The organism is Mucilaginibacter angelicae (assembly GCF_042434235.1).
GTDB lineage: Bacteria > Bacteroidota > Bacteroidia > Sphingobacteriales > Sphingobacteriaceae > Mucilaginibacter > Mucilaginibacter angelicae.
In genome coordinates, this window is the sequence record NZ_JBHLTS010000023.1 from 1 (window position 1) to 202127 (window position 202127).

A 202127-nucleotide genomic window follows, 5' to 3' on the forward strand; every position below is an offset into this window, starting at 1 on the left:
TATCTAACGCTCAACATGCTCAAGGCTGTTTGGGATTGCTGTGCTCTCACTCTTTTCACTCATAAAATCATTACAATAATATTAAATGTAAACATAGGAGGGATTGCAGTGAAAAGCCCACAGCGCGGGTTGGGGTTGCGGGTAGGAAAGGCGAGGACTTGTAACGGAAAGCCCGGGCCGCAGGCAACGCCCACATTTATAAAATTGATAAAAAAATATATTTAATAATCAACAATTTACAGTTACGTCATTATAAGGTACGAAGAAAACCGACCCAAGGGAACTCATTAATGCCTATAAAATCAAATTATAATTATTAATAATCCCCGACTTGCAGAGCCGCCTGATATAGTTCGCGATTGCTTCGTACCTCGCAATGACGGGTGAAGTAAGAGGTTCTATCTATAAGTACACAAATATGAACTCTGCACTTCTGTTTTTACCTTAAACGATGTATTGGCTTCAACCTCAAATGTTTGACCGCCTGTGAAAGTTTGCCATTTGTCCTGGCCGGGCAGCAGAGCTTCCAAACTGCCTTCAATTACGGTCATGGTTTCGTGACTTGATGTGCCAAATTCGTATTCGCCGGGTTCAATAACACCAATGGTTGAGCGCCCCTGCGGGGTCGTATATGCCAGTGATTTAACGGCACCTTCAAAATATTCGTTTACGTTGATCATGTTTAAAAATTTCGGTCTAATATGGTTAAATAAAATGATTTGTGTTATAATTGGGGCTTAACTATTAAAAGGCGCCGCACCGGCGAATGTTAAAATATGTGAAAAAAGTAATTTCGGTTGTGATTATTACTTCTTAAACATCGTTATTTGCATAAAATTTATATATGAGGAAAATCCAACTATTAATGCTGTTCGTTTTATCAGCTATAATATTCCAGGGCTGTAAAAAGGACGTTGTTACTTCTGCTTCCACTACTTCCGACCAAATACTTGCTGCTACTATAAATGGTACATCATGGATCCCAGATGATGTTACTGCTTCGATAACTTATGATGCTACCGCTAAAACAAAATCATTTGACGTAGTAGGTACGGCAGATCAGAAACGTGTACGGTGGTCAATAACATTGAGTGATGCTACAACAACTACTACTAATACATTTCCATTATCTACTTATAGGGTTGATGCAACAGACAGGGTGAAAATGACATATTATACATCGGCAGATGGTACAAACTACAACCAGGTAGGTGTTGTTGAACCGGGATCGGGTTCAATTATCGTAACATCTATTGATCCAACTAAAAACTTAATAACCGGCACGTATTCAATGACCGCTAAAAAAGTTAATTATAATCCTGATGGCAGTATTGCATCAATAGAAACCTCGCAAATTTTAAGCGGAACGTTTACTAATTTGCCATACACATTTGGTGCTTCAACAAAATAAATAACAGCTCAAATCATAAAAAGAAATCCCCGTGGTGCATTGTACCACGGGGATTTCTTTTTATGTAAACTTATTAGTGGGTAGGCGCAGGGTTTGTTGGTGTTGTCGGGCTCGACGGATTAGGTGTCGGGCTTGGTGTTGGTGCCGGCGCAGGCATATTAGGTGTGCTTGGCTGCGGTACCGGGTTAGGGGTATTAGGTGTTGGTGAAGGGTTTGGCGTTGGCGCCGGTGTAGGCGCAGGTGTTGGCGTTGGTACAGGCATCGGCACACGGTTCGGTTCTGTAGGGGTTGGCGCAGGTGCCGGATTTGGCGCCGGATCTGTTGGTTTTGGCGTAGGTGCCGGTGTTTTTGGTTTCTTTTTATTTTTACCCGGCACGGTATCTGTAGCCATGGTATACTTTGTTACTGAGGTGCCGGTATTTTGAGGCCCGTGGCCGTTGGCTAATGCAAATGAGCCGGCTAATGACAGGGCAATAGCTGCAGCTGCAATTCTTAAATTTTTCATAGTTTTTCCTTTTATTTATTAAAAGTTAACTAATAGTATAACTCTATAAAAAGGTAATGGTTTTAAAAATTTGAAATGAACCATAATGCAGAGCGGTATTTTATTCAGTTGTGTTCATTTTAGGATGTGACCGTTGAACTGCAGTTTGTATCGTATTTAAAGTAGTAATTTAGTCCTGCTAACCATTGTTAACACAGCAATAAAAGTAATGACCAGCTTTTGTTCGGCAGCCTGAATGAGATTAATTACCTTTAAATACAGTAAATCCCTGTGGGTTTTTGGCATTATTACGCCTTCATTTTTGACGGTTATCTGCGTAGTCAGGGTTAATAAAAACAATTGGCCCGAACTGCTGCCTGTTATCACCGCGCTCCTTTTTGTAATTGTTAGTTTCTGTAAGCGATGCTTTACGTATGACCTGCGTGATAAAATAGCGCTGCAGCTTGATGATGAAAAGTTAGTTTCCTATATTGACAATAAAGTAATATACTGGTCGGAGGTGAGATCTGTCGGATATAAAAAAGTACGGGGCGGGATCCGCATTATGATCAGGGTTAACCGGCATAATATATTTGAGGAAACTGTAATTATATCAACTGCACATATTGAAGGTGATGACCAGGTAATATACAATGCCATAGCCGGGTTTGTAAATAGCTGATGCCTTGCCGGGTTACCTGTTAAGCAGCTATATTTGTAACCGCACCTGCTAATATTACCTATGACCGAACTTGAAAAAATGATATCCGGCGAGCTTTATAATGCCGGGGATGCCGAACTTGTTGCTGCCCGTTCAAAAGCCCGGCAATTGTTTACACAATACAATGCTGCCGGTTACGATGACAAGGAAACCAAAACCGCCCTGTTAAAACAGCTGCTCAGAAACTTTAAAGGCAATATTGACATTCAATCGCCTTTTTACTGTGATTATGGCTTTAATATAACAGCCGGCGATAACCTGTTTCTGAATTTTAACTGTATTATATTGGATTGCGCCCGCGTTACCTTCGGCGATAATGTTTTCCTGGCGCCCAACGTACAACTGTATACTGCCTATCACCCGGTAATAGCTGCCGAACGGATTAAAGGCCCCGAATATGCGGCGCCTATTACCATTGGCAATAACGTATGGCTGGGTGGCGGTGTAATTGTTTGCCCGGGAGTTACCATTGGCGACAATACCACAATAGGAGCAGGAAGTGTGGTAACCAAAGATATCCCTGCCAATGTAGTGGCCGCTGGAAACCCCTGCCGGGTGATCAGAGAATTATGATTTTTATTCAATTTCGGATTTCGGAATTTCGATTTCGGATTTGGAGTATTCATATGTAACCCAGGCTTTAGAGATGCACGCGAAAGGCGCTAAGAAAACAAACTTCTTTGAGGCTTAGCATATTAACGTGAAATTTTTATCATTGATCAGTTTAAAGCATATGCCTGGTCCATGCCCTGGATCTGTACTTTGTATTGCGCGGGCAGGAGGGCATCCCTTAAAAACTTACCTGGCTTAAGGTTTTTTATGGCCTTGTACACCTTTAATACAGGCCAAAGCCATGCTGTTTTACCCAGCGGCAGTTGTTGGCTAATTTGTGCAGGTACGGTTAATAACTGCGCCTGTTTCAGGATTTGGTAACGGGCAAAACCGAGGTGTTTTTTGTACTGCTGATATAAATCGATAGTAAAAGCACTGTTTACCAGGTTCGTTTCGAGATGTTCTTTGCGCATTTTCAGGTAGTGGGGATAGTCTGCCGGTAAGTCTGTTAGCCGCATCCTGATACCAACCCGGTTAAATACATTAAACACTTCGGCTTTTTCGGCAACGCTAAGGGGCTTTTCCAGTAACTCGTATGAGCGGATGGACAGATCGATAAGCAGGAACAGCACATCACGATAAGCCCAGTCTGGTATTTGGGAACCGCGTGAGGTTTCAACGCCTTTATGGATAGCATTTATTTTATCAATAGCCTTTAAAGCTGCATCATGCTCCGAAAAGATGATCTGCCGGGAGTAAGCCACGGTGCTGAACAGGCGGGCTAATGGATCTGCCGGGAGTTTACCTGTAAAATAAAGCCAGTCGACAGCCTTATTTAAAGCAAACTCAGCTGCAGCCCCGGCAAATATGAACAGGATGGTATCAGCCTTGCCCCAAATCCTGCGCACTATCGAATGTTCATCTACAAAAAAGTCCATATTATATAATTTTAGTTTTTGGTAAGTTGTTATTTGGCTGCCTGTGAAATAGCTCTAAAATCCCTACTATAGCTATGCCTATGGTGTAACAAAGCATATCGCCCCATGAAAATGAATGGCCAAGCAGTATGGCTGCAGCTTTAGAGCTTTGTAAGCCGAGGTGCTTGAGTAAATTAAAGTATTGAGATACTTCAACTATGTATGAAAAGATCAGCGTACAGATGGCTGTTTTAAGCCAGGGGGTATCAAAGAAGCTTTTTACAAAGCAGTAAATAAGGATAACCACTAAAAGATCGCCACCGAAAGGGCGGATAAGCCGGTCGTGCAGGGATACGCCAATGAATACTTCGGTTGCGAATAGGATTAGCGTTAAAGTAAGGTAAGTTTTATTTAATTTCATTTTTTATTAAAAGTACTTTGCAATTCAAAGTTAATAGAATATTTTAAGACTTACAATAGGGGCAGGGGTTTTATTGGGAGGAATTATATTCTATGTTAAACAGGTTATAATTAATTACTAATTTTTATGGCTTTTTAAATTGTTTAAAACTTTATTGCTAATTTTTATGGTTTTAAAATGGCTGTTACTATACTTGCATGTTAATTAAAATACACATTTTAGGGCAGACGTATGGTAAATGCAGTTTTTGAGTTTGAGTTTAATAATCAGGTTGTTGAGTTTGATATAAGTGATAAAGATTTAATGATAAATGCCACAGAGATGGGGAAGATCTTTGGGAAAAATCCGGTCGAGTTTTTAAAGCTGAAACAAACCAAAGATTTTATTGAAGAGCTTAAAAGTTTGCCCTTGCCTTTTAATGAATCGAATTTTGAAGGTAATACAGATGGCCTGAACGATTTAGAGTCGATGATTTTTGTAAATAAAACCGACGGCCTTTGGATGTGCGAAATTCTGGCGCTAAAATTTGCAGGCTGGCTTAACCCTAAATTTGAAGTTTGGGTTTATAGCACCATACGGGAGTTTTTACCCAATTTAAGGGACAACAATGAAGCTTACAAGCAGATTGTTAAGTTTGAAGATCAACTGGATAAGTTGGTGAAAAAATTGCAGGGCAATGCCGATTTTCAGTCTTATATGTTACTACAGGAAAAATTGAAAAAACTCCCTTACCGGATAAAAAGAAACAACCAGGCTACGTTAAGGCAATACAGGCAGCTTAAAGCAATATAATTTCCCCCATAGAGAGGGCGGTTTTAATTGTCTCTGCTTTGAGGGATATCGCTTTTAAAACACGAGGCACCTAACGGAGCCAGTATATTGGGACTAAAATATCTATAAACACGATACTCCTACGGAGTTAAAAAAAATTGACAATACACTCCGTAGGAGTATGGTGTTTATAGGAAACAAAGTGGAAATTTTAAGGCTCCGTTAGGTGCCCCGTGTTTGCTATTGATTTTAAAAGCGATTTCCCCGCCTCAGGTTTTTCTCCCTATTCAATATTTGATATTCGGTTTGCCAACTCAATGTCATTAAATCGCTGTTGATTTAGTATTAAATAATTGTTATTCTATTTTTTTTACTTTCGTTTTTTATTAGTTCCCGGTGCAAACCAGGTTTGATCTTTTCCTGCTGATCCGACCCTGGGGGAAACTAAAAGCAACGTGTTTTTCATGGAAAGTAAATTAAGGTTGGCCGAGTATAAAGTGCTTTTATACAGGCTGTTTTTGGGGTATCTGTTTTATTTTATTGCAAGGGTATTATTCTTTGCATTTAACACACACCTATTTGCGGTTGATAGCTTTTGGGCCCTGCTTAAATTATGCTATTTCGGTATGGCCTTTGATACTACTGCCCTGCTTTATATCAATAGCCTGTTTATTTTGCTCAGTGTTTTACCGCTGACTATAAATACCCATCCTAAGTTTCAAAAAGGGATGGCCATCCTGTACTTCATTACCAATATACTCGCCTACGCCACCAACTTTGTTGATATTATTTACTACCGCTTTAGCCAGGTGCGTTCAACCAAGGCAACCCTTGATGTATTGGCCGATGAGAACAACAAAAAACTGTTGTTTACCCATTTTTCTGAAGCTTATTGGTATGTGATCATCATATTTATACTATGCTCTATTTGCTGGATCTGGCTGTATAAACGGGTAAAGTTGAAGCCTGCCGGGGTAACAGATAAGAAAGTATATTTTCTGTCATCTATAGTATCATTCCTGCTGATCCTTACACTGGTTATCGGCGGCATCCGTGGAGATTTTGCGCACAGCACCCGGCCAATCAATATGGTTGATGCCTATAAACACATCACCGTTCCTAACCAGGGCGATATTGTGCTGAATACGCCCTTCGCTATTTTCCGGACACTGGGCACCAATAATTACAAGCTTCAGCACTGGGTTGATGAAGCTTACATCAATTCCAATATCAAACCCATAAAACAATATAATACCAAACCGGCGGTGAAGCCCAATGTGGTGATCATTATACTGGAGAGTATGGCCCGCGAATATTGGGGCAGCATGAACCGCGATGTTAGTATCCCGGGATTTAAATCATACACGCCGTTTTTGGATTCATTATCTAACAGCAGCCTGATTTTTACCAACGCTTATGCAACGGGCCGGCAATCCATTCACGCGGTATCATCGGTAATAGCGGGGATCCCTTCGTTTCAGAATGCTTTTACTTCATCCCCTTATGCCAAGCAGAAAATCCAGTCGGTAGTATCCATTTGTGATAGTATGGGGTACCAAACCTCCTTCTTTCACGGTGCAGCCAACGGTTCCATGGGTTTCCAGGGTTTTGGTAGTATTTTGGGATATCAGCACTATTACGGCCGTACAGAATATAATGATGATAAAGATTTTGACGGCATCTGGGGCATTTGGGACGAGCATTTTTTTCCGTTCATGGGGCGCACACTGAGCTCACAGAAACAACCTTTTATGGCTACGCTGTTTACGCTCTCATCACATGATCCTTATCAATTGCCCGGAAAATATAAAACAAGGTTTAAAGGTGGTCCGCTGGCTATTGATAAATGTGTTCAGTATACTGATAATTCCCTGCGGATCTTTTTCAATTATGCCAAAACTCAGGCATGGTTCAGCAATACCATTTTTGTGATCACAGCCGATCATACCAGTCAAACCTATTATCCCGAATACAGCAAACAGGTTAACCGTTTTGCCGTGCCTATCCTGTTTTATAGTGCCAACAGTGCTTATAATTTAAAAGGCGTTCGTACCGATCTGGCATCGCAAATGGATATTTACCCAACAGTGGTCGATCTGATAGGTTATAACAAACCCTTCAGGTCATGGGGCCGAAGTTTGGTAAGCAACCTGCCCGATGAGCAGCCCAAAGTGATCAACTCAACCGGGAATATTTACCAGTTTATGCAGGGAAATTATACTTACCTGTTTGATGGGAAAAACTTCACCGGAATTTTTGCTGTCACCGATAAAGGGTTAGAGAAAAACCTGATGACCGCACAACTCAACTCCGAAATGCAAAAAGGCATGCAGGATTGCAAGGCGCAGATCCAGGATTATACGGATAGGATTGTGAACGGGAAGCTGGTGGCGAAGTAAAGGGTAGTCATTTCCTCCTTTAACGCTGACTTGCCGGTTCTATTCTAAAAGAGCGACTTTTTAAAAGAGGTTGACCGTAAGTAAAAAGTGCGAATGCCGTTTATGGAACCCTCACATCTACAATTTCAGAATGCTCACTTTCATTTTTCAGGCGATCAATGCTTGTGATGACATAGCGGTAGGTGTTACCTTTTATTGCGGTTTTATCTTCATAAGTGCATTGCTGGCTATACTGTATGTGTATGATGTATTTAGGATTATCGGTATTTATAAATGCGTTTTCATCAAACCGGTATATCACGTATCCGTAAACAGGCTCATTGTCTTTAGCAATTATAGGCTCTTGCCAGGTTAAAAGTATTTTGCCGCTATCAACTTTTGCTATAGGTTGCCTGGGGGCGTTAGGCGCAATAGAGTCGCGCCATAGCATAACTGGCGGTAGAGCGGGATAGTGGTAAAAGTTGTTCTTTAACGAGTCTGTAAAGCCGAGTGGGTTACTGATAAGGGAGTTTGAACTAAAATAAACACTGCCTTGCACGCGGGCATTTTTGCGGAGATAACTGATTTGTTGAGGTAATTGCGAGGGGATCTTAAATCCTGGCAGTTTATTTTCAATGATGCGATAGGGGGCCTGACCGATATATAAATGCCTGCCGTAAGTGTGTTCGCTCCACCAGTTAACCATAACATTAAAAGGCACCAGGCGGTCATTTAAAGGACGGTAAAGCTGCGGATTAATATAGTCTACCCAGCCTTCTTTAACCCAGTTTTTTGAATCGGCATAAAGCTCATAATATGAATCACCTCCATGTGTATCTGAACCTTCAGGGTTCTGGTACTTATTGGCCCATACCCCTGACGGGCTCATCCCGAATTTGATACGCGGATTGTGCTGGTGAATGCTATCAGCAAGCATTTTTACAAGCAGGTTTACGTTGTTGCGCCGCCAGTCATTAATATCGGTAAAGCCTGCTCCGTATTTTGCAAAGGTTTGCTGATCATGGATTTGCTGACCTGCTATATGGTAAGGATAAAAATAGTCGTCTAAATGAATACCGTCTACATCGTAATTGTCAACTACATCCAAAATTACTTTCACAATATATTCCCTTACTTCTGGAATGCCCGGATCAAATAATTTCTGTCCTCCGTAAATAAAAAACCATTCGGGACGAATATTGGTGATATGGTGGGGGCTTAAACTTGAAAAGTTACTGTCTTTGGTAGCGCGGTATGGGTTAAACCAGGCGTGTAGTTCCATGCCTCTTTCGTGCGCTGCATTTATAGCAAAACTTAAGGGATCATACAGTGGAGCTGGTGCTTGTCCTTGTTTGCCGGTAAGATATTTTGACCAGGGTTCGCGGCTTTTAGCGTAAAATGCATCGGCAGTTGGCCTTACCTGTAATATAATTGCGTTGATACCTGTAGCCTGGTGTGCGTTGAGTATGGCCAACAGTTCTGCTTGTTGCTGTTCAGTAGTTTCGGCCGGTTTATGCGGCCAGTCTATATTCTCAACTGTAGCAATCCACACGCCGCGAAACTCTCTCTTAGGCGCCACCGTTTGAGCCTTAACTGAGCCGGTCACCAACAAATAAATTAATATAAAATACCTGTAATTCATTTTGTTTTTAGTTTGCGCCGGCTCTGCCTGCTTCTGTCTGGATGCTGTTATGATGTTGCCTGCTTAATGTCGATTTGCCCAGTTTATAGGTGAATGTTATGCCTATCAGTTGGTTATCACTATGGTTTACCGACGTAAGATAAGCGTTTGGATATTCAATTTGCCGCCTTAATTTACGGGTGTCAAATATGTCGCGCGCGGTTAATGTAATTGTCGCTTTATTTTTAAAAAATGCTTTTTGAACCGAACTATTCAAGTACCACATAGGCAGGTATATACCCTGGCCGTAAGTAAGGTTATTGCGGTATGAACCATTTATCTCCAGGCTCCAGCCTTTTTTTAATTTAAGCTGGTTGTTACCGCTAATGGTTACCGTCGTAACCGAATTGTTTAAATAGGATACATCTAAAATTTCGCCGGTATAGTGATTGCGGTTTACATCGCTGTATAAATTGACATTCCACCATGGAGTAACCGGCAATGACAGGTTTAGATATAATCCGTACGATAGAGCTTTATTAATATTTACAGGAATAAAGGCCAGCGCATAACCTGTAAGCTGGTAGTATTGGGCAATAGTATTATGTGTTTGGCTATAAGCAAACCCAACGGTTATTTTATCACCATGGTTAAGGGAAATATCAAGGTTGTTGGAATAAGCCGGCGCAAGTTTTGGGTTACCTTTATTGGATGAATATTTATCGAACGTAAATACAAAAGAGTTCAATTCGCTATAACCAGGCCTTGATATGCGCCTGCCAAGTGATAATACCAGGGTATTTGCTGCAACTGTATCCAGCTTGTAGCTTAGGTAAGCTGTAGGGAATAAATTGTTGTAGCTGTACACAGCATCAGCATTAGTTGGTAAAGCAGCGCCCTGGTGGTTTGTTCGGGCGTAGGTGTTTTCATATCGCAGCCCAATTTGCAGCTCAAACAAGGTTTTAGTTTGTTGAAAGTTGATATAAGCAGCGTTTATATTTTCACTGTAACCGAAACGGCCATTGAGAGAATCGTTTGGAAATGTTTTACCGGCTGTGGTATACTGATAATTACCGGTGCTGTTCCTGGCAGAGTAAGTGGCTTGCAACCCTGCCGATATTTTTATATGGGTAGATAATTGACCATCAAAATCGGCCTTTGCACCAAAAACTTTTGTATCAAACGGATTAAAGGTATTGAGGATGTAGCTGCCGGTTAAGGTTTGATCGGGCAACCGGGTACTGCTGTTAATAACTTGTAATGGGTTGGTTGAATAGTGTAAGTAATCGGTATTGATGTTAAGTTCCTGCGTTGTGCCCGGAAACCGGTGGCGGAAATTTAAATTGAATGTATTATTCCTGGTAGTATAATGAAGCCGGCTCGTAGTGCTGATGGTAGAATCGGCCAGGTTAGTACTTTTAAATGCTGTTGAATAAAGACCGTTTTCAATATAAGGGCTTATCATTCCCTGGGCTATAGCACCAATACTATTATACGGATCAATGTCATAATCAAAGCCTAACTGGTAGTTATAGCTTTTGGTATTGCTTGTTTCTGTATTAAATTGTTCAAGTACCAATCCGCTTGAATCCTGTTGATAGTGAAATTGCCTGTTGCGCTTTACATCATAAAAATTGTTAATGGATGAGTAAGCCATGTTCCCGAAAACGTTGATCTTATCTGCCTTGTAATTGAAATTAATGCCCGAGTTATTTCTTGAATAAACACCCTGCAGGTAGCTCGTATTCAGGTTAATGTTAAATCCTTTGGTTTTGCCTTTTTTTGTTTTAATGTTGATAATGCCTGCCGTGCCTTCCGCGTTATACTTGGCAGGAGGGTTGGTCATGATCTCTATTTTATCAAGCGTGCCCGATGGCAGGTTTTTTAAATAATTTAAAAGGTCTTTCCCCGTCAGATAGCTTGGTTTATCGTCAATATAAATAACTACACTTTCTTTGCCACGCAGGCTGATACCATCATCTGTTACAAGTACCGCGGGGGCATTGTTTAATACATCAATAGCATTTGTCCCGCTGTTACCTATAAGTGCCCCTACATTTACTATCAGCCTGTCGGCCTTATGCTCGATATAGCTCTTCTGTGCGGATATGATATGCACTTCCTTTAGCTGTCCTGCAAAGGGCTTTAAGTTAATGTCGGGTAGTTTGAAATTTTTTATGGCCGGGTCAATATCCAGTTGCTGCAGGATATAAGGGGCATAGCCCAAATGGGTTACGGTGAGTACATAGACTGCTTTGGTAACTACAACCAATTCAAAATTTCCTAAGCTATCACTAATAGCACTGCGGCATATTTTGCCCTGACCTTGCTGTTGCAGGTTAATTGTTGCCCGCTCAACAGGGGTATTTTGATCATCATGAACTATGCCCTTAACCACAATGTTTTGGGCACTAACGCTTTTAATGAGGCAAAGGCATAGCCACAAAGCCAGTAAAAACTGCTTCATAATGGTAATTTAAAATTTGGATTAGTGGGGCTGCTTACCTGTAATTATGTTTCGCTGCATTGTAGGCGACTATAGCATCTACAAATTTTTCTGCCAGTTCATAACGGTGTTGTTCATTAAGTATATACTCCAGGTCATGCGGGTTGGTAGCGTAGCCAAATTCAATTAAAACGGCGGGTACTGTATTTTCGCGTAAAACGTAAATCCCGGGTTTGGCAAAAGTGCTGTCATTGGTATTGATGCCGTTAAGCTGTCTGAAACTGTTTTTAAGCTGATCTGCAACCCTGGCCGATAAGCCCGGGTTATGGCCCTGTGGATTATCTTTTACTTCAATGCCGTTTGCATTTTGCTGTGTTGGCCCTACAGGCGCGGCATTAATATGAAGGGAGGCAAAAACATCACCTTTGTATGATATCCTGTCCTTAAATTCCACAGGCCGGTCGTTATTGCGGGTGAGCAGCGTGCGTATGCCGCGTTGTTCGGCAAGTAATTTGATTTGCTGGGCAAGGGCGAGCGTAATATCCTTTTCATAAACCTTACCGCAAATAACCCCTTTATGTGAGGCATCATGACCTGCATCAAGCACCAGTGTAAACTGACCATCTATCCTGGTAGTGGCATATGATTTTTCGAGGCTGAACTGGTAAATCATGAGAGAGATAACAGGAATTGCCCATAAGTACCTGAGTTTAAACTTTGCCGATGAATGAGCTTGAAATAGCATCCTGATCCGGCTTTTTACCCTGTAAGCGCTAAACTGATTGCTTATTGCTGATGCTGGTGTACTGTAAAGTTTGAGTATGAGCTGTGCATATTCATCAGCGTGGTAAGTAGAGGTCAGGTTCCTGTCTACCTCAAACTCATGCACCTGCTGCAATTCTTTAGCTATGAGGTATATAAATGGGTTGAACCAGAAAAACGCTTTTAACAGTTCGGTAAATAATTGATCGGCCGAATGTACAAGACGTGCGTGTTGCAGTTCATGGGCCAAAACCTGTTCTTTTTCACTGATCGTTATCTGTTCATCTTTTAAAAAGACAAAATTAAAGAACGAGGAATTACTTTTAGAAGCGTTGGCGATAAGGTAATAACCGTTGGTTTTTCTTCCGCGACGAGCGGCTTTATAAATAATGACAGCTATGCCAGTTAATATTTTAATGAGCAGAACCACACAAACAATAAAATAGGTATATAGTATTAACTGCTCTATATTAACGTGCGCCGTAGCCGCATGCATGTTTGTATTGTCAAACTCGTTATAGTTCACCACGGCAGGGAGCTTTGCCGCAGCCGGTAACGATGTATGAAAGGGGAGCGGCCGGAGTACTTCAAAGTGTATTGCGGGAATAACAACGCTCATCAAAAGTGATGATAGCAAATACCACCTGTTTAATGTAAAAAAAGTTAACCGCCTGAAAAGTGTGTAATAGAGGCAATAGAAAATCCCCATGCAGGCTGTTGCCTTACTTAAAAAGAAGAATAGTGCCATATTACTTTTGTTTATTGATAAATTCCCTGATGCTTTCTATGTCATCTTCTTTAAGCTTTTCCTCTTTTACCATAAAGGATAATAATGATTCGGCCGAACCATCGAAATAATTGGTGAAAAGCTTGGTGAACGAATGTTTACGATAAGCAGCTTTAGTAATAAGCGGGAAATATTCATGGGTTTTGCCATAAGCCTTATGCCCGATATAGTTTTTGGTTTCCAGCAATCTTACTACCGATGATATAGTGTTGTACGGAGGCTTGGGTTCATCGGGCAGGTTTTCAATGATATCTTTAACAAATGCCGATTTCAGGTCCCACAAAATCTGCATGATACGCTCCTCGGTTTTGGTCAATTCTTCCATAATCAAATATGTAACTTATTTTTCAGTTATACAACTGGTTTTTCAGTTTTAATGAAAAAGGGTTTGCCATTCATTAAAACGAAGGAATATATTTCAATCACATATCCACATCACCCCGAATTTTCAACAATGCCATAAAACACCTGTCAATGCATTAACTTTACCCGATTAACAGAAGGAGTAACCGCTTGGCTAAAGATACTACCAAAGAAACCCCCTTAATGCAGCAATATAATGCTATCAAAGTAAAGTACCCCGGTGCTTTGCTGCTGTTTAGGGTGGGCGATTTTTATGAAACATTTGGCGAAGACGCCGTTAAGGCTGCCGGTATTTTAGGCATCGTACTTACCCGCCGGGCAAACGGCGCCGCTACACACATTGAGCTTGCCGGTTTTCCACACCATTCACTGGATACTTACCTGCCTAAACTGGTACGTGCAGGTCAGCGCGTGGCCATATGCGATCAGCTGGAAGATCCTAAAACTACCAAAACCATCGTTAAGCGCGGCGTAACTGAGCTGGTTACCCCCGGTGTGGCCACCAATGATAACATCCTGCATCAGAAGAGTAATAACTACCTTGCATCGCTGCATTTTGAAAAAAACAGCATCGGGATAGCGCTCATTGATATTTCAACCGGCGAGTTCATGACTGCCCAGGGCAACAGCGATTATATTGATAAGCTGCTGCAAACTTTTTCGCCAAGCGAGGTCATCTACCCCAAAAGCCGCACACGGGATTTTAAGGATACTTATGGCGACCGCTTTTACACCTATGCCCTTGATGAATGGCCTTACAGTGGTGATTACGCTACCGAAACACTGCTCAAGCACTTCGGTGTTAAATCGCTTAAAGGTTTTGGTATCGATAAACTGAATTTAGGTATCATTGCTGCAGGTGTCGCCATTCATTATCTCAATGAAACGGAACACCGTAACCTGGGGCATATCTCGGCCATTAGCCGGATTGAGGAAGACAGGTACCTGTGGCTCGACAGGTTCAGCATCCGCAATCTTGAGCTGGTAGGTTCGGCTAATGAAAACGCCCTTACCTTGGTTGATGTGCTTGACCATACCTGTTCGCCCATGGGCGCGCGTTTGCTGCGCCGCTGGATTGTGATGCCGCTAAAGCAGATCAAGGCTATTAACGACCGTCTTGGTGTGGTTGAATACCTGATAGGGAATGAAGAACTGCGGGAAGAACTGCTGCAATATCTCCGCCAGATAGGTGACTTGGAGAGGCTGATCTCAAAGATCGGTTTACAAAAAGCCAACCCGCGCGAGGTGTGCCAGCTGAAAAAAGCGCTGACTGCTATCGCTCAAATTAAACGTATAACTGAATCATCACAAAGTGCCCCGCTGCGGGCCATCGGTGAACAATTAAACCCTTGCGTGCTTATTTGCGAAAAGATAGAGCGCGAACTGAATCCCGAGCCACCGGTAATGCTGGTAAAAGGCTCGGTGATGAATGAGGGGATTAATGATGAGCTTGATCGTTTACGTAAGATCGCTTTCGGCGGTAAAGGTTATCTGCTGGAGATTCAGAAACGCGAAGCGGAGTTAACAGGGATCCCATCGCTTAAAGTATCGTTTAATAACGTGTTCGGTTATTACCTGGAGGTTACGCATAGTCACCGGGATAAGGTACCAACCGAATGGATCCGCAAGCAAACCCTGGTTAATGCCGAGCGTTATATTACCCCCGAGCTTAAAGAATATGAAGAGCAGATTTTAGGCGCCGAAGAAAAGATCCTGGCGCTTGAAACACAATTATATAACGACCTGCTGTATTCGCTTGCCGAGTACATCAAGCCTATCCAGCTTAATGCCCAGCTCATAGCCCGTTTGGATGTGCTGCTCAACTTTGCAACCATCTCCATTAAAAACTACTATGTTAAGCCGGAGATGAACGAAGGCAAAGCGCTTGACATTAAAGGAGGGCGCCACCCGGTTATTGAAAAGAACCTACCGATAGGCGAGGAGTATATTACCAATAGTGTATACCTTGATTCTGAAACCCAGCAGATCATCATCATTACCGGCCCCAACATGGCGGGTAAATCGGCCCTGTTAAGGCAAACCGGTTTAATAGTGCTGATGGCCCAGATGGGGTGTTTTGTGCCGGCTAAAGCGGCTACTATAGGTGTGGTTGATAAGATCTTTACCCGGGTTGGTGCTTCGGATAACCTCTCCTCCGGCGAATCGACCTTTATGGTGGAGATGAACGAAACGGCCAGCATCCTCAATAACTTGTCAGACAGGAGCCTGATCCTGCTTGATGAGATCGGCCGCGGTACCTCAACTTATGATGGTATTTCCATTGCCTGGTCAATTGCCGAGTACCTGCATAACCATCCGGCTGCAAGGGCCAAAACACTGTTTGCTACGCATTATCATGAGCTTAATGAGCTCAGTAACTCGTTTAGCCGCATCAAAAATTTTAATGTATCGGTTAAGGAAGTTGGCCAGCAGATCATCTTTTTACGTAAACTGGTACCGGGTGGCAGCGAGCACAGTTTCGGGATCCATGTGGCTAAGCTGGCAGGTATGCCTTCAAAGGTGCTTAGCCGGGCCAACGAGATACTAAAGAAACTGGAAAACGAACGCACCGGCGGCGAACACATCAAAGAGAGTATCCGCAAGGTGCAGAAACAAGCTGTACAAATGCAGATGTTTTCGATAGATGATCCCGTGCTTGTAAAGATCCGCGATACACTGAATAACCTTGATGTAAACACGCTTACCCCGGTTGAGGCGCTGATGAAACTGGATGAAATTCAACGGGTGGTGAAGAGTTGATTGTTAGATGTGCAGATTTCAGATGTGCAAATTGTTTGAACTCTGATCTCCCGCTTTGAAACTTACGAAGTTTTTAAAACTTCGTAAGTTTGGCTTTTTCAACATCTGCACATCTGAAATTTGCACATCTGCACATCCACCCCATGTTGATATGTTAAAAACATCTGTATCATCACAATAAACTTTAAAGCTAATTTTACTCTATGAGCATATACCTGCGTCGTAGTTTTTATTTGTTTATATTTTTCCTTTCCCCTTTTATATTAAGTTCATGTCATTCGCGCAAGGCCGCTATGCGCGGCCAGCCGGGTGAAGTGGTTAACCCTACGCCTGATATTGCTTCAAAATACTCCGAAATTATGGGTGTAGGCAGGGGGGATATTCAAAACGGACGCCTTTATGCCTTTATTGATCAATGGATGGGAACGCCCTATAAATTCGGCGGCTTAGATAAAGATGGTGTTGATTGCTCTGGCCTTGCCTTTCTGCTTGAACAGCAGGTTTACGGGATCACCATTCCACGGATGACCAGTAAGCAGATCACCGTAATTAAACGCAAATACGAGGAAGACCTGAAAGAAGGAGACTTGGTGTTTTTTGACTTCGACGGAAAGCAGTTCAGTCATGTGGGTGTTTACCTGCAAAATGGCTATGTAGTACACGCCAGCTCACGCCGGGGTGTCATCATCGTAAAGCTGCGTGACCCCTCACTGTACAAATACTTTTCAAGGGCGGGCTCCATTGAAAATGTTACGAGCATGAATTAAATAACACCAATCACCCGGATTTTTAAAAATCCAGGCTAATTAGCGCATAATTAATATTTTTGCGCTATCATGGCCGAAAAAAAACAAGATTACTCATTCTGGACTAAATACAAGCGTTTTGCAGGCACCGAAATTATGCTTTACGTGATCATGGTACTTGGCATTATCCTGGGCATAGTGATATTTAGTTACCTTTAATCAGGGTAACATTATCATTATCAGCATCGGCTATTGATTGGTAAAAATCAACAAGGTCCTGGTAGGTATCCTTACTGTAAGTGCCATCAATTATCTGCAATTTGCGGCTATAGATGAGTTTATCGCCGTTTACCGTAACGCCCGATTCGAATTTTCCGAAAGGTTTATCAATATTTACTTTTCTGGGGCGGATATCAACCTTATATCCTGCAGGTAAGTCATAAGTAATTTCATCATCATCAGTATAACCCCGGTTAATGTAAACATCATTGCGGCGGTTGCGTACCTCGCGCAGTACAGTGCTTATCCTGTTAACGGGGTTGGCCAGAAACACAATTTTTCCGTCAGCTACTGATCCATAATCACGTGCCGAAATCTTCAGTTTTTCGGTTGTATAGGGTTGGGCAGTTTTAAACTGTTTCAGATCGGCGCTTTCAATTTCAAGGTTATTGATCGGGTATATTTTTTTCAGGTCTTTTACCTGCTCTTTTGCCGATTCATAAATTACATGATCACGATCTTCATAATCCGCTCCTTTAAAATCAGTGGTAATTGAACCCTTAAGGGCACCATCATCGGCAATTGTAAAGGTAGCTTTGCGTTGCTTCAGGTTAGCCTGTGCTGTGTATTTGGGAGTATGCATCAATTTGCCACCCTCCGGGGTACAGGCTAATACGGTGCGATCGTCCGTAAAGTCGCCTAAAAAGCCGAAAGGTATGTTTTGACTGGTACACTCTAAAAAAGTAGTATCATTTTTAAAGGGTAGGCATAAAATAATATGGTTCCCCTGATCCATGCTTGCAAAATCGGCCATGAAGCTTACTTTGGGGCTACCGGCCTCCACCATACAGTAATATGAATCAATATTTACAGCTTTAAACAGTGCCTGCGTGTAATTAACCAGGGCCTTGCAATCGCCATAGTTTTGCTGGTCCACATCCGATGCCGGAAATGGTTGCAACCCGCCAATACCTACTGAAATATTGATGTAATGCGTTTTGCTTTGCATGTATTCATAAATTTTCCTGGCTTTTTGCTTGGGGTCGGAAACATCGCCGGTGAGTTCCTTGATCCGGGCAATAGTTGGTGGTGATAGCTGCTGTCTGCCTGTATTAAGTTTTTCGTATTGCCACTGGCCAAGTTCCTTCCAATTGGTAAAGGAACCGTTTACTCCCCGATAAATAAATTTTTCGGGGGCTATTTTAACGTAACTTATATTTGCACTGCGGATAGGGCTATAGGGTTCATATTTGGCAGCCTTTAAATTAATTGCCTGCCAGGTATAAGTTTTAAGGCCTTGCTTATTAGTGCCGATAACCACTTTAGTTGGAATATTGGCTTCTTTATACCTGATCTTAAAATCTGGCTTACATATAAACGTGTATGAACTTTTTTCAACGGCAACACCGGTTGATGAATTGGGCTCCCAATCTTTAAAATCAAGTGTTTGTTTTGACTTTACATCGTATTCGTAGCTTACAGTATACGGATAGTCGGTTACCATTGGGCGGTAATGTTTGATCTTGAGATCGGTAAAGAGCGAAAAGCCGTCATGATTGCTGTCATCATCAAAATCGCTTTCGCTAAACTTACTAACAGGTTTCCCGAACTGGTTGTAAATAATCCCTTTAACATCTTTTATAACACGGCTTTTGTCATGCCATATGCTGATTTCAACATCATCATCGCCATTTTTATTTAATACAGTAATGGTTCTTTTTACATTGAGCCAGGTATTGTCAAAGTCTTTTACTTCGGTGGTTATCTCTTCATTTCGTACCACGGCGCTGGCATATGGCAAAAGATCTTTTGAAATGAGCGATACATCATAGTTTTCCTGGGCTTGTACACAGGCGGCGGCTGAAAGTATAAAAAAGAAGGTTAAAAATGTTTTCATTATTTTTTCTTGAAAATCATATCAGCTTTTTCGGTAAGAATGATCTTGTTATAAAGTTCTTTCAGATAGGGGTATTCGGCTGAATCATAAGTTGATTTATTGAACTGTGTAATATTTGAAAAAGTGAAGGTGTTATTATCCTGCGTTTCAAATGTAGTGGCAAACATACCGCCTTTATTGGGTAGCGCGAAGGCGACAGCCGCCGGCGGTGTTTCAATCGTATATTGTGATGGCAGGTGCATTACCAGCACCAACCGGTCGTCCGATGCATAGCCCCAGTCAACCGGGTAATCGCGTTCGGCCAGTTTAAACGGATTGGTTGTGCGTTTTTGCCATATGAACGGGTTAAATGACAGCCTGTCGCGGTTGGCATTGTTGAATGCATCTATTTCAACATCAAAACTTTCTTTTAACGGATTATCAAGACTATCCAGGTTCACGATCTCTGATTTAAGTACTTTTAGCTTGGGCTGCTTTTCATCAAAATCTTCTACATATTCATCAACAGAATTGAATTTTTTGATCGCCTTGCGTTTTTCAAAGGCATCGTAGCCTTTATAGTAATTAGTAATGGTGCCCTTTAGTTTGCCGTTATCAAGCAATGTTAGTTCGATAGCACGGGTGGTGGCGGCTTTTGGCTGGGTGCCCAAATCAATCCAGTAGGATGGTTTGTTAAGGCTGATTACCCTGCCTTTGTCATTAACACATTTAAGCGGTAATAACCCAAATGAAAGCAGCGGATCGGTAGCATCCAGCAGGTAGGTTTTGTCGCCGATGGTTACCCTTGCAATTACATAATTAAAATCGGTTAATACAGGATACAGCATATTCACCATGCCGTGTTCGCGGGTTGATAGTAAAACCGGCTCGGCATTAAGGCCAGCTGCGCTTAACGCAGTAACAAGGGTTAAATTGATATCGGCAATGCTGCCGGTATGTGCGTCAAGTGCCTTCTTGATACCTTCATTACTTTCAATACCAATATAATCATTCCATTTTAACTGTTTTTGTACCCAGGTATAAATGGTTTTGGCTTTATCCAGCTCATCAGTTTTACCTGCAATAACAGGTGCTATGCGTTCCTTCAGCAAACTGGTACGTTTTATCTGGGAGCCAAACCCCTCTGATATTTTTAGCTGGCGGTCAACATCGCTCCATTCCTTGCTCACAACGCTTTTAACACTGGTATAGGGATTGGTCCACTCAACCAGTTCAAAAAATATAGCCGACAAAAAGTTTTTGCGGGCCGTCATATAATCTTCCTCAACAAATGCCGGGATATCTTTCATGGCATATGTAATATGCGAGCAATCGGCTTTTGAGCCGCCCGACGAAAAACATTCGCGTTCAACCTCCGAAGTGCTTTTGGTTAGTTTCAACGAGCCGCGTATAGATGCATTGAATGTCCAGAAGCCAGGTATATGCACCTCATATTGTGAGTATATTTTGGGGATGTCATCCTGGAAATTCCAACCATGAAATAAATCCCAATACGGAGAAACAACCTCGTATTTATATTCAATAATGCAACCGGGACGTAAAGCTGGCAATGCAAACTTTACAGTACTGCCATATTTATAATCTTTTACGGTATAAACTTTTTTGGTATCCAGTTCGGCTTGTTGAACTGTGCCGTTATCATCCTTATAATAGGTTGTACCGCTGATGTTTTGAACATCTTCGCCGCTGTTTTCTCCGTTATGGATAGGAATTGCTATGGTACCTTTGCTGAGGCCTTCTTTACTTAAGATTTTTATTTTGGCATGATAGGTAAATATCATTCTGATATGGTCGCTGACTTCATCGATCCTGGTTTTGCCAAATTCGTTTAAGAAAACAGCGTTAGCCTGTGGATCTTTATCGTATTTAACCATATCCATTTCTGATCCTTCAAAACCCGGTTCAAAATCCTGGGCCGACGCAAAGTGTGATAAGCCAATAGAAATCAAAAGAATAAGAAAAAATCTGCTCATATAAATTGTGATAATTAGGGATAATCAAATTAAATAATAAATTGGTATATTAAATAAATTAAAAAATTTATTCTGCTGATTAATTTTAGGACATTTGCGACCTTTGTATCTCTGAACACTGACAAATGAAATTAAATTTAAAACGCCCTCTCGCTTTCTTTGATCTTGAAACAACCGGTACCAATATCGGCGCCGACCGTATAGTTGAAATATCTGTTATCAAGCTTAACCCTGATGGCAGCGAGGAGGTAAAAACGTGGCGTGTTCACCCGGGCATTCCTATCCCGCTCGAGTCATCACTGGTGCATGGCATCTATGATGAGCACATACAAAACGAAAAGCAATTTAAAGAGCTTGGCCAGGAAATAGCCGATTTTATTGGCGACAGCGATCTGGCAGGATATAACTCAAATAAGTTTGATATCCCCATGATTATGGAGGAGTTTTTGCGTGCCGGTGTGTCGTTTAGCTTAGATGCGCGCCATTTTGTTGATGTGCAAAACATATTTCATCAAATGGAACAGCGTACCTTAAAAGCCGCTTACCAGTTTTATTGTAATAAAGTAATTGAAAATGCCCACTCGGCCGAGGCGGATACCCGTGCTACCATGGAAGTTTTACTTGCGCAGATTGAGCGTTACGAAAACGTGGAGTGGGAGGATAAAAAAGGCAACAAAACAATCCCTGTTGTTGGCGATGTTGAAGCTTTACACGCGTTTACCAATCTGAGCAAACCGGTTGATTTTGCCGGTCGTATGGTTTACAATGAACAAGGCGAAGAATTAATAAACTTCGGCAAGCATAAAGGCAAACGTGTAGAAGATGTGCTGAACGCAGAGCCAAGCTATTACTCATGGATGATGCAGGGCGATTTTCCGCTGTATACCAAACGCAAGCTTGAAGAGATCTATACCCGCTGGAACGCCAAAAAAACAGCCGAGCGCCAGGCTAACAAAGCCGCTCAGCCAAAGCCGGCAGACCAACAACCAGCTGCTCCTAAACCTGAATATCAAAAAAAGGAATATACCAAGCCCGATCATACCAAAAATCAACAGCCTCAAAACAAACCTTTTAAAAAGAAGGATGAGCCTGCACAGCCCGTTAACGATGATATGCTGGCCCAGTTGGCTTTGAAGTTTAAAAAGGGGTAATTTATAAGTAAAACGTCATTGCGAGGTACGAAGCAATCCCCGATTAGCAGAGCCACTCTGTATAGTTTGGGATTGCTTCGTACCTCGCAATGACGTTTTTGGTTATTATGCTATTTTGCTGAACTACAATAGCATTACATCACTTAATTCAAAGGCCCGGTTCAGACCTCTTTCAAAAAATCGATATTTCGTTTCAGCCCGCTGAATTTCGTACGCTTAACGGCTGAATTTTTAAATACTTTTTGAAAAATATCTTGTGTGATATCCTGCCAGTCGGCGGTTTTCAGGTGTAGCAGATCGGGGTGAGGGTTGAAGGCTGCTTCGGTATTAAGTACCGAGAACCGGTTCCAGGGGCAAACATCCTGGCAAACATCACAGCCAAACATCCAGTTATCCATTTTGCCTTTAAACTCCTGCGGAATTTCGTTTTTAAGCTCGATGGTTAAATAGGAGATACAGCGGCTGCCATCAACCACATAAGGGCCAACAATGGCATCGGTAGGGCAGGCATCTATACAATTGGTGCAGGTGCCGCAATGATCGGCTGTGGGGGCTATATCATATTCCAGCTCCAGGTCGATGATCAGTTCGGCCAGGAAAAAGAATGAACCGGCCTTTTTGTTAAGCAGGTTACTGTTTTTACCAATCCAGCCCATGCCCGCTTTACGTGCCCAGGCTTTGTCGAGCACGGGGGCCGAATCAACAAACGCACGGCCACCTACTTCGCCTATTTTTTCATTAATGATTTGCAGTAATTGCCTGAGCTTATCTTTTATTATTGTATGATAATCAATACCATAGGCATATTTGGAGATTTTTGGCGCGAACGGATCGTCCTGGAGCTGATCGGTATAATAATTAATACCTAAAGATATCACTGATTTTGCCCCGTCGACCAGTAAACGCGGGTCAAGGCGTTTATCGAAATGGTTTTCCATGTATGCCATTTCGCCGTGCATGTTTTTATTAAGCCAGGCTTCAAGGCGGGGGGCTTCAGTTTCCAAAAACTCCGCTTTGGCAATGCCGCAAAACAAAAAACCAAGCTTTTGAGCCTCGTTTTTAATGAGTTGACTGTATGTGGCTTTGTTTTGCTGCATTTATGCAAAGATAGTATAAATTGAAATTGGTGGACATACCGTAATGTTTCCTGCCTGTTTTAATAATGCTGATATACTGTACATGGGGATTATCCGTTATTATAGTTTACTCCCTTTTGCTATAAGGTAACTATTGGTGCAGTTTTTGTATCTGATTAACAAATAGGGATTTATAGCATGCTTGAGCATATAAAATACTTGCCCGCGCATGTGTTAGGGATACATGCAGTTGGCCACGTTACCATTAGCGATTATGAAAAGGCCTTGCAGCCATTGCTTGAGCTGCAGGTGAAGCAAACCGGACGGATAAACTTTTTATTGGTGTTGGAAACCAATATTAAAAATTTTACGGCAGGCGCCTGGTGCGGTAATATCAGGCTTGGCCTCAAGTATTTTACCCGGTGGAATAAAGTTGCCGTTGTAACCGATGAGGATGGGGTACGTGAGTTTAGTCACTTGTTTAAATATATTTTACCGGGCAAGTTTGCAGGTTACAAGCTGGAAGATTTGGATGAGGCCGTAAAATGGGTAACTGGAATTAAATAAATATCATTATGGAAACAATAGATAAAACAGCAGTAATGAATAACGATGATTCGGACCTGCACAATGATGAGATTGGTGAAAACACCGGCGACGATACTATAATAGCCGAAATAGTTCATTTAAAGCCCGGTGAAAAGGATATCAGTAACATGCCATCATCAAATAAAGGCCAGGGGCCAGCTGGGGAGAACTTATAGTTGCGCCCCCCGGCCCCCTAAAGGGGGAGTTTAGGAAATACTTAAACAAGAAATGCCCGACTTTGCCGGGCATTTCTTGTTTATCGCCAAATCGTGATACAACATATTGATTAAAAGCTCCCCCTTTAGGGGGCTGGGGGGCGAGGGCTAAAAGCTACTCCTGATACTGTTGCTTAAAGTCTTGGTGCTCCAGTAACCGCTGTCCAAAATACGGCGCACGGTCATCAGCGGATCAGACTGGTCGCGTTTATCTGCTAACTGGAAAGCCATTTTAAAGCCGCGTTTCCTGAGTTCAGGTAAGGCTGCTTTGTTCCAGATGCCAAATGGGTAAGCAAAATAATCCATTTTTTTGCCGGTGATTTCTTCCAGTGTTTTGGTTGGTTTTTCAATCTGGGTAACCCAGTCGTCAACCGGGCGGTTGGTTATTTTACCATTTTTACCGATGATCTTAAGGGTAGAGGTATGTGAGTAACGGTCAACCCTGTGGTGGTCCCAGGTGTGGCTGGCAACAACATTACCTTCGTCAGATAGTTGTTTTACCTGCTCTTTGGTCATATAATGCGGGCGACCTAATGATACGGTCATCACAAAATAGACCGCTTTAAAACCATACTTTTTAAGGGTAGGGTTGGCTATAGTGAACTGATCAAGATCTGTATCATCAAACGTAAGCATGATAGGCTTTTTAGGCAGTGGTGCACCTTTGGTAAGGTATGCATAAAGCTGATCGGGCAGTATGGTGTGATAACCGCTGTCGGCCAGCATTTTGATGTGTTCTTTAAAAGCGGCAATCTGTACTATATAATCTTTCGCATTTTTTGAATCTGTAGGTTTCCAATCGCGGATCTGGTGATAGCAAAGTATAGGTACCTGTTTGCGGGCCAAAATAGCGGCGGCATCGCCCTGAGGGGCAGCAGCATTGTCAGCAACCGGAGTCGCGGCCGATGGAGCGGCAATTGATTTATCTGATGGCTTCGACTGGCATGAAACAGCGCCGAAAGCACAAAGGGCCAGCATGGCTAACGTTTGTTTTATCATATTATAGGTTGGTTTTATTCCTTAATTAACGGCGGCTAAATTAATAATTATATAACACGCAACTCCTGCCATGTAAATAAAATTAATTAAGACTTTAAGTGCGATATGGGAATAATTACTGATTTTTACTGATGATCTGTTTCAGGCCCGGCTCGCAGGTAAGCAGGTGCCATCCGCCGAAAACCACAAATACTTTATTGTTGGTTTTAAGTAAGCTGTCAATGGTACGGAGCAGGTTTTGATCCCTGATCTCTTTGGAGGCCCGGCCAATTTGCTGAAATTTCCCCTTCGGGTCAAATGGATTGGTAGGCTCCAGTTCTTCCAGTTTAAAAGGGCGGTTTAGTAGTTTTTGATAGTTGGCTTTATAAAATTCAAGGGTTTGTTCGACGGGTGAAAGTTTAACAGCCCCGGTTTTCATAATATAACCGTTTATAAATTTGGCGTAGTTTGCTTTAAAGGCTGCACTGTCGGTAACAGGCGGCCGTTGGCCCCACATAAAACGTTCTGTAACAATATAAGCTAAGAACTCGCCGGTGGTGTATTTTTTCAGCAGTTCTTTAAACTCCAGACTATCAGTCATATCACCATTAACGGTTTTTATTTTAAGACTGTCGGCAAGTATTTTGGTAAGCCCTATTTCTCCGTCCTTTTGTATTGCTTCTTTTTTTGAAGGGAAAACTTTTTTAGATACATCACCCCCTTCATTAACGCATACATCGGGCTTAAATTCAAAAAACGTTTCCTCTATCTTCTTAAACATCGGGTTTTCGGTGTCGTTGTTATCAGGCAGGTGATTAACTCCGCAAAAAACGATCTCCTTTTTGGCGTTTTTAAATCTTAAGATATAGGGGTTAGCAGGCAGGTGACCAGCCTCATCCAGCTTGATCTTTAAGTAGCTAACTGTGGGGTAAACTTCAACAGGTGTTTTATCTTTTTTACTCCCGCAACCCAGCAGGGCCGAGGATAATAACAGCAGTAGTGTTGTATGTTTCATCGGCCCGGTTGTATTAATTTATAACACTATGCGTTTACCTTCTTTTATGGAGCGTTTAGCCGCATCGAGGATCTGCATCACTATCATATTATATTTTAATGATGAGCGGTCGTCCGGGTTTCTGAGCGGATTTTGCAGGGCAGCTGTAAAATAGGCTACAGGCGCGTCGGCAGGTGAAACAAGCGGAGTTGCTTTATACCCCCTTACGTGATTGTTAACTTTCACTTCAACGCTATCCTTATCAAAGGCATGTATATAACCCTTAGCGCCAAAAATCTCCAGATCCTTAATACCGAATGGCCAATTCCAGGAAGCTTCTATTTGCCCGGTGGCATTGGCATATTCAACCAGTACGGTGGCATCGTCTTCAACTTTTGGATATACGTTTGGTTTATAGTGCCTTGCAATGGCGGTTACTGCAATCGGGCGCTGGCCTTTCATCAGCCAGGTCATTAAATCGGCGCCGTAGCAGCCAAAATCATTAAGTGCTCCCGCGCCGTTCAGTACAGGGTCGGTAAGCCAGCTCAGGAAATCCTCGCTGCAGCCAATTTCACGAGGGCCCTGATGCCCGTCATGCACCACCATTTTTCGGATCATGCCTACGCTATCCAGCTTAACTGTATTGTATGCATCCTGGTATGATGGGTACCAGGTAGTTTCATAGTTGGTTAATACTTTAACGTAATACTTAAGCGCCAGGAACTCCATGCGCTTTGCCTGCTCAAGAGTAGCCGCTAAAGGTTTTTCAACCATAACAGAGATGCCCAGCGGCGCGCAGGTTTCTACAATATCCACATGTTTGCCAACCGCGTTATAGCCTAATACAATAGCAGGCTTGCGAACGGTGCACATTTTTTTCAGGTCGTCAAAAAACAACGAATCGGGAAGGTTATACAGCTTGCCAAATTTTTCCCAAAGCTTTTTATCAGGTTCGGCAATGCCTACAATGTTTACGTTGCCCTTACGGTACTCATTTAATATCAGGTGGATATGGTCATGGTTTAAACCCATAATGCCCACTTTTAGTGTAGGTACGGGCTTATGTACTGTAGGGATAGTATCTTTTTTTAGTTTGTTAACTGAATCGGCAGGCAGCGTAACCGCATTAGCCGGAGCAGGTGCAGTAACCGGTGGCGGAGGCGTTGTTTGTGCCAATGTAATGGTTATGCCGCTTAAAATAAATGCAGCTGTGGTGAACAGTAGTTTTAATTTGGTTTTCATGATTGGTGGCAATGTATACGTATATAGGTTTATATCAAAATAACGATGGATTTCCCCCCAGCTTTATCTTTCCCAAATGTTTATAGGCGGCTTCTGTAGCTTCACGCCCGCGGGCGGTGCGCATCAAAAACCCTTCCTGTATTAAAAACGGCTCGTAAACTTCTTCAATAGTGCCCTCATCTTCACCAACCGCTGTTGCAACGGTTTTTAAACCGACCGGCCCGCCTTTAAACTTGTCAATAATGGTAGTCAGGATCTTGTTGTCCATTTCATCAAGGCCGTGGCTGTCTACATTCAAAGCGTTTAGCGCATACTGGGCAATCTCCGTATCAATTTGGCCATTGCCTTTGATCTGGGCAAAATCACGTGTACGGCGAAGCAGTGCATTGGCAATACGCGGGGTACCGCGACTGCGGCGTGCAATTTCAAAAGCGCCCTCGTCAGTAATAGGAGTTTTTAATATCGATGCCGAACGTAATACAATGGTGGTAAGCAGTTTGGCATCGTAATATTCCAACCGCGAGTTAATGCCAAACCTGGCCCTTAAAGGCGCGGTAAGCAAGCCCGAACGGGTAGTAGCACCAACCAGGGTGAAGGGATTTAGCGAGATCTGTACCGAGCGGGCATTGGGGCCGCTTTCCAGCATGATATCTATCTTAAAATCCTCCATAGCCGAGTACAGGTACTCCTCAACCAGCGGACTTAAACGGTGGATCTCATCAATAAAAAGGATATCACCCGTTTCAAGGTTGGTAAGTAAACCGGCCAAATCGCCGGGCTTATCTAAAACAGGGCCGGAGGTGATCTTGATACCTACGCCCATTTCATTGGCTATGATGTGCGATAGGGTGGTTTTGCCCAAACCAGGAGGGCCGTGCAGCAGCACATGGTCAAGCGCTTCGCCGCGCTGGCGGGCGGCCTGTACAAAGATCCTTAAATTGGCTAATATTTTATGCTGACCGGTAAAGTCCTCGAACTGCTGCGGGCGCAATACTTTTTCAATATCACGTTCGGCAGGACTGAGGCGTTCGCGTTCAGGGTCAAGGTGCTCATTCATTGCCAACGAAATTAGTAATTTTTGGGGATATGAGATGTTAGATTTGAGATGTGAGACAAACTTTTTACCTGATATAAAACCTCACGTCTCAAATCTCATATCTCAAATCTAACCCTCCGGGTATTTCCTGAAGATGCTGTTGATCTTCATCTGGATCACTCCTAAAAATGCTTCGCGGAAAATGCGGGTCGACATTTTAGAGGTACCGGCCGTGCGGTCGGTAAATATAATGGGTACTTCCACCAGCTTAAAGCCATGTTTAAGTGTGGTGTATTTCATTTCGATCTGGAAGGCATAGCCAACAAACTTGATCTTATCCAGCCTCACGGTTTCAAGCACTCTGCGTTTGTAGCACATAAAGCCGGCAGTGGCATCCTGTACCCTCATGCCTGTAATAAAACGCACATAAACCGAAGCAAAATAACTCATCAGCACACGGCTCATAGGCCAGTTCACAACGTTTACCCCCGTTACATAACGTGAGCCTATGGCTGCGTCGGCACCATCAATGCAGGCTTGCCTTAGTTTCAACAGATCTTCCGGATTATGCGAAAAATCGGCATCCATCTCAAAAATATAGTCATAATGGCGGGCAATGGCCCATTTGAAGCCATGTATGTAGGCTGTACCAAGGCCTTGTTTACCGGCACGCTCTTCAATAAAAAGCCTGCCGTCAAATTCGGGTTGGAGGTCTTTAACGATAACTTGCGTACCATCAGGCGAACCATCGTCGATGACAAGTACGTGAAAATCATGAGGTAATGAGAATACCTTACGGATCATCCGTTCGATATTTTCTTTCTCATTATAGGTGGGTATGATTACGACGCTATCGGGCACTGAACAGTATTTTGAAAATGAGATGAATATTTAAGGTGCGAAAATAATCAATTTACAGAGCATCAAAACAAAAAAACAGGAAAGCTTGCGCAATCCTGTTTTTCGGAGTAGTATTTTACAAATTATGTGTATCGGCAATGACCTGATTTTCCACGTAAGGGTCGGTAATGTAGTTTCTTTCTTTTAGGCGTGGCGAAACAAACATGAATACGATGATGAAAACAGCAATAAAAGCTACAAAAAACCATTCGTAATTGGCACCTTTAAGGTTTTTAGCCCACCAGCCGCCATCTTCAATAAACCCATTAACAAGAGCTGTAATCAGGTTACCAAACGAAACAACCAGGAACCAGATTCCTGACATGGTACTTTTCATTGATTTTGGAGAATGGGTATAAGCATATTCTAAACCAGTAATTGATACCAATACTTCAGCAGCCGACAATATTAAAAAGGCTAATACCTGCCACCACATTGACGGCGAGCCACCATGATCAATACTTACATGTGTAAAACCGATAACTACGAATGATAATGCTGTTAAGACCAAACCGGCACCAAGCCTGCGTAATGGTGTTGTTTTTAATCCGATCTTATCTAAACCCGGATAAATCACATAGTTAAAAAGTGGTATGAATAACAGAAGGAAAACAGTGTTAAATGTAGACATTGAACCAGGTTCTATCTTGAACGATGTAAAACCGAGGTTGATGTTTCGATCCATTTTTTCAGCATAAAGCGTCCATTCTGAAAGGCACTGGTCCCAAACAGCCCAAAATGCCAGTGCAAAAAAGAATACGGAAATTACACGGTATACCGCTTTAACTCCTTCAACGCGTTCGGGATCATATTTTTCTTTAGCAATATCAAGTAATGATTGGCCGGGCTTCTTTTTACTTAAATTGGTAAGCGCATACCATGTAATAAACACCAGGTTATTTCGGTTTACGCCTTGCGGAGGTACTTTTACGTACTTTTTGCGACCCATAAAAAATATCACAGTTGCCAAAGCCATTAATATACCGGGAATACCAAAAGCCCATTTAGGGCCGTAATATTTATAAACAGTAGGTATAGCCACCGTTGATAGCATAGAGCCGGCATTGATACTAAAGTAAAACCAGCCGTAAACCTTTGAGAGCAAATCCTGATTGCTGGCATCAAACTGGTCGCCTACGTTGGCCGAAACACACGATTTGATACCACCCGCACCGATAGCTACAACAAGCATACCTATCTCAAAACCATCGAGGCTTGTATCAAACATCGCCAGCAACAAGTGTCCAAGGCAATATACCACGGAAATATAAAGGATGAGTTTATATTTGCCGGTAAACCAGTCGGCCACCATTCCGCCTACAAATGGCAAAGCGTAAGCCACCATAACAAATAAATGATTCAGTTTATTGGCATGGGCATCAGCCTGTTGCGCCAACGCGGCACTACCTGTAGGGTTAAAGAACTGTTTTACCAAAAATAGTGTAAGTATTGAACGCATACCATAAAAGCTAAAACGTTCAGCTGCTTCATTCCCGATAATATAAGGGACACTTCTGGGGAATCGTGATTTTTTTGGGGTGGTTGCAGAGATTTCTTGCATTATCATCAATAGTTTTTGCTAAAGTACTATATTTCTATTAATTCGAAATTTAATACCGAAAGTGTTACAAGTTATATATTAAATGTTTGGGTTTTTTACGTAGTGCTTTAGTTTAATTCTTAATGTTTAACCGGTAACAGTGCCCGGTCCTTAGCGGCCTGTTTTTTAGGGTCAACATATTCAGTATCAGTGCCGGTACTGCCGCCATCAGCAATGTTGCGCATGTCAAGGTCTTCTACATAAGTCCAGCGGCCGTCTTTTAATTTATAACCGTCGTAACTCAGGTCGGGGCCAAAAGTTTCGGGCTTGTCTTTGCTCCGGCCATCGGGTGCCGAGAGGTGGTCAAACACAATGAGGTTTTGCTCCGGTATATACCTCAACAGCATGGATACCTGGCGGGAATATTCAAATATCACCCTGTCGCGGGTTTTGCCGTTGCCGTTAAATATGGGCATGCCGAATTGTGGCACGCCATTGTTGAAGGAAATTACATCGATCACCTTTTTTGTCGATTTTACCGTATTGCCTTTCCAGCCTACTAATACATAGTAAGGCCTTGGGCCATACACCGGCACTATTTTATAATATTGTGCTCCGTACCATTTATGGCTATCAGTTACCGAATCTTCGGGGTTTTGCAATAAGGGCGAGTAATCCTCAAGCGGGTACATTTTGAGCGGACCGCCGGTATTGATTTGCACCGTTCCGTAAAAACGATAGCTGCCATCAAGGTTGATCACATGCCAGCTCAGGATGCGGAAGCGGTTATCGGGCGAGTTGATAATGCTGATGCTCTTAACCGAATCAAAGGGGAACAGGAAGGAGTTATTGATCTTTAATGCCTGTACCAGTGTTTTAATAAACTGGTAATTGGCGTTTTTACGCTCCATATCGTTTTCATCGTTCACAATCTTTTTGCCGAGCCTGGCAAGGCTGTCCTGGTATTCGCCAAGTTTTTTGAGGCGTGTACCCTCATCATAGTATTGGGCAAAGGTTTGCAGGCAAAGCAGGATGGAAAGGAGGGTTAGGGCAGCTTTTTTTGTCACGATTTTTAATTAATTAGTTGAGCTTGTTGTTTACGTTATTTTTTCACGCCTGTCATGACAAGTTTAAAAAACTTTTGTCATGCTGAGGAACGAAGTATCTTCTTCACTCTGTATGGCGGCTTTACCTATCGAAGAAGATCCTTTGCTATCGCTCAGGATGACAAATAATTATCGGATCGTTGTCATCTCTCCTTCATAACCCGCCTGATTTTCAAACTCGCAGTAACGTTGTTTTTAAAGTATTAACGTAAATTTTCAATAACCATTGCACTGGCACCGCCGCCACCATTACAGATACCGGCCGCGCCGTACTTGCCGTTATTTTGCTTTAATACGTGCAAAAGGGTAACAATGATTCGTGCACCTGAAGCGCCAAGAGGATGGCCCAATGAAACAGCGCCGCCGTTAACATTCACTTTTTCAGGGTCGAGGTTCAAAAGCTGGTTGTTAGCTATTGATACTACAGAGAAAGCTTCATTGATCTCAAAGAAATCAATTTCGGAACTTTGGAGACCAGCCCTGTGCAGCGCAAGCGGGATCGCTTTTGATGGGGCAGTGGTAAACCATTCGGGAGCCTGCTGAGCATCAGCATAGGATACTATTTTGGCCAGCGGCTTTATGCCCAGCTCATCTGCCTTTTCACGGCTCATCAGCACTACAGCTGCAGCGCCATCATTAAGGGTTGATGCGTTTGCGGCTGTAACAGTGCCGTCCTTTTTAAATACGGGTTTTAACGATGGGATCTTTTCAAACTTTACTGTTTGAGGCTCCTCATCTTCGGTAAACATGGTGATATCTCCTTTTTTGTCCTTAAGGCCAACGGGGGTTATCTCATCTTTAAATTTGCCGTCTTCCTGTGCTTTTTGGGCACGTTGGTATGATAATATGGCGTAGGCATCCTGTTCTTCACGGCTGATGTTGCAGTCGGTAGCACAAAGCTCGGCTGCCGAGCCCATGTGGTAATCATTATAAACATCCCAAAGACCGTCTTTTACCAGACCGTCGATGATTTGCCCGTTGCCTAAACGATAGCCGTTGCGTGCTTTATCCAAATAGTAAGGTACATTGCTCATGCTTTCCATGCCGCCGGCAACCACAATATCATTTTGGCCTATGGCAATACTTTGGGCGGCCAGCATGATGGCTTTCATACCCGATGCACAAACTTTATTAACGGTTGTAGCAGGCAGATAGGGAAGCCCTGCAAATATTGCTGCCTGGGTAGCCGGTGCCTGCCCAATGTTGGCCGACATTACATTACCCATATAAACTTCCTGCACCTGGTTGGGCTGTAAGCCTGCTTTTTCCACTGCCGATTTGATGACTGCCGCGCCCAGTTGTGTGGCGCTTATGGCTGCCAAACTACCGCCAAAACTACCTATAGGTGTACGTGTGGCCGCTACTATTACTACTTCTTTCATGTGTCCCTCATTAAAATTGGTGGGCAAATTTAATTATTTGGACGAAAGAAAATGCTATGCATGCATAATATTTAGTTGCGGGAGATTAGAGGTTGGAGATTAGTTAGATTAAGGTTTTAAATAAGGAATACATTATATTGCTGTTTGTAGAAGGAAGACAGAAAAAAGAGATTCGTTATTTCATTTGTGGACGACAGGGCTAAACCAAGCCTTCGCTAAATAAAGCCTCATTACTTCCTTCGTTATGAAGGCTCATAAAACCTGCGAGGATCAATACGTTTAAATTAGGAGTTTCATTCGCCAGTTTAAGGAAGGTAAATTCTATTACGGCACCATAGGTGATTTTTATAAGCTGAATCCCGAACTCGTCTGTCCAAAAATAATCAGAGCTGAAAAAGCGGCTGTCAAGCAGTGCTTTAAAGGAATTGTTGAGTTTTAGGCTCACTTTGGTGCTGAAGAGTTTTTTTTCGCCATAACCAATCACTTTTTTTTCGGGCGTTTGGATGGCAAAATCGCCGGAGGTTGAACCTAAAGCTACTATAATATTATTATTGGTTTCCAAAATGGTTTTGAGTGCTTTATCAAAAGCAAAGTAAATGCGGCCATAGGTGTGGATATTATCAGTTACAATATAATATTTGTGCCTTAAGCTATAGCTACCTCCACTCTTTAACCAAAGTTTATTCCCCGGTAATTGGTCAAAGTCGTTGTATGGAATTGATTTGATTTCTTCTGTATTCATTTCTCAACTTAACTAAGTTGTTCAAATTAATAAATGATGATTTTAATTGGGGTAGTAGCGTGATACCGGCCTTATGGCTAAGACCACGTGCTTAATTCGTTTAATTAGTGAAAGGCTCAAACTAATCTCTAACCTCCAATCACTGATCACTATCTTCCTTTTTCTTCTTCGCGCCTTTTTTGCGCACAAGCAAGGCCTGTTGCATGAGGTATTCGATCTGGCCGTTGGTGCTCCTGAATTCTTCGGCGGCCCAGTTCTCTATCTCCTTCAGCATGTCGGGATTAATACGTAATACAAATGCTTTTTTTTCGGCCATATCAACTTACGGCCGCTGCTTCGGCCTGCTTTAACAAAACTAAATTTATGCCCAGTAACGCCAGTAAAGGCAGTTCTGGTATTTTTTTTACCATATCCAGGTCTGTTTTTACAATAAAAGGTTTTTTCCAGCTCCAGAATTTGGTTTGCACCTTCAGGATATCGCCCAGTTGTTCGCTTACCCAGGTATAATTGTGCGACAGGATCTTTTTATTATAAAAAGTAGCTGTAAGGCCATTATTCATGCTCATGTTTACTTTACGGCACCAAACCTGCGGCGTTATCAGCCCTATCTCCATGCCATCGGGCTGCTCAATTATAAATTTGCGGCCTAACCAGCTTTTACGTTTTACAATCCAGTTGCCGCCGGCTGTTTCAAGTGTACAGGTGCGTTTTAAAGCGCCAATATAAGTAAGCTTGCCGTAGCTAAACTGTCCGTCGGTAAGCTCGTACCACGGCCGCAAAAAGCCGTGCCTCAGCACTATTAATTCCGGTACGCGGAGCTGGTCGAAATTTCTGAATTGATCCATGATATTAATGGTATAAAGTACCGGTATTAACAACAGGGTTAACTGCTTTATCGCCGCAAAGTACAACCAGCAGGTTGCTCACCATGGCTGCCTTGCGTTCTTCATCAAGTTCAACTATGTTTTTTTCTGATAGTTTGTTCAGTGCCATTTCAACCATGCCAACCGCGCCTTCAACAATAAGCCTGCGGGCAGCAATAATAGCCGATGCCTGCTGTACCTGCAGCATGGAATGTGCAATTTCGGGCGCATAGGCCAAATGCGAAATGCGGGCTTCCAAAACCTCAATGCCGGCACGGTCAAGCCTTTCGTTCAGCTCTTTCTCCAGCAACATGCTTACCTGCTCAGCGCCGCCGCGCAGGGTGATGGTGGCAGTTTCATCTTCCAGGTTATCATATGGGAATGAGTTTGCCAAATGCCTTACTGCGGCCTCGCTTTGAATGTTTACATACTGGATATAATTTTCAACCGCAAACACGGCCGCGGCGGTATCCTTGATCTGCCATACAATAACAGCAGCAATTTCAATAGGGTTACCAATGCTGTCGTTCACTTTCAGTTGCTGGCCGTTAAGGTTAAAAGCCCTTAACGATATTTTCCTTTTTACGGTGAAAGGGTTCACCCAGTAAAAGCCGTCCTTTTTTACGGTACCCAGGTACTTGCCGAAAAGGGTAAGCACTTTTGATTCGTTAGGGTTAACGACAACAAGTCCCGGGAGCAGAAAAACAAAGCCAAGGATAGCTAATATAGCGCCGATAGGTTCTTCGCCGGCCCAAAAGCAAAGGGCAGCTACTACCAATAATGCCAGGAATACAATAAACACGGCAAAGCCGGATGGCGGGTTGATGGTTTTTTCAGGATTCATGATTTAGATTGATTTTAAAATGATATCACAAAGATATCAAATTTGTTTTTACAAAAACAAGAAAAACTGCATATAACAGAAACTTATATTATTTTTGGCGGGTTAATCATTTAAATGGCAAAACTATCCACTTCGCGCCAAAAGGCTTTACTGCGCAAATACGCCCGTAATGTTAAGTTTTTGATGATGCTGATAAGTATCGTGCTCATTGTTTACTTTTTACCAAAGCAGGCAAAATTTAGCTACGAACACGAAAAGGGCAGGATCTGGAACCAGAAGGACCTGGTATCCCCCTATAATTTCGCCATATTAAAAACACCTCAGGAAATCGTAGCCGACCAGAAATCGGCACTGGAAAGCATTACGCCAATTTACCAGCTGGATGCTGCCATGCAAAACCAACAGATTGAAGGTTTTAAAGCTGATTTGGAAATTAAATGGCACAATGCGGGTATTAATGATAAATTAAAACCGAAGTATATAGCCGCTGGTACTGATTTACTTACGGAAATTTACCAAACGGGTGTTTTTAAGCCCAATGCCAAGTACCAGCAAAGCTCAGAGAACTATCCCGTAAGGATCCTGGATAAAAATGTTGCCACTGATAAAAACACCAATGAGCTGTTTACCAAAGAAAAAGCACAGGCTTATTGTGATAAGGTACTGAGCAAGCATTCCGATCTGGATAAAGCTTTCCTGCTCGATTTGATCAGTAACCGCCTCCAAAACAACCTCTCTTATGATAATAACCTTACCTCCCGGCTGGAGAAGGAAGTTATTGACGGCCTTTCGGTAACACGTGGTATGGTACAAAAAGGGGAGGTGATAGTTTACAAAGGCTCGGTAGTTAATGATGATGTTTATCAAAAGCTGGAATCATTTAAAAAGGCTTTTGAGGATAATGCCCGTGTTAATGGTAACCGCAACCTGGTATTGCTGGGGCAGTTTTTCCTGGTGGCTATAGCCATATCGCTGCTCATGATTTTCCTTTACCTTTTCCGTAAAGATATTTATGCCGATAACAGGCTGGTGAGTTTGATATTGCTGGTAATTACCACCATGCTGGCTACCTTATCGCTGGCTATAAAATTGCAGTTTCCTACCAATTTGTATTATATTCCTTATTGTATAGTACCTATCATTATCCGCATATTGTTTGATACCCGTTTGGCGCTTAATATCCACTTGCTGGTAGTGCTGATAGCCGGCTTTTTTGTGCCTAACAGCTTCGAGTTTGCTTATTATGAGATCACGGCAGGCATGGTATCCATCTACAGTATTAAAAACCTGGTACGCCGCGAGCAGTTCCTGATCTCGGCGGTGATCATCATCTTTACTTACTTCGTAGCATTTTTAGGCATCACCTTTATCCGCGAGGGTGATTTCCTGAATATCGACTGGATGGACTTTTTGCCTTTTGTAGTTAGCGTTCTGCTTACCCTGCTGGCTTACCCACTCATTTACCTGTTTGAAAAGATATTTGCCATCACATCCGAAATTACGCTTATTGAGCTTACCAATACCAACGCACCTTTGCTGCGTGAACTGGCTTTTAACGCTCCGGGTACTTTTCAGCATTCGCTGCAGGTAGCTAACCTTGCCGAAAATGCTATTTATGCCGTTGGCGGCAATGCACTGCTGGTTAGGGCAGGGGCACTATATCATGATATCGGTAAAATGGAGAACCCGCTGTTCTTTATCGAAAATCAAAGCTCGGGCTTTAACCCGCATGATAAGCTACCTTATGAAGAAAGCGCCCAGATCATTATCCGCCACGTGAGCAAGGGTATTGAAATGGCGCGCAAGGCCAACCTGCCCGAAGTGGTGATCGATTTTATCCGTACACATCATGGTAACACCCGGGTAGATTATTTTTACCAGTCGTCATTGAAAAATTTTCCTGAAAAATTCATCAACGAGAACATTTTTCGCTATCCCGGGCCTATTCCTTTTACCAAAGAAGGCGCCGTTTTGATGCTTGCTGACTCGGTTGAGGCTGCTTCACGCTCTTTAAAAGAACCTGATGAAGAATCGATCAGTGTACTGGTTGATCGTATTGTGAAATATAAACTTGATCAAAATCAGCTGAAAGACAGTAATATAACATTGAAAGATATTGAAACTATTAAAGCTATTTTTAAGCGGATGCTGATGAGCATTTACCACGTTAGGATAGATTATTAGAAAATCATTTTTTTTTTTGAGGGGATGCTTGAATTACTATATTTGCAGTCCCTGAAAAAGGGACAATAAATTAAAAGTAAAACGGAGAGGTGCCTGAGAGGCCGAAAGGATCAGTTTGCTAAACTGACGTACTGGAAACGGTACCGAGGGTTCGAATCCCTCCCTCTCCGCAAAAGCCCAAACTAAGGGCTTTTTTTATTTTTGGATAACGGTTTTTATGAGGTTCTGATTTTTAGGATAGTAATAAAAACAAAAATGGAGAGGTGCCTGAGAGGCCGAAAGGATCAGTTTGCTAAACTGACGTACTGGAAACGGTACCGAGGGTTCGAATCCCTCCTTCTCCGCAAAAAAGCACAGTAGTATTCAATATTACTGTGCTTTTTTATTAGTCTTTTTAAACCCATGATCAAAATCTTAATGATCATCAACAAAAAGGGGGTTAAACAATAAAGAAAATATAGTATTGTCTGTGATTTTTTCTATGCAGCTTCGACGTTTCATACTGCTAAAGGCAACTCATAATAAGTTGAAATCATATTAAATTCTTATTTATCGATTTTAAATACCGTAAAAATACGGTATTTATTTTTCAGATTAGTTATTATCTTAGATGCTAATAACTAAGCACTTGTCACATGAAAAAAAACTTCTTGCTATCAATCCTGTTGCTGTTGCTCACCGAACTTACTTTGGCCCAGTCGACCGGTAATACCATCATTGATATTGGCAACCAGCAATCGGTAGTGCAAACAGCAATTAAGGACAGCAAGATAACGTTCCCCAAATTGCCGGTCACGCTAACGCTCCAGTTTTCTCCGGACGATTTCAACAACTATACCCTTACTTTTGTCGATAAAGCGCCTAAACCGGGGTTGGTACTGTCCATGAATGTGGTCAAGGAAGACGACCAGCATATTAAATTACACTACAGCGACCTGGATGGTGGTAAGCTGACCTTATTATTTGCTGATGGCAAACTGGTTGGCATTGGTTCAAGGATACTCAAAACAAGCGTTTCGGTACCTTTGGTCGATGGCAAAGTGACAATGAGCTATGCTAAGGCTGTAACAGCACCGGCTACGACAGACAAAACATTATGCGATGAACTCACGGCCGACGATAAGGCTACGCAAACAGTTTTACAAACAAACTATCAAACGGGCCCACCTTATACTTATTTGAAAACAGTTCCGACGGCGCCCTCTAACGACATCCCGTATCCTTTTCCGCAGCATTGGCAGACCAATCATGGTGCGACTGCATCTACTGATAAAAAAGGAAGAGCACTTACAGAGAAATACGTATTGTTTTATGACACCCGCACGTCAAAAGAACCGTTATACCTGCTTAAACTCAAACTGACCCAAGGTGGCAACTATGAATATTTCAACACTAAGAAGAGGATTGCACCAATTGCAGATCGCGGTCTTCTTGTCCAGGTTATCGGCAGCGCGGACAGTACTTATGTAGTTTCAACCGATTCTACACAGTATTTTTTGGATGCGGAAAAAACGTTTGCAGGATTATTCACACCGGCGGCAAAATCAACTGCAACTACCGGTGCAGCACCTGGCGGAGACTCGGGAAAAGATCTATTAGGAGGTAATCCACCGATGACCGATATCCAGTTAAAAGAGAAACTGGAAAAGCTGAACAACGAATTGACCATATTCAACCAGGAATTTGCGGATATCAGCTTGAAAGAAGGTCAATATCATCAGGAGCTGCAATGGCTTCAATCCAAGATATGGGAAAATTTGCATGTCACTGCCAATGATTCCAAGGTATTTGCAACTGATGTGACCATCCTCAGCCGGTCGATCATTGACAAAAAATACTTCCAGGATTTTTGCGACCTAATAGAAAGTATCCGGCAGCAGCTTGATGTTGCGATAAATAAAAAACCAACCGTAACGATACACAACACTTATATCCCTATTCCGAATGTTGATGCCTTTACCTTACATTTAAAAACGAAAAATGTTAAAAAAGACATTTTCTCGCATCCTTTTAACGTTAGCCGGGGATTTAAGATAGATTTTAGCACCGGCTTAATGGTCAGTGGCCTGCACAACTCAGATTTTGTTACCGGAACCGAGTCTTTCCGGTACAAGACAGGAACTGATTCGGTCAGTATCAATGGACAGATTAAACATACTTTTGGTGGGACGCTGCGGGATACCTCGCTTACCGTTTTGCACGAAAATAAAAAATTGACCTATGGAGCGGGAGTGATGGCCCATTTTTACACCCGCTCGGGCACCTATGTTAATGGCGGGGGCGCCGTGGGTGTCTTAGTCAATGGCAGTGATATGCAATGGCTGGTGGGTGGTTCATTGATGTTCAGCATCGGCAAATCCAGGATAGCGTTCAGCAGCGGTTTGGCTATGGGACAACACAAAGTCCTTTCCGGCGAAAATAATCAATACCTGTGGGATGGTAAAACCCGCACATTTGATTCCAGATATGATCTGCCTGCCGGTTATACCGGCAACAGCAGTCCGTCAACTACAGATGTATGGGGTAAAAGCTGGTTTGCTGCGATCACCGTTAATTTTGCTTCATTAACCGTTTCAAAATAAATCCCTCGTCATGGCCAACAGACAATTAACTTTTAGGATACAATGCCAGGAACAGGACCAGTGGTGCTGGGCTGCTGTAGCGAATAGTGTCTCGCACTTTTATACTGTGCCCTCCGCCTGGACCCAATGTACGGTAGCCAGCACTTGTCTTAACCGGCAAGACTGCTGTAATGATCCTGCTGGCTGTAACCAGCCCTGGTATCTCGACCGTGCACTTCAGACAACGCAAAACTTCAGAGCACCCGTACAGGCTGGTACACTAACGCCGCAAGCCATCCAAACCGAAATAGATGCCGGGAGGGTGATCGGGGTTAGAATAGGGTGGAACCCCAGTGGCGGCCATTTTGTGACCATCTATGGCTATAACGATACACCGGGCACATTTTATGTTTATGTAGGCGACCCCTGGTATCCCAATTCTATGATAAATCTTGCTAACTTTAATACAGCATATCAGGGAAATGGAAGGTGCACTAACACCTACCTTACTGATCCCCCTGCTGGCGGCGGCATGATACAATTTTCATCTATACAACAACAGCTTGCGGAAAAAGCAGTGGACTTTAAAAAATCACTGGCACCGGAAACGAAAACCAATCGGCTGGCGTTGGCGCGCCCGCATGATGTTTATATTATTGACTTGATTTCACTGGAAGAAAGAAGAATCAGATTGAAAAAAGGCGGGCATCGCCTTATCGATACCACCGATGGAGACAGTCAGATGATTTACGATTTTAGTGACGAAGGTACTTCAGCTGTTTTGCAGCAGGTTATTCATAGTCAAAGCTATACCAAACATTATAATAAACAGATCGACAGGCTGGAGGAACAATTTGAAAAAAGTTCTGTGCCTTTTGAATTAAGGATTGTCAGACAGCCGCAACTCAAGGTAGAGGCCTTATGGCTTCACCGGAATGGAAAAACCTACCTGGATCGTTTTATACCGATCACAGACAGTAGGGATCTTAAGGAGGGAGTACTATACAGCAGATTCCGTTTTTTTCGTGTGCTATTTGCCCGTGCAGCTGAGTATCAGAAATATGATGACGAACTGTTAGGTGGTTGATCTGTATTACCATGAAATTCTATTCGGTGTTCTGCCATAAGTATATAATTCGCCCAATACTACACTAAATGAATTCTGGATAATGAAAAATTAGAAAGAATGAGGAGATTCTTTATTGTAGCGTTACTGTTTTTGCTTGGCCAAACTTAATCAGAAGAGTTACTTATACTGTTCTCTGAAATTTCTCTGGTCACCACCAGTATTCCTTCTAAGTATTCTAATAGATTCCCATTCACCCCGCGAAAACAACAAAACCCTAAGATAATAGGGTTTGTTGTTTAAAATAAGTACAGTTGATCATTTAGTGTTCTAAATTCCATAATGCTCACTGAAAGCTATAAGAAAGTAAGGCTTTCTGAATTTTAGTACCCCCTAATCGGCGACCACAAATGCCTGACAAACCTCTTTCCGATTTAAAATTGGAGGAGCGAAATCATGTCTCATTCTTTTTTCGGGGGCTTTGCAAAAGCGATGGCATTATGTATTTATTTCAACCCCATCGGTAATATAATTTCAACGAATAGTATCTTAGGGATATGAATATTAGCCTTCATGACCAATACAAAGACTATTCTACAGTCGACCTGCTGAAAATAACGATGCATCCCGGATCATATGAGCACGCTGTCATCATTGAAGCTACAGAAATACTAAAAACCAGGGTAATAACACAGGCAGATATAGAAAAGGCAGAAGACGGTTTTAGGGAAGACGCCTCTCCGGCCCCCAAAAAAGGGCTATTAGCAAATATCTTTAAGATTAGTAGCTATAACCATGAAAAATGGTTGAATGTAATACTTGCTATAGCTGTATTTGAGTATTTACATTTGTTATACACCGACATTATAGTGTTTGATCATCTTCTTTATGGTTACGATTATCCGTATAGAATGGTAAACGCGCTGTCGTATATAGATTTATTGTACCTGCCCTTTGTGTATTATATGTTTTATAAACGTATGCGCTGGGGGTGGATAGCATTATTTGGAGTAAAGCTTTTCACAATTGAACCTTCGCTGTTATTTTATTTTAACGAATATTGGCCAGTAGAGCATGGAATTGGACTCTTACCCTATTCGCTGTTAACTATTCTCTTAGATATCCCCATCCTCATTTTCCTTTGGAAGCAGGAAATCAGCAATATCTTCAATGTTAATAGCAGAACAAAGAGGTTAACTGTTTTATCGATTGGGTTTATGCTTGCGTTATTAACCTGTATTGGTCGATATAATCGTACAAATTACGCGCAGCTAAAATCAAATACTGAAAATCAAATTAAAACAGCTGGCGAACCATCAGACACTACCACTACACCTCCGTCAAAATTACTTGCATTAATTAAAGCCAGGAACGAAAAACCGGTAGATACAACATACATGCCAACCGGCTTTTATTTTCTTGCAGAAAAAGGTAATGGAATCAGCATGCGCGAAGAGAAATCGGATGAGATTTATACCATTTCCCCATTACCATTTGCTTCTGTCAAAAATATAAGCAAAGTAAAATTTGAGAAAGTCCAGCTTCAGGAAGGAGGGTATACAAACCTGTGTATGACATTTGACGATACAGGAACTAAAGATCTCGCAAAAGGTACCGGAAATCCGCTATATCCAAAAATTGCGGTAATTATTGCAAACAAACTGTTATATGTTGTTGAAAATCGAACATCAATTAAAACCGGAATAATGTGTGTAGCACTCCTCGGCTATTCTGAAAAAGAGATGGATGAAATGCGTAATTCCATAGATATAAAAAGGTAATTAACATCTAACATTCTTATGGCAGAAATAGACGGAAGATGATTTACAATTTCTTATCATTGAAAAATATCTCTTTAATTATTGCCAAAATCTCAAAAAGATGTTCTAACCGGTTCCCTGGTCTCCGCAAAAGCCCAAACATATCAGGGGCAGAATTCTCGACTCGGCTTGTCATTTGAAAGTAAATTGCAATTTTAATATTCCATACAAATATACCGATTGGTATATTTGTATGATGAATTTAGGAGAAACCAAGGCAGATCGAACCCGGGCTTTCATTATAGAGAGGGCATCGGAGTTATTTAATAAGAAGGGTTATGCGGGGACTTCGCTGTCTGATGTGATGTCGGTTACAGGCTTGAGCAAGGGCGGTATTTACGGAAATTTTGAAAATAAGGAAGAAGTTGCGCTGGCAGTTTTTGAATATAACTGCCTGCAAGTAAAAAAGATTTTCGATAAAGAAGTTAACAATGCTTTAACATATCACGAACGCCTGATGGCCTATGCAAAAATGTATGGGATCTCTAAAGGTGTTTTAGATAAAGGTGGTTGTCCTATCCTGAATACGGCAGTTGAGGCCGATGATACCAATCCATTGCTGAAAAAGAAAGCGGCTGTTGCCATTCAACAATGGCGGGAGAGACTTGAATTGCTGATTCAGAAAGGTATTTTGGCCGGGGAGTTTAAGAAAGATGCTGCGATAAAGAAAACTGCATTATCTATCATGTCTATTGTGGAAGGAGGACTTATGATCCGTAGAGCAACAGACGATCCTTTTTCGGTAGAGTTCATATTAGACACGGTTGAAAAAATTATCAATCAAATAGAAGTATAAAAAATTTATCTAAAAATATACCGATCGGTCTTTTTTTGTGGGTGTCTACCCGCTTTAAATAGATCATAAGAAACACAATCGAATGAATTACACAATCAAACCTGATTACGAAAAATGTATTAAAAAATATACCGATCGGTCTTTTTTGAATAGTACCCACATACTTTACATGGATCATATTAAATCACAATACAGTATAAAAACAGTAATTAGTTAAAAATCATGAACAACAAAGTTTTAGTAACCGGTGGCACCGGTAATACCGGCGGCCATGCAATCAAAAGGCTTCTTGAATTAAACATTCCTGTAAGGGCACTTGTTCGTAAAATTGATGAGCGTTCAGATGCCCTGAAGGCCATGGGGGTGGAGATTGCAGAGGGCGATCTTTTAGACCTGGATGCTGTAAGCGCGGCGATGAAGGACATCAAAAGTGCATATTTTGTTTATACCATCCGTGAACCGGGGATTATTGATGCTTCTGCATATTTTGCCCAGGCAGCTCTCGAAAATGGGGTGGAAGCAATCGTGAACCTCTCTCAATTCGGTGCACACCGGAATGTAAGAAGTCACGGTGCGCAGAATCATTGGGTAGCAGAGCGTTTATTCGATTATGCACCGGTGCCTGTAACACATCTCCGTCCGACACTTTTTGCCGAGTGGTTCATGTACCAGGCCAGGGCGATTAAATCCGACAGCAAGTTTTATCTTCCATTCGGTGATGCCAAATTTGCACCTATAACAACAGAAGACGTCGGCCTTGCGGTAGCTGCTATTCTTGCTGATCCGGAACCGCATGCGGGAAAAAGCTATGATCTATTCGGCTCTGAAATTTTGAATATGACCGAAATAGCCGAAGTTTTTACAAAAGTTTTGGATAGGAAAGTGACCTACGTTCCCATTGATACAGAAACCTTTATTGGCATTCTTAAAAAATTTACACCCGGACACCCTTATTTCATTCAACATGTTACTGCTCTCGGGCAGGATTTGAAGGACGGACGTGCAGCAGGCATGAACAGCCTTGTAGAAGAGCTTATCGGTCAAAAACCGCTGGCCATGGCAGATTATATCATTAAAAACAAGGCTGCATTTATATAAGCCGGCCAGCAAACTGATCTTTATTCAAAAACCGCATGTGGCCATATTCGTGTAGAGATCAAGCTGGTGTAAATGGAATAATTTAAAGAATTGCCTGCCTGATAAATATGGGCAGGCAATTTTATAACATGGATAAAATTACTTCTGTAAGTAAATAAAAGCATGAAGAATAGAACAATAGTCCGGCTAATGATTTCAGCTTGCTTTTCTATCTAAAAAAACTGAGTCATGTTTTAACTCAGATAACTCAGCCACCGGATGTTGATTCTTCGATTTGTTGTAATGCATGTTGAATACCTTCAGTATGGAGGATGAAAGGGCGAGCAGTAAACTCATCCCAACCAGCACTGTAAATATTTCTGTAGTTGCTAAAATTATACTTTCCTGGTGCGCCTTGCTTTGCAGGATATGGATAGCATAGGCACTGGTATTATCCGGATTGATGCCACGCCTGGATAACACTGTTCGCAGTTTTCCATAGGTCTCCGTAAATGACCATGGCGATGTGGCGATCCTGCTATTGATGCTCTCGTAATATTTAGTTTGGCAAACGAGCAGCCATCTTCTGAAAAAGGCCGCGGTTGTGAAGGAGGCCAAAAAGTACCTTGTGTATACGCTGTAGAATAATCTCGATGGACTATCTTTCGGAGCAATATTCATAGAGGTAAAGTAGGATAGGCTGGTGATTGAGATACCGTATGAAAGGCCACGCAGTAATTGGGCAATAATAAGCTGCTGCTGATCGACATTAGGAGCAGAGATCCTGGAAAGAAACCATGTATAAAAAACATAGAGGAAAAAACCGATGGCCAGCGTCTCCCTCGCCCGTTGGTTTTTATGAAGCCAGTATCCTGTTAAGGGTATGGCAATCAGAAATGAAGGTAATTGCCACAGACCAGAGGCTGCAACTTGTAATGCATCGTTATGAAAATTTTGCATAAGAAAAATGGAAAATACCGCAGCGGAATTATAAACTGTATAAAGCAAAAACATAAAAGAGATGCCCCATCGGATTTGCTTGTATTGCCACAAAACGTTCAGGTTAACGTATGGCTTCGGATGATCCCACCTTCTCCAGATGAACAGGATAGTACTGAGCAGAAAAAGGAAAAAAGACCAGGAAATGCTGCTGTCTGAGAACCAGTCGAGCCGCTCGCCCATTATGCAAAAATAAGCCAGGGTAGAACCTGAGATTACGGCAAAGGCGTAGCCAAGCCAGTCAATCTCCTTCAGCGAAATGGCACTGCCGTCTTTCTCCCTGTGCATCATGAAACCAACAATCATTACACTCAGGAAAAGACCGGGATACCAGCAATAATAAATTTCATACCATTCATGCTGATCGAGCAGTAAGGCTGACATGTAGGTGGATAACTGCGAGAAAACATATGAAATGGGATAATAAATGGCGTAAAGCACTCCCCGGCTTCCCGAAGGGTTAACCCTGCTCATCAATAAGCTAACCGCATCAAGCAGGCAAATCGCCTTCAGTGAGCCGCTTAGAAAACTAAGTGCGGCAACTACAGCAAACGGAGCAGGATGCACAATGACCAGGGCAATAATGGATTGTACAGTGAGGCAAAAAAGCCAGATCCTGCTTCTCTGAAAGTAGCGCTGAAAAAGCCCGACAATCGGGATACAGGTTACCAGCCCTACAGTATTTAGTCCTGCGGCCAATTGAATCAGGTCACGTTCGTCGCCAATCCTTGAGGCAACCGATGTGAGATCCGTTTGTTGCAGCGGGTTGATAACAATTTGCGAAAGTAATAGAATAATGACGCCCGGTGTGCGAACCCATTCCGGTACCGAGGCGTGAAAGGGAGAGTTTAGCATAATTTAATGATAATAGTACCACAACATGATCTGATTTAAACTGATGTCGCTGGTGAAATGAATAATTAGAGGCATCGACCATTCTTTACGGTGGTTTTCTCCCCAAAAAGAGCGGTGAACGCCGTCGCCGTTGTTATAAGACGGATGAACAGAAACAGTTAAGCAATCTTTGAAAGTATATTTTGAATAATTATTAGCAGTATGTTGCTGTTGTGCGCTGATTGTACAGGCATTCCCGGCTATTAGGGGACCTGTTAACAGATATTTAGTCATCTCGTTTATGTCAAGGATTGTAAAACGTTAAGTCCATCGGATTTTGCGAATCCAATCTAAATGCCATTGATTTAAGATGCTTTATATCAGTTATTTGTGTTTTTTGTTTCAAAAAACGGAAGACGATATTTCGATCATCGATCACAGAATTTGCGACTTATCGGGAGTTTGGGGCGTACTTATGGAGTTCGTTTTGAATAAAAGTGATGGGTAATTCGATGAGTTACAGCGTTGAAAACTTTCATCAATCGTTACAAAGGTTCAGGTTCTTTAAAATCAAAATTATTGCCCCTTAGGGAAAACATTAGTACCACCCACTAAAGGAAAGCCTGTTAATAATGAGCAGCTTTTTAACGCCATAATGGAAACTGTAAATGATTGGGGCGAATACCGCATGGTGGTATTGAAGGGGTACCTGCTGTAAAAGCGATGTTTGATGGTTTGGTAAAGCCTTGCTTATGATGCTTTAAACAGCACGAGGTCGGCCAGATTTGCTTCTTCTATAGAGGAGCTTGCTTAATCCTTCCGACCCCTTTGTTGTAAGAATAACGCCTTGATTGCATCCTTATTGCGCGTAAAAAAATATAGTTAGGAAACGGCATTTTGATACATCATACCTTATATTTTTGGCTTGCATACCACTAAAAAGCCAATAATATGACACCGGAAAGCAAACTCAGGCCAATAAAAAAAGCACTCAGATATGTACTTGGTTTTCAGGAAACCGACAGGTCAAAGTTTACTACTGCGGGAGGCAAGGGCGCTAATCTGGGTGAACTATCCGGAATTGAGGGGATACAAGTGCCCGACGGTTTTTGCGTTATAACTGAAGCCTATAAAAAGATAACCGAAAATAACCGGGAGTTTAACAGCTTGCTGGAAGAGTTAAAGCGTTTTACAGCCGACGACAGGGGGGCTATCACCGGGATCAGTACAAAAATTCGGATGGTTATCGAAGGGATAGTTATTCCTGAGGATCTAATAGAAGAGATTGCCGGCTATCTCACAAAATTTCATGAAAAAGATGCTTTTGCAGTGCGCTCAAGTGCTACGGCGGAAGACCTGCCTACTGCATCTTTTGCAGGCCAGCAGGACACATATTTGAATATTATCGGAACAGACTCCATCTTAAAGCATATCAGCCACTGCTGGGCATCGTTGTTTACTGACAGGGCGGTAATTTATAGGATTCAAAACGGCTTCGATCATCGTAAAGTTCAGCTGGCTGTGGTGATTCAGCAAATGGTATTTCCGCAGGCGGCAGGGGTTTTATTTACTGCCGATCCCATTACAGGTAACAGAAAAACGTTATCTATTGATGCCGGTTTCGGGCTTGGTGAGGCTATGGTATCCGGCCTGGTGAATGCTGATAATTACAAAGTATGTGAGGGCAGGATCATAGATAAAAAGATCTCTACCAAGAAACTGGCTGTTTATGCTTTAAAAGATGGGGGTACTAAGGAACAGGAGATTGAAGCTGAACTTCAGGATAAGCAGGCGCTTACCGATGAGCAGATTTTACGGCTTGAGCATATCGGAAGAAAGATCGAAGAACATTTCGGCAGTCCGCAGGATATTGAATGGTGTTTGGCTGATGGTACGTTTTATATTGTACAAAGCAGGCCGGTCACTACCCTATACCCGGTTCCTGAAACTAATATTGAGGGAAACCGCGTGTATTTATCCGTTGGTCATCAACAAATGATGACCGATGCCATGAAGCCATTGGGATTATCCTTATGGCAGTTAACGGCTGCCCGCCCCATGTATAAAGCCGGCGGAAGGCTGTTTGTTGATGTTACTGATAATCTTGCTTCTCCCGCAGGCAAGATAGCCTTGTTAAATGCCATGGGAGAACATGATCTGCTCATAAAAGATGCACTTACCACCCTCATAGAGCGGGGAGATTTCATAAAATCGTTATCAGGTGATGAGCAGGGAACTGGTAAAGGCGCTCAGGTTTTGCCATCTTCGGCTCCCCCTGCGCAAATCGGGGCCGACCCGGCAATCGTTACTGATTTGATTGAGCTGAATCAAACATCGATTGAAACGTTAAAACAAAATATCCAGAATAAATCAGGAGCCGATCTGTTTGATTTTATCCTGGAAAATCTGCAGGAATTAAGAAAGACCTTATTTACTCCGCAAAACATGGCCGCAATTATGGCCGTCGTAAATGCTTCATCATGGATCAATGAAAAAATGAAGGAGTGGTTAGTCGAAAAAAACGCGGCAGATGCACTTTCTCAATCGGTACCAAACAATTTTACTTCGGAGATGGGGCTTGAGTTATTGGACGTTGCCGATGTGTTCCGTCCCTACCCGGCATTAATTGATTATTTGCAGCATACAAAGGATGATAACTTTTTGGATGGACTGCTTAAGTTTGACGGCGGACAGGAAGCCCGGGAGGCTATCTGTATTTATTTAAATAAGTACGGCATGCGGTGTGCAGGTGAGATAGATATTACCAAAGCCCGCTGGAGTGAAAAATCAGGTACGCTTATCCCCATGATCCTCAATAATATAAAAAACTTTGAGCCCGGTGCAGGTACCCGGAAATTTGAGCAGGGGCTGCAGGAAGCCATGAAAAAAGAACAGGAATTATTGGACAGATTAAAGCAATTACCGGATGGGGAACAAAAAGCTGAAGAAACAAAACGAATGATCGGCCAACTCCGGAATTTCGCAGGTTATCGGGAATATCCAAAATACAGTATAGTTAGCCGCCTTTGGGTTTATAAGCAGGCCTTACTGAAAGAAGCAGAGAAGCTTGTACAGGCCGGCCTTATCCATGAAAAGGAAGAGATCTATTATTTGAATTTTGAAGAACTCCGGGAAGCGGTCCGCACCGGTAAATTGGATGACCGGCTCATCGGTAAACGAAAAGAAGAACACAGGCTCCATGAAAAACTAAACCCGCCGCGGGTTATCACCTCCGACGGTGAAATTATTGCAGGTAAATACAAACGTGAAAATCTCCCGGCCGGTGCTATTATAGGTCTGCCTGTCTCGGCCGGGGTTATAGAAGGAAGGGCACGGGTGATCCTGGATATGGAAGATGCTGACCTGGAAGAAGGAGATATATTGGTCACCGTATTTACCGACCCAAGCTGGACACCCTTATTTGTATCCATAAAAGGCCTGGTTACCGAGGTTGGCGGGCTCATGACCCATGGTGCAGTTATAGCGCGTGAATATGGTTTGCCTGCAGTTGTAGGAGTGGAGCATGCTACCCGGCTGATTAAAGACGGGCAGCGGATCCGGGTAAATGGGACGGATGGATATGTAGAAATACTATAAACTGAGTAATTCTTCAAAACCTTTGGGTGCTAAAAGGTGTTAACAACCAGACTGTTCTACCTGGAATGTCTCAAAATACACTATGAAATTATTCAAATGCACCTGCTGCGGTCAACTGCTATATTTTGAAAACAATATCTGCGAAAATTGTAAGCACCCATTGGGTTTTATTCCTGAAAATCTAAGTTTAGTTACCCTGAACCAGGGCGAAAATTTTACTTACACTTTGTACGGCAATGAAAAGCGCCCGCTGTTAGGCAAGCTGTTTAATAAGGGCGTTAATCCATCGTTTAAATATTGCAAAAACTATGAGTTTGGCGTTTGCAACTGGCTGCTCCCGGCCGATAGCTCTAAAATTTATTGCCGTGCCTGCGAGCATAACCACATGGTTCCGGATTTAACAGATCCTGAGCATGTAAGGCAATGGGGGCTCATTGAGGGCGCAAAACACCGGTTGCTTTACAGCCTGATGCAAATGAAATTACCCTTGTTAAGCAAATTGGATGATTTGGAGAAAGGCTTAAGCTTTGATTTTTTAACAGATGTAAACGTAGCTCAAAAGGTTTTAACCGGGCACGAAAACGGCCTCATCACCCTGAATATTAATGAGGCCGATGATGACAAGCGCGAGTTATTACGTAAAGAAATGAACGAACCTTACCGTACCCTGCTGGGCCATTTCAGGCATGAGGTTGGTCATTATTATTGGGACAGGCTGATTGACAACAGCGCTTTTATTGACGAATATCGGCAAATATTTGGCGATGAACGTGAGGATTACGGACAGGCCCTGCAGCGCCATTATAATGAGGGTGCCCCGGGCGACTGGAATTTGAATTTTATTAGCGAATACGCAACTTCGCACTCATGGGAAGATTGGGCCGAAACCTGGGCACATTACCTGCATATTATGGATACGCTTGAAACAGCTGATGATTTTGGGATAAGCGTGGCGCCCCGTATTGCTACTAAAAGTGATCATGCAAACGCTGTGATAAAAACCAATCCTTATGAGCAGCAAAATTTTCAGCAACTGCTTAATATGTGGCTGCCTTTAACCTTTGCTATGAATAGCATGAACCGGAGCATGGGTAATCATGATCTGTACCCATTTGTAATTCCGCCTAAAGTGATTGAGAAATTAAGCTTTATACATAAGGTTTGCTATCAGTCAAAAGTGAATTGATTAGCATTTGGCTTTATCCGGGAGTTGGAAGCATTTCTTCTTCCGGATAAGGCTGTATGCTGTGCTATTGCTGTTCTACCCGGCTTACGTCAACGTTTACGTACATCCGCTGCCCGGCACCGCTGTAAACAATTCCTTTAAGCGGTACAACATCGGCAAAATCACGACCAATGGCCGTGCGGATATGCCTGTCGTTAACCAGCAGGTTATTGGTAGCATCAAACTCTGTCCAGCCAATATCGGGAATGTACAGCGCTATCCAGGCATGTGAAGCATCCGAGCCAAATAGCTTGGGTTTACCCGGCGGCGGCAGTGTTTCAATATAGCCGCTTACATACCGGGCTGCTAAACCTATCGAACGCAAACAAGCCAGCGAAAAATGTGCGAAATCCTGGCAAACGCCTTTTTTGTGCAAAAACACTTCTTCAAGCCTGGTGCTGATATCTGTAAAGCCGGGCGTAAAGTCAAAATCATTAAATATGCGTTGGTTTAAATCAAGCATGGCTTCCATTATCGGCCTGCCGGGTGTAAATGATTTTAATGCATATTCCTGAACGCCTGGAATAAATATCACATGGTTTGATTCAAGGTAAAACTGCCTGATGTTATTATCGGTGCCGGTGCTTTGCAGCCAGCTTACCACGTTTTCCCAGGGCATGGTGTTTTTGGGGACGGCGTTTATCCATACCGGCTCGGTAATTTCAACTTCGCTCTTTATTTCAACACTCAGTTTTTTATGAAATTCTTCTATCGAAAAATAGATAAACTTGTTGTTAAAAAAATCCTCGCGCGTTACCAAAAAACGGGGCTCCGGATGAATTTGGTAGTCGATTTTTTCAACCTGCTGAAAATTATGGTTAACAGGCACCTGGTAAACCAGGTTATGGCACAATGAGGCCGGCAACTGGTACTCATACCGTGTAATGTGGGTTACCTGGAATTTCATTGGCCTTGGTGTTTTTTTAATTGCCTGTTAAAAACAAACATCGTTATATCTGTAGTTTTCATAACTCGGGCAGGTTATTGGTAGTTTTTATAAAACTGTACTGGCTTTGGGTTGGGCTAAAAAAGCTTTCAAATATCAGGGTTGATGCCTGGCTTAATATGCTTACCAAATGATGTAAAAAGTTGCTGAGCTCTTTTTTGTGAAAATCATTAGCCCTGCCGGGTGCTACCATTTTATTTACATCACAAAGCCTGATCATGGTTAAGGCCTCCAATAGCTTTTTTTGCGCCGGGCTCAGGCTGCCATCCTTATGGCTATCGGGCAAATGCGCCAGGTGTTCATCAATTTTGGCAACTAAAAAAGCAACCGATTTTGGGTTATCCTCATTAACCAGCAGCAAATTAAGTACGCCGGGCAATTGCAGCGTTGAACGATACAGGTAACGATAGGTTACCAAACTTTCGTTGCACATTAATACCAGTTCGAGCAATTGTTTTTCAACATCGGGTGGTACATTGCTGGCTAAGGCTGCCTGTAAAATGGTGCAGGTATTAAGCGACGACTCTAAAAACCGACCTATGTTAAGTAACCGCCAGCTGGATGCCCTGGTCATGTTATCATTATTGAGACCGATAAAAGCCATCAATTTGATAATGAACTGATCAAGGTTATGATAGATCTTGCGCAGATCGTCGGCATTTTCCTTCATGAGTTCAAACTCTTCAGAAATGCTGTCGAGGATCCGCCAAGTGTCGAGGCTCAAACGGTCGCGAACGGCATAGCCATTGGTTAAAAACGATTGCAGGGATTGTGCCAGCGTGCCGGGCCTGCCGGTTTCAACAGCCAGGGAAAGCAGCTCTTTTTCGGGCTGCCTTAATTTGTTTTGATCCAGCGCGGCAAAACCGGGCAGGGTACCTGTTAATGCACTTAAGCTTTTGAGCAGTATTACCAGTGTTTGGTCAGTCTCGGGATGAACTTCATCATCACGCTCATTGTAAATTTTAAGTACAATACGCATCATACGTACATTGCTCACAGCCCTGTCAAGGTAGCGCCCTAACCAAAACAGGCTTTCGCCGGTACGGCTTGGCAAAATGTTTTTAACCTGCCTTAATATGGGCTGGTTTACCGCGGGTTTGGCTGCACTTTGAGGCGATGGGCCAAGCACCCAGGTATCTTTACTAATACCGCCCGATTGGTTTGAGATAATAAACTCGCCCTTGGTTGGGAAACTGCGGGATAAGCCGCCGGGCATAACATGATAAACCTGCTTTTCCATGTCAGCCACAATGTAGCTCCTGAAAATAGCGTTGCAGGCCTCCAGGCTATTGTCAATTAATGATGGGGTAGTACTAAAACTCACCACCTCCTGGGCCACATATAAATGCGGCCTGGTGTTTATTTCTTTTCTGAGGTCGTTAATCTGTTTGCTGCTTAATTCACTGCCTATATAAGGCGGGTTTTCATTGCTTCGGTAAATGGAGCGGATGATGAGGAAGGGCAGGTTATCAAGCACGTATTTTTTTTCCTTTTCGTGCCCGCACCACCAGGTGGCTACCGATGGTAAAATTAACTCTTCATTTAGCAAATGCTTGCTAAGGCGGGGCAAAAAGGCCATCAGGCCGGGGTTTTCCAGTATGCGGCAGCCTAAGGGGTTAATAATGGTTACTTTCTTTTGCCTTACAGCTTCCATCAGCCCCACAACTCCTAAATGCGAATCGCCCAGAAATTCAAGCGGGTCGCAAAAGATATCATCAACACGGCGTACAATAACATCTACCTTTTCCAGCCCCCGCAGGGTTTTTAACCATACGTAGCCATCACTCACGGTTAAATCCTGTCCAAATACAAGCGTAAAACCTAATGAGGATGCGAGGTAAGCGTGCTCAAAATAAGTTTCGTTTGCTGTACCTGGTGATAAAAGTACCACACGCGGGTTTTCTTTATTTTGTAACGAGAGCTTTGTAAGTGTGTTTTTTAGCGTTTGATAATAGGAAGATATTTTACGCACCTGGTTATCACGGATAAGATCAGGAAATACCCTTGTCATGGCAGCCCGGTTTTCCAGTGTATAACCTGCCCCCGAAGGTGCATCGGTACGGTCATGCAATACCCATATTTTGCCAAGGGGGCTTCGCACCAGGTCGGCAGAATATTGGAGCAGTTGAAATTTACCAGGGATTTTTACTTTATCGGCCTGCCTCAAAAAACCTTTATGCGAATACACCAGTTCAAAAGGGATAAATCCCTCCTTAATAAGTTTGCGTTCGCCATAAATGTCTGATAAAATAAGGTTTAGCAGTTCGGCGCGTTGCACCAGCCCCCGTTCAATGCTTTCCCATTCCTGCTGGTTAAAAACCATGGGTACAGGGTCAAGTTTCCAGGGGCGGTTTATACCGTCCGGATCGCTGTAAACGTTATAGGTAACCCCATTATCGCGTAGCTCCTGGCTAATTTCCCTGCTCCGCTGCTCCATTTTTTCAATACCCAACTCATCATAAGCATGGGCAAGCTTTTTCCAATGTTCACGCACTGCACCATCGGGTGCGGCAAGCTCATCAAAAAAAGGTTTGGCAGTGTTACGCCCCTGTTCCAGGTAAGTCTCAATCATTTTCCAAATCTCTTATTTTTCCGTTATAAATTTTTGGCATTTTTATATCGCCTCAAATCCATGGTGTACGGATACTCAGGACTAACCACCTCATTAGTGATGGTGTACTGCGGCAGTATGTTCATTTTGGTAACAAACCTGCCGCCTGTTGTTTGCCCGCTAACGGCCGGTTCAACCAGGTTAACCGAGTGCCCAAAATCAAAAAAGCGGGAAATAATACGCGATTCGGCCTCATAACTGTTTACCGGGAAGGTATCATAACTGCGCCCGCCCGGGTGCGAAACATGGTACTGACAGGCAGCTATTGATTTTTGGGTCCAGGTATCAAAAAGGTCAAACACTAATGGCGTATCAGTACCGATGGTTGGATGCAGTGCTGATGGTGGCTGCCAGGCCCTGTAACGCACACCGGCAATATATTCGCCCTGTACACCGGTGCTTTTTAATGGGATTTTTAACCCGTTGCACAAAAAGCTATAGCGCGAATCTGTAAGCCCTGTTATTTTAACCTGGATCCGCTCAAGCGATGAATCAACAAAGCGGGCAGTGCCGGTGCTTGACATTTCCTCGCCAAGTACGTGCCATGGCTCAATAGCCATTTTTATTTCGATATTGATATCATCAACCTGCAGCTCACCCAAAAATGGGAAACGGAAGCTGAAGAAGGGCTCAAACCATGAAATATCAAAACCATAGCCGGCATCGCGCAGGCTGTTTACAACCTCGGTCATATCCTTAAAGCAGTAATGGGGCAGTAAAAAACGGTCATGCAATTCGGTACCCCAGCGTACCAGTTTGTGGTTATACGGTGTTTTCCAAAACCAGGCCAGCAGGGTACGGATAAGCAGGAACTGTACCATACTCATGCGGTAATGCGGCGGCATATCAAAGCCCCTGAATTCCAGGATGCCCAAACGGCCGCTTGATGAATCGGGCGAATAAAGTTTATCGATACAAAACTCGCTGCGGTGTGTGTTACCTGTTATATCTGTTAAAAAATGACGGAAAACACGATCCACCAGCCAAAAAGGCATTTCGTTTTCGTTAAGATCGGGGATCTGTTGAAAAGCTATTTCCAGCTCATAAAGCGTTTCTACCCTGCCTTCGTCAACACGGGGCGCCTGGCTGGTAGGGCCGATGAATTGTGTAGAGAACAGGTACGATAAACAGGGGTGATGCTGCCAGAAGGTAATGAAACTGCGCAAAATATCGGGGCGACGCAATAGCGGGCTATCGGCCGGAATTTGGCCACCCAGTGTTACGTGGTTTCCACCGCCTGTACCGGTATGCCTTCCATCAATGTTGAATTTTTCGGTAGCAAGGCGGGATTCGGCCGCTTTTTTATAAAGGATATCGTAATTTGTTGCCAGTTCGCGCCAGCTTGATGCCGGGTGAATGTTAACCTCAATAACCCCCGGATCGGGCGTGATCATCATTTTGGTAATGCGGTTATCGGCAGGCGGATCATAGCCCTCAATCAGTACCGGCATTTTTAGTTTTTCGGCAGTACGTTCAACGGCATTAACCAGGTATAAATAATGTTCAAAATAGCTTGTAGGCGGGAAAAAGATAAACAGCTTGCCCTGCCTTACCTCAACCACCAGTGCTGTTTTAAAAATGGTGTTGCTGTTATTAAACTTAACGCCGGTTCCGGGAATCAGGTCTGCTCCTTCGGGCAGCGCGTCTACATCAGCAAACAAACTTCTTTCGGGTAATATTTCCTGTTCTTCCGGGTCAAAATATTGTACCGAATCTAAAGGTAAACGTAAGCCTACCGGTGAGTTACCCGGAACAAGGAATAAGTTTTGCCTGCGGAACGACCATTTACAGCTTTGCCAGTTGTTTTGATCCAGATCCCACTTAATAGGTACCACGTAGCCCACAGGTTCGTTAAGACCGGTGTTTAATAGCTCCGCTAATTTTTGCCTTTCCAAAGGAGATTTCAGATCCACTTTAAGCGGATCGACATTGATGGGGGTTTTACTTTCTTCCCATAAAAAATAAAATGGGTCTTCATAAGTAGCAGTAATGTTTTTAGTGTCGATATGGAGTTCGGCGGTAAGCTTTTGCATAAAGCTTTTGGCATCCTTTGCGGTAAGGCCGTAATCTTTTGACAGATCGGCCATCAGTGTATCATTATTCCATAAAGGCACATGATCTTTACGCCAGTAGCAGGCCAGTTTCCAGCGGGGCAGGGGCTCGCCGGGGTACCATTTACCCTGGCCGTATTGCATCAAAGCCCCCTCGCCATATTCATTTTTAAGTTTGTGGAACAGGATGTTTGACAGGCGGCGTTTATGTTCGCCATCGGCGGCCGAGTTCCATTCAGGAGCTTCATTATTATCAACCGATACAAACGTAGGCTCGCCGCCCATGGTAAGGCGCACATTGTTGGCAGCAAATTCTTCGTCAACCTTATCGCCAAGGGCCATAATATCATCCCATTGCTCATCTGAAAATGGTTTTGTTACCCGTGGTTTTTCCTCAATACGGGTAATGGTATTTTCAAAATGAAATTCAGTTTCGCAAGGCTCAGCCATGCCGCTGATAGGGGCAGCGCTCTGCGGGTCGGGTGTACAAGCCAGCGGGATATGCCCTTCCCCCGCAAATAAGCCCGAAGTAGGGTCAAGGCCAATCCATCCGGCGCCGGGCAGGTATACCTCGGTCCAGGCATGCAGGTCGGTAAAATCCTGTTCGGGGCCTGATGGGCCATCTATTGATTTTATATCAGGCTTTAATTGTACAAGGTAGCCGGAGGCAAAGCGTGCTGCCAGGCCAAAATGCCTCAGCAACTGTACAAACAACCAGGCGGTATCCCGGCACGAGCCTGATTTTAGCTCCAGCGTTTCTTCGCATGATTGAATGCCTGGTTCCATCCTGATATTATAAGAAATCTCCAGGTAAAGCATCCGGTTAAGGGTTACTAAAAAGTCTTGCGTAACTGTGTTTTTTTTGAGTAGTTCGGCGGCTTTTTCCGTAAGCTCCATTAACAGCGGCCCTTTTTCTGTAATTTCAAGATAGGGTATAAGGTTCTTTTTTAACGACTCTTCATATTCAAAAGGGTAATGATTTGCGTATTCCTCCACAAAAAAATCGAAGGGGTTGATCACAACCATGTCGGCAATCACTTCAACATCAATCACAAACTCATTCACTTTTTCCGGGAAAACGATACGGGCCAGGTAATTGCCAAAGGGGTCCTGCTGCCAGTTTATAAAGTGCTTTTCGGGAAGGATTTTAAGCGAGTAGCCCTTTATCATAGTGCGCGAATGTGCTGCGGGCCTTAAACGGATAACTTGCGGCGAAAGCGTAATGTGCCGGTCGTATTTATAGCTTGTAAAATGGCGAATTGCTACTTTTATTGACATAAATAGTGGTTTGTGTTATAAACATACCCTATTTGTGGTAAAAAGCGCAATGAAACAAGTTGTTTTTTGTGGATTTTTTAAACAAATGATAAAAAATGCCAAAATTGCATTTATGATTTTCTTTTTTGCAGGAAAAATATGAAATTCTTAATGGTAAAACTTCGGAAGGATGGGGGGATTGGTTGAAATAGTTTGATTGTGTTAAGGAAATATATTCTTTTTGTAAAATAAAGTGCTTAAAACTCCATTGTATTACAGTGTCGGCCATAATTAAAATCGCCTGGTTTCCGTATTTCCGATCCTAAATATCGGTTCATTTCACACTTTCTGTACAAAATTGATTTTAAGCCGCATACTCTATTTGGGAATAATTATCTTTAATATTCCAAAACCTATGATCATGTTCAATGTTAAAGCTGCCGTTGGTAAATTCGAGTCTGTATTTGAAACTGCTTTGCTGGCCGAACTGGAAGCAAATTCCATGCTGATGACTGTAAAAAGCGGCGACACCATGCTTAACCCCGGGCAAACTATCCGTGCTGTGCCGTTGTTACTGAGCGGCACTTTTAAAGTAAGCCGTGTGAATGATGAAGGCCAGGAAATACTGCTATACTATGTAAAGGAAGGCGAAAGCTGCGCCATGACGTTTACCTGCTGTATGATGTCGCATTTCAGCGTGATCAGGGGTACTGCAGAAGAAGACAGCGAACTGCTTTGTGTGCCGATGGATGTGATGGACGGATGGATGACAAAATACCCCACCTGGAAGCGTTTTGTAATGCAAACCATACTGAACCGCTTTACTGAAATCCTCAAAAGTATTGATGATATAGCCTTTAAAAAGCTGGATGATCGCCTGGTTAATTACCTTAAAGAAAAGGCAAAAGCCACCGGTTCATCGCTCATCAATCTAACCCATCAGCAAATCGGTGATGATTTNTCGGTGATGATTTGGGCACAAGCCGGGTTGTTGTATCGCGCTTGCTGAAAAAACTGGAAATTGATAATAAATTATTACTGTACTATAACCAGATTAAATTGCTGAGCGAATTGTAACTTTTGTTACAGAGCTTTGTATCTTTTGTTACAAAATATGCCCTGTTGTGTGTTGCATCTTTGTTGTATCAAAAGCAACAGATCATGAAAACTCAAGCACTTCAAACACCTGTAAGTTTTAATGTAAAATCATTAACCGGAAATAAGATTTGTAATAGCGCTTGCATGCGCATGCTGATAAAACTCTTCCGTTTTATTGATTCTGTGAACCTTGCTACCTGTAAAGCTGATCAATTTATTTTTTAACCATTCAAACCATAAACATCATGAGTATCAGATTAAACGACACCGCTCCCGATTTTCAGGCAGAAACAACTGAAGGCACCATCAATTTTCACAATTGGATAGGCGATGGTTGGGCAATCCTTTTTTCGCACCCTAAAGATTTTACGCCTGTTTGCACTACCGAGCTGGGCTACATGGCTAAACTTGCCCCCGAATTTCAACAGCGTAATTGTAAAGTAATTGGTTTAAGCGTTGACCCGGTGGCCCGTCATGCCGAATGGGCAAAAGACATCCAGGAAACACAAGGGTACGCGGTAAACTATCCGATGATAGGCGACCCTGACCTGGCTATTGCAAAGTTATATGATATGCTGCCGGCTGATGAGCCGGGAACTTCTGAAGGCCGTACCGCTGCTACCAACCAAACCGTGCGCTCGGTATTTATTGTTGGCCCCGACAAAAAAATTAAATTAATGCTGACTTATCCAATGGCCACCGGCCGCAATTTTGACGAGATACTGCGTGTGCTGGATTCATTGCAGTTAACTGCCGGCTACAAAGTGGCTACGCCGGTAAACTGGAAAAACGGAGAAGATGTGATCATCGTTCCGGCAGTATCTGACGAGGAAGCAAAAGAAAAATTCCCCAACGGCTGGAAAACCGTTAAGCCTTACCTGCGCATAGTGGCACAGCCGGGCGAAACCATTATGAATTGATTTTGCTGGTATAATAATACATTTCTTAATTAGGCGCACATTCTAACAGAATATGCGCCTAATTTTATATCGTTGTACAGTGCAGCAGCCTAATTTAACGACCTATATTCAATAGGTGAATAACCAACGCGCTGTTTAAATAAGCGGGTAAAATGCTGTGGATATTTAAAGCCCAATCCATAAGCAATTTCACTCAATGACTTACTGGTATCAAATATTTTTTCCTTGGCAACATCTATTACTTTCGATTGGATATACTCCTGGGCAGATTTACCGGTTTCTTTTTTGATCAGATCGCCAAAGTAATTGGCCGACAGGTTTAACTGATCGGCACAATAGCCAACCGAAGGTAAGCCTATGGTAAGCGGTTTATCTGAATTCCAATAACCATCAAGCAAATTTTCAAATCGCTCCAAAACACCCTTGTGCACAAGGTCGCGGGTAATGAATTGGCGGTCGTAAAACCGTACGCAATAGTTCAGGAACAACTCAATATTGCTTACAATTAGGGTTTTGCTGTGCTTGTCGATAGCATGTTCAAGTTCGTACCTGATCTTTTCAAAGCAATCGATAATGATCTTTCGTTCACTTTCGGATAAGTGCAGCGCTTCATGTACATCGTACGAAAAAAATGTATAATCCTGGATATGACGACCCATTGAGGTACCTCTGATCAGGTCGGGATGAAAAACCAGTGCAATGCCTTTGGGCTGATAATATTCACCATTGTTTTCTTCGCCGACCACTTGTCCCGGACCAATAAAAACCAATGTGCCTTCTTCGTAATCATAATAATTGCAGCCATACTTCAGATCGCCGCATTTAATCTCCTTTAAAAATACCGTATAAAAACCGTAATTGACCCGTCGGTTCAACCGTTTGTCGGCTTTTGACATATCAACAATGTTCACCAGCGGATGCCGCGTTTCATTATTATTGAGCGAATTGAACTGACCTATGGTGTCTACCCGGATGATACTTCCCATTGCTGTTTCCTTTAACTATATCAAAGTTAATTGTTCTGCTAAGGTTTACCTTATGTTATTACCTCAATCAGTGATATTGGTAAGTAATACAGTAATAGGTATAACAGTTGCTTAAAAAATACGCCTCACCTTTGTGCTGTTAAATCAATAAGGATCTGTTTAAACCATTAAATATATGAAAACAAGAAAATTAGGGAACAGCGGCCCCGAAGTATCTGAACTGGGCTTAGGCTGCATGGGTTTAAGTTTTGGCTATGGCCCTGCAACCGATTTAAAAGATGCTACCAAACTGCTTCATGCCGCAGTTGAAAAGGGTGTTACTTTTTTTGACACTGCCGAAGCTTATGGCCCTTTTACAAATGAAGAGCTTTTAGGTGATGCGCTTGCGCCTTACCGCGGTAAACTTGTTATTGCTACTAAATTTGGATTTAAAGAAGGCAAACCTGGCGATGGAATGGACAGCCGTCCGGAACGGATCCGGGAGGTTGCAGAAGCATCCCTGAAAAGATTAAAAACCGACCATATCGACCTATTTTACCAACACCGGGTTGATCCTAATGTACCGATAGAAGATGTAGCCGGAACCGTTAAAGATTTGATACAGGAGGGTAAAGTAAAGCACTTCGGTATGTCGGAAGCAGGAGTGCAGTCTATCCGTAAGGCGCATGCCGTTCAGCCTGTGGCTGCTTTGCAAAGCGAGTATTCCTTATGGTGGCGCGAACCTGAGCTGGAGATCATACCAACGCTTGAGGAACTGGGTATCGGCTTTGTACCTTTTAGTCCGCTGGGAAAAGGATTCCTTACCGGTGCCATCAATGAGAGCACTTCGTTTGATAAAACAGATTTCCGCAATATAGTGCCGCGTTTTGCCCCCGATGCAAGGGCCGCTAACCAGGCAATGGTTAACCTGCTTACAAGGATAGCCAATGACAAACAAGCTACCCCGGCACAAATAGCACTGGCCTGGCTACTGGCACAGAAGCCATGGATAGTGCCTATCCCCGGAACCACCAAATTACATCGTTTGGAAGAGAACCTTGGTGCTGTAGCTATAGCATTAACTGCTGATGATTTGAGCCAGATCGAAGAAGCAGCTTCTCAAATTAAGATAGAAGGTGCACGTTACCCGGAACATTTGCAAAAAAGGGTAGGGAAATAATTAATAAATATGAATTGAATAACCGGTATACAAATATTGTAAAGCCCGCACGCTGTGATATACAATTTAATACCATTGTTTTATATTCCTTGTTTGTTTAAAAGCATACCTATAAATTGGATTCATAATCTAAATATCAGTCACTTTTACATTGCTACTATTTGATTTTGTGCCGATTTAATATTGCCCCGGGTTATATTAATGTGTCTGTATTATTTTGCCGCTTTCCTGAACTGATATAACGGATTTAAATGATTTTGATTAAAAACTAAAAAATTTAACCGATTATGATCGAAGAAAGTTCTTACATGAAATCGAAAATTTATGATTTAATGAACCTGATGATTAACGATGAAAGCGGATTGTTTGAAGTGGGGAATTTGGACGGTTACATTGACAAGCTTATTGAAAAAGCATGTATCATAACTATTATGGCACAGGAAGCCTTACATGGTTTTTTGGCCTATTACGCCAATGATTATGAAAATAAAGTTGGGTTTATTTCAATGTTGATAATTGATCCATCGACAAAACGGATGGGGTACGGCCGAAGGCTTGTTGAATTTGCTTTGAAAGATTTAACGATGAAAGGGTTTAAAAAATGCCGCACTGAAGTAAATGCCGACAATACCAAAGCTGTAAACATTTGTAAAAGGTTAGGCTTTACCTATATGGGTAAAAACGATATATATATGGTATTTGAAAAGCAACTGTAAGTGTCTGTATTCGGCCTTTTAATTTTTATGAAAATTGGTGGTCATGAAGTACCTTAGTACCTAATTGGTTCGTAATTGGCCACAAGCCAATATATGATATTGACCGACATTAAAATCGCGAATATGCAACATAAAGCTGTCTCTATCAGGCCGTTCATCGGTGCTAAGGATTTTGAAATATCACGAAGTTTTTATCGTGACCTTGGTTTTGAAGAAGTTGTATTGAATGCTGATATGTCGGTGTTTAAAACGGGACAGCTTGCGTTTTACCTGCAAAACGGTTACGTTAAAGATTGGGTAGATAATACCATGATTTTTTTAGAAGTTGACGACGTTGCCCGTTACTGGAATGAGTTGCTGGCTTTAGACTTGCCTTCAAAATATAAAGGCGTTAAATTAACCCCTATCCGGGTAGAACATTGGGGGAGGGAGTGCTTTTTGCATGACCCCTCCGGCATCCTGTGGCATTTTGGTGAGTTTTTTGATAAACCTTAATTCTTTTTAATTGCCGACAGATCAAGAACGATAGCATTTTCCTGTGGTTTTAGCCTGAACACTGTTCCGTTTCCGGGTTCAGTGAAAGTACCTTTGGTGGCTTTGAAAACGTAAGATGTTCCCTCAAACCGGCAATTGATCTGCTTGTCCCGGATAGCTTCAAAAGGCAGTTTTACTCCTGCTGCTGTGGTCATGTCAAAATACCAGTTATCAACCTGTGTGCCCATTAACTTCATTGATAATTGTTTTTCGTTCAGGTCAATTTCAAAAGTGCCCTTTATTGATGTTAGCGGCCAGGAAATGTGCAGGCTGCCCGGTGTGGGATGGGTATAAACCGGATCTTTTCCGGCCAGTAAAACTTCATTGCCATTAATCACAGCTTTAAGCCTTAGCCCGGCAATCTGATCGGGTTTGCTCCAGATATAGCCATCTATTACCGGTAAAGTAAAAAAGGTACATTCGTTTGATGTAGCAACCTGTTTGGTATAAACCGATGGGAAGCTTTCATCAAAAAGGTGAAGATCACGAATGCGGAGATTACCGTTCTCCCATAACAGGTTAATGCGATAAAAGCGGCTGTTAAACCATACTGTTTTCAAATTACTTTCGCCAAGGTCGTGACTTACGGTAAAGGATGTGGCAGGGGTTACTTTATATTGTTTTTTGAACCAGCGGCCCGAAGTTTCCATGGTTTCCACCCTGATCTTGTGCTCATCTCTTAAACGGGCTATCAGCGGCATCTGGATCTCAAAACCTTTAGCCATGGCATCCCAGGTAAATGAATTTTCCTGGCCGGCTTGTGTGTAATTAAAGCCAAGTGCCTTATCATCAGTAAATGACTTGAAAAACCAATTAACCCAATCGGCATCGCCGCCGCCAAATTTGTAAACGGGCTCCAATGTTACAACGCCCTGGCGTGTTGTGCCAAGTCCGTTATCGTACTGGCGTATCGGGTCGCTGCCCAGCATCCGGAAAATAGGTACAGGGATCTGGTTGGCTGCGTTTTGAGCAGGCATATACGAGTTGATTTTGCTGGGATAGTAAGCCTGGTTCCAGTATCCGCCCCATAAAGTATAGCCGTCTGTTCCGTACTGATCTTTGCAATTGGCCGATGCCACGATATGGTATTTTTGATACATATACTCCAAACTGTAGCTATCAATAAACCAGGATGCAACCGATTTTGGATAGTAACCAAAAATCCTTTTAAAATCGGCCATGTAAACATCTATCAGCTTTTCGCGCTCTTTAGGCGTGTAACCGGTAGAGAAGCCAATGTTTGCACGCCAGTCCCAGGGGTAACGGCCGCGCCATTTAAGGCCTGCTTTTTCAACCTGTGGCTGGGGGATTTCCCACCAGGCCCCAATCTCAAATGAATCGTGCGGTAAAGCTTTTAATAATTTCTGATACCGTGGATCGATCAGCGCATCGTACTGGAGCAGGAAAGTGCCGCCGAGCTTGTATTTTTTCATGATCTCTACCTGCTTTACTACGGTTTGGTACAATACATCCTCCGTAATGGCCGGGTCGCGCGGTTCAAGCAGTCGGATGAAATTAACGATATTAACTATCCTCGGCGTTGAAGGCTCTTTAACAGGGATGGTTTGGCTGTAGGAAAGAAGGGAAAATGAACTTAATATATAGATGCTAAGAACAGCGATGTTGGTGAACCTTGAAGGACTGCTTGTGTTTTTCATGGAAACAGGTGATGTAAATTAAAGAGGAGCTATAAAATGATCCTGCTTTGATCTTAATTAAAGCTTACAACGGTAAGCTAAACTATTTATAACAAAAAACTCAACTGTCCTTATCTGTCTTACCTGCCCGGTTTTTCAAAATGGTTGCCATATGGGTAAATGCCCATTGGGATAAGCCCCTGATGTGGGGCAATAAAGTTTCACCCAGTTCAGTTAACTGATATTCTACACGTGGCGGAACTTCTGCGTATACACTGCGGCTAACAATACCGTCGGCTTCTAATGACCGAAGTGTAGCTGTGAGCATTTTTTGTGAGATATCCGGTATTGACTTTTGCAATTCATTAAAGCGCATTATTCCGTTATTACCCAGGTTAATCATCACCAAAACAGACCATTTATCACCAAAGCGATCAAGCACATTGCGCACCGGGCAGTTTGCAATATCAAGGTCATCTCTTATAATTATTTTTTCGTTATCCATCTCATTATCAGCGTTAGTTTCATTGGGGTTAGTTAGCAACTCCGGCGTACCGTTATTGTTATAGCGTCATGATCAGGTTACATTAGTACCCTTTAGTAAGTAACAATACTAAAGTTACTAATGTATTATTATCAAACAATTAAACAGTAAAAAGAAATGAAAATTTTGTTGATCGGTGCCAGTGGTAATATTGGCCAAAGAATTTTAAAGGAAGCGTTAGGTAAGGGATATGATGTAACCGCTGCGCAGCGTACCCCAAACGCCATTACCTTACAACATCCTAACCTTTCAGTTATTAAGGCCGACTTATTAGATTCAGCAGGATTACCTGCTTTATTAAAAGGATTTGATGTGGTTATTTCGTCGATTTCGCCGGTAACTCCGGAGCAATTTAAGAAAGCAAATGAGAACCTGATTACAGCGTTAGAGCAGCAAGCCGGAACAAGGGTGATTATTGTAGGAGGTGCAGGCAGTACAGAGATTTCGCCCGGGTTAAGATTGATGGATAGCCCGGTTATGGATCAGTTACCGAAAGAATGGGCGCCTGTAATTTTTATCCATGCAGAAGTGCTTGATCTGTATAAGAACTCCAGCCTTGACTGGAGTTATTTTAGCCCTCCCAAATTCATAGAACCCGGCGAACGCACTGGTAAATACAGGCTGGGAAGCACAAACATGATCTTTGATGCCAATGGTGAAAGCAAAATCTCAAATGAAGATTATGCCCTTGCACTGATTGATGAGCTTGAAAAAAAGCAGCAAATCCGTAAGCAATTCAGCATAGGCTACTAATTTAACCGGGAAAGGAATAGCTTTAACCGGCTATTTCCTTTTCTCTATTCCCGCTATTAGCCGCCAATAATCCACGTGTGTGCTAACACAATCTGTGTTAGTGGTCTTCTTACCCGTTTCAATCTCAAATTTATCCTGTCACCTCATCGTAATAATTTATACAATAATTTCAAACAAATGTTTTAATCAAACGATTGATTAATTTTGTGCCATTATTTAAGACACAAAAATTTATCAAATGGCCGAGTCAGGATTTAAAAAGTGGATAATTACCATTACGGTAGTTATAGCTTCACTGTTAGAATTAATAGATACCACCATAGTTAACGTTTCCATCCCCCAGATACAAGGCAACCTGGGGGCCACCATAACCGATGCCGCCTGGGTAGTAACGGGTTATAGTGTAGCAAACGTGATCATTTTGCCCATGTCGGGCTGGCTGAGTAGTTTTTTCGGGCGTAAAAATTACTTTTTAACCTCCATCATTATATTTACCATCGCGTCTTTTTTATGTGGAAACGCTCATAGCCTTGGCGAACTGGTTAGTTTCAGGATATTGCAAGGTTTAGCAGGCGGTGGTTTACTGTCAACAGCGCAGGCTATTTTGATTGAAACATGGCCTGCCGAACAATTAGGTACGGCTACAGCCTTGTTTGGATTAGGTGCAGTTGTTGGCCCAACCATAGGGCCAACTATTGGCGGTTATATAACAGATCATGCTGCCTGGCGCTGGATCTTTTACGTAAACATACCGGTAGGAATTTTGGCGGCAGTATGTACTGTGATATATGTGAGGGTAACAGCCGCTGATGGCAGGGATAAACCCATTGATTGGTGGGGAATTGTCCTGCTGGCCATTACCGTTGGCAGCTTACAAACCATATTGGAAAAAGGGGAGGACGAAGACTGGTTTGCCACCACTTATATCATCGTACTTACAGTAAGCGCAGTTATTGGATTGTTGCTTTTCCTATGGCGGGAATTAAGTACCGATCACCCCATTATTAATTTCAAGATCATGCGGCACCGGAGTTTCTCGGCAGGGATGGTTACCTCGTTTATGCTGGGTGTGGGCTTGTACGGGTCGCAGTTTGTTTTTCCGGTATTTTGTCAAAACCTGCTGGGCTTTTCGGCACAGCAAACCGGCGAAATCCTGTTGCCGGGCGGTATGTTTACCATTATGATGATGCCTTTTGTGGGGATCATGCTTAATAAAGGTTTGCCGGCCCAAATTATGGCCGTAATTGGTATGATATTGTTCTTTGTGTTTTCATGGTTCCTGAGCGGCTCAACGCTGGTATCGGGTACCGGCGATTTCTTTTGGCCTTTAGCCATAAGAGGGGTGGGCTTAGCACTTCTTTTTGTACCGCTTACAACAATTGCTATCGGTGGTTTAAAGGGGAAGGAGATAGGGCAGGGCACAGGTCTCAACAATATGATGCGCCAGCTGGGAGGCTCGTTTGGTATAGCGGGTTTAAATACGCTGATCCATATCCGTGTGGCAACGCACCGCAATAACCTGCTAAGCAATATTAATCCGTATAATACCTATTTCACCGAAAGATATAATGCCTTGTTACATGGGTTTATGACCAAGGGGAAATCATTTTTTGATGCTTCAAAAATGGCTTATGCCGCTATTGATGGTACGGTTAATAAGCAAAGTACACTGCTAAGCTATAATGACGCATACATTGTGGTTGGCTGGGTGATGCTGGCCGCTATCCCGCTGATATTTTTAGCGCCGATTGTAAAAGGACAAAAGGCCGTAGCCGATACGCATTAAGCCATTTGGATGATATATGTTTTTGAATGACTAAATTTGAAAACATATATCATCCATGACTATAACCGCCGAAACAACTACCGAGGAGAAAATACTGAATGCAGCAAGGAGCATCTTCACTAAAAAAGGTTTTCTTGCTACTACGGTAAGGGATATAGCTACCGAAGCCAACACCAATGTAGCATCGGTTAATTATTATTTTCGTAGTAAGGAAAACCTTTTTGCTTCTATCATGGATGAAACCATTAAAAAGCTTTTTGATAAAATTGAACCGGTTTTAAATGACGAGACTACCTCGGCCATTGAAAAGATAGAGATCTGTGTTGGATATTATATTGACCAGCTTTTGGAAAACCCGGATTTCCCTTTTTTTATGGTGAACGAGGTGCTTGCAGGGCAAACCACTTTGCCTATGGTTGAAAAGGTGAAAACATTAACCGGTTCGTATTTTGCCAAACAACTTTACGCCATGCAGGCCGATGGTGTTATCAAATTTCACCCCATTAACCTGATGTGGAATATTGCCGGCATGATCGTTTTCCCGTTTCTTTTACGCCCAAGGCAACTCGAAGCCGGCTATTTTGACGCTACAGAATTTGTGGCGATGATGAAGGATAGGAAAAAGCTGATCCCGGTTTGGATAGGGCAGGTGTTGAAGGGTAAATAGGAGACCTTAATCAGACATGGATACAGCCTTTCTATTAATCAGCCAACATCCCATTATAAAAACCAAAGCTGAAAGCGCACAGATCAAAATGTAAAAAGGTTCTCCCAACAAGGTTGAAAAAGATTGTTGACGTTGATAGGGTAAAAACAAAAATAATACTGATGTGCCGTTAATTGTTGCATGTATGATCATGCCTGGAATTACCGATTGCGTTTTGTAATAAGCCCACCCCAGAAATAAACCACCAAAAAAAGCGGGTAATGCCTGCCATGGATTTAAATGTATCAATCCAAAAAATAAGGCTGAGATCAGGATGGCTTTATTGGGAGCGTAGTTTTTCAACAATCCTTTTAAAACTATTCCACGGCATAGTATTTCTTCGAGTATAGGAGCTGCAATAACAAGCGTGATAATAGAAAAGAAATTCTTTGTAGAAACTTTTTCAAAAAAATTACGCACAGAGTCTGGCATAGGTATCAGATTGGAGACCCATTCCAGGCCTACAACCAAAGCTATTGTTGTTAAAATGAGTACTGGTATCAGCCAAAAAGGTATCTTATTAAAGCGGATGTTAAAAGGAGTTGGCTGATTTTTTTTAGCTTTTTTAATCCCATACCTGATCGTAAGTAGCATAAAACCAATATATAGTATCAAATTTATCAATGGCTTGATTGCTTCTGAACCAAGATGTTTACTGTCAAGAAACAGAAAGCCTCCAATTATTCCGCCAATGAGCATGAAGAAAATTAATACAAAAAACAATCGTGTGAGCGATTTTAAATTGGGATAAGCAGAGGTTAGGATCAACGCATCATTTGAGCTATTGACGATGAATGCATCGTTATCGGGTTGGATATTGTCCATTGTTTATTATGGCGATAAGGTAAAATAAGGTCTTGAAAATTCAGCGATCCATCATTCGCCAACCGCTTTCATGGTGAACATTCCGCTGTAATATTTGCGGTAGGCATAGCCCAGCAGCAGGTTGGGTACTACCAATGTAACGCCCATAAGCCATCCCGACGGCACTAAAAAAGTATGGAATAGTAATACATTTAAACTGATCGGGAACAATACCACAGCCGAAAATGGTGCATAGCGGTTAAACATCAACGACAGCCCACCCACAATTTGTATCACCTTTTGCATAGGATAAAAATATCCGGTACCCTTTAAACCTGCTATAAATGCACCAGCCTTGCCGGTATGCAGCGGCTGATAGGGTATAAAATGTAAAAAGTAATCAAGCCCGAATATCAAATATAACGAACCGAGCAGCACCCGGCATATCAGCGTAGTGGTTTTCATGATTGTTTATAAGCGGGCTGAATTTATTGAAAATTAATGATCAATTTCATGAAAATATAGGAATGATCAAAACGGGAGGAAAATAGAATCAGGCAGGCTGTAGGAAGCCAGGAAACTATTTAACGTGCAATAATATGCATGTGCTCTTCTCTTAAAAAGTCCAACAGGTCAACTTCCAGCACTTTTGCTATTTCAATAAGCCTGGCAAGGGTTAACTTAACATTGCCCAGCTCAATTTTACTGAATGTATTTTGTGATACCTTGAGTTTGTAGGCGACGTAAAACTGAGTGTAATTTTTTTCTTCCCTGACCGCACGGATCCTGTTGGCTATAAGTTTTTCGGTAAGCATTTCTTGTTTTGTGAGTTGGTAGTCTAAATAATTAACGTAATTACGAATGCTTCGGATTTGAAACAGGGATAATAAACAATTAAGTTGTGGGTATTTACTTTACTCTAAAACAGGGTATGGTTAATATATTGATATTCAGTTATTTGAATTGATTTTTCAGTGGACCTAAATCTGCTTGTAAAGTCAGCGCGTAGTTTCTTCCAAATTAATTAAAACAAGAAATTATGAAAAAAATGATCATCGCGGCCTTTGCAATAGTAGCTTTTGCAGTAGCGCCTAAAGCTAACGCTCAAACCAAAATGGTAGGCGGCGCAGCTATGTACCCAACTAAAGACATTATTGATAACGCGGTAAATTCAAAAGATCACACTACGCTTGTTGCCGCTGTTAAAGCCGCCGGTTTGGTTGAAACCCTGAAAGGCGCTGGCCCCTTCACCGTTTTTGCGCCAACCAACGAGGCATTTGATAAACTGCCGAAAGAGACTGTTCCAACTTTGTTGAAACCGGAGAATAAGGCAATGCTGACCAAAATCCTTACTTATCACGTAGTAGCAGGCCGTTTAAGCTCGGCTGATTTGTGGGCTAAAGTTAAGACAGGTATGGGTAAAGCGGAGTTAAAAACAGTAGCAGGAGGTACGCTTACCGTTATGGCACAAGGCAAAAAACTATACCTTGTTGATGAAAAAGGCGGTAAATCATGGATCACCATTGCCGATGTGTTTCAGAAAAATGGCGTTATCCATGTGGTTAACACCGTGTTGATGCCTAACTAATTATAATTTCAGGGCTTATAAATAATGCAGGCCCGGTTGCTTAAAGCACCGGGCCTTTTTCATTCAGGTTGATAATAAATAAAAATGTATTTGATTGATATTGTATGAATTATGCCTGATTAACTTTAAATTAGGTTAAAAAGTACGCGCATGGAAAGCTTCTGGAAGGAAAAAAAAGATTGGCTGAACAAATTAACCCTGGAAGATGCAAAATTCATATTTGACCAGGCCGAAAAATCATATAACCATACCATGGAAACGGCAAAGGGAATTTACGAGCGATCGAACGGGTTGCTGACGTTGGTTTCAGGTGTTTTGATTGGCCTTGTGGCTTATGCTATCGGAAGGTGGAAAGATAACCCGCATTTAGATACTTTGTTGTTCACTGCAATAGTAGGGATCTTTTACTTTTTGATACTGGGCTTGATATTTATTTTGGAAAGTGTAACACCAAGTGAATACCTTTTGCCCGGTACAAAACCTGAAGCATACTTTATTACCGGGTTTTTCAATGACAAACTTGAAGATGATGACCGGATATTAGCTTTCTATAAGGTTGAGATTATCAATTTTAAGGAACGGATTGAAGAAAACACTAAGAAAAATGATACCAGGTGGAAGATGTATATTCTTTGCTTAAGGGCAATATTTTTTTCGCCCATAGTTATGGGGATCGCTTTTGCTGTTGCAACTATAGCTTCCTGACTATTCCGACTCAACATAATCAGCCTCATCGGATGATGAAAGATCGTTACCTTCCCATAAATCGGGCGTACCGAAATCTCCTTCCAAATAGGGTTCGCTCTCGTCGGCACAAGGTGCGCTTTCAGATACATCAGTATCTAACCTGCCCACACGGCCCTTCCCCGATGTTTTAATATCCCAGATATCAGGAATGTTTTCACCCTCTTCGTCAGGAGTAGGGGTTTCGTCTGGGTCTGGAAATTGGCTCATAATCAAATAATTATTGCTGAATAAAGTTAAATTATTGATGGGATAAAAGCAAATTATAAATAAGCACGATGATCTTGGTTCAATGTAAGTCAATGTGCTTGTTTTCAAGGGATTTTTGTTTTCTTTGATTAAATCAATAGCTGATAATAAATGAACCTTGACAACATATTCCCATTAATTGTACCACGCAGTTATTACACTGAGGGAGCCTGGGAATTGCCGCACCAACAATTTAATAATAAAGAATTTTTGCTTACGTGGGTGTTTTTTAATAGCCCGGGTGCGATGACTTATATCAACAAAAATGAGTTTTCGGAATTGAATGAAAACAATAACGGTTGGCAGCAAAAAGCATTTGAAAATTTAAGGCATTCAATTACAAATAAAGAAAATTTCTTTACACATGAGGGTACAATGAGAGATGGTAAAGGGAAGAAGTTTTTAGTATTTATGCATAGCGATGGGATAGGCTCGAGCCGAATTCTTCTTTCACATGAATTATCCAAAGCTTTTCCTGAAGGATATTATGTGGCTTTTCCAGATAGAAGCTGCGGGTTGGTAATGTCATCTGCAGTAAGCGGAGATGAGTTGAAAGAAATAAAACAACTAATTAACAACATGTATAAAAATGCGACTACCGCTATGTCTGGTCAGTTATATACTTCTGGAAATTTTTTATTGCCAGCAGAGTGGTTATTACCTATGGACGAAGATTTCTCAAATACATTAATTGATAAAGCCCGTAAAGCAATAGGCGTTTGATGTAAACCTTCGCGCTATCCTACCTCACGCATTCTTTAACGCCGACAGGTCACATTGCAGATCTTTATCCCAATTCCCGGTTTTGGCCGCCGCATCATAAGTAGATTGCAAAAACTGAAGTAAAGTCCGTTCAGGATCGGCAGATCCCGAAACAACTTCATAGGTCAGTAAAAATTCACCCATTTCTGCGCTATAAAATGCTTCAGGAGGTGATACCAGCTGTTCACCAAAATCTGGGGCTGCAGGGTAACAGTAAGCATAGAAAACCGGATGCGGGAAAGCATCAGAGCCCGGCCAAAAACCACATGAGCTCACTTCCTGCGAATAGGCTTCCTGCATTACTTTTGCCGGCATATTGGGAACACTGCCCTGGTGTTTGGGAGCTGGTCTGCCCGAAAAGCGGGTGACAGCGAGGTCAAACCCTCCCCAAAAGAAATGAACCGGACTGTTTTTACCCTGGAAACCTGCCCTGAATTCAGTAAAAACGTTGTGGATCCTGACCAGGGCCTGCCAGTAATCGTGCATCATGGATGCGTTATAATTACAGGGTGTATGATTTTCGGCAAAAGGAATGGCCGGTTCAACTTCGTTAGGTACTGCATATATTTCTACATCGGCATTAACAGCGCTGATATTATCCATCAGTAATTTGTAAAACCCGGCTACACTTTCTGCACCAAGTCTAAAAGATCGGTTTTCTCCCGTGCTGGTGGATATATGCAGGTTATGACTAATAAAATCAAGGTCGATCTGGAACACTCCTCCTTTAAAGGGCATGCTGCCGGTGGTCAAACCGGTAGCGCTTATATACAAGGTAACCTGCCACGAATGATTAATCCATGGCATTTGCTTTAACCTCACTTTACCAATAATCTGGGTCCACATATGAACACTTGCAAGGGTATCCTTAAGGTCATGATACTCGAGCCTTGGCCAGCTTGTTGTTATCGGGTTGCTCATAGGTATATTGGGTTGAATCATTTAACTCTAAATTACTAATGTTTTGCGGATGTTATCTTGTCAAAAATCGATCAAAAGGAAATTAAAGCGGGCTTTCCAGAAGCATTTTTAATTTGCGAAACGAATTATAAGGCCCAACGGGTAAAGTGCTGTTTACCAGCCAAACAGGGATGCTTCCTCCTGGGTCCACGCTAAATGTATAATCGATTTTTAACATACTTTCGTTTTTTACGGTTACATTCCATAATGCAAGTGAGTAGGGTATCCTTATATACTTTTTATCCCTGGGTAAATAATCCGGAAGGCTCTTAACCTGGATCTGAAACTGTTCATGCTTTTCGGCGGGCATTACACTCAATTCAACTATCAGGTCACGGTCCTTTAATGGCCAGGGTAAATTGGATATAGAATGATAAATAAACTGGTCCGGGTTTACAACTTTCAGCATGCTGTTTTCCTTAGTACTATAAACCCAGGCATTATAATGGTCAATATCTTTTAATGCCGCAATTAGTTTTGTTTTGGTGGTATTAAATTCACAAAGTACACGGATCTCTTTCAGATTGCCCGTTAAGGGAGTTCTGGAATAAACCTCAATGCCATTTTCATTGCGTTTTAACTCCCATTTGCCCTGGGCATAAAGCCATGCAGGCGAAAAAAATAAGAAGCAACTAAAGAGCCATAACCCATTCATACTGTTTTTTTTACGCCTGCTCTTCATTTGCTTTTTTATGTTTTTAGGTCAAAGTACATACCGATGCTGATTGTTGCCTGTGCCGTAAACCTCATCGTCCTTATCAACTACAATTGGTATGGCAAATCGTTTCGTTTAAATATAAAAGAAGGGGGCTTGAAAATAAGAATCTCTGTTTGCGGGCCGCCAAATTGTATCGACCTATGAATATAACCCTTTCGCGCTGCACTGTCACATTTTTATATCATTTGTACCTGTTAACGGTCAGCTAACATGAGTGGGCTAAGTTGGCTGCCAAATTAATACACAATAAAAAAAGATCTACAAAAGCTACTTATGGTACTAAAAACTAACAGGAAAATTGGGCTGTTAATTAAAACCGGTTTAATGATTATGGTGGCAGGCTGCATCAGCGGTTCGGTATTGGGGCAAGCGGCCCACGTAAACCCCTGGGCTCCTAAACCTTTGGGCACGTTGCCGCCACCGGCCAGCCTCAGTAATGGTGTTTGGCTTAAAGGCGAGCTGCACATGCACTCCAGGCATAGTAAGGAATCGTCAAATAATTCAATCAGCAAGATCATCGCTTTTTGTAAATTGGTAGGGATCGATTTTTTGGCGATTACCGATCATGATAATCATGTGGAAGGCGACATAGCCCACAACACCTGGACCGACCCTGAGTTTAAGTCAGACTCGGTATTGTTGCTGTACGCTGCCGAATGGACAACCACCCGTGGCCATGGCAACGCGTTTTCGGCCAAACCTTATGATCATCAAAAGTTATATGATGTACGCGATCAGCGCGATACCGTAGTAGGGCGTATAAAAAATAGCCTGGGCATTCACCTGTCGGCTAATCACCCCAGCGGTAAAGATCATTTCGGGTATTCGTACGATATGGTTAATTCTATCGAGGTATGGAATTCGGCCATCTGGTCAAAAAATGCCAATGCTATCATGATCTGGGACGATATGCTGTCATCGGGCCGTAAACTAACAGGCAGGGGAGGGAGCGATGCCCATCACGGTGTTCCAGTTGGAGATGAAAAACCTGGCCCTAACACCTACCAGGCCAAGGCTAACTATGCCGGAACGCCTACTACATGGGTATTTGCAACTGCACGTACTAAGCAGGCTGTTATTGATGCACTAACCAATGGGCGTGTATCAATAAGTTCAAACCCTTATGCCCCCCGCGTAGAGTTTTATGCCGATTTAAATGGCGATGATAAAATGGATATGATGATGGGTGATAATGTGAAAGCAACAGGTAAGCCGGTTAAATTCAAAGTTCAGTTAACCGGAAACAGCATCAGGGATACTACCTACACTATTAATATAGTAAAAAACGGTAATCCGTTTAGTACTTTAAAAATGGATGGCAAAACGCATGTAGTTGAATTTACCGATACACCGGCAATAGCCGGCCGTACTTATTACCGGGTTACTGTTGAAGGGCCATCTACACCTTACCCGCAGGTGCCGCAATCGGCAGCACTGAGCGGGAATATGGTAGGGTTATCAAATCCGATCTGCTTTAATTTTGATCCGAATTTCTGATAACTTTATATAATAGAGAAAACCGTACACGAGCTTACGGTGTACGGTTTTTTATTGTAACTATTAACTAAAAGAACGAAGCTGCAAACTAAATTCTCTGGCCTCATAATTTTTATTGTTTCCTGATCACCTTCACAAATCCTTTTCAGGCACAATACATTATTCTATAAATCCCTGTTAAAAAGCTAAACCCGAATTTGAAAGAATAAAATTAATTGGCTTGACAGCAGATAAAGGAGGGCAAAAAAGAGCCCTCCTTTAATTATTGCCTTATTTTATTTGTGTTTAATTGTTTCTTCAACAACACGGTAACCACCGCCACCTAAATACCGGTAGTTAAGTATAAAACTTTTGGTGGCCGGATCATAAGTATTAGTCAATCCCGGTACAGGAAGTAACGGTTGAGTTGCACTAACATTACCAGAAACAGTTACCTCGTTTGTAGCTTCATTTACGGTCAGTGTCATTGATCCGCCGATATCGCCAATCTCAGTACTAACCGCAGTCGCGCCGGCCGTAGTAAGGGTTTTATCCCTGTCAATAGCACGATCGCCCGCTGTAGGGTGGTGGAAAGTACCTGTTGAGTGGTATTCACCATCATACTTATTTTTGATAGCAAAGAAGGTATACAGCGTATCCTTGCTTGCAGCATGTATGCTTAGGCCGGCAGCATCGCTAATTATGTATGCAAGTGCATATTTCTTTGTAAGGTCAAACTTACTTCCGTCCAATTTAATGGTAAAGTAGTTTTGAAAGTCGCCTGGCGCAAATTTAGCATTAAGGTTACCCGAGGTAGTGGCAGTAACTTTGGTACTGCTTATTGTATAAAGACTTGTTGGAAGTAATTCATACTCGGTGCCATTATCGTCATTATATTTAGTGATTGCGTCGGGAATTGCTTTTAAAACCACAGTTTGGTCTTTTTGCAGATCAGCCGCGCTTTTTGCATCGCGTTTGATTGAAAAAACGTCTACAGTTTTAATGTTTGTGAACGGGTCGAAGAAATGTGACTGTTCAAGGCCGTCAGGAAATCCTACAAATGATATTCCGTTATCAGCCGCTTGTCCGCCAACTTTATCGGCAGCAGTCTCTTTCCGGCAGCCTGAAAAAATGGCAACAGATGCGATACCGGCAACAAGCAAATATTTAATAAATATATTCTTTTTCATGTTGTGTCAATGTTTTAATTGTTGTCCTTGTCTTTCCTTGTATCCCACCATACGCGCGAATCCTGGCTGTCGCCGCCTGTTAACCGGGCAACTGCTGCATTCACGTTTGCACCATTAGTATTGTACTCGCTGGTAGCATAAACAAACCTGCGTACAATTTTCTTTGATGAGTTTGTAGCATCGGGGGCCGGGGTAAGCGATGGCCAGCCTGTTTTTCTCCATATATCCCAGGCCATATGTCCGTCAGGATAGCTTGAGATCCATCTTTGGGTAGATATGTTCTTTACCTGGGTATGAGTAATATCCGCATCTTTTGTATCGGTAACCGGGAACTGGTTTAAATAAGCAGTTGAAGGTGTGCCGGCGCCCCATTGAGCAAATGAAGCAGTTACACCTGATTTGTAAGCTGCAGAAGTAGATTCTGTAGTCCATCCCAGGTTGGCAGCTTCTGCACGGGCCAGCCATGTTTCGGCAGCACTGATCAGCATTACATAGCCATTTTCCAGTCTGTAGTCGCCACGCAGTACACGGGCCCATTTAGGGTTAGCATCAGTAAAGGCGGTTACAGTTAAACGGGCTAAACCATAAGGAACGCCAATGCTTGAAGTGTTGACATTTCCTGCGGCTTCGCTTTCACCGCCGAAAGCAGCCTGACGCGGGTCGCTGGTAGAAGCGGTGATATCAGTAAGGGTTTTTGCCTCGGCAAAGTCCTTACGGCCATTATAAAGGTTCCACCATGCGCTTTTGTAGTTACCACCAGGATATTGAAGCAGGAAGTTTTGCGAGTTATCGGTTATTACACCCGAAGCAACTGCTTCTTTAGCAGCAGTAGATGCTATAGTTGAAGCAGATGATACATTTGACATTTGCACTGCGATAAGCAGTTTAAGCGAGTTTGCCATTCTTTTCCATGATGCAACATCGCCTCCGTAAATGATATCACCGCTTATGGCAGATGAATCAAATGAGTTTATTGCATCTGTTAAAGTGGTGATCATACCCTTGTAAATAGTTTCCTGGGTATCATATTTAGGCAATATGTTGGCCGATCCCTTCAAGGCTTCGCTGTAAGGAACATCACCCCATGAATCGGTCACAATCCAGAAAATATATTGCTGCAATATTTTGGCAACATTAACCATGTTCTTGTTAGGGTTTTGGTTAATAACCAACTGCAGGTTATTTAAGTTGCCTGCATAGTTACCTGTGAACGAGTTTTGAGGCAGGTTATACAATGAAGTACCTGAGTACTGTGTTTCGGTAAAATATTGAGCGTACTGACCGCCGCTTATCGCTTCGGTACCTGTTGAACCATAGCCGCCTAAGCTGGCCTCAACATTTGATAACAAAGCCGAAGGGATCGGTGTTACGGTTGCCGCAGGATTGTTGTTCACATCGCCAAAATCCTTTAGCTTATTGCAACCCGCGCCTAAAAAGGTAAACGCGCCTGCTAATGTATATAGATATATCTTTTTCATTTTTTCTTGGTCTAATAATCCTTATTCGCTTAGAATGTTACTTTTAGGTTGAAACCGATACCTCTTGTGCCTGGATATTGGGCAGTTTCACCTTCTGTCGCGCTGATCTCTGATGGATCAAAATCTTTCGATTTAGCGTATATTAACAATAAGTTACGGCCGGTTAAATCAATCCTTGCAGACTGGAAAACATTTCCTAAACCCCATTTTTTGATCGGCAGGTTGTAACCTACAGCAACTTCACGAAGTTTGATGAAAGTCAGATCGTAGATATATGGGTCGTAAGTTTTATTGTTTGTTAAACCCTGGTAGTATGATTTTGCGTCAACATAATAAGTAACAGGGTTGTTGTTAGCATCAACACCGGTAACTTTAACACCGCCGCCATCAGCAACAGGATCACGTACCGACAATCCTTTATCGTTAAGTGCAGCAGTATTAGCAGTTAAGCCGCTATACTGGCCCCAACGGTTTGATAATGACACGAATTTACCGCCAAACTGATAATCGATATTTGCGCTCAGCACAAAGTCTTTAAAGATGGTAAATGAGTTTTGTAAACCGCCTGTGTATTTAGGCAAGGCGCTTCCGAAATATACGTTAGGGTCGTTGATATAGGCGCCCGATGAAGTAAGGATTGGAATACCAGCCGAGTTACGTTTGATACCGTTACCGTAGATCTGACCCCACCATTTGCCTTTTTGATTGATGAGGTAAGGCATATCTGTACCCCATACACCGGCAACCTGCACACGGTCAACTCCGTATTTGTTGCTGATCTCAACAACTGTATTGTCAAGTAACTGGGCAAAGTTTGTACTAACAGTCCAGCTAAAGTTTGGCAACTTAACAGGAGTACCGCTTGCAGTAATCTCCAAACCTCTTCTTTTGATCAAACCTACGTTGGTAAGGATAGATGAAACACCACTGGCAGCATTAACCGCTAAGCCCAGTGGAATGTCTTTATCATCTGCAGCCCAGTAAGTAGCACCAATAGTTAACCTGTCGTTAAAGAAACCCAGGTCTAAACCAACCTCTTTTGAAGTAGTTGTGGTTCCGTGCAGTGCAGGGTCAACAAACTGGGTTGGACCGCCTTGTAGTAAAGCGCCATTCCATTTGTTTGCAGCAATGCCGTAAAGTGTATTGTTCCTGTACGCACCAAATGTTTCGGTTGATGTACCTAAAGCCAATGGTACCTGGCCCCATGATCCCCTTACTTTACCGTAGCTCAACCAGTCTTTAAATTCAGGCAATAGCTCGCTGAACACAACTGAACCACCGAATGATTTTGACAATACTGAGTTGGCATCGTTTACTGTAGAAATGGTTGAGAACCAGTCGTTACGCAATGTTGCATCAACATAGTAAATCCTTTTGTAGTTGACAGAGGCTTTTCCGAATATTGCGCGGTATTGCTCCTGGGTCCTGGTGTTGTTAGCGCTGATAGGGTCAACAGAGTTTGCCAGAGTGTACAGATCAGGAACACTTAAACCGTTATTAGTGGTTGCTGAGTTGTCTTTGTAGCTCCAGTTATAAAAATCGCTACCTGCGTTAACATTTACGTGAAAATCTTTGATTTGCTTATCATAGTTAAGCAAGGTTTCATAGTTCTCACGGTTAGAGTAAGAAGTTGAAGTACCGTAACCAGCTTTCTGACCTGTTTGGGTACCACTTGCCTGTATTTCAGACGAAATCTTGCCTTCGTTCCAGGTGTTGGTTTGGTTGCGGCGGTAAGTAACCTTAAAGCTCAGATCGTTATTGATCTTGTACTGTAAGTAAATATTTCCGTACAAACGATCGCGGGTGTTAAGGCTTTGCCATTGTTTTTGCCATAAATATGGGTTATACCAGTAGTTACCTGCATAAAATGCGCCCGGGTTAGAGGCATCGTATGAATTTGGGTTCTGGTGGTTCCAGCTTACATAAGTACCATCAGGTGATTTAAGGTCCTGTAACTCTTTCATGATGCCCATGTCAAGGTCACGGTGGAACCATGAGTTGAATGAACCGCTTGATGCACTTGCGTAAGCATCGCTGATCTGACCGTGAAGCTGTGTGCCTGAAAAGTTAATACTTGCACCTGCAGTCAGGTGTTTGTTAAGATCGTAGTTAGCGTTCAGGGTGAAGTTGTTTTTGTTTAACCAGGTTTCGGGCACTATACCTGTAGTGTGCTGGTTATTGTACGACATCCTGATGTTGTAGTCGTCGGCAGCTTTGGTGAAGGAAACACTGTTGTTTAAAGCTACACCAGTGCGGAAAAAGTCCTTAGCGTTATCCGGCTGAGGGGTCCATTTTGCTGTTTTGAACGAGTATTTAGTACCGGCAGCCCATGCATACCATGGAATATACTCCTGGCCAACCATTTTAGGTCCCCAGCTGCTATCATCGGTATAATCCGGATAATATTTGCCGTCTAAAGCTTTCCATCCTTCAGGATCGCCATCTTTCCAATGATACTGAATGAAATCGGCAGAGGCGCCGCCACCGTAGGTGTTTTGGTAGTTAGGTAAAATGTAAGCCTTGTCGAAATTGGCTCCAAGGTTTAACTCAACACCAACACCTTTTGTTTTTTTACCTTTTTTAGTTGTGATAACGATAGCACCATAAGCACCCTGTGACCCGAACTGCGCAGATGCCGCAGGACCATTCAGGATACTGATGTTGTCGATATCGTCATTGCTCAAATCGTCGGCGTTTGGCATTATCGTACCGTCAACTACATACAAAGGGTTGTTGCCGCTGCCAAAGCCGGTAGCGCCACGCAGCCTGATGTTGGTGTTACGGCCCAGTGCTGCTGCCGATTGGCTGCGTACCTGAACACCTGCAACTTTACCTGCCAGCGCGTTGTTAACGTTAGGCTGGCGGATAGTGTTAAGCTGATCTGACTTTACAACCTGCGCAGCGTACGAAGCCGAACGTGATGATTGTTTGGTACCGTAAGCACCGGTGATTACCACTTCTGATAATTTGCTGGCACTGCTTGTTAATTTAACATCCAACGGGGCCGAAGTAATTTCAACTGTTGAAGGAGTAAACCCAATAAAGGTAAAGCTTAGTGATTTTGCAGATGCGGGAACGGATAAAGAGAATTTGCCGTCTGCATTTGTTTGTGTACCAACCGTGGTACCTACAACTCTTACGGACACGCCTGGTAGCGGTAGTCCATCGTCTTTTGAAGTTACCCGGCCGGTAACTGTTTTGTTTTGTGCTTGTACCACACTAATAAATAGCATGATAAAACACCAGCTTGCGAGTAGGAGTTTTTTCATTGTTAAAAAATCAGTTTTAGTTAATACCCAAAACTACAATTTTTGTAATAAAATGAAAAAAAAGTTGAAAAAAGTTTAATATTCCTTTCGTATATTAAAATATTTATAAAAATGTTGATAAAACGTTGTTTCAAAATGAATAAAAATGGCTCTTTTTTAAATTCTTCATATAAAATTCATATAAATTTTGTGTGAATTTTAATTTTTTAAGCAATTGTGCTAAGATGTACATAAAAAAGACAGGGGATATTACTTATAAATGCCGTATTATGAAAAATATTGGGTAATAAATTCAAGAAAGTGTGTTTTTTTAATAATTTAAAGTAAAATAATTGTTTTGTAAAAGCCTGAGAATTTTAATTTTTAAAAATAATAATATTTTTTTGTAAAAGAAATGTGACAATGGCGCCGATATAACAAATCTATTGGTAAAAGCTTTTACCAGATAATATTTGAAATGATGTTATTTTGTTTTAAATACTTGATTGATAGCTATTTGTGATTGTTTTATTCTTATAGGGAATTATTATTGTTGTTGAGATTTTGTTTTTTAACAAGATGTTTTAATGAAAAATTAATAGTTAAGTCATAGTTGATAGTATTTAAGTGACTTAAAATTAATTAGTTTTCATTGTTTTAATTAAAAAAAAGTTCAGATAATTTTAAAAAAAATGTATTCAACGCTCCGATGCACCTCAAATATCACCATTATGGTACCCTCGCAGAATGATAATTACTGCTCCAGGTTGCCGTTTACTGATCTTGAAGTTCCTTAAAAGATTGTTTGAAATAGCTGCCTGCAGGAGCAAAGGAGTTTAACTTGCACCGAAAACAGAAGATATTTCCCTGGCCGCCCCCTTTTTTAGTATTTAAATGAACAGGAGGGCTGGTTTTAGCATGCACAGTTGTTGTTTTATTTAAGATTGAAGGATTGGCAAGTTTTTCTGTTAATAATGCCGCAAACACTTCTGTTTGCGATTCCTGGGGCGATACCTTTAAAACAGTATGTGAAACATTATTACATTTGGTTAACTGGTTTCTCTTTTGGTTGGGAAACCTGTTCTGGGCCCTTGGTAAAATTACATCGTTGCCATAAGACCTATCCTGTAGTAATGCGATTATACAAATCAGCATTATTATAAATGTGCTAATAAAAAATTGCATTACTTTTTGGGTTAATAGGTTCGGATAAATATTGTGAATATAAGTACTGTGTTATTGAGCTTATATAAATATGAAGAGCCATAGTTTCTCATCTTATTTCTGCTTATTTTCAGTAAACAATTTTATGAAGCGGTACCAGGGCATACAATACAAAGCAGTTGGTATTTTTTGTGATTAGGATAAAATATAGATTTACACTGAATTTATAAGATGGAAAGCACCTTGGAAAAATTATCAGTAATTATTGCGGATGATCATACTTTATTTATAAACGGCCTATGTATGTTATTGCAGGGCGAGCCGGGTATTGAGGTTATAAGTGTTGCAGCCAGCGGTAAGGAAATGCTGCACTTATTGCATACCCATACACCCAACCTGGTATTGCTTGATATTAATATGCCTGGTATTAACGGGTTTGAAGTGCTTAAGCGAATAAAGGATTACTACCCTAAAATTAAAGTAATCATGCTTTCTACCTATAATGAAGAGCATTTGATTGAAAAAGCAAAAGCTGAAGGCGCTAATGGATACTTGTTCAAAAATGTTGAAAAAGCCGAGTTATTACAGGTAATGCGTTCTGTAGCGCAGGGACAGCTGTGTTTTCCGTATAAACAACCGGTTGTTAACTCCCCGCTTAATGAATCAGATCCTTTTTTAAAGCAATTTCAGCTTACCAAAAGGGAAACTGAACTTTTGCAGTTTATAAAGCAGAATTTTACCAATCAGCAAATGGCCGATCATCTTCATCTAAGTATTTATACTGTTGAAACACATCGTAAAAATATTATGCAAAAACTCAACCTGAAAAACCCGGTTGAGCTTACCCGGTTTATAATGCAGTATAACTTATAAGGGCTTATTGGTAAGCGGAATATAAACAGATACAAGTGTACCCCTGTTAACCTGCGAATCAAATTCAACCTTGCCTTTTAAAAAATTTATCCGCGACCGCAGATTGTTTAACCCCATTCCCTTAAAAATATCCGGATTGGTGGTATCAAACCCTTTGCCATTATCTTCGATGGTAAGACTGATGCTATCTTCGTTCCTGATAAGTGAAATGTCAAGCCTGTCGGCCTGCGCATGCTTCATTACATTGTTTACACTTTCCTGCAGTACCCGGTACAGGATGATTTCAATAGTATTATCAAACGGCGAATCAAAGCCACTGCTAAAAAAGTTTATGGCAGTGCTGTCGTTCCTGATATTCTCAATAAATTGTTTAATTACCTGCGCCAGCCCTGTTTTATGAAGCGCCCAGGGCATCATATTATGTGATATCGTCCGTACTTCTTTAAACCCATAATCAACAAGGTTAATTACTTTTTCAAAACGGGCCTTTTGCTCTTCATCCACAAAAGGTAATTCGCTGCCAATAACTGATAGATTGATTTTGGCGGCCGACATTGTTTGGCTTACGCTATCATGTAAATCCTGGGCAATTCTCCTTCTTTCGCTTTCTTCGGCAGCAATAATGGCCTGCATGGCAATGTTGCGCTGTTTTAACTGGTTTTGTTTGTAGTAGAAAAAACCTGCAAATAACATCAACAGTATAAAAATGACGATCCCCGCCATCCAGTAATTGCGTTTGGTTATTTCAAACTGCTGCTGCAGTACCTGGTCTTCGCGCTGCTTTATTTCATATTTTGCCTGTAGTTCATCAATTGTATTGTTACCTGATGATTTAATGGCAGCGTGCTTTTTTAAATAAACCAGCGATTGCTCATAATTGCCCGTCTGTTCATACAAATCGGCTAATTCATTGGTAGCGCTTCTTTGCATATCCGTGTAATTTATTTGGATGGCAAACTGGAGGCAGTTTTTTAAAGCATCAAGCGATTGCAGGTATTGCTGTTTGTTTTTATAAAGGACACCGAGATTAAAGTAATTAATTGAAAGTGCCAGGGTATCATTTAATGATTTTTTGACATCAATGGTTTTTAAAATTTCCTGTGCCGATTGGCTTTGCTTTATACTTCCCATAACATCGCCCATAAATTGATGGCTATATGCTTCAGAAGTGTTTTGATTTGTTTGCCTCACAAGGTTCAGGGAGTCTTTTATATCAAAAGCCTGTCTGAAATAATTTAAAGCTTCCCGGTAATTGTTTTTAGCTTCATATAAGGCGCCGGCCTGGTTTAGAGTTCCCATCAATGCTACACGCTCGCCGGTTTTGGGTGCATATGAAATTGCCAGCATGCAAAATTCAAGAGCCTTATCATAGTTTTTTAATCTAACATAGGCTTTTGCTAACCTGCTGTAATCATCTGTTAAAAGATACTGCTGATTTGTTTTGCTCAAAATAGTGGCGGCAATATTATAATAATATGCTGCAGAATCATACAGGTTAGTTTGGTAATAGGCCTTCCCCAAAGTTTGAGACAGTAAGGTAACAGCTTTTTTATTATTTAGCTGCCTGGCAAGGTTTAAACCTTGTTTTGCAATTGCAATAATTTTATCCGGATTTTGTTCAACCGGGCTGGTGGTTATCCGGGTAGCGGCTGTTAAACGTTTTTGCGGTGATGCTTTACCGAAAACAATTTTCTTTAAACTATCAATATTTTGACCGGAACACGGAATTACAGTTAAAATAAAAAGAAGAAACAAAAGGTATTTCATATCCGGTTTCTGGTCCCGGTTAAAGATAGTAATTTGATATTTGTCGGCAAAAGCTGTTGGTTTTGGAAGTAGTTAACCTGGTTAGCTGGTTTTAATAATCAGGATTATCAGGGCAGACATTATCGCCAATACAAAAAAAATAATTTGCCGTTGCCTGGCACTGATAATGCTTGGTATGCGGCCGGTTCCCTGCAGTTTGTTGAGTTTTAGTTTGTACATGGCCGATAATCCCATAAAAGTTAGAGAAATAAAGCCTACGAGGTAATTTAAATTGCTCTCCATAATCTTTTAATTTAGGTGCAACCCGATGAATTAATGTGTTTTAAAACAATGCTTAAGCAGTGTTTTCATTTATTTCGCTGTTGCTTTTGATAATACAATTTTATGGAGCTGCCGAAAAGTACACAATACAAAGCAGTTGGTATTTTGGAGAGCCATGATAAAGCTTAGTTTTACAAATGATATTACAATAGGTACGCCCTGCGGATGCGCTATTTATATAATGTTATACAGGTTAGCAATATTGGAAAGCCTTATAGCGCAAATTGATAAAAAGGATTAACTTTATTAGCGGTTTTACCCGTATAAGTTGCCGGTATACCTGATGTGATTTTTGCTTACCTGATATCAATAAAGGCTTTATTAATTAACAATAATATTATTCATCAAATAAAACTGACTGTTTGTTTTAAAAACAATCGCTTTCTGCAGAAAGATAATTAAATGGGAATGTTATACATCGTCCAAAAAAAGAAAAAAAACCGGCGGCGCAATAGATTGATACCATACTTTGTTTGGTTAGTTATTGTTTTGGGCTGCCTGGATCATGCAATTGCACAAAACCGGAATAACCAGTCGGATTGGAATGTACCGCCGCCGTTAACACCGGGTACGATAACCAAAGGGAATACACCGGGCAATGGTTCGGCTGGTAAACCTATTGTGCTTTCGCTTACCGATATTCCGGTGCTTCCACAACCGCTTGTTTCGTCAACTCAAATGCCTGTACTGGCAGCAATTGGCTCAACGCCGCCAGTGGTTGATGCCCCCGTTCAACCTAATATTAATACTGCAGCAGCCGGATTGCCCGAAATTCCATCGCCTGAAGCACCTGAAGCCCCTCATTTGCCAAAGCAAACCATGCAGGACCTCCAGCTTTCATCTGTCATGGAACTTCCCTTACCCGAATCTCCGGAACTGCCGCCATTTCCTGTTGAACCAACTGTTTCGGGGAAAATAAATATGATAAAAGGCCCGGTTCCGGTAATGCCCGATATAACAGGGACGATACCGGTTTTACAGCCCCCGGGCGATCTTATACCGTGGTCTATCCCACAAATTCCTGATAATACCGGTTTTAAATTGGCTATACCAACCGGGGCAAAGGAAGATAAGGCGAAAGGTAAACCCCAATCAAACAGGAAAAAATAATAGTAGCTGTGACATAATGCCTGATTATTTACATGCATTATAACAAAACACTAAAATGAAAAGTACCCCAATTGAGTTAAAATATATATTAGTTGTTATACTGGCCTTTATTAGCGGTGTTACCTGTGCGCAAGTGAGATTTAAACAGGGTGATGAGTTTCAAAGGCAGGTAATTACAAAATCAAATTGCGTTTTACAGCGTGGCAGCCAAACCTTGCATGTTGGTTCGGTTTCAATAGTTGTGAAAAACTATAAGGTAACTGAGGCTTCTGAAAAGGGGGCTTCTTTTACCGTTACTACTGATAAGCTGATTGATACCATAAACGCAATGAACCAAAACCTGGTATATCATTCAGGTAAACCTGCCGATCCAAATTCTATTATCCAGGTTGGCTTGCAAAAGATGTTAAATAATCCATCAATAGTTTCGGTAAATAACAAAGGCGAGATCCTGAATTTAAAAAGGCCTGTTGTTGCTAATGATACCCTTTTATCTTTTGCAGGGATACAGCCCGAACACTTACTGCCGGGTAGCACGCTGCAATTAATGGTTGATTTTCCGGTTAGCCTGACACTTAAAAAAGGCTATTCATGGAAAGCTGCCACCTCATCGGCCGAAACCAGCTACACTGTTTATGCTATTAATGGCCAAACCACTGTTATTACATATAAAACATCTGTTTTAGGCGGGAGTTTAAATAGCAGGATAAACGGATCGATACTCATTGATAACAATACCGGTGTTATTTTAAAACGCTACGCTCAAAGTGTTTCAACCGGGTATGAAATGGTAAATGGAATAGTTTATACCGCCACCCGCCGTACTGCTGTTACCGAGGTCTGTAATAAGAAATAGCGTTGCAATACTATCTTCTAAAGTATAATCTGACTGTCGTTATCCTTTTCGCTGGTTCAGGGTTTTTAACTGTTGCTGTCTTTTTACCTTACTAATCCCGCCCGTTCGCAATAGTTTATAGATTACCTATTATAAAATTGAAGCCAATCTATTAGCTTTTAGCTTTGTGCTTTTAGCTTTTCCTCTCATTACCGGGTATTTATACGCATAATATCAATAAGGTATTTATACTCTTGAACCGCCTGTTCGCCGCTGCTAATTTTACAGTGAAAATGATACCCGGGAATTTCATTTTTTGGCAGCTAAACCTCATGTAGTATTTAAGTTCATCAACGAAAAACAATGGACTGATCAATGCAAACTCTTGCAGCAGGCAAAATCTGCATGCATGGGCACGGGGATTTAATAGCTAAAAAAGGTGGAATTCAGCTACCACTTAAAAAAACGGGTCTACCTGTAAAGGCAATATTGCAGGGGCGAAACCGAAAAGCCAAATGAGTAGGAAAAAACATACATCTAAAAATGGCAACAATTAATGTTTTAATCGCAGTAGACGGAGCAAAATTAGCTTCTCAGGTAGCAGATGGCAGCCTTTCAGGAGGTTCACAAAGTAATCCAACAAATTTAGGATCTTATGGTTCATCAAATGTTTACGTAGCAATGATTGCTCCTAACAGCTACGTTAGTAACAGTACCCAGGGACAATCAGAACTACAGATCAGCGCCAACAGCGGTGATACTGTTGAGTGGGCTATTACCACATTTGATAATAATTTTGATCAAACACCATATTTATATGGCGGATCATTTAATCCCTCAACAGCTATTAACCTGCCGCTGTCTTACGCCTGTGGCCAGGCTTACTCTTACCTTGCTTTGGGTAACCCGCCGGCAAACACGCCAACACAATTTATTAACCAGGTTAGTACTGTTTCAGGAACAATTATACAGCTTAAGGTTACAATTCAATATTCATTATCGTTTACGCTGGTTAACAACTCAACCGGACAGATTATTGGGTATTTTAGCTGGGATCCGTTTATTAATGTTAACTAATTTATAGTTATCGTAATATATCCAATCAGCTATAAACCTTTAGCAAAGTAATAAAAAGGCCGCTGCAAATCTTGCAGCGGCCTTTTGAATTACTAAACCAATGTTTTAATCGATGCTTTGCTTTATATTAACTTTATCAAAGTTGATCATGTCCCTGGTGTTTTTCTGTACTGCAATTGATGCAAACAGGGTAAGTAAAAATGACATGGCATAAAAGCCCTTTTCGCTTAATGTTAATGTGGCGTTCCACAAGCCAATGGTAAGCAGGCAAACAGAAATTAAGGTGCATGCCCAGCTTAATCCATAATAAATATTTGTAACCGGGATGCCTTCCAATCGGTCACGTACGCTCTTTTGTACTGATATGGCCGCAAATAAACCAAACAGTAGTACGGTAAAGTAGTATCCTTTTTCGTTAAGGGCCATTTGAGCGTTCCATAAACCAATATTATAGCCTACAAAGCCTATGATTAAAGCTGCCCATGATGCACCAATAAATGCGTTAGATGGTTTCTGATCCATATTAATTGTGATAATTTATGCTAAAGATAGGAGAAGGCAGCGAAAAAACAAGTCCATAGTAAAGGGAGGCCTTCAATTTATTGCCCGAAAATAGTGTTCATCAAGTATTTATAGAGGTTCATGTAAAATAGTATAGTATAGGGCGTTGTTTGTGTTTTTTAGTGCTGTAATTCATTAAAACACAAAAGATAACGTTATGAAGAATCACTTTCATGCTGATGAAAACTCCAGTCGCGATACCGGTAACGATGGGATTGACCGCCGCGGCTTTCTTGAATGTATGGCCTGGGCAGGTACCGGCGTATTATGGATGATGACTGGCGGCGTGCTTAAATCATATGGTATGAGCCAAATGATTGACAGGGCAACAGGCAGCCTTAAAAAAGGACTGATAGTGCCCAAATCTGATTTTAGTTTTGTACAGATCAGTGATAGCCATATCGGGTTTAATAAAGCCGCCAATCCCGATGTTGTGGGTACGCTGAATGCTGCTATAGCTAAAATTAACAGTATGCCCAACGCGCCGTCGTTTGTATTGCATACAGGCGACTTATCGCACCTGGCACAGGCCGATGAGTTTGATACACTTGAACAATCGTTAAAAAGTGTAAAAACCGAAAAAATATTTTATGTGCCCGGCGAGCACGATGTAACCGATAATGGCAAACTATACCTTGAACGCTACGGTAAAGGTACTTTGGGCGATGGCTGGTACAGTTTCGACTCGCATGGCGTGCATTTTATAGGCCTGGTGAACGTAACTAACCATGTTGATGGTGGCTTGGGCTACATTGGCCCGGCCCAGTTAAAGTGGCTGGAGAATGATCTTAGACCTTTATCAAACAGTACCCCTATCGTAGTGTTCGCTCACATCCCGCTTTGGGCTATTTACCCGCAATGGGGCTGGGGCACCGATGATAGCGCACAGGCTTTAGCCTTACTTAAGCGTTTTGGATCGGTATCGGTATTAAACGGGCATATCCATCAAACCATTCAAAAAGTTGAGGGGAATATCACTTTTCATACAGCCAATTCAACGGCATTTCCTCAGCCCGCTCCGGGCAGTGCACCATCACCTGGACCGATGAAAGTGCCGGCTGAAAAGCTTCATGGTTTTTTAGGTTTAACCAGTGTAAATTATGTGGAGCATGATCATTCGCTTGCTATTACTGATACACCTTTAATAGAAGCCGAAAATTAACTGAACAAAAATAATGAGGAGAGATCGTGATATGAAAAAGATGTTGCTATTGCTGCTGATGGTTTGCTTAGCTGCAATAAGCAAAGCTCAGTATAAACCTGTTGAACAAAGTTCAAACTTGAAATTTACAGTCAAAAACCTGGGCTTTGGAGTCGACGGAACATTTAGCGGTTTTGAGGGGGATATCATTTTTGATCCCCAAAATGTAGCGGGCAGCAGTTTTGATGTAACTATAAATGCATCAACAGTAAACACTGATAACAGCCTGCGCGATGAGCATTTACGGGGTGAAAGTTATTTTGATATAAAGGATTATCCTAAAATCAGGCTGGTTTCGGGAAAGGTGGCCGTATTAAATAAAAGTGGAATGTACCAGCTAACGGGAGAGTTGACAATGAAAGGTAAGGCAAAGCCGGTATCATTCCCTTTTTCGGCCACGCCAACTGCCGATGGCTATGTTTTTAAAGGATCATTTAAAATAAACCGGAAAGATTTTGGGATAGGTGGCACGAGCACCATTGCCGATGAACTGGAGGTGAATATCAGCGTAATGGCAAGGAAAAGCTAAGCCCAATAAATTAAATTTATGAGGATAAAAATAAACAGAAAGCTTGCAGTTGTTATTGTATTAGTTGCTTCTGTAACAGGTACTGCTGCTATGGCCATTAATAAACCCGAACCTGTACGTTATCAAAACCTGAAGGTATTGCCTAAGGATATCAGCCCGCACGATTTGCAAAGTATTATGGCCGATGATTTTGAAGATGGCCTTGGTGTTACCTGCGGCTTTTGCCACGCAAATGCAAAGGACGGTCATGGGCTTGATTTTGTAAGTGATGCAAAACCCGAAAAGGAAATAACCCGGCAAATGATGCGCATGACCATTGGCATCAATAAAAAGTATTTTAAGCTTAAGCACCCAAAGATAGGCAACTCTGCACTGGTGGTTTCCTGTACTACCTGTCATAAGGGGCAGGCATTTCCTGATGGCACTGCGGGCAATAATTAATTGTAAATTGCTTTTATAAATCAATGTATAATAACCCGTTTAAATAATCCTGAAAAATTGAAATTCAACAAAGTAGTATATCACATAGCATTTTGGCTGCTGGCGTACCTTTTCTGGATCTTTATTTTCAGGAACGGTACGCTGGTGTTAACCCATGCCATAACCATCCAATTTTGTTACCTGGTTTTTATTTCGGTAAATTATTACCTCAATACGGTATATGCAATTCCGCATCTGCTTAATAAAAAGCAGTATATAAAATTTGGCCTCGTTTTTTTAACCGGAATATTTATAACGGCGCTTTTGAGGGTACCTGTATCGGCATGGGTTGTAGTTCACATTTTTAAAATGAATCCCCGGTTCAATGCAATTTCTATTTTTATTGATTCATTTGTTAATATCTTTTTTTGGGTGGTTTGCATCCTGGCAGCTCAAATGGTAATCGAAAAAATGCGGTCGCAGGTTTACATTGAACAGATTGAGAAGGAGCGGGCCACCAATGAGCTTAATTTTTTAAGGGCGCAGTTTAATCCGCATTTTTTGTTTAACTCTATCAATTCCATATACGGGCATATCGATAAATCAAATAAAGACGCACGGGATATGCTATTAGTATTTTCGGAAATGCTGCGTTATCAGTTATACGAATGTAATGTGGAACAAATAGATCTGAACCGGGAGATCAATTACATCCGTAATTATATAGCCATTCAAAAGGGGAGGATAGATGAAAGGGTGATGGTGAATTTGTGTGCAGATGATATTAAGGGACAGATTTATGTGGCGCCCCTACTATTTATAAGTTTTGTAGAGAATGCCTTTAAATATGTAGGATTTAATGAGGGGAGATTAAATAAGGTAGATATTAGCCTGAAGCAGGAGGGGGGTAACCTGCATTTCAGGGTTTATAATACTAAGGATAATTTCGTTGGCCGGGATGAACGTTCATCGGGCCTTGGGATAGCCAATACCAAACGACGGCTTGAGATCCTTTTCCCTAAAAAACACAGGCTTGAGATAACCGATAGTGGAGATAGTTTTGAAATAAATTTAGTGTTACTGAGTATATGATACTTAAATGCCTTATTATAGATGATGAGCCTATAGCCCGGAAACTGCTGCAGGAGTATATTGAAGAGACCGACTTTTTGGTGTTATCAGGCACAGCCGAAAATCCGCTGAAAGCTATCAGCATGATCAATAACCTCAATATCGATCTCATATTCCTTGATGTGAACATGCCTAAAATGAATGGCTTCCAGTTTCTTCGGTCGGCAGTGAAATTGCCTATGGTGATCATGACAACGGCTTATGGCGAATATGCGCTTGAAGGGTTTGAAATGGCTGTGGTTGACTACCTGGTAAAACCATTTTCGCTCGAACGTTTTTTGAAGGCATCGCAAAAGGCGCTGGAGTTAAAAGTATTGAGGGGAAATGCATCGCCCGGGAAAAATGAAGCCGATCATTTTTATGTTAAATGCGATGGCAAAATTGAGCGGGTGCTATATGATGAACTGGTTTACATTGAGGCTATGGCCAATTACGTAACACTTTACACCACTCATAAAAAACTGATTGTATATCTCACTATTAAAGGGCTGCAGGAAAAGCTACCTGCCGATAAATTTATCCAGGTGCATAAAAGCTATGTTGTTAATACAGGTATGATCAATAGCATTGAAGGCAATATGCTTAACCTTAACGGCACTAAGATTAGTATAGGGTTGAGCTTTTATGATGAAATAATGGATAAGGTTTTAAAGGGCAGGCTTTTTAAAAGATAAATATTACCTGCCCTTATAGCATTAATGCCTAATTGTTTTTTAACCCTATTTGGTGATTGCCATAATCGGTTAAGTATTCGTTGCTGATGAAAAAATCGAGACTGAAAATGGTACGGTAATCGCCTGTGTTATTAGGGTTTTGTACTTCTGTAAGGTTCCCCGTACTTGATGTAGTATAGGTATACACAAAACCCTTATTGGTAGTTATAGTTACTGTTGAATTTGCCGGAAGGTTGCCTACTGCATTGGTTGCCAGCCTATCCTCAATAACAGTTGTTGATGGCGTGCCTGTATCAAAAAGGATTTGCCCTGAAATAGTTTTGCCGCTATATGCAATAGTTGCGGGGATATTAGGTGAATATCCGCCGCTGCTTGAATAAGCAAGGGGGTGCATAATAAATCCTGCCGATGAAAGATCGCTGTTATTTAGCCCGATAGTTAACAGGTTGGTTACATAAGTTCCGCTGGTAGAAAACAAGCTTTTGTTTAGTGTGGCCAGCTTAAATCCGCTTGTAAGGCTGGTACCGGTATTGAAATTTCTTAATGGACTTTGGATTAAACTGGTTACATAGCTTGTGCCGGGACCAACGCCAAAAACATCGCTGGCATGGGCTTGTAATTGTGCGCCGGTTTCGTCAATTATTTTATAATATAAAAAGAATGGCACCCTTTTTAACGTAAGGTTACCCTGTGCATCGCCTATGGTAATATTGGCGTAGGCCAAATTGCCATACTCTTTGGTTGAGCTTAACTGATCGCCAAAGCTTATTGTGCCCTTTGTGCTGGTTACCGTAATACCGTTTACCACTACCGAATCGCCGGTAAACTGGATGCCTGCCGATGTGATCATTGATGCAGGCAGGATATCGGTAGCATCAAGCGTCATGCCCGATGAGCCGGTATCAAATACTGTGTAATAAGTAACTGCCTTTGTGCCAACCTGCGTAACGGGTAAAAAGATCCGTTTGTTAACCCCACTGGCATATTCGTATAAGCCAAGTGTAACCGGAGTGATGGTGGGCGTTTGAGGAGTTGTTTTGTCTTTTTTACAGGAGAAAAAAGCAACAGTTATTAATAAACAACCAATAAGTTTGGATGTAAAGCGTAAATGTTTTGTAGTCATATATATCCGTTATAAACCCGGTTGATAATAAATACGATAAAAGATCTGTTTTAGTTGGCTCTAAAAATAAGATAACGATTTGATATGGCGGTTAATGAATCGATAAAGCAGGGTGTTGAACCGATTAATTACCCGGACATATTAACGGATTGGAAACGCCGCTATTGTACGCAGCTAAAGCAAATGATTGGTTTCTTTAATAATATCCATTACAAAAGTACTTTTTGAATGCCCAATGCCTTTTACTTCGCTTAGTTTATTTACAAAAAAGGAGTGGTAACTATCCATGCTTTCGGATACGATCTTGAGCATAAAATCAAAATCGCCCGATATATTATAGCATTCTATTACTTCATCAAATTCAAGTACTGCATTAATAAAATCTGCCCCGGCTTTGCGGCTATGCTCGCGCAGGGTAACCATGCAAATAACCATAATGCGCTTGTTCAGCATCCGCTTATCTAAAATGGCGGTATAGCTTTTAATAACCCCGGTTTTTTCGAGGCGTTTAATGCGCTCATGTGTTGGGGTAGGGCTCAGGTTAATCTTAACTGCTATTTCCCGTACAGTAAGTTTGGCGTTCCGTTCAACCAGTCGTAATATTTCGTAGTCCTTTTCATCAAGTTGGATACCTGCTTTTTCTTGTTCTGTTTGAGGTGCCATAACGGGGCGCTGATTGAATGTTTGTTCTTTTAAAGTTATTGAATTTTAAATTATGTTCCAAAATGACAATAAATAATGTTATTAATTTCTATTGATATAGTTTTGAAAGGACAAAATTCATAATTATGTCACTAAAAAAGAACAAGATCCTCATTATAGCCTCCATGGCCATATTTGTTGAAGCGCTTGATATTGCTATTATCAACCTCACCATTCCGGCAATACAAAAGCAGTTTTTGGTAACTAACGATCAGGCTCAATGGTTGCAAACGCTTTATGTATTGCTATACGGTGGTTTCCTGATCATAGGTGGTAAGCTATCAGATGTTGTTGGGCCAAAGAAGATCTTTATAACCGGTGCTGTATTGTTTCTGTTAACTTCATTAGGTGCAGGTTTGTCGGATACTTTTGTGTTTCTTAGTTTATAAAGGGCTATCCAGGGTTTGGCGGCAGCGCTGATCATGCCCTCAGCGCTTTCTATAGTAACACATACTTTTACCGAAGAGCGGGAGCGGAGCAAGGCCATCGGGATCTTTAGTTCGTTTGCTGCGGTTGGTTCAGGAAGCGGCCTTTCCATTGGCGGGATCATCAGCACTTATATGGGCTGGCACTGGGTGTTTTTGATCAATGTGCCTATACTGGCTTTAATTATTATTGTGGGCTGGCTTTACCTAACTAATGATACCCCCGAACAAAAGCAGCCATCGCCCGATCTGTTTTCGGGTATTTTATTGGTGATGGGCCTGCTGATGCTTAGCTATGGCGTTCACCAATTGGGCGATATCAAACAGCAATACACTGTTATTATACTTTGTGCTGCCGGTGTAACAATTTGTATGAGGTTATTATACATTCGTTTAACCCGCCGTGCAAATCCGCTGATCGACCTTGCTGTTTTTAAAGCACCATCAGTTATTACAGCAAATGGCGTATTTATTTTGCTGGGTGCTTTTTTTACCGGGTACCTGTTCATTATATCCCAGTTGTTGCAAAAGGATATGCATTATAGTGCTGCAAAATCAGGTCTGCTGCTGGTACCTTTTAGCCTGTTATCGGCCGTGGTAGCTAAGTTTATGCTGCCGGGCATCATGAAGCGCCTAACAACGGAGCAGACAGGCTTACTGGGTATGAGCTGCATGTTAACCGGTGGACTGGTTTTAATCTGCGCGGTGTTCACAGGATATTCATTGCCCTTGCTGCTGTTATCAGCTGCATTTATATCCGGGTTAGGCATGACCATCTGCTTTACAAGCTTATCGGTACTTGCTGTAAAAAACATCCCCAAACAACACTACGGTTTGGCCTCAAGCCTGGGTACCACCACTTACTTTTTAGGTGCCGGTGTGGGCTTATCTATACTGACCCTGTTTATGCAAAAAGGTACCGAAGGTGCTTCTGTAAGTGGGTTGTCGCTTGTTATCCTTAGTATATACGCATTGATCGGTTTATTATGGATCATTATTTACATTTTAAATCCGGTAGCCAAAAACACGCCGGTATCATTAAGCGAATCACAAAGACTGCCCGATGTTTTTTAACTGATGAATATGTTTTTGTGTGTGATAGCAAATAAGATATAGCCATTCCAACCGGGTAAGTTCACCAAAAAAAGGAACTACAAGGTCGGTGCAAATAACATAAAGGTCCCTGGAGTTAATGACTTCCCTAACCTGGGAGATAGCAGTTTGTAACGATGCGATAGCTTCAGATTTATTATGCGGCGGATTTGATGGTAATATGTTTGGAGCAGATTTGAATTTTGCCTCAAAATCAAGAAACAGATCTTTTATCATTTTTACCTTTTCGGCCGGATCTCGTTCGGCAGGTTTTCCGGCCCCGTTTAGCACCGGGATAAGTTGTGATGCCGATTTAAAAACATGCTCAGCTATCTGCCCGGCTGTCCAGCTATCGTCAGATAGGGTAATATTGATTTGCTGCTCATTAAATAAGGCAATAGTTGATAATAATTTACTGGCAGTATCATCAAATACTGCCAGTAAATTAATGCGTGAATCGGTTTGTGGAATGGTGTTTATTTGATTTTTCATAACATTTTGAAGATTGATTAATACAAATCTCCATGCAAAATCAAAATTTGAACCTTGTCGTTTGTGCCATAATCAGGGTGGTTTTGTGCCATTGTGGATATAAGTATTTTAGCTTTTCTTTTCGCCCAATGAAAACCAATTGCCCGAGTCGTCTTTAAACAGGGCTTCGAAGCCATAAAACTCTTTGGTAGGGGCTTTTGTAAACTCAACGCCTTTTGCTTTTAACTCCTCGTAAGTGGCTATAAGATCATTACATTCAAAAACACCAAACCCAAAGGTGCCGCGTTGCACTAAGTTACGCATTTGCTGTGCCGATTGCGCGTCGAACATCATGCCTTCGCTTATGGCCATGAGTGATATTTCCAGTTCGGGCTGTTCGGGAGGGCAAACGGTAAGCCAGCGCATTCCCGGCCCCATGGCGGCATCTGTATTCACTGTAAAGCCCAGTTTGTTTACATAAAAATCATAAGCGCTGTCCTGGTTAAGTACAAATACGCTTACATGGTTCAATTTGGTTATCATTTGTGGTTTGTTTTGATGAACCAAATGTCGGTATCAAAACAGAATGGGGCTTATTGAAAATTGCGGTTTTGCAGCCATTCCTTTTCGCGGGCAAAGCAACCGGGGATAAATTTAAGGGGTGATTGCAGCATCTCAGCTTGTTTTTTAAGCTCGGCCTGCTGATAGTTTGCAGGAGAACAGGAGGTGACCTTTTTAAATAAAGCCGAAAATGAGGTAACGCTGTCAAAACCTACCGCATAACAAACATCAGCTACAGGGATATTTTTCTTTAGTAGTAACCGGGCATTTTCAATCCGCACTTTAATGAGGTACTGGTGCGGCGTTTTACCATAGATGTTTTTAAACTGCCTGATGAAATGATATTTGGAAAAGTAAGCTTCATCGGCAATGTCGTTCAGGTCGATGGTTTCGTGGAAATTTTTATCGATAAATAGCTTAGCCTGTACAAGCCTTCGATAAAGGTATATTTTGGGTAATTGATCGTCCATCTGAAATATAAATATCGGCTTTTATTTATCGAATTTATATGCTAACTGTTGAAATTGAATGATTGAGTATGGTCATTCTTTTTTTTCTATGCTAAGGCCAGGGTAATTTGTGGATTTGTATGAGGTGTGATTGAATAGCATAAAACCCGGTTTAAAAGTTTTTGATCAAAAATCAGGTTTAATAATAAGCTTGTTCAGGCTGCTGAAAAATCATGAAGAATTTATTTTAAGGCAATATTTTGTTAATGAGTAGATTATATAGGTGCTTAAAAAATCTTTCAAAAAAAATTTTGCAACTTGATTTAAAATCCTACTTTTGCACACCCAATCAGGGAGACGGGATGTAGCGTAGCCCGGTATCGCGCCACATTTGGGATGTGGAGGCCGCAGGTTCGAATCCTGCCATCCCGACAAAAGCGATACCAAGAGTGTCAAAACCCTCTAAACCGAAAGTTTAGAGGGTTTTATTTTCTGATTGGAACAATGATAATACCCGGCGAAAGCCAAACGGGATGTAGCGTAGCCCGGTATCGCGCCACATTTGGGATGTGGAGGCCGCAGGTTCGAATCCTGCCATCCCGACGATACCATCAGAACCGCCTTTAAAGAAATTCAAAGGCGGTTTTTTGTTTGAAATCATTTTGTCAGAAAATGTAAGTTGCTGAAAAGCATAGTTACTCCGACCGAAGGCTCTTTACAGGGTTGGCAAGAGCCGCTTTTATCGACTGGAAGCTTATTGTAATTAAAGTAATTACAATAGCTATTAAAGCCGATAAAATAAATACCCAGGGGCCGATGCTAATCCGGTAATCATATTGCTGGAGCCAGTTGTTCATAAAATAGAACGCTAAAGGTGAAGCAACGACACAGCCGATTATTACCAGCACCATAAAGTCCCTGGACAATAATAACCAGATACTGCCAAGCGAAGCTCCCAAAACTTTGCGAACGCCGATTTCCCTGGTACGTTGTTCGGCCATGTATGCCGCCAGGCCGAACAGTCCCAGGCAGGAGATCAGTATCGTTAAGCCCGCGAAAACAGCGGATAGCTTACCAACCAGTTGTGCCTGTTTGAATTTACTGTCATAAGTTGCATCTGCAAATTGATAATCGTAAGGATAAGCAGGATTATATTTATTAAAGATGCGCGCGAGTTTGCTTATCGCATCCTGCACATTCACAACAGGCTTAAGGCGATAGATCACTGTACCTGAAAGATCCGGGTTATAAACAAACAGGGCTGGTTGTATCGCCGAAAATGGCGAGCCAATGACCGCGTTCCTGACTACACCGATGATCCGTACAGGCGCTTTCGTTAACTCAGTGGTCAGCATTTGGCCCAAAGGGGTTTTCAGCCCCAATTTCCCGACGGCGGCTTCGTTAAGAATAACGTTGAGTGTATCATTTGGCGTTCCCTCAAATTCCCGGCCTTCTTTCATTTTCATATCTGCGGTTTTAAAAAAGTCCTCTGAAACTGCAGCGTAGGAGATACCGAGGGGTTCTGCGGAGTTTTTACCCGGCCAGTTTAACAGGTTACAACTGGCCTGGAAATCAATCACAGGGATAGGGCTGGATGCCCTGGTCACATTTGCTACAAATCCGCTTTGTAATAAGTCATTTTTAAGGGCGATATAATTGCGGTTAAGATCGGGGGTGATTGTTGTCATAATCAACCGGTCGGCGTCATAGCCGGTCGGTCGGCTTTTAACATGACTTATCTGCTGATAAATGATGATTGTACCGATGATCAATGCGATAGAACAGGTAAATTGAATAACGACCAATATTTTACGGGGCAACGCCGCCGCTTTACCAAGCTGGAGTGTACCACGCAGCACTTTTACCGGGTTAAAGGAAGAAAGGTAAAAAGCAGGCCTGCTGCCGGCCATTACACCGGTAAATAACACAAATACCAATAGTGATATCCAGAAAAGAGGCGCAGCGTAAGGTATCTTCAGCGAATTGCCGGTTAGTGAATTAAAACCAGGCAACGACACCTGAACAATGGCAATAGCAAAAAGAGCGGCTATAAAGGTAACCAGGACAGATTCGGTAAGGAACTGGAAAATCAGGTTGGCCCGGTTCGAACCGATCGCTTTTCTCACACCCACTTCTCTTGCCCTTTTCTCCGAACGCGCTGTAAACAAATTAACAAAATTGATACAGGCGATAAGAAGCACCAACGCACCGATAATGCAGAACATGCGCACAAAAACAATAAAGCCGCCGGATGCTTTTCCATTTTTGAATTCTGAATATAGGTGCCAGTTTTTTACCGGCTGCAAAACGATTTCGACTTTGTGGATGGGATCGCGTCCCTTCAGCAGGTTTTTGATCTTTGGTGCAAATTGTACTTCAGTTACCCCCGGCTGCAATTCAACATATTGATCAAAGGGGTAATGTGTCCAGTCTGCCCTTGCCGCCTTTACCCATGGTTCTGTTTGCTCCCAATAACTAAATGGCAACAGGAAGCTGAACTGCAGGGTGGAATTATCAGGCAAATTATCCATCAAACCAGCCACTTTAACATCATGTGCGTTGTCGATACGCACCACTTTACCAATCGGATCATCATTACCAAACAAGGCTTTAGCAGCGGATTGGGTAAGGATGATGGAAAACGGTTCATTCAGCACAGTAGCGGCGTTGCCTGAAAGCAAATGAAACTGAAACATCTTTAAAAAGTCGTGCCCCACGATCATGCCCTTCTGGTACAATTTTTTATCCCCGACTATCAGACTGTGCCTTGATGTCCAGCCCGTCTCGGCAACGTATTTTACTTCCGGAAAATTACTGCGCAGGGCACCGGCAATTGGCAGGCAGCCGCCGTTTTGCGTTTGAATATCGCCATTTTGGTTAAAGTTCAGTTTGATCTGGTAAAGCTGCGTGTAATTGGGAAGAAAACGATCGTAGGAATATTCGCGCCAGGCCCATAATGCGATCAGTAACGTGACAGCGATCCCTGCTGCGAGTCCGGTAATATTGAGGGCGCTGTAAACTTTGTTACTTATCGTATTGCGCCAGGCGATCTTCAAATAATTTTTTATCATGACATTGCGTTTTAATGTTGCGGCAGCCCAAACTGGCGGGCTTTCCGAACGCAATATTACCGGGCGTGTTCGTGATGATATAGCCAATTGATCAATTGGCCACACTTTTTTAAGGCTGTTTTTATATTCAACCGGGGTTTTGCCTGTTATCTCTTTAAAAACCCGGTTGAAAGTTCTTTGGGAATTGAACCCCGACTCGTAAGCTATACCCAGCAGCGTGAGCCTGTCATAAGCCGGCTCACGCATTTTTCGTGCAACTTCACGAACCCGGAATTCGTTGATAAAATCGCTGAAATTCTTTTCCAGCCCTATGTTGATGATCCGGGACAGATCGTGCGGATGGATAGCCAGTTTTATTGCCAGTGTGGTCAACGTTAATTCGGCATCTTCGTAAAGACGGTTTGCCGCCACTGCTTCTTTTAACCTTCGGCCTTTTTCTCTCGCATCCGATCGGTCAGTTATTGGCATTGCCAGTTGAACATCGTTACCCGGTTTCAGTATCGCTTCCACAGCCATTCCAATTAATACCAGGGCAAGAGCCAAATAAAAAGTATCACTAACCAACGATAAGACACAAAACAGACCAAGCAGGAGCAGTGCTCTGTTCAGCCGCCGGAACGCAAAACGTGGCCTGTCCGTCAGCACTGGCCGAAGCCTGCGGTAAAAATCCTCTATCAGCCGGTGCGACAGGTACAAACAGATGATGACCGAAATTAAAACCAGCCAGTCGGGCATCCAATATCCTATAAGCAAGGGGGAAAAATACAGCATATCTTTCCGGCGGAACCGGCGGTCCGGGCAGGTTAGCTTTCTTGAATAAAAATACAATAACGAACCCAGCGCCGGAAAAAGAAACGGTGTAAGCCCAACAATCTTCAATACAATTACGGCTAAGGCCAGACTTAAAAAAAGGTTAGCTGTTTGGCCTCTTTTTACAAATCCTAAAAGCAGCGCAAGTGTCAGCCCCGAAAACAGGGTTCCCAGGGAGGCAAGCTCGTACGGGCTGATATGAAAAAAATAGGGTCTCAAGTATGGTAGGAATCTTCAATCATCGTTCCAAATTCAACAGTTATTTGATTGTCAATAAATTATGCTGAAATTAATATTGCATATGTATTAAAAGCGAACAGTGGATTGTTCGCTTTCGATTGGACGAGTCATATGTTGACCCGTCCTGAAAAAGCTATACAGATTTGTGAGTAAATCCTGTAAATACTATACAAGCTCAGAATCATCATTGTGAAACCTTCCCCGGATTATAATCTTTCCAAAGCCATTCCAGCGCTTCGGGCAATGTTTGCTTTTTTACGCTATAATCAACGTGCCGGGCGTTGCGGGCAAAAATAAACTGGTATTTATAGTTTTTGGCGGCAAGTGCCTTTGCCATATTTTCATTTGCAAGTACCCAGTCATGCATATCGTCGCGCATTATGTTTGGGTTAAAAAGGTCCTGATCGCCCACCTCCATCCAGATCCGCAATGGTTTTGGTTTGCTTTTGGGGATTATATGATCATGAAATCCCCAGGCGCCCTGAGGTGTTTTGGGGTTGTAAGGCCATTGCTGGTTTATAAAAGTGCCTGAATAGGTGAGCACCCGGTGGTACCATTCCGGATGGTACCATGCCATGATCAGGGCGCATGACCCGCCCGAACTGCCACCCATGGTAGCGCGGGCTTCAGGGTCTTTGGTTAGTTTTACCTGACATTTGCTTTCTACCAGTGGCAGGATTTTATTTTCAACAAATTCTGCGTATACGCCGCTCATGGTATCATATTCCAGGCCCCGTTGGCTACCCTGGGCATCGCCGCTGCCGTTACCGATAGAGATGCCGATCATCGCAGGCACTTTGCCTTCGGCAATCAGGTTATCCAATACCGTGAAAAGCAAATTGTCAGGCCCATCGGCGCCAATTATGAACGGCGCTGCGGTGCCGGCGACATATTGTTTGGGAACATATACTGCTACCTGGCGGGTATAAGAAGCAGGATGACTTGTAGTGACGATTAATTTAGCCGGGTTTGCAGGATCAGGTGTGCCAAATGTATTTGGCTCCCGGGCAATGCCAGAATAAATTTTGCTATCCTTTGAATCCATGGTAAAACGGTATATGGTACCCTGCGGTACGTTAACCTGTACCATTGATTCCGGTGCCGGGTTATGTGTAGGGCCGATAATGAAATTTCCATCGGAGCCGGGCGAAGGATTGATGCCATCCGGTAATTCCGTGGCCGTTACATAGCCGGGCGTATGCGGGTCACGGATTGGTACCTGGGCCATACCCGGGCTTACATTCCATATCATATAAAACAATATACCGGATACTATAGCGCGGTTAACCATATTAGTTAGCTTCATTTATTTTGATTTAAGGAAGGTGGCCGTTAGGCCTGCGTTTTAAATTTAGGGTTTATAAGTAAATATCGCGAATTAACCTGCCTGCTTCTTTAAATCTTGCAAAAAGAGCTTCTGAAGTTGTGTTGTTAAGTCTTCTTAAAAAGAGGTTTTAGTCTTTCCGTAGCACCAGAACCTGAACAAAATTACCGTCTAAAAATAAATAAACCCGGTACGTTTTGTACCGGGCCCGTTTTAAAGTATAGTTGTTAGTTATTGATTGTTGCCAGTTGTCTGTTTTCGATTGATCTCCCATGGGGTGGGGACGAAGTGTTGAGCATCCCGTTTATGATGCGTTGGTTGATATATGCCGAAAATTTCAGAGCCCCTTTGAAGTTTAAATGCCCAAAATCGGCAAAGTCGTCGTTTTTTAACGGATAATTATTGAAATCCAGGAACTTTATCTCACCGAAATAACGTTCGCGGATCAATGAAAACTCGGCCTCATTATGTCTGTATTCATACAAAGGGTGTTGCGGGCTCCTGATCAGGAAAACGGTTTTGTGCATGTTGGTGCAATAATCTATGATCTTCCTCAGATATTGAAGGTTGGTTGTTGAGATGGTGTTTTTGTTTGAAGATGTCTTGATGTTTCCGTTGGCCGGATTACTTGATGGCAGGGGTTTGGAACCCTCTATTTTGAAATACCCGCCTGTTTTTCCGGTATAATCATAATTAAATGAAAGCGCTTTAATGAGGTTGGTACGTGCTGCTAAGCCTATACAATTCATAAAGTATTTTGAATTATGCTTAGCAAGCAATTCAAAATCTGATACGCCCATAAAAGACGCGTATTGCGGAAACATGTTCGACATGTAGGTATATCCCCATGTCCAGTCATCCATTTTTGTGTCAATCTGGTTGTTTGAAAACTCAATCAATACCGTTGTTATCTGTGGATTTTGTGACAGGTATTTTTTTACTTTTTGAAAGGTATAAAAGTATGACTCGGCCGAATGTGACAGATTGGTAAGTTTGGGGATCAGGGTATCATTATAAGCACACTCAGAGTGCGAGTGGCCAAAAAGCGCGATGGTACTATTGTTCTTTATACCAAACTTTGAGAATTTATTTACCATAAAGCCCGGAATTAAGGCAATAGCCAATATGAGCAGGCAGCCAACCAAAGCAAATGTTATGGTTTTAATTAAAAAGCGGTGCATGGCTTAAAATTGAAAATAAATAAACTGCTGTTCTTTCCCTGTAAATAAAAAAATAACCATAATCAGCGTATAATAAAAAGCCAATCTGTATCCTCTTCTTCTTAGCCAGGTTAGTTTTTCAATGGCATACTGGTTTTCGCGCCCCTGCCACTCAACTATTATAAAGGCGAAGATCAGAATGATCAGCTCAAGTAACTGTGCCTTATTAACGTCAAGTTGAGGCACGGAGAAAAGCGACCTTGAAAAAATCCCGCCAAGGTATTTAAATGCTTGCGTAACACTATCGGCCCTGAAAAAGATCCATGCAAAAATCACCTGTATAAATGTGAGTACCATTTGTAAAAATTCAACCGGCGTTGGCAGCGCTTTACCTTTGGCTACAATTTCGAGATGGTTTCGGTTTGTTTTTAACAGGATGGAAGGAAGAATAAATAGTGCATTTAAAAGTCCCCAGATGATGAAGGTCCAGTTAGCGCCGTGCCAAAAACCGCTGACTAAAAAAATGATTAAGGTGTTTCGCACTTTGAGCCAGGTGCCGGTTTTGCTGCCCCCGAGAGGGATGTACAGGTAATCCCTGAACCATGATGATAACGAGATATGCCATCTGCGCCAAAACTCGGCCATGTCCCTTGAAAAATAAGGGAATGCAAAATTTCTCAGTAGCTCAAATCCAAAAAGTTTGGCTATGCCTAACGCCATATCCGAATAGCCTGAAAAGTCGCAATAGATTTGAAAAGCAAAAAATATTGCTCCTAAAACGAGCGTGCTGCCCGGATAATGCGAGCTGTTTGCAAATATTGTGTTGGCATAGTCGGCACATTGATCGGCAATGACAGCTTTTTTAAACAATCCCCAGAGGATCTGTCTCAGGCCATTAATTGCTTCCTGGTAATCGAATTTTCTTGTTGTTTTTACCTGGGGTAACAGGTGTGTGGCCCGTTCAATAGGCCCAGCCACCAACAGCGGAAAAAAGCTTACAAACAACGAATAGTCAATGAAGTTTCGCTCGGCCTTAATGCGGTTTTTATATACATCAATTACATATGATAAACCATGGAATGTATAAAAAGAAATCCCAACAGGCAAAATTACATTTAGCGTGAACGGGCTTAAATGGATCCCCATATTTGCGCATAAGCCTGCAAGCGATGATGCAAAGAAGTTGTAGTATTTAAAAATACCTAAAAACCCCAGGTTTACAGATATGCTTAACCAAAGCCAAAAGGTTTTAAGGCCTTGGGTTTTGGCCTGGAACATTTTTAGCCCGGTAAAATAATCTAAAAGGGTGGAAAAGATTAATAGGAGTAGAAACCGCCAGTCCCAGCAAGCGTAAAAGAAATAGCTTGCTGCAAGCAGCAGTAAATTTTGCTGCTGCAGTTTTCGGTTTAGTACAAACCAATAAAGTACAAAAACCACTATCAGAAATATCCCGAACCCAAACGAATTGAAAAGCATGATACCGTTAATTATAGGAATAGCTGAAACCGGGTCGACTTAAGAATAATCGGCGAAAACAGAGGTAGGTGGTAGGTAGATGTATTAATGAAAAGCAGCAATAAGCCGGCTGCCTTTTTGCAGCGGCTAACTTATATTGTATATTGTACTAAAAATTGAGTACAGGTTTTATCAATATTGAAATAAGTTATATGATGTGCAGGCGGCTATTAATCGGGTTTTAATGTATTTTCATTACGTAAAGCCTCATTGAATTTTTCAAGCAGTTTTATGTACTTATCCATCCAATAATAGATAGCATCAAGGGGGGCATCTTTAGCCTCCTGAGTTTCGATATCCTTGTCGGCATTTGGTGAGTTAAACCTCAGGGCAAATTCATTTGGAAACTCCTTTGAAAAATCATGCTCTATGACAATTCCAATTTGGCAAATGATATCAAAGCTTAGCCTTTTGGTGTTGAACCAATTGTATAAGGTTCTGCGGCTAACATTGAGTTTCCGGGCGATTTCACTTATCCCCATATGGTCACGTCTAACAATTCGCTCCACAATTTTACCGAAATGTAAATCCTGAGTGTCATTGATACCAATTGATCTTTGATCATTACTGATATACGAGCTAACTGGGTAATAAACTTTGCTGTGCATAAGATTAGATTCGATTAGGTTGTCAATTTTTAGTTGGTTAGCATATTCAAATTTAGGTTATTATAAAATTGCAGGTTACTTATTGATACTTATGATCATAAATATCTAATTGGCTTTTTTGAGTCATGATTTTAAGATTTAGGTTTATCCATTTGGTTAATATTCAATACTTCACTTTTCCGTGTTGGTAAACTAACAGTAGTCTTTTGAAACTTTTGTTTTGGTGTTTACGTATTAAATGTATGTATACTTCTTTTCTTTATTCAACCTATAAAAGGTCAAATTATACCTGTAAACGACGCTGATTGAGCACTGTAGCACTGCCTGGCAGCTTTTTGAAGAGCGTTAACTGCAGTTGTTTTGTGAGTGATAGTTAAGTTATTAAACTGTTACCCATTGAAAAGAATGTTCTTATAGCTTAATTTACTTTAAATGTAATTTATTTACAAATAGGATAATTTGAAAGAATGGAGCCTATTCAAACTTATGAATTCGCAAAATTCGGAGATCAATTGGCTTTTTTTCTTTTCCGATTTTAGAATTTCGGAACTAAATAATTTTCTGAATAATTAACGCTTTTAATAGCCGGTTGTTTTAAACGGCGAAATAGGAGTTATATCCAGCAATATTCCGGATAGTTTTTTGCACTTATTATTTTGAAATTCAGGATAACCAATAATTCTTATCCTTCTTGAATTACCTTTTGCAGTTATCATATCAACTTCAATATCAAAAGGACTGCCATATCTTAATGCATCTTTTAGCGCTTTTTTACTAAGCTTTTGACTTTTGCCCTGCTTAAGAAGCATCCACAGTGCTTTTATATCGGGTACAAAGTACTCAGGTAATTCAAGGATACTTTTTATAACGTTATCCCATTGCATGGTGTGTGTAAGCAGATCTCTTGTCCAGGTACCCATTTTTGAAAAGGTAGCGGCCCTTTTCAGAAGTTTTGCTGCTCTTTCATTCTCTTTTTCGATAGCTTTAATTTTAGAAATGTCTTCAGTGTGAACACATAATCCGCCAACCTCTCCTGATGGGCTAAACCAGGGATAGATATTCCACTTTAACCAGGAGCGGGTTCCATTGTTCTTTTTCAGCAGCAGCCCGTCGCACTGGTATATGTTACCTTTTAAACAGTGAAGGTGCAGCTTTTCGCATTTCTTTTTTGTGTCGGGTAAAATTTCGTAAATGCTTTTCCCAATAATATTTATGTTTTGAAGATTGTATTCGGTGATCCAGCCTTTTGAAACAGCAATAAACTGCATCTCAGCATTGAACATAGCAATAGTTATAGGAGCTTCTTCAATCAGCGTTTTATAATGATTGATGTTTTGTTTCTGTGGCTGATCAGGTTCCAGGCCTGCCGATTTTTCCTCCAAATATTTATGATAGCATGCCGAAAAATTTGATGGGTTGGAAAAGTTTAGCATTACAGCCATCTGGTTTTTATTGCAGCGCTTTTCCCTGATATATCTGTCTGCAATTTCCATTTGCAGATACCGGTAATAAGAGAAAATTGTGCGGCCAAAGCTCTGCTTAAAATCCCTTTTGAGCTTTGATTCAGATACAAAATGTTTTTTTGAAAGCGCGGTGATACTTGGAAATCCGGTAAACAGGTTTTCGTTTAACGTTTTAGCCACATTTTCAAGTAATTGGTCATTTTGAGTTAAAAACTCAGGCAGTTTTTCAATTCCTGTTTCATCATCAACGGGTTTGTTATTTAGCGGACTGATATCCGTCATATGTGCATAAAAGCCCTTTACTTCAGCTTCAACATAATCTGGGTGATAAGTAACCCGTACGTTTTTTGCTTTGCCCGAATACCAATGAATTACCTGATCAAAAACCTGTATTTTACCTTCCAGTACGCGATTGATATAAGGAAGCTGTACATCAAATAAAGTACCTAAAATTTCTGAAAGGTGCGACTTATTGACCATTTGGTCCGGAGTTATTCCAAACCAATCGGCCGTAGCTTTATTGGCATACCGGCAAATCAGGTTTTTATCCCAATAGGCAAGCATAGCCTCCGTGTGCTCCGTCACATTGAACGCTATTTCAAAAAAATTAGAATTCAGATCAAAGGACATTGGATCTCCTCTTAAAAAAAATAATACTCATCGATTTTACCCATCATAAGGCGGATGAGTTTTTAGGTTATAATTTGCCTAAATCTGCAAATTATTATTGATAACCTATGAGATGAATCATATAATTTACAAAAAAGCTTAATTTGCCATCTGTTTATCAATCAATTTTATATCGAGCTTTTCATATTGTGAATTATTGCTGATGTAATCGGGCAGTATGGTTTTCATTTTCGATACCATCAAATCAACTTCATTATGCAGGTTAAGCTCCAAAAGATCTTTTATTAAATTGTTGATCTTAGCGTAACTAACAGGGATGTTTTTTGAGATCTTAATGTCTTTGTTATACGTTGGTATAACTTCTTCTTCGGCATTTAACAACTCTTCATACAGCTTTTCGCCGGGCCGCAGGCCGGTGTAAACAATTTGTATATCTTTTCCTGGTATAAGGCCTGCCATCTTGATCATATTGGCGGCCAGGTCGGCAATTTTCACGGGTTCGCCCATATCAAACAAAAATATTTCACCGCCTTTACCCATTACCTCTGCCTCAAGCACCAGTTGAACGGCTTCAGGTATCGTCATGAAATATCTTGTGATATCAGGATGGGTAACGGTAACAGGCCCGCCTTTTTCAATTTGCGCTTTAAAACGGGGGATAACAGAGCCGTTAGATCCAAGAACGTTGCCAAAACGGGTTGTTATAAACCTGGTTTGGTTACCTTGTGATAGATCTGAGTTAAAAAAATGTTCTTCAAATAGTAAATTATTTAAAGATTGGATATACATTTCGGCAATACGTTTTGAGGCCCCCATGATGTTTGTAGGGCGTACAGCTTTATCTGTTGATATCATCACAAACTTTTCAACTTTATATTCAATGGAAATATCGGCCAGGTTTTTTGTGCCCCACACATTGGTTAAAATAGCCTCGGTAGGGTTATTCTCCATCATGGGTACATGCTTGTAAGCCGCAGCATGAAACACTATTTGAGGCCTGTATAAATTAAATAGGGCTTTTATCCGGCCTGTGTTTTGGATATCGGCAATGAAGATGCGGGTACGGTTGCCATAAAGGCCATCTTCAATTTCCATTTGTATATCATGCAGCGGGGTTTCGGCCCTGTCACATAATACTACAAACTCAGGATTGTACATTAATACTTGCCTAACCAGTTCTGAACCTATCGATCCTGCGGCACCCGTGATGAGGATCCGTTTACCTTTAATTTCGCCCAGGATATGTTCATTACAGATCTTTATGGGTTTTCGCTCAAGCAGGTCTTCTATTTTTAAATCTTTAAACTGGTTTAAATTGGGTTTGCCATTGATCCATTGATCTGACGGGGGCACAACAACAACTTTTATACCAAGTTCGATACATTTTTCAACAGCTTTTCTTTTTCCGTCAATTTTTATATCCTCAGATGTTATCAGCATTGACTTTATATCATACCGGTTTTTTAGCATATCAATTGATTTGATGGGATAAACCCGTTTTTGCTCAATGCATTTTGATATCCTGTCAACCCCGGTGTCAATAAACCCCTGAACATTTAGCATAAACCCTTTTTGTGCTTCGAGGGTGTTTTTGATAAGGATGGAAGGCTCGTTTGAACCGTATATCAGTACATTTTCTTTTTCAACCTTGTAGCTTGTTGCCTCAATGAATTTAAAAACATCCTTGATAATAATACGCATGCACATCAGCATGGATGAGGTGATAAAGAAATTGATCAGCAACACATCAAACAATCCTCTTACATCTATTTTAAGATAGAAAGCAAAGAACGTATGATATAACAGCAGGAATGTAACATTACTTGCCAGTACGGTTATTAAAATCCGCATCATGTCCCTTGTATTGGAATACCTGATAATGCAGGTATGTATTTTCATTATCATAAAAACCAACACCGCATTGGCGCAGTAAAATATCATGTAATAAAGACTTACAGGATCAAACTGAAGCCTGTTTTTAAAATACAGGGATGTCCATAATGATAACAAAACCACCATCAGGTCAATTACCAGGATTAGCCATCTTGAATGGAACTTTTCCTGGAACAATAAGTTTTTGAGGTATATCATAACTGGTTTATTTAAGTATTATCATCTAAGCGTATCTGTACAGTGGGAAAAAATCCACTTCGGTATTTTCTTCAATGCCCTTATCCTGCAAAAGCATTCGATATACTTCCGGATTGGCAATATATCTCCATGTTTTAAAATCGAAATGGAGATCGGAGAAGGCGCATTTCCAATCAAAGAGCTTGTCGTTTTTAAACCCGAGGCCGCCCCCCAGGTTGTAATATTTCATGCCTTTTTCCCTCCCTATCTGAGTTATAGAGTCTGCGAGGAACTTGGTTGGGCTATGATGTAAGTATTCTGCACGGGCGCCAACCAAATGGGCCTGGATAATGCCATTGGTAAAGGCTATTATAGTGCTTGCAATGGCTATATCCTTGTCATAAACAGTTAATAAACGTGCTTCATATTCGGAGGTGTTTAATATTTCTGAAAAGTATTTTTCGTTAAACAAGTAGTAGCTGCTGGCGCCTACACGTTTCATGTTTTCGGTATAAATCTCAACAAAGGTGTTTATGCCGGCGGTATTGGTTTCATCTTCTACCCTGAACCCTTTTTTCCAGGCGTGTTTAATAGCATCCATGGTTGATTGCCTGTACTTTTTTCGCTGCTCATCAATGGTAAGCGAAAGATCAAATACAACGGTTTTGCCGTTTTCATGAACGCCCCCAAATTTCTCCAGTAATTTTTGCTGCTTATAAAAGGGGTGCAGCCTTACAAAAACAGATACATATTTTTCCTTTATAAGGAAATTATTGAAGGCAACTTTATAGTTATCCATCATTGCCTCATCTATCTCATCAATTTTTTTGTTCGAAAGGGGACCCGAAAATCCGTATACACAGGTGAGGTCGCTGTAATCAGATCCCGGAATTTTTCGCTGCAGCAGCGGAAAGCCGATGTAAGTATCTGCTTCTTCATAAACAAATAAAATGGGTTCGCCGGCTGTTTCAAGGGAGTGGTAATGCCACGTATGATAAAAATCATACTCTGCCGAGTTGCCCACATAAGAAATCCATTCCTCTTTGTTGAGGAGGGTAAAAATCTTAATCATTGAGTTAAAGTTTAGGAGATAGAATTATGTTCCTGATTTTGAAGGTGAATAAATTTGCTTTTAGTAATACTCATTGTGATCATGTCATTTGCTTTACCGGTAATTTCAAAACCTGCTTTTTCATAAACAGTTATTGCCGCAATATTTGCCGGGTGTACCTTTAAATAAATCTCCTCCAGTTCCTTAATCAAAAAACCGTACCGTATCATTTGTACTGTTGCCTGGTACCCAATTCCTTTACCCCAGTAAAGTTTGTTACCAATAAACAGATGCAGTTCGGCGTCACGGTCAGTAATATCCAGCAGTTGGATATTACCTATGTAGGTATTAAGCTCTTTAACGCAAATAGCAAATCTGAGCTGGTCGGGTTTGGCCAGTTTTTCACGTAACCAGGCTGTTTCAATTTCCGAACTGATATAATGAGTGGGTTTGTAGCCGGTGTAAACCCATATTAGCGGGTCATTTCGCCATGCATAAGATACGGACGCATCTTCTATTACAAGGGGGCGTATGTAAACTGAAATGGTCATAAAAAAAGTCTTAGCGTATTTAACATATTAAACATATCCTGAAGATCATAGCGTTGATCAATTGGCAATGGTACCAGGCAATGAGCCAGGTAATTTTCGTCGGTGTTTTTTTTGGTCCACTTAAACACATTGGGCCAATAAGTAGCTACGTATATTTTTTTCTGTATCAGGTGTACTTTTAGATGGCGGTCGTTATTCAAAAAAGGATAAACCATTGGTACGGTATGCTCATCGGTGGCGTCAAATTTGAGCAGGTTAAATTCGGCAAGGTGTTTATGCAAAAAATTAAAGTTTCGCTGCCGTACAAATACACATTCGTTGTAATTAATGCTTGAAAGTATTTTACGGGTTAATAACGACATTGATCTTATCTCGTTGTTTTCCAGGTCTTTGCTGTTATTAACATAATCAGAATACCCGGCTTCTATACCTTCATCAATGCTTTTTATCAGGTGCGAAAAGCGATGTACCGAGGTATCTACAGGGAGCTTTTTAGCAAGTTTTCTTTTGATGCTTAAATATGCGCCGTCCGGAACGCCAAAAAACTTGCGGCAGGAGTAAAATGTATCAATACCGGCAAGCGGTTCTGAAAAAAAGGCCTGCGAATTATCAATTATCAGGTTTTTGATTTTGCCGCTAAGCTCCAGTACTTTTGCCTGTTTTATTCCAAAATAATTAGTGTATAAAAAGCAGGCATCAGGTTCAATTTCAAAATCAATAACGGGATCTAACTGCCTGTCGATATGATAAAACTGGTATTGAACGCCTGTTCTTATAAGGGGCTCAAGAAGCACATCGCAGGTAAAATAAGGGATGTAAATTTTAGGATATTTTTTTTGTATCAATATGTATTCTAACGCATTACGCCCTGTGTTTAAATGAACCAAATCGGGGTAGTATTCGTTCCCTTTGGGCAGTTCCAGCTCTAAATACCCTCCTATGGGTTTTAAAGCGGCCTTATTTTTTTGCATGACCGTAAATTGAGTGTGAAAAATAAAGTTGTTATCCCTGGTCGCTTTTATACATTCTTAAATGAATGGGCTGATAATATTCATCAAGGTTTTCAGGAATCCGTGAATTGTATCCCAGTACCTGCCGCTGATCGGCACTTAGCTGGTCAATGAAATCGTAACCTAATACCCTTGGGTAGTCCATTTGTGGTTTAATAAAGGGGCGGGTAAATCCCAGCGTTAATGCGCGGCGCGGCTTGATCATTTTATTTTCGCCGGCTGCATGCCATATATTTGAGTCGAAAAGAATAATACTGCCTTTAGGTGTTACAGCTCTGTCGGCATTTTCGTAAAAATAAGCTTCATTAGGTTTGATATCCGTTTTATGCGAGCCTGATAAAAAATAGGTAGCACCATTTTCCGGTGTAAAATCATCAAGGGTAACTATCATTTGCACCAGTAATTTGGTATCGCCCATAAAGGTGCGCACGTCGCGGTGCATATTACTCAAATAGGGATGTTCCTGCTGAAGTTGAATCACTGCGTTAAAGCCGTTCAATATATAGTTGCCACCCAAAAAATAAGCTAATTCATCAGCACAATACATTTTTTCAATAAACGGAAGACTGAAATTGCCTTTTTCAACAAGGTGGTGGAGCGTGCCTGTCATATTAGCGCTTATCCCATTTTTTTCCTGTATGGCCCGTCGTTTAACATAAGCTTCCTTTAAGTCCTCATTGATAGTTGCAACAAAATCTCCATCTAAGGCATTTTCAAAAATAACCCATCCATAATCACGCATAGCAACGCGAAAATCTTCAAAATGCCTCTCTCCGTAATAAAGTCTGTTTTTCATGTATTGTATTATTGGTTTACAGTTGATTAGTTTAGCTCCATTATCTGCATCATCCTGGCGTTTACTTTATGCACGTCAAATTTTTCCTTTGCCAACGCCAGTCCGTTAAGCCCGAAGCTGCTGATAGCCTGGTTGTTGATTATGAAGTATTCCATTTTGCGTACAAGCTCGGCTGTGTTTTTAACAGGTATTAAAAAGCCGTTAACATTGACAGAAGTTTCAACAGTTTCCCGGCATCCAACCGAATCGCAGGTTATAATGGCGCGTGCCATGGCCATGGCTTCAAGCAGGCACCGGGGGATGCCCTCCCTGTAATATGAAGGCAATACAACTACAGATGATCCGCTTATGTACGGCCGTACATCGTCAACAGCACCCAGGTAATCAATAACACTTCTATGTTTTATCTCCGCAAACAGATCGGGATGAATGGCATCAACATTATCATCATAAGGCCCAATGAGTTTAAAAGTTACCTGCGGATGTTTTAAGTACACAATCTGCGCGGCTTCAAAATATTCACGGATCCCTTTAGCGTTAATAAGCCTGGATACCATGATAAAGCTTATGTTATTGATATCCGGCTGAGTAGGTGTATAGTGGTTCAAATCAACTCCAGAGCCGTTGACAACTGCTGTTTGATGTTTTGCAGATATTATTTTAGAATTAAGCAGGGTTTGAACATCATCTTTATTTTGAAATATGACAGACAAGCCCGGCCTGTTTCTGAGACTGAACTTAAGCAGGGTGCGGCTAATTTTGCTTATGGCAGATTTATTGCCGGCCACAAAAGTATAACCCAGGCCCGAAAGCATTGGAGTTATTTTATCTACTCCGGCAAGTTTGGCTGCAAGTGTTCCGTATATAACCGGTTTAAGGGTGTAAGGGAAAAAAACATCAGGTTTTAGCTGTTTAATGAGCCGGTAAAGCCTGTATGCATATTTCAGATCAGATAAAACGGATACATTACTGCCGTTTAATTTGTTTTCAAATACAACTATGTTTAACAATGCAAGTTTTGCACGTTGTTCGGGCGGTATTGCGGGGGTAAAAACATATACGGTATGTTCTTTTCGCATCAGCTCAACTAATTTACCTCTGAAATCAATCAGCGATTTGGCCGAATCGCAGGCGATCAGCACTTTTTTGCTTGTCATAATGGTATAATAAGCAATAGGTTATATGGAGGGTTTAAGCTTTGTGAAGCGCTGCCTTTAGTGAACAAGAACCGGCTCTGGTTTGATGTTTTTTATATGATAATACTTTTTATACCAGGCTATAAACCGCTCAACCCCTGTATGAACCGAAACCTGAGGTTTGTAGTTCAGCATTTCATCTAAATTTGAAACATCGGCACAGGTTTCGGCCACATCACCATCCTGCATCGGCATTAATGTTTTGATTGCTTTTTTGTTTACCTGTGTTTCAATTTCGCTAACAAAATCAAGCAGGTTAACCGGTGCGCCCCTGCCAATGTTAAATACCCTGAAAGGTGCAGAAGAAGTAGCCGGATCCGGATCATTGGCATTCCACAGATAGTTTGGTTCGGCTGGTTTGTCAATAACATGTGTAATGCCTTCAACAATATCATCTACATAGGTAAAATCGCGCAGCATATTGCCGTTATTGAAAACCTGAATAGGCTTACCTTCCAGGATAGCTTTAGTAAAAATGAATAAAGCCATATCCGGCCGGCCCCAGGGCCCGTAAACGGTAAAAAAACGTAAACCTGTAGTGCGCAGGTTAAATAAATGGCTGTAGGTATGCGCCATCATTTCGTTGGCTTTTTTTGACGCCGCATATAGTGAAACCGGATGATCGGCAATATCATGCTCGCTGAATGGCATTTTTTTGTTTAAACCATAAACGCTTGACGAACTGGCGTAAACAAGGTGATCAATCTTGAAATGCCTGCAGCACTCCAGGATATTTAAAAAGCCTTTTATGTTCGAGTCGATATAAACCTCGGGGTTAGTAAGGCTGTAGCGTACGCCTGCCTGGGCAGCCAGGTTGCAAACGGCATCAAACTGGTAATTTTTAAAGTGCTGTTCCAGGTTTTCCTTATCTGTGATATCCAGCTTTATAAATGTATAATTTGGATATTTGGTGCTGCAAACAGGTTTGTTATAAACCATTCCTGATACTTTTATGCCGGCATCCAGCAATCGGTCGTGTTTTAGCTTTACGTCATAGTAGTCATTAATGTTATCAATGCCTACAACGGTGTCACCTCGTTTTAGTAGTTTTTGGGTTAAATGATAGCCAATAAATCCCGCGGTGCCGGTGATTAAAATTTTCATAAATAAGTGAAATTAGGTTTAAATGAAGCCTTGTGAGGAAAGGCGGTTAATTAACTGGTTAATTAATAGCGCGAACGTTTAAGCGGGTTCCGGGTAAATTTCCGGGTAGCAGGAAATGATGACCGGAGAAGGTAGGTAGATGTAATTATTGATTTATCTGAGTAATAATTATACCAAATTGCGAGAGTTTTTAAGTGTGATTTGATAATCCTACTTCATGGTATAAGTGTACTTTCTCCCGTTTTTAAGCGGATCGCTATTGTCTGACGTTGAGAAATACAGTGTGTTGCCCCAATGGCTGAATTGCCCCAGCCCAAAATTACGGATATCATTATGGGTAGAGTGGGCCGGCCCAAGTTCAACACCATTTTCAAACAGCCTTAGTTTTGAAACCGTTGGTGAGGTATTTGAATCCCCAATTTCAGGCAGGTCATAGCCAATTTTGTAACAAAAACCGCTGTCGACTCTCAATCCTATCAAGCTTATCGCTTTGATGGATTCGTCCTGTGGCTGTGGCGTAACAGGAGTAGTTGTAGGTACGGTTGGCGTTGGCTGCTGGGCTTTTTTACAGCCGGTAACAGTAGCTACCATAGCTACAGTTGTTATTATGGGCAACACAACATTTCGGATGGATTTAATAATTGTTTTCATAAAATTTTATTTTAGTTAGTTAAAGTTGTTGCGCTACTATGTATAGGTTGGGGGCAGGTTATACCAGTGCATTTAATATTGATTTAATAAAAATTTCGGGGGTACGGTCTTCTACATATTGCATTATTAGGTCCTTATTATGTTTTTTAGTGCTCAGGGCAGTGTTGATAGCTGAGGTTAAAGAATTTACATTGTCGGCTTCGGCCAGGTAAATGCCAGGGATCTCGTCAATACCTCCCGCGCAGTTGGTGCTGATCACCACTGGGTTCAGGATCATCATTTGCAACAACACATTTGGGAAACCTTCTTTTATTGATGATACAACGCAGGCTTTTGCGTGTTTAAAATAGGGCATTGGGTTGGCTATCCATCCCTTTAATATAACCCGGTCTTCTAATTTTAATGCACTGATCAAATTCTCAAGTGAAGCTTGTTCCGGGCCTTCGCCAAATATGAGCAGCTTCAGCTTAGGGCGAGATGCTTTAATTTCATCAAAAGCCATAATCAGTATGTCAAAACCTTTTTCAGGTATGAGCCGCCCGGCTGCGCAAATAAACTCAGCAGTTGCATCGGCAGCAGGCAGCGCTGCTTCGGCTTTTATCAAGTTTTGTTCAATATCAATCGGGTTTTTTTGAATAATTACCTTTCGCCTGTCAATGTATGGAAGGTGCTGCACAAAGGTATCGCGCATGCTGCAGGTTTGGCATACCACTAAATTTACGCCGGGATAGCCAAGCCAATAGGCTACCTTATAACTCCATTTTTTTAAACCACTATAACGGGTTAAAACAGATGAGCATTCCCTTACAATAAGTTTTGATTTTAAATAACCAATCCGCTTTAAAAAGCCCAGATAGGCATTTAAATAGGGATGGGTACTAAAAACAATATGATCGGTACGGTAGTGGCTTAAGCTTTTTACTAACCGGAAAAAGCCGCCGGATACGCTATTGGTACTTACATATTCGGCATGCAGGTCACCTGGTATATTTAGCCCCCCACTATCTACTTTTTTTAAAAATAGCAGGCTGGCGTTACTGGCCCGGGCCGCTTGTAATAATATGTTTTCGGCTCCGTTTGCCTTATCGGTGATTGAAACAAAAAGTAATTTAGGCTTCATTTCAGGCATTAATTAGGCTTATTAAGGTTCTTTAGCTTTCTGATCACTTTTTTAAACGGCCCCATTGCACTAAACACTTTCCGTTTTCCGTCAACAATCAATAAACCGTCTTCAAAGTTTATGGTATGCAGGCCTTCATCATAAGGTGCCTGGGGGAGTAATTCAAAAGCAGTATGGTATTGAAAATCTGATTCGGTTAGGGCGGTTATTTCATTGATCATTACCGATCCGCCATAACATTTTTTGGGGTTTTGGCTTGGCATGTAAAGCTTTTGCCCTACTATGAACAGGCGGCCTGCCGACCGGCTTACGTTTGAAGCCACCTTTATCGGGTTTTGTTTATGTGCCTTAAACGGCGAGTCAAGCTTATCGGCATAAAATAAGTACAGTACGCCGTGCTGACCTGAAACACTTGTAAAAAGCCAGTATTTGTCGTTGTAACGTATGATGGAACTGTCAACAAATGCCTGGCCTTCTAACAGTACCCTGATCTTTTCAAATTTATATGGGTTATTCATATCAATTTGATAAAGTGCGACTTGTTTGGCTGTTGCAGTTTCCGGGATGCAGTATAGCTGGTCGCTATCAGTGAACATGTAAGGATAGGAGAGGTGTATATCATCTTTCATGATGCCATTTACTTTTTTCTTGTTTTTAAAATGCATGTCATCTGTCATCATGATCTCTCCTCTGCCCTTCCAAAAATTAAGCTCTTCATAATACAGATGCAGGCGTCCGTTTATATTTGCTGTAAAAGGGTCGGCGGCATAATCTGCCGAGCCCTCTGATAACCAGTTGATCTTTCCGTTTAGTTGCTTGGTGTGGATGAGGTTTTCTGGAGATTGTGATATGTAACCTATATTCCATTTATCATAACAGAATAGTTTATGAATAATTGAATTAAGCGCAGAGATAAGATCTTTCATAATCGGAATATTTTTTTTAGAAATGACAGGAATGTTAATGATATAGGTACATAGTCGGTTTCCTGCAGCAGGCAGCCACCAAAGCTATCTTTGAACTTATTTATCTTTAAAAGTTCAGCATCTGAAGTATTATAAGCGTAGCCCCCCAGATCATAAATTTTAAAGCCTAACTGCTTAAAAAAGCAAATGTCTTCAAAATGCAGCAGGCGGTTTGCGCGGCCGGCCACAGCCCTTAACTGGCTGTCGTTTTCATTTCTGAAAAGGGATGCCGAATGTAAGAGCCTTACCCTTTGCGATGAGTTATCGCGTATGTAAGCGTGCATCACAAGATCTTGTCCCTGGTGTACTGCTTTGGTAATAAACAGGTGAGGTTTGTACTTGTAAAACTCTTTATTAAGTTTTTTTAAGCCCTTGGTAATTGCAAATGAGTTGTAAAAATCAATGAAGCGCTTAATGCCGGTGCCCATTACAGTTGTAACACCATCCTTTACTGCCCTGCGTATTTCGTAAGTGGTGTTTTTATCAAAATTGGCTTCAATGGCAGTTATTGGCGCGTTGATATCAATTATTTTGGTAAAAAATGATTCTTTGCGGTATCCGGGAACTGCTTCACTGCTTTTACTCTGTTTATAATATTTTAAAAGACATCCCCATAAATTAGGTTTCGCGGCAAACCACACAACTGTGTACGGGACTATGCGCATAGCCCTGTTGTTAATCTGGATCATAAGGTTTTTTATGTTTTAAGCTACCTGGTACGTTGAAACTGGTTTTGAACTTTGATCTTTTAGCCATTGGGTAAACACCAGCAATTTCCAGATTTGCGGCGCCCGGTTCCATTTACCGCTCATGTGGTCGTTTATCATGGCAAAGGATTTTTGTACATTAATGCCCGGAATATTCTTTAACTCGCTGATTGAAAGGTGATCCATTACATGATCTTTCAATTCATTTTTAAACCAGTGGTTAAGCGGCATGGTAAAACCTGATTTTGGCCTGTCAAACAATTGTGCCGGGGCGTACTGGTATAAAATATCCTTCAGGATCCGCTTTTGTACACCGTATTTAAATTTGTAGCTGTCGGGCAGGTTTTGGGCAAAGGCAACTACGCGGTGATCCATAAGCGGTGCCCTTGCTTCTAACGAAAAGGCCATCGTACCCCGGTCAACCTTGGTGTTTATATCGCCGTTTAAATAGGTTTTAGTATCAAAGGCTGATAATTTCTGGAGCATGCTTGTTGATTTTGACGACCAGATATCCATGAATGGTACCTGCAGGCCAACGTTGGGGTTATCAAGCCAGGAGTATTCGAGCCCCCCGAGCATAAGCCCGTAAAGTGATTTTATTTCTGAATTGCAGATGCCTATTGCAATAAGCTTATGACGGTAATTAGGTGAGATACTAATAACATCGGCAATTTTTTTGCGTACAGCCAACGGGCATTTAAAAAGCTGATCAACCATGTTGAACCATTTGTAGCGGCTGTATCCCAAAAAGCTTTCATCGCCGCCATCGCCGCTTAATACTACGGTAACATGTTTTTTGGTGTATTTGCTTAACAGCAAAGTGGGGATAGCACTTGAATCGGCAAAAGGCTCATCATAGTACCGGCCAAAACTTTCAATTAGCTCTATGCCCTCTTCTTTGTTGCATTCAATGGTATGATGATCTGTTTGTAAGTGCCCTGCGATTTTTTGTGCAAACACGCTTTCATCAAATCCTTTTTCCATGAATTTTATGCAAAAGGTTTTTACGTTTTTAAAGTTTTTTGCGGCCATTGAGGCTACAAGCGACGAGTCAATACCCCCTGAAAGGTAAACCCCCAGGGGCACATCGGCGTGCATGCGTATGTCTACTGCGTTGGTGATCAGCCTGGTTAAATCTGCCTGGGCTTCCTGGTATGATCCTTCATAGCGTTCGGCGTGCATTAAATCAAGTTCCCAGTATTTTTTTGATTGGAAATTGCCGGTATTACAATCGAAACCGAAGGAATGCCCAGCCTCCAATTTTTTTATTTCGTTCCAGGCCGATTTAGGCTCAGGGACATATCCCCATATAAAGTATTCATTAATAGCTTGTTCATCAATGGTTACATCCCTGCCTATACATATTTGTGATGGCTGACTGGCAAACTCAAAATCAAAGCCGCAGTGTGCGTAGTAAAATGGTTTTTTGCCAAGCCTGTCGCGTGCGCCAAAAAGCTGGCGGGTATGGGTGTCGTAAATTACAAAGGCAAACATGCCGTTGAAATGGTTAACACAATTTTCGCCGTATTCAAGAAAGGTAGCGGCTATTACTTCGGTATCCGAATCGGTAGTAAACCGGTAGCCTAAGGCTATTAATTTTATACGTAATGTTTTGTAGTTATAGATTTCGCCATTAAATACAATTTTAAGGTGATTGTAAGTAAATGGCTGGTCCGACCGGTGGTCCAGATCGACAATAGCCAGGCGGTTATGACCTAAAATAACCGGTCCGTTGCGCTCAAATCCAGAATAATCAGGCCCCCTGAAATCGGCCCGTGCCAGTTTTTGAAATATGACCTCATCGTCATACCTCACTGTTGATCCATATATGCCGCACATACAAAAAAGGTTACAGGTTAGTGGTTTTACTTAATTTGATAACAGGGTTTCATATGCCTGGCCTATTTTATTAAGCCCGAAGCGCTCAATTATATCTGCTTTGATATTAGGATGCTGCCAGGTTTGATTGCAGGCCCGGATAATTTGCTGGCGTAGTTTGCAAAGGTCATTCTGTTCGGCTATAAAACCGTTAAAGCCTTCCCTGATCAGTTCATTAACCCCGCCAACCCTGAAGGTGACCACAGGAACACCAACCGATAATGATTCAAGTACCACATTAGGGAAGCCTTCGGTAAAGGAGCTTAAAACCAGTAAATCATGTTTGGAAATAACTTCGGTAACATTGTTGATCTCGCCGATAAATATTACGCGGTTTTTAAGGCCAATATTTTCTACTTCGGCCTTTAGCGTATTCATCAGCGGGCCATCTCCGGCAATAGTTAAAACATAGTTTTGAGGTAATGCCTTCATAACTTCCAGCAGGCGGAACAGCCCTTTTTCTTTAATTAACCGGTTAACCGCAATGAGCCTTTTTAAGCCGGAAATTTGATTTTGAGGTTTTAAAACGTTTGTTGTAATAACCGGGTTATGAATAACTATAAGCTTGTTGAGGCTTATATGATATAATTTGGCTATTGATTGCCTCATTTCTTCCGACTGGCAAACTATTGAGTTAAACCGCACAAATAAAAACCTTGAAAAGTTATTGTAAAAGCGGGCCTTAAATCCATAAAACTGCTTCATTTGCTGCGGATTGTTAGATGCCCTGGCTATTAAATTGGGTATTTTAACAAATATGGAAACAAGTGCTACCAGGATGTTAATATGATCGGTAGTTGAAAAAACAGCGTAGGGCTTTTCATCTTTCAGCAGCTTACGAAGTTTAAAAAATGACCGGGAAGCTTTTATAGTCTGCAGGTCCACAAACCTGATGCCTGCTATTTTTGTTGAGAAACTGCATTCGTTTCCGTTTAAAAGCACTACAACTACTTCATAATCGGGTTTGTTAAAATATTGGGATAACAGCCAGTAAACGCGCTCAGAACCACCTGCACCAAGCGAACTAAGGACAAGGAAAACCTTCTTTCTCATTATAAAAAAATTGTGATCAAGTTTTAAGCGACAGCTAATTCTTCCTGCACCGGTTCGGCCTGTATTATTGGGTCTTTTAATTTGTTATAGTGTAATACGGCGAAATAAATGAATATGGTAGGTCCGTCAACACTCATCAGCCATCCGTTATGCGATAATGCGTTTAATGAGAGTGCTATAAAAGTGAAAAATATAGCCACGTAAATTGCACTGTCTTTACGTTTTATATTTTTGATAGTTTGCCAAAACAACCTCACAGTTTTGTAGTATACGGCCCATAGTATGCCAAGCCCTAAAAACGGGCCAAGTACGGTTATAAACATCAGGTAGGCATTGTGCGATGATAAGCCGAACGTAAACAAGGGGTTGCGGTAAGTTACGTCATCCCAGGTTTTGCCGTAAAAGATAAGCCCGAAAGGATAATCAGCATATATTTTAAGGTTTTCGGCAGCCATGTCGGCCCTGTTAAAATCATTGGCTTCTTTAGCCTGGTTTTTGGATAAGATATTGTTTTTCTCATCCATGTTATCTTTTAACACATAAGTATATAGCCCGAAGCATATGATCACAGTGGCAGCAACCAGGAAAACCGCTTTGTAGCGATAATAAATGAAAAGAAACAAGGTTACTGCAGCGCCAAAGCTTATAAATGCCGACCTGTTCATGCCAAGATAAATACAAACAATGCAGGCTGCTAAAATCAAGCCCCTCACTATCAGGTATTGCCTGGTGGTGCATGATGCAATAAATGCAAACGTTGTTATGGCCACAACCTGGTATCCGAAGTTAAATTGTGTTACCGCCAAACCCGCCGGGCTTTGTTTAACGGGTTCGCCCAATAATTTACTCCTGATAGGGTCAATGGTGCCCGCCATACTATGATCTAACACCATGATGACCATAGAACCCGCCAGCAGGAAAAAAAACATCAATATCGAAGCGTAATAGCGAGATTTATTTGAACCTATAAAATAGTTAAAGTACAACGAACAGGGTATTATGGTAAGGAGTATGGCAAAAAAGGTGATATAATTGCTCATGCCTACTACCTGGTATAAAAAAACACCTACAAGGAAGAGGATCAGCTCGTTGTAATAGCCAAAATCTAATATGGGTTTTTGCACAAAAAATAGCAGCATGCAAAAAATTACAGGAGCAGGGATCCTTAAAGTATCTGTCATGAAAATGCCAAAGGCAAGTGTGTACAGATAGAAAAACATTAAACTATAAAAGAGGCTCTTTTTAAGCAGCATAATAATTGATACTATTGAAAAATCCGTTTTATTGTAGATAGTATTATTTTGAAATCCATTAAAATACCCTGGTTGTCAATATATTCGAGGTTTTTGCTGATTTTGGACGGTACTATCACCTTGATATACATCTCTTCAGGATCATCGCTGCCGGCCAGGATATCATTTTCATCAAAATATTTGATAGATGCCCAATCTGTTACCCCGGGTTTTACACTTAGCACCCTTAACTGGGCCGGGGTATACATGTTTACATATTTCCTTACTTCGGGGCGGGGGCCAACAAAACTCATATCGCCTTTTAGCACGTTTAACAATTGCGGCAGCTCATCAAGTTTATATTTCCGGAGCCAGTAACCAACGCTGGTGATCCGGTAATCTTTACTGCCTATGGTTAGCAGGCCGGCTCTGTCTGAGTCTGTATACATGGTCCTGAATTTGAAGAGCTTAAACTCGTTTCCATCTTTTCCTACCCGTGCCTGTTTATAAAATGCGCTCCCTCTCGAATTAATTTTAACAGCAATGGCAATCAGGAGAAACAGCGGCAGTAACACGATCAGCGCTATAAGTGATAAGCCGATATCAAAAATCCGTTTAATCATAAAGTATTTATAATTCAACTTTAGCAGGTTCTTTACACTCTTCAAGTACAGTATTAACCGAGTTTATGACGGTTGTAACTATGAAATCTATCTGCTCGTCGGTGAGTTGCGGATAGATAGGAAGCGAGATTTCATTGGCATAAAGTGCATAGGCCGATGGATACTGAGAGATCTCGTAACCCATATCTTTAAAGAGGGTTAGCATAGGCAGCGGGGTAAAATGCACATTGGCCATGATCCCTTCGCTCATAATACTATCGATGATCTGATCTCGCTGGGCTTCTGATATGCCTTTGATGCGCAAGGCAAACAGATGGTATGATGATTCCCTTTGTTCATCTTTTAATGGCGGTTCAATAAACCAGTCCATTGCTTTAAAGCTGTCGCAATAAATTGATGCAACACGTTTGCGCATAGGGAGCAGCCTGGCATCATAATTTCTGAGCTGGCCCAGGCCTATTGCTGCACAAATGTCGGGCATATTGATTTTGAGGCCCATGAACAGGATATCATATTTCCAGCCACCGCCATTTGATTTTGTGAAAGCATCTTTGGTTTGGCCGTTAAGGGTATACAGTTTTAAATACCTATACTCATCGGCCGCACTGAAATTGGCCGGGAGATTGATACAGATGCAACCGCCCTCGGCCGTAGTGATGTTTTTTACTGCATGAAAAGAGAATATAGAAACATCACTGTATTTTGCCGCTGGTAATTCATTTATGGTAGCGCCAATTGAGTGCGCTGCATCGGCAATTAAAAGGATTCTGCCTAAAGCCTTTTGCTTGGGGCTTTCAGGAACAAATAGTTTTTTAGTTTCCGGTGTATTGATAATGGCTTTTAATTCTTCATAGTCGCAAGGCCAGCCGGCTATGTCCACCGCAATAATGGCTTTGGTTTTTGAGGTTATGGCTTTGATTACAGCTGCTGCCGAAATGCAGCAATCACCGTCAACATCAACTATTACCGGGGTAGCCCCGCAGTGCAGTACGCTTAAAGCGGTAGCACAATAAGTATAAGCAGGGATAATAACCTCGTCGCCCTCCTTAATGCCAAACCATTTCAGCATAAGGATAGCTCCCGATGTCCATGAGTTTACACAAACAGCGGCATCCGAAGCTGTCATTTGTTTCATTTGCTGTTCAAGTGCGGCTACTTTAGGCCCTGTGGTTATCCAGCCGGAGTTAAGGGTATCCATAACTTCATCTATAACAGACTGATCAATGTAAGGTGGCGCAAAAGAAATTTTCATATCAGGTTTAAAATAATGTTAGTTTCCGGCGGGGATCCGCTCCATAAAGGAGATTAATTTTTGAGCGTAATCGCGTGCTAATCTTTTATAAATACAATATTTTTCGAAAATGGCATTTGCCAGGGTGTAGTTTGAAAAATCAAGGTTATCCAGCGATACAAAAAGGTGATGGTTTTTTTCTATAAAAATTTCAAGCTCGTTAAATGCTTTGGCCGGGCAGGTTTCGGGATGATAATTGAATGTCCAGGTATATCTTGTTTTTTGTTCAACTTCCGATAATTGAACCGGTACCCAGTTAAAACCGAACCGTACGTAAGGTGATCTGAGCAGGCCGTCGCTAATTATTTTAATGTTGGTGTACTCCTGTAAAGCCAGCAATGTATTACGATCGAAAGTATGCGCCGGGGCAATGAAAACAGAAGGATGGATATTTTCGCGCTTAAATATTTCGGCCGCTTTTCTTATCTTTTCTTTTTGAGTTTGCAGGGGTACGCCGGCAAATTCCGATCGGTTATTCATTTTCAGCAAGCCCGAGTTTTGATTGATGTAATAATGATCAAAGCCGTGCATACCTATCACGTAGTTTTTATTTTGAAGTTCACGTACCAGTTGCCAGTAGTAGGGGTTAAAGCTACCGCAGACCTGGAGTTTAGGATCTCTGTTGGCGGGAATAACTGCTATTATGGGTTTTATGCCATACCTGTCGAACAGGGTAAAGAAGCGTTCCCATTTTTGTAGATTATTTGTTGGGCACAAATCATCTAAACGAATTAAATATTGTAACATATTAACAGTTTGTTAGGGGGTTACAAAGCTGGTTGGCTGCTTGTTAGCTGAACCGGTATGGCCGATGTAGCAGCATGTTTTTTCATTAAAGCTTCCCATTCGCCCAGTATTTTGTCCGGGTGGTTGGTCTCTGATATGATGCGCGCTTTGGTTCCAAGTTCGTTTCTTAAAACCGGATCGCTTGCCAGGCGCAACATGGCTTCACTTAAATCCGTTACAGAAGCATTATTTACCAATAGTCCATTTTCGTTATTGGAGATGATCTCTGCAGGGCCAAAATTGCAGTCAAAAGCTACAGATGGGCAACCAAAGCTCATGGCCTCAACCAATGCGTTAGGGTAGCCTTCATTGCGCGATGGTAATACATACATTTCGGCCTGGCTATAATAGTCCTGAAGGTTGCTTCGGCTGCCGGGTAGCAGTACCCGTTCTTTCAATCCGAGATTAAAGATTTGGGCAACCAGGTTCGCGCGTTCTTCACCGTCGCCAATAATAATTAAATCAACATCCTTAAGACTTGTTTTTGCATAAGCTTCAATAAGTATGTCAAAGCCTTTTACATAAGCCAGGCGGCCAACCCCCAAAATAAACCTACGGTGGTGTACCTTTTCATCAGACGATGACTGGAAAACAGTAACAGCATTTGTAATGCGCTGAATATTGTTAAGGATCTTAAAATCTTTATCATTTAGCAGGCAGTCTTCAACTCCTTTTGCACTTACAACTACTGCTGCTGCCCTCTTGTATAGGTTTAAAGCCAAATGCTTATGCAGATAATTAAAGCTAATTACGCTCCTGTCTGGCGATGTGCGTTCAGAAACAATATATGGAATACGGGTTAATGAACAGGTAATCCCGGTCCAGATATTGGCCGATGTAATGAAGGATAAGGTGCACACCGGTCTTACTGTTCGCAGCAGCTTTACGAGTTTATAAAAAGTTTCAGTAATGTGATAAACTCTGTCTATAAACCTGCTTTTCTGGCGGTCTGTAAGATAAAATACCTTAACGTCATTTTCAATCTCATAGGCCGGAATATCATTGTTTAAAGAAATGAGTACCGACTGAAAATTGTTTCTATTAAAATAATTAGCGAGCGAAATGATCACTCTTTCTGCTCCGCCACCTTTAAGAGATGGAATAATGAAAAACAGAACGGGTTTTGAAAAGGGGGCGGCTTGTAGTTTCATTGTTGGTGTTAGCGCACTGGCAGTTAAAGCAAGTATTTTAATGTATCGTAGGCTTTGCGAAACCGTTTGTTTTGTAATTCAAATAGCAGGTAGCGTTTAATATATAGCAGCAACAGTTTTTTTTTGGCGATGGCAGAGTAGGTGAAGTTTTTGATGATCAGGTTAAAATCGCTTATAACCATTTCCATACGCGCTTTGGCGTTGATCATGCTCCATACACCACCTTCATGGTTGCGGTAACAACTCATTACCTCGGGTATTACATAAATTTTGCCGCCGGTATGCTGGGTAGCCCAGAGCTTAAACATTTTGTCGCCGGCAAAGCATTCAAAAAACCAGGGTGCAGAAAACAGTTGGGTTGTTTCAGGAATATTGCGATAAACCACAGTTGCCGTTTTGGTTTCTTCCTGTTTCCCGGCCAGCAAATCGGCATAGGTATGTACCAGCGCCGTGGGCTTAGGATGTACATAAAGAGTTTTATTATTGGCGTTTATTACCTTGTGGTAATGGCAGCAGATAACGAAATCGGCATTGTTTTCTAAAAAATCAACCTGCTTTTGCAGCTTATATTCATTTATCCAGTAGTCGTCGCCTTCGCAAAGTGCTATGTACTTACCCCTGCACTGTGTAATGCAGTTAATTAAATTTTTATGCGTGCCTAAGTTGGTAGGGGAGGCAATAAGCCTGATCCGTCCCGGATAGGTTTCTGAATAAAATTTAATTATTGATTGTGCTTTATCTGTCGAGCAATCGTCGCCGATGATGATCTCAAACTTAAAGTTGGTTTTTTGCATCAAAAAGCTCCGGATAGCCTCGGCAATAAATTTTTCATGGTTGTAAGTAATACAGCAGATACTTACCATTATCTTTTCACCACTCATACTGCTCCATTTACGTTCACGGCTGTTACGTTTATTTCAGACTCAATTTTATCGGTAACCAGTGTGCCAAAATGTTTCGGCTTAAAGTTGTTGTCAAAGTTTTGCGCGCGAAGCAATAACCTGCAAATGAGGTCAAGATCGGAAAGCGATAGCGTATGATACATGGGGAGGCAAACCACCCGCGATGCTATGGAATCGCAAACAGGCATTGGCTGGTTTTTTACATAAGGCAGTGATGATAGCGAAGGGTAAAAATACCGCCTGCAATAGATCTGGGCCAGTTCAAGCTTAGCCTTGCTTTGGTGCATCAGTGCTTCAGTTTCAAAAACTATAGGGAGGTAAGCATAGTTGTAATCCTGCTCATTTTCAAGCTTTTGGAATTGAACATTCAGGTTGCCCAAACGCTGCAGATATTGCTCATACAAATACTTCCTTTTTTTAAGTATTTCGTCAACGTGGCGCAGGTTACATAAGCCCATTGCCGCATGAAATTCACTGTTTTTTGCGTTGATCCCCTCTTCAGAAAAAGTGTCCACTCCTGAATATCCAAAATTACGCATCAGGGCCATGGTCCTTAAAAGTTCCGGGTCCTGGGTAAATACAGCGCCTCCCTCAATGGTGTGGTATAATTTGGTTGAGTGAAAGCTGGTTACACTGATGTCGCCGTATTCAAACACTGAGCGGTTTTTGTAAAAGGTGCCAAAGCAATGTGCAGCATCATAAATCACCTTCAAATTATGTTTATCGGCAATAGCTTGTATGGCTGTAATGTCACAGGGGTTACCAAATACGTGTGTTGCCAGTATGGCCGATGTTTTGGGTGTGATTGCGGCCTCTATCTTAGCCGGATCAATATTCAGTGTTTCCGGATCAATATCCACAAATACCGGCTCGCAGCCCTGCCATACAATAGTGCTTGTAGTGGCTACAAATGAAAAAGGCGTTGTAATTATTTCCCCGCTTAATTTCAGCGCTTTGATGGCCAGTTGTAAAGCTATTGTCCCGTTTGTAACAAACAGCATATGGCTAACACCCAGGTATTGTTTTAATTTTAACTCGAGGGTGTTTACAAGGGGGCCATTGTTGGTGAGCCATTGTCTTTCCCAGATACTTTTAACATAAGCTCTGAACTCCTTTTCGGCGGGGAGAAATGGTTTGGTTACAGGAATCATCTTTTTAGGATTAATTGGTTAAAATCTTTAATAGCAGAAAGCTTAATTAACAAACTGGCACTATAATAAACCCCAATGAATACTATGAACAATATGCCAATTTGCATAGTAGGGATGAAGAAATCATTAATTAGCAATCTGTCGAGAAAATAACAGCACAGGCCTATGCTTCCGGCTAAAGCCACTGTAGGCAAAATATCTTTCACCTGTTCGGTAACAGGGTAGTTAATTAACCGCCCGCTGTAAATGGAGTTGATATAGTAGGCTATCACGTTAAAAAATAGCTGAAAATACAGCAGCCCATAAATGCCGAAGGGAATAAATAGCAGGATCCCTACAACGCTTAAAACTTTTTTAATAATTTCTAACCTTAAAAACAATGCGCTTTGCCCCATTACCTTTAACACATTTAAGTTGTATGAATGCAGCGGATACATGATACCACCTATGCATAACAACTGGAAAAACGGAACTGCAGGCAGCCATTTGTCAGTTAATAAGATGTGAAACAACGGCCTGGCAATAACACTCAATAATATAAGCGCCGGTGCATTCCAGAATACTACTTGCTGCATGAGCCGTTTATACACATTTTTAAGCTGCACCGGGTCGTTCGAGATCTCTGCAAACATAGGATAGGTAACTTTATTTATAGCTGCCGAAATATTGCTGATGGGCAGCTGGCTGATGGAGTCGGCCCGGCTGTAATAGCCAAGCTGGGTTGCCGAAAAGTACTTACCTATGATTATCAGGTAGATATTTTGATAAACAGTATCAATTAAACCCGATAACGTCATTTTGTAGCCGAAGTGGATATGCTTTTTAAAGCAGGCCTTATCAAAAATTAGCGCAGGCCTCCATTTTGAGGTAATCCAGTGTATGGCAGTTGATAAAAAGGATGTACATAAGCCCATCCAAACAAGGCTCCAAACCCCGTATCCTAATTTTGCAAGTATAATACCTAATATTCCGCCGCCAATAGCCGATGGGATTTGAATATTGGTTTGTTTTTTAAACTTCAATTCCTTAACCAGCAAAGTGCTTTGCACTCCAAAAAATGCGTTTATAATCAAAATTAAAGTGTAAACACGCACTACTGAAGTTAATAACGGCTGATGATAGAAAGCAGCAATAAGCGGTGCTGTTAAAAAGAGCAATAAGTACAGGAAGGTACTGCCAATGATATTAAAGTAGAACACAGTTGAATAATCGCGCTGATCGGCATCAGTTGTACGGATCAGGGAGGCCGTGAGGCCGCCATCCAAAAGGCTGTTGCCTACCGAAATAAAAAGATACAGCATGGCTATTAAACCAAATTGCGATGGCTCCAGGATCCGGGCCAGGAATATGGATATGCCAAAACTCACCACCTTTGAACTTAATTGCTGCCACAGGGCCCATACTATGCCCGATACAGCTCTTTGTTTATAGCTCATAGTTTTTAAAGCCGGGCGTTAACAACACTTTCTGGTAAAAAAGCCTTCAAATCGTACAATACTGCATTGGGTTTGCAAAGTGCTTTTACATTCATTTCTTTAAACTCTTCATGGGCAACTGCAAGTAAAACCCCATCATAGGTACGGGTTTTTGATTCGCCGTTTTCGCATATTATGCCGTAGGCTTTTTTTGCCTGTGCTGCATTGGCCCAGGGGTCATGAATATGTACTTTTACTTTATACTCTTCCAGTCGTCTTACAATGTCTATTACGCGGGTATTCCTAACATCGGGACAGTTTTCTTTAAATGTGAAACCAAGTATCAGCACTTCGCTGTCGGTTAATGAAGTGCCGCGGCAAATCATCTGTTTAATAAACTGATCGGCAACATAGGCGCCCATCGAGTCATTAATGCGGCGACCGGCCAAAATAATTTCAGGGTGGTAACCGGCCTCCTGGGCTTTTTGTGCCAGGTAATATGGATCAACCCCGATGCAATGCCCGCCAACAAGGCCCGGCCTGAAATTTAAAAAGTTCCATTTGGTACCGGCAGCTTCCAATACTTTGTGAGTGTCGATGCCCAGTTTGTTGAAAATCATTGCCAGTTCGTTCACAAATGCGATGTTTATATCGCGCTGTGCGTTTTCAATTACCTTGGCGGCTTCGGCTACTTTTATTGAATGTGCTTTGAATGTGCCTGCAGTAATAACCGATTGGTAAAGCTTGTCTACAGTTTCGGCGGTTTCAGGAGTTGAGCCTGATGTGATCTTTCTGATTTTTGAAACGGTATGTAATTTGTCGCCTGGATTGATCCGTTCGGGTGAATAGCCTGCAAAAAAGTCCACGTTGTAGGTAAGCCCTGATACTTTTTCTAAAATAGGCATACATTCATCTTCTGTTACCCCCGGGTACACGGTAGATTCATAAACCACAATATCATCCTTTTTTAAAACCTTGCCCACAACCCGGCTGGCATTGATCAGGGGAGAAAGATCGGGACGGTTGTTTTTATCAACAGGGGTGGGCACTGTAACAATGTATATGGAACATTGCCTTAGTTTTTCAACTTCATCAGTAACATATAACCCGGTTGCGGTTGTACAAACAGGGGTAATTACTGCGTTCAGCTGTTCAGAGTCGATCTCCAGCGTATGGTCAATACCTGATTTGAGCTCATTAATGCGATCAACATTAATATCGTAGCCAATAACCTTGTATTTTTTTGCAAATTCAACTGCCAGGGGCAGGCCTACATAACCAAGACCGATAATGCCTAATTTAGGTTGATAATTCTCAATTTTCATGATTTCCGCTAATGTTATGAACTGATAAGTTTTGGATTGAAACTCGTGTTACTAAAGCGCAGTTGATGGTTTCAAAAACCATTAATACATTTTTGCCCTGAATCTGCAGCACTTTGCCCATCTGGTTTACGAGGGCGCCTCCTTTTATCTTAACTGTATCGCCAATGCAGAGGTTCTGAAGACTTACAATTTCCATGTCTTTGTAGTTGATCAGGTTTGTCCTGATCTCGTCAATTACATTGTCTCTAACTACAGCGGGTTTGCCCATGTAGTAAACAAAGCCTAATACGCCCATTACATAGAGTGCTCTTGATTGCTCATAAGCATCTACATGAACAAATACATAGGAATTAAACAGGGGGACAGTGATCTCCTTTTTCCGGTCGGACCATTGATTTACTACATCCCTGACCGGGCAGTAGCACTCGATGCCGCTTTGCTTTAAAAGCTTGTCCACCTTTTTTTCCCATCGGGGCTTGGTGTAAATTACAAGCCATTTTTTTTCACGATAGTTTGTCATGCGAAATTGTGGTACACTTAATTGGGTTTCCATAAAATGAATAAAGTTGGATCGGGAGGCTGATGGGTTACTATAGCTTCGCCAACTCAGTCACACTGTGCAGGGCGATGATGGTTTTATGCTGAAGCATAGTATTTGAAAATTATTAACCTGGTTTTATCCGGTTGTTTGGTTTATAACAGCTACAGCCTGCGTTGGCTGTGGCTCCGCCATCCCAGTCACATGGTACGGCGGTGAATAAAATCGAATCAAGATTTACAAAAATGTCGCCCGGTTTTACCCGGTTATTTGGTTTATAACAGCTACAACCTGCGTTGGCTGTGGCTCCGCCAGTCCAGTCACATGGTTAGGCGGTAATTGAAAAAATAGTCGAACTATCGGTTTACGATAATATTTCACGGTTTTACCCGTTTTACTGAACAATAATAGCCGGCAACCCATGTTGCTTATGGCTCCGCCAATCCAGTCACATGGTTAGGCGGTAAGTAAAAAAAGTCGAACTATCGGTTTATAATATTCTTCGGTTTTACCCGGTTATTTGGTTCATAACAACAGCAACTTACGTTGTTTGCGGCTCCGCCAATCCAGTCACATGGAGCCACGATATCTAAAAAAACAGCCTGACTAAAAGTTCATAACAAATAATAATATTACCTTATGCTATTGTAAAAACGGTAGTTATCAACTGCCATATGCCGATGCATATCCGTAGCTGCCATAAGCATAAGCAGTACGGTTTTCTTTTTTAGCATCGTTAAACACTACCATAAGGTTATTTAATTTATCATTATCATAAATATCTCTCAGGATACTCAATTGCTCGGTATTGGTATAATTATAGCGTACAATATAAATGCTCAGCTCAGCGTATTTGGCGAGGCTAAAAGCATCGGCAACAGCGCCAACCGGCGAGGTATCAAGCACGATGTAATCAAACTGGGTTTTGCACCAGTTAAAGAGCAGGTCCAACCGTTTATCAGCAAGCAGTTCGGCAGGGTTTATTGCCTTGGTGCCGCTTCCCATTACAAATAGATTATCCGATTCATTATAGGGCTGGATACATTCGGCCGGCGAATTGGTATTACCGGTCAGGAAATCGGTAATGCCTAAGATTTGCTCCATATTCATATTTTTAAGCAAATCAGGCTTACGGAGGTCGAACTCCATAATTAACACCCGTTTATTGAGCATGGCAAGCGTTAACCCCAGGTTAAGACTGAAAAAGGTTTTGCCTTCGCCTTTCATTGACGATGTAACCAGCATGGTTTTGTGCTGCGTTCCCTGGTTCAGGAAGCCAATATTACTCCTGATGTACCTGAACAGTTCTGAAATGTTGGTGCTGCTTCCATTAGATATAACAACTGAGTTATTATCTTCATTGTTATGGCATAATTCACCCAGGATCTTTATTCCCTTTATGTTTAGCAAGCTTGACTGATCTTTGATTTTAAGGCTAAATTTATCTTTCAGGAAAATGAAAATACCCGGCGTAAACAACCCGGCTATGATGGCGAATAAATAGGTGAGCTGTTCTTTGGGAAATTCGGCTGTTGGGTTAGCGGCAGGTTTATCAACCAACTGCGATGACGGAATTGTAGCTGATAAAGACAATGCTGTTTCTTCCCTTTTTTGCAGCAGGTACTGGTATAAATTGGTTTTTACCCCTTGTTCTCTGCTCCTTTGTAAAAGGCCCCGCTCAATTGACGGAACAGAACGGATTCGGGAATCATATTGATCCGAATTTTCTCTGAGCAACCTGTGGCCGATAGAGAACCCTTTTTTGATATTATTCAGGTTTTCCATGATATTTACGCGGAGTGAGGCAATCTGACTGCTCAGGGTTTCAACAAGCGGATTGGCAAGGTTTGCGCTGCTGAGCATGCGGTTCCTTTCCAACTGCAGATCATTGAAACGGCTAACCAGTGTGTTTAATGCCGGATCCTTTAACCCCATGGTACTGGGTACAGCATTATATTGGTTAGCCGAGTTTTTTAAATAAGATTCAATAGAGTTCACAATACTCAACTGCGTATTTGATTCTTCAAGTAACTGGCCATACTCGGCAGATTTTGTCAGGTTTACCTGTGTGCTTGCATTAATCTCTGCGGCGCCGTTTTTTTGTTTAAAGGTTTCTATGTCGCCTTCGGTAAATGACAGGTCCTGCTCTAAATCATGTAGTCTTTTATCTATGAACAATATGGTGTTAACCGCGGTAATGTTTTTCTTAACAACATTTTCGGCATTGTAAGTGGATATGATATTGTTCAGGATATCAATACCCCTGTCAGGTACAGCATCAACCAGGCTTAAAGTTAACGTGTTTGATTCTTTAACAACCGGGTTTACCTGTAATAGCCCCGCGCTATAGGAAGCGGCCAGCCTGGTCAGGTTTTTAAACTGGATCAGGATAGAGGTTTCATTATCTGCGCGTGCAGGGCCTTTTTCCACTTTAAATGAATAATCTTTATGATTAATCACCTGGTTATAATTATAGATCCAGGTTTTATTTTCTTCTTTAAGCAAAAACTTGCCTTGTGTATATGGCTGGATGTAAATTTTTTTCACATAGGCATTTTTACCTAACCTGTTTATGGTAATATTAAAAGGCCGCTCATCTCCATAAAGTTCTTTTGTTGTAATGCCGCTTTCATCAAAGTAGGCGGTTTCCATATTAAGCTTTTTAAATACTTTATAGATCAGATCTTTTGATCGCAGCACCTCCATTTCGTTATCTACCGTTTTGGTTTCCTGGAACATGTTCAGATCGCTGAAGGCAGTAGCTTTTAAAATACCATCACCTTTTTTATCGTCGGGTATCTGAAGGGTACTTGTTATTTTATACAGTGGGGTAACATAGTTTAAGTATGCCCAGGCAGCAGTTAAACAAATAACCATGCTAATCAGGAATAAGTACCAGCCACTTAAGTAAGGCATAATGTTGCTCCTGAACTTGTTGCCTGGCAAAGGTTCTTTTAAAATAAAATTGTTATCCATATCAACCATTCTCTTAGGTATCTCAAAACTGTATTTTATCTTCTTAAAAGTACTGCTGCCAATACGGCTAATGCCGATATTGAAGCTACTACTATTGGCGCCAGTCGTGTGCTCTGACTGTATTCAACCGCTTTTGATTTATCAGGCTCTACATAAACAATATCATTTTGTTTAAGGTTGAAATAAGGTGAATCCATCGATTCAACTTTATTCAGGTTAAGGCGGTTCATTGTTTTATGCCCGTTTTCGGTGCGGATCACCAGCACATTTTCCCTTCGCCCGTAAACTGTCATATCTCCTGCCATGCCTAATGCTTCCAATAAGTTTACATTTTCATCAGTTATTATAAATGTTGATGGTTTGTTAACTTCGCCAATCACACTTATTTTAAAGTTTAAAAGCTGGATATCAACCACCGGGCTTTTAACAAAGGCCGATAGCTTTTTAGCTACTTCGGCCTGTGCCTCTTCAATAGTTTGCCCTTCAATTTTATAATCGCCGATAAGCGGTAAATTCACAAAGCCATTTTCATTTACTTTATATCCGCCACGGGTTGACTGATTGCCTGATCCTGCATTTTTGTTGCCATTAAACAATAAGTTCGATTCGGGATTTAAGCTGTTAACAGTTACACTTAAAATATCTTTCTGATGAATTACAACTGTTCCGGCAGTGTTGTTATTTACAGCGCCCGAGTTTGCCATGTTGCTGAAATAAACAAGGTCACGGCTTCCGGCACATCCGGTTATTAACAGCAAGGCTGTAATAAAACAGTATACATCAAATTTTTTCATCATCAATAATTTAGAAGGTTAGGAAACCTGTTTTCAATTGGTTTAATTGATTAATCAAATTTATCTATTTGGGTATTGATAGTATACAGTTTTAGGCGATTGCCACTTTTTTGTAAACCTGTATCTTAGTCTTTACAGAACATGTAAAGGGGCTTTGCGGACATGTGTAAAGGGTTGAGAAAAAAGTGTCTTATTCGGGTTTTTTTGACTACATTTTTCATATAATAGTGTTACAACGAGGGAGAGTAACACAAAAAAAGCAGGCTTAAAAACCTGCTTTTTTTTATGATTTATTTGGTTAATTAATATAGATTATTCTACCGTAACCGACTTGGCCAGGTTACGGGGCTGATCAACGTTACAGCCTCGTTTTACAGCTATGTGATAAGCGAGAAGTTGTAGCGGGATAGTGGCCAGCAGTGGTAAAAAGGCTTCGTCGGCATCGGGAATTTCAATACAGTGGTCGGCCATATTTTTTACTTTGACATCGCCTTGGGTAACAATGGCTATCACTATTCCCTTTCGGGCCTTAACCTCCTGTATATTGCTGATCACCTTTTCATACGATGAGTTTTTTGTGGCGATAAATATCACCGGCATCTGCTCATCAATTAACGCAATAGGGCCATGCTTCATTTCGGCGGCGGGGTACCCTTCGGCGTGGATATAGGAGATCTCCTTTAACTTTAAAGCCCCTTCCAACGCCACCGGGAAGCCGAAGCCCCGGCCCAGGAACAGGCAGTTAGGTGCATCTTTTATTTTTGATGCTATGAGCTCAATCAAGTCGTTATCCTGCAGCAGCGTTTGTATTTTATCGGGTATGGTATCAAGCTCGGTTAGCATGCTGCTAAGCTTGGCTGGTGTTAAGGTGCCCTTATGTTGTGCTATGTATAAAGCTATCAAAGTTAAAACGGTAACCTGCGCTGTAAATGCTTTTGTTGATGCCACGCCTATCTCGGGCCCGGCATGGGTGTAAACCCCGGCATCTGTTACGCGCGGAATTGATGAGCCAACAACATTGCAAATGCCCAGGATGGTTGCGCCCCTTTCTTTAGCTATCTCAATGGCGGCTAAGGTATCGGCTGTTTCGCCCGATTGCGATACCGCCATCACAATATCCTTGTCGGTAATTATAGGGTTACGGTACCTGAATTCGGAGGCATACTCAACTTCTACTTTAATGCGCCCGTATTCTTCAATAAGGTATTCGCCCGTTAAGCCGGCATGCCATGAGGTGCCGCAGGCAATAATAATTATCCGCTCGGCATTTTTAAGCTTATCGGTATATTGTTTAATGCCGCCTAACTCCACTTTCCCTTCAAGCGGGAATATGCGGCCGCGCATACAATCCCTTACTGATCGTGGCTGCTCAAAAATCTCCTTCATCATAAAATGCTCAAAGCCGCCTTTTTCCAATGATTCAAGCTTTAATTCCAGTTCCTGGATCAACGGGGTTTGAACAACGTTATCCAGCTTTTTGATCAAAAGTCCGTCGGGCTTTACCAATACTATTTCGTTATCTTTTAAATACACTACGTTTTTTGTGTACTCAATAATAGGGGTGGCATCGGATGCAATAAAATACTCACCCTTGCCAACACCGATAACCAGCGGACTGCCTTTTCGGGCGGCGATCAACCGGTCGGGGTTTTCTCTGTCTAAAATAACGATAGCATAGGCGCCTATTACCGTATTTAAAGCTAAGCGAACGGCTTCCAGCAAATCTGTTTGTTCAATATTTTGAATTTCTTCAATCAGGTGGATCAGGATCTCGGTATCTGTTTCGCTTTTAAAAGTATGCCCGCGGGCAAGCAGCTCCTCTTTAAGGATCAGGTAATTTTCAATGATACCGTTATGGATAATGTGCAGGCGGTTGTCATTTGAACTATGTGGATGCGAATTTGCATCAGAGGGGGCACCATGTGTGGCCCACCTGGTATGCCCAATGGCAATATGGCCGCTTTTGTCTTTATCCGCTGTATGCGCTTCAAGACAAGCCACTTTTCCGGTTTTTTTATATACATTGAAACCTACACTGTTTATAATAGCAATACCGGCGCTATCATAACCACGATATTCTAATCGTTTGAGGCCGTTTAACACAACGGGCCACGCATCTCTTGATCCGATGTAACCAACAATTCCGCACATAGTTTTAGGGCTTTAAATGGTAAAATAAGTTTATTTGTTACTTGGTGAGTAAAATTATTTAATTGACTATCAATAAAGTATGAGCCCTGTTCAATTGACCGGAAATTGTAAATCTGTCGCTATTTTACACGTTTAAACTGTAAAAGGATATAAATTGCTTTACATTTTAACTGGTCGTATCGTAGTAGCAAGCAGGTAGGGCGCTATTGGTCATCAATAATTGGGGAATAGATATACACCGGTTTACTATGGCTATTTCCTTAAACCTGCAAAGAATGATCAAATTCGGGCTGTGAAGTTTGTTGCGTGATTTTACACAATGATATACGATCGAAGTCATGCTATTTTATATCACTTTATTTTCAGTTAGGTTTAATTAACCAAAAAGAGCCCGACAATGATATTCAACTCATTTACTTTTCTGCTGTTTTTTCCTGTGGTAACAGTTTTATATTTCCTGGTACCCCATAAGTTCAGGTGGCTGCTGCTGCTTACCGCAAGCTGCTATTTTTATATGTTCTTTAAGGCCATATATATACTTATCCTGTTTTTTACGATAATTATTGATTATACCGCCGGAATCTACCTTGAAAAAGTTACCGACCCTAAAAAGAAAAAGCTCCTGTTAATCCTAAGCCTAACGGCGAATATCGGCGTGTTGGCAGTATTCAAATATTTTAATTTTTTTAATGCCAATTTATCTGGGGTATTATATTGGATGGGGTACACCAACCCAATTCCTTTTTTGCAGATCCTGCTCCCGATAGGATTGTCATTTCACACTTTTCAGGCCATGAGCTATACCATTGAGGTTTATCGCGGCCATCAAAAGGCCGAGCGTCATTTTGGGATCTATGCCTTATATGTTATGTTTTATCCGCAGCTGGTTGCAGGGCCTATAGAACGCCCTCAAAACCTTTTGCCACAATTTAAAGCTCAGCATCGTTTTAATGCGCTGGACGTTTCTGAAGGATTAAAAAGGATGCTGATCGGCTTTTTTAAAAAGGTTGTTGTTGCCGACAGGTTATCCATATATGTAAAAACCGTTTTTAATAATTATCCCGAACACGGATCGGCTACCATTGTGCTGGCTTCGTTATTTTTTGCCGTCCAGATCTATTGCGATTTTTCGGGCTATTCAGATATCGCCATAGGCAGCGCCAGGGTTATGGGCTTTAAATTAATGGAGAATTTTAAGCGGCCGTATTTTGCAAAAAGTATAAGTGAGTTTTGGAGCAGGTGGCATATCTCTCTTTCTACCTGGTTTAAAGATTATGTGTATATCCCCTTAGGCGGCAACCGGGTTAGCAAAGGCCGGTTGTATTTAAATTTATTTGCGGTGTTCATGATCAGCGGCTTGTGGCATGGCGCCAACTGGACATTTATTGTTTGGGGGGCTTTACACGGGTTTTACCTCATTTGCGGAATGGTAACTCAAAAATGGAGGGCCGCTATAGCAGGTAAGTTAGGTTTACGCAACAGCATATTTGCCAATTTCTTAAATATCTCCTTTACAATTTTCCTGGTTACCATTAGCTGGATCTTTTTCAGGGCGGTGTCATTACAGCAGGCCTGGGGTTTGCTGAAAGGCGTTTTTATTTATAAATCCGGCTTTTTCATAGGTGAGCCATCTTACTTTCTGTACGATTTTATGGCCATAGCTGCCTTGTTTTTTTATGAATTAAAACAGGAATATGGATTTCACTCATTGCGGTTTCTGCATAATGAAAATTGGGGGGTCCGTATGGCTTCCTATTTAGGATTGATTTTTATAATCCTGCTGTTTGGTGTTTTTGATGGCGGGCAGTTCATTTATTTCCAGTTTTAAATTATGAAGCAGTTGAAAGAAAATAGCAGCAAGTTTTTTATCAGGTTGTTAGTGATGGTTGTGGCTTTCGTAGCTGTTGACCAGGTGGCAGGCATGTTCCTTTATTATTTTTTTAAGCACCAGGCTTCGGGCGAGTATGCCGTGGCTAATCATGTTGTTTATGATTTAAATGAGGAGGTATTGGTTTTGGGCAGTTCAAGGGCTTCGCACCATTATAACTCATCGCTTATAAAGGATAGCTTGAAACTAAGCTGCTTTAATGGGGGCAGGGATGGCGAGGGGCTTTTATATAGCACCGCGATATTTGAACTGGCATTGCAGCGCCATGCGCCTAAGGTTGTTATTTTAGATGTAACCAGCGATGTGCTGAGTGAAAAGGAAGACGAAAAGAACAGGCTTTCCATTTTACTGCCTTATTTAAAACAATCGGATGTTATCGGGAATATGATTGAAAAGAAAGGACGGCTGGAGTTATTAAAAAGCCACCTTCAAACTTACCGCTATAACGGCCAGGTAGTTTCCATATTTCAGCATTACTTTTTATCATCAGGCAACACTGTTATGGGTTTTAACCCCTTGGATAGCAAGATGGATGTTAGTAGCAGGTCTGTTAACAGGAATTCTTCGCTGAAACCTTATTCAGACAGTATTTCTGCAGATAACGTGGATGCCCTGAATTTATTTATAAATGAGTGTAAGCGGCAAAAAATTCAGCTGTTTGTTTTTGTATCTCCACGGTATAATGATGATACCAGGCTAAATTCTTATTTAAAAATGAAAAATATTTGCAACAGCAATAAGGTGATTTTTCATGATTTTACCAATGATGAATATTTTAAAAACCCGGAATATTATTCGGACAGGGCGCATTTAAACAGCAGGGGGGCTGATTTGTATACCGATACAATTGTAGCTTTCATGAAAAAAAGGTTAGCGCCCGCAGTTAACGTTCAATACCTCAGTAAAAACTAATTACCTGGTACCACAAAATTAATATTGCAAGCACTGCGCAGCAATAAAAAGTAAAAGGCCGCTTTTATGATGATTCATAAAAGCGGCCTTTTACTAAAGTCCTTGTAAATAATTTGATTAATTAACTGTTTTAACACCTGCACCGGCTGTTACTACTGCAGGAACGTTTGCAGCAGCGTCAAGCAATGATGTGTAAGAGTATGACGGTACCCAGCTTGATAAAGATGAGGTAATGTCGTTTTTACCGCAATTAGAATAAACGTTAGTTGTTGTACCGCTGAAGTAACCTACAGGGTCGCCATCTAAGTTAGTAGTAAGCGGTTTTTTACAGCCTGAGAAATACTCATTATCAGTCCTTACTGTACCACCGTACCTTGCGCCGATAGAATAACCATCATTGTTTAAGTGGTAGTTGTTGTACATGTGGATGCTGCCGAATACCAAAGTTGGTTCCCTTTCAGATACATTGTACCAGTAGTTGTGGTGTACTGTAACGTGTAGTTTGCCTGTGTTGGCTGCAACAGCATCGCTTGTTACCGAACCAATTAGCAATGACAGGTAGGTGTCATGGAATTTGTTCCATGAAATGGTTACGTAGTCAGAACCTTCGGCAACACCGATATCTTTACCCCAGTAATCCCAGCCATGGCTGCGGTCTGTAGCAAAATCGCAATGGTCAATCCAAACGTGGTGCGATTGGAATTTAACGTAGATACCACATTCGGTTACATAGTTTCTAAATGTAACGTTTTGAATGATGATGTTGCTTACAGTGAACAGGTAAAGGTTCAGGCTCTGTATAACAGCGCCGGTTTTACCGATGATGGTGGTATTCGAACCAACATACACAGGAGTTAAACCTGATCCGCTAATTGTTCCTGAAACATACACAATTTTGGGCGAATTGCCTGCTACTGCAGATTTGAACGCGGCGAGTGTGCTTACTGTAACAGCAGTGGCGCCTTTACCACCGGTTGTAGTTCCGTTAACAGCAGCGTATCCGGTTAATACTGTACTTAATACAGAGCCGGATGGTGTTGTAGCTGGTGAACTTGGAGTGGTAGGAGCGGTAGGAGTTGTTGTCGCTGTACCGGTAAGAGTGTAAGTGTACTTCCTTCCGTTTGTAGCCGGGTTGCTGTTGTCAGATGTTGAGAAGTACAATCCGTCGCTCCAATGGCTGAAAGCGCCTTTACCAACGTCCCTGATGTCGGTGTGAACAGCGTGGGCCGGACCTAATGCAACACCGTTTTCATAAACTTTGAGTGTTGATGAGGTTGGCGCCGCGTTTGAATCGCCGTTTACGGGAATAGGGCTGATTTTGTAAGCATAGCCTTCATCTTTCCGAATTGATGCCGCATCAATTGCGTAAACGGTGGGAGCAGTAGCGGTTGTCGCTAAACTTGCCTGAGTGTTTAAATCATTAATTGGAACGGTTACTGGTTTGTCTGCATTTTTGGAGCAGCTCCCGATGAGGATCAGCGTACTCAATGCCAAACTGCCAAATGTCATTTTTTTTAAAGATTTTGTTTTTTGCATGTTGTAATTTTTAATTAAGCCCTCGAAACGCGGTCTTGTATTAAAAATTACCTTTGATTTTTATTTAAAGATATAGACTAAAAGCTTAGATAGTTCAAAAGTATTGATTCTGTTGTTTGAACGTATAAAATTGTGTGTATTTGTAACACATATAGTTGTAAAGGGTTTCACACTTCATGACATTTGGATGACAATTTTAGCTCAAACGAAAAAACAATTTTCGTCATTTGTTGTCTGTGAATGCTTCAAATTTAACTTTTGCACAGCATTTTTAACCAGCAATTAAGAGCTTTGAATTGTAAAGGAAACTTTACAAATCCGGTGCTGAACCAAGGTACTTTTACTAATAGTATTACGTTCTTTATCTATTTATTGAATTTTAACTTCTCCTTCAAACGACTTCACAAACAATTTTGGAGAAAATGACGACATGAATTCTTCGGCCTTGATTACCATATCCATTGAGCCAATGAATATGGAAGAGCGCTGATGCAGTTCCTTTACTTCAATTTCCATGATCCTTTTGTATCCGTCTGATGCTTTGCCGCCGGCTTGTTCAATAATATAGGCCATTGGGTTACATTCATAAATAAGCCTTAGTTTTCCTTTTTTTGCACCGGTAGTAGGGGGATAAATAAAGATGCCGCCTTTTATTAAAGTGCGGTGGATATCCGCAACCATCGATCCTGTATACCTGGAAGTATATGGCCGCCTGGTGTCGGGATCTTCAACCTGGCAATATTTAATATATTTCTTTACCCCATCCGGAAAGTGAATGTAATTACCTTCATTTATGGAATAAATTGTTCCCGCTGAGGGAACAGTCATGTTGGGATGTGAAAGGCAAAATTCCCCGATTGAGGGATCAAGAGTAAAGCCGTTAACCCCCTTGCCTGTAGTGTATACCAGCATGGTTGAAGATCCGTAAATAACATATCCTGCGGCCACCTGTTCAGTTCCGAGTTGCAATACATCTTCATTGGTAGATGGTTTTCCTTTCTCTGATTTTCTTCGGTAAATTGAAAATATGGTTCCTACGCCCACATTAACATCTATATTGGATGATCCGTCTAAAGGATCAAGCGCAACAACATAGTTTGCTTCTTTAGAAATATCCGAGTCAATAACAAGGTATTCGTCATTTTCTTCCGAAACAACTATACAGCATTCTCCGCCGCTCCTCAATGCCGCTATAAATTGCTCATTGGCATAAATGTCCAATTTTTTTTGTGATTCGCCCTGGATATTGGAAGAACCGGCATCTCCCAAAATGTCCACCAGTCCGGCCTTATTAATTTCCCTGTTTACTATTTTAGCTGCGATCCCAATATCACGTAATAGCCGGGAAAGCTCACCTTTAGCATAAGGGAAATCTTTTTGTCGTTCAATAATAAATTGTCCAAGGGTTTTAAATGCAGTCATATTTCACAGGGTTAATGGTGTTCAATTAAGTTAGCTTAATGGAAATTAATTAAAAATGATTAAAGGAACATACTTACGGATTACCAATTATAGTGTGGTATTTACATTTTGCAGCTTCAATAGCGTTAATTATTTACGCAAACGTTTGCGTTTTGGGCAGATGGTAAGATTTAAAGAACAGGTGCTTTTTTTAACAGATGAAAATAGCTTGTTTCAGTTTATGAGCTTGATTTATAGCGCTTAAAAGATTGTAAGCTGTAATGTTGTATTTGACAAGGTGGCACCTGTTTTGTTTTTAAATTGTAAAATGAACGCTGGTTTGTAAATAATGAACACTGTTCATTATATTTGCAGGGTACTTAATTAACTATGGGAGTAACTGACAGAAAAGAACGGGAAAAAACGGAAATGAAGGAGCTTATTAGGGCTACTGCCATGAAGATGTTCCTGGAAGATGGTTACGCAAAAACATCTATCCGTAGTATTGCCGAGGCTATAGAATATAGCCCGGGGACCATTTATCTTTATTTCAAAGATAAAGACGAGCTTTTATACGAAGTACAGGGCGAAGCTTATGGGCAGTTGCTGGAAGTTTTTAAAAAGGAGGCTACCAGTACCGATCCGCTTGAAAAATTGAGGCAGGTGGGTAGGGCATATATCAATTTTGGTTTGCAAAACCCGGAACTTTATGACCTGATGTTCATTATCAGGGCACCAATGAATGTAGATGAAGAAATTCATAAAGCTAACGGCGGTAACTGTTTTTCTTTCCTGGTTGATTGCCTTAACGATTGTATCAGTAAAAATCTTCTTCGTTTAACTGATTTAGAGCAAGCCTCGTTGCTGATATGGGCAACCGCGCACGGGTTGGTTTCTCTTAATTTACGTTGCCGGTTAAAGATTATGAACCAGGCAGAAGAAGCCATACCGCAAATTTTAATTAAATCAATGGAAGATTATTTAGCAGCTGTAACAATATAAAAAAAATTTAGTCCATTACTAAACGTTGTTCATTGTTTAAACATCTGATAATATAAAATTATAGTTCAGTTTATATGTACGCTTTTGTGCATTAATAAAGTTTAAAATTTTTTAACTATATACTAAACACTGTTCATTATGTATACATCGTTTATAATTAAATCAGTCCCGATAGTAGCTATATGTATGCTCATCGGTATAAGCACCTGGGGCCAAACTAACCACAGGCAACTTGATGACTATATAACTACTGCATTTGCCCAAAACCAGGGCTTAAAGGAGCAACAGTTTGATCTCGACAGGGCCATGGCTGCATTAAAGGAAGCACAGGCCATGTACCTGCCTACTGTAAGTTTACTTGGCAGTTATACAAAATCATCAGGAGGGCGTACTATTGATGTTCCCGTAGGTGATCTCGTTAATCCCGTTTATACCGCATTGAACCAGTTAACAAACTCCAATAAATTTCCGCAGTTAAAAAACGAGTCCTTCCTGCTCAATCCCGATAATTTTTATGATGCCAAAGTGCGCACTTCGTTGCCGCTTATCAATGCCGAGATCAGGTATAATAAGCTGATCAAACAACAACTGATAACCAGCCAGCAGGCCGCGGTAAATGTTTACAAAAGGGCTTTAGTAAAGGATATTAAAACTGCTTATTATAGATATTATCAATCATTACAAAGCATAGCTACCTACAACAGCGCGATGACCTTGATCAAAGAAAACATCCGCGAAAATGAAAGCATGCTGCGCAATGGCATGCGGAACGGGACAGCTTTACTGCGTTCTCAAACCGAAAAAGAAAAGACAAATGCCGCTCTGATCCAGGCACAGCATGGTACGCAAAATGCTAAATCATATTTTAACTTTTTACTCAACCGACCTTTACAGGATACAATTATTGTTGAACCTGAAGCTATAGCAGATATTATCGCCACTCCTGATACCTCTGCAGGTACAAAACAGCGGGAAGAGTTAAAGCAATTGCGTACCCTGCAGCAGGTTTACACACTCGATTATAAATTGCAGCGCTCGGGCTTTATCCCTAAGCTCAATACATTTATTGATCTGGGTTCGCAGGGCTTTGATTTTAATGTAAATAATAAAACCCGCTACTATTTATGGGGTGTAAACCTTCAGTGGGACATTTTTACCGGCGGGCAGCGAAAATATAAAGCTGAGCAATCAAAGGCCAATTTCAATGCCGCCACTGCACAGCTTGATCAAACCGAACAATCCTTTCAATTGCAGCTCGATCAGGCTTATCATAATTACCAGTCGGCCAAAGCCGCTTATAAAAGTGTTACCGCACAACTCCAGTTTGCCGCTAAGTATTATAATGATCAGCTAAAAGCTTACCGTGCAGGGCAGCTCCTTTACCTTGAGCTGATAGACGCGCAAGACCAGCTAACAGGCGCACGCCTGCAAATGGCAGATGCACAGGCTAACCTGCAAATAACCCTTGCCGAACTTGAACGCGATCAGGCTACTTATCCTATTAACAACTCCAACTAAAACAGATCAATATGAAAAAAATTAAATACACCGGTTTATTGCTGTGCATTCCATTTATTTATGCCTGCAAATCACACCCCGCTATTGTTAGTAACGAGGGCGGGGCCGATACCATTCCTGTACAGGTTGTGCAGCTAAAACAGCAGGGTAACAGTGCACCAATGGCTGTATCGGGGCAGTTCACTACCGATGACGAGGTAATGCTTTCCTTCAAAATTGGGGGCATTATCAGCAGCCTCAATGTAAAAGAGGGCGATGCTGTGAAAAAAGGCCAGTTACTGGCAACGCTTAACCCTACCGAAATTAATGCACAGGTGCAGCAGGCCAGCCTTGCAACAGAAAAAGCACAGCGAGATTACGAACGTACCCAAAACCTGTATAAAGACAGCGTGGCCACGCTTGAGCAATTGCAAAATAGTAAAACCACCTTGCAGCAAGCCCAGCAGCAACTGAAAACGGCATCGTTTAACCGCCAGTATTCGGAGATCCGGGCACCAAAGGATGGTTATATTTTGCATAAGCTGGCCAATGTTGGTCAACAGGTTACTGCCGGTACCGCCGTATTGCAAACCAATGGCGCCGAAGCGGGTAAATGGATGCTTCGTGTAGGTATCAGCGATAGCGAATGGGCTGTTTTACAGCTTAATGATAAGGCAACTATTCAAACTACTGCAATGCCGGGTCAGGTATTGCAGGGCATGGTAACCCGCAAATCTGAAGGGGTTGATGCCGCAACAGGTACTTTTAGTGCCGATATCAGCATCACAGGTAAAAAGCCGCAGGCCATAGCAGCCGGTATGTTTGGTAAGGCCACTATAATACCTGCCCGCCCCACCAATACAGGTAATGCTACCTGGCAAATTCCATATGATGCATTGTTGGATGGCGATGGCAACAGCGGCTACGTATTTGTAACCGACGATAACAAAACCGCCCATAAAGTAAAGGTAACCGTTGCCGGTATCGATAAAAACACGGTAACCATCAGCAGTGGATTGGCCGATGCAAAATCATTGATCATCTCTGGCTCGGCTTATCTTACTGATAACAGCGCAATAACAGTTCAATCACCTAAAACTGCGGCCAAATGAAGATCTCGGATTATGCTGTGAAAAACAGCCAGTTTACCCTCGTGATCTTTATCATGATCATAGCTTTAGGGATAACCACCATGCTTAACATGCCCCGGTCGGAAGATCCGGAAATGCACCCGCCCTCATTCCTGGTTATTGTTAATTACCCGGGTACAAGTCCGCGGGATATTGAGGATAGGGTGGTAACGCCCTTAGAGAAAACAATAGGCAGTTTGGATGATATTAAACGCATCCGTACCACTATTTCAAATGGTGTTGCCGTGCTCCGGGTTGAGTATAAGTACAGCAGTAATATCGATTCCAAATACCAGGAAATAGTACGTGAGGTAAATAATAAACGAAGTGAGCTGCCAACGGATGTGGCGGGCATCGAGATCCAAAAGCAGCAACCTACCGATGTAAATGTATTGCAGGTTGCGTTGGTATCAGAAAATGCCGCCCGGAGCCAGCTGCAGCACTTTGCCGAAAAACTACAGGACGAGCTGGAGAAAGTATCTTCACTGAAACAGGTATCCATCTTTGGCCTGCCCGGTCAGCAGGTACGTGTTGAGCTCGACCTGGAAAAAATGGCGCAGATGCACCTGCCGGTAAGTGCTGTTGTAAACAGTTTACACAGTGAAATGGCCAGTATTCCCGGCGGTAGCATTGACGCCGCCCACCTAACCTTCAACATTAAAAGTAATGATTACCGCAGCCTTGATGCAGTAAACGGAACCGTGGTTTATGCGGCCAATGGTAAAAATATCCTGTTGAAAGATATAGCGCATGTGTACTATGGCTATGGCGAAGAAAAGCACATCACCCGCCTCAACGGGCATCGTTGCGTATTTGTGGTAGCCGCCCAAAAAGACGGCGAGAACATCAACAAAACCCAGGCCGATTACAGTAAAGTGCTTGCCAGCTTCAAAAAGTTGCTGCCGGCCAATATCGACCTGGTTCAAAATTTTGACCAGGCCGATAACGTGAACAGGCGTTTAACCGGCTTAAGCCATGATTTTATCATCGCTATTTTACTGGTAGCAGTTACGCTGATGCCTTTAGGCTTTCGCCCGGCGGTAATTGTGATGATCTCTATCCCGCTTTCGCTGGCTATTGGTATTGTATTGCTGCAGCTTTTCGGTTTTAACCTTAACCAGTTGAGCATTGTAGGTTTGGTGGTGGCATTAGGACTTTTGGTGGATGATAGTATTGTGGTGGTGGAAAATATTGAACGCTGGATGCTGGAGGGCCACACCCGGCTGGAAGCTACCCTGAAGGCTACCGGGCAAATTGGTAAGGCCGTTGTGGGCTGTACGGTGATCCTGATCATTGCCTTTATGCCGCTGGTGTTTTTACCCGAAGGTTCCGGCGATTTTATCCGTTGCCTGCCGTTGGCTGTAATATTTTGCGTAATGGCATCTATGCTGGTATCATTAACCTTTATCCCCTTCCTGTCAAGCCGTTTGTTGAAAAACCATACCGGCCATCCCGATGGCAACCTGATTATGCGCGGGTTGAAAAAACTTATCCACGGTAGTTATGCACGTTTATTGGATAAGGCATTGCAAAAACCGTTTTTAACTATCGGTGTTGCCGTGGTGCTGTTCACAGCTTCTATCTATTTATTTGGTGTTATTGGTTTTAGCTTGTTCCCATCATCAGAGAAACCGCAGTTCCTGATCAACATTACTACGCCCAATCAATCTAACCTACCTTATACTGATACCGTTACACGGGAGATAGAAAAACAGTTAAAGCAAGAGCCGCTTATAAAATACTATGCAACAAACGTAGGGCATGGTAACCCAAGGATCTACTACAACGTAGTTCCAGAAAATAACCGCAGTGATTTTGCACAGCTGTTTGTACAGCTTGACAATGATACCCGGCCCGATCAGAAACTTGCCCTCATTCAAAAATTGCAAAACCGCTGGGCGCATTATCCCGGCGCTAAGGTAGAGGTGAAGAATTTTGAACAAGGCCCGCCCGTGGTTGCACCGATTGAAGTACGTTTGTTTGGCGATAACCTGGATACTTTACGTGCTTATTCGCTTAAAGTTGAAAAACTGCTGCACCAAACGGCAGGCACCATGTATGTAAATAACCCGGTAAGCTTATTGAAAAGCGATATCCGCATAGCGGTGAATAAAGAAAAAGCGCAGCAATTAGGCGTTAACTCCTTAGCTGTTGATCAGATTGCAAGGCTGGCCGTTACCGGGATTGATATGGGCACCTACTATAATAATGATAATAAATACGGTTACACCGTTTTACTTACCCGCATTAAAGAAGGTCGCCCAAGTATGGATGCCTTCCGCAATTTGTATGTGAACAATGCACAGGGAAGTGCCTTGCCGCTTAACCAGGTAGCAGGCCTGCAGTTAGAAGCATCGCCTGCAATTATCAATCACCAGGAAAAGAAACGTGTAGTATCGGTACAGGCCAACGTACAAAAAAGCTTTTTAGTGAGCCGCGTTATTGATGATGTAACGCAAAAAATGGATAAGCTGAAACTGCCGCCGGGGTACAGTTATGAAATGGGTGGTGAGGTAGAATCGAGAAATAACTCCTTCGGCGGCTTTATGAGCATTATCCTGGTAACCGTATTTGTATTTGTGGCTGTGCTGGTGCTGTTATTTAACACCTTTAAAAGTACGCTCATTATTCTTTCGGTTATCCCGCTGGGGGTAGTGGGTGCAGCTGTAGCGCTTTGGGTTACCGGTAACTCGTTATCGTTCGTAGCCATTATTGGGTTGATAGCCCTGGCAGGTATTGAGGTTAAGAACACCATTTTATTGGTTGATTTTACCAATCAGCTGCGGCAGCAGGGCAGGAGCCTGCAGGATGCCATTCGTGAGGCCGGTGAAGTGCGGTTTTTACCTATCGTGCTAACATCCTTAACAGCTATCGGCGGTTTAATCCCTATTGCTATCTCAACAAATCCTTTGATCTCCCCATTGGCGATTGTGCTCATCGGTGGATTGATCAGCTCTACCTTATTATCGAGGATCGTAACACCGATAGTTTACGAATTGATCCCGCCGGCCATAACGGTAAATGATGAGGCAGGTAACTAAAGCTATTACTAACCCGGCAGCGTTTTATTAAACTGCCGGGTTTGTAATTTATGCTGAAGTTACTGGGATTTTTAAAACCGGAAATTCAAAATCTGTAGCGGATGACTGCCTGAAGATTAAATCTATCCTGCATTTTGTTAACTGTGTATACCCATCATGTGTTTGAAATCTACACAAAACAGATGGTTGGTCTTTCTAATGTTAATGTATGGTTATCAATTGATTAACGATTATGTAAAAGCTCATTTATTCAGTATTACTCCAGATTTGGCGCGGTGTTTTGCAAAAAACATGTGCTATATGATCAATAAACTTTACCTACTATTCCTGTTTACCTTATTTACATCTATTGCCTCCGCACAAACCGGGGGAATAAGAGGACAAATAGTTGACGAACAAACGAAAGAGCCCTTAACCGGTGCCTTTGTCCATTTCGATAACAAAAATGGGGGCTCGGTTACCGATGCATTTGGTAACTATACCATAACGGGTGTTAGCCCGGGCTCGTATAAGCTTAAAGTAAAATACATAGGCTATACCGAGTACAAGCAGGATGTTACAATTACAGCCGGCCAGGTATCTGTAATCAATGTACGGCTTTCAGAAAAAGCAGAAGAGCTTAAAACTGTTAAAGTTTACGGCACAACCAATGCCGAGTCTGAGTCATCATCCCGCCGGAAGGAAAATAAGGCAGACAATATTATTAATGTGCTTTCTGCACAGGCTATGCAGCGGTCGCCGGATATTAATGCGGCAAACGCCCTGCAGCGGGTATCAGCAGTAACTATCCAGCGTAATAGCGGTTCGGATGAGGCTTATGCTATTATCAGGGGTTTGGAGCCGCGTTATAATAATACTTTAATTAACGGTGTTAAGGTTACCAGTCCCGATCCAGTTTCGAGGTTCATTTCATTAAGTATAGTTCCTTCAGATCTGTTAGAGAGTGTTGAGGTAAGCAAAAGCCTTACACCCGAAATGGAAGGCGATGCCATAGGCGGTACCGTAAACCTTGTTTTTAAAGATGCACCCGAATATGAGTACTTTAAAGCAAATGGTTCAATAGGTTACAGTGCCATTTTCTTCAACCGCAGGTTTGATGATTTTTATCATGGTGCCGTACAAAGTAAAAGTCCTACCGAAAGATTTGGAGCCAGTTATAACGCGCCTCCGGGTTATTTTTCAAGAGCTAACCTCGACTTTACAAAAAAGAACGCCCCGCCAACTTCCTTACTTGGTTTTACCTACGGGCGCAGGTTCCTGAAAAATAAATTGGGATTTATAGTTGCCGATAGTTACCAAAACCAGTTTTACGGTACAAATTCAGAATTCAATGTAGCTCAGCCCGATATCAGGGCGGGTAAAAACTTTCAGCCGGTTCTGTCTGACGTGGCCAATCGCGCTTATTCAACCCAACAATTAAACAACGGGCTTTCTGCTCATTTGGATTATAAGTTTGACGATAATAACAAGATTAGCGTTGATAATGTTTTCCTTTACACGCACCTTGCACAAACGCGCTTAAGTATCGATACTTCCATATTGGGAGGTAACGGCGGCAGGATAGGGCCGGGTACAGGTACCGTGTTTAATGATAACCGTTCAAATATCCAAAACCAGTATGTTGAAAACCTTAAGCTAAGCGGTAAGCATGTCATCGAAAAACACTTCCTTTTTGATTGGGCAGGTGTTTACAGCAATGCTACTCAAAATGCTCCGGACAGGGCCGATATATCTATCAACCATTTAATTAATCCCGATTTTACAAGCACCCCCGATTACTTTGATAATATATCAAGGATCTGGCAAAAAAGCGGAAACAAGGACCTGAGCGCTATGGCCAATATCGGCTACAAAACCGGGCTTGGTGAAAAAAACGCTATTGAATTAAAGGCAGGCGGGCTTTACAGGCATAGCACACGCTACAACCATCAAAACGAATACATTTTGCGGCCGGCGGCTACAGCCAACGGAGGCAAAAGCGGCTTTACCGATATCTACTCGGCCAATTTTGTGGTTTATAATCAAACAGGTACCGATCAAAGCGATAAAACTAATTATACAGCTTACGAAGATATAACTGCCGGCTATGGCGAAGTTAAACTTGTACTGGATAATTTAGCTATTATTGGCGGTGTACGTATTGAAGGTACCAAACAGGGATATGATACCCATCCGGTGGTTTTAGACATCCGCAGTAATGCCAGGAAAACCTATACTGATGTTTTACCAAGTGTTCAGCTAAAATATAAGCTTACCGAAAATTCAAATTTAAGGGCATCTTATTTTAAATCAATAGCACGCCCGGCACTGTATGAACTGGTACCAACACCAACCCTTGGCGAAAGCACTGATGTTACCGGTAACCCGCTTGTAAAGCACACCGAAGCCGATAACTATGATATCCGCTATGAACTGTTTCCGGGTAAAGAGCAGCAATTGTTTGTTGGCGGGTTTTACAAAAATATCATCAACCCAATTGAGTTTGCTTTAAATGATTCACAAAACGGGCAGCTTAACACTTCACCGCAAAACTTTGGTACTGCCAAGGTAACAGGTGCAGAAATAGTTTACAGCAAATATTTTGGCGATCTTGGTGTATCAGGTAACTACACCTATACTTACTCTAACATAAAAACCACAAAAATTTACACCTCTACCGATGCAAGCGGAGTATCCACATCGGTGCCCAGGTTACAAAGCAGGCCATTGCAGGGACAAACAGGCGATGTATTGAATGTGTCATTATTATACAAAAATGATAAGCAAAAGGCATTTGTTCAATTGGCCTATACATACACCAGTAAAACCCTTTCGTTGATCTATCCAAATTATGGATATGATTATTACCAGCAGCCACAGTCTTTCCTGGCATTTTCGGGCGAAAAGCAGGTTGCCAGGCATCTTATTTTAACAGTTAAAGTGAACAATATACTTAACACGCCTACAACAGTGCTTATTAATAACCTGGTGCAATCAAAAGATTTGTACAACGTGAGTTTCAATGCAGGTTTCCGGTATTCATTATAAAAGCATCAAATTATGAAGACAAAATATATAATTATGTTAGCAGCCGGTTTCCTTGCGGCTGCAACGTTTAACAGTTGTAAAAAAGCTGAGATAACTACCTTTACTAAAATTAAAATACCAACTTCAAGCCCTATACAGCCGGGTAATATCAGCGGCTTTATTAAAGGTACCCTGGTAACCGGCGAAACTTATACCGTAACAGCTGATGTAACAGTGAAAAAAGGCGATACCCTTTATGCACAGCCCGGTGCAAACGTTATTGTAAAAAACAATTCACAGGTTAATATCCAGGGTGTTTTAAAATTAGTGGGTACTAAAGATCAGCCGGTATCCTTTAATTCTGATTCAAATAAGCCCGGTACCTGGGGCGGTTTTCAATGTGATACGGCACAGGCCATCACCATTATCTGGACGCATGTTGATAATACCGGCGGGCCCGATGCTTCCGGAAGCGCACGTGGTACCTTAAAGGTTAAAGCCGCTATAAATGTAGATATTGAAGATTCATGGTTTACCAACGGCCAGGATGACCTGATGGCTTTAAGTAACGGCGCCAAGGTAACCATTTTAAGAAACACTATCAGCTCATCGGGCAGTACCGATGGCGAAGGCATTAACCTTAAAACAGGTGTTACCGGTACTGTGGCTTACAATGTGATTTTTAGCCAGGCAGGTTCGGGTGTTAAGCTTGAAACCAGTTCAAGCAAGCCTTTTCCGCAAACAGAGGTAAATGTGTACAACAATACCCTGGTTTCAAATGGCTGGCGAAGAGGTTCGGCCGAGCCGGGCCGGGCCGTTTCTGTGGGTGTGAACGCTATCGGTCATATTTTCAATAATATCATTGTTAACGATTATCACGGAATTGAATTATTTGACGATGGCGATATCACGCATACCACTTATGGTAATAACCTGTTTTATGCTACAGTAGATACTTATGCCGATTTGGTTGACCCAACTTTAAAGATCAACATCAGGGATGGCTTTTACCCTGCATCGGGCCTGGGGAAACCACAGCCTACCGACCTGATCTCAAAAAAGATTGGTGATAAAGATCCGCTGTTTGTAAAGTTTGATGGTACAGTGGCTGCACCTAACGGATTTCCCAATACCAACGATTTTCACTTGCAAAGTACATCACCTGCATTTAGTGCGGGCAATACACAATATAACCTCGATCTGGGTGCTTATACCAGCGATGATAAGGGAAATAAACATTAAGCACCAGTAATTTAATATAACTCAATTATAAAAATCATCATGAAAAAAATAGCGTTATTTTTTCTTTTAAATGCCGGCCTGTTTTCGGGTGCAAAGGTATTTGCTCAAAATTATGTATTGGATAAAACCATTGCTTTACCCGGTAATGGGGGCTATGATTACGTATTTATTGACCAGCCTAATCATATGCTATATGCATCGCACGGTACTGAAGTAAATGTGGTTGATCTGAAAACCGAAACTGTTAAAGGTACCATTGGCGGTATGAAGGGGGTACACGGTATTGCGATAGATAACGAGCTTAATAAAGGTTTTATCAGCGATGGCAAAGCCGATGAAGTTATTGTGTTTGATATCAAAACATTGGCTGTGATCACTCATATCCCATTAGACCATAAAGGTGCCGACGCTATTATTTTTGATCCTTATTCAAAAAAGATCTTCACGTTTAACGGGCATAGCAGCAGTTCATGCGTAATTGATCCGGTATCAATGAAACAGATAGCAGCTATTGACATGGGCGGCGCCCCCGAATTTGCAGTGGCCGATGGCAAGGGGACTATCTACAATAACCTGGAAGATAAAAGCAGCCTGAATGTAATTGATACAAAAACATTCAAGGTAAGTAAAAATTATACTTTAAGCCCATGTGGTGGCCCAACAGGTATAGCTATGGATAGAGATAATCAAAAGTTATTTACTGTTTGCCGCGAAAATAAGGGCCTTAGCGTAGTTGATATCCCTACAGGCAAAGTGATCCAAACCCTGCCAATTGGCGTTGGTGTAGATGCTGTTGTATATGACCCGGCTAAAAAAATGCTCGTGGCCTCAAATGGTGATGGAACCGCCAGTATCTTTAAACAGGATGCTCCCGGCACTTATAACCCTGTGCAAACTTTAACTACGCAATACCGTGCTAAAACAATGGCCATTGACCTGGCCACGCATAAACTTTATTTCCCGGTTGCCGATTATGAGCAGGGAACTAAAACCATGATGCCCGGCACTTTTAAGTTGCTTGTTTACCGTCAGCAATAATATTGAGATGAAAAGAAGAGATTTTGTAAAAAATACTACACTATCTGCAATAGGAGCTTCGCTTATTGCGCCCTTAAGTGTTTTTGCAGCAAACAGGGTAACACATTTAACAAGTGAAGACCTGACATTGCTGCCCGCAATTAAAGATGATTATTCCCTGCATTTTATGGCACTGGGCGACTGGGGCCGGAACGGCGAATATGACCAGCTGGAAGTTGGAAAGCAGATGGGCCTTTGGGGCGCAGCGCATCCAAATGATTTTGTTGTTTCGGTTGGTGATAACTTTTATCCTAAAGGTGTTGTAAGCGAATTTGACCCCTTGTGGCATTATTCATTCGAGAATATTTATACCGCGCATTCACTGCAATGCGACTGGTACCCGGTTTTTGGCAATCACGATTATCATTCGGATGTTGATGCCCAGATCAGGTATAGTAAAATAAGCCGCCGCTGGAGTATGCCGGCGCGGTATTACTCGAAAGAGATAAACCTGAACAAGGCTAAAAATAACGAAGACGAGGCCGTTAAAAAAGAATCAAAGGACAAGAAACCTCAGGCTAAAGCCAAAGCTCTTTTGATATTTATTGACACAGATCCTTTTTTACACGAAGCACAGGCAGATTATGTTGAAAAGCAAATGCAATGGTTGAATCAAACACTATCAAATGCTTCTGCCGATGTGAAGTGGAAAATTGTGATCGGGCATCATCCATATTATACAGTTGGGCCGCGCATTGAAAATTATGACACCTTAACAATGCGTAAGGCATTGAGCAAAACTTTTGAAGATCATAAAGTTGATGTTTACCTTTCAGGACACGAACATTCACTGCAGCACCTTAAACCCGAAGGTTTTACGCATCAGTTTATTTCAGGTGCAGGCTCTGAGCTTACTAAAGTTACAGCGGGTGTTTCCTATAGCCGTTTCCAGGCATCAGAGCATGGCTTTATGTATTTTGCCATAGATGAGAAGCGATTAAATGTAAGGGCGATAAATTACCAGGGAGAGGTACTTTATCAAACTGAGCTCACTAAATAAAAATGGATTGGGTTAAAGGAGCTATCTATTAACCCGGATTCGTAATTTTGATAATAAGTTCCGGTTATAATACCGGAACTTATTTCTTTGCTTAAAAATCAGGGTTGAAACTAAACTTGACACCATATTCGGCAGCGCCCGGATGATCAAGGTAATTAAATCGCTTTATCCCATCCACGCGCAAAAACTTAAATATATTTCCTATACCTACACCAGCTTCTATGTAAGGTTTATTGCCTAAAGCGTAGGTGCCATTTGCATCGCCGGCTCCGGTAGGGAACCGGTACAAATTGTCAGAGTAAAGCGGGTTATTTTCATTTCGTAATCCTCCAAACAATACTTTAGCAGATAAATATTCTCTCCATTTCAGGTGTTTGATCAATGGGATCTTGTTCAGGAAAAAGCCGTTGAAGCTTTGAGTTAGGTTGATGCCGGCGTAATGATCGCTCACAAACTCCAGGTAGGTCATTTGATTATAGCCATCCGGGTCATAGGCTAAGGATTGATTAGCAGCGCTGATATTTAACAGCGGAAACGGAACCTTGCCTACTAAATAATTCCCCAATACGGTAATATCGGCGTACCCAAGCTGGGATAGGTAAAAGCGCTTAAAGATGCTTGCAGTAGCACTGGTATAATCGTATGACCCGTTAAACAAGCCTTTAAAACCATGGTTGATCTGCAGGTTTAAAATCGGGTACTTGCTGTAAATAGTGCGGCGGTATATTGTTCCCTGAAGGATCTGTTCATGCGGTGCATATCTGAAGGCGAGGTTTAATTCGCTGCTGGTTAGGTCATGCACCAATGTATTAGCCGCATCATTGTATTGAAATACTAATGCCGAGGCCGGGCGTTGGTTCCAGTTTCGAAATGCAAGGTCGAATGAGAAATGGCTTTCAAAATCCTTAACGTATTCAACTTTAGCAATGCGATTATAAAGCCAGTATATTGTTTTACCTGTCGAAAACGATGAAAGGGCGGCCTGCTGATTAATAGTTGAAAGATTTTGCCCGGGTACAGCAGCATCGTACAAATAGCTTGCCTTAATATAATCGTTAGGATAGCGATAAAACGGCTTTTCATTAAACGAATAAAATGTAGCGAGATTGTATTTGTAAACCCTATCGCGTAAGCCGTAAGCTCCAAATCCCTCAAAGTATATTGATTTACTCAACTCGGGTGTGGTACGTCCGCCAATCTGAAAGCGGGAGCCTTCCTGGCTATCATGGGAGTAAGTTGCACCTATTGGCCCTATCATTACCGGTCCCCATTTGGCATAACCGCCCGTTAAGGTAGCTGCAACCCAGGTTGCCCTTTTAAATTGCGGCATTTTTTCCAGCTTATTAATTCGGGGGTAAACCCTGGCCTGTTGCGCCGAAAGGGTATCCGGCCGTTGATGTGCCCAATATGCGGTATCGGGTTTGTTGGCATCCGCCGCAATCTGTAATTCTTTACCCTCATAAAATGTGGGTTCGAGCGGCTTTTCTGTCAAATAATTCGATAAATACACCGTTCGTTCACCCATCAGGCCCAGGCCTTTGCTTTTTAAAATACCGAAGTCGGCTTTAACGTCACTTTTACTTAAAAAATATTTGCCGTTAGGATTCTGCTCGAAATCCAATGTGATTTTGAGGGTCCGCATGAAATTAATATTGATCTGCTTATTTACATTGAGCTCACACGATCGTACGGCATAGTTGCCTGTCATGCTCACCAATAGTTTACCCTCAAAAAGCAGATCGCCTTTGGCGCGCGGCGTAAAACTTAGTTCAATCAGTTTTTCCTTACCCGATTGTATAGTGTCGGTTATAAAAAATTTATAATAGTTAGGAGAGTGGTCGGCAATGGGGCTGAGGAACTGGTTGGTTATAATGAAAACATTGTTATCATAAATATCAATGTCATTGCCATAAAGCCTGTTCATGTAAACATCCAAACCTGCGGTATCAAGAAATTTAAGGACGTTAGCTTCTTTTTGTGCCTTCAGGATGCGAATAGATTTGGCCGGGTTTTTACGGTAATAATTTTGGTATTGCTTTTCGCTAAAATAAGCGGGGAGCAGTACCTGTGTTTGTCCGTTATTTTTTATGGTATCAAGCATAAACTTGTACATTTTAAAATAACGACTGTTCATCATTTTAGAAGGAACATCGATAAAGGATAAATTGATGCGCTCATATTGATCATATTGCAGGTAATCTGCACTTTCCATCCTGTTTTGCTTTTTATGGTCGATAACCTGCTGAATGAGCTCAACTGCCGGGTTACCTTTATTGCGGTAACGTTGTTTCTTACCTGAAACTACCTTTACTTCTTTTAATTGGGTTTGACTGCCCCGAAGCCGCACTTGAAGCACATTTGCCTGTCCAGGCTTAATTGTCCTGGTAACCGACTGAAAGCCTATGTATGAAAAGGTGACTTGGGTAAAAGATCCCGGCGCATTCAACTCAAACTTTCCGTCCAGATCGGAATTGGTGCCGTATTTACTGCCTGTGAGTCTGATATTGATACCCGGAAGCGGCTGCCCGTTAGCGTCATCTATTACTCGTCCGCTTATACTTGTTATGGTATGAAAGGTTGATTTTTTAAGGCTGTCCGTTTGTTGTGCTCCGCCGGATAAAGGGATCAGTAAAAAAAGATAAAAAGCAGTCCTTCTTGTAAATAACAACCTTAATATTTGAAGTGATACCCGCTCGCCTGAACAAGATATTCTGAAAAAAATCTCAAAAAAAGATAGCAAATTATGGTAGATTAAAAAGACAAAAAGAATTTAGCCTGTTAATACCCCGGATCAATATCCGGGATATGTTTTTCAACTTTTCTAACGTACAATTTAAAGTTGAATTGTTTCTGAAGATATTATTATTTTAAGATTAACACGCATAAATTAATCAACTTTTCATCAGTTTCTTTTACCTGGGCCTCCAACACTAAAACAAGCCGGGATGGGATAAATAATAAAATGGCCTTTTCCATAAGTTCTCCTGTTTTATTTAAACCAATGTAAAGCACCAATCTGAAGAAATATGGTAGGTGTGAAAAGCAATATTGCTGTAATTTCCTGTTGATTAAATAACCTTTTGCGGTATTTGCGCCCTAATAAGGGGCTTGATTTTAATTGAATTAAACTTGAACAGGTTTGAACTGTTATTTGTATTTACCGCCGCTAATTTTGTTTGAAGATCTGCAGATAATAATAACCATTAGGATAAACTTAACCTCCGCATCATGAAAATATTTATACTTTCATTATTTTTAGCCTGCTGCTTTTGCAGTAGCGTAACCGCTCAAAATAATTTCTTCAACAGCAAAAACGCTTATTTGGGGCAACGCCCGCCCAATGATACACCACGGATTTTTGCACAGCAAATGCTGGTGCCTGATAGCGGCATAGCTATGGACAGGTCCGCGTTTTCGGCAGATGGAAAAGAGTTTTATTATTGCAATGCCATGCATTGGTTTAGCTCAAAAGGCAATAAGATCCGTTATTTTAAATTCGATGGAACGAAATGGATTGGGCCGTTTGTGCTTAACTATGGTTACTATGCCCCAACTTTTTCTACAGATGGTAAAAGCATGTACTTTTTAGGTGGTAAGGGCGATGGCCGCCATGCTATTGTTTGGATATCGCACCGCAATAAAACGGGTTGGACAAGCCCCATAGTTTATTTGAAAAAAGATTATGGCCTGTATGATCTGATGCCCACCCACAGCGGCACTTTTTATATAGGCAGTAATGTAAGCCCGGGTAAAATGAAAGATTATACCAATTATGATTTTTGTACGCTTACCGTAACTAAAATAGATACGGTTGTTAAAAGCCTGGGCCCGGTTATCAATACCCCTGGTTTTGATGGCGACTTTTATGTTGCGCCCGATGAGTCATATATGATTATCAGCTATAAGGAAAAGCCCGATTTTGAATGTGAGCTTGGCATTACTTTCCGTAAGCCCGATCATAGCTGGACGGTACAGCAAAACCTTGGCCCACTGATTAATGATGGTGATGCCCACAGATGGGGTGAGTACGTAACCCCGGATGGTAAATACCTGTTTTATACCAAAGGTACCGGCGAAAAGGATTGTCACCTTTATTGGGTACGATTTGATACTTTGAAGGCCAAACTAAAAAAGGAGGCATTCGGTAAATAACAGCAAACCTTACTTTACTTCGGGGCCGTAAAATTTTAAGCCCAAAACGCCGGTCATGATCAGCAGCATGAAAAATATTTCGACGTAAGAGAGTCGCTGGTTCAAAAATGTCATCTCAACCAGTTTGATCAGGATGAGGGTTACCGCCGTCCAAACAGCATAAGCTACGGCTGTTGGTACCAGTTTTATAGCCAGCGAAAAGAAGTAAATATTGCCGATGCCGAAAACAATGTATCCTACAAAAGGCAGCCAAACGGGCAAACCATGCTGCAAGCTTAAAACAGAATTGATGCGAAGCGCTTTCAGATCGCTGAATTTCATGAATTTTAGCGAGAATGTCCAGGCCGCTTCAAATGCGGCTGCTATGAATAGATATAACCAGGCCAATATATTAGTTTTGTTGTAGTGCGTTTTCTTCTTCAGTTACTAAGGTAACAGGTTGCTGCTTAGCCTCCAATTGATGTTCCTTATTTATTTTAGCCGGGATGACTTTTTTCAGCCAATCCATAAGTTGCGGTCTTAAGTTATAATACCAGCTGAACCAACGGTATTTAAGCAATTTTTTTTCATCAAAACGTTTTACGCTAAAGGCATGCTGTAAAAAATAATCCCGCGGGTAATCATAATGAAGCCCCCAGTTTTCGGGTTTATCGCCAGGGGCGTGTCCCGGATCATAAACGGAGCCAAACAGGTAATCCCAAAACGAAAATTTGGTGGCAAAGTTGGCATGAAAAACTTCAATGTAATTGGCATGGTGCCATAAATGCAGCTCAGGCGAATTAATAATGTATTTTAATTTGCCCATGTTTACCTTGATATTGCCATGAATGAACATGCCGAACATGGCATCCAACATAGCTTTAATAGGTACAACTATTGGGTCTGCACCTAACAATATGATAGGTGCAAACTCAATAGTTTGATTGATGATGATCTCCATGATGTGCGAGCGGGACCCGGCCAAAAAGTCAACCTCCTTGCCCGAGTGGTGCGCCTCATGAATACGCCAGAAAAATTTATTAGAATGCTGAAAGCGATGAAACAGGTAAATATAAAGGTCATGCGTGAACAGGAAAAACAATACCTGTAATACCACCGGCCAGCTACTTACAAATTGAAAATGCGACAGATCAAAATGCGCTTTTAAGGGCGTAATGATATAATCGAAAATGATGATCTTTAAAAAGTAGCTTTGTATCAGTGTATACCACACTAAATCTATCCAAAATCCTTCCCTGAAAAATTTCAGGCCTTTTCTGTAAGGCGAGATCCTTTCCCAGGCTATGATGAACCCTATCCAGCAAAATAGAATAATGGATGTAATTAAGGTAGTTAATTTTTCCGGAGACATTATTATTTAGCTGTTGGTTTCTCTTTGTATTCGTCGCTGATGTTTACCCTTAAACGTTTCATTGGCGCCAGTTCTGATTCGTAAACTCTTTTTTCACCATCACCTGCTGCAGTTTCTACGTCCCTGATATCGCGTACCAAACGTTGTAAGCCCTGTGGCTCAACAGATGCTGCGTGATCAGATCCCCACATAGCACGGTCAAGCGTAAAGTGGCGTTCAACAAAGGTAGCGCCCATGGCTACTGCACCTACCGTAGTTGCAAGACCGGTTTCGTGGCCTGAATAACCGATAGGGATGCCCGGATATTTGTTCTCCAGTGTCTGGATCATTTTAAGGTTAAGCTCATGCGGAGGGCATGGATAAGCCGAAGTTGAATGAGCGATAAACAAAGGATAGTTTTCGTCAAAGGCGTTAACATAATCCATAGTTCTTTCTATCTCTTTCATGGTTGACATACCGGTTGAAAGCATTAATGGTTTACCAGTTTCCAGTATTCGCTGGATCAAAGCAAAATCGGTTAATGATGCTGATGCCAGCTTGTACAAGATAGTATCAAACTGCTCCATAAAATCAACAGATGGTGCATCCCAGGCAGATACAAACCAGTCGATACCAACTTTTTTGCAGTATTGATCGATAGTTGCATATTCAGCTATGCCAAATTCTGTTTTACGTTTGTATTCGATGTAAGAGATCCGGCCCCATGGGGTATCGCGCATAATCTCCCACTGATCGCGCGGTACGCAAATTTCGGGTGTACGTTTCTGAAATTTAACCGCATCAGCCTTGGCAATTACAGCTTCATCAATTAACTTCTTGCAAATCTCAAGCGATCCGTTGTGGTTAATGCCAATTTCGGCAATGATATAGCTTGGCTGCCCTTTACCAATCACACGGCCGTTTTGCAGGGTGATAGTACCGTTCCTGGTGCCTGATAAATATTTATCGCTTTTAGCTTCAATGATCAGCTCAGCAAATTCACGGAAACAGCCATCACCGCCGTTTAATGAACTTACAAAATCAACCTGTGCTTTAACGTGTGGTAAAGCATCAGCAGGAGAGGCAGTAAGGCCCGCCAGTTTCATTATTTCCAGGTCATTATAGTCATCGCCAATAAAAGCAACTTCGCTTGTTTGCAGATTTAAGCGGCTGCAGATCTCTTTTAAAGCAGCAACTTTATCTTTTACACCTAAATGTAGTTCGACGATCTGTAGTTTCTCAGCTCTTTTTATTAATGAAGGTGAGTTTTCACCGCTGATTATGCCTGTATCTACATTAGCAAATTTGCGAAGGCGCTCAACACCCATACCATCGCGCATGCTGAATTTTTTTAAAAGCTCGCCTTCGTGGTTATAATATACACCGGCATCGGTTAAAACCCCGTCATTGTCGGTTAGCAATAATTTAATGCTCGCCGCTTTTTGTTTCAAAATCTCGTTCATAATAGTTGGTTTAAATTAAATAGCTGTCCATCCTCCGTCAACCACCAGGTTAGCGCCGGTCATGTATGCCGATGCCTCGCTGGCCAGAAATATAAGCGCACCCTGATAGTCGCTCGCTTTGGCCATGCGGCCCAGTAGTGTTTTTGCCGAATAGTTCCCGATAAAATCATCGGTTTGCCCGTTCTCAACGCCGCCTGGCGACAGGGTATTTACCCTTACGCCCGTATGCCCCCAATACGCAGCCAAAAAGCGGGTGAAATTGATGATAGCCCCCTTGGTTACCGGGTAAGCTGCTGATTTATAAAAAGTTTGCTTGCCATGTGCATCGCGGTAAATACTTTGATCGGGCCCAACCATGCCATAGGTTGATGCAATATTGATGATGCTGCCATTGCGGTGCAGGGCCATCTGTGTGCCAAACACCTGTGAGCATAAAAACACCCCGGTAATGTTCACATTCAATGATCGCTGAAAAGCATCAAGCGGATAATTTTCAAAGGCCGAAAGCTCTTTGGCCATGGCCGGATCTTCAAACTTATCATTGATGGCGGCATTGTTTACCAGGATATCAACCGCATCATATTTATCCAATACTGCGTTAAGGCCGTCAATTAATGATTGTTTGCTGGTAACATCCACACCTATGCCCAAATGGTTATCGCCCAGTTGTTTGGCAAAAGCCTGGGTTTCTTCGGCATTAATATCTGCAACAACTACGTTGGCGCCGGCTGCAGCCATTGCTTCGCAATGTTTACGGCCTATGAGCCCCAATGCGCCTGTTACTACAGCGGTTTTTCCTTTTAGTGAAAACAGCTCCATTAGTTGACTGCATTTTTAGGTTTGATGTTGTAGTTGCTCACCTTACGGAAAACAGCTTCTAACACTTCGCCCTTTAAGTAATTTTTGATGTTGCCGCTTTCAATAGCCTCTTTTACCAAAGGCAATACATCACGGTAAGCCGCAAGGATGTAGTCGATATCTTCGGTGGTATGGCTGTAACACATATTGTGGAAGCCGGCCCAAAGCACACCGCGTTTGATCATTTCCTGCTGCATAAAGGTTTTTACTTCAAGGCCATTGCCTGCATCAGGGGTAAAGGTTACCATGCTGCGGCAGTTAAAGCCTACACAGCGTGTGTATTTATCAACGCCCAGCTCAATGGCAAGGCTATTATAACCATCTTTTAAAAGTGCACCATGTTCGTCAAGGTATTGCGGCACTTTTTTATCACGAAGTTCATTAATAGTGGCTATACAGGCTGCTAATGATAAAGCCTCACCGCCAAAAGTTGTATAGCTGAACACTTCCGAGTTGAAAAGCTCCATTACATCGGCCCTGCCGGTTAGTAATGCTATCGGCATACCGTTGGCACATGCTTTTGAAAACACAGCCAGATCAGCTTTAACATTGAAATACTCTTGTGCGCCGCCTACCGCTACGCGGAAGCCTGTCCACATTTCATCAAAAATGAGCAGGGTGCCATTGGCTTTACATACTTCGGCCAGTTCCTGCAGGTAGCCTGGTTTTGGTGCCTCAAAAATGAAAGGCTCCAGTATCAATGCTGCAACAGTTTCATCTAAAGCGGCTTTTACCGATTCAATGTCATTATATTCAAAAGTATAGGTAAGGTCCTGGATAGCTTCGGGAACGCCGGCATTACGGCTGGTTATACCAATGTACCAGTCATGCCAGCCATGATAGCCGCAGCAAAAAACCTTATCGCGACCTGTAAATGCCCTCGCTACGCGGATAGCTGCCGAACAAACGTCTGCACCTGTTTTAGAGATCTTTACAGCTTCGGCATTAGGTACAACCTGTTGTACCAGTTCAGAAAGTTCCACCTCCAGCGGGTGCATCAATGAAAAAGTGATGCCGTCATTCAATTGCTGGCGGATGGCTTCATCAACAACCGGGTAAGCATAGCCCAATGAAATAGGGCCAATGGCCGAGTTAAGGTCGATATATTCATTACCGTCAGCATCCCATACGTGCGATCCTTTACCTTTTACAAGGTATTTTGGCGCTACACCTTTGGTAAATTGCCCCGGGCCTTTAGCCAGCGTTTGGGTAACCGGTTTTTGAACGTTTAAAGCGCGTTCATATAATTTGTCAGACTCGCTGATGTTGGGAAAATCGTTGTTAAGCTCTATTTTATTAGCCATGATAATGCTTTTTTATTCCGAAAATTCGGGCGTTAAAATTTGTGGTTGGTGATGGGCAGTTTGATAGCCCAGTATTTTTTCGGCAATTTGTTTGCCTGTAAAACCTTCGTGCTCCAATACGGAAGGAAGGAGCGTTGGCCTGAACCATTTTTCGTTCAGGGCCATAGGCAGCACATTGGCAGTGGTGCGGTGTTTTAATAAAACCTCGGCTACAATGGTGTAAAGGCCGCCCGTTAAAAAATGGTCTTCAAGTGTAACTACCAGCTTGCTTTGTGCCGATGCCTTTAATATAGCTTGCTCATCAACAGGTTTAAGGCTGCGCATATTGATCAATCCAACAGAAAGGCCTTCGCTTTTCAGCATTTCAACAGCAATTAATGCCTGTTCAAACAGCAGACCATAGGTTAAGATAGTTACATCAGTGCCTTCGGCTATTACCTCGGCCTTGCCCATAGTAAATGGCTCATGCGAATAGCTGGTTTTACGCGTATTGATACGGGTGTATGCAGGGCTTTTGCTTTCCCAGATCTGCGGCAGCATTTTTACCAGGTCGTCCTCATCGGCAGGGGCAAATACAGTTACATTAGGGATGCCCCTCATGATGGAAATGTCCTCAATCGCCTGGTGGGTTGGGCCATTACCATCCGATAAAAAACCGGGGATAAATGAGCTCAGCTTAACCGGCAAATTGGCTATGCCAACATCTGTACGTACAAATTCAAAGGCACGCATGGTTAAGAAAGCCGCAAGCGCATGTACAACAGGGGTACGGCCACGCAAGGCCAAACCGGCAGCTGCACCAATCATGGTTTGTTCGGTAATACCGGTATCAATAAAACGTTTGCCTAATATGCCGGGCAGGTTGCGCACCAGTGCACGGTTTTCGGCAGTCATTACAATCACCTGCTCGTTGGCAAGGGCTGTTTGGGTTAAAAGTTCTTCGTAACTCATCTTATCGCACCACTAAAGTTTCTGATGTTAATAATGTATTGTGCTGGCCATGCAGCTCCAGCAAAAGCTGTTCAATCTCATCTGCATTAAAATTGCAGAACCACCTATCGGCCCTCTCCTGGATGCTTGGCAAGCCTTTACCACGTACCGTATCAGCAATAATTACATTGAGTTTCCCGGTTTGAAAAGGGAAGGCGTTAAATGCTTCATCCAACTCGGCAAAATTGTGGCCGTTTATTCTTTTAACTGCTGCGCCAAATGCTTCAAATTTATCGGCAAGGGGCTCCAGCGGAATCAGATCTTCCGTACGCATGTTGGCCTGGAAGTGGTTACGGTCAACCACGAACAGCAGGTTATCAAGCTTATAAGCATTGGCTACCAGCATGGCTTCCCAACAGGTACCTTCATTCAGTTCTCCATCGCCCAAAATGCAAACCACTTTGTTTATGCTGCCGCTGATCTTCAGGTCCATAGCAACACCAATAGCCACCGAAGGCAAGTGCCCTAATGAGCCCGAGTGAAATTCAATACCCGGGATTTTGGTGTTTGGGTGCCAGTAAATATGGTCGTTAAGTAACAGGTGATTTTTAAGGCGATCTTTTTCCAATAAACCCAATTCGGCAAAGGTTCCGTACAGGGCTGGCACATCATGCCCTTTAGAAAGAAAAAGGTAATCGCGGTCAGGGTCGCTGAGATTATCCTTATTGATATTTAAAAAACGGCTATATAAATAAACAATCAGGTCTACCGCCGATAGTGATGCCCCTGTAAAACATCCGCCATCAGTAGACATGCGGATGATGTGCTCACGTACTTTCAGAGCGGTGTCCGTTAATTCCTGGTAATTGTTGTTCTCCACTGTTATCATTCGCTTTGTTATAATTCCTGTAAGTTTTTTGCGGGGGCCTGTTTGGTTTGGCCGGGCGCAATGGTTTTTAGTTCATCTATATGATGCCTGTACCAGTTTACACCTGCGTATTGTGCATTAATATTATAGATTTCGGGTTTTTGATTGAGCAGGTTAATGATATCATCGCACGAGAATTGATTGTTATCAGCATATAATTCCCGGAACACACGCTCGATGAAGTAATAATCCTCTGCATAATCAATAGTTAACCGGTGCGACATGGAATAATCCAAACCTGTAGGCCAGCTTACGTTACCTATCCTGAACAATTGCGGGTTTTCCCATATATAAGGAGTAGTATGCTCCAGTTCCAGCTCGCGGCTTGCGTTTTCCCAGGCTTTGGTAAGGCAGGCCATGGTCATTATTTCCACATCATTACCATCGGGATAAGTAGCCGGGTGCAGGTTGCTTACAAAATCGAAAGCCTCGCGGTTAGCAAAAAAGTAATCTAATACATGATCAATAATGCGCGGATCAATCAGGGGGCAATCAGATGGGATCTTTAACACTACACTGGCATCGTGAAGTTTAGCAGCCTGATAATGCCTGTCGAGCAGGTTATTCAGGCTGCCGCGGTAGTAGGGGATACCAAGGTTAATTGCTTCATTTATAATGATGTCATCATCCGGCGTTTCAGATGTGGCAATGATTACTTCGGCTTTATGACTGATCATATTAAGCCGCTCAATCATACGGGCAAGCAGGCTTTTACCCAATATAGGCAGCATTACCTTGCCCGGTAACCGGCTCGACGCCATGCGGGCCTGCACTACTATTAAGATCTTCTCTTTCACGGTAAATTATTACCAGTTAGCTATTAGTTCTTCGGTTAATTGGGACTCTGGCTTATTAACCTGGTATTTATCCATAGCCAGTTGCGGATCAAAGCTTTCCTTATTGCCGCTGTGGTTTAAATACCCACGGCAAATGGCTGCGATATTTTTTGCCGACATGCCATTATTTTGTACAGGCGCCAGCCGTTTAAGTTCATTAACATCAAAAAGCGAATGAACTTTTTTGCCTAAAGCAATGCCGGTATAAACCACGGTTGAGTATTGGGTGATGAGCTCACAGCAATTGGCTATCATATGGTTGGTATTGCCCTTGGTATATATTAATGTACCGGCCGGCGTATTAGCGCGGATCTCCTTTTCGGCCCGGTCAAACTTTTCGTTAGGATGAAGTTTAAAGAGCAGGGGCCTTCCGTTAGCAATTTTTACAGCTTTTTTAATGAAGGCAATCCTGTTTTCAATCCGGAAGGTTTCGCGCATATCGGTAGTGGCTACCATAACATAATTATGATGCGGGAAATCATTGTTTACGTGCTGGGCCAGGTTATCGTAGTTTGGCATACCAGTCACCACAATTTTATGGGCGGAGGTGCCTTTACCAATAAAATGCTGCCTGTAACCATTGGAGGCTGCACAATAAACATCACATATATCTGAAGCTCCGTTCAATGAAGTGTTGCCACAAAGCGTTGGCGGTAATTTAAGTGCTTTTACTACCTGGCTCCAGGGGGTGTAACGGTCAATCATGCCTTCCTGCACCCAAATGTTTTTGACATTACGCATGCGCGGCGGCACAATCAGATCGGTACAAAATACAACAAGGTCATATTGGTTTTTCTTTGCACCAAAGTCAATTTGTAATGCGTTTTTTTGAAGATAGTCTTCAGAAATGAGCCTGAATTTGGTAGAAAGCACCGTGCCGCTAAGCAGGGTAGTTTTATTAATAATGGTGTTTAATGTTGGGTTATCAGTAAACAACTGGCTAAACCAGCAATCAAATTCAGGCAGCTCATTGGCTATCTGGTGCATTTGCGTGGTTTGGTTAATTGAACCGGTAATGAATAGTATTTTCTTCATCCTTTTATTTCAATTAGCAATAGATTCCTGAAATTTTGTTTGTGAAAGGCGTTAAGGTATGAACCGATTTTGGAAAGATTCTGTAATTAACCGTCGTGAAAAGAAATTGGCCGGATAGTGCAGTAATATTGTCAGGTTGAATAATTATCATATCAAATATTAAAATATTGTAGGTGCAAATTCTTTACAAATTCTTTATTTAGAACGTGAATAAAACGTTGCAGCCTTGTCCATATCTGGCAAAAACTTATAATTTGATAAATGTAGGAGGGTAACTTTTAAATAATGAAAACCCAGGGTTATCAAATCGTTAAGCCATAATTTACAGTAAATTATTTATTAACAAACATCACGCTTTGTTAATTACTTTAAACAGAGCGTTGTAGCGCAGGAGAGAAATGAAAGATCATATTAAATTGCAGTAAGGTTAATTGAAATACAAGTTACAATCAATTTACACTATTGCAAAATTTTTCTTACAAAGTATTTTTGACCGTTGTAATTACTAATTTAACTGGTTTTGTAAATGATGAATTTATTTTGCAAAATAAAGGCTTTACCTGAAGCCCTAAAAGAAGGATTCGTACACATACAGCGTGGTTAAACCATCACCTTAAATATGATTAATATAGCAGTTACAAACAGTACGATCATTCCGCCAAGGAAAAAATAATCAGACAGGGCTTCTAACCTGCCGCCGGGTTTTATATTGCCGCGAATGGAGAGGAAGGAAAGGATGCAGCTTAGCATAAAGAAAACCAATGCTATTGTTACTGTTTCATCAATATAAGTCCGTTCGGAAAGTTTCAAAAATTTTAATGAGGTAAGCACCACAAAACATAAGCCCAGTAAATTTGATGCTGCGTTTAGGATATGTGGCGATTTATCGTTGCGTGACATTATATTAAAGGTGTCGGGTATAAAACTAATAAAATCTATAACAAGGAAAGTTAGATGAGGCGAAAATGTTTAATGGTCAATATCAACAGGTAATAACATAACTATTGATCCTATGTGTAAAATAATTGAAGATTGATTATTTTTATCAAAATATTAAGATACCCATAGCCGCGATTAAGGGCTTCGTCATTATGTTATTTAGATCTGTCTTTTAACAAATAACGATATATCGTCACCTGTTTTTGTGTGGATTTTTGTTAAGTTGCTGTAGTATAGGTGTTTGTGTATTTGGTATGTATCTTGCAAACGGTTTTAAATATTTACGTCCCTACATCTTAAACACTTTACCTCATGACCAAAAAAATACTCGCTTTTTTATTCCTTACAGGTGCGGCGGTGTATGCAAATGCTCAGGCTATTGCACCATCGGCCTGGCAAAAATTTCCGGACAGTACTGTTGTAAGTGTTCATGCATCCTATGATAATGTAAGCGGGATCCATCGTTGGCTGTTCGGTGAAAATTATCGCAAGGACTGGGCAATGAAAGTGAAATTGCCGGTTATAAAACTATCACAAATAAACGGTGGGTTAACGCCAATTAAGCAAGGCGGCGGTTTGGAATCAAAGTCGTTACGTCTTGAAGATAAAACCGGCCGTGAGTGGGTATTGCGCAGCGTTGAAAAAACACCGGATAAATTACTGCCCGAAAATTTGCAGGGTACGTTTGCTGTTGATTGGGTTGGCGATGAGTTTAGCGGCCAGCATCCATATTCGGCATTGATAGTACCGCCCCTTGCCGAAGCAGCGCGTGTGCCGCATGCAAACCCGGTTATAGGTGTTGTAGCCGAAGACCCCGCACTTGGGCAATACAGTAAGCTATTTGTTGGTACCGTATGTTTGATTGAGGAAAGGGAACCCACGGGCTCATCAGACAATACCTTTAAAATGGAGGGGCAACTGCTTAAAAGCTATGACAACAGGTTAGATGGCGAAGGCTTTTTGCGGGCCCGCATGCTTGATCTTTTGATGGGCGACTGGGACAGGCATGAAGACCAGTGGCGCTGGGCCGATACTAAAAATGGTAAGGGAAAAACCTATGTGGCAGTACCACGTGACCGCGACCAGGTATTTCACCTTACAGAGGGTGTGTTTCCGAGCATTGCAGCCCTGCCCTGGATAGACCCCTTGCTTGAAGATTTTACCGGGGAAATTCCGCATGTAAAATACTCTCTTTTTAAAACACGTTTTATGAAGCAGTATCCCGATGAGCAAATAAGCTATGAGCGATGGATGCAAATTGCCAATGAGTTTGTTAAGGCCGAAACTGATGCTGTACTTGAAGAGGGTTTAAAACGCCTGCCGGCCGAAAGCTATAAATTTAGGCATGATGAGCTTTTAGCAAAGCTTAAAAAACGGCGTGATAATATTCCGGCAGCCATGAGTGAGTATTATAAATTCACCAATCGGATAGTTGATATCCGCACTACTGATAAAAGCGAACTGGTTACTATTTCGGACGCCCCTGACAAGGCTACCAGAATAACGGTGGATAAATTAAATAAAGATGGCGAAACTAAAAGCCGCTTTATGGATATGGTTTATAAGCCCGAAATTACACAGGAGATAAGGCTGTATGTTTCGGCCGGCGATGATCAGATTGTGATCAATAATGGTAACTCACCAATAAAATTAAGAATTGTTGACAGTGTTGGCAGTAAAACGGTTGATGTTAAACAGGCAGGCAGTAAGGTGCGGTTTTACGGACGAAAAGACAGCGTAACGTTTACAGGTAATACAGGCAGGTTAAGCAAGCACCTGTCAAACGATACCTTAAATACACGCTTTTTACCTACCAACTTATATAATGTGTGGATGCCGCTTGCAACAGCTGCATTAAATAAGGATGATGGCTTTTTACTTGGCCTTGGTTTCAAATATACCGGGCATGACGGTTTCCGAAAGCTTCCTTACTCAACGCTGCAGCAGGTAATGATAACCTATTCATTTGCTACCGATGCGTTCAGGATTAACTATAGAGGTGAGTGGATAGATGCTTTTGGCAAAGCCGATTTTGTTATGCTGGCCAATATCCAATCTCCTGATAATACGGTGAACTTTTTTGGCCTTGGTAACGAGAGCGTGCTGAACAAATTTCCCGGTTACCGTACCTTTTATCGTACCCGGTATGATATTTACCAGTTTGACCCGGCTTTACGCTGGCATACCGGTAAAAACAGCGATATCAGCGTTGGTCCTTCATTCCAGTTTTATCATCTTAAGCTTTCAGACAATGCCGGGCGATTCATTAATGAAACATCGCTCATCAACTCGTACGATAGTTTAACGGTTGGAAAAGATAAGGCACACCTTGGGGCGTTGATCAATTATACAACCAATCAGCGCGATAATAATATCCTGCCTACAAAAGGGTACTACTTTACTGTAACAGTACAGGGGTATGAAGGGCTTAACAGTTACTCCAAAGCATTTGTACAGATCAGGCCTGAGTTTACTTATTATCAAAAGCTAAGCCCGGGAGGAGGGATAGTATTATCAGATCGTGTTGGGGGCGGTGTAAGTTTTGGAAAGCCTGCCTTTTACCAGTCGATGTTTTTGGGCGGACAGGGTAACCTGCTTGGCTACCTGCAAAACCGTTTCGCGGGTAAGCATATGGTGTTTAATAATTTGCAGGCAAGGGTTAAACTTGCCGACATAGCCAGCTATATTATACCGGGCCAGTTAGGTTTAGTAGGCTTTTATGATGCAGGCCGGGTTTGGATAGATGATGAGCACTCAGACAAATGGCATACCGGTACCGGCGGCGGCTTGTATTTTGCACCTGCCAGCTTAACGGTATTGCAAATATTGGCCGGGCATTCAAGCGAGGGTTGGTATCCTTATATATCGCTTAATTTCAGGTTGTAATTAACCTGTGCGAAAGCCGATATAAAGTATAACGAAAAGAGCCGGGATCGAATCAGAAAGATTCCGGCTCTTTTATGTTATTATTTGGTTTTGAGTTGGTTACGTTGGGCGTATGCCAAATTATACGAATGTCAAAAGAATTAAGGAATATTTAACATTAAGTAATAAAATCCCCCTGAAAAATATGTTTCTTCATGAATCCTTATTCCTATCTTGTTAATATGAAAATCTTAGCTTAATACGGTCTGGATAGTTTTGTTGCAAACTAACTGTATTGCAATGAAACAAAATTTACTCAGAATTTCACGGTTGTTTTTGGTTATGATAGTTTGCATGTTTACTTACAGTAACCTGCAGGCTCAAACCTTAACAATCAGGGGTATCGTTTTAGACGATAACAATCAGCCGCTTCCGGGTGTAAGCGTGACAATTAAAGACACTAAACAAGGCGCGCTTACCAATGAAGGCGGTCGTTTCACCATTTCAGCCAGCAAAGGCCAAACGCTTGTTATCCACACCATTGGTTTTACAACACAGGAAGTGGTTGTTGGTACAGAAGCTTATATCTCTGTTTCTTTAAAATCCGACACCAAAGCATTATCAGAAGTTGTGGTAACAGCATTAGGTGTTAAAAAGGAATTTCAAAAACTTGGTTATTCACAATCGCAGGTTAAAGGCGATGCAATGACAACAGCACGTGATGCAAACCCTTTAAACTCATTGGCCGGTAAAATTGCAGGCTTAAGCATTGGTGCCAACGCCGAATTTGCCGGTGCGCCAACTGTAGTATTACGCGGTAGTAAAGATGTATTGTACGTTGTTGACGGTGAACCCGTAAACTCTGATACTTATGACTACAATGCTGATGATATTGAAACTTACACTGTACTGAAAGGCCCTAACGCTGCGGCCCTTTATGGTTTCCGTGGTATCAACGGTGCAATCATCATCACCACCAAAAGAGGTTCAAAAGATAAAAAAGGCTGGCAGGTTGATTTCAACAGCACTACCGAACTGGAAAAAGGCTTTATAGTATTGCCAAAAAGCCAAACCGAGTACGGCCGTGGTACAAACTTTGCTTACTCTTACGGTAACGTATTATATGATAATACACAGCGTTTACCAGAGTGGGGCCCCCGTTTTGACGGTGTTTTCCAAACACAACAGTATGACAGCCCTTTTACACCAAGCGCAACCGACCCAACCGTAGGTGTAAGAACAGCTACTCCATGGGTAGCCCGTGGTGCTAACAACTTTAATAACTTTGTGCAAACAGGTATAACTTCTACCAACGCATTGTCAATTGCGGCAAGCGGTTCAAACTATGATTTGCACGTATCATACGGTCACACTTATCAAAAAGGAGATTTCCCTAACACTAAATTAAATATCGACAACTTTAAGATAGCTGCAGGTTACGATATTACTCCAAAATTACGTGTTGAAGGTGATTTGAACCTTAACCAGCAATATTCGCCAAACATACCTGATGTTGACTATAGCCCTCAAAGTTATGTTTACATGTTTAAGGTTTACGGATCAGCCGATTACGATGTAAGGAGCCTGAAAAATATTTATCAGGGTCCGCAAGGTGTTCCGGGCTTACAGCAATATGCCCAGGAATATGGTCGTTTGAATAACCCATACTTTATAGCTGATCAGTGGCTTAAAGGCAGGACCAAACAAACTATCTACGGTTCATTAAAACTGAGCTACAAAATAACTAACGATCTGAATGTTAGCATACGCGAAGCACTGAATACCTACAATGAACAAAATACTGAAAAAGTACCTGCAGGCGCTAACCTTAACCAGTACCTGTCATGGTATACATTCGGTTGGTTTGGTGATTACAGGCAGGATGACCGTAACCTGTTAGATAACAATACAGATTTGACCTTTACTTATAACCATAAATTTGGCGACTGGAATGTTTCGGGCTTATTAGGTGGTAACGCAAGGTCATTTGCTTATAACTCTGACTGGGGGACAACACAGGTTTTGGCATTGCCAGGCGTTTATAACCTGAACAACTCGGCAGGTAAACCTTACATCTACAATTTTGATTCAAAAATGCAGGTGTATAGCGGTTACTACTCTTTCGATTTCGGTTATAAAAACTACTTCAACATTAACACCACTAACCGTGTTGACCACCTTTCAACACTGCCATCCGGTAACAATACTTTCTTCTATCCTTCGGTAGCAATAAGCAGCGTAATTACTGATTATGTAAAACTGCCTGAGTTTATATCATTCTTAAAAGTACGTGGTTCATTTGCCGACGTTAAAGGTGGTTTAACTTCACCAACAATCGGCTCATCATATAATGCTTTACAATCAACTGCATTAGGTACCGGTTGGAACTCTAAACCTGTTACCGGCTTATTAGGTTACGGTTCTGAATTGTATACTCCATACAACGGCCCTACTTACTTAAATGCTTCGCCGATAGCAACAGGTACTTTTTATAATGGTACTCCATCGGTTACATTATCAAACACAATTTCAAATGCCAAAATCAAACCGTTTGACGTAAAATCATACGAGGCTGGTTTTGATGCTAAATTCTTAGGCAACCGTTTAGGTTTAAATGGTACTTACTTCACAACAGAGAATGGTCCTAACATTTTCCCTTTGGGTGTAGCCACTTCAACAGGCAACACAAACCAGTTGGTGAATGGTGTAACCACACGCAAAAGAGGCTTCGAGATTGAGTTGATGGGTTCTGTATTGAAAAACCCTAATGGCCTTAACTGGGATGTTAACGTAAACTACTCAACTTATAAAGAAACTATCAAATCAATTTACCCGGGTGTTAATACCCTGCAGCAAAACAACCATAACTACGTTGTTGGCGACAGGCCAGATGCTATCTACGGTACCAAATTTGTAAGAGATGGTAACGGTAATATAGTTAACACTTATTCTGTTGATGGTACTGGTAAAGTATCAGGCGGTGTGCCACTTACTTCGCCGGGTGGTTTGAGCAACCAGGGCCTTTTAGGTTATGCCAACCCTGATTTCTCATTTGGTATTACCAACACGTTCACTTATAAAGGCTTTATTTTAAGCTTCCAGTTTGATGGCCGCGTAGGCGGTAAAATTTATGACAGAACTTACTACCAGGCAATGAATGGTGGTACCGATCTGGAAACAGCTACAGGAGCTTATGGTGCTGCCCGTTTAGCAGAGTGGAATAGTACTAAAGAAGGTACTGTAGGTGCTACACCATCATATATTGGCCCTGGTGTTCACATTGTAAGCGGTACTCCAATATTTGTTGGCGGCCAGATCTCTAACTTAAAAGACCTTACTTTTGCTCCAAATACTATCCCGGTTACTGTTCAAAGTTATGTATCAAGCGGTATAGCAGGTAACTTTGATGAGTACTACATGATAAGCCGTACGTATGCTAAATTACGCGAGGCTTCTTTAGGTTACTCGTTACCGGCAAGCATGTTAAAAGGTACATTTATCCGGAAAGTAACATTCTCAATAGTAGGCAGGAACCTGCTTTATTTTGCAGCACGTAAAGATATTGACCTTGATCAGTTTGCATCAGGCTACAATGCATCAGATCGTAGTTTAGTTGGTGGAAATAGCGGTAGCGACCTTGAAAGCCCTACGGCCCGTCGTTTTGGTTTTAACCTCCATTTAACATTCTAATTATTAAACTGATTTAAAGAAAATTTATGAAAATAAAATCATTAATTCCATTCGCGTTGTTGTTAACAATGGGTATGGTATCAATAACCGGCTGTCAGAAGGGGGATTTGATCAATAACCCTAACGTAGCAGGTTCAAACTCAATAGTCCCGCTTTCATTATTATTAAACCATATCACTGCTACATTAATCCGTAGCGATGAGCAGCCATGGGGCTATTCGGCAGTTGCAAATCAGTATGTAGTTGCCAACTACTCATACTACAGGGGTACTAATACTTATAATTTTGGTAACACTTCTGATAGCTATGATATCTTGAAATATACACTGAAACTGGAGCAGCAGGCTACTTCTCAGTTGGGTAACCAAAGCAATAAATATTATGCTTTAGCCCAGTTTTTCAAGGCATATTCTGGTGTTTGGTTAAGCCAAAGAGTAGGTGACATCCCTTTTTCACAAGCTGGTGACGCAAATAACCTTACTCCAAAATATGATACCCAGCATGATGTATATAAAACTGCACTTGCACAACTTGAAAATGCAAATACAATTCTTGGCGCTATTATAACAGGAACTCCAAGCCTTGCCAATACAGTACTGGATGCAAGCGGTGATATTTATGGCCTTACTTACCAGCAATGGCAAAAGGTTATCAATGCATATCATTTACGTGTATTGATCAGCCTGAGCAAACGTGCAACTGATAATGCCGATTTGCAAATCCCTCAGCAATTTGCGGCTATTATTGGCAATTCAACTAAATATCCTCTTTTAACCGGTAACAGCGATAACCTTGTTTATAAATTTAACGCAACTAACCGTTACCCTACCTTTTCTTTAGGTCTTAATCCTTATAACAACTTTGCTAATGCAGGCGCTACATACGTAGGTATATCAACAACTACTCAGGATCCACGTCTTTATGTAACAACAACTCCGGCTCCTTTGCAGATAAGCGGCGGTAAGGATATCAGCGATTTTTCAGCTTATATTGGCTCTGATATTAACCAGGCACAACCAGCTTTGTTAACTAATTCAAATAATGGTTTATATTCATTTAATAGCTACAGCCGTTATTATGTTTCTGCAACTGGTGCAAATGCCGAGCCGTTTGTTTTCATAGGTTATTCAGAAATGTGCTTTAACATAGCCGAAGGTTTAAACAGGGGCTGGGCTGCAGGAAGTACTGCAACATGGTATACAAATGGTATCAATGCTTCATTGGCGCTATATGGTTTAACTAACGGCCAAACATTAACAGTTACTTTCCCGATATCATCTACTGAAGTATCAATTAATCCTAAAAAGCTTAAACAAGGTGATGCATGGGGTACTGCTACTGTAAACATTCCACAGTTTATAGCTAATGTTGCCTATGCCGGTGATAATGCTGCAGGTTTAACACAGATCTTAACCCAAAAGTATATCTCCATGTTTAATAACTCTGGTTATGAGGCATTTTATAACTTCCGCCGTACAGGCCTTCCAGCCTTTGCACAAGGTGGTGCTGGTATTGGTACTCCAAATAATTTAATACCACGCCGCTGGCAGTATCCTGCTTCTGAATCTGCTTACAACACAGCAAATTATAAAGCAGCTCTTTCGTCACAGTTTGGTGGTAATGATGATTTGACCAAGGATACCTGGTTAACCAAATAATAAAAAATAGCTAAACTAAAACTTTAACAGGGGCACACTAACACGTGTCCCTGTTTTATAATTTAAAAAGGACATGAAAAAAATAGTTTTATCAGCATTTGCACTTATTGTTCTTGCAGGCAGTGTTAATGCCCAGGTAGCCGACAGTGCCAAACGCAAAGTTGAATTACAGGGGGCTGTGAACTTCAGGGATATAGGTGGTTACACCACTAAAGACGGTCACCATGTAAAGTGGGGCAAAATATACCGCAGTGCCGATATGAGCAAGCTTACAGACCAGGATTTGGCTACGTTAGCCGAACGTAAGATTGCATACGATGTAGATTTGCGTGGTACACAGGAATCGAAACAGGCGCCTGATCGTTTAAACCCCAATACTGATTATATTTTATGCCCGGCCGGAAGCGATAACGTAGGCAATATGATGCAAAGCTTTAAAGGCAAAACCCATGGCGATTCGATCATGGTGGATTATTACAGCAATACAACTTACCTGGCCGACAGGTACAAGCCATTTTTTGGTAAACTGCTGACAATGCCCGAAGATAAAAGCCTTGTATTTCATTGTACTGCAGGTAAAGACCGTACAGGTATCGGTGCTGCTTTATTGTTGTATAGTTTAGGTGTACCTTATGAAACCATCATGAAGGATTATGAGGCATCAAACTATTACCGCGCTGCCGAAAATGAAAAAATGGCTAAACAAATGGTTCAGTACATGAAGGTAAATGAAGGTGTTGCCAAAGATGTGGTTGCTGTTAAAAAAGAATACCTTGACGCCACCTTTACCGCTATCAAAAAACAATATGGCTCTATTGATAACTATCTTAAAAACCAGGTTGGTTTAACAGATAAAGATATCAAAGAGCTTAAGGCCAAATTTTTGGAATAATATATTATTAGGAAGAATAATTCCCTTTATTAAGCTACGGGGAGTAAACAGGCAAACTATTACCTTTTTACTCCCCGTAGCTTTTTGTCAACCATTAACATCAAAACAAACAATTTTGCTAATCAAAAACTCCCCCTTTAGGGGGCTGGGGGGCGAGGCCTATTTCGTTAGCTCAGTTTCATATAAAACCTTACCGGTCATATTAATCGCCTTAACATGTAGTTTATTGCTGTTGATGGCAAAATACATGAAGCCATGTTCTGATGCTTCGAAACGGCTGTAAGGGATGCCGGAAGTAACCGGGGTAAGCTCCGAACCTGCACCTGAAATAAACTGGTGCGTATAGCCTTCGGGCTTAAGGTGCTGAAGTGAATGGTCATGGCCCGACAGGTATACATCCACTTTATATTTTTCAAAGATCCCTGCCATCTTTTCCCTTACCGTTAAAGTATCATAATTTTTAATACGGGGGCCTACAGTATAGTAAGGATGATGACCGATGATCATTTTCCATTTTACGTTGGCCGGTGCATTTTTCAGTTGTTCATTGATCCATACCATTTGCTCTTCAACCTGTTGCTTTTTATCTTCATGCAGCATAGGATCAGTATCAATCATCAGCATCATTACTTTATCGCCGTTTTTTCCTAATGCAAACTCTTTTTTATAATAAAGCGACGGCATATTCCAGCGGCGGCTCACCTTGCTGTACCGTATTTGTGCCTGCGGATCGGCGCCATAATCATGATTGCCCAAAACAGAGTACCAGTTACATTGCAATGAGTGCGCTGTATAAATATTTTCAAAAGAATAATGCCAAAGCGGGTCGTTTTCACTTATAACCCCCAGCGGATAAAAATTATCGCCTACAGAAATTACAAAATCATTAGGATTGGCTGCTCCCCATAAACCCATTTGTTTGGCTACTTCAGTCTGGTCGTATTCGCCGTTCCGGCCCCAATCGCCAATTGCCATAAAGTGAACATCAAATTCATCTTTTAAAGCTGCCTTTGATGACAGGTCGTCACTTTCAAGGTGGGTTATATTTTCGCCGGCTAAGGCAGTTATCGGGGTTATTAGTGATGCACCTAAGGCAGTTATGGTAGTGTTTTTCAGGAAGTCGCGACGTTTCATTTAAATAGGGGATTGCTGAATAAATAAGTTTCAAACTTACCCAAACGCGGAGGCTTGCAATGATGAGACGGGATTAAATAATTGTAAGCATTGTATTAATATATTGAAACGTTATGGCATCGTCAAAAGCCATTGAACTTAATGGCTGGCCGGTTTTGATTGGAGTGTGAATAAGCTAAGGCACTGATTCAATGTACTATAATAGGTGTTGTTTGTTTTGATATGATTAGTTAATTAATTGTCTTTTTGAATTAAGTTAGCTGTAATTAATAGCTAATATGTTTTATGTTGAAAGAAAATTTCTGAAAAGTTAATATTGAAGATGTCTGAACTGAACAATTTGAACGATGTTGCCGTATAAAACCTCACCTGATTTTTGTTACGGCGGTAGCGAAACTATTTAACACCCTGAATGTAAATGGTTTTGCAAATAGAAGCTTTAACAACCTCATCATTTTGTGGATTTGATTTTTAAGGCTTTGTAAAAGGTTCATGAACAACCGTTTATTTTTATTGTTATTCCTGTTATTATCATTCAAGGCAAAAGCGCAAAACTGTACTTTGAGTGTTGATCTTGCAGCATCATCAACCACTATCTGTTCAGGCAGTTCGGTGGTGTTAACGGCCGCAGCTACCGCTGGTACTGCGCCCTATACTTATTTATGGAGCACGGGCGAAACCGGGCCTGCTATCAGCGTAAATAAATCTGGTACTTATACGGTAACTGTTACCGATAAAACTGCAGGGTGCAAGGGTGTTACTAAAAGTATTGCTATCGCCGATGCCAATACTCCGGCCGCACCAACAGCTAAAAGCGTAGTGGTATGTCAAAATAGTTCGGCTACACTTACCGCTACCGGGCCCGGGGGAGTTTATCAATGGTTTGACGCTCCTGTCGACGGTAATTTCTTGGTAAGTTCAAACACTTTTACCACGCCGCCGGTAACATCGTCAGTTACTTATTATGTACAAACTACGGTTGCAGGTTGTACCAGCCCGCGAACAGCCGTTTCAGTATACATAACCGGCAAGCCTGAAGTTACAGGTTCTGCAACATGTTCAGGGGGGAGTGTTACGCTTTCAGCAAGCGGAGGGCAAAGCTATAGCTGGTATGCCTCGGCTGCCGGAGGTACTGTTTTAGGAACGGGGCCATCATTTACTACACCGCCATTATCTAAAACTACAACTTACTATGTTGTTGCCGTAATTAATGATTGTACCAGCGTGCCCACACCTGTAGTTGCCAAAGTTAACGCACCACCGGCTACTCCAGTAGTTTCAAATGCTAATACTAATATCTGTTCCGGATCGGTAGCAGCTTTACATGCAGATGCAGCTGTCGGTTTTTTTCAATGGTTTGATGTGCCAACAGGGGGCACCCCACTTATTTCGAGCCCGGACTATACTACTCCGGTACTAACTGCCAACAAAACTTATTATGTACAAACAGTACTTAATGATTGCGTGAGTCCGCGTGTACCGGTAACAGTATCTGTTAACCCGATACCTGCAGTACCCGAACCCCAAACCAGCACCATTTGTTACGGTTCGGTAACTACATTGACTGCAGCTGTAAACCCTACCGGTACTTATAACTGGTATGATGCACAAACAGGCGGGCGGTTACTGAAATCGGGTTTGAAATTTACTACACCTGCATTAACTAAAACAACTACTTATTATCTTGAAAATGCTTCGGCGGCAGGCTGTATAAGTGATCGTGCACCAGTAAAAGTGATTGTTAACCCCTTTATAGCAGCGCCGGTAGCAGCCGGGGCCGTGATTTGCTCTGCTTCGGTAGCTTCATTAACAGCAACATCGGCAACCGGCGGCACTTATCAGTGGTTTGATGCAGCTATCGGCGGCAATCTTTTATCAGCACAGGCCGGATATACAACTCCGGTATTAACAGCAAGTACAACCTATTATGTGCAAACTACGGTTAATGGATGTACCAGCGCCAGAACTGCTGTATTAGTGACTGTTATCCCGCCGGTAGCAGCTCCGCAGGTGCCTGCTACTACAGTTTGCTACAACGGATCGGCAGTGCTCACGGCAAGCGGGGCAAGCGGCAATTATACCTGGTATGACAGTGCCACAGGAGGCTCAATTTTATCATCGGGGCCAACATATGTTACGCCCAATTTAACTACGACTGCAACTTATTATGTTGAAAGCTCATCAAATGATTGTGTCAGCGCGCGTACTGCAGTTACTGTTAAAGTAAACCCTCAGCCATCGCCTCCAACAGCCGAAAATGTATCAGTTTGCTCCGGTTCATCGGCTAAACTTACAGCCAGTGGCGATGGGGAGGTCCTGTGGTTTGCTACAGCCACAGCCGGGAGCCCCTTGTTTACAGGCAATACATTCAATACACCTATTATCTCCGAAAAAACTACTTATTACATACAAAGCAGGGTTGGCGATTGTGTAAGCAGTCGCGTGCCGGTAACGGTTTCTATCAATTCGGCAGGTGAAACACAGTTTCTTTACACCTCGGGTACTTTTAGCCCTCAGAGCCCTAACCCCAGGCCTGTAATAAATAATCCATCGGGTGGTACTTTCAGTGCTTCGCCCGCAGGCTTGGTATTTGTGGACGTGCATACCGGCGAAATTAATGTAAAGGCAAGTGCGCCGGGTAAATACATTATTACCATAACAGGGAATGGCCCATGTACATCAACCTATAGCGCCGGGGTAGAAATTGTTTCCATATTTGATGCAAAGTTTACGTATGGAGGGCCATTTTGCCAGTATGGAACTAACCCCAAACCAATGTTTCCGCCCAATGCAAGTGCGGGTACCTTCTCAGCTTTGCCGGCAGGTTTAACTTTTGCAAGCACATCCACAGGCGAAATCAATTTAAGTAAAACAATACCCGGTACCTATAAGATTACCAATACCATTTATAATGCCGACGGAACAGTTGGCAGCACCGCCACTGCAGAGGTGACTATAGAAGCGGGCGCAAAGGTAGACGCCGGCCAGGATCAGACCGTGCAGCCCGGGGAAATTGTTCATCTGACAGGCAGCATAAGTGGCGTTAATGGCGGTAAATGGTCGGGCGGATTAGGGAAATTTGCTGATGCTACAGCGAAAAGTACCACTTATACCCCGGCTCCCGGCGAAAAGCAGGTAACACTTACCCTAACCTCAAATGACCCGGCGGGGAATTGCGGGCCGGGTATTGACAGGGTTGTTATTAACATTGGCTCAGTTTTATCGGCGCCAACGGCTTCCGGTACTTCTACATGTATGGGGAGTATAGCTACGGTATCGGCTACCGGCCCCGGCGGCACGTACCGTTGGTACAGTGCGGCCGAAAATGGTACTTTATTATCTACCGGGCCTAATTTTATTACTCCTGCGCTTACGCAAACAACAACATATTATGTAAATACAACAGCCAATGGTATTACCAGCGGCATGACAGCGGTTACTGTAACGGTTAATGAGCCGCCACCTGCCCCGGTAGTTAAAAATGTGGCTGCCTGCGAAGGCAGCCACACCACATTGACTGCCACCGGCTCAAAAGGTACTTATCAATGGTATGATGCGCCGGTTGGCGGCACTTTGTTGTCCATTAATGACACTTATACAACCCCGGCTTTGATAGCCAATACAAGCTATTATGTGCAGGCTGTTGTTAATAGCTGTGTAAGCGAGCGTACTAAAGTTGATGTAACAGTTAACCCGCTGCCGGTTATCACCAGTGGTTCTGCCGATAATGTTTGCAGCGGGGTAGCGGAAAGTTATACCATCACAGCAGATCAGCCTGGTGCAACTTTTCTATGGTCGCGTGCGGCAGTAGCCGGAATTAGCAATGTTGCTGTATCCAACCAAACATCCAATCAAATAACCGAAACACTGGTTAATACAAAGACTGATCCTATTGATGTTACCTACTTAATAACGCCTGTATCCAACGGCTGTTCGGGTACGCCGCTTAGCTATGTTGTTACGGTTTATCCGTCGCCGCAGGTTACAAGTGCGCGAACAGCTACCTTGTGTAATATGACTACAGATAATTACGCTGTTACTTTCAGTATTCCTGGTATAAGTTCCAGTTGGTCGAGGGATGCGGTTCCCGGCATCAGCAATCAGTCGGTATCCGGGCAAATGGCGGGCGTTATCCGTGAGATATTGTTTAACACAACCAATGCGCCTGTTGAAGTTACTTATATGTATAATTATCAAACAAGTAACTGTTCCGGCGCGCCTTTTAAATGGGTGGTAACGGTTAATCCATCTGTTAATGTTACCAGTAAAGCGTCAGATGCGGCCTGCAGCGGGGAACCGCTTAATTATATCATTACTTCAAATGTGCCATCAGCAACGTTTACCTGGAGCCGGGCCGCGGTGCCTGGTATCAGCAATGCCGCGGTAACAAATAAAACCGGCAATAAAATTGATGAGGTGCTGGTTAATAAAGGAACATCTGCCGTTAATGTACTTTATGTGATAACACCATCGGCTTTTGAATGTGAAGGTACGCCTTTTGCCTATGTGGTAAAGGTTAATCCCGAAATACCACTGCCCGATATGCGGACAAACTCGCCGGTATGCGTAAACAAAACTATCAAACTGAATGTGCCGGCTACACCAGGTGCAGTTTATACCTGGACAGGGCCTAACGGTTTTAAGTCGGCACTGCAAAATCCCGAAATACCGAATGTTACCGCCGATATGGCCGGCACTTATTCCCTTTACATTACGGTTAACGGTTGCAGCAGCCCGGTGGCTACTAAAGAGGTTGTGGTAAATAAACTGCCGACTTCAGATGCGGGAGGAAATATATTGGCTTGTATTACAGATCAATACATTCAACTGGCGGGTATAATAGGAGGGGGGACTACCACCGGTGTATGGTCAAAGAAAGGTGCTAATCCCGGTCAGTTTTTACCCTCCGGTAACGCCCTGTATGCGAAGTATGAACCCACAGCCGAAGAGAAAGCTGCCGGATCGGTAACGTTAGTATTAACATCTACCAGTAAAGATAATTGCACTGTTGCCACATCCGAAATGACTATAACCTTTGGTAAAACGCCGGGTACAAATGCCGGCGCCGACCTGGAAGTTTGCGCAAAGCGTGACCCCATTAAGTTAGATGGTAATATCCTGATACCGGGCGGTGGCAAATGGACAAGTTCAGGTACTGGTACATTGCTTTATGCTGAGAATGCACAGGGCGCGGTATACACCCCTTCTGAAGAGGATGTGAAAAACCGCTCGGTAAAACTTACGCTTACGGCAAACGCGCCGGGGCAGTGCTATACAGCCAGCGACGATATGGTGATTAAATTTATCCCGCCGCCAACGGTTAATGCCGGTGGAATAAGATATGTATTGAAAAACCATACCATTACCTTAACGCCAACCGTTAGCGATGAAAATGTACAATACCTGTGGCTGCCCGATGTGGGCTTAAGTAATAACAAGATAAAAGAGCCCGTGGTTACAGGCGATGCAGATATCACTTATACACTTTATGTTACGGATGTACGTGGTTGTGTTAACCAAAGTACATCCATCATTAAAGTATCGCCTGATATTACTGTGCCCAATACTTTTACCCCTAATGGAGATGGATTTAACGATTATTGGGAGGTGAAGGGATTGGTAGCTTATGAAAGCTCGACTGTAGATGTGTTTAACAGGTATGGCGAAAGATTATACCACTCTATTGGTTATGGTGTGCCCTGGGATGGTAACTTTAACGGGCGGCAATTACCGGCAGGTACGTATTTTTATATTATCGATCTTAAAATGGGGAAACCGCCGCTGTCGGGTTCGGTAACCATTCTGAGATAGGTACCCCTGAAGAAAAATTTGAAAAGCTGCAACGTTTTTTTTCAAAAAGCGTCATATACTTAAACACGCGATCATGAAAAAACTAATCTTCTCACTGATGGCTTCGTTACTAACAGTTGCGATTGCCTTTAATGCTTCTGCGCAGACCGTGACCCGGAATGTATCCGGTTATAACGGTATTGCATGCGGCGGCCCGTTTAACGTATTTATTAAAATTGACGGAACTGAAAGCCTGAAACTTGACGTTGACGCTAATGTAGTTGATGATATTAAAACCGAAGTAGAGAACGGTGTACTAAAAATTGAATTTAAAGACCGTTGGAAAAGTCACCGCAATATGCAGCGTGCCAACATCTATATCACAGCCAAAAGCCTGGGATACCTTGCCAACAGCGGTTCTGGAAATACAACTGTTGATGGGATAATGACCGGCGAACACGCCAAGATCGCCTTAAGCGGTTCAGGGAATATTAAAACTGCTGTTAAATCAGGTACATTGGACTTAAGGATCAGCGGATCAGGCTCAATTGATATCAAAGGCAGTACCGGTATGGCCGATTGCAGTATTTCAGGTTCGGGAGAGATCAACGGTAAGTCATTAAGGACTGAAACTGTTGAAGCTGCGATTGCAGGCTCAGGAAATATTAGCCTGATAGCAAGTAAAACAGTATCTGCCCGCATCTCAGGCTCAGGAAGTGTTGAGTATTCAGGTACTGCTACAACAGGCGAAACACGTTATGCCGGTTCAGGCAGGGTAAGCAAGGTTGACTAAAACACTGCTCATTTAAAATATAAAAAGACTGCTCCATTTGGGGCGGTCTTTTTTTGTTGTTGGCGTAGCGCATTTTATGCCTTATCGATCTCGCCCGCTACCCGCTGTGCCGATCGGATACATGATTCCATTCCCCTGCTTAAATTATCGGCATAAGTGCCGGCAAAATAGATCCGGCCTTCTGGTTTCATGATCTGTGGCCAAAAACGGTGCATCTGGCCTATCGGGAATGGTTCCATTTCACAGGCCGGGGCAAATGCATCGCGTGTCCAGTCTTTGGTTAAAGCCTGTTCAATGGTGTCATGCTTGCCCGGGTAAACTTGCCTGAAGGCGTCGAGTACCTGTTGAGGATTAAGGCCGCCGGGACCATAGGCTTTCAGGATCACCCTGTCGCTGCCCACCTCATTTGTTTCTTCCCATATAGATGATATGTATGGATGTTCAAAGTCCATATTGATACTTTTAAAACCATCATCGAGCCAAAAACGGGTACTTGCCTCAAATACATAAAAGGGGTGCGACGAATAGGTAGTACGGTTAACTACATACTGCTTTTCGGGCGAAAGGGGTGGGGAAAGGGGAATAGTTTTGAATATGGGCAATGTGATGCAGTTTACCAAAAAATCAGCATTCATTTCCTGTTCGGCTTTGCCGTATGGTTTGTATTTAACCGTAACGCCGGTAGCTGAATGGCTGATGCCTGTTATGGGATGGTTTAACTTTATCCTTTTCCCCAGTCGTTTGGCAAAGGCAATGGGTAATTGTTCGTTGCCGTTTTTTAAATGGTAAGTATCGCCTTCGGATAGCGGAATGCCGCGTGATTCCATAACATACGCCCTCCAGAGATGATATAGTGCGGAGGTTCGCTGGCCACCCAAATGAGCCATTGCCGCTGCGGATGCACCCTCTTTTTTATAAAGCTCGCTAACTGGGATCTTATCAAAATCATCGTATCCAACCCCAAATGGTTGGTATGGATCTGTAAATTTGCCGCCGTATTTTTTAAGATAGAAAGAGCTTAGGGCATAAAACGGGTTTTCGGCGAGAAATTTAACTTCAGGCTCATTAAAGCCCATTTTGTTTAACACAGCCGGGTCTTTCATCATTTCATCCGTATAAAACTTACCGCCAATCATGCGTAGCCCATTGCGGTTAGGAGCAGCAGCCGATCCTTCAGCATGAGGATAGGGCAGGGCTGTAAGCTTAAATTCGTCTGCATATTCAAAAAACTTTTCGTAACCAGGTTTGGTGATATGATCGGCACCGTAATCAGCATATAAACCATCTGATAAACCATCCCGGCCTGTAAAAACATGGCCGCCATACCTGCCATCGGCCTCCAGCACTGTTACCTCATGGCCGGCCTTCATTAATTCATATGCACAGCAAAGGCCCGTAATACCGGCTCCGGCAACGATCACCTTTTTACCTGATGTTGGTTTGTTGCTGTCAGGTGTTATAATCTTTGGATCTTCAACTTGTTGAGCGCTTAAAAATTGAGGGGCGAGAACTGAACCGGCACCAGCCAGTAAGGTGTGTTTAATGAATGATCGTCTTTTAATACCTTTCATTGCTAACGAGGATTTGATGAGGAATAGCTTTCAATAAATTTAGTATTATTTGGCTGTAGCTGTATTAGTTAAAAAAAATTGAGCATCTGTTTATCCCGGTGTAGAAGTATTGTAGTGAAAACAAAAAGGGCCGCCCGTAAAAACAGGCCGGCCCGGACAGTTAATATATGAATAAGTATCGGCAAATAGCGATTTACATGGCAGGGGTAAGCCCTTTGCGTTGCCCCTTTAGTTTAATTGCCTGGTATATCATACCCACAATAAATAATACCAGCATGATCAGGAGCCCCATTTTTACTACTGGCGAATCAGGGCCATCGGCTACAGGCTGTTCAACAGGGAGCCTTGTAAGTGTTTCAACTATGGCAGGCACTAACGAAAAGAATAATGTGGCAGTCATACCTATAGTTTGTACATAATCGGCCTTACCGCCAAAAATGCGCAGGGAAGGGGCGTAGTAAACAATAGGCAGCAATATTAAAATAAGAAACGAAAGATTATGGGCGCTGCTCAGATGGCCGGTTTTCATCACCAGGAACGATGATAAACAGGCCAGCACGGTAAAGATGCCATAAAGCCTGCCGTTTGTTGTTTTGGGATTGATTTTCCCATCTTGAAATAAGGCGATAAAACCAATTGCAACTCCCACAAGGCTTATTGCCGTATGAATAACTCCGAATGTTGATAAATGATTGGGCATAAAAGTGATTTTTTAAGGTTAATGATATTTTGTAAAGTGATTTGCTTACGAATACCAGGATTTATCCAATACTTATGCCTGTCTTTTACATTATTGATAATGAGTTTGTTGTGTTTTTATATTGCTTTGAAATGACGAAATATCGTAACGATTTGTCATTTGTGACGGAATGTAGTAAGTGTCAGTTACTTAATAAAGATACAAGCGTCATAGATATTAAACGCTTATGATCTGATTTTTGATAGCGAAAAGTACCATACCTGTTCGGGATTTAAGCCCGAACTTTTGAAATAACGATTCGCGGTAATTATCGATAGTATGTGGGCTCAGGTTCATCTCGTCGGCAATTTGCCTGTAGGTAAGCTCCGAGCAGCTTAACCTCAGAAACGTAAGTTCGTTGGAGGTAAGCTCCTTCGATTTATCGGCGGGGGTATTTTTATTTTGCATGGTGTACAGCAATTTGCCGCTTACCAGTTCATTGAGGTAATAGCCATGTTTTTGGATAGTTTGCATCGCATATACTACATCTCTGATCTTCGATTCCTTAAGCATATAACCAACAGCCCCGCTTTTGAGCATATTGATGATCGGTTTGTCCTCGTCAGACATGCTTAGCGCCAGCACTTTTACCGTTGGATGGTTTTCGCGCAGCCAGGTCGTGGCCTGGTAGCCATCCATCACAGGCATGGTGATGTCCATCAGAATAATATCGGGCAGCGGGGATTTTTTGAGTTTGCTGATCATATCCTCGCCGTTTTCAGCGTCGAAAACTATGCTGATCTCTTTAAAATCATCAAGCAAACTGATCATCCCCTGCCTGAATAATGTATGATTATCAATAATGGCAATTTGAATAAGCGGGGTTGATGTTAAAGTCTGCATTAATTATAGGTTATATCTGTTAACTGGTGTTAACTGTAATGCAAAGTAGGAAAAATAATATACTTCTATTTCATTTTATTACCTGTTTTGAAGCTAAAAAAGGGTGAAAACACCCTTTATAGTTTTTAGCACTTAAACGAAATTTGAGATATTAAAGAAATGCCCCCGGTTTTAAAATTTGTACCCCTGATAAAAATAAAAATGCTGAAGTATTCAATGCCCCAGAAAAAGGCATCGGAATATGGAAAATTAATTCAAAAACATATAAACCTAAATTAAGAGAAGCCCCTAAACCTTTTTACTTAATTATTTTAACATTGATGTTTAACCCATTATAAAAGCCGGCGGCAATTATAATGGGTTCTTTGTTTTTACAGGCGCCTGTCTTCTTCTTTGATGGGCAGGTCGTTGATGCTGGCATAGCGTTTTTGCATCAGCCCGTTTTCGTCAAACTCCCAATTCTCGTTGCCATAAGCGCGGAACCATTGGCCTTCGGCATTATGGTATTCATACTCAAAACGCACGGCAATACGGTTATCTGTAAAGGCCCATAGCTCTTTTTTTAATTTATAATCGAGCTCTTTTTGCCATTTACCGCTTAAAAATTTAACTACCTGTTCGCGTCCGTTCACAAATTCCGAGCGGTTGCGCCATTCGGTATCAATGGTATACGCTAATGAAACTCTTTCCGGGTCCTGGCTGTTCCAGGCATCCTCGGCTAATTGCACTTTTTGAGTGGCTGTTTCAAAATTAAATGGCGGTAGTGGCAGCTTCTGTTCCATGATGGTAATAATCTGATTTGATACCTCAAAGTTAAGATGATGCAGGCTTATTTAATGGTACTATTCAACGTTCCTTTGGTATTATGTTTTCTTTTTTTAATTTAGATAGCACCTCATAACCAATTTATTACCTGTTTGTCATGAAAGCCAAAAACATGAAACCAGTCGCCCTTGCCGATTCGGCAGGTGTAGACATGTATATGCAAAAGCTTGACCACCCGCTGAAGGATGTACTGGAGGCTTTAAGAAAGATCATCCTGAGCGTTGACAGCGAAATAGGTGAGCAGGTAAAATGGAACGCGCCGAGCTTTTTATATATCGGTGAGATGCAGCCTTTTGATCCTAAAGAGTACAAAAGATATATTATCGTTTCAAACGTATACCAAAAAGATTGTATCAGGCTGGTATTCCCTTCGGGAGCGAAAATCAATGATACTTCCGGTTTGCTTACCGGCGATTATGCAGATGGCCGCCGGCTTGCCTTTTTTTACAATATGGAAGAAGTTGTGGCAAAAGAGGAAGCTTTGCGAAAGGCTGTGAAAACCTGGTTGCTTCTGTTAGATAAATAATTACCGATATAGCATGATCAAATTTATTCAGCATATAAAAGATCTTAATGTTGAGGCTGTTAAAGAGATGATTGACAAGGACAGGGCATGGCTTACCTGGGCCGAAGACAGCGGTAAAAACGCGCTGCATTATTTGTGCGGAGTTGAAATTGCAAAACGCCCGGCAAAGGCAGAAGATAGTTTGACGATGCTCAAATTGTTGCTGGCTGAAGGTATGGATATTAACGCTGTTCACCGGATAAAGGAGGATTGCGGTTTTTTCCCGGCCACGCCGCTTTGGTATGCCTATACGAGGGGAAGAAACGAACTGTTATATAAATACCTGTTAGCTAATGGTGCCGACCCGGAACATTGTATGTATGCCATAGCCTGGTACAATGATGTTGAAGCTGCCAGCCTGTTTAAAAGCTATGGTGCGAAAGTGGAAGATGATACAAGCAGCGATACCCCGTTTATGGCTGCATACAACTGGAAACGCTTTGAAGTGGCCGAATGGTTTTTAAAGAATGGGGCCGATGTCAACTTTGCGGATAAGGAGGGCAGCACTACACTCTTCTATGCGGTAAAACGGAAGTATAAACTGGATCAGATCCGGTTATTGTTAAAATTTGGCGCCGATTTCAATAAAGAAAATAAGCATGGTATATCGCCTAAGAAGCTGGCAGAACAGAATAATCAGACGGGGATTTTGAAGTTATTTAAATGATTTTTGTAGAGACGCATCACATGCGTCTCCGTTAGGAAAAGCCGCTAAGCACAATATTGGAGAATTTAATCGGCATGCGGGAGACGTATGTGATGCGTCTCTACAGCCAAAATTGAAAAATTAATTCACTACATCCATGCCCAGCATCCCATCAATATTAACATCAATTTACTAACCTTACTTGGCAACAGATCAAAGTGCTTTTTAAAAGCAGCAGTAAAATGGTGCGCATTTTTGTAACCTACGGTTTCGGCAACGTCGCTAACGCTTCGGCCCTCTTTAAGCAGTTTATAGGCAAGGTTCATTCGACGTTCGGCCAGGTAACCAAAAACGGTGCTGCCAAACAACGCTTTAAACCCTTTCTTTAATTTAAAATCATTGAGCCCGGTTTTGCGCGATAACTCAATCAAAGAGCAGGGATATTTTAAATTTTGCTCTACTATAATTTTAGCTTCCAGTAATCGAGCTTTGTCTGCGTTACTAAAAGCAGGGAGCATGTTTATTTCATCGGGCTGATGCTGTTTAATCAATAACTCCACTATACCGGCTTCAAGTAGCAGGCGTTTTATATAAGGCGTTTGGCTATTATCTAAAATGTTTTTACTGATGGATTGTGCCTTTGCGGTCAGGTCTTTTTTTATCAAATGATGGGGATGTTTTTTTATATCGGCAGGCAAGGTTCCCTGGCCAGATAACTTTTCTATAAATAATTCATCAATACATATTGCCAGCATTATACTGTCAGTATGGAGTGATATATTGGCATTTAGATCCATCCTGCAAGCGGAAGAACTATTGCCTTTATTTATCCTTATCACCGTTTTACCAAGATCTGCCTCCACCTTACCATCCAATGCGAAAATCATAATTCTGCTTGGTTTAGGGTAATCAAAACTAATTGAGAACAACTGAGCAGAACTAAGAATCCCGTATACAACACAGATCCTATCAAACCAGCATTCATTTATTTTAACACTACCGTTGGTAAATCTTATTTCGTGATTGCGTTCCTCGAGGCACGATGCGGCGGTAAAACCTTCCGGGTAGCATAATTGAATATGGTTGGTTTGTGAAGGAGGGGTAAGGGCAGTGTGCATAAAATCCGTTTAGCGTTGTTTTCAATCCGTTTGTCGTTAACCAAATAGGTTGGCTATGCCACAAATTTGCATCATTATTTTTAATTAGTCTAAATAAATGAAAATTATTCTTCCTTTGGTACTTGTCTTGTCGGTTTCAAACTTTGCTTTTGCACAACGCGACACAACAGGGAAGGATAGTACTAAGCAATTAAAAGAAGTAGTAATAACAGGCACCCGCACCGCAAAAAGCTTACAGCAGGTACCTATCCCCATTACCCGCATCACATCCGAAGAAATAAAAAAACGAGGATTGGTACGCCTGAACGAGGTTTTATCGGAACAAACAGGGATTAACATTTTGGACGATCCGCACGGCCAGGGCATCCAGATCCAGGGTTTTGATCCGGCGTATACTTTGATCCTGATAGATGGTTTGCCGCTGATCGGCCGCAGTACCGGCATCCTGGAGTTATCAAGGATCACTACTAATAATATCGACAGAATTGAAATAGTTAAAGGCCCTACATCTTCCCTTTACGGTTCGGAGGCAATGGCCGGCGTAGTGAACATCATTACTGCCGAGCCTGCCAAAGGCTTTGCTGGCGGTGTGGCCGGGCGATACGGCACTAACCAAAATGCCGATATCTCCCTCAACTCATCATACAAAACAAATAAGTTTTACATCAGCTTCTTTGCCAACCGCAACAGCAGCGGTGGGTACAGCCTTCAGCCTGCATCGGGCATCCCAACGGTTTCGCCATTTCATGGATACACTCTTAACGGTAAAACCGCTTACCGTTTTGATGATAATACAAGCCTGAAATTATCGGTAAGGTATTTTACTAATGATCAGGACAGCCGCTTTTCGGTTGATGATAACCGTTTTGCATCTGGCAAGGGCACCGAAAAAGATTTTAATATCGCGCCTGTACTTACACACAGGTTTAGCCAAAAAGATGTTTCAGTATTACAACTTTACCGCTCGGTTTATAAAACCAACTCTGATATCAGGTACGAGGATAATAATGATGTTTACGATCAAACTTACTTTACCCAAACCTTTAACCGCGCTGAAGTCCAAAACGATTACGCGTTTCAGGATAACCTGAAATTGACGGCAGGTGTTGGCGGCCAATATGAAACGATTGAGGCTACCCGTTACACCCAACAGCAATCGTTCACATCCGGTTATGGCTATTTCCAGGCCGACTGGATCCCCGTAAAAAAACTTGACGTTATTGCCGGCGGCCGATTTGACGCACACAGCGTTTACAAATCGCAATTCAGCCCCAAACTGGCAGCAAGCTATGCACTTAGTGATAAGCTTACGGTGCTGGCATCGGCAGGTAAAGGCTACAAAGCACCCGATTTCAGGCAGCTTTACCTCAACTTTACCAATGCCGAAGTGGGCTACAGCGTGTTTGGTTACGAAGAAGCACAGGCTGGTATAGCCCGTTTACAACAGGAGGGGCAGATTGAAACTGTTTTGATAGATCCATCTACGTTGAAGAGGTTGAACGCCGAGAGTTCAACTGCTTTCAATTTCGGGTTCAGGTATAAACCGGTGACTAAACTTTACTGGACAGCCAACCTGTTCCGCAACAACATTAGTAACCTGATCGAGACAGCGGCCATCGCGCTGAAAACAAACGGGCAATCGGTTTTTTCCTACTTCAACCTCAATAAAGTATATACACAGGGTGTTGAAACTGATGTTACGTACCAGCTTTTTAAGTCCCTGCAAGTGGGAGGCGGTTTCCAATACCTCGAGGCTTATGACCAGGATGTGCTTGACCAAATCAAGGCCGGTAAAGTTTTTACAAAAGATCCTGAAACCAACTTAACCAAAGTTTTAAAGCGAAGTGATTATGGCGGCTTGCTTGGCCGGTCGAAATATACCTACAACATCAGGCTAAATTACAACGACGAAAAAACAGGCATCAATACTTCGGTGAGGGCTATTTATCGCGGCCGGTACGGTTATAAGGATAGCGATGGCAACGGCATTGTGAACCGGGACGATGAGTATACCAACGGCTATATGCTCATCAACGCATCTGTTTCAAAACTGTTTATGAAAGATGCCCTCAGGCTGCAGTTAACTGCGCAAAACCTGTTTAACCATAAAGACCCGCAGGTGATCCTGAACCTGCCCGGCAGGCTTATTTATGCCGGGCTGGCCTACAATTTTAGCAAGCAATAATTTAAAAACTATCATACAATAAAACACACATGAACAAATTCAAAACTTTATCATTGGCATTCGGCACAGCTGTTATATTACTGACATCATCATGCAGCAAGAACAACAACGATCCAACTCCTGCGGTAAGCAAGCTTACCACCAAAACCATTTCTGACCTTGACGGGGCTACTAAAGCCACGGTTTACTTCAGCTTTGCAAGTGGCGCGCAGGTTACCGGAGCTGATACCGCTTCGGCAACAAAATGGGATATTAAATTTAAATCGACCAGCATATTTATAAATGGTGGCACATCAGGTACCGGGACAGCCCAGGCCCAGGTAGTGAGCAGCACGTTTGAAAGTTTAACAACGGCCCCAACTGCCGATTATAAAACTGACGCTACGGGCGCTCCCGCCATTTCGGGCTGGTACACTTACACCGCAACTACCGAGCCGCAGCATGCCATACTTACTGTACCGGGTAAAATATTCGTGATTAAAACAGCTGATGGCAAATACGCTAAAGTTGAAATGATCAGCTATTACAAAGGCAATCCAAACACTACAACTGCCGCGTTTGCAGATCTTGCTACAAGACCGGCATCACGTTACTATACTTTCCGCTTCGCTTACCAGGGCGACGGAACAACAAGCTTCAAATAGACAGGTTTTCTTTGGTTGGTTAATTATGTCGGAGGCCTCCTGAAAGGGAGGCTTTTTTGTTTTTAAAAGCATAAGTGTTTTGAGTGCTTTAACCCCTCTTTCCGGCGCAGCCGAAGAGAGGGGTGACCAGCGAAGCGTAGTCGGGGTGAGTAAATGGGCTGCTTGTATATATCTTTGTTTCATGGAAACTCAAAATGCTGCTCATTATATCCAATCCTTAAATTTATTGCCTCATCCCGAAGGTGGTTATTACCGGGAGGTTTTCCGTTCGACGGAAGAGGTTAACCGAATTGACTCTGCGGAAGTTAAACAGGCCTGTACCTCTATTTATTATTTATTGGAGGATGTCGATTTCTCCGGTTTCCATCGTATTGCATCCGATGAGATCTGGTATTTTCACAAAGGGCAGCCGTTGATTATTCACGTAATCCAAAAAGATGGTACTTTGATAAGCCATGAATTATCCGACGAAAATACGGGTAGCTTTTCTGTTATCGTACAGGCAGGCTTATGGTTTGCCGCCGAATTAAAAGCCGCCGAGGGGTTTGCATTGGTAAGTTGTGCCGTTGCACCGGGTTTTGATTTCAGTGAATTTGAAATGGCTAAGCGGCAAGAATTAGCGTTGCAATACCTTCAGCACGAGGCTTTGTTAACACGAATGTGCCGGGAATAGATGCTGCTCTCATGCAACGGTAAAACTCCTCAATTTTATATAGCCAGTACGAGCATTTTATTTAATTTTGCCGAATGGATTTTATTATTGAAGCAGCCGTAAAAGCAGTTAAACAATTATACCAAACTGACATTGAACCGGCTGCCGTTAGCATACAGGAAACCCGTAAGGAGTTTGAAGGACAAGTAACCATAGTAACCTTCCCTTTTACCAAATTTTCGCGTAAAGGGCCCGAACAAACAGGTACTGAAATAGGGGAGTACCTTAAAAACGAATTGAAGGAAGTTGCTTCCTTTAACGTGATCAAAGGGTTCCTTAATCTTTCCATTAGCGATGAATACTGGATAAGCCAGCTATATAACACCATTACTGCCGATGATTTCGCGATAGCAAAACCAAACGGGCAAAAGGTAATGGTTGAGTATTCATCTCCCAATACCAATAAACCGCTGCACCTTGGCCACATCCGTAACAACCTGTTAGGTTATTCGGTTGCCGAAATTTTGGCTGCTGATGGTTACGAAGTGATCAAAACCAATCTGGTTAATGACCGCGGAATCCATATCTGTAAATCCATGCTGGCCTGGCAAATGTTTGGTAATGGTGAAACCCCTGAATCGTCAGGCTTAAAAGGCGACCATTTGGTAGGTAAATACTATGTGCTTTTTGATAAGGAGCTAAGGGAGCAACTTAAGCCCGTATTGCATGAGGTTTATGAAAAACACAATCTTTCGGCCTTTAAAGAAAACCAGAAGGTAAAAATTGAAGAAGCATTAGCTACTATTGCTAAGGTAAAGGAAAAACGCGCTCAAGTAGAGGAAGCAAATCAAAAGGTTATCGGTGAGCTTGATGAGAAAATTGGTGCCGAAGAAGATAAGATCAAAGAAATAGCCAAAAACGCTACCCCTATCATGCTCGAAACTCAGCAGATGCTGCAAAAATGGGAAGCAGGCGATGAAGAGGTAATGAACCTGTGGAGAACCATGAATGGCTGGGTTTACGCAGGTTTTGCCGAAACCTACAAACAATTAGGCGTTAATTTTGATAAATACTACTACGAGTCGAATACCTACCTGTTAGGTAAAGATATTATTGAAGAAGGCCTTGCAAAAGGTGTCTTCTTTAAAAAAGCAGATAACTCGGTTTGGATAGACCTTACCTCTGACGGACTTGATGAAAAACTGGTTCTTCGGGGTGATGGTACTTCGGTTTATATTACCCAAGATATGGGTACTGCCCAGTTGAAGTACAATGACTATCACATGGATAAATCCATCTACGTGGTAGGTAATGAGCAGGATTATCACTTTAAAGTACTGTTCCTGATACTGCAAAAATTGGGTAAAACCGGTTCTGAGGGTTTATTTCACCTGTCGTACGGTATGGTCGATCTGCCTTCAGGTAAAATGAAATCGCGTGAGGGAACTGTAGTTGATGCCGATGACCTGATGGCAGAGATGAAAACTACAGCTAAAACAGAAATTGACAAAAACGGAAAAGTAGATGAATTTAGCGAGGCTGAAAAGATGCAGCTGTATCATACTGTTGGTATGGGTGCGTTAAAATATTTTCTACTTAAAGTTGATCCAAAAAAGCGTTTGTTATTTGATCCGAACGAATCTATTGAAATACATGGTCATACGGGCCCTTATATTCAATATACACACGCCCGGATCAAATCGGTATTAAGCTTGGGTGATTATCAGCCGGGAATTAAACCGGTTTTAACCGAATTAGCTGATGTTGAGCGTGATTTGATCGTGTTGCTTGATAAATACCCGGATGCCGTTAAAGAAGCAGCCAAAGGCTACAGTCCGGCTATTATAGCAAACTATGTGTATGAGCTTGCCAAAACTTACAATAAGTTCTACCACGAAAAACCAATATTAAAGGCCGAGGATGAAGATTCAAAGCAATTCAGGTTGCAATTGTCTGCCTCATCGGCTAAAGTGATCAATAAGGGGATGAAACTTTTAGGTATAGAAGTGCCGGAGAGGATGTAAAGCCCCCTAACCCCCTGAAGGGGGAACAATGATGGTTAATATAAAAGCCCCAGGTAAAGTTATTTACCTGGGGCTTTTATATTTTATAACTCCCCCTTTAGGGTAATAGCCTATGAAAAGACAGATAAAATAAGTATATTTATGGAAATGAATATCTTAGAATTAATTAAGAAGTACCCCGATCAGGAAACTTGCATAGGTTATCTGGAGACATTGAGGTGGCAAA

General features: G+C 41.9%; 163 protein-coding genes, 4 tRNA genes and 1 pseudogene. 69 read left to right on the top strand and 99 right to left on the bottom strand.

The genetic code is table 11. The features are described from left to right. The coding region (locus ACFFGT_RS17120) for a hypothetical protein (RefSeq protein ID WP_377023752.1) at positions 1-225 on the top strand (225 nt) is incomplete at its 5' end. Positions 226-398: 173 nt separating this feature from the next. Here ACFFGT_RS17120 and ppnP read toward each other — a convergent pair. Beyond that, positions 399-680, bottom strand: a complete 282-nt coding sequence (gene ppnP, locus ACFFGT_RS17125; protein WP_377023753.1) for a pyrimidine/purine nucleoside phosphorylase — start codon at positions 678-680, stop codon at positions 399-401. Between the two features lie 164 nt (positions 681-844). On the opposite strand from ppnP, the gene ACFFGT_RS17130 reads away from it, so the two are divergent. After that, positions 845-1411: a hypothetical protein gene (locus tag ACFFGT_RS17130; protein WP_377023754.1), complete on the top strand. Its 567-nt coding sequence runs from the start codon at positions 845-847 to the stop codon at positions 1409-1411. A 73-nt stretch (positions 1412-1484) separates the two neighbouring features. On the opposite strand, the gene ACFFGT_RS17135 is transcribed toward ACFFGT_RS17130, so the two are convergent. Next, on the bottom strand, positions 1485-1916 hold the full coding sequence (locus tag ACFFGT_RS17135; RefSeq protein ID WP_377023755.1) for a hypothetical protein: 432 nt from the start codon (positions 1914-1916) through the stop codon (positions 1485-1487). Positions 1917-2151: 235 nt separating this feature from the next. On the opposite strand from ACFFGT_RS17135, the gene ACFFGT_RS17140 reads away from it, so the two are divergent. After that, on the top strand, positions 2152-2577 hold the full coding sequence (locus ACFFGT_RS17140; protein ID WP_377023756.1) for a hypothetical protein: 426 nt from the start codon (positions 2152-2154) through the stop codon (positions 2575-2577). A 60-nt stretch (positions 2578-2637) separates the two neighbouring features. After that, positions 2638-3189, top strand: coding sequence for a sugar O-acetyltransferase (locus ACFFGT_RS17145; protein ID WP_377023757.1), 552 nt, complete (start codon positions 2638-2640; stop codon positions 3187-3189). A gap of 146 nt (positions 3190-3335) precedes the next feature. Here ACFFGT_RS17145 and ACFFGT_RS17150 read toward each other — a convergent pair whose 3' ends face one another. After that, positions 3336-4106, bottom strand: coding sequence for an oxygenase MpaB family protein (locus tag ACFFGT_RS17150; RefSeq protein ID WP_377023758.1), 771 nt, complete (start codon positions 4104-4106; stop codon positions 3336-3338). Position 4107: 1 nt separating this feature from the next. Next, the gene (locus ACFFGT_RS17155) at positions 4108-4506 is read right to left on the bottom strand and encodes a ribosomal maturation YjgA family protein (protein ID WP_377023759.1); all 399 of its coding nucleotides are present in this window, start codon (positions 4504-4506) and stop codon (positions 4108-4110) included. Positions 4507-4737: 231 nt separating this feature from the next. On the opposite strand from ACFFGT_RS17155, the gene ACFFGT_RS17160 reads away from it, so the two are divergent. Further along, positions 4738-5298 (top strand): KilA-N domain-containing protein, encoded by a 561-nt coding sequence (locus tag ACFFGT_RS17160; RefSeq protein ID WP_377023760.1) that lies wholly within the window; start codon positions 4738-4740, stop codon positions 5296-5298. 443 nt (positions 5299-5741) lie between these two features. Continuing rightward, entirely contained in the window at positions 5742-7676 is a 1935-nt protein-coding gene (locus ACFFGT_RS17165) for an LTA synthase family protein (protein WP_377023761.1), read from the top strand. 100 nt (positions 7677-7776) lie between these two features. Here ACFFGT_RS17165 and ACFFGT_RS17170 read toward each other — a convergent pair whose 3' ends face one another. Genes ACFFGT_RS17170 through ACFFGT_RS17185 form a run of 4 tightly spaced genes read right to left on the bottom strand, consistent with a single transcriptional unit; the run spans position 7777 to position 13596 of the window. Beyond that, a complete protein-coding gene (locus tag ACFFGT_RS17170) occupies positions 7777-9297 on the bottom strand; it encodes a glycoside hydrolase family 10-like protein (RefSeq protein WP_377023762.1) in 1521 nt (506 codons plus the stop codon). A gap of 7 nt (positions 9298-9304) precedes the next feature. Beyond that, a complete protein-coding gene (locus ACFFGT_RS17175) occupies positions 9305-11743 on the bottom strand; it encodes an outer membrane beta-barrel protein (protein WP_377023763.1) in 2439 nt (812 codons plus the stop codon). Positions 11744-11777: 34 nt separating this feature from the next. Continuing rightward, on the bottom strand, positions 11778-13232 hold the full coding sequence (locus ACFFGT_RS17180) for an N-acetylmuramoyl-L-alanine amidase (RefSeq protein ID WP_377023764.1): 1455 nt from the start codon (positions 13230-13232) through the stop codon (positions 11778-11780). A gap of 1 nt (position 13233) precedes the next feature. Continuing rightward, positions 13234-13596: a BlaI/MecI/CopY family transcriptional regulator gene (locus ACFFGT_RS17185; protein ID WP_377023765.1), complete on the bottom strand. Its 363-nt coding sequence runs from the start codon at positions 13594-13596 to the stop codon at positions 13234-13236. A gap of 188 nt (positions 13597-13784) precedes the next feature. On the opposite strand from ACFFGT_RS17185, the gene mutS reads away from it, so the two are divergent. The 3 genes from mutS to ACFFGT_RS17200 all read left to right on the top strand — a co-directional run bounded on the left by mutS (position 13785) and on the right by ACFFGT_RS17200 (position 17359). Next, on the top strand, positions 13785-16394 hold the full coding sequence (gene mutS / locus ACFFGT_RS17190; protein WP_377023766.1) for a DNA mismatch repair protein MutS: 2610 nt from the start codon (positions 13785-13787) through the stop codon (positions 16392-16394). 203 nt (positions 16395-16597) lie between these two features. Continuing rightward, on the top strand, positions 16598-17161 hold the full coding sequence (locus ACFFGT_RS17195; RefSeq protein ID WP_377023767.1) for a C40 family peptidase: 564 nt from the start codon (positions 16598-16600) through the stop codon (positions 17159-17161). Between the two features lie 69 nt (positions 17162-17230). Further along, positions 17231-17359 carry a hypothetical protein gene (locus ACFFGT_RS17200; RefSeq protein ID WP_377023768.1) on the top strand — a complete coding sequence of 43 codons (129 nt, stop codon included), beginning with the start codon at positions 17231-17233 and terminating at the stop codon, positions 17357-17359. Here the strand turns inward: ACFFGT_RS17200 and ACFFGT_RS17205 are convergent. Both ACFFGT_RS17205 and ACFFGT_RS17210 read right to left on the bottom strand, forming a co-directional pair. Continuing rightward, on the bottom strand, positions 17346-19256 hold the full coding sequence (locus ACFFGT_RS17205; protein ID WP_377023769.1) for a DUF3858 domain-containing protein: 1911 nt from the start codon (positions 19254-19256) through the stop codon (positions 17346-17348). The two genes, ACFFGT_RS17200 and ACFFGT_RS17205, sit on opposite strands and share 14 nt — an antisense overlap. After that, positions 19256-21229 carry a DUF3857 domain-containing protein gene (locus ACFFGT_RS17210; RefSeq protein WP_377023770.1) on the bottom strand — a complete coding sequence of 658 codons (1974 nt, stop codon included), beginning with the start codon at positions 21227-21229 and terminating at the stop codon, positions 19256-19258. Before ACFFGT_RS17210 ends, ACFFGT_RS17205 begins: the two co-directional genes overlap by 1 nt. A 125-nt stretch (positions 21230-21354) precedes the next feature. Here ACFFGT_RS17210 and ACFFGT_RS17215 point away from each other — a divergent pair, with 125 nt between their 5' ends. After that, a complete protein-coding gene (locus ACFFGT_RS17215; RefSeq protein ID WP_377023771.1) occupies positions 21355-22380 on the top strand; it encodes an exonuclease domain-containing protein in 1026 nt (341 codons plus the stop codon). Between the two features lie 161 nt (positions 22381-22541). On the opposite strand, the gene queG is transcribed toward ACFFGT_RS17215, so the two are convergent. Beyond that, on the bottom strand, positions 22542-23477 hold the full coding sequence (gene queG / locus ACFFGT_RS17220; protein ID WP_377023772.1) for a tRNA epoxyqueuosine(34) reductase QueG: 936 nt from the start codon (positions 23475-23477) through the stop codon (positions 22542-22544). Positions 23478-23654: 177 nt separating this feature from the next. On the opposite strand from queG, the gene ACFFGT_RS17225 reads away from it, so the two are divergent. Further along, positions 23655-24023 (top strand): SpoIIAA family protein, encoded by a 369-nt coding sequence (locus tag ACFFGT_RS17225; protein ID WP_377023773.1) that lies wholly within the window; start codon positions 23655-23657, stop codon positions 24021-24023. A gap of 8 nt (positions 24024-24031) precedes the next feature. Continuing rightward, the gene (locus ACFFGT_RS17230) at positions 24032-24220 is read left to right on the top strand and encodes a hypothetical protein (protein WP_377023774.1); all 189 of its coding nucleotides are present in this window, start codon (positions 24032-24034) and stop codon (positions 24218-24220) included. A gap of 147 nt (positions 24221-24367) precedes the next feature. Here ACFFGT_RS17230 and ACFFGT_RS17235 read toward each other — a convergent pair whose 3' ends face one another. The 12 genes from ACFFGT_RS17235 to ACFFGT_RS17290 all read right to left on the bottom strand — a co-directional run bounded on the left by ACFFGT_RS17235 (position 24368) and on the right by ACFFGT_RS17290 (position 35886). Then, a complete protein-coding gene (locus tag ACFFGT_RS17235; protein ID WP_377023775.1) occupies positions 24368-25258 on the bottom strand; it encodes a polysaccharide deacetylase family protein in 891 nt (296 codons plus the stop codon). A gap of 115 nt (positions 25259-25373) precedes the next feature. Then, complete coding sequence (locus tag ACFFGT_RS17240; protein WP_377023776.1) at positions 25374-26252, bottom strand: hypothetical protein; 879 nt, start codon at positions 26250-26252, stop codon at positions 25374-25376. A gap of 18 nt (positions 26253-26270) precedes the next feature. Then, positions 26271-27473 (bottom strand): Gfo/Idh/MocA family protein, encoded by a 1203-nt coding sequence (locus tag ACFFGT_RS17245; protein ID WP_377023777.1) that lies wholly within the window; start codon positions 27471-27473, stop codon positions 26271-26273. A gap of 34 nt (positions 27474-27507) precedes the next feature. After that, complete coding sequence (gene ruvB, locus ACFFGT_RS17250; protein ID WP_377023778.1) at positions 27508-28530, bottom strand: Holliday junction branch migration DNA helicase RuvB; 1023 nt, start codon at positions 28528-28530, stop codon at positions 27508-27510. 108 nt (positions 28531-28638) lie between these two features. Continuing rightward, positions 28639-29370 carry a polyprenol monophosphomannose synthase gene (locus ACFFGT_RS17255; RefSeq protein ID WP_377023779.1) on the bottom strand — a complete coding sequence of 244 codons (732 nt, stop codon included), beginning with the start codon at positions 29368-29370 and terminating at the stop codon, positions 28639-28641. 115 nt (positions 29371-29485) lie between these two features. After that, positions 29486-30868, bottom strand: coding sequence for a POT-type proton-dependent oligopeptide transporter (locus tag ACFFGT_RS17260; protein WP_377023780.1), 1383 nt, complete (start codon positions 30866-30868; stop codon positions 29486-29488). A 221-nt stretch (positions 30869-31089) separates the two neighbouring features. Further along, positions 31090-32016: a hypothetical protein gene (locus ACFFGT_RS17265; protein WP_377023781.1), complete on the bottom strand. Its 927-nt coding sequence runs from the start codon at positions 32014-32016 to the stop codon at positions 31090-31092. A 242-nt stretch (positions 32017-32258) separates the two neighbouring features. Then, positions 32259-33437 (bottom strand): acetyl-CoA C-acyltransferase, encoded by a 1179-nt coding sequence (locus tag ACFFGT_RS17270; RefSeq protein WP_377023782.1) that lies wholly within the window; start codon positions 33435-33437, stop codon positions 32259-32261. 199 nt (positions 33438-33636) lie between these two features. Beyond that, complete coding sequence (locus tag ACFFGT_RS17275; RefSeq protein WP_377023783.1) at positions 33637-34179, bottom strand: hypothetical protein; 543 nt, start codon at positions 34177-34179, stop codon at positions 33637-33639. 139 nt (positions 34180-34318) lie between these two features. Next, positions 34319-34495: a type II toxin-antitoxin system antitoxin gene (locus ACFFGT_RS17280; RefSeq protein WP_377023784.1), complete on the bottom strand. Its 177-nt coding sequence runs from the start codon at positions 34493-34495 to the stop codon at positions 34319-34321. A 1-nt stretch (position 34496) separates the two neighbouring features. Further along, positions 34497-35024: a hypothetical protein gene (locus tag ACFFGT_RS17285; RefSeq protein WP_377023785.1), complete on the bottom strand. Its 528-nt coding sequence runs from the start codon at positions 35022-35024 to the stop codon at positions 34497-34499. Between the two features lie 4 nt (positions 35025-35028). Beyond that, positions 35029-35886, bottom strand: coding sequence for an SPFH domain-containing protein (locus ACFFGT_RS17290; RefSeq protein WP_377023786.1), 858 nt, complete (start codon positions 35884-35886; stop codon positions 35029-35031). 114 nt (positions 35887-36000) lie between these two features. Here ACFFGT_RS17290 and ACFFGT_RS17295 point away from each other — a divergent pair, with 114 nt between their 5' ends. The 8 genes from ACFFGT_RS17295 to ACFFGT_RS17330 all read left to right on the top strand — a co-directional run bounded on the left by ACFFGT_RS17295 (position 36001) and on the right by ACFFGT_RS17330 (position 45411). Continuing rightward, positions 36001-38070, top strand: coding sequence for an HD family phosphohydrolase (locus tag ACFFGT_RS17295; RefSeq protein ID WP_377023787.1), 2070 nt, complete (start codon positions 36001-36003; stop codon positions 38068-38070). A gap of 83 nt (positions 38071-38153) precedes the next feature. Next, positions 38154-38240, top strand: a tRNA-Ser gene (locus ACFFGT_RS17300). Positions 38241-38327: 87 nt separating this feature from the next. Continuing rightward, positions 38328-38414, top strand: a tRNA-Ser gene (locus ACFFGT_RS17305). 291 nt (positions 38415-38705) lie between these two features. Next, positions 38706-40652: a hypothetical protein gene (locus ACFFGT_RS17310; RefSeq protein WP_377023788.1), complete on the top strand. Its 1947-nt coding sequence runs from the start codon at positions 38706-38708 to the stop codon at positions 40650-40652. A 10-nt stretch (positions 40653-40662) separates the two neighbouring features. Further along, the gene (locus ACFFGT_RS17315; protein ID WP_377023789.1) at positions 40663-41718 is read left to right on the top strand and encodes a C39 family peptidase; all 1056 of its coding nucleotides are present in this window, start codon (positions 40663-40665) and stop codon (positions 41716-41718) included. 536 nt (positions 41719-42254) lie between these two features. Next, on the top strand, positions 42255-43478 hold the full coding sequence (locus ACFFGT_RS17320; protein ID WP_377023790.1) for a hypothetical protein: 1224 nt from the start codon (positions 42255-42257) through the stop codon (positions 43476-43478). Positions 43479-43710: 232 nt separating this feature from the next. Next, positions 43711-44313: a TetR/AcrR family transcriptional regulator gene (locus tag ACFFGT_RS17325; RefSeq protein ID WP_377023791.1), complete on the top strand. Its 603-nt coding sequence runs from the start codon at positions 43711-43713 to the stop codon at positions 44311-44313. 222 nt (positions 44314-44535) lie between these two features. Further along, positions 44536-45411, top strand: coding sequence for an NmrA family NAD(P)-binding protein (locus ACFFGT_RS17330; RefSeq protein WP_377023792.1), 876 nt, complete (start codon positions 44536-44538; stop codon positions 45409-45411). A 195-nt stretch (positions 45412-45606) separates the two neighbouring features. Here ACFFGT_RS17330 and ACFFGT_RS17335 read toward each other — a convergent pair whose 3' ends face one another. Further along, positions 45607-47244 (bottom strand): MFS transporter, encoded by a 1638-nt coding sequence (locus tag ACFFGT_RS17335; protein WP_377023793.1) that lies wholly within the window; start codon positions 47242-47244, stop codon positions 45607-45609. Between the two features lie 3 nt (positions 47245-47247). Further along, the gene (locus tag ACFFGT_RS17340; RefSeq protein ID WP_377023794.1) at positions 47248-47517 is read right to left on the bottom strand and encodes a hypothetical protein; all 270 of its coding nucleotides are present in this window, start codon (positions 47515-47517) and stop codon (positions 47248-47250) included. A gap of 657 nt (positions 47518-48174) precedes the next feature. Here ACFFGT_RS17340 and ppsA point away from each other — a divergent pair. Further along, complete coding sequence (gene ppsA / locus ACFFGT_RS17345) at positions 48175-50820, top strand: phosphoenolpyruvate synthase (RefSeq protein WP_377023795.1); 2646 nt, start codon at positions 48175-48177, stop codon at positions 50818-50820. A gap of 82 nt (positions 50821-50902) precedes the next feature. Then, on the top strand, positions 50903-52006 hold the full coding sequence (locus tag ACFFGT_RS17350) for a zinc-binding metallopeptidase family protein (RefSeq protein ID WP_377023796.1): 1104 nt from the start codon (positions 50903-50905) through the stop codon (positions 52004-52006). A gap of 64 nt (positions 52007-52070) precedes the next feature. Here ACFFGT_RS17350 and ACFFGT_RS17355 read toward each other — a convergent pair whose 3' ends face one another. Genes ACFFGT_RS17355 through ACFFGT_RS17365 form a run of 3 tightly spaced genes read right to left on the bottom strand, consistent with a single transcriptional unit; the run spans position 52071 to position 58931 of the window. After that, the gene (locus ACFFGT_RS17355; protein WP_377023797.1) at positions 52071-52952 is read right to left on the bottom strand and encodes a transglutaminase family protein; all 882 of its coding nucleotides are present in this window, start codon (positions 52950-52952) and stop codon (positions 52071-52073) included. Between the two features lie 58 nt (positions 52953-53010). Beyond that, entirely contained in the window at positions 53011-55563 is a 2553-nt protein-coding gene (locus tag ACFFGT_RS17360) for a circularly permuted type 2 ATP-grasp protein (RefSeq protein ID WP_377023798.1), read from the bottom strand. A gap of 23 nt (positions 55564-55586) precedes the next feature. Beyond that, positions 55587-58931 carry a transglutaminase family protein gene (locus ACFFGT_RS17365; protein ID WP_377023799.1) on the bottom strand — a complete coding sequence of 1115 codons (3345 nt, stop codon included), beginning with the start codon at positions 58929-58931 and terminating at the stop codon, positions 55587-55589. Positions 58932-59442: 511 nt separating this feature from the next. Here ACFFGT_RS17365 and ACFFGT_RS17370 point away from each other — a divergent pair. Further along, positions 59443-59919: a Crp/Fnr family transcriptional regulator gene (locus ACFFGT_RS17370; protein WP_446686300.1), complete on the top strand. Its 477-nt coding sequence runs from the start codon at positions 59443-59445 to the stop codon at positions 59917-59919. A gap of 334 nt (positions 59920-60253) precedes the next feature. Further along, complete coding sequence (locus tag ACFFGT_RS17375) at positions 60254-60928, top strand: peroxiredoxin (RefSeq protein ID WP_377023801.1); 675 nt, start codon at positions 60254-60256, stop codon at positions 60926-60928. Between the two features lie 89 nt (positions 60929-61017). On the opposite strand, the gene ACFFGT_RS17380 is transcribed toward ACFFGT_RS17375, so the two are convergent. Further along, the gene (locus ACFFGT_RS17380; protein ID WP_377023802.1) at positions 61018-61914 is read right to left on the bottom strand and encodes a helix-turn-helix domain-containing protein; all 897 of its coding nucleotides are present in this window, start codon (positions 61912-61914) and stop codon (positions 61018-61020) included. 175 nt (positions 61915-62089) lie between these two features. Here ACFFGT_RS17380 and ACFFGT_RS17385 point away from each other — a divergent pair, with 175 nt between their 5' ends. The 3 genes from ACFFGT_RS17385 to ACFFGT_RS17395 all read left to right on the top strand — a co-directional run bounded on the left by ACFFGT_RS17385 (position 62090) and on the right by ACFFGT_RS17395 (position 64284). After that, the gene (locus ACFFGT_RS17385; protein ID WP_377023803.1) at positions 62090-63073 is read left to right on the top strand and encodes an aldo/keto reductase; all 984 of its coding nucleotides are present in this window, start codon (positions 62090-62092) and stop codon (positions 63071-63073) included. Positions 63074-63360: 287 nt separating this feature from the next. Further along, positions 63361-63789, top strand: coding sequence for a GNAT family N-acetyltransferase (locus ACFFGT_RS17390; RefSeq protein ID WP_377023804.1), 429 nt, complete (start codon positions 63361-63363; stop codon positions 63787-63789). Positions 63790-63912: 123 nt separating this feature from the next. After that, entirely contained in the window at positions 63913-64284 is a 372-nt protein-coding gene (locus ACFFGT_RS17395) for a VOC family protein (RefSeq protein ID WP_377023805.1), read from the top strand. On the opposite strand, the gene ACFFGT_RS17400 is transcribed toward ACFFGT_RS17395, so the two are convergent. Next, on the bottom strand, positions 64281-65981 hold the full coding sequence (locus tag ACFFGT_RS17400) for a DUF3863 domain-containing protein (RefSeq protein ID WP_377023806.1): 1701 nt from the start codon (positions 65979-65981) through the stop codon (positions 64281-64283). The two genes, ACFFGT_RS17395 and ACFFGT_RS17400, sit on opposite strands and share 4 nt — an antisense overlap. Positions 65982-66081: 100 nt before the next feature. Beyond that, positions 66082-66465 carry a winged helix-turn-helix transcriptional regulator gene (locus tag ACFFGT_RS17405; RefSeq protein WP_377023807.1) on the bottom strand — a complete coding sequence of 128 codons (384 nt, stop codon included), beginning with the start codon at positions 66463-66465 and terminating at the stop codon, positions 66082-66084. A gap of 156 nt (positions 66466-66621) precedes the next feature. On the opposite strand from ACFFGT_RS17405, the gene ACFFGT_RS17410 reads away from it, so the two are divergent. The 3 genes from ACFFGT_RS17410 (at position 66622) to ACFFGT_RS17420 (ending at position 69710) form a co-directional block, all read left to right on the top strand. Beyond that, positions 66622-67257: an NAD(P)-dependent oxidoreductase gene (locus tag ACFFGT_RS17410; protein ID WP_377023808.1), complete on the top strand. Its 636-nt coding sequence runs from the start codon at positions 66622-66624 to the stop codon at positions 67255-67257. 238 nt (positions 67258-67495) lie between these two features. Beyond that, positions 67496-69043 carry a DHA2 family efflux MFS transporter permease subunit gene (locus ACFFGT_RS17415; RefSeq protein WP_377023809.1) on the top strand — a complete coding sequence of 516 codons (1548 nt, stop codon included), beginning with the start codon at positions 67496-67498 and terminating at the stop codon, positions 69041-69043. A gap of 55 nt (positions 69044-69098) precedes the next feature. After that, entirely contained in the window at positions 69099-69710 is a 612-nt protein-coding gene (locus tag ACFFGT_RS17420; protein WP_377023810.1) for a TetR/AcrR family transcriptional regulator, read from the top strand. A gap of 6 nt (positions 69711-69716) precedes the next feature. Here the strand turns inward: ACFFGT_RS17420 and ACFFGT_RS17425 are convergent, their stop codons facing one another. The 3 genes from ACFFGT_RS17425 to ACFFGT_RS17435 form a co-directional block, all read right to left on the bottom strand. Next, complete coding sequence (locus tag ACFFGT_RS17425; RefSeq protein ID WP_377023811.1) at positions 69717-70574, bottom strand: CPBP family intramembrane glutamic endopeptidase; 858 nt, start codon at positions 70572-70574, stop codon at positions 69717-69719. Positions 70575-70625: 51 nt separating this feature from the next. After that, positions 70626-71018 carry a DoxX family membrane protein gene (locus ACFFGT_RS17430; RefSeq protein ID WP_091211342.1) on the bottom strand — a complete coding sequence of 131 codons (393 nt, stop codon included), beginning with the start codon at positions 71016-71018 and terminating at the stop codon, positions 70626-70628. A gap of 119 nt (positions 71019-71137) precedes the next feature. After that, on the bottom strand, positions 71138-71368 hold the full coding sequence (locus ACFFGT_RS17435) for a helix-turn-helix domain-containing protein (protein WP_377023812.1): 231 nt from the start codon (positions 71366-71368) through the stop codon (positions 71138-71140). A 224-nt stretch (positions 71369-71592) separates the two neighbouring features. Between ACFFGT_RS17435 and ACFFGT_RS17440 the strand changes: the two genes are divergently transcribed. Continuing rightward, complete coding sequence (locus ACFFGT_RS17440; protein WP_377023813.1) at positions 71593-72141, top strand: fasciclin domain-containing protein; 549 nt, start codon at positions 71593-71595, stop codon at positions 72139-72141. 150 nt (positions 72142-72291) lie between these two features. After that, complete coding sequence (locus ACFFGT_RS17445) at positions 72292-72846, top strand: hypothetical protein (RefSeq protein ID WP_377023814.1); 555 nt, start codon at positions 72292-72294, stop codon at positions 72844-72846. Here ACFFGT_RS17445 and ACFFGT_RS17450 read toward each other — a convergent pair whose 3' ends face one another. Next, entirely contained in the window at positions 72847-73095 is a 249-nt protein-coding gene (locus tag ACFFGT_RS17450; protein WP_377023815.1) for a hypothetical protein, read from the bottom strand. 150 nt (positions 73096-73245) lie between these two features. On the opposite strand from ACFFGT_RS17450, the gene ACFFGT_RS17455 reads away from it, so the two are divergent. After that, positions 73246-73857 (top strand): DUF1444 domain-containing protein, encoded by a 612-nt coding sequence (locus ACFFGT_RS17455; protein ID WP_377023816.1) that lies wholly within the window; start codon positions 73246-73248, stop codon positions 73855-73857. A gap of 24 nt (positions 73858-73881) precedes the next feature. Here the strand turns inward: ACFFGT_RS17455 and ACFFGT_RS17460 are convergent, their stop codons facing one another. After that, positions 73882-74817 (bottom strand): DUF5996 family protein, encoded by a 936-nt coding sequence (locus ACFFGT_RS17460; RefSeq protein WP_377023817.1) that lies wholly within the window; start codon positions 74815-74817, stop codon positions 73882-73884. An 82-nt stretch (positions 74818-74899) separates the two neighbouring features. Then, complete coding sequence (locus ACFFGT_RS17465) at positions 74900-75538, bottom strand: SRPBCC family protein (protein ID WP_377023818.1); 639 nt, start codon at positions 75536-75538, stop codon at positions 74900-74902. A 309-nt stretch (positions 75539-75847) separates the two neighbouring features. Here ACFFGT_RS17465 and ACFFGT_RS17470 point away from each other — a divergent pair, with 309 nt between their 5' ends. Further along, entirely contained in the window at positions 75848-77071 is a 1224-nt protein-coding gene (locus ACFFGT_RS17470) for a CehA/McbA family metallohydrolase (protein WP_377023819.1), read from the top strand. A gap of 275 nt (positions 77072-77346) precedes the next feature. On the opposite strand, the gene ACFFGT_RS17475 is transcribed toward ACFFGT_RS17470, so the two are convergent. Genes ACFFGT_RS17475 through ACFFGT_RS17485 form a run of 3 tightly spaced genes read right to left on the bottom strand, consistent with a single transcriptional unit; the run spans position 77347 to position 82987 of the window. Further along, on the bottom strand, positions 77347-78240 hold the full coding sequence (locus ACFFGT_RS17475; protein ID WP_377023820.1) for a BT_3987 domain-containing protein: 894 nt from the start codon (positions 78238-78240) through the stop codon (positions 77347-77349). A gap of 14 nt (positions 78241-78254) precedes the next feature. Further along, the gene (locus ACFFGT_RS17480; RefSeq protein ID WP_377023821.1) at positions 78255-79718 is read right to left on the bottom strand and encodes a SusD/RagB family nutrient-binding outer membrane lipoprotein; all 1464 of its coding nucleotides are present in this window, start codon (positions 79716-79718) and stop codon (positions 78255-78257) included. Between the two features lie 29 nt (positions 79719-79747). Further along, the gene (locus ACFFGT_RS17485; RefSeq protein WP_377023822.1) at positions 79748-82987 is read right to left on the bottom strand and encodes a SusC/RagA family TonB-linked outer membrane protein; all 3240 of its coding nucleotides are present in this window, start codon (positions 82985-82987) and stop codon (positions 79748-79750) included. A 1374-nt stretch (positions 82988-84361) separates the two neighbouring features. Between ACFFGT_RS17485 and ACFFGT_RS17490 the strand changes: the two genes are divergently transcribed. Continuing rightward, a complete protein-coding gene (locus ACFFGT_RS17490) occupies positions 84362-85003 on the top strand; it encodes a response regulator (protein ID WP_377023823.1) in 642 nt (213 codons plus the stop codon). On the opposite strand, the gene ACFFGT_RS17495 is transcribed toward ACFFGT_RS17490, so the two are convergent. Continuing rightward, positions 84998-86770, bottom strand: coding sequence for a tetratricopeptide repeat-containing sensor histidine kinase (locus tag ACFFGT_RS17495; protein WP_377023824.1), 1773 nt, complete (start codon positions 86768-86770; stop codon positions 84998-85000). The two genes, ACFFGT_RS17490 and ACFFGT_RS17495, sit on opposite strands and share 6 nt — an antisense overlap. An 81-nt stretch (positions 86771-86851) precedes the next feature. After that, positions 86852-87052 carry a hypothetical protein gene (locus tag ACFFGT_RS17500; protein WP_377023825.1) on the bottom strand — a complete coding sequence of 67 codons (201 nt, stop codon included), beginning with the start codon at positions 87050-87052 and terminating at the stop codon, positions 86852-86854. Between the two features lie 495 nt (positions 87053-87547). On the opposite strand from ACFFGT_RS17500, the gene ACFFGT_RS17505 reads away from it, so the two are divergent. From ACFFGT_RS17505 to ACFFGT_RS17515, 3 genes are all read left to right on the top strand, one after another. Next, the gene (locus ACFFGT_RS17505) at positions 87548-88201 is read left to right on the top strand and encodes a hypothetical protein (RefSeq protein ID WP_377023826.1); all 654 of its coding nucleotides are present in this window, start codon (positions 87548-87550) and stop codon (positions 88199-88201) included. 55 nt (positions 88202-88256) lie between these two features. Further along, positions 88257-89057: a hypothetical protein gene (locus ACFFGT_RS17510; RefSeq protein ID WP_377023827.1), complete on the top strand. Its 801-nt coding sequence runs from the start codon at positions 88257-88259 to the stop codon at positions 89055-89057. Between the two features lie 522 nt (positions 89058-89579). After that, positions 89580-90113 (top strand): AidA/PixA family protein, encoded by a 534-nt coding sequence (locus tag ACFFGT_RS17515; RefSeq protein ID WP_377023828.1) that lies wholly within the window; start codon positions 89580-89582, stop codon positions 90111-90113. Positions 90114-90218: 105 nt separating this feature from the next. On the opposite strand, the gene yiaA is transcribed toward ACFFGT_RS17515, so the two are convergent. Beyond that, positions 90219-90635 carry an inner membrane protein YiaA gene (yiaA, locus tag ACFFGT_RS17520; RefSeq protein WP_377023829.1) on the bottom strand — a complete coding sequence of 139 codons (417 nt, stop codon included), beginning with the start codon at positions 90633-90635 and terminating at the stop codon, positions 90219-90221. 196 nt (positions 90636-90831) lie between these two features. Between yiaA and ACFFGT_RS17525 the strand changes: the two genes are divergently transcribed. Genes ACFFGT_RS17525 through ACFFGT_RS17545 form a run of 5 tightly spaced genes read left to right on the top strand, consistent with a single transcriptional unit; the run spans position 90832 to position 94629 of the window. Further along, entirely contained in the window at positions 90832-91836 is a 1005-nt protein-coding gene (locus tag ACFFGT_RS17525) for a metallophosphoesterase family protein (protein WP_377023830.1), read from the top strand. Between the two features lie 13 nt (positions 91837-91849). Next, positions 91850-92404, top strand: a complete 555-nt coding sequence (locus tag ACFFGT_RS17530) for a YceI family protein (RefSeq protein WP_377023831.1) — start codon at positions 91850-91852, stop codon at positions 92402-92404. 18 nt (positions 92405-92422) lie between these two features. Continuing rightward, complete coding sequence (locus ACFFGT_RS17535; protein WP_377023832.1) at positions 92423-92845, top strand: c-type cytochrome; 423 nt, start codon at positions 92423-92425, stop codon at positions 92843-92845. A gap of 57 nt (positions 92846-92902) precedes the next feature. Then, on the top strand, positions 92903-93916 hold the full coding sequence (locus ACFFGT_RS17540; RefSeq protein ID WP_377023833.1) for a sensor histidine kinase: 1014 nt from the start codon (positions 92903-92905) through the stop codon (positions 93914-93916). Further along, entirely contained in the window at positions 93913-94629 is a 717-nt protein-coding gene (locus ACFFGT_RS17545; protein ID WP_377023834.1) for a LytR/AlgR family response regulator transcription factor, read from the top strand. Before ACFFGT_RS17540 ends, ACFFGT_RS17545 begins: the two co-directional genes overlap by 4 nt. A gap of 28 nt (positions 94630-94657) precedes the next feature. Here ACFFGT_RS17545 and ACFFGT_RS17550 read toward each other — a convergent pair whose 3' ends face one another. Both ACFFGT_RS17550 and ACFFGT_RS17555 read right to left on the bottom strand, forming a co-directional pair. Then, complete coding sequence (locus ACFFGT_RS17550; RefSeq protein WP_377023835.1) at positions 94658-95752, bottom strand: pepsin/retropepsin-like aspartic protease family protein; 1095 nt, start codon at positions 95750-95752, stop codon at positions 94658-94660. Between the two features lie 174 nt (positions 95753-95926). Next, positions 95927-96415, bottom strand: coding sequence for an Lrp/AsnC family transcriptional regulator (locus tag ACFFGT_RS17555; RefSeq protein WP_377023836.1), 489 nt, complete (start codon positions 96413-96415; stop codon positions 95927-95929). A gap of 164 nt (positions 96416-96579) precedes the next feature. On the opposite strand from ACFFGT_RS17555, the pseudogene ACFFGT_RS17560 reads away from it, so the two are divergent. Beyond that, positions 96580-97953, top strand: a pseudogene (locus ACFFGT_RS17560) (MFS transporter). On the opposite strand, the gene ACFFGT_RS17565 reads toward ACFFGT_RS17560, so the two are convergent. From ACFFGT_RS17565 to ACFFGT_RS17575, 3 genes are all read right to left on the bottom strand, one after another. Further along, positions 97927-98463, bottom strand: coding sequence for a DinB family protein (locus ACFFGT_RS17565; RefSeq protein ID WP_377023837.1), 537 nt, complete (start codon positions 98461-98463; stop codon positions 97927-97929). The pseudogene ACFFGT_RS17560 and the gene ACFFGT_RS17565 overlap by 27 nt on opposite strands. A 108-nt stretch (positions 98464-98571) precedes the next feature. Continuing rightward, on the bottom strand, positions 98572-98985 hold the full coding sequence (locus ACFFGT_RS17570; protein ID WP_377023838.1) for a VOC family protein: 414 nt from the start codon (positions 98983-98985) through the stop codon (positions 98572-98574). 50 nt (positions 98986-99035) lie between these two features. After that, complete coding sequence (locus ACFFGT_RS17575) at positions 99036-99473, bottom strand: helix-turn-helix transcriptional regulator (protein ID WP_377023839.1); 438 nt, start codon at positions 99471-99473, stop codon at positions 99036-99038. Positions 99474-99810: 337 nt separating this feature from the next. Between ACFFGT_RS17575 and ACFFGT_RS17580 the strand changes: the two genes are divergently transcribed. Both ACFFGT_RS17580 and ACFFGT_RS17585 read left to right on the top strand, forming a co-directional pair. Continuing rightward, positions 99811-99884 (top strand) — tRNA-Pro (locus ACFFGT_RS17580). A 97-nt stretch (positions 99885-99981) separates the two neighbouring features. Then, a tRNA-Pro gene (locus tag ACFFGT_RS17585) sits at positions 99982-100055 on the top strand. A gap of 92 nt (positions 100056-100147) precedes the next feature. Here the strand turns inward: ACFFGT_RS17585 and ACFFGT_RS17590 are convergent. From ACFFGT_RS17590 to glmS, 32 genes are all read right to left on the bottom strand, one after another. Further along, the gene (locus ACFFGT_RS17590) at positions 100148-103552 is read right to left on the bottom strand and encodes an ABC transporter permease (RefSeq protein ID WP_377023840.1); all 3405 of its coding nucleotides are present in this window, start codon (positions 103550-103552) and stop codon (positions 100148-100150) included. 205 nt (positions 103553-103757) lie between these two features. Continuing rightward, the gene (locus ACFFGT_RS17595) at positions 103758-104879 is read right to left on the bottom strand and encodes an alpha/beta hydrolase (RefSeq protein ID WP_377023841.1); all 1122 of its coding nucleotides are present in this window, start codon (positions 104877-104879) and stop codon (positions 103758-103760) included. Positions 104880-105124: 245 nt separating this feature from the next. Then, a complete protein-coding gene (locus ACFFGT_RS17600; RefSeq protein ID WP_377023842.1) occupies positions 105125-106078 on the bottom strand; it encodes an LB_356 family protein in 954 nt (317 codons plus the stop codon). Positions 106079-106081: 3 nt separating this feature from the next. Beyond that, entirely contained in the window at positions 106082-107533 is a 1452-nt protein-coding gene (locus ACFFGT_RS17605; protein WP_377023843.1) for an MBOAT family O-acyltransferase, read from the bottom strand. 209 nt (positions 107534-107742) lie between these two features. Further along, positions 107743-108180, bottom strand: a complete 438-nt coding sequence (locus ACFFGT_RS17610) for a helix-turn-helix domain-containing protein (protein ID WP_377023844.1) — start codon at positions 108178-108180, stop codon at positions 107743-107745. A 578-nt stretch (positions 108181-108758) separates the two neighbouring features. Next, complete coding sequence (locus ACFFGT_RS17615; RefSeq protein ID WP_377023845.1) at positions 108759-110273, bottom strand: PAS domain-containing protein; 1515 nt, start codon at positions 110271-110273, stop codon at positions 108759-108761. 138 nt (positions 110274-110411) lie between these two features. Continuing rightward, positions 110412-112364: a polysaccharide biosynthesis protein gene (locus ACFFGT_RS17620; RefSeq protein ID WP_377023846.1), complete on the bottom strand. Its 1953-nt coding sequence runs from the start codon at positions 112362-112364 to the stop codon at positions 110412-110414. 25 nt (positions 112365-112389) lie between these two features. Next, positions 112390-113415: a GNAT family N-acetyltransferase gene (locus ACFFGT_RS17625; RefSeq protein WP_377023847.1), complete on the bottom strand. Its 1026-nt coding sequence runs from the start codon at positions 113413-113415 to the stop codon at positions 112390-112392. Between the two features lie 11 nt (positions 113416-113426). After that, complete coding sequence (locus tag ACFFGT_RS17630; protein WP_377023848.1) at positions 113427-113945, bottom strand: GNAT family N-acetyltransferase; 519 nt, start codon at positions 113943-113945, stop codon at positions 113427-113429. Beyond that, positions 113942-114916 carry a hypothetical protein gene (locus ACFFGT_RS17635; protein WP_377023849.1) on the bottom strand — a complete coding sequence of 325 codons (975 nt, stop codon included), beginning with the start codon at positions 114914-114916 and terminating at the stop codon, positions 113942-113944. Before ACFFGT_RS17635 ends, ACFFGT_RS17630 begins: the two co-directional genes overlap by 4 nt. Before the next feature lie 31 nt (positions 114917-114947). Further along, positions 114948-115751 (bottom strand): phytanoyl-CoA dioxygenase family protein, encoded by an 804-nt coding sequence (locus ACFFGT_RS17640; protein WP_377023850.1) that lies wholly within the window; start codon positions 115749-115751, stop codon positions 114948-114950. 26 nt (positions 115752-115777) lie between these two features. Continuing rightward, positions 115778-116908, bottom strand: coding sequence for a glycosyltransferase family 4 protein (locus ACFFGT_RS17645; RefSeq protein WP_377023851.1), 1131 nt, complete (start codon positions 116906-116908; stop codon positions 115778-115780). 57 nt (positions 116909-116965) lie between these two features. Continuing rightward, the gene (locus ACFFGT_RS17650) at positions 116966-118051 is read right to left on the bottom strand and encodes an NAD-dependent epimerase (protein ID WP_377023852.1); all 1086 of its coding nucleotides are present in this window, start codon (positions 118049-118051) and stop codon (positions 116966-116968) included. Positions 118052-118261: 210 nt separating this feature from the next. Further along, complete coding sequence (locus tag ACFFGT_RS17655) at positions 118262-118702, bottom strand: hypothetical protein (RefSeq protein ID WP_377023853.1); 441 nt, start codon at positions 118700-118702, stop codon at positions 118262-118264. 58 nt (positions 118703-118760) lie between these two features. After that, positions 118761-119822, bottom strand: coding sequence for a glycosyltransferase (locus tag ACFFGT_RS17660; RefSeq protein ID WP_377023854.1), 1062 nt, complete (start codon positions 119820-119822; stop codon positions 118761-118763). An 8-nt stretch (positions 119823-119830) separates the two neighbouring features. Then, the gene (locus ACFFGT_RS17665; protein WP_377023855.1) at positions 119831-120748 is read right to left on the bottom strand and encodes a glucosamine inositolphosphorylceramide transferase family protein; all 918 of its coding nucleotides are present in this window, start codon (positions 120746-120748) and stop codon (positions 119831-119833) included. After that, on the bottom strand, positions 120745-121476 hold the full coding sequence (locus tag ACFFGT_RS17670) for a GNAT family N-acetyltransferase (RefSeq protein WP_377023856.1): 732 nt from the start codon (positions 121474-121476) through the stop codon (positions 120745-120747). The genes ACFFGT_RS17665 and ACFFGT_RS17670 overlap by 4 nt, the downstream gene beginning before the upstream one ends. A gap of 15 nt (positions 121477-121491) precedes the next feature. Further along, positions 121492-123333, bottom strand: coding sequence for an asparagine synthase (glutamine-hydrolyzing) (gene asnB, locus ACFFGT_RS17675; RefSeq protein WP_377023857.1), 1842 nt, complete (start codon positions 123331-123333; stop codon positions 121492-121494). A 30-nt stretch (positions 123334-123363) separates the two neighbouring features. Beyond that, positions 123364-124425: a glycosyltransferase gene (locus ACFFGT_RS17680; RefSeq protein ID WP_377023858.1), complete on the bottom strand. Its 1062-nt coding sequence runs from the start codon at positions 124423-124425 to the stop codon at positions 123364-123366. A 23-nt stretch (positions 124426-124448) separates the two neighbouring features. Continuing rightward, complete coding sequence (locus ACFFGT_RS17685; RefSeq protein ID WP_377023859.1) at positions 124449-125678, bottom strand: O-antigen ligase family protein; 1230 nt, start codon at positions 125676-125678, stop codon at positions 124449-124451. 11 nt (positions 125679-125689) lie between these two features. After that, positions 125690-126280: a sugar transferase gene (locus ACFFGT_RS17690; protein WP_377023860.1), complete on the bottom strand. Its 591-nt coding sequence runs from the start codon at positions 126278-126280 to the stop codon at positions 125690-125692. A 7-nt stretch (positions 126281-126287) separates the two neighbouring features. After that, positions 126288-127532: a DegT/DnrJ/EryC1/StrS family aminotransferase gene (locus tag ACFFGT_RS17695; protein WP_377023861.1), complete on the bottom strand. Its 1245-nt coding sequence runs from the start codon at positions 127530-127532 to the stop codon at positions 126288-126290. Positions 127533-127550: 18 nt separating this feature from the next. After that, positions 127551-128318, bottom strand: a complete 768-nt coding sequence (locus ACFFGT_RS17700; protein ID WP_377023862.1) for a DUF2334 domain-containing protein — start codon at positions 128316-128318, stop codon at positions 127551-127553. A gap of 20 nt (positions 128319-128338) precedes the next feature. Further along, on the bottom strand, positions 128339-129508 hold the full coding sequence (locus ACFFGT_RS17705; protein ID WP_377023863.1) for a glycosyltransferase family 4 protein: 1170 nt from the start codon (positions 129506-129508) through the stop codon (positions 128339-128341). Positions 129509-129531: 23 nt separating this feature from the next. Next, a complete protein-coding gene (locus ACFFGT_RS17710; RefSeq protein ID WP_377023864.1) occupies positions 129532-130389 on the bottom strand; it encodes a glycosyltransferase family 2 protein in 858 nt (285 codons plus the stop codon). Then, on the bottom strand, positions 130386-131561 hold the full coding sequence (locus ACFFGT_RS17715) for a DegT/DnrJ/EryC1/StrS family aminotransferase (RefSeq protein ID WP_377023865.1): 1176 nt from the start codon (positions 131559-131561) through the stop codon (positions 130386-130388). The genes ACFFGT_RS17710 and ACFFGT_RS17715 overlap by 4 nt, the downstream gene beginning before the upstream one ends. Then, entirely contained in the window at positions 131558-132997 is a 1440-nt protein-coding gene (locus ACFFGT_RS17720) for a lipopolysaccharide biosynthesis protein (RefSeq protein ID WP_377023866.1), read from the bottom strand. The genes ACFFGT_RS17715 and ACFFGT_RS17720 overlap by 4 nt, the downstream gene beginning before the upstream one ends. A gap of 5 nt (positions 132998-133002) precedes the next feature. Next, a complete protein-coding gene (locus ACFFGT_RS17725) occupies positions 133003-134301 on the bottom strand; it encodes a nucleotide sugar dehydrogenase (RefSeq protein ID WP_377023867.1) in 1299 nt (432 codons plus the stop codon). Then, positions 134291-134854 carry a UpxY family transcription antiterminator gene (locus ACFFGT_RS17730; protein WP_377023868.1) on the bottom strand — a complete coding sequence of 188 codons (564 nt, stop codon included), beginning with the start codon at positions 134852-134854 and terminating at the stop codon, positions 134291-134293. Before ACFFGT_RS17730 ends, ACFFGT_RS17725 begins: the two co-directional genes overlap by 11 nt. A gap of 648 nt (positions 134855-135502) precedes the next feature. After that, positions 135503-137815, bottom strand: coding sequence for a GumC family protein (locus tag ACFFGT_RS17735; protein ID WP_377023869.1), 2313 nt, complete (start codon positions 137813-137815; stop codon positions 135503-135505). 35 nt (positions 137816-137850) lie between these two features. Then, complete coding sequence (locus ACFFGT_RS17740) at positions 137851-138612, bottom strand: polysaccharide biosynthesis/export family protein (RefSeq protein ID WP_377023870.1); 762 nt, start codon at positions 138610-138612, stop codon at positions 137851-137853. A gap of 309 nt (positions 138613-138921) precedes the next feature. Next, positions 138922-140760: a glutamine--fructose-6-phosphate transaminase (isomerizing) gene (gene glmS / locus ACFFGT_RS17745; protein WP_377023871.1), complete on the bottom strand. Its 1839-nt coding sequence runs from the start codon at positions 140758-140760 to the stop codon at positions 138922-138924. A gap of 397 nt (positions 140761-141157) precedes the next feature. Here glmS and ACFFGT_RS17750 point away from each other — a divergent pair, with 397 nt between their 5' ends. Then, complete coding sequence (locus ACFFGT_RS17750; RefSeq protein WP_377023872.1) at positions 141158-142588, top strand: MBOAT family O-acyltransferase; 1431 nt, start codon at positions 141158-141160, stop codon at positions 142586-142588. Between the two features lie 3 nt (positions 142589-142591). After that, the gene (locus ACFFGT_RS17755; protein WP_377023873.1) at positions 142592-143560 is read left to right on the top strand and encodes a hypothetical protein; all 969 of its coding nucleotides are present in this window, start codon (positions 142592-142594) and stop codon (positions 143558-143560) included. A 117-nt stretch (positions 143561-143677) separates the two neighbouring features. Here the strand turns inward: ACFFGT_RS17755 and ACFFGT_RS17760 are convergent, their stop codons facing one another. Both ACFFGT_RS17760 and fbp read right to left on the bottom strand, forming a co-directional pair. Continuing rightward, positions 143678-145096, bottom strand: a complete 1419-nt coding sequence (locus ACFFGT_RS17760) for a pectate lyase family protein (RefSeq protein WP_377023874.1) — start codon at positions 145094-145096, stop codon at positions 143678-143680. A gap of 369 nt (positions 145097-145465) precedes the next feature. Continuing rightward, on the bottom strand, positions 145466-146518 hold the full coding sequence (gene fbp / locus ACFFGT_RS17765; protein ID WP_377023875.1) for a class 1 fructose-bisphosphatase: 1053 nt from the start codon (positions 146516-146518) through the stop codon (positions 145466-145468). A 369-nt stretch (positions 146519-146887) separates the two neighbouring features. Between fbp and ACFFGT_RS17770 the strand changes: the two genes are divergently transcribed. The 8 genes from ACFFGT_RS17770 (at position 146888) to ACFFGT_RS17805 (ending at position 159492) form a co-directional block, all read left to right on the top strand. Continuing rightward, complete coding sequence (locus ACFFGT_RS17770) at positions 146888-147499, top strand: TetR/AcrR family transcriptional regulator (protein WP_377023876.1); 612 nt, start codon at positions 146888-146890, stop codon at positions 147497-147499. A 138-nt stretch (positions 147500-147637) separates the two neighbouring features. Then, positions 147638-149017, top strand: a complete 1380-nt coding sequence (locus ACFFGT_RS17775) for a TolC family protein (protein WP_377023877.1) — start codon at positions 147638-147640, stop codon at positions 149015-149017. A gap of 11 nt (positions 149018-149028) precedes the next feature. Beyond that, complete coding sequence (locus ACFFGT_RS17780) at positions 149029-150108, top strand: efflux RND transporter periplasmic adaptor subunit (protein WP_377023878.1); 1080 nt, start codon at positions 149029-149031, stop codon at positions 150106-150108. Beyond that, complete coding sequence (locus tag ACFFGT_RS17785; RefSeq protein ID WP_377023879.1) at positions 150105-153167, top strand: efflux RND transporter permease subunit; 3063 nt, start codon at positions 150105-150107, stop codon at positions 153165-153167. The genes ACFFGT_RS17780 and ACFFGT_RS17785 overlap by 4 nt, the downstream gene beginning before the upstream one ends. Positions 153168-153467: 300 nt before the next feature. Further along, the gene (locus ACFFGT_RS17790; RefSeq protein WP_377023880.1) at positions 153468-156194 is read left to right on the top strand and encodes a TonB-dependent receptor; all 2727 of its coding nucleotides are present in this window, start codon (positions 153468-153470) and stop codon (positions 156192-156194) included. Between the two features lie 12 nt (positions 156195-156206). Then, the gene (locus ACFFGT_RS17795) at positions 156207-157415 is read left to right on the top strand and encodes a right-handed parallel beta-helix repeat-containing protein (RefSeq protein ID WP_377023881.1); all 1209 of its coding nucleotides are present in this window, start codon (positions 156207-156209) and stop codon (positions 157413-157415) included. A 39-nt stretch (positions 157416-157454) separates the two neighbouring features. Then, complete coding sequence (locus tag ACFFGT_RS17800) at positions 157455-158453, top strand: YncE family protein (protein WP_377023882.1); 999 nt, start codon at positions 157455-157457, stop codon at positions 158451-158453. A gap of 7 nt (positions 158454-158460) precedes the next feature. Further along, positions 158461-159492 carry a metallophosphoesterase gene (locus tag ACFFGT_RS17805; RefSeq protein ID WP_377023883.1) on the top strand — a complete coding sequence of 344 codons (1032 nt, stop codon included), beginning with the start codon at positions 158461-158463 and terminating at the stop codon, positions 159490-159492. Between the two features lie 91 nt (positions 159493-159583). Here the strand turns inward: ACFFGT_RS17805 and ACFFGT_RS17810 are convergent, their stop codons facing one another. Continuing rightward, a complete protein-coding gene (locus ACFFGT_RS17810) occupies positions 159584-162160 on the bottom strand; it encodes a DUF5686 and carboxypeptidase-like regulatory domain-containing protein (RefSeq protein WP_377023884.1) in 2577 nt (858 codons plus the stop codon). A gap of 560 nt (positions 162161-162720) precedes the next feature. Here ACFFGT_RS17810 and ACFFGT_RS17815 point away from each other — a divergent pair. Then, complete coding sequence (locus ACFFGT_RS17815) at positions 162721-163644, top strand: hypothetical protein (protein WP_377023885.1); 924 nt, start codon at positions 162721-162723, stop codon at positions 163642-163644. Between the two features lie 9 nt (positions 163645-163653). Here ACFFGT_RS17815 and ACFFGT_RS17820 read toward each other — a convergent pair whose 3' ends face one another. The 10 genes from ACFFGT_RS17820 to ACFFGT_RS17865 all read right to left on the bottom strand — a co-directional run bounded on the left by ACFFGT_RS17820 (position 163654) and on the right by ACFFGT_RS17865 (position 173228). Continuing rightward, positions 163654-164031, bottom strand: a complete 378-nt coding sequence (locus tag ACFFGT_RS17820) for a DMT family transporter (protein WP_377023886.1) — start codon at positions 164029-164031, stop codon at positions 163654-163656. 4 nt (positions 164032-164035) lie between these two features. Further along, positions 164036-164995: a sterol desaturase family protein gene (locus ACFFGT_RS17825; protein ID WP_377023887.1), complete on the bottom strand. Its 960-nt coding sequence runs from the start codon at positions 164993-164995 to the stop codon at positions 164036-164038. 2 nt (positions 164996-164997) lie between these two features. Beyond that, positions 164998-166437 carry an N-acetylneuraminate synthase family protein gene (locus tag ACFFGT_RS17830; protein WP_377023888.1) on the bottom strand — a complete coding sequence of 480 codons (1440 nt, stop codon included), beginning with the start codon at positions 166435-166437 and terminating at the stop codon, positions 164998-165000. Between the two features lie 15 nt (positions 166438-166452). After that, positions 166453-167256 carry an SDR family oxidoreductase gene (locus tag ACFFGT_RS17835; protein ID WP_377023889.1) on the bottom strand — a complete coding sequence of 268 codons (804 nt, stop codon included), beginning with the start codon at positions 167254-167256 and terminating at the stop codon, positions 166453-166455. Then, the gene (locus tag ACFFGT_RS17840) at positions 167256-168599 is read right to left on the bottom strand and encodes an aminotransferase class III-fold pyridoxal phosphate-dependent enzyme (RefSeq protein WP_377023890.1); all 1344 of its coding nucleotides are present in this window, start codon (positions 168597-168599) and stop codon (positions 167256-167258) included. The genes ACFFGT_RS17835 and ACFFGT_RS17840 overlap by 1 nt, the downstream gene beginning before the upstream one ends. 12 nt (positions 168600-168611) lie before the next feature. Then, the gene (locus ACFFGT_RS17845) at positions 168612-169550 is read right to left on the bottom strand and encodes a transketolase family protein (RefSeq protein ID WP_377023891.1); all 939 of its coding nucleotides are present in this window, start codon (positions 169548-169550) and stop codon (positions 168612-168614) included. A 1-nt stretch (position 169551) separates the two neighbouring features. Continuing rightward, on the bottom strand, positions 169552-170418 hold the full coding sequence (locus tag ACFFGT_RS17850; protein WP_377023892.1) for a transketolase: 867 nt from the start codon (positions 170416-170418) through the stop codon (positions 169552-169554). Positions 170419-170426: 8 nt separating this feature from the next. After that, on the bottom strand, positions 170427-171254 hold the full coding sequence (locus ACFFGT_RS17855) for a cytidylyltransferase domain-containing protein (RefSeq protein WP_377023893.1): 828 nt from the start codon (positions 171252-171254) through the stop codon (positions 170427-170429). Positions 171255-171263: 9 nt separating this feature from the next. Continuing rightward, positions 171264-172328: a hypothetical protein gene (locus ACFFGT_RS17860; protein WP_377023894.1), complete on the bottom strand. Its 1065-nt coding sequence runs from the start codon at positions 172326-172328 to the stop codon at positions 171264-171266. A 600-nt stretch (positions 172329-172928) separates the two neighbouring features. Beyond that, on the bottom strand, positions 172929-173228 hold the full coding sequence (locus ACFFGT_RS17865) for a hypothetical protein (RefSeq protein ID WP_377023895.1): 300 nt from the start codon (positions 173226-173228) through the stop codon (positions 172929-172931). A 351-nt stretch (positions 173229-173579) separates the two neighbouring features. On the opposite strand from ACFFGT_RS17865, the gene ACFFGT_RS17870 reads away from it, so the two are divergent. From ACFFGT_RS17870 to ACFFGT_RS17885, 4 genes are all read left to right on the top strand, one after another. Further along, positions 173580-176153, top strand: coding sequence for a BamA/TamA family outer membrane protein (locus ACFFGT_RS17870; RefSeq protein WP_377023896.1), 2574 nt, complete (start codon positions 173580-173582; stop codon positions 176151-176153). Positions 176154-176432: 279 nt separating this feature from the next. Beyond that, positions 176433-179822, top strand: coding sequence for a SusC/RagA family TonB-linked outer membrane protein (locus ACFFGT_RS17875; protein ID WP_377023897.1), 3390 nt, complete (start codon positions 176433-176435; stop codon positions 179820-179822). A 26-nt stretch (positions 179823-179848) separates the two neighbouring features. Next, positions 179849-181480: a SusD/RagB family nutrient-binding outer membrane lipoprotein gene (locus ACFFGT_RS17880; protein ID WP_377023898.1), complete on the top strand. Its 1632-nt coding sequence runs from the start codon at positions 179849-179851 to the stop codon at positions 181478-181480. A gap of 73 nt (positions 181481-181553) precedes the next feature. After that, positions 181554-182372 (top strand): tyrosine-protein phosphatase, encoded by an 819-nt coding sequence (locus tag ACFFGT_RS17885; RefSeq protein ID WP_377023899.1) that lies wholly within the window; start codon positions 181554-181556, stop codon positions 182370-182372. 159 nt (positions 182373-182531) lie between these two features. On the opposite strand, the gene ACFFGT_RS17890 is transcribed toward ACFFGT_RS17885, so the two are convergent. Next, complete coding sequence (locus tag ACFFGT_RS17890; RefSeq protein WP_377023900.1) at positions 182532-183506, bottom strand: metallophosphoesterase; 975 nt, start codon at positions 183504-183506, stop codon at positions 182532-182534. A 492-nt stretch (positions 183507-183998) separates the two neighbouring features. On the opposite strand from ACFFGT_RS17890, the gene ACFFGT_RS17895 reads away from it, so the two are divergent. Together ACFFGT_RS17895 and ACFFGT_RS17900 are read left to right on the top strand one after the other, a co-directional pair. Further along, the gene (locus ACFFGT_RS17895) at positions 183999-189317 is read left to right on the top strand and encodes an Ig-like domain-containing protein (protein WP_377023901.1); all 5319 of its coding nucleotides are present in this window, start codon (positions 183999-184001) and stop codon (positions 189315-189317) included. Between the two features lie 73 nt (positions 189318-189390). Further along, complete coding sequence (locus ACFFGT_RS17900) at positions 189391-190089, top strand: head GIN domain-containing protein (RefSeq protein WP_377023902.1); 699 nt, start codon at positions 189391-189393, stop codon at positions 190087-190089. Between the two features lie 74 nt (positions 190090-190163). On the opposite strand, the gene ACFFGT_RS17905 is transcribed toward ACFFGT_RS17900, so the two are convergent. The 4 genes from ACFFGT_RS17905 to ACFFGT_RS17920 all read right to left on the bottom strand — a co-directional run bounded on the left by ACFFGT_RS17905 (position 190164) and on the right by ACFFGT_RS17920 (position 194024). Beyond that, positions 190164-191660, bottom strand: coding sequence for a flavin monoamine oxidase family protein (locus ACFFGT_RS17905; protein WP_377023903.1), 1497 nt, complete (start codon positions 191658-191660; stop codon positions 190164-190166). A 193-nt stretch (positions 191661-191853) separates the two neighbouring features. Further along, positions 191854-192360 (bottom strand): hypothetical protein, encoded by a 507-nt coding sequence (locus ACFFGT_RS17910; RefSeq protein WP_377023904.1) that lies wholly within the window; start codon positions 192358-192360, stop codon positions 191854-191856. A gap of 216 nt (positions 192361-192576) precedes the next feature. Next, complete coding sequence (locus ACFFGT_RS17915; RefSeq protein WP_377023905.1) at positions 192577-193242, bottom strand: response regulator; 666 nt, start codon at positions 193240-193242, stop codon at positions 192577-192579. Positions 193243-193613: 371 nt separating this feature from the next. After that, positions 193614-194024, bottom strand: a complete 411-nt coding sequence (locus tag ACFFGT_RS17920; protein WP_377023906.1) for a nuclear transport factor 2 family protein — start codon at positions 194022-194024, stop codon at positions 193614-193616. A 140-nt stretch (positions 194025-194164) separates the two neighbouring features. On the opposite strand from ACFFGT_RS17920, the gene ACFFGT_RS17925 reads away from it, so the two are divergent. Both ACFFGT_RS17925 and ACFFGT_RS17930 read left to right on the top strand, forming a co-directional pair. Then, positions 194165-194593, top strand: coding sequence for a DUF1801 domain-containing protein (locus ACFFGT_RS17925; protein ID WP_377023907.1), 429 nt, complete (start codon positions 194165-194167; stop codon positions 194591-194593). 13 nt (positions 194594-194606) lie between these two features. Beyond that, entirely contained in the window at positions 194607-195299 is a 693-nt protein-coding gene (locus ACFFGT_RS17930) for an ankyrin repeat domain-containing protein (protein WP_377023908.1), read from the top strand. 128 nt (positions 195300-195427) lie between these two features. Here ACFFGT_RS17930 and ACFFGT_RS17935 read toward each other — a convergent pair whose 3' ends face one another. Further along, positions 195428-196165 (bottom strand): helix-turn-helix domain-containing protein, encoded by a 738-nt coding sequence (locus tag ACFFGT_RS17935; protein ID WP_377023909.1) that lies wholly within the window; start codon positions 196163-196165, stop codon positions 195428-195430. A 328-nt stretch (positions 196166-196493) separates the two neighbouring features. Between ACFFGT_RS17935 and ACFFGT_RS17940 the strand changes: the two genes are divergently transcribed. The 4 genes from ACFFGT_RS17940 (at position 196494) to argS (ending at position 201901) form a co-directional block, all read left to right on the top strand. Continuing rightward, positions 196494-198581: a TonB-dependent receptor plug domain-containing protein gene (locus tag ACFFGT_RS17940; protein ID WP_377023910.1), complete on the top strand. Its 2088-nt coding sequence runs from the start codon at positions 196494-196496 to the stop codon at positions 198579-198581. A 29-nt stretch (positions 198582-198610) separates the two neighbouring features. Further along, positions 198611-199225 carry an HmuY family protein gene (locus ACFFGT_RS17945; protein ID WP_377023911.1) on the top strand — a complete coding sequence of 205 codons (615 nt, stop codon included), beginning with the start codon at positions 198611-198613 and terminating at the stop codon, positions 199223-199225. 181 nt (positions 199226-199406) lie between these two features. Then, complete coding sequence (locus ACFFGT_RS17950) at positions 199407-199898, top strand: cupin domain-containing protein (RefSeq protein ID WP_377023912.1); 492 nt, start codon at positions 199407-199409, stop codon at positions 199896-199898. A 74-nt stretch (positions 199899-199972) separates the two neighbouring features. Further along, entirely contained in the window at positions 199973-201901 is a 1929-nt protein-coding gene (gene argS, locus ACFFGT_RS17955; protein ID WP_377023913.1) for an arginine--tRNA ligase, read from the top strand. The last annotated feature ends 226 nt before the right edge of the window (positions 201902-202127 follow it).

Excerpts from the sequence above, each read along its gene's own strand:
- ppnP (WP_377023753.1), bottom strand. The coding sequence starts at position 680 with ATGATCAACGTAAACGAATATTTTGAAGGTGCCGTTAAATCACTGGCA.
- ACFFGT_RS17445 (WP_377023814.1), top strand. The coding sequence starts at position 72,292 with ATGGAAAGCTTCTGGAAGGAAAAAAAAGATTGGCTGAACAAATTAACC.
- ACFFGT_RS17395 (WP_377023805.1), top strand. The coding sequence starts at position 63,913 with ATGCAACATAAAGCTGTCTCTATCAGGCCGTTCATCGGTGCTAAGGAT.
- ACFFGT_RS17670 (WP_377023856.1), bottom strand. The coding sequence starts at position 121,476 with ATGATCCAGATTAACAACAGGGCTATGCGCATAGTCCCGTACACAGTT.
- ACFFGT_RS17700 (WP_377023862.1), bottom strand. The coding sequence starts at position 128,318 with ATGTTACAATATTTAATTCGTTTAGATGATTTGTGCCCAACAAATAAT.
- ACFFGT_RS17175 (WP_377023763.1), bottom strand. The coding sequence starts at position 11,743 with ATGAAGCAGTTTTTACTGGCTTTGTGGCTATGCCTTTGCCTCATTAAA.
- fbp (WP_377023875.1), bottom strand. The coding sequence starts at position 146,518 with ATGACTGCATTTAAAACCCTTGGACAATTTATTATTGAACGACAAAAA.
- ACFFGT_RS17425 (WP_377023811.1), bottom strand. The coding sequence starts at position 70,574 with ATGGACAATATCCAACCCGATAACGATGCATTCATCGTCAATAGCTCA.
- ACFFGT_RS17595 (WP_377023841.1), bottom strand. The coding sequence starts at position 104,879 with ATGAAGCTAACTAATATGGTTAACCGCGCTATAGTATCCGGTATATTG.
- yiaA (WP_377023829.1), bottom strand. The coding sequence starts at position 90,635 with ATGGATCAGAAACCATCTAACGCATTTATTGGTGCATCATGGGCAGCT.
- ACFFGT_RS17750 (WP_377023872.1), top strand. The coding sequence starts at position 141,158 with ATGATATTCAACTCATTTACTTTTCTGCTGTTTTTTCCTGTGGTAACA.
- ACFFGT_RS17145 (WP_377023757.1), top strand. The coding sequence starts at position 2,638 with ATGACCGAACTTGAAAAAATGATATCCGGCGAGCTTTATAATGCCGGG.
- ACFFGT_RS17940 (WP_377023910.1), top strand. The coding sequence starts at position 196,494 with ATGAAAATTATTCTTCCTTTGGTACTTGTCTTGTCGGTTTCAAACTTT.
- asnB (WP_377023857.1), bottom strand. The coding sequence starts at position 123,333 with ATGTGCGGCATATATGGATCAACAGTGAGGTATGACGATGAGGTCATA.
- ACFFGT_RS17650 (WP_377023852.1), bottom strand. The coding sequence starts at position 118,051 with ATGAAAATTTTAATCACCGGCACCGCGGGATTTATTGGCTATCATTTA.
- ACFFGT_RS17635 (WP_377023849.1), bottom strand. The coding sequence starts at position 114,916 with ATGCAAAAAAATAAGGCCGCTTTAAAACCCATAGGAGGGTATTTAGAG.
- ACFFGT_RS17785 (WP_377023879.1), top strand. The coding sequence starts at position 150,105 with ATGAAGATCTCGGATTATGCTGTGAAAAACAGCCAGTTTACCCTCGTG.
- ACFFGT_RS17875 (WP_377023897.1), top strand. The coding sequence starts at position 176,433 with ATGAAACAAAATTTACTCAGAATTTCACGGTTGTTTTTGGTTATGATA.
- ACFFGT_RS17330 (WP_377023792.1), top strand. The coding sequence starts at position 44,536 with ATGAACAACAAAGTTTTAGTAACCGGTGGCACCGGTAATACCGGCGGC.
- ACFFGT_RS17690 (WP_377023860.1), bottom strand. The coding sequence starts at position 126,280 with ATGATTAAACGGATTTTTGATATCGGCTTATCACTTATAGCGCTGATC.
- ACFFGT_RS17485 (WP_377023822.1), bottom strand. The coding sequence starts at position 82,987 with ATGAAAAAACTCCTACTCGCAAGCTGGTGTTTTATCATGCTATTTATT.
- ACFFGT_RS17515 (WP_377023828.1), top strand. The coding sequence starts at position 89,580 with ATGGCAACAATTAATGTTTTAATCGCAGTAGACGGAGCAAAATTAGCT.
- ACFFGT_RS17645 (WP_377023851.1), bottom strand. The coding sequence starts at position 116,908 with ATGACAAGCAAAAAAGTGCTGATCGCCTGCGATTCGGCCAAATCGCTG.
- ACFFGT_RS17430 (WP_091211342.1), bottom strand. The coding sequence starts at position 71,018 with ATGAAAACCACTACGCTGATATGCCGGGTGCTGCTCGGTTCGTTATAT.
- ACFFGT_RS17230 (WP_377023774.1), top strand. The coding sequence starts at position 24,032 with ATGGAAACAATAGATAAAACAGCAGTAATGAATAACGATGATTCGGAC.
- ACFFGT_RS17680 (WP_377023858.1), bottom strand. The coding sequence starts at position 124,425 with ATGAGAAAGAAGGTTTTCCTTGTCCTTAGTTCGCTTGGTGCAGGTGGT.
- ACFFGT_RS17930 (WP_377023908.1), top strand. The coding sequence starts at position 194,607 with ATGATCAAATTTATTCAGCATATAAAAGATCTTAATGTTGAGGCTGTT.
- ACFFGT_RS17625 (WP_377023847.1), bottom strand. The coding sequence starts at position 113,415 with ATGATTAAGATTTTTACCCTCCTCAACAAAGAGGAATGGATTTCTTAT.
- ACFFGT_RS17905 (WP_377023903.1), bottom strand. The coding sequence starts at position 191,660 with ATGAAAGGTATTAAAAGACGATCATTCATTAAACACACCTTACTGGCT.
- ACFFGT_RS17235 (WP_377023775.1), bottom strand. The coding sequence starts at position 25,258 with ATGATAAAACAAACGTTAGCCATGCTGGCCCTTTGTGCTTTCGGCGCT.
- ACFFGT_RS17685 (WP_377023859.1), bottom strand. The coding sequence starts at position 125,678 with ATGCTGCTTAAAAAGAGCCTCTTTTATAGTTTAATGTTTTTCTATCTG.
- ACFFGT_RS17185 (WP_377023765.1), bottom strand. The coding sequence starts at position 13,596 with ATGGAAGAATTGACCAAAACCGAGGAGCGTATCATGCAGATTTTGTGG.
- ACFFGT_RS17925 (WP_377023907.1), top strand. The coding sequence starts at position 194,165 with ATGAAAGCCAAAAACATGAAACCAGTCGCCCTTGCCGATTCGGCAGGT.
- ACFFGT_RS17850 (WP_377023892.1), bottom strand. The coding sequence starts at position 170,418 with ATGATAACAGTGGAGAACAACAATTACCAGGAATTAACGGACACCGCT.
- ACFFGT_RS17900 (WP_377023902.1), top strand. The coding sequence starts at position 189,391 with ATGAAAAAACTAATCTTCTCACTGATGGCTTCGTTACTAACAGTTGCG.
- ACFFGT_RS17165 (WP_377023761.1), top strand. The coding sequence starts at position 5,742 with ATGGAAAGTAAATTAAGGTTGGCCGAGTATAAAGTGCTTTTATACAGG.
- ACFFGT_RS17740 (WP_377023870.1), bottom strand. The coding sequence starts at position 138,612 with ATGATGAAAAAATTTGATGTATACTGTTTTATTACAGCCTTGCTGTTA.
- ACFFGT_RS17155 (WP_377023759.1), bottom strand. The coding sequence starts at position 4,506 with ATGAAATTAAATAAAACTTACCTTACTTTAACGCTAATCCTATTCGCA.
- ACFFGT_RS17830 (WP_377023888.1), bottom strand. The coding sequence starts at position 166,437 with ATGAACGAGATTTTGAAACAAAAAGCGGCGAGCATTAAATTATTGCTA.
- ACFFGT_RS17260 (WP_377023780.1), bottom strand. The coding sequence starts at position 30,868 with ATGCGTTCAATACTTACACTATTTTTGGTAAAACAGTTCTTTAACCCT.
- ACFFGT_RS17710 (WP_377023864.1), bottom strand. The coding sequence starts at position 130,389 with ATGAGTGGTGAAAAGATAATGGTAAGTATCTGCTGTATTACTTACAAC.
- ACFFGT_RS17665 (WP_377023855.1), bottom strand. The coding sequence starts at position 120,748 with ATGAAAGATCTTATCTCTGCGCTTAATTCAATTATTCATAAACTATTC.
- ACFFGT_RS17895 (WP_377023901.1), top strand. The coding sequence starts at position 183,999 with ATGAACAACCGTTTATTTTTATTGTTATTCCTGTTATTATCATTCAAG.
- ACFFGT_RS17915 (WP_377023905.1), bottom strand. The coding sequence starts at position 193,242 with ATGCAGACTTTAACATCAACCCCGCTTATTCAAATTGCCATTATTGAT.
- ACFFGT_RS17860 (WP_377023894.1), bottom strand. The coding sequence starts at position 172,328 with ATGAAGAAAATACTATTCATTACCGGTTCAATTAACCAAACCACGCAA.
- ACFFGT_RS17760 (WP_377023874.1), bottom strand. The coding sequence starts at position 145,096 with ATGCAAAAAACAAAATCTTTAAAAAAAATGACATTTGGCAGTTTGGCA.
- ACFFGT_RS17605 (WP_377023843.1), bottom strand. The coding sequence starts at position 107,533 with ATGCTTTTCAATTCGTTTGGGTTCGGGATATTTCTGATAGTGGTTTTT.
- ACFFGT_RS17200 (WP_377023768.1), top strand. The coding sequence starts at position 17,231 with ATGGCCGAAAAAAAACAAGATTACTCATTCTGGACTAAATACAAGCGT.
- ACFFGT_RS17405 (WP_377023807.1), bottom strand. The coding sequence starts at position 66,465 with ATGGATAACGAAAAAATAATTATAAGAGATGACCTTGATATTGCAAAC.
- ACFFGT_RS17550 (WP_377023835.1), bottom strand. The coding sequence starts at position 95,752 with ATGACTACAAAACATTTACGCTTTACATCCAAACTTATTGGTTGTTTA.
- ACFFGT_RS17845 (WP_377023891.1), bottom strand. The coding sequence starts at position 169,550 with ATGAGTTACGAAGAACTTTTAACCCAAACAGCCCTTGCCAACGAGCAG.
- ACFFGT_RS17695 (WP_377023861.1), bottom strand. The coding sequence starts at position 127,532 with ATGAAAATTTCTTTTGCGCCACCTTACATTGATCAGTCTGTTATAGAT.
- ACFFGT_RS17205 (WP_377023769.1), bottom strand. The coding sequence starts at position 19,256 with ATGAAAACATTTTTAACCTTCTTTTTTATACTTTCAGCCGCCGCCTGT.
- ACFFGT_RS17495 (WP_377023824.1), bottom strand. The coding sequence starts at position 86,770 with ATGAAATACCTTTTGTTTCTTCTTTTTATTTTAACTGTAATTCCGTGT.
- argS (WP_377023913.1), top strand. The coding sequence starts at position 199,973 with ATGGATTTTATTATTGAAGCAGCCGTAAAAGCAGTTAAACAATTATAC.
- ACFFGT_RS17135 (WP_377023755.1), bottom strand. The coding sequence starts at position 1,916 with ATGAAAAATTTAAGAATTGCAGCTGCAGCTATTGCCCTGTCATTAGCC.
- ACFFGT_RS17375 (WP_377023801.1), top strand. The coding sequence starts at position 60,254 with ATGAGTATCAGATTAAACGACACCGCTCCCGATTTTCAGGCAGAAACA.
- ACFFGT_RS17800 (WP_377023882.1), top strand. The coding sequence starts at position 157,455 with ATGAAAAAAATAGCGTTATTTTTTCTTTTAAATGCCGGCCTGTTTTCG.
- ACFFGT_RS17180 (WP_377023764.1), bottom strand. The coding sequence starts at position 13,232 with ATGGCACTATTCTTCTTTTTAAGTAAGGCAACAGCCTGCATGGGGATT.
- ACFFGT_RS17570 (WP_377023838.1), bottom strand. The coding sequence starts at position 98,985 with ATGATAACCAAATTGAACCATGTAAGCGTATTTGTACTTAACCAGGAC.
- ACFFGT_RS17140 (WP_377023756.1), top strand. The coding sequence starts at position 2,152 with ATGAGATTAATTACCTTTAAATACAGTAAATCCCTGTGGGTTTTTGGC.
- ACFFGT_RS17210 (WP_377023770.1), bottom strand. The coding sequence starts at position 21,229 with ATGAGCAGATTTTTTCTTATTCTTTTGATTTCTATTGGCTTATCACAC.
- ACFFGT_RS17310 (WP_377023788.1), top strand. The coding sequence starts at position 38,706 with ATGAAAAAAAACTTCTTGCTATCAATCCTGTTGCTGTTGCTCACCGAA.
- ACFFGT_RS17865 (WP_377023895.1), bottom strand. The coding sequence starts at position 173,228 with ATGTCACGCAACGATAAATCGCCACATATCCTAAACGCAGCATCAAAT.
- ACFFGT_RS17490 (WP_377023823.1), top strand. The coding sequence starts at position 84,362 with ATGGAAAGCACCTTGGAAAAATTATCAGTAATTATTGCGGATGATCAT.
- ACFFGT_RS17150 (WP_377023758.1), bottom strand. The coding sequence starts at position 4,106 with ATGGACTTTTTTGTAGATGAACATTCGATAGTGCGCAGGATTTGGGGC.
- ACFFGT_RS17455 (WP_377023816.1), top strand. The coding sequence starts at position 73,246 with ATGAACCTTGACAACATATTCCCATTAATTGTACCACGCAGTTATTAC.
- ACFFGT_RS17245 (WP_377023777.1), bottom strand. The coding sequence starts at position 27,473 with ATGAAAACCAAATTAAAACTACTGTTCACCACAGCTGCATTTATTTTA.
- ACFFGT_RS17350 (WP_377023796.1), top strand. The coding sequence starts at position 50,903 with ATGAAATTATTCAAATGCACCTGCTGCGGTCAACTGCTATATTTTGAA.
- queG (WP_377023772.1), bottom strand. The coding sequence starts at position 23,477 with ATGCAGCAAAACAAAGCCACATACAGTCAACTCATTAAAAACGAGGCT.
- ACFFGT_RS17440 (WP_377023813.1), top strand. The coding sequence starts at position 71,593 with ATGAAAAAAATGATCATCGCGGCCTTTGCAATAGTAGCTTTTGCAGTA.
- ACFFGT_RS17805 (WP_377023883.1), top strand. The coding sequence starts at position 158,461 with ATGAAAAGAAGAGATTTTGTAAAAAATACTACACTATCTGCAATAGGA.
- ACFFGT_RS17315 (WP_377023789.1), top strand. The coding sequence starts at position 40,663 with ATGGCCAACAGACAATTAACTTTTAGGATACAATGCCAGGAACAGGAC.
- ACFFGT_RS17415 (WP_377023809.1), top strand. The coding sequence starts at position 67,496 with ATGGCCGAGTCAGGATTTAAAAAGTGGATAATTACCATTACGGTAGTT.
- ACFFGT_RS17225 (WP_377023773.1), top strand. The coding sequence starts at position 23,655 with ATGCTTGAGCATATAAAATACTTGCCCGCGCATGTGTTAGGGATACAT.
- ACFFGT_RS17410 (WP_377023808.1), top strand. The coding sequence starts at position 66,622 with ATGAAAATTTTGTTGATCGGTGCCAGTGGTAATATTGGCCAAAGAATT.
- ACFFGT_RS17435 (WP_377023812.1), bottom strand. The coding sequence starts at position 71,368 with ATGCTTACCGAAAAACTTATAGCCAACAGGATCCGTGCGGTCAGGGAA.
- ACFFGT_RS17555 (WP_377023836.1), bottom strand. The coding sequence starts at position 96,415 with ATGGCACCTCAAACAGAACAAGAAAAAGCAGGTATCCAACTTGATGAA.
- ACFFGT_RS17170 (WP_377023762.1), bottom strand. The coding sequence starts at position 9,297 with ATGAATTACAGGTATTTTATATTAATTTATTTGTTGGTGACCGGCTCA.
- ACFFGT_RS17660 (WP_377023854.1), bottom strand. The coding sequence starts at position 119,822 with ATGAAGCCTAAATTACTTTTTGTTTCAATCACCGATAAGGCAAACGGA.
- ACFFGT_RS17630 (WP_377023848.1), bottom strand. The coding sequence starts at position 113,945 with ATGACCATTTCAGTTTACATACGCCCCCTTGTAATAGAAGATGCGTCC.
- ruvB (WP_377023778.1), bottom strand. The coding sequence starts at position 28,530 with ATGAATGAGCACCTTGACCCTGAACGCGAACGCCTCAGTCCTGCCGAA.
- ppsA (WP_377023795.1), top strand. The coding sequence starts at position 48,175 with ATGACACCGGAAAGCAAACTCAGGCCAATAAAAAAAGCACTCAGATAT.
- ACFFGT_RS17240 (WP_377023776.1), bottom strand. The coding sequence starts at position 26,252 with ATGAAACATACAACACTACTGCTGTTATTATCCTCGGCCCTGCTGGGT.
- ACFFGT_RS17715 (WP_377023865.1), bottom strand. The coding sequence starts at position 131,561 with ATGATTCCTGTAACCAAACCATTTCTCCCCGCCGAAAAGGAGTTCAGA.
- ACFFGT_RS17565 (WP_377023837.1), bottom strand. The coding sequence starts at position 98,463 with ATGAAAAATCAAATAAACACCATTCCACAAACCGATTCACGCATTAAT.
- ACFFGT_RS17385 (WP_377023803.1), top strand. The coding sequence starts at position 62,090 with ATGAAAACAAGAAAATTAGGGAACAGCGGCCCCGAAGTATCTGAACTG.
- ACFFGT_RS17910 (WP_377023904.1), bottom strand. The coding sequence starts at position 192,360 with ATGCCCAATCATTTATCAACATTCGGAGTTATTCATACGGCAATAAGC.
- ACFFGT_RS17725 (WP_377023867.1), bottom strand. The coding sequence starts at position 134,301 with ATGAAAATTGAGAATTATCAACCTAAATTAGGCATTATCGGTCTTGGT.
- ACFFGT_RS17545 (WP_377023834.1), top strand. The coding sequence starts at position 93,913 with ATGATACTTAAATGCCTTATTATAGATGATGAGCCTATAGCCCGGAAA.
- ACFFGT_RS17380 (WP_377023802.1), bottom strand. The coding sequence starts at position 61,914 with ATGGGAAGTATCATCCGGGTAGACACCATAGGTCAGTTCAATTCGCTC.
- ACFFGT_RS17780 (WP_377023878.1), top strand. The coding sequence starts at position 149,029 with ATGAAAAAAATTAAATACACCGGTTTATTGCTGTGCATTCCATTTATT.
- ACFFGT_RS17285 (WP_377023785.1), bottom strand. The coding sequence starts at position 35,024 with ATGGATCAATTCAGAAATTTCGACCAGCTCCGCGTACCGGAATTAATA.
- ACFFGT_RS17870 (WP_377023896.1), top strand. The coding sequence starts at position 173,580 with ATGACCAAAAAAATACTCGCTTTTTTATTCCTTACAGGTGCGGCGGTG.
- ACFFGT_RS17275 (WP_377023783.1), bottom strand. The coding sequence starts at position 34,179 with ATGAATACAGAAGAAATCAAATCAATTCCATACAACGACTTTGACCAA.
- ACFFGT_RS17355 (WP_377023797.1), bottom strand. The coding sequence starts at position 52,952 with ATGAAATTCCAGGTAACCCACATTACACGGTATGAGTACCAGTTGCCG.
- ACFFGT_RS17755 (WP_377023873.1), top strand. The coding sequence starts at position 142,592 with ATGAAGCAGTTGAAAGAAAATAGCAGCAAGTTTTTTATCAGGTTGTTA.
- ACFFGT_RS17530 (WP_377023831.1), top strand. The coding sequence starts at position 91,850 with ATGAGGAGAGATCGTGATATGAAAAAGATGTTGCTATTGCTGCTGATG.
- ACFFGT_RS17950 (WP_377023912.1), top strand. The coding sequence starts at position 199,407 with ATGGAAACTCAAAATGCTGCTCATTATATCCAATCCTTAAATTTATTG.
- ACFFGT_RS17290 (WP_377023786.1), bottom strand. The coding sequence starts at position 35,886 with ATGAATCCTGAAAAAACCATCAACCCGCCATCCGGCTTTGCCGTGTTT.
- ACFFGT_RS17795 (WP_377023881.1), top strand. The coding sequence starts at position 156,207 with ATGAAGACAAAATATATAATTATGTTAGCAGCCGGTTTCCTTGCGGCT.
- ACFFGT_RS17600 (WP_377023842.1), bottom strand. The coding sequence starts at position 106,078 with ATGCACCGCTTTTTAATTAAAACCATAACATTTGCTTTGGTTGGCTGC.
- ACFFGT_RS17775 (WP_377023877.1), top strand. The coding sequence starts at position 147,638 with ATGTATACATCGTTTATAATTAAATCAGTCCCGATAGTAGCTATATGT.
- ACFFGT_RS17400 (WP_377023806.1), bottom strand. The coding sequence starts at position 65,981 with ATGAAAAACACAAGCAGTCCTTCAAGGTTCACCAACATCGCTGTTCTT.
- ACFFGT_RS17735 (WP_377023869.1), bottom strand. The coding sequence starts at position 137,815 with ATGGATAACAATTTTATTTTAAAAGAACCTTTGCCAGGCAACAAGTTC.
- ACFFGT_RS17575 (WP_377023839.1), bottom strand. The coding sequence starts at position 99,473 with ATGGACGATCAATTACCCAAAATATACCTTTATCGAAGGCTTGTACAG.
- glmS (WP_377023871.1), bottom strand. The coding sequence starts at position 140,760 with ATGTGCGGAATTGTTGGTTACATCGGATCAAGAGATGCGTGGCCCGTT.
- ACFFGT_RS17460 (WP_377023817.1), bottom strand. The coding sequence starts at position 74,817 with ATGAGCAACCCGATAACAACAAGCTGGCCAAGGCTCGAGTATCATGAC.
- ACFFGT_RS17470 (WP_377023819.1), top strand. The coding sequence starts at position 75,848 with ATGGTACTAAAAACTAACAGGAAAATTGGGCTGTTAATTAAAACCGGT.
- ACFFGT_RS17815 (WP_377023885.1), top strand. The coding sequence starts at position 162,721 with ATGAAAATATTTATACTTTCATTATTTTTAGCCTGCTGCTTTTGCAGT.
- ACFFGT_RS17475 (WP_377023820.1), bottom strand. The coding sequence starts at position 78,240 with ATGAAAAAGAATATATTTATTAAATATTTGCTTGTTGCCGGTATCGCA.
- ACFFGT_RS17335 (WP_377023793.1), bottom strand. The coding sequence starts at position 47,244 with ATGCTAAACTCTCCCTTTCACGCCTCGGTACCGGAATGGGTTCGCACA.
- ACFFGT_RS17945 (WP_377023911.1), top strand. The coding sequence starts at position 198,611 with ATGAACAAATTCAAAACTTTATCATTGGCATTCGGCACAGCTGTTATA.
- ACFFGT_RS17770 (WP_377023876.1), top strand. The coding sequence starts at position 146,888 with ATGGGAGTAACTGACAGAAAAGAACGGGAAAAAACGGAAATGAAGGAG.
- ACFFGT_RS17270 (WP_377023782.1), bottom strand. The coding sequence starts at position 33,437 with ATGAAAGAAGTAGTAATAGTAGCGGCCACACGTACACCTATAGGTAGT.
- ACFFGT_RS17420 (WP_377023810.1), top strand. The coding sequence starts at position 69,099 with ATGACTATAACCGCCGAAACAACTACCGAGGAGAAAATACTGAATGCA.
- ACFFGT_RS17720 (WP_377023866.1), bottom strand. The coding sequence starts at position 132,997 with ATGAGCTATAAACAAAGAGCTGTATCGGGCATAGTATGGGCCCTGTGG.
- ACFFGT_RS17500 (WP_377023825.1), bottom strand. The coding sequence starts at position 87,052 with ATGGAGAGCAATTTAAATTACCTCGTAGGCTTTATTTCTCTAACTTTT.
- ACFFGT_RS17790 (WP_377023880.1), top strand. The coding sequence starts at position 153,468 with ATGATCAATAAACTTTACCTACTATTCCTGTTTACCTTATTTACATCT.
- ACFFGT_RS17535 (WP_377023832.1), top strand. The coding sequence starts at position 92,423 with ATGAGGATAAAAATAAACAGAAAGCTTGCAGTTGTTATTGTATTAGTT.
- ACFFGT_RS17620 (WP_377023846.1), bottom strand. The coding sequence starts at position 112,364 with ATGATATACCTCAAAAACTTATTGTTCCAGGAAAAGTTCCATTCAAGA.
- ACFFGT_RS17890 (WP_377023900.1), bottom strand. The coding sequence starts at position 183,506 with ATGAAACGTCGCGACTTCCTGAAAAACACTACCATAACTGCCTTAGGT.
- ACFFGT_RS17130 (WP_377023754.1), top strand. The coding sequence starts at position 845 with ATGAGGAAAATCCAACTATTAATGCTGTTCGTTTTATCAGCTATAATA.
- ACFFGT_RS17615 (WP_377023845.1), bottom strand. The coding sequence starts at position 110,273 with ATGTCCTTTGATCTGAATTCTAATTTTTTTGAAATAGCGTTCAATGTG.
- ACFFGT_RS17825 (WP_377023887.1), bottom strand. The coding sequence starts at position 164,995 with ATGTCTCCGGAAAAATTAACTACCTTAATTACATCCATTATTCTATTT.
- ACFFGT_RS17450 (WP_377023815.1), bottom strand. The coding sequence starts at position 73,095 with ATGAGCCAATTTCCAGACCCAGACGAAACCCCTACTCCTGACGAAGAG.
- ACFFGT_RS17195 (WP_377023767.1), top strand. The coding sequence starts at position 16,598 with ATGAGCATATACCTGCGTCGTAGTTTTTATTTGTTTATATTTTTCCTT.
- ACFFGT_RS17365 (WP_377023799.1), bottom strand. The coding sequence starts at position 58,931 with ATGTCAATAAAAGTAGCAATTCGCCATTTTACAAGCTATAAATACGAC.
- ACFFGT_RS17885 (WP_377023899.1), top strand. The coding sequence starts at position 181,554 with ATGAAAAAAATAGTTTTATCAGCATTTGCACTTATTGTTCTTGCAGGC.
- ACFFGT_RS17640 (WP_377023850.1), bottom strand. The coding sequence starts at position 115,751 with ATGAAAAACAGACTTTATTACGGAGAGAGGCATTTTGAAGATTTTCGC.
- ACFFGT_RS17835 (WP_377023889.1), bottom strand. The coding sequence starts at position 167,256 with ATGGAGCTGTTTTCACTAAAAGGAAAAACCGCTGTAGTAACAGGCGCA.
- ACFFGT_RS17360 (WP_377023798.1), bottom strand. The coding sequence starts at position 55,563 with ATGATTGAGACTTACCTGGAACAGGGGCGTAACACTGCCAAACCTTTT.
- ACFFGT_RS17525 (WP_377023830.1), top strand. The coding sequence starts at position 90,832 with ATGAAGAATCACTTTCATGCTGATGAAAACTCCAGTCGCGATACCGGT.
- ACFFGT_RS17610 (WP_377023844.1), bottom strand. The coding sequence starts at position 108,180 with ATGCACAGCAAAGTTTATTACCCAGTTAGCTCGTATATCAGTAATGAT.
- ACFFGT_RS17840 (WP_377023890.1), bottom strand. The coding sequence starts at position 168,599 with ATGGCTAATAAAATAGAGCTTAACAACGATTTTCCCAACATCAGCGAG.
- ACFFGT_RS17730 (WP_377023868.1), bottom strand. The coding sequence starts at position 134,854 with ATGGAAACCCAATTAAGTGTACCACAATTTCGCATGACAAACTATCGT.
- ACFFGT_RS17215 (WP_377023771.1), top strand. The coding sequence starts at position 21,355 with ATGAAATTAAATTTAAAACGCCCTCTCGCTTTCTTTGATCTTGAAACA.
- ACFFGT_RS17295 (WP_377023787.1), top strand. The coding sequence starts at position 36,001 with ATGGCAAAACTATCCACTTCGCGCCAAAAGGCTTTACTGCGCAAATAC.
- ACFFGT_RS17320 (WP_377023790.1), top strand. The coding sequence starts at position 42,255 with ATGAATATTAGCCTTCATGACCAATACAAAGACTATTCTACAGTCGAC.
- ACFFGT_RS17340 (WP_377023794.1), bottom strand. The coding sequence starts at position 47,517 with ATGACTAAATATCTGTTAACAGGTCCCCTAATAGCCGGGAATGCCTGT.
- ACFFGT_RS17390 (WP_377023804.1), top strand. The coding sequence starts at position 63,361 with ATGATCGAAGAAAGTTCTTACATGAAATCGAAAATTTATGATTTAATG.
- ACFFGT_RS17935 (WP_377023909.1), bottom strand. The coding sequence starts at position 196,165 with ATGATTTTCGCATTGGATGGTAAGGTGGAGGCAGATCTTGGTAAAACG.
- ACFFGT_RS17465 (WP_377023818.1), bottom strand. The coding sequence starts at position 75,538 with ATGAAGAGCAGGCGTAAAAAAAACAGTATGAATGGGTTATGGCTCTTT.
- ACFFGT_RS17160 (WP_377023760.1), top strand. The coding sequence starts at position 4,738 with ATGGTAAATGCAGTTTTTGAGTTTGAGTTTAATAATCAGGTTGTTGAG.
- ACFFGT_RS17705 (WP_377023863.1), bottom strand. The coding sequence starts at position 129,508 with ATGAAACTACAAGCCGCCCCCTTTTCAAAACCCGTTCTGTTTTTCATT.
- ACFFGT_RS17480 (WP_377023821.1), bottom strand. The coding sequence starts at position 79,718 with ATGAAAAAGATATATCTATATACATTAGCAGGCGCGTTTACCTTTTTA.
- ACFFGT_RS17510 (WP_377023827.1), top strand. The coding sequence starts at position 88,257 with ATGAAAAGTACCCCAATTGAGTTAAAATATATATTAGTTGTTATACTG.
- ACFFGT_RS17280 (WP_377023784.1), bottom strand. The coding sequence starts at position 34,495 with ATGGCCGAAAAAAAAGCATTTGTATTACGTATTAATCCCGACATGCTG.
- ACFFGT_RS17325 (WP_377023791.1), top strand. The coding sequence starts at position 43,711 with ATGATGAATTTAGGAGAAACCAAGGCAGATCGAACCCGGGCTTTCATT.
- ACFFGT_RS17880 (WP_377023898.1), top strand. The coding sequence starts at position 179,849 with ATGAAAATAAAATCATTAATTCCATTCGCGTTGTTGTTAACAATGGGT.
- ACFFGT_RS17655 (WP_377023853.1), bottom strand. The coding sequence starts at position 118,702 with ATGAAAACAATTATTAAATCCATCCGAAATGTTGTGTTGCCCATAATA.
- ACFFGT_RS17920 (WP_377023906.1), bottom strand. The coding sequence starts at position 194,024 with ATGGAACAGAAGCTGCCACTACCGCCATTTAATTTTGAAACAGCCACT.